Genomic DNA, 230686 nt, shown 5'->3' with positions numbered 1-230686 from the left:
TGCTGATCAACAGTAACCCAGCGACTATCATGACTGACACCAATATGGCTGATAAAGTTTATATCGAGCCGATTACCCTTGAATTCGTAACTGGCATCATCCGTCAGGAGCGCCCAGATGGCTTGTTGCCAACTTTGGGAGGACAGACAGGTCTTAATATGGCTGTAGAATTGGCTCGTGCAGGAGTACTAGAGCAAGAGAATGTTAAGCTTCTAGGTACCCAGCTTGAGTCCATCGAAAAAGCAGAGGATCGCGATTTGTTCCGTGATCTGATGCGCGAACTGGAACAGCCTGTACCAGAGAGCACTATTATTACCACAGTAGATGAAGCGATGAAATTCGCTGAGGAAATTGGTTTCCCTCTAATTGTACGCCCGGCTTATACGCTTGGCGGCACCGGCGGCGGGATCTGCGACAACGAAGAAGAGCTGCTTGAGACTGTCAAAGCAGGTATTCGTTATAGCCCGATCGGACAATGTTTGGTGGAGAAAAGTATTGCCGGCATGAAGGAAGTTGAATACGAGGTTATGCGTGATGCGAACGACAACTGTATCGTTGTCTGCAACATGGAGAACTTCGACCCGGTAGGTGTGCATACAGGTGACAGTATCGTTGTGGCACCTAGCCAAACGTTATCCGATCGTGAATATCAAATGCTGCGCAGCGCTTCACTCAAAATCATTCGTGCGCTGAATATCGAGGGTGGCTGCAACGTGCAGTTCGCACTGGATCCGCAAAGCTATCAATATTATGTAATCGAAGTAAATCCACGTGTCAGCCGCTCTTCGGCTTTGGCTTCGAAAGCAACCGGTTATCCGATTGCCAAAATGGCTGCCAAAATCGCGCTTGGTTACACACTTGATGAAATCGTCAATCCAGTTACTGGACAGACCTATGCTTGCTTCGAGCCTACACTTGACTATATCGTAAGCAAAATCCCACGCTGGCCGTTCGACAAGTTCATTCATGCGAACCGTAAGCTGGGCACACAAATGAAAGCAACTGGAGAAGTTATGGCCATCGGTCGTACCTTCGAAGAGTCCATTCATAAAGCAATTCGTTCCCTGGAAATCGGTGTACACCGTTTCCGCCTGCCGGGCGCTGAAGATTTGGAAGAAAGCGTCCTGCGTGAACGTCTGGCAAAACCTGATGATGAGCGGTTGTTCTTGATCGCGGAAGCCTTCCGCCGCGGATTTGGCTTGCAAGAGATCCAAGATATCACTAACGTGGACTGGTGGTTCCTGTCCAAGATCGAGGGATTGATCAACTTTGAAGAGGTTATCCGTGGGGATGAAAGCTTATCAGCAGAAACCCTGTATCAAGCTAAACGCAGAGGTTTTACAGACCGTGCGATTGCTGAGATTCGTGCAGAAGGACAAGCGAACGTTAAATTCATCAAAGAAGCTGATGTACGCGCGCTTCGTTTAGAGCGAGGATTAACGCCTGTATTCAAAATGGTAGATACCTGTGCGGCTGAGTTCGAAGCTTCTACACCTTACTACTACTCTACTTATGAGACTGAAAATGAAGTCATTCATTCCGATAAACAAAAGGTTATCGTGCTTGGATCGGGTCCAATCCGGATCGGTCAAGGGATTGAGTTCGATTACTCCACTGTGCATGCAGTATGGGCGATTCAGAAGGCAGGTTATGAAGCGGTTATTATCAATAATAACCCTGAGACTGTATCTACCGACTTTAATACTTCGGACCGGTTGTATTTTGAACCCTTGTTCTTTGAAGATGTAATGAACGTAATTGCGCAAGAGAATCCGATTGGGGTTATCGTACAATTCGGAGGCCAAACAGCCATTAACCTTGCTGCACCATTAAGTGCCGCTGGCGTTAAGATTCTCGGAACTAGCCTAGACAGTATTGACGAAGCTGAAGATCGGAAGAAATTCGAAGCTTTGCTGGCTCGTCTGGATATTGCCCAACCAAAAGGGAAGACGGTTATCAACGTAGATCAAGCAGTAGAAACTGCACAATCGCTTGGATATCCAGTCCTGGTACGTCCTTCCTATGTACTTGGTGGACGCGCAATGGAAATTGTATATAATGATGCGGAATTGCTTAGCTACATGGTAGAAGCGGTTAAGGTGAATCCGGAGCATCCGGTATTGATTGACCGTTACATGCTTGGTAAAGAGGTTGAGGTAGACGCAATTTGTGACGGTGAGACGGTAGTTATTCCAGGGATTATGGAGCATGTTGAGCGTGCAGGCGTTCACTCCGGTGACTCCATCGCTGTATATCCTCCGCAATATCTGGATGAAGGTCTGAAAGCAAAAATTGCAGAGATCACAATCAAGATTGCTAAGGAACTGAAAACGATTGGTCTGGTCAACATCCAGTTCGTCATCTATCAGAATGAAGTGTACGTCATTGAAGTAAATCCACGTTCATCGCGTACGGTTCCATTCTTGAGTAAAGTAACTGGAATTCCAATGGCGCATCTGGCAACCAAAATCATTCTCGGCGGCAAGCTGAAAGATGACGGTTATACAGAAGGTCTATGGCCGGAAAGTGATTATGTATCGGTTAAAGTGCCGGTGTTCTCTTTTGCCAAGCTGCGTAGAGTAGAACCAACGCTCGGACCTGAAATGAAATCGACGGGTGAGGTTATGGGCCGCGATAAATTGTATGCAAAAGCTTTGTATAAAGGTCTAATCGGAGCAGGAATGAAAATTCCAGCAACCGGCGCTATCATCGTTACAGTGGCAGATAAAGATAAAGCAGAAGCTGTGGAGCTTATGAAAGGCTTCCACTCGCTGGGTTACAAGATCATTGCTACCGGAGGCACCGCTCAAGCGCTTGAAGAAGCAGGTCTCAACGTAATGAACGTGAACAAGCTGGATGAAGGTGCACCGAACATTCTCGACTTGATTCGTGGTGGGCAAGCCAACTTCGTCTTTAATACACTGACTAAAGGGAAAACACCAGAGCGTGATGGATTCCGTATCCGTCGTGAAGCGGTTGAGAATGGCGTCGTATGTATGACATCACTCGATACAGTAACGGCACTGCTCAGAATGCTGCAGACGATCAACTTCTCGTCACAGTCCATGCCTGCTTTTGTCGGACAATTAAACTAATCTCATAAAGATGCATAGGGCGGTTTGCGTTTACGCAGACCGTTCCGCTATGCCTAGGGGCTAATAAATGAAGAGTGTGGATTTAAGTCTGCACTGGATGGGAGAACGGTTATGGGACAGGGAGATGCAAAGTGGAATGAAATGGCGAATCGCTTGATGATCGCCTTGGATTACCCTGATGTTGCTGGGGCAAGAACCTTGATTGACAAGCTGGAAGGGATTCCTTGTTATATGAAAGTGGGAATGCAGCTCTTCTATGCAGCAGGACCGGAATTCATTAATGAACTGAAATCTCGAGGGTATTCTGTATTTGCAGATGTCAAAATGCATGATATTCCTAACACGGTAAAAGGCGGGGCAGAAAGCCTTACGAACCTCGGTGTAGATATGTTTAACGTACATGCCGCTGGAGGCTCGGCAATGATGGCTGCAGCCCGTGAAGGCGCTGCTTCAGTAGTTAATGGGAATGCTACGCTTAAAATGCCTTTGATTATCGCAGTTACACAGCTGACCAGCACGAGCCAAGAAGTGATGAATAACGAAATTGGAATCGCAGGAGACGTAGCAGATACTGTAGTCAGATACGCTAAGCTGGCAGCCGCTGCAGGTCTGGATGGAGTAGTGGCTTCACCGCAAGAGTCTTCAGCGATCGCAGAGGCTTGTGGGCCCGCATTTTGTACAGTTACACCTGGTATCCGGCCAGCAGGTGCATCCCTAGGTGACCAGTCCCGGGTGATGACGCCGGGCAAAGCCATTCAGCAAGGCAGCCACTTCCTGGTGGTGGGACGTCCTGTTACAACTGCAGCTGATCCACGTCAAGCAGCACTAAATATTATTGAGGAGATGACCCTAGCATGAGTACATTAAATAGAAGTGAACAAGTAGCAAGTTATCTGCTTACGATAGGAGCGGTGGCACTGCGACCGCAGGAGCCTTTTACCTGGACCTCTGGTATTAAATCCCCGATCTATTGCGATAACCGTCTGACTATGGCTTACCCAGAGGTACGTAACTATATTGCTGATGCCTTCGCTGAGCTTATTAAAAGCCAGTATCCAGATGCAGAGGTGATCGCAGGTACAGCAACCGCAGGCATTCCTCACGCAGCTTGGGTAGCTGATAAACTCAATCTGCCAATGGCTTATATCCGCGATAAAGCTAAAGGTCACGGCAAGCAGAATCAGATCGAAGGCCTAATTAAGTCGGGGCAAAAGGTAGTCGTTATCGAGGACTTGATCTCCACTGGTGGAAGCTCCATCAAAGCAGCTCAAGCTGTGCAAGAAGCAGGCGCAGAAGCGTTGGCTGTATTGGCAATCTTCAGCTACGAGCTGGATCGTGCGGTCGATGCTTTTGCTGCCGCTGAAATGCCATTACAAAGCTTGTCCAACTACAGCACATTGATTGATGTGGCTCTTACACAAGGCGAGATCGCAGCTACAGATGTGGAACTGCTGAAATCTTGGAGAAAAGATCCTTCCGCATTTGGCGTTTAAACTAAATATTTAAGTATAGATTGGACGGGCCTCTCACATTTTGGTGGGAGGATTTTCTTTTTAACTGCACCGAGTGCAATTAAAAGGAAAAGGTGCTCTGACACTCTGGAATACTATACTCTGCCCCGGTGATTCCTCGCGCTGTCGTCACACACGCAGAATAGTTGCAGTTCGTGCACTTAAACTAACCTTCCTTAGAGGATATGGCGATATAGTTGCACTTTGTGCAATTATATCCACCAGAAATCCGCCGAAAGCTCCTAATAACGTTTTTTAACTGCACATAGTGCAATTAAAAGGAAGAAGCATAATACATTCGGCTTTAATAGTTGTACAAAGTGCAATTATCCTGCGTAGAAGGGGCGATTTGTGCCGGTCACAGGAAAGGTAGCAGGTTAGTTAGTAGGTTAGTTAGTAGGTTAGTTAGTAGGGAAGGCAAATGCTGTATTGGTAAAAGGAAAAGTAGAGTGGAGTGGAGAGTAGGGTTTTGGTGTTTGCATTTACATTCACATTCTGACATTTGGCTGACCTGCGCACTGTCGCTCTGGTATATTGCGCTCTGACACTCGGGATTCTGAGACTCTGCAGCTATGCGTTATCGCTCTACACTCTGAACGCTCTGACACTCTGGAATACTATATTCTGCGTGTGTGATGCCATCGCAATGTCGTCACACACGCAGAATAGTTGCAGTTCGTGCACTTAAACTAACCATCCTTAGAGGATCTGGTGATATAGTTGCACTTTGTGCAATTATATCCGCCAGAAATCCTCCGAAAGCACCTAATAACATTTTTTAACTGCACATAGTGCAATTAAAAGGAGAAGCGCAACACACACAGCTGTAATAGTTGCACAAAGTGCAATTATCTTACCGTAGAAAGGCATATCAGGATCCTCAGAAAACTCCCGGAATGTTTTTTATAGAAATAATATGAAGAAATCGTAGCATAACTTTAAACAGCCTGTAACTTCCCCTCCAGAATAAAGCTATATACTGTTACTAGAATTATGGGTAATTATTCATAAGGTGGATGGATTGAGTATTTTATGGGAGGGTTCAAGAATGAATCATATAAATAATAATAGAAGGCTATGGCGGCGCTGGTTAAGCTTTGGAATATGTGCAGCACTCCTATTGCCTTTAATTTCTGAAAGCAGGCATACAGCCTGGGCAGAGGCTTCTAAGCCATCTACAGAACAGCGCGTGTTACGTATTGGCAGCCTCTGGTCTGGAGAAGACGATTCTTCTTTTCGTCAGCAGTTTACAGATATGTATGAATTGCAGCATCCTGAAATCAAACTTGAGATTATTCCAGCCATCAATATGAATGAGCTTCGTTTTGACAGCACCTATCCAGAGGTTAACCCAGATAATCTGGAGAATATCCGAACAATTATGGGCGGTGCACAGCCAGTTGATGTAATCGTCGGTGATAGTACATTGGTGAAGAGTTTGGTGAAGCATAATCTGGTGCAATCGCTGGAGCCGCTTATCGCACGAGATCAATATGATTTAAGCAATATGGCACCTACAATGTTAAATGGAGTACGTGAGCTGGGTGGAGGAAGTCTTTACGCGTTAGCGCCGACCTTTATGTCGAGTGCGTTATATTTTAACAAAGGTATTTTTGATGCTGCTGGTGTAGGTTATCCGACGGACGGAATGACTTGGGATGAAGTGTTCGCGCTGGCCGAAAAGGTGACCAAGAAATCGACAAATAAAGATAAGCGTATATATGGATTTTCGATGAACCGTTATATGAGCGATCCTTTCTGGGATATGCAGACCTATGTCTCACCGCTTGAGCTTGCTATGTATGACAACAAGGGACATAAGATGGAGGTAAACCAAACACAGTGGAGTCAAGCTTGGACGACCTACAGCCAATTGGTGAAAAAGCAAATTACACCTGGGTTAAACGGTATGGATTTTATAGAAACAGAACGGAGCACCTATAGTCCTGTCCAAGGGGATCTATTCCTTACCGGAAAAGCTGCAATGGTAATTGGAGAATACGATTATCTTAATGAGCTTGCAGGTGTGAGCCGCAATGCAGCAAAAATTAAAAATTACAATCCCGTCGATTGGGGTTTAGTTACCGTACCTACTTTTAAGGAGAAACCAGGAGTGGCTGTAGGTACTTGGGTAGGTAATATGATGGCTATCAACACTATGGCTGCTAATAAGGAAGATGCTTGGGATTTGATCAAGTTCGTCAACAGTAATGAGGTAGCCAAAATTAAAGCTCATACCCGCGGGGAACTAACTTCCCGTAAGGATTACATTACCACGAAGGTACCTTCAGTAAATCTGGAATCCTTCTATACGCTCAAACCATTACCAGCCAATGATCCTTTGATGAACGTCCTACAAACACAGAAGCCTGGAATTAGCCGTATTAACGATGTTGGGCGCCAACTATTCACAGAAGTTTATCAGGGCAAAAGAACGGTGGAGAGTGCCCTCAAAGCTTGGGAGAAGCAAGGGAATACCATGCTGGGTACGCTCGAAAAAGATCCCACATATTATTTCGACTCTATAGGGGATTAAGTTTTGGAATATGTAGCGGCCACCGGATTTCCGGTGGCTTATTTTGTGGAACTTGGGCATGATAAGTTCAGAGCAGCGTGAGATTAATTTGCGAAAAGGAGAAGAGGGCATCATGAATTGGATATACTTCGCGAAACTGTTCAGAACGAGATTTCAAGCAGGTTGTTTAGCAAAAAGGTTGGAGCAAGATGGCTGGATTTATGGCTACCATGACCCAAGTTTTGTGGAAATTTATCGATCCCGCAAAGGAAGATATGGGGTTAGATTTTTGCCTTGAGAACTTTTACAAATTCATCCTTGACGTAGACCCATTTTGTACTGTATATTGTTTATTGTCGCTGTTTGAATATTATTTCTGACGCGGGGTGGAGCAGCCCGGTAGCTCGTCGGGCTCATAACCCGAAGGTCGCAGGTTCAAATCCTGCCCCCGCAACCAATTTTATTACAACAGCAATTGTACATTCGGATATTTTTAGATCCGGGCCCTTAGCTCAGTTGGTTAGAGCGGTCGGCTCATAACCGATTGGTCGGGGGTTCGAGTCCCTCAGGGCCCACTTATCAAAAACCCTTACTTTGTAAGGGTTTTTTGCTGTCTATAAGCTTAGCAATATAAGAAAGTAGAATGGATAAAGAACAGAATTTTGAGTTTGCTAACGGATTTGCTAACGGGAATTATTTTTCTGCAGTTTCGAGCTGTTTTTCAGCGTATTTATTCAGTTCTGCTTCAATTTTATCAACGGCCTCTTCCTGCATGATTGGGAGTAGGTGTGAGTATTATTCGTTGAACATCGCTGGAGTCATACCCAGTCGTTCAGCAGCTACCTTTAGCTTTATATAGCTCCGACCAGAGTAGCAACATACTAAGTCAATTTCCTTGTATGAGTCCTCGTATTCTTTTTTTTAGCCCCGATTTGCGTATAGCGTTCCCTAAGACCATCAATAATATTCTGAAAAACCTTGCAAAGTACCACTGGAGATCAGAGTACCAATTTAGGATATTTCTAATGTCGTTTGTAGAGTACGGCAGTTTACTTCTCTGCCACTGCCGCTCTTGCTAAGGGGGATTTAATAAAAATTTTAGTAGAAGGTCTGACATTCATTTTAAATAAATGTTATAATTATTAAATCAGTGTGTAGAGATATTGGTCTTTTTTGTTGGGCCAAAAATATATGTCTCATGATACGTCTGCCATCTGAAATATTATTCACGGAGATGACAAACATGCATGGAGACAAAAGACTGCCCAGAAACGGAAAAGAAGGTATACTATTTTTACTCATTATTTCAATCATTTCAGTAAACACTATTGCCCCTATTATTGTGGGGTTGGAACGTGGCTTCAGTAAGGAAGTGTATATAGATACACTAAAGGTTATTCCGTTTATGTGGATGATCGTAGTTTTATCTGTAAGATTAGTTGCAGGACCGATTGTTGGGAAAGTGATGCCGAAATTCATGGGACAAACAGATGGATTTAATGCAGGGATTCTGTTGAATACTTTATTGAATGTCACGGTGTTATCTATTTTACTATCAATTATTGGCACATGGGTTGGGACGAAACAAATAAGCCTGGATCCACTTAAAAATTTCCTTCACATCTGGCCAAGAAACTTTGGTATAGCATTTTGGATTGAACTGTTGGTTGCGCAGCCGATAGCAAGATTTGCTATGAAAACATTACACGCAAGACAGGATCGAAAATCGGAAAGTGTAAATGCGTAACTAGCTAGATTTTTGTAGACGAATAAGAAAAAAAGGAGCGTCCATGGTGGGCGTTCCTTTTTTATGTCGTAGTAGTCGAACTATAATGCTCAACAGGAGATGCTCGCGAATGACTGAACGCACAATGTAGAAGCATGCTCTAAATACTGCGTACTTTTGATTTGCCTTTGGGGCAAATTGCTTCCTAAAGAATTAATCCAGCAATAACTCTAGCCCCCGGTCACCGCGGTTGAGTTTACAAGTACCCACTAAGGAGAAGTAACCGATGAAAACGAAAATACTCTTTTACTATCTGTGATAATTGCATTTACATGCACCGCAGTCACACTGGAGCCAACCACAAGAATAATGAATAGGGTGTGTCTCAGTGCCTAAAGGAGCATGACATCTCCAGCATTTAGTGTGACGTATTCCATATTTCATAATTTGTTTTTCTTTGATATGCGTTTGGAAGTATTCTTTTTGTGATTTTTTTCGTTTTTCTTCCTCTTCTTTCCTAAGTTGTTCATTTTGTTGAATTATGAATTTTCTTTCAGCTTCATTCTTTTTAATAGCGAGCGCTTCTTGAACGTACCCTTGAATTAAGGAAATATCATTTTTCAAGCAACATACTATCTCTGTTACATTCTGTCGTTCATCGGAAATCATTCCATATAGGTTAACGCCATTGTTAAAGTCATCTTGCGATAAATTAAGCATATCAAGATTTCCTGACACTAATGAACGACTTATCATAACGTTTCCAATGGATAAAAATCCTGAACTCAATTTCATGCTCAATATGCTATCTTTATGCAGATAATTATTACCTTTAATTTCAATGATGGCGAATTGTCTGTTTACTGTTGGAGTATAAGTTAATTTATTATCGATTTTTATAGTATTTGATTCCGAAAGTTTCTGATATTCTCTATCTTCTATTATTGTAAGAAGACCCTGTAATACTCCTTTGAAAAATCCCATATTATGTACTCTCCTTTTATTTAAATCAGGTTTATTTTACCATGTGAAATAGTTTAATAGTGAGGAAATTTGAATTGTATTTGACTGAGGATTAGTAACATAAGGACTCTGGAGTATGAAAGATTTGTTATGGACAGAAAAAAAGAAAGAGTTATCCAGTATCCGATAAAATAGCTGTTGGGGCACTTTTTCTTGCTGCAAACTTACTTATACTAAACACCAAACTTCGTTTGATTAGGGAGCATTTTTGGTATGAGGCTCCTATCGGACCCAGCTGACCCTTAAAGAGGTTTTTCTCCACATTTGCAATTCTAACGGACTCCATAGTCGCTATTGGCATAAAAAGTACCGCATTTGAGTCTCTTTCTAGGCATTAGCGTCCATGGAGTCCGAAACCATGCTTCAAAGGCTGAAAATCAGCAAATAGCGTCATCTGGGTCCGATAGATCGAGGTGGAGGATGTTAGTTCGTTAGTTCGTTAGTTCGTTAGTTCGTTAGCTCGTTAGTGCCATGCTCCTCGCAGATGTAGTTGCAGAAATTACAATGAGAAGTAGCCTATAAAGGAACAGTCAGTAGTTTCACCTCTGCAACCAGCATATCTAGTATGCGAGCTCATAAACCATACAGTAAAGCACAAAACGGCACTGCTCCAAACCATGAAATGGTTTGGAAGCAGCGCCGTTTTTGTTAGCAGTCAGCTAAATTCCTCCAATGGAGAGCAAGGTGACCGAAACGATGTACCCAATTGCTTCCGACCGCAGTCCCAATCGCAATCTCGATCGCAGTCCCAATCGCAATCTCAATCTCAATCGCGATCTCAACCGCAGTCCCAACCGCAGTTGCAGCCCAGATCGCAATCGCGATCCCAACCGCAGCCCTAGTCGCAATCCCGATCGCAGTCCCGATCACAGTCCTAATCTCAGTCGCAATCCCGATCCCAACCGCAGTCCCAACCACAGGCCCTGGGTTTCCACCAACATCCCTAAAGTTTCATGCTGTCCCACAGCTGCTGGAATGCCCCGGATTCGACCTCGAAGAATACCGGTGCCTGACCGTAGCGTACAAGTCCTTGACCGAACAGCGTCAGCTCTACTCGGGCGTTGTCTTCCAGCTGCAGATAGATGATCTTGCGGTCTTCGCTGTCGTAGATGCCTTGCTCGATCAGCGGCTCTGCTGCCAGCGGTTTAGCCGCTTGGAGTGCTGTCAGGAAGCCATCAAGCGCCTCGCCATTGGCGATTGGCGCCTGCTGCTGGAGGCCGTTGTTCCAGCTGTTGAAGCTTTCCGACTGAGCTGAAGTAACTCGGCCTTCAAGATTCAGCTTGCCGAATAGGTCGGCGCCGCTGTTTATGGTGATGCCGTTCGTGTGCTCATACAGTTCAGCGAATACCTCGCCGTTGATTTCCGAATAGGACATAATCAGGAAGCTGGAATCATAGCCCTTCACGGAATAGAGATCCGTTTCGCCGATGTTCGAGGCTAACTCAATATATTCGTCGTTACCGCTCCATTCGTTGATGCCGCCTGTAGTGCGTCCTAACTTGTCACCGCGCAGAGCGGCAGCATCGGCAGCGTCGATGCGAGTCGCTGACTGTGTGTAAATATTATTTTTATACACGACCAAGGCGATCATATCTGCCTTCACGCCAGATTCCTTATCTGGCAGTTTCAGCTTGGGAATGACAATGCTGCCCGATGTAGCTGTGCCCGAATTGCCAGCATTGCTTACACCCGGAGTTACCTGGGCAACCTGCCCCGGGGAGCTCTGACTGTTCAACTGCTGCCATATACTAGGCCCAGCCAGACCGATTCCTGCGGCGAGCACGACACTTGCCGCGATATAAACCGTCTTGCGCGGACGTTTCCGCTCCTGCCGCTGCTCCATTTTGTCGAACAATTCTTTTTTCATTTCTTCACCTGGTTTCATCGAATCCACCGCTTTCTTATATGTTGTTCGAAACTGATCTTCCTTCACTGTGGTTCCACTCCTTCCAGCTCCAGTTTTAACAGTTGCCGTCCCCGCTGAAGTCTCATCTTCACGGCAGACTGGCTAATCTGCAGAATCTTGCTGATCTCCTGGATGGGATAGTCCTCGTAATAATAAAGATGGATTACGGTTTTATACTTCATGGGCATCGCCATAACTAACTGCAGCAGAGCCCAATCCTCGGGGCTGTCTGCCGCAATTGGCTCAGCGCTCTCCAGCTTAACCTCGCGCTTGCGCCAGCCTCTGCCCAGTAGTGTTTTACAATGGTTGGTGATTACCCGGATCAGCCATGCCTTCTGATGTTCGGCATCTTTGAACTTTGGCGCTTTTTCTATTAGCTTGATGAAGGTATCCTGAGTGGCTTCTTCGGCATCTTGCCGGCTGCCTAGATGGACCAAAGCGATCCGGAACAGCATATCTGCGTAAATTTCGTAACTCTTCATCACATGATTTCCCGGCCGGGTCATGGATCGCTGCATGATACTGTGCCCCCCTTTACCTATAACACCATTTAGGACGGCATTAGGTCACATTTTGTTCCTGAGAAAATTTCTTTGTGTTTGAGAGTAGAGAATGCCTATTCATAAATTATCGCCAGAGGGTTATGGACTCAGAAGTCGTTATTTGCATATAAATAGACTTTTGAGCAAGTTCGCGGACCCCAGTGACGCTATTCCTTAAAAAGTGGGCCTTGTAAGGTGTTTCTCATGCCAATAAAGGCGATGGGGTCCGTTACACTTCGAAATGGAGGGTTATGCAACGCATAAGATCAACTGTGTCCGATAGCTGCTAAGCACCACGCCAATATTGTCTACGCAAACGATGGTTACTTATTTAGAACAGGGGAGATCAAAAAAACGCATTTGCCCAAGCACCAATTGCTGACTGCTGGACAAACGCGTCTTTTTAATAGAGTGACTCCTTCACGGGAGATCCTCTTCGATATGTTTATATGTATAGCTAGGATCATTACCTTTAACAGGAGCCCTGCTGTATTGATAGATCCTTCCATTTTCTTTTCGATAAAAGTATCTTGCGTAGGGTTCGTCTGCGAAAATCACCGTGGTACTTACGAGGGGAGCTTTGGCAATCTGGGTGTATACTTTATAAAAATCTTCCTTCTTATAATTTCTCGTCTCTATTAGATAATGAATGACTTCTCTGTTCATATGATTTCGGAAGGAGTGGAGGGCTAAGGATGTTATTCCACAGATTAAAAGGATTAGAACGATGAAGATTAGTTTTGTATTTTTCTTCATTAATTCCCTCCATATAGATAATTTGTATATAGTATAAGATAATATACAGAGACTATTATGTCATTCATAGATATCTTGTAAATGTACAAATAAGAAAGGAGGTAAGAATATGACGCAGGAAGAAGAGAAAATACTGGAGCTGGAGCAGCGAATTAAGGTGCTGGAAAACCAAGCAAGGCCGAGGCTGCCGGGGATGAAAATTTTATGGTTTTTAATTTGGGGTTGTGTAATACAAAAAGGCAGCAAATACCGATAGTAATCCAGGCGTAGGCGAATGAAGAATTGCCGGGACATACTATATTTGCTGCCTTTTAACTTATGAAGAATAATGATTCTCTTTTAGTCTTCTTTGGGTTCTTGCAATAAAATGGAGAAGGTCCCCGTTTCGTGATCCACCTCAATCGTCTCAATGCCCACAAAATCCGGGATTTCGGGGTGTACTGCATCTACATTATAATCCGGATGAGTCAGTAATAATTCAATTACTTTAATGGCTTCCATGTCGTTCCCCCTCACGAGAAATTCCACCATAAATGAATATGCAGAGAACTATTGCAACTAAGCTTATTATCTCCGTGATCCGTTGCGAATATGTGTCAGTCGTTCTTCGTTTCTTCCCATCACGGCCAATAATTGCCCTTGGAACACACGTCTTTGGATCTGATCAATCCGCTGTAAGGCCAGCTCGGCAGGTACTTGGAATTCTGCTGCAAGATAGGAGATGGCATCTTCCCGTTGCTCAGGCAATGTCATGCGGGAGATCATGGAGTAAGGCGTCGCCGCATACAAGATAAAACGCTCTGATTCGTCCTCCTGTGCCCGCGTGAAATGCTCTGGCATCAAGGTCTGATTATCGCTGCCATGGCGAAGTAGATGACACAGTTCATGAAGAAACTCTAGCCGTTGAAGATTGGCTGGAAGGCGGTTGTCGATAAACAGGCTGTACATTCCTGCAGACGCTTCAATGCTCTTGCTTCTCACATCCAAATAATGAACCCAGATATTAAGCCGCTCTGCAATATACGATATTGAAATTTGCGAAGGCTGATGAAGATTTAATCGCTTGTATAGATCCTCCGTCCATTTCTCAAGCACAGTCATTTGATAATATGATTTCATGTTCTCCAACTTATTCACCTCGTTTAAAATCACTAATAAATCACTAATGGGATCGTATGTTCGCATAAATGCGCAAAAGAAAAGCCCGAAGGGCTATGTAGAGTAAAAAAAGTCTAAGGATACATAGGAACGTTAGTTCTCATGTACCCTTAGCATAAAGCAATTACACACTAATATCAAGTGTTTTTCCCAAATTCGGAGCAACGCTTTTGCCCAGCATTTCCACCATAGTTTGGCTCTGGGTTTCAGCCTGATTCTTGGCAATATTCATGACCTGTATCCCAACATTTTGAGCTAAGGATGCTTGGCTCATTGCCATTGATAATGCAGCTATATCCATATTGCACCTCCTTTGTGTATATCCTGTTTATCGACTGTCCGCCTTCAATTCATTAGGTGATTGGCATTTGTTTGCCAATTCGCCCAAACGGCTTATCTCCTTTTTACATATCTTGTGCTGTAGTCATTAATCATTAGGAGGAATTGAAAATGGGTATGGAACATGGTTGTGGTTGTAACGTAGGTCCGGTAGTAAGTCCAGCATCAGTAGGTCCGGTGTGTAGTCCTTGGACTTCTACAGGAGCAATCCTGGTACTTTTCATCTTGCTGGTTATCATCACTAAAGCTTGCTTATTCTAAGTTAGCTGATGTGAAGTGTAGCCCCGTCTGGCGAATGCCAGGTGGGGCTATTCTGTTGCCTGGGGATGGTCAGACAGATCGTTATTTAAACATAAATTCCACCCGGGTTCCGTCTGCATAATCCTCCAGCTGATTGCCAACCCAGCTTCCTGCCCCGCGGTTATCGCTTGGCGTTATGTATTCAATGTCGGCACCAACGCCGCCTTCCTCACACATAGCCATTGGCCATTCATCCCGGTCATATCCCTTTTTAGTAGGGATCCCTTTTAAGGACTCTTTGCGGTTCTCTTCAGCCTGCTCTCGGTTAATCGTACATGTGGCGGATTCACCTTTCGCAATGGCATCCTGAATATGCTTGGCGGTCTCAGGATAGCGGTCTGATGGGAAGGTTAGCTGAACAACACTCGAATTGGATGGAGACGAGGGGTCTGTAGGCTCTCCGTTTTGTTCAAACCAGTAACTAGCCAAAGCAAGTAATGCAACAATGATGAGACTGGAGATCCATTTTTTCACTTTCAATTCTGCTCCTCCTTTTTTGGCACTTAAAATAGTATATCTTATATCATAATTCAGTGCGATTTAATATAATTAGGTAAAATAAAGGAGGACGTAACTGGATATGGAGTACATAATTACCATTGAGGATCAGACGCTTATTACGGCTGCCGAAGATATAATTACCAGACGTTATGAATGGGGGCGTCATCATGTGGGTGCAGCGCTTCGTACTAAAACAGGAGAGATTTTTACAGCGGTACATGTGGAAGCCAGCATGGGGAGGATTACAGTCTGTGCAGAAGCGATGGTGATTGGCAAAGCGATATCCGAAGGTTATAAGGAATTTGATACGATTGTTGCGGTAAGGCATTCTGATCCAGACAGCGAGGAAAAAGAGATTAAAGTAGTCTCTCCCTGCGGCATGTGCCGAGAGTTAATTGCGGATTACGGAATAGACTGCAAGATAATTGTATCGGAGGATGACCGATTAGCTAAATATGAAATCACTGAGCTATTGCCTTTAAGGTACACGAGATAAGAAAAAAGTAATGAGGAGCCGCTGAGCTCCTTTTTTTGTTGAGCCGTGAAATTATTCAGCAGTTCCTTATATCGTCCCAACTTATTTTACAACTTCATGTCCATTCGCTGAGTTCATGTCACTATTGTCCCCATACTATAACTTAAAAAGATTTAAAAGGATGGTGAGAATAGATGGAGCAGCGGATTATTCGTCAGATGGTTGATTCAGCATCAAGGTTCGTGGGCGATGTGCAGTGGCAGATGGCTTTTCGCAGATTACAAATGGCTCCGGCGGATTCGGGACTGTCGTCCTCGGCTCAGCTATTGCTGAATACCCTCTATTACTTGCAGGGAAAGGGTGTGATAAGCGGCCAACATGATTATTTGGAAAGTGCAGACGAGCTTATGGAGAAGCTTAAAAATACCAGTGGGCAATATGCTGCGCTTCATGGCTACGAGCTGGGCGCAATCAATAATCAGTCCCAGGCTCTAATTGACAATCAGCGGAATTGGGTCGTCAACAGTGCGATACGCTGGTCTAGGGCCGGCGGGATCGTAACGATGTGTTATCACGCTGCATTACCGGGGACAGCGCCAACTTGGGGGAATGTAAATACGAGCCTAAGCAATGCTGATTTTGATAAATATATAACCTCAGGTACCACCCAGTATAATGCGCTGTTAGCTGATCTGGATAAGATAGCCCTGTCGCTGAAAAAGCTTAATGACGCAGGGATTCCTGTACTTTGGCGGCCGTATCATGAAATGAATGGTGGATGGTTTTGGTGGGGGCAAAAGAGCAATTACGTTGCATTGTGGAACCTTATGTTCGATCGTTTTACCAATTATCATAAGCTGCATAATTTATTGTGGGTTTGGAGTCCAAATGCAAAAAATCAGTGGTGTGATGAGCCGGCAGAATACTATCCGGGCAGTGATAAGGTAGATGTGCTGGCGCTCGACATTTATGACGCGGATTTCAAGATTAGCCATTATGATAATTTATGGGATCTGGGTCGTGGCAAGCTGATTGCGATTGGTGAGAATGGAGAGCTTCCGTCTGCTGAACTGTTGTCCAAAACGCAGCCCAAATGGTCTTATCAGCTGACCTGGGGGAAACTCCTCTATGAGAAGAATACCGATGCTGTGATAAAAGCTTTTATGAACGACAAAATGGTATTCACACGAGAGGAGTATGCTGCTGAGGCCGCCGCTTTCGCTGCTATCGGGGATAGTGTGCTGGAGAGTGGACTCTGTGGGCAATACTACAATAACATGACGCTTAGCGGCACACCTGCACTTTTGCGTAGGGATGCCAATATTAACTTTTCATGGAGACAAGGTTCGCCTGATCCTGCCATTCGTGTAGATGCGTTTTCTGTGCGGTGGAGTGGGAAGCTGACGGCTGCTTTTAGCGAGATTTATACCATTTATTCCTACTCTGATGATGGGATACGGGTATGGATTGATGGCGGGCTAGTCATTGATAGTTGGGTGAATCAGAGCGGCCAGGAACGAAAAGGAAGCATAAGTCTGATAGCAGGTAAGCCGTATGAAATAAAGGTGGAGTATTATGAGAATGCGGGCGACGCCCGGGTTGTTTTGCAGTGGGAGAGTCCTAGCCAGATCAAGGGGGTTATCCCAGCGGGGGCATTTTATCTTCCTTAAAAAAGAGTACTTCAAGTGTACAAGCGCAAGCAAAAAGCCCCGGTTTTCCGGGGCCTTTTTACGTATGAGCGTCTTAAATTTGTTCGCGGTAGCTAATGTTGTTGGCGATCTTTTCGTCACGAACGGCTTTGCGCAGAACATCTTTGACGGTTTGGGCATCATGGATTTTTCGAAAAAGAAGCTGAGGCGCTGAGGCATCATCAGAAAATACAGTTAATGACCCGATGCCAAGCATCCGGTCCATTATTGACTGTTTCACGGATAAATCGCGTACGCGCAGCAATTCGATTTCTTCAACATTTTTACCGATAAGTCCGGTCTTTAACATAATGCGCTGACTTGTAATGGTATATGAAGTTGTGTTAAGAGCTATAATTCCTTTAAGTCGATCTGAGATGCCGGCAGGTTTGCCTTTCCAGAGCACAACTTCTTGATTGACATGATTATCTTCTGCTGGTCGATGGGCGGTCACTGGAGCGGTACCGTTAAGGCTGGTTCCACATTCTCCACAAAATTTAGCGCCCTGCTTGTATTCCGCTCCGCAGGTGGTGCAATAAGGCATAAATACCCTCCTTTTCTGATCACAATTAAAATAATTATAACATAACAGTCATTTTACATATATTTCATTTGCGCTTTACACAAACCGACATTATCCTGTTAAGTGGAGGGATAAATAATGAAAAAAGCTTTACTAATAGGAATGCTGATGATGACTGTCATCCTTAGCGCCTGCAGCAATAATTCAACTTCATCGGCACCTGCCACGGAGGAAGAAGTGCAGGAGACCGTGCAAAACTTCTACAATGAAATGTCTAAACTTGAAGAGTCAGGAAAAACTTCTTTAGCGGAGTTCAACGAAGCCATTGCTGGTTATTCAGCAGGAGAACTCACGGACAAGCAGTTGGAGAAGAAAATTAAGCAATTCCAGAGTACCGCAACTGATTTATCGAATCAAGCCGAGAAAGTAAAAATTTCCTCCAGCTTGCCTGAAGACATTCGGAAGTTGCTCGAAGAGTCTAAAGTTGCCTTTGAAAGTGCTTATTCTTTAAAAGAAGAGGCCTCTCAAGGTGCTGATTCCGCAAACGTTACGGCTGAGCAATTTAATGAATTGAATCAGAACGCTGATGTAGCGATGTTATTCGGTATTTCCAAGCTTAACGAGGCAAGAGAAGCAACAGGACTTATAGACTCCGAAGGTCAGGCTACCTCAGAGTCTGGGGACGTTGTTCAAGAATAAATCAAATCAGGCGCTGCGCAGTTTATCTGTCAGCGTCTTTTTGCTGCGAATTTTAGCTTGAATAGATATACATTAATATACATCTTTTGAATAAAGAGTGACCCTTAAAAAGGTATCTTTTTCCTAATTATTGATTAATATGCGAAGATGCGGATATAATACAAACATACGTTCGTGTTGAGAGGAATAGATATATAATTAAGGAGGGGTTACCATGGGCAAAAAGCTGGAGAAAAACGGGCTGTGGGAAAGCAGCCGCATGATGCTGCCGGAGCATAAGATACGAATTATAAGAGATGAACGGGAAACGCTGCGCCGCATCAAGCCTATTCTGGATGAGCAGAAGCTGGAGGAGATTGAATGTACACTGGCTTTGTCGTTGCGGAGTCATATACGAGTGACAGTTGTTCTTTTTGACCCTTTTGAAAATACGATGTTAAGTGGTTTTGTGACTTCCATTCACACCCACTCGCGTGAGTTTAAGCTGCAGTGGGCGGAGGAATGGAAGTGGATCGATGTGGATGATATTGTCGAGGTCTACATCGTTTAATGCTGAGAACCGTTGCCTTCGCTTTTCTCATAAGCGATTAAGGTAACGGTAGGATTACCGGTCAGATGTGCAATGGAAGCTTCAGCATTCCGAATAATTTCCAGTGCTTCTTCCTGTTCACTAAGGGCTGCAACTTTATAGCTATCGCTATGAATATCCATATGTCTCCCACCTTTCGTTAAATATTTTGTCCTTTTTTGTGGAAATCATCCTAAAGGGGACAGGGGTACAGGCAAATAGGGCAGCGGCATCATTGAATATACCAAAGGGGTGATTCTATGCTGACTTTGGAGCAATTGAGGGAAAAATCCGCGGCGCGTCTGGTCGGGCTTCATCCTGTCTTGGCGGCAGGTGCGAATGTTTTGATTCAGCAAAGCCATGCGAGAGGAGTCCCTATCGTTATTACTCAGGGTCTACGGACCATTGCTGAGCAAAATGCTTTGTATGCGCAGGGGAGAAGCAAACCAGGACCGATAGTTACCAACGCTAAAGGCGGTACCAGCTATCATAATTATGGTCTTGCGTTTGATTTTGCGCTTTTGCTGCCGAATGGCACTAGCCTTTCTTGGGATATCAATCGTGATGGTGATAAGGATAAGACAGCGGATTGGCAAGAGGTTGTACAGGAGGCTAAGCGGCTTGGTTTAGAATGGGGCGGGGACTGGACCTCTTTTAAAGATTATTCACATCTGCAAATGACTTTCGGTTTAACTATAGATCAACTTCGGGCAGGTAAACGTCCAACGACGGACCAAGCCAAAGAGGCTTTAAAAAAGATTACCGGAGGGGATGATCAGGTGAACAAAGACGTTACAGTGACCATTAACCTAAACGGCCGCAAGCTTACCGATGGCGTTCTTGATACCGGAATAACCTATGTGCCCATACGTGCGCTGGCTGAGGCGCTTGGAGCAAAGGTTACTTATGATGCTGTGACTAAGACAGTTAATGTAGTAAAAGAGTAAAACCACCATGCATAGACAGTGCCGTCCAAGGGGAAATTATCAGTGATAACTAACCTTAAAGGGAGGCATAACACTGTGAACAAGCTGATAACAAGCCTTGCATGCGGTACTGTATTATCAATGAGTCTAATGGGAGCTAGCTATGCATCAAATGCCGTGGGATCAGCAGCATTGGGCGGTATCCCAGCCGCGAATACCGGGATGGATGGGACTGCGGAACACACTCGGATGATGAATACGGAAGGCAATTTAATGAACGGCACCACGGGAACAATGAATCAGCATGAGAGCATTATGAAAGATAAGATCCGCATCGATGATAATTACAGACCTAACAACTACAGAACCAACAGCACTGTCAACCCGGCAACCAACACCACACAGACCGGCAAATACCGTGCAACTAGTACAACAACGAATGCTGCAACTAACAAAGGATCTAACTGGGGCTGGCTCGGTCTGCTTGGACTTTTGGGTCTTGCCGGAATGAGAAGCAGAAGTGACGAGCGTAGATAATCCGCGTCTATAATAACCCGTGTCGGTTCTGGCTGAACGGGTTATTTTTATTGTGAATAATTTTTTTTCGAAAAAGGATTGCGCGTTATCGATATTCATGATATTATATTTCTTGTCGCGTTATATGTGAACAACGTATGAAGCTTCAACACATAATATGCCGGGGTGGCGGAACAGGCAGACGCACAGGACTTAAAATCCTGCGGTACGTGAGTACCGTACGGGTTCGACCCCCGTCCTCGGCATCCTTGATTTATAAGGGTTTTTTCCGAAAAACCTTGGTTTTTAAAACAGCTTAGGAGAGAAGTTTTTATATAGTTCTCTCCTGCAGTTCTCTCCTTTTTCCGAAGGAGAGAACGAGGAGAAGATCGCATGACTCTCATGAAATATTGAGGGCAGTGCGATCTTTTTTATTAAAAGACCAAAACACCACTCATTGTTGATGCTGAAGATACTTTGGAACTGTATTCCAAGTGAGAATAAATGTTGGCTGTTGTAGAATAGTTGCTGTGTCCCAGCCATTCCTGAATTTCTTTCATACTGACTCCGTTGGCGAGTAAGAGGCTTGCACAACTATGACGCAGGTCGTGATAGCGAATATGGCGAAGACCATTTTTTTTAAGAGTTCTAGTGAAGTTCTGTGTGATATAGCCGGGTTTAATACGTTGTCCCAACTTATCTAGATATACATACTCCTCATAATCAGTGCAGTAAGAGTTAGCACATATGAGTTTATTAAGAGCTTGAAGCTCACGAATACGCAGCAGTAGATCCTCAAAGGCTGGCACAAGAGGTAAGGTGCGGCGACTCGGCTTGTTTTTAGCCCGGTCCTTTTCAATGATGTGTTCCTTACCTTCAAAATAAACCGGAGTTACAGTGTGCCTAATACTAATCGTTTTGTTTTCAAAATTTATAGCTGTCCATTTCAACCCAACTACTTCACTTCGGCGCAATCCATAAAAAGCAGCAAGAATGACTGCTAGCTCTATCAGCTCGCCCTTAACTTTTTCAAACAGAATATTTGTCTCCTGCTTGTTGTAAAAACTGCCTACAAAATCATTTTTCTTTGGTCTTTCAATCTTATCTGCAGGATTAGTGTTAATTAAATCATTTTTGAGAGCATGTTTTAGCGCTTTGCGAATATTAGCGTGATAATGGAGAACCGTGTTGGTTGTTACTCCATTTTCCTCTAACTCATACTGATAATAATCCTGAATATGAATTGGTAATAATTCTTTGAGACGGAGGCCTTTTTCTTCAAAATAAGGTGCTACATGATTAGTTATGACATTGTGGTAAGATGCGTAAGTGATAAATTCAACCTTGTGTTTCATCATTGCTAGCCACTGAAGCATGAAGACAGAAAATAGTGGTCCTTGATCGACTGGCTCTTCGGCTGGCATTTCTTCGATAATTTCTTCAACTACCGGTTCTTCCTCAGTAACATTTAAAAGAAGTGTAAATTCCCTCCTTGTCTCTAATAGCAATGCTTCTGCTCTTTTTTTGTTTCCCTTTACCGTAAGACCAGTAGGAATCCACTTTGGTTTTCTCTTACCTTCTTCATCCTTGCAATTCAAGACCATATAAAAAAGACCTTTTTTTTCTTGCAGGTGGCCTGCTACCATGAAAAAACCTCCTTCATAGCAGCCCGCTTGACCCTACCATTGACGCTTTTATTATAACACGTATATAAGTATTGATTCAATGCACTAAAGCGTCACAGTGAGGAAGGTCGAAGGTAAATGCAAACATATTAAGATAAAGTAGGATGTTTATTTTTGGAATTTTATAAACTCTGCCAATTTTGAAATGACAGATTTTATTATCTTGGAGTAACTTATAAGCGGTTTTGCTACTAATACCTCCAAGCATTTCACACATCTGCATAACAGTTACAATATCTGGATATTCTTGATATATGATACCATACATATCTTGAAAACCTGTGGGCAGCCAAAAGTCAGTAGTCATTAAAAGGACCTCCTTTATAAACATAATTACCAACAAGGAGCCAATAAACTATAGAATAATTCAAATATTCATAATAAAGATAAGTGTCCGTATCAAGCTGCTGCTGGTTTGCAGCATCATAACTTTGTTAATACCAAAGTTCCCCCTCATCAGAGCGAGCTACCCCCAATACAGTGACGTTGGCCGGGCAGAAGTATCAGGATCTTTTTGCTGGTTGTGGCGATTCAATCTACCATAGATTGATTTTAGCCAGAAGATTGTCGCTCCGAACTCTAGGTTCTATATAGATCTAGATCGCTAGAGCTCATCTTGGCGTCTCCGCTTCGTCGCTTCTGTGTTTATACAGAGCAAATAAGAACGTACTTGATACTAGACGTATGTTATTGTCAAAGGACATCCAAAGCTACAAGCCTAACGAAAAAACCGGAGAATTAATTCTTAAAGACATTATATTAATCCTCTGTATTAAAATGGGCTTTATCATTTGAAATACAACTTAAATACAAAAAAAAGTTATGTTTCAATCTATAGGTGGCAATTAAATAGCCATAAAAGAGCATACTAAATTAGATCAACTAAGAGAGATAACGGTTGATATCAAATCGGCGGACAGCCAAGATAAAAGTGATAATTAGTTGTTGTTTACAGTCTTCGCTATAGTGGCCGTTGTGCCATGAATGTTTAAAGATTAATCGTTCATATCGAGAGATCAACTCTTCTTCAGCAAGTCTATCCCCACCTTGAGCTAATTCGATAAGTTCCATTACTTCCCGCATAAGAAACCTCCTTTCTACTGGGATACACATTTTGTAGAAAAGGAGGGGAACGAATGCGGGTGAAAAGCTTAATTCTACACCTCCAGTTGTTGCTTAAGTTTCTCCAATAATAATCTTTTGGCCTTACTCACAGCTTGTTGAGTTAATCCCAATAAATTAGCGATTTCTGAATCTGTCTTTTCATCGTAAAATTTATAAGCCAATAGTTTTTTCTCCATCGGATTTAATGCTTTGATGACAGAACTCAAGTATTCCTGAACCTCTATCTGTCCTATAGGAGCAGAGAAAAAATTTATTGTAAGCTGTACATTTTCAATATTTTCATTTAATGGCTCAGTATAACGGTATTCAAAATCTAATTTTCTGAAAAAATCACGACTGGAGTGATAGAGGCATATTTGAATGTAACGGCTAAATCCTTTTTCAACATCAGAATGAATATTTCGTCGATTGTTCATCATGATCATCTCCTCATTCTCAAATAGGGAAAAAGATCCCAAAAAACAACTATTGACATAATATTGTAAATAATAATCAGTTTTTTTGTTGATTTTTGGTGATAAACAACTTTACGTATACGTAATCTTGTTTATTGTTCCTGCTCAACTGTTCGTATCAACATATAAGTCGCTCGCGTTAACTTAATCTTTGTCAACAAAGAAGTAAGGTTAGAACGTGTTCAATAGAATTGGACTTTCTTTGAGTGCACAACTTGGCTCCTATGGAATTGAAGTCGAACTATATTGTTGAAATTTGTTACATAATGTTTAGAATTGTCAGTTGAACCGTGTCTGAACCTCCTTGGCGTTTTTTGTAAGTTTAAATTAAGTTACCGATCTGTGCAATCTTCATTCGTGGTTATTATTCGGCTGCCTTTGGACGGTGTACTCGCCATATTTAATTGCTCAGCCACCCCTTTAAAGTACATACTATCAAAATAAGAATTAGCTATACGTAGAAACGCTGCATTTGCACAAGAGAGCAAGGAGACTCTACAAAGTGGATATAAAATTCACAAACGTCATTACCGAGCCAGAGCTGCGAAGGCTGTCCACTAACAGAACACTGTACGAAGGCAGCCGGAAACCTGGAAGTGATTGTAAGTCTGGAATGGCTGTGTTACCAGAAGTAGGCTCAGGAAATCCTGCGAAGTAATTCTTTCACTTGCTCATAATCTACTGAAGCAAGCTGCAAATGACCAAAAATGCAGAGCAGCGATCCTCCAATAACAGGAGAATTGCTGCTCTGTTGAATTCTACGGTTTTGAGAATGAACGTGGTCTGTCTCCACTAGTGGAAAACTACTGTTTATACGATAATGAACAATCTAAAATGTAACATGAAGCACATAGTGCCTTCGTTGCTCCATCCGGATTTCTCCAGTGTAAACAAAGGAGGCTTTATTCTAAATGGTTTTAGCTTCGTTTCAACACTTCTTTTTGTATTTAGTGGCTGTCATCCCGAAATATTTTTTGAATACATTACTGAATTGTTCCGGTGTTGCGAAACCCACTTGTGCTGCGATTAGGCCGATGGAAGTTTCCGTTGTGAGTAGAAGCCTTGAAGCTGCAGCCATTCGTGCGTGCAGCTTCTTATCTTTGAAGGACATACCGTATTGCTTATGAACCATTCGTTCCGTCTGTCTTGTGCTTAGCCCCAATTCGTTAGCAAGCTGTTGCAGGCTAATGGAGCTGTAATGGTATAAAAAGCTATTCTCAATCATAAGCAGTCTGCTATCATCAAGAGTCTTCAGGGGAAGGGACGGTACGGTGGTATGATTCTCTCTGTAATGTCTTAACAAACAGATCACAATCATCTCAAGAATGTTGGTCGCCATATGATGGACGCCGATTTGTTGAAGGGAAAGCTCTTCAGCAAGCATTTGGAACAATTCGAGCATTTTCCCATCCTCCTGCCCAATCCAGAAGGGGGTGGATACCAGCAATTCGGGGAGAGACGGCTCTCTTACGAAGGAACGTTTGACATTGGGAGATATAGAATTGCCGGGCAAAATCTCAAAGAAAATGCAGTATTCAGCCATCGGGTCTTCCAGATCCGGAATCTGCTCGTGAACGACATCTGGACCGGTTACAAATAACGTGCCGGGCGTGATTGCGTAACGGTTTCCTTGTGCATTCAGAATACCTTGGCCGGTTGGAATAAAATGCAGCTCGTAGCTTCCCTGGCTATGGCTGTGTTCAGGCATAGGAATGTGGAAATACCCGAACTTAACATACAATACGTTCAATACTACCTCGCCAAGAGTCAGCTTGATATCTAGATTTCCGATGTTAATATTAGGTAATTTCATGCGATCTAACTCTCCCCTTGTAAAAATGCGACATGCTTCCCTCTTCCTTGTCATCTCCCAGGATAACGAATCCCAGTCTACATTGATATAATTATTACTAAAATTCGACGCAATGTTAATAACTGCAGCCCAAACAGATCAGGAGGAGATCTTATGACCAGTTTACCGGAAACAATACGTTTGTATAAGAAAGGAAATTATGCAAACACCTACACGGAAGTTCCCGCTGTTAATCCCGGAAATGCATGGCGGGAGGGTATGGTTAGCGGAAACGGGGAGAACGGATATATTACTTCAGGTTCGCCGTATGCGGACAGTTTTATTTTTCAGAATATGTCCTTTAACTATCCTTCCAAAGATCCAAGAGTGATTCCCGAAGAATTGACGGAGCAGCTGACTGATGCCAGACAAAATGTTTTTAAGCAGAACGATAAATGGAAGATTACGAATAAAACCGGTTCCACAAGGATCAGAACCTTTTATTATAGCTACCATCCTGGACACCAACTCCGATTCAGTATACCTTCCCAAGGAAATCTGGGTGGTTATGAGAGATGGACGAATTATGAAACAGCAGAGACTGGGGTACGATACAGCGATGAGAATGGGGAATGGGTCCGCACCTCCTTTACGTCCCGTGAGGATAATGTAACTTTTACCAAGATCACAGCATCTTCTACAGGCACAAAAATTAATATAACCCTCTCCATTGATGACATCTCCACAATAAGCGGAGCGAACGAAGGCCACATCGAGCTGAGAGAGCTGCAGTATAAGAAGCTGGTGGACTCCGTTGCGAATTATCTCGCCCAGGTTGCTCATTATCCCGTGTATCAGGGAAGTGAACTAGCTTACGGCGGATACGCTGGCTTGACTCAGGTTGTTGTTGTAAACGGAACCAAGAAGAGAATGCTGATGGCTGGCAGTCATGAACGGATCAATGTTGGGCGAGAACCAAATCCGGTCATTCAGATTAAGGACGCTGATGCCGTATATTTAATTACGCGCTCAAGCAGAACTCATTCTATGGGGAGAATCGAAGAATTTGCTGAAATGACACAATACAATATCGTAGACCAACTCTATCAAGATATAAATGCGGTTGTGCAAAAATATTTGGCCTCAGACGGTCAATTCAATTATGATGCAGCTCTAGCTGCCCATACGAGGAAGCATTCAGTAGAGTTTAATGCAGTGAGCTTCAGTATTAATGGCGACGACCACTACAAAAATTCAGATAACCAGACCTTAATCACTACGCAGAAATCAACTCCGGGAAGAGTCAATCATGCTTTTATGGAGCAGGTGTATAACCAGGGACGGTATGCCATGATCTGTTGCAGCGGTACCAGTGCACCACGCTTATATGGAATGTGGACCGGGGAGTGGAATCCTGGCTGGCGGGGGATTTATACGCTTGATGCTAATGTGAATCTGCAGGTTGCCTCCATGAATACAGGCCATTTAACTCAAGCACAGCTCGGATATATTACTTTTTTCCTGAGAAATACTCCCGACTTTGAATACAATGCGCGGATGGCGTACGGAATGCACGATGCACTGCAGGTTTCAGTTAACTCTGACGGCGATCGCGGGATGCATGTGGAATATGACAATGATTATCCGTTTGAATACTGGAACGCGGGGGCAAGCTGGTGCCTTCTGCCCATTTATGAATACTGGCAGTGTTACGGCAACCCAAAGATACCGCTTCATGAGAATATGCGGATTCATGAACTGCAGACTATTCTGAGTGTACAAGATGGAGGCATGAGCGATGAGGAGTTCACACAGCTGTTAGACAAAGGCTATCTGGATCTTGCGGAAGATATCCTGCTTCCCTTGCTTACCAAGCAGGCAAACTTTTGGCAGCAGATCTGTACACCGGAATATTACATGGATGTCAACGGCAAGGCATGCTACCAGTGTGACAAAAAGACTTTGAATTCAGGAGAGAAATACCTAATTATTCCCACATATTCTCCAGAGAATCACCCCATCGGATATAACAGTACAATCACGGCGAATGCCACCATGGACATTTCAGCTGCACGGGATGGTCTATCTATGGTTATCTCCATGGAAAAGGCAGTCAAGCGCGATGGTTATGAAACAGCCATAGCTAAGTGGACAGCATTGCTTGAGTTGCTGCCAAATTATAAATATGACTATGATGGTGCTTTGCGCGAATGGGCTATGAGTGAGTACACGGAAAATAACAATCATCGGCATTTGAGCCATCTTTATGTGGCATGGCCAGCCTATGAAACACAAACCGATCCGGAGTTAAAGCGGGCAGCAAAGATAGCGATTGACAATAGAGACCGATTTAATACTGTCGACGATACCGCCGGGCATGGTTGGATGCATAAGGCGCTAGTTCAAGCTAGGCTGAAAAATGGTGACGGAGTGCTCTCGGCATTTCTTCCCATGATGAGGGATGCGGGTTATTACAGCTCCTTAATGACAGATCATGATTCAAACAGAAGATGCAATTGTTATTGCACAGATACCTCTTTCGGTACTGTGGGAGCCATTAATGAAGCGCTGTTATTCTCGAATACGGGTGAAATAGAGGTTCTTCCGGCATTGCCATCCGATTGGACAAAGGGTTCTATAGATGGGCTTATGGCAAGAACCTGGGTCGAAGTCAAGGCATTATCCTGGAATCTTTCCGCCAAAACGGTGCATGTATTACTGCGTTCCAGCAAGAATGAAAATACCATCCGAATAAGGGTGGGACTATCTTGGACTGAGGCCAAGATCGACGGAAGTAAAGCGGATGTACAACAGGACTTACGCGGGAAATATATTCAGTTAACACTTAGTGAAGGTACCGAGGTTACAGTGGCATTTCAATTGTAGGACCAGTCCAACTGTGACCACCTTGAAAATGGACATCTCTTTATTGGAAATGAACTGTGTTCATGACGGCATGAGGAACCTATAATTTAACCTAGAAAGCGAGTTAATCTATTAGCCGTCAAGGAGGTGGACATCATTCAAGAAGAGCTATTTCTAAAACGTTTACACAAACAGCTACCCTTTCATTTGTTCGTAGGACTTGGGATTCTGTTTCTGCTGGTCTTCAGTTACATTCCGATGTTCGGCATTATCATCGCCTTCAAGAATTACAAAATTTCTACTGGTATTGAAGGTATCTTCACCAGTTCCTGGGCAGGATTATCGCATTTCAGAGAGTTGATTAACGATTACAACTTTCCAAGCCTGGTGCGCAATACGTTAATACTCAGTGTACTGAAAGTGATTTTTTCGTATCCGATTCCGATTCTGTTTGCGATTATGCTTAGCGAGGTCAAACACGTATTTTTTAAAAGGTTTGTACAGACCGTAAGTTACCTGCCACATTTCATTTCCTGGGTTGTAGTAACTGGCATTGCATACGCTTTCTTTTCATCCGGTTTTGGAATTTTTAATGAGTTGATGCTATCGCTGCATATTATCAAGGAACCTGTACAAATCCTGACCGATCCTGATTCGTTCTATGGCTTGGCGGTTATGACTGCGATCTGGAAGGAGGCAGGCTGGTGGACCATTATTTTTCTGGCAGCTTTGGCTGGCATTGATCCAGCATTGTATGAGGCAGCGGAGATTGACGGGGCTGGCAGACTTAAACGAATTCTGTACATTACCTTGCCGGGGCTTAAAAGTGCCAGCATAGTAGTGCTCATTCTGACCATCGGCAGTATTCTGGGAGGCGGATTGGTAGGGTCAAATTTCGAACAGTCAATGCTGCTGGGGAATCCGCTCAACAATGAGAAGTCGCAGATTATCCAGACCTATGCATTTTCGGTTGGTCTAGCCCAGGGACGGTTCTCTTTTGCCACAGCGATTGACCTTATGCAGTCGGTAATCTCGGTATTCCTGATCTTCACCAGCAACTTTATCGCCAAGCGGTTCTCGGGAACCGGTTTGTTCTAGCCTAGAGTCATTACTCAAACAGAAAAGGCAGTGAAGCCATGCGCAGGAAAAGAACGATGGAGGATTGGATACTGGACATTCTGATTACGGCCATTTTATTAATCATTGTGTTTATTACGCTGTACCCCTTCTATTACATTCTTATCATTACGTTTAATTCAGGATCTGATTCTAATCTAGGAGGAATGTATTTATGGCCGAGGGAGTTCACCCTGGGGAATTACATCTACTTTATTGAAGATCCAAAATGGGTAAATGCTTTTCTGGTTTCGATCCTACGGACGATAGTGGGAACGGTGCTCGCAGTGTTTTTCACCAGTATGGTTGCATATGGGCTTGCGAAGCGCGATTTGATGTTTAGAAAAACGTATTTTTTTATCGTGGTAGTAGCGATGAATTTCTCGGGCGGACTGATTGCTTTCTACATTGTGCTCAAAAGCCTCGGGCTGATTAACACATTCGGGGTATACGTGATTCCCAGCATGCTGAATTTGTTCTTCCTGCTGATAGCCATCTCTTTCTTTCGTGAAATTCCAGATGAACTAGGAGAATCTGCACGGATTGACGGAGCAAGCGAACTGAGGATATTCATCAGCATCGTTGTACCTGTCTCCATGCCGCTGATGGCAACGATGAGCTTATTCATTGGCTCCGGACAGTGGAACTCCTGGCTCGACTCTGCATATTTCGTTCAGAACGAGAACTTGAGAACGCTTACTTATCGGATGATGCAGGTGATCAATCAGTCCATGGTACCCACGGGGGATGCCGCAGCGGCTTCGATGTCCAGAGCTAAGGTTACTCCCTTCTCTATTCAGGCGACGGCAATGGTGGTGTCTATTATTCCAATTCTCGGGGTCTATCCGTTTCTGCAAAAGTACTTTGTTTCGGGGATGATGCTCGGCTCGGTAAAAGGTTAAACATCCGGTAATTTCCAAAATTACATGAATGGGGGAAAGAAAGATGGAGAAAAGCTCACGTATGCTATTTAAGCTGATACTGGCGGTACTTTTGGTAGCGGGCGTACTTTCAGCATGCAGCCAAAATGGGGATCTGAGTGGTGTTGCATCATCGACCGACAATGGACAGAATAGCGGAGAAGCAGGTGATCAGAACTCAACAAATTCCAGTACTGACAAAGGGCGCGACCATCAGCCGGTGGAGCTGACTATGTTCGTTGATGCAACATGGTATCCTTTTCAGGACTGGTCCGGGGAAATCCCGGAAATGATCACTAAAGCTATTGGAGTGAAGCCGAAAATTACGGTTGCCACGGACGATAAGCAATTGGCACTGATGGTAGCTTCAGGGGATCTCCCGGATATCATTGTTTCTTTTAACTTCAAGCTAATGTCCGATGGTAATCTAAGCTGGCCGTATAATGAAATATTTCCTAAATATGCTCCTGATGTGAAGTTCGATCCAGTAAAGGAACTTGTGAATACTGTGAGTGACGGGAATTATTACGCCATTCGCAATGACTTTTCTCCTGAATCAGAGTGGAAGGCTAACCCTTATGCCCATATGATGGTTCCCGGGTTAGCTATGCGCAAGGATGTTCTGGAGGAAATGGGTAATCCGTCCATTAAGTCGCTGGAAGATCTTGATAATGTGTTTGCAACTGTCAAAGAGAAATACCCTGAGATGACGCCTTTAATTCTTAATCCTAACTGGCAAAGGCCATATTTCGATGCACAATTCGGTGCTTATGGAGGTTTTGTGGACGAGAATGGGAAGATTGTTTACTACCTGAGACAAGATGCTGTACGCAAGTCGATGCTGTATATGAATAGCCTATATCGGAACGGATATATAACATCCGAGAATTTTGCCTATAAGAATGAGACGGAGACAGAGCAAATGATGGCGGCCGGGAAGGGCTTCGCCTATACCTGGACCTATTCCGGGGCAGAACGCCTCAATGCGGATAACAAAGACAACGGTATCAGCTTTGTTCAATTGGCCGAACCGCTTAGACCAGAGGCTTCCATTCTAAGCTCAGGAACCGGCGGGCTGGGAATGTATGTCACCAAGAGTAATAAAAATGTGGAAGCGACCGTCAAATTTTTGAAATATCTATTCTCAGAGGAAGGTTGGAGAACAGCAGAGTGGGGCGTAGAGGGCAAGGATTGGAGCTGGAACGCAGCCGGGTATCCGGAATTCAATTATGATATTAACGACCTCGAGCTACTGAAGAAAAAAGGGGTGTACTGGTGGGGGGTGCCTACTGAGACTGGTGTAGGAATGGCATTGACATCTTATAAAGAAGGCTCGGAAACGACACGGCAGGGAGAGAAGTACTCACCAATAATTAAGTTTAATCCGGCGATAGGTATGATTAATCCTGACACGGATTCACCTGAACAGATTATCCGCACGAATATTGATAATATGGTGAAAACGGAGGTCACTAAGATCTATCTGGCTGCTACAGAAGCTGAAGCTCAGGCTGCCTTCGACGAGCTGATCAAAAAAGCCGAAAAAATCGGAATGAGCAAGCTTGAAGAATGGGCAACTGCGCAGTACGGTCCTCTTAAGCAGAAGTATGATCAGTTAACGAAGTAATTAGTAACATACAGTCACTATACCGCTCATACAGGATGCAGGCTCAAGGTGCCGTGCTAATCCTGTATGAGCTCATTGCGTTAAAATATCATAATAGACAGCGGGGAGGTATGTGATATGCGTATACGTACAAAAATGTACTTAGGTTACATTCTCCTCATTGTGCTTCCATTTCTGTTCTTTGCTCTTTTCTCCTATGTTCAGCTGTATGACAAAATGCTCACCCAATATCAACTTGTAAACCAGCAAAATTTGGAGCAAACTGCATCCAATCTGGATTCAAGCCTGGCTAAGCTGGAATCACTTACTTCGATTTATCAAAACAATGCAGCTTTAATTGATTTTTTGCAAGGAGAGTTTGTGGATGACCGTGATTTGATCTACTCGTATTTAAAAGAAATTAATCCGGCATTTTCGTTTGCTTATCTGGCAGATCCTTTAGTACAAAATCTTACCGTCTATCCCAAATCTCAGAAACGGCTACTCGGGGCTCCCGGTTTTCAGAACTATCGTGATATAGGGGGATTTCTAACTCCTGATGAAGTAGAAGAATTGCGTCCGGCCCAGGGACTATGGAAGCATTCTTTCGATCCTGCCGCCCCGACACTGAGTTATTTCCAGAAGCTGTACAGTAATTCCTATATTACTGATCTAGGTATTATTCAGATAAGTGTCGACCCTGCAATGTTAGATCAATTCGTGTCGGCCTTGACTCAAGTACATCCGAATAATGCAATAATGGTGCTTGATCGTCAAGGAAAGATGATTAGCTATGTCATGAATACGAAGCTGTCAGATGAGCAAATACGCTCCATTGTCCAGCCGTTTGGAAATGAATCCTTGGGAGGATTTCTTGCCGACCATGATCGACTTTTGATTAATTCCGTTCATATTCCAAAGCTGGGGCTGACGATTATCGAGGTGAATAAACGGGCAGCTTTATTCGAATTTCTGAGGGTAAAACAGTTATGGGTAGCTTGCGGTTTGGCGCTGCTGGCGTTGTTGTCCGCTCTGTACTTTTGGATCGTCTCTTCGCTAACCAAGCGAATCGTCCGGCTCTCACGTCATATGCGCAGAGTGGAGCCAGAGTTCCTGAACAACCCCGTTAAGGGGAAAGCCGGGAAAGACGAAATAGGCTTCCTGATCACGAACTATAATGAAATGATCAGCCGCATGGATGAATTAGTAAACCATGTTCAAAAGGTGGAGATGCTCAAGAAAGAAGCAGATTTCAAAATGCTGCAGGCACAAATTCAACCTCATTTTCTATATAATACCCTGGAAACGATGCGAATGCTTGCCAGGTCGAATAAGGATTATAAAGTAGCTGAGATGGCGCTTTCTCTCGGCAATTTGTTCCGCTACAGTCTGTCAAAGTCGGAACATACGACGCTTCGAGATGAGTTGGATCATGTAAGCACCTATATCGCAATACATCAAATCCGTATGAGTGACCTTGAGGTGGAGTTCCAGGTAGAGGAGACGCTATTATCGTTGCCTTGTCCCAGATTTATCCTGCAGCCGCTTGTCGAGAACAGTATGATCCATGGCTTGTCCAAGAACAGGGGAAGTAAGCGGATTGCGTTGCGGCTAGCAAGAAAACATGGATATGTGTGGATTGAGGTAGCCGACAACGGTTCCGGGATATCGGAGCAGCAGTTGAAGTCTCTTCAGCGGTTGCTGGAGGGCAGTATCACCAAGCATGAAGCGAAGCATAAGACGACAGGCATCGGGCTTAGTAATGTGGCTGAACGGGTCAAGGCGTATTACGGTAAAGAATCATCGCTTGGAATAATAAGTACTCCCGGCAAAGAGACGGTTTGTTGCCTTAAACTGCTGCTGAAGGAGGAATACTTCAATGCTCAAACTACTGATTGTGGATGATGAGCCAATCATTCTGGAAGGTTTGCGAGATATGATTGAGGAAGAAAAGACAGCGTTCAGGCAAATTATAACGGCTCGTGATAGCATCGAAGCGCTGGAACGAATAGAACTTGCCCGTCCGGATTTAATCATTACAGATATCCATATGCCAGAAATAGACGGTCTGGAGCTAATTCGGCGAGCGCAGCAAAAGAATATAAAGCGCTTCATTATCCTGACTGGGCACGATGTATTCGACTATGCACGCAAAGCTGTTAAATTGCAGGTAATAGAGTACTTACTTAAGCCAATTAAACAGGTGGAATTAGCTGAGATTCTAAGAAGAACAGCATGTGAACTGATTCAAGAACGTGAAATTATAGCGGTATCTGGAAATCCTCTTGAAGAAATGGGCACCTCGCAGAACGAACATATTAAATTGCTAAAAGCCTATATAGAGCAAAGTTACATGAAGGATATTTCTTTATCTGATGCGGCGGCATACCTGAATTTGCACCCAGTGTACCTTGGACAGATGTTTAAGCGGGAAACCGGAAATACTTTCGTGCAATATATAAACCAGGTAAGGATAGGTAAGGCTAAGGTTATGATGGCTAGCATGAAGAATTTGTCGCTGGATACGATAGCCAGAATGGTAGGGTATGAGAACCAGCGGACTTTTTATAAAGTGTTTCGCAAATTTAATGATGAAACTCCGGGACAGTTCAGGGACCGGAAAATGCAATCAGACTCAAATTCTCTATTTTTTTAAAGGAGACGCAGACCATGGATAAGATGAGCACTGAGACATTCTTGCCATGGCCTATGATTCTTTTGGATTATTTGCCATATAGTTCAAGCCCCATTCCTCTATCTGATACAGTATAGAATGAAGGCTCTTCCCGGTCTCTGACAAAGAATACTCTACCTTGGGTGGAATTTCAGAATACACCTGCCGGTTAATCAGCCCATCGTTTTCGAGCTCACGCAGCTGGCGAGTGAGTGTGCGCTGCGTAATATTGGGGAATTCTTTTCTTAATTCATTAAACCGTCGCACGCCGAGAAGCGAAAGCTTGTGCAGAATGAGCAGCTTATACTTGCCCCCAATCATATTGACTGTAAATTCAACCGGACATTGTGAGCAATGTGAGTCTTGATTATCCACTCTGATTATCTCCTTTTTTAGGTATCCTTAAGGATACTATATATCCTTCATGTGCGTACTTACATTATTGAATTTAAACCTATATTATTTAACTATAGTCACTAAATTACTTTTAGTAAACGGAAGGATGATGAAAAAATGACAACTAAGGATAAGATATTAGTATATGGAGCAGGCGGCGTACAAGGAGGGGCTGTCGCCAGCAAGCTTCTGAAAGAAGGACACGCCGTTCATACAATCGTAAGAAATTCGGACAAGGCCGCTCAGCTTCAAGAGCAGGGCATTACTGCCTTTGTTGGCGATCTAACAGATGCTAGCAGCCTAACTCCTGCTCATCACGGTGTCAACAAAGTATTCCTGGTGCTGCCGGTGGACTACGACTTGGAGCGTAATCGACAATTCATCCGTAATACCGTCGATGCTGCCAAAGAAGCCAATGTTAAACTCCTTGTTTTTAATACCAGCGGTTTCTTTACAGATGATGTTACAGGTGTTGCTGCTTATGATATTAAGAAGGAATTGATCGCTTATGTGAAGCAAAGTGGCATTCCGACTATCATCCTTCAACCTACATTTTATATGGAAAACTTCCTTATCCCCGGCGTTGTAGACAACCAAACACTGGCTTACCCTGTACCTGCTGATTCTGCAGTCGCATGGATTAGTATGGAGGATGCAGCCGCTTACAGCGTATATGCACTTAACCACCCAGAACTGGCGGGGAAGACATTGCCTATCGTAGGACCTGAGGCGCTAACTGGAAATCAGCTGGCAGAGCAATTTAGTGCCACATTAAATCGAAAAATACAGTTTTACTCGCTCCCTGTGGAAGCGTTCGAAGAAGCATTATCTCCAATGCTAGGCAAGGAAACAGCAAAAGGCCTCGCCGACTCCTACAAATGGCTTGGATTAAATTCTCATTTTCAATTACTTCCCAAGCCAGACCAAGTCAGCGACGAGTTGCGTTCTGCTACACCGGGCACTCCGCTCCAAAAGTGGGTGAAACAAGCTGTGCAGAATGGATTTTTCGCACAATAACAACATAGGATTCGAGGGCAATCCATTTGCAGAGAAAAGCAAGTTCTGTCTATACCGGGAGGGGAGACAGACGATCGCCGAGATCAGCAAGTGAGCTATAGCGTAACAATAACCACTACGAGAGTAGTGGTTATTTGTGATTTGGCTGAATTTTGTCAATTAATGCAGATCTGGTCACGGCTGTCTTATCATGTTAAGCAGTAATGAGACGTCATTGGTAGAGCCGACGGAAATGACTGTTTTTTGGGCATCATCAATAAAGGTTCTCATTTGTTCAGCCAGGTCGCTTCTTGTAATGATCACATCCGCTTGTTGAACAGCCTGAATCAGGTCCTCGTTCGGGACCGATGAAATATCGATCGTGTGAATTTCGGCAGAAGTTAATCTCTTGATTTCATCCAGATAAAAGATGCAGGAGCTTGCCTTGCATTCAATGAAAAGAAAACGCCGCTTCCTTTTTTGATGCTGGCCAAACAAATGTACATAAGCGAATCCGGACAGCAGCAGGTCGTCTATTGAAAAATTCATTTTGTGGGCTTCGTCAATCATTTGCTCCACAAAGGAAAAATGAAGATTATTAGCTTTAAAGCGCTGGATGTGTTCTTCGTCGGCAACTTGCGTTCCCCGCCCCTTTTGCATCAGCAGAAGTCCCTCTTCTTTCAATTGTGTATATACACTTTGAATAGTGTTCCGGTTAATCGACAACTGCTCGGCCAATTGATTGGTGGAAGGAAGCACATCTCCCGAATGGAGTAGGCCTTTCCCTATAAGCCATTTGATCTGTTCTTTGATCTGTATATGAATCGGCAAGGGAGAATCGGGATCGATATTAAAAAGCAAGCCTGAGTTTTCCATCTTTATACGACCCGCTTTCTTGGTTGGTTGTCTATGGATTTGGATATTTACAGCTTAATGAAGAAAATGATAAAAATCAAGCATTCAAGCTCTGGATTACTAGTTGATGGAGAAGGCTTGACAAATCACAGAGAAAGATTTACTTTAATAATAAATAACTAATTAACTATTTAACTAGTTAACTAAAAATAAGGAGAGGTGAGTTATGGATCAGACAAAAACGACACTCAAAATGGAATGGAACGGGAATAAAAGTGGGAGTGGGAAAGTCGAAGCAGGCTATCTAAAAACAGAAATTGCTGTTCCCCAATCCTTCGGCGGTACTGGTGAAGGTACTGAGCCGAAGGAACTGCTAGTCACTTCCGCTGCAACATGCTTTATGTTGACCCTTGTAAGCATGCTAGAGGCAAGAAATCTTGCTGTAGAAAGTCTGGAAATGCATTCGGAAGCAAGTGTCTCCAAAGAAGAAGGGTTCAAGATCACCCATTACCCAGTAATTGTGCTGCCTGCGGGTGGGACTGAAGAGGAAATTCAATCTGTTGATCGAACCTTTGCAGCGGCCGACCGAAACTGCGAGGTTGGAAATATGCTTAAAAAAGCCGGAGTTCAAATCTCCATTACCGGTGATGTCTCATTATCAATAAATGCTTAATAGCCTTCATTAATCACTTATCCATTTTGAGGAGGAAGTCATATGAGTGCAACAGCTTTAACGAAAGATACGTTTCAAAATCATATTAAATCAGGAGTTACACTGGTTGATTTTTGGGCACCTTGGTGTGGGCCATGCCGAGTTCAACTCCCCATTGTTGAAGAATTGGCAAATGAGCTAAAGGATCAAGCTAATATCGCTATAGTTAATGTTGATGATGAGCAGGAATTAGCTATACAATTTGGCGTTCGAAGCATTCCGACCTTGTTGCTGTTTAATGAAGGTAAGCTGGTAGAACAAATGGTCGGTATAAATCCGAAATCTGTACTGAAGGATAAAATTCTAAATGCGGCAGGAAAATAATTTTTAAACAAACCAACGGAGCATTTTTAGATAAAGGAGCCACTCAGTGGTTCCTTATTAATAATTAATGTTTGTTATCCTGACATCGCTTGTAAACAAAGGGGTGGCTAATTGCATAATATTCAAGTTGGCTCTTTAGTCTTAAATGGACAACTGATATTCTATTTTTGGTTTGGGGCAGCGGGCTGGTTGATGCTGCATTACCAAAATCGGAATCAAAGGGTACAAGAGGAAGTGTTGCCCCTCCTTACTAACGCGTTCTGGTTATGGATGGTTATCTGGAAAGCAAGTTATTTGCTGTTTTATCCCGTAGAGGTTATTCGACGTCCGATCTCTCTCCTGTATTATGATGGCGGGGAACGCGGGGCATGGCTGGCAGCTTTGGCAGCAGTGGTCTATATCTGGAGGGCAGCCTCAAAGCGGAATATAATATTTATGGCTTTGGTCGACGGCTTGATTATATATATGCTGGCGGGTTACTTAGCTTCAAGGATATTATTGCTACTTACCGGAGTGGAACACATATGGTTTCATTTGACAAGCTTAGTACTAGCTCTTGTACTTCTTATACTTCTACAGACTACAAGAGCAGCAAATTTGCCTGCCGCCAGAAGGTTCGTTTACGTTGTCTGGTTCTGTATCGGACATATTGTACTTTGGTTTTTTATTTCCGAACGGCAAACGTGGTTTTTATCATTCAACAAGCAACAGGTATTCTTCCTTATATCCGCTGCGGGTCTTGCCGGAATGGGCGGGCTGACCGATAACAAGCAAAAGAGAGGGTTAGATGAATAATATTAATGTTTTCTCGGCCTTTGCCGCAGGTGTACTATCCTTTTTATCTCCTTGTGTTTTTCCGTTACTCCCCGGTTTCATTTCTCAATTGACCGGTTCATCCGTTCAAGATGGCAAACTGGTTGTAAATAGGGGGAAGATGATTTTTCTATCCTTTTTTTTCATAGTAGGTTTCAGCCTTGTTTTTATTACGCTGGGAGCGTCGGCAAGTTTTATAGGCCATTTCTTTGCCCGGGAACGCGATGTAATTCAAAAAATAAGCGGCTTATTGATTATTATCTTTGGCATGCAAATGGCGGGGATTCTAAATCTCCGGTTACTGATGTCCGGTAAGACAAGAGAATTCAAGACGAAAAGAAGATATGGTGCAGTGCGTTCACTGTTTACTGGTGTGGCCTTTGGTGCGGGCTTTAGCCCTTGTGTGGGCTTGGCATTGTCAGCTATCTTACTTCTGGCTGGGTCCAGCGACACGCTGTGGAATGGCGTTGGGCTTCTTACCGTCTATTCCCTTGGAATGGGAGTACCGTTCCTGCTGATTTCATGGTTACTGACTTATTCTCTGCAATTAATGAAAAAAATCAACAAATGGGTTCCTTTTCTGTCCAAATTGAACGGCTGGTTAGTGATAGGTCTGGGATTTTTGTTGTTTAACGGACAACTGCAGAGAATTAGTGCCTGGCTGGCCCAATACACACTTTTGGATATCAACTTTTAGTGGATGGTGATGAATCAGTTGAGAAAAAACCTGATTGCAATCCTTGTTTTGATAGGACTTGTCGTTTATGGCGGTTACGATTATTTCAAAAAATCACCCTCTGAAACAATACAAATAACGAAGTCAGAAAACAAGCAGTTGAGGACGGGGATCCTGAAGGGACAGCTGGCGCCGGACTTTGCGCTTACGGACTTAAAGGGGACTACAGTTCAGTTGTCTGATTTTAAGGGCAAGATCGTATTGATTAATTTTTGGGCTACCTGGTGTCCGCCATGTCAGGTGGAAATGCCTCATATGCAGAATATTTTTCAGGATTTCAAGGCAAAAGATGTTGTCATTCTGGGGGTCAACATGACGCTTACAGAAGAGAATTTGGAAGTCGTTCAGACCTTCGTTAATGAACAACAACTCACCTTTCCAATTGTTACGGACGAGAAGAATGAGGTTGTGCAAACTTATCAAGTTGTTGCTTACCCCACAACATATTTACTGGACACCGAAGGAGTCATCCTGGAAAAATTTCAAGGGGCGATCAGCTATGAAATAATGGAAAAATATATATCCAGAATCCGTTAAGAAAAAAACTATTTGGTTAACTGAAATGAGGTTTCATAATGAAAGAAGTATATGAATTAACTACGCTACGGGAAATCGAGAATTTTCTTAAGGATTACGAACTGAGCTTTTTATATATTTCTAAGCCCGATTGCAGCATCTGTCATGCACTGTTGCCCAAACTCAAAGAACTCCTGTCCCATTATCCAATTATCCGTCTCGGGCATATTGATGCCAGCAAAGTAGAAGAGGTAGCAGGAAAGTTTCTTATTCTGAGTGCTCCGATGATGCTCTTGTTCATCGAACAAAAAGAGTATTTGAGAGAAGATCGATTTGTTCGTTTATCACTGTTGAAGGAAAAGCTGGACTATATTTATCAGATTTATAATGAATAGTTCACTAATGGTGACGCTTCAGCCAAGGCTGAGTCGTTTTTTGAATACGGTGGGGGCTATGGCAAAAGAATAACAGCAGCCGGAACCTCCGGCTGCTGTTATTTGAATTTATAATGAACAGTAATCCCTATATATTATAGTGTATAAGATTCGCCGTCATCCGGCACGAATACATTAGAAGTAATCCCTTTTTCATTTAGGAAGCTTTTTAACTCTGCTCTTGACAAGGTCCAGTGATTTACTGCTTCCATGTGAACTGAAACAATCACCGCGTTAGGTGCAGCCTTATGCACTTCATAAATATCGTCTTTTCCCATAATCAAAGAGCCGCCTTCTGTGAGCTGGACATCTCCTCCATTAACCACAATGACTTCCGGCTGGTGTGTTTCGATTTCTTCCTGAACATCTTCGTACCATACGGTGTCTCCGGCGACATATAACGTTTTCTCATCCGGATGTTTAAAAACAACACCACAAACTACTCCCGCCAGGGTTAAGATCTCTCCTCTTCCATGTTCGCCTTTCGTTTTCACTAATTGGATCCCTTCGAAGGATGTGCTCTCCGATAAAACTTCAATGTCCTGGAAGCCGGCTTTTTTGATTTCTGTTGCATCTTCTTCATTTTGTACAAACATTTTCACGTTTTTGGGCAGCACTTCTTTGGCAGCTTCATCGAAGTGGTCATAGTGTAAATGAGTAACAATGACCGCATCTACATCCTTAATTAAATCTTCAAGCGATATCGGTAACTGAACTAAAGGGTTATATTGTTCATTTTTAGTGAAAGCAGGAAATGGCGGAAGAGTTCCCTTCTCTGCCAGGAATGGATCAACCAAAAATTTCTTGCCTGCATATTCAACAACCAAAGTTGCATTTCTTATCAATCTAACTTTCATAAAATTAGCTCCTTTTCTTTTGTTATATTATTATTGTACCTAGGAGACCATTTAACTTACATATATAAAATCAAGTCTTTGGATGATTTAACTTTAATTTTGAAAGAAAATGATATCAAATACGCTTGCTTTGATTTTCACGTATTTCAATGGAGGGATTACCATGGATCAAACCGATTTTCTTATTCTGTCTGAATTATCTAAAAATAGCCGTATCACCATGAAAGAATTAGGGGAGAAAGTGCATATGACCGGGCAAGCAGCCGCAATCCGTGTTGCGAAACTGGAGGATAATGGAGTGCTTGAAGGGTATACGATAAAAGTTAATCATTCCAAATTAGGGTGTTTTATTCACGCTTTTATTACACTCTATACAAATACGCATAATCACCAACCGCTGTTGGCCTTTATTAAAATGAAAGAGCCCTTTGTGTTGAACAATTATAAAATTGGCGGGGATGGGTGTTATCTTCTGGAGTGCAGATTTCCATCTAATAAACATGTAGATGAATTCTTGGGAGAGGTGAGTGAATATGCGAACTACAAAGTGTCGATGGTTATTAAAAAAGGAGTGTTAGATAATTAATCGGCGGTCAGCTCCCCTACGTATTCTGCTGGGGACAGGACGCCGATTTTTTGCCTATGGTTTATTGGACTCAGGTGGACTTTCGCTCAATCAATTCAAATTCTAAAAGGCGGGGTTTAGGAGCAGGCTGACCCAGCATATCCAGAATGATCAAAAAGGCATTCTCTGCCTGGTCATTTGCAGGATAGTGGATAGTTGTCAGGTCTAACAGATGAGCAAGCTCGGAATTGTCGAATCCCAATATGCCGACGTCAACCGGAGCGGTGAAGCCGGCACGCCGAAGCTCGGTGAGAAGTCCGGCAGCCACATTGTCGTTCGAACAGGCGATAGCATCCGGTCTGTTCGTCTGTTCTATCCACCATCTTGCAACCTCTTCTCCATCAAAAATGCTGAGCTTATAGTGGAAGTCTGGAAAGTCATTGGATTTTATTTGATACTTAGCTGCAAAATCATTATAGGCTCTGATCCGTTCCGGAGTGTTTAATCCTTTTGATGAAAATACGTTCGCGATTCTGCGGTATCCTTTGGAGTAAAGGTACTCAAGTCCTAGCATATAACCCTGATATTGATCCATGAAGACTGAGGGAATCGTATCGCTCACAAGCCGCTGCCAAGTCACAATCGGACCGTACTTGGCATAAGATTCGATTACATTCCATTCATTGGTTCGAAATAGACAAACCAAGGCATCCAACTGCTTACTGCGTAGCATTTCAAGCGCTACGAGTTCTTGCTGAGGATCTCCGTTTGTAATAAACAACATCACATTGAACCCATGCTTTTGAGCGATGGTGTTAAAAGCTTGAATGAATGATGTGGATAAGGTCGTATACGTCCCAGTCAAAACACCAATAATCCGGGTCATTCCTTTTTTAAGGGACTTGGCACTGGAGTTGGGTACATAATCCAGATGTTCAATGATTTCGAGAATTTTTTGACGTTTGGTTTCACTTACATAAGGGTGTTGATTGATGACACGAGAGACGGTTGTTGTGGACACGCCAGCAAGACGCGCGATTTCCTGAATATTGGTCATGGATTCTCACCTCTTCATCAAAGGATAGCATATTCAGTGGATAAGAATCGAATTTTCTTACCGCTTCAATATGTAAGGAAAGTGGGCTTGACCTGTAATGCATTCCATAAATTAATGTGGAGGAGTAGTAGAATTAACACATACAGGAGGCGTTCTCATTGAATAAAAAATTGAAGATTGTGACCATCGGCGGCGGTTCCAGCTACACACCGGAATTGATCGAAGGATTTATTAAACGGCATCATGAACTCCCGGTCAGCGAACTATGGCTGGTGGACATAGAGGCTGGTAAAGATAAGCTTGAAATTGTAGGTGCCATGGCAAAACGGATGATAAAGGCTGCGGGGATCGAATGCGACATTCACCTGACCCTTGATCGGAGACTGGCGCTTGAGAATGCTGACTTCGTGACAACCCAATTCCGGGTAGGGCTGCTGGAAGCGCGAATTAAAGACGAGATGATTCCTCTTAAACACGGCATGATCGGACAGGAAACCAACGGAGCGGGTGGCATGCTGAAGGCGTTCCGTACCATTCCGGTCGTTCTTGAGATCGTCGAAGATATGAAAGATCTGTGTCCAGAGGCCTGGCTAATCAACTTCACTAATCCTGCAGGTATGGTTACGGAAGCTGTGCTTCGGTACGGGAAGTGGGAGAAAGTTATCGGGTTATGCAATGTTCCGATCATGGCGGTCAAGAACGAGGCAGCTGTAATCGAGAAGGAGGAAGAGGACCTCTTCTTCAAATTTGCCGGCATCAACCATCTTCATTGGCATAAAGTTTATGGCCAAAACGGCGAAGAGCTTACGGCCGAGGTTATAGATAAATTGTACGGGTCGGACGCCAAGCCGGAAAAATTGGTTGAGAACATTAAAGAAATGCGGTTCTTGTCTGAACAAATTGCCCATCTGGAGATGCTGCCTTGTCCTTATCACCGTTACTACTACATGACCGACAGTATGCTGAAAGAGGAACTGGAAGAGGCAAACGGAGAAGGAACCCGTGGGCAGGTCGTCAAGCGCCTGGAGGAGAGTTTGTTTGAACTGTACAAAGATCCAAACCTCGACTATAAGCCCAAGGAGCTGGAGAAACGCGGAGGGGCTTATTACAGCGATGCGGCCTGTGAAATCATCAATTCGATTTACAACAATAAAGGCACAAGAATGGTGGTCAATACCCGGAATCGAGGCACGATCAGCGATCTTCCTTACGAGAGTGCCATCGAAGTAACGAGTATTATCACGGCGCATGGGGCGGAGCCGGTCCACTTCGGAGCGTTCCCGCCAGCCCAGCGGGGGCTGCTGCAGTTAATGAAGTCGATGGAAGAGCTCACAGTCGAAGCCGCGGTTACGGGAGATTATGCGACCGCCCTGCAGGCTTTCACATTGAATCCTCTTGTAACGAGCGGAGATGCCGCAAAAATTGTTCTGGATGAGATGTTGGAGGCCCATCGCGAATACCTTCCTCAATTCTATAAGTGAGTATGTTTTAAATATATATTCATTACGAAGGGGCTGTCCCATAAGTTATGAAATGGCTGGGACGGCCCATATTTTTGGAGTTAGATAGCCGGTTGTGCTATCGCCAAAGCGGTACGGCTGAGCTTTCCCTTTATGTGGATTTTACAAGAACGAGCCCGGGCAGTTGACTCTCTGGCTCGTTTTGTATTCTGTTCGAAAGAATACATCCGAATTACCTGCAGCATTCGGATGGAACCACTTTCCATAAGTGAAAACACTTGTTGGTGCCGTAGGCCAGACACTGGATGATTAATAAAAGGAATATCGGAAATAATGATGAGTGCATCAACCTTATGGAAATCTTCTCTCAATAAAAAAATATTGAATAATTAACTATTCATAGATATAATTAAAGTGCGAGTTAAGGATAGTGATTGTTTAATTACAAGCTAGACCTGCTTGCACATTTTGATTGACGTTTCTTCGGAACGTTAATTTCATTATGTGCGGGCGGGTCTTTATTTGTATAAAGGAGGGCAGAACATGATCATACGTAAAATTCTTAACAATAACGTGGCGGTAATACGGGATAAATTCGACCAAGAAGTTATTGTGATGGGCAAAGGAATAGCATATCAAAAAAAAATTGGGGATCTGATTGATGAGCAAGTCGTTGAAAAGATTTACTCATTGTCAACTAAGGAATCATTTATTAAACTACAGGATCTTTTAACAGAGATTCCGATTGAATATTTTAATGTAAGCGACCAAATAATAAATTACGCAAAGTTGACTCTAGGGAAAAAATTGAATGATAGTATGTACATCTCTTTAAGTGATCATATATTTACAGCTGTGAATCGGTTTCGGGATGGCATTATTTTAAAAAATGCACTACTTTGGGATATTAAGCGCTTTTATCCTGAAGAATATGAGGTTGGTGTTAAGGCTCTACAATATATCAGTCAAGATCTAGATATTCAATTCCCTGACGATGAGGCTGGGTTCCTTGCTCTGCATATAGTGAATGCTGAAGAAAGAGAAGAGAGCCAAGATATCTATCGTGTAACTAAAATTATTCAAGAAATAAGCAATATTATAAGGCTTTATTTTCAGATTAATTTTGATGAAAAATCAGTTTATTTTTATCGCTTTATTTCACATCTGAAATTTTTTGCCCAAAGATTAGTTAGCGGGAACATGCATGAAAATGAAAGTGATCAGGATCTGCTAGATGTAATTAAATCAAAGTATAAGAACGCTTTCTTGTGCGTTGAAAAAATAGAAAAGTACATCGAAGCTAATTATAGTTACAATCTTACAAATGAAGAGAAACTGTATCTAACAGTCCATATCCAAAGAGTAGTTTACAAAACAAATTCATAAAATAATTCCTTTAAGGGGGTGAGATGTTACACGCAAGACAGGATGGTGACATTAAGTTGGCCAGACCCTTCAGGATCTATTTATATAATAGTTATGGAGGAGAATAAACTATGGGTAAATATCAAAAGTTAGCTGAAGAGATCGTGAACCATGTAGGGGGATCAGAAAACATTAGTGATCTGACACATTGCGTTACGCGATTAAGATTTCATCTGAAAGATGACTCACTGCCAAATGATGAAGTTTTGAAAAAAATAGAGGGTGTAGTTACTGTCATACGCTCCGGTGGTCAGTATCAAGTCGTTATTGGTAATCATGTCACAGAGGTGTATTCCGAGGTTACATCGTTCGCTAAACTTAATCATGGTCAATCGGATCCTTTGGCAGAGACGGTAGTCAAAAAGAAAAAGCCGCTAGATGCCCTCATTGATATCATATCCGGTTTGTTTCAGCCAATTCTTGGTATTTTATTAGCAGCCGGAATGCTTAAAGGCCTCAATACGTTGTTAAACGTTTTGGGCGTATACTCTTTAGATAGTGGAACTTATACGCTCATCAATGCTATGGGAGACGCTTTATTTATGTTCCTTCCTGTATTTTTGGGCTATACTTCCGCCAATAAATTTAAAGTTCAGCCCTTTATTGGTATATTAATTGGCTTGGCCATGTGTTATCCTGCGATCCAGTTGGATGCTTTGGCTGGCTCCAAAGAGCCACTATATACCTTGTTCAGTGGTACAGCATTAAGCTCCCCTGTATATCTGGATCTGTTTGGTATTCCGCTAATCAGCATGAACTATACGTCCACCGTGCTTCCGGTCATCATCGTTGTCTACTTTGCTTCTAAAGTACAACGCGTGCTTGATAAAATTGTTCCGGATGTAGTCAAGTTTTTTATGGTACCGATGGTTACGGTATTGGTATCTTTATCTCTGGGATTTTTAATAATAGGCCCTGTAGCAAGCTATGCCTCTGAATTGATTGCGCAAGGAATACTTGTTGCACGGGACGCAAGTCCATTACTTGCAGGTTTTCTATTAGGGTTTCTATGGCAAGTCATTCTTGTTTTCGGACTCCACTGGGGACTAATTCCTCTTTATATAAATAATATTACGACGCTAGGTTATGACACTATTATGGCCTCTGTCTTTGCGACCTCTTTTTCCCAAATGGCCATTGTGCTTGCGATTATCATCAAAACCAAAGATAAAAATTTGAAAGCATTAGGGATACCTGCGGCTATTTCAGCACTATTTGGCATAACCGAGCCGGTAGTTTACGGAATTACGCTTCCGCGAAAAAAACTCTTTATCATGAGCTGTATTGTTTCCGGGGTTGCAGGAGGATTCTACGGGCTATACAACCTGAGGGAGTTTACTTTCGGAGGATTAGGAATATTTGAATTTTTTACAATGATTGATCCTAATGATCCTGGAACAGCCAACATTATAATTGCCATTATTGGGGTTGTTTTTGCCATGATCATTTCATTTATTCTAACATTTGTAATGTTCAAAGATGAAACAGCAGAAGTCGAGACTCCAAAATCCGGACTGAACAAAAGACATGTCATGTCCAGTCCGATGAGCGGTGAGGTTATTTCTATTAAAGAAGTAAAAGATGAAGCATTCTCACAAGAAGTTTTAGGCAGAGGGATTGGAATTCGTCCTTCAACAGGTGAACTGGTTGCCCCATTTGATGGCAAGGTTGTCACACTCTTTCCTACGAAGCATGCTGTTGGACTGGTATCCGATGAGGGAATGGAAGTACTGATTCATATTGGTTTTAACACTGTACGATTAAAAGGAAAACATTTTGAAGCGTTTGTACAGGAAGGTGATACAGTTCAAAAAGGTCAGAGACTGGTTACTTTCAACATTGAAGAAATCGAAAAAGCAGGTTTTTCGGTTGAGACACCAATGATCGTTACGAATACAGATAGTTATCTGGAAATTATCGAGACACAAGAATCCAAGGTGAATGCAGGCGAAGTTCTGCTGACAGGCTTGCTCTAAGAGGCGGTCTACAATTACACATGTTTGAAGGAGACGATGTATATGGGTTTTAAAGAAGGATTTTTATGGGGTGGTGCAACCTCAGCCAATCAGTCCGAAGGTGCTTATGATGTGGATGGCAGAGGCCTTGCAAACGTGGATTTGAGTCCTACAGGCGAAGATCGGGAGCGCGTTTTGATGGGAAAACTAAAAATGTTTGATTATGATCATAACTACTATTATCCGGCTAAAGAAGGCATTGATATGTACCATCACTTTAAAGAAGATATTGCCCTGTTTGCCGAAATGGGCTTCAAGGTCTATCGGTTATCGATTGCTTGGAGCAGAATTTTCCCAGAAGGTGATGAAACTGAACCGAATGAAGCCGGACTTCAATTTTACGAGGAGTTGTTTAAGGAATGCCACAAGTATGACATAGAGCCTCTCGTAACGATTACGCACTTTGATGTTCCAATGCACCTGGTTAAAGAGTATGGTTCTTGGAGAAATAGAAAGCTAGTCTCTTTTTATGAAAGATTATGCACAGTCATTTTTAATCGTTATAAAGGTTTGGTTAAATACTGGATTACCTTCAATGAGATTAATATGGTTCTGGAAGCTCCATTTTTGGCAGCTGGACTATTTATTGAGGACAATGAGGATGCAGAAACTGTAAAATATGCAGCAAGTCATCATGAACTGGTGGCCAGTGCTCTGGCGACCAAAATTGCCCACGAAGTAGATCCAGAGAATAAAGTGGGGTGTATGCTGGCAGCCAACGCTCCATATCCGAGAACATGTGATCCGAAAGATATCTGGAAAGCCAAGCAGGTAGAGAACCAGAGTTATTTCTTCATAGACGTTCAAGTAAGAGGGGAGTATCCGGCTTATACACTCAAAGACTTGGAACGCAAAAATATTGTGCTTCCGTTCGAAGAAGGGGACAAGGAATTACTGAAACAGCATACTGTAGATTTTATCGGCTTCTCGTATTATTCATCAAGCGTCGTAAGTGCAGATCCTGAATTAACAGATACAATTGGAGGAAATCTGTTTCCAAGCTTGCCTAACCCATATCTGAAAGCTAGTGATTGGGGCTGGCAGATCGATCCGCTTGGACTACGAATTACGCTGAACAACATCTATGATCGCTATCAAAAGCCATTGTTTATTGTGGAAAATGGCCTAGGTGCAGTGGATATTCCTGACGAGAATGGTTATGTTGAAGATGATTATCGAATATCCTACTTAAGCGAGCATATTCGCGCGATGAGGGATGCGGTAGAATACGACGGCGTAGATCTGCTGGGCTATACTGTTTGGGGACCTATTGATATTGTAAGTGCAAGTACAGGTGAGATGAAAAAAAGGTACGGGTTTATCTATGTTGATCGGGATGACCGTGGCCAGGGTTCATTTAAACGAACCAAAAAGAAATCATTTGAATGGTATAAGAAGGTTATTGCTACTAACGGTGAAGATCTGGATTTTTGATTGGCATTTTAAAGAACTCTTATACAGTAGCATGGACTCCATATATCTCCGCAACCTCCTAGGGATTGGACAATCTCTCTGTGGCTTGGTTGTGGAGATTTTTTTGTACATTTTAATGAACTTTTTTTACATGAATTTATTATCTCGGGCGAATATATTAGGCACATGATTTATCGGTTTAATCGGGGAGAATATCTTCCCTTAAACCGAAACTTTTTTAAGATTTTCTTCTTCTTGACTAAAAGCCGTTGGGACATTCGTAAAGTGCCCCCTTTAAAAAAGGCATTGGATAATAAGGATGCAAATTTATAATGAGTTTATTGACAAAGTCTTTGTCGCTTCACATACTCTTAGTTAACATTAAAGAGAATCAGTTTCACTTTTGTGAAAGCGCTATTTTAAAAGACAACTGCAAAGGAGATACTTCCATGCATAGCATGATCAAACGAATGAAAATCTTTCACCGACTGGTACTTTTTATGCTGTTGCTGATCTCGCTCGTGTGCGCCGGATTTCTGGTGGTCACAACTCTCTCTTTTAAAACCTATGATGAGATGCTGTACGAGCAGGCTTCCCGCGCCATGAATCTGTCGGTCTCCGGTATTGAAAATGAGATCGGCAATATCGAGAAGCTGTCAATGAATATGGCGCTTGACTCCAGAATTCAGGAGCAGCTGATCAGCATACAGGGAGGGATTTCCTCGTACGAGCGTTCGGTCAGAACGATAGATTTCAAGAATAAGATAATGCAGTATATGTTTTCGGAAGAGAGTATTGCCTCCATCAGGTTCCTGAATACGAGCGGATACGAATTTTTTGTCGGGCAGAACAGAGTGACCAATCAGGAGGAACAAATTGCAGGGATTGTCCGTACTGCACACGAACGGGAAGGCTCCGGCGTCTGGATCGAACCGGAGAATAAAAATGAAGGACTGACTCTGGCAAGAGAAGTCCGTTCTATTTTTGAACCGATTCTGGATCCGCTGGGAACGCTGATTTTTCAGATTGATTTTCAAAAGCTGGTGGAGCGCCATTTTCGGCCGGCATCAAGTACAGCGACAGAGCTGTTCGTTATTTCCGATTATGGTGTGTTGTACCGGCCTGCGGCAGAAAGCTTCCAAAGCTTTGATGTGGGAGCAATTGCACTGACAGGCAATTACGGCTCTTTTGTTCAGCAAATCGCCGGCAAATCTTATTTTCTCGCGTACAAGCAGTCTCAGGCGACGGGGTGGAAATATATCAGCCTTATTCCCTATGACGATGTGTTTCAGGAGAAAAAAGCGCTGCGCAACACGATTTTGCTTATTGCCGCATTGTTAATTGTAATCGCCTGCTCCATCAGCTATTTATTCGCCAAGAGGTTCACCCGGCCGATTAATCAGCTGGCCAGGCAGATGCGCAGCGCAGAAAAAGGCGATTTCAGCGCTTCCCTGCTGGATATCCCCGCGGCCTCTCAAATGGACGAGATCGGCTATCTGCATAAAAGATTTAACAGCATGATCCGCAATATCGAGCAGCTGATTGATGAGAATTACAAGAAGCAAATCGTGATTAAAGATACGGAATATAGGGCGCTGCAGGCGCAAATCAACCCTCATTTCCTCTACAATACGCTGAATTCGATCAATTGGATGGCCCGCATGCGCAGCGATGAGGTCATCTCAACTATGGTGGAATCCTTGAGCCTGCTCCTCCGCGGGGCCATGGATAACAAACGGACCATGGTGACCGTACGCGAGGAAATTGAGCTGATTAACAGCTATATGTATATCCAGAAAGTACGCTATGGCAAGCGGATCGATTTCAGTGTGGATATACCAAGCGATGCGCAGGGCAGCCAGATCCCGAAGTTTGCGCTGCAGCCGATCGTGGAGAATGCGGTGTATCATGCCGTAGACCAGATGGCCGGGGTATGCCATATTATGATTCACTCCGAAATCACTGGAAACGGGGAAGAGCTTGTGTTTGTGGTTAGTGATGACGGTCCCGGTATGGACAAGATTTATCTGGAGAGCCTTAGAAGTCTGGATTATGAAGCGAAAGGAACAGGGATAGGACTGCGGAACATCCACGAGAGACTGCAGCTGACTTTTGGAGAGGGGTATGGCATCGGCATTGAAAGTGAGATTGGCAAAGGAACCAGTGTCTGGATCACGATACCAAGGGGAGGAAACACATATGTATAAAGTACTGCTTGTCGATGATGAGGAACTGGTAGTACAGGGAATCTCAAGCCTGATCCCATGGGAGAATAACGGGTTTCAGCTGCTTGAGCCCGCATACAACGGGGTGGAGGCCTTGGAGCGGTTCCGCCGTGAGCCTGCCGACATTGTGATTACGGATATCCGCATGCCTCTCATGGACGGACTGTCATTAATCAGGGAGCTTAAGGAGGAGTCGCCGTACACTGAGTACATTGTCTTGTCCGGTTACGGTGAATATGACTATACGAGCAAGGCAATGGCTCAGGGAGTTAAGCATTATCTGCTGAAGCCGTCCAATGAGACTAAGATTCTGGAAGTGCTTCATAAAGTAGCCGCTGAACTGAGAGGGCGGGCGGAGCATGCGCATTTTGTGGAACGGCTGCAGAATGATTTCAAGAAAGTGTTGCCTCACGTAAAAGAGCAGCTGTTACGGGATATTGTGCTCACCGGAATGTACAAAAAGCAGGATTGTGACTATTTCATGGACCTGTTCATGATTGAGCAGCAAATGTTCAAGCTGGTGTTATTTACGCTCCATGAAGAAACGGAGTATATTCACAAATTCGCGCTTAGAAACATTGCGGAAGAAATGTTCAAAGATGAGGGAGCCTATTTAACGACAGTGGTGCGGGACCAGGTTCTGCTACTTGTAAAGGCGGTTGATTTCACACGGCTATCAGAGAAGGTCAAGCAGGTTCAGCGGATTTACAAAGCGTACTATAAGTTTGAAATATTTGTTGCCATTAGCAACGAAGGGGGATTCACCGCCATCCGGTCGATGTACGAAACGGTGAGGCGCTGTCTGAGCTTCGGCATATCCTTTCAAGAAGGATATATCGTGACTCCGCAGGATGTGCTGGATGCCGAACGGGAGCTTCCCGCGGACACGGCAAATGTATCGGATCGGCTGGCGCTGGCAGTCCGTACAGGCAATCCCGCAGAGGTGAGGGAAACCATTATTGAAGCGGGTAGATGGCTGGAGAACGGCTTATTCGATGCGGCTGCAGCCAGGAAATTATGCTTCGATCTGTTCCTGACCGTGATCCGCCAGAGCGACGGGGGACTGGACGAATATGTGACCGATATTCCGAAGCTGTACAATATGGCCTCCCTTCGCGGGGCTTTTCAGCTGCTGGAGAAAACGGCATTGGAGCTGGCTGCACGGAATTCCGGCTGGGCGGCCAAACGGCAGAATGATCTAATCGACTCGGTGCTTCGGATTATAGAAAATAATCTGGGCAATCCTGATTTATCGTTAAAGTGGATCGGAAATGAGCTGCTGTATGTGAATGTAGATTATCTTGGGAAAATGTTCACCAAAAAAATGGGCAGCAAATTCTCAAATTATTTGGTTCGGCTGCGGATGGAATCGGCCAAAAGGCTGATGGAGCAGGACAAGGATCTGAGAATTTACGATATTGCCGTGATGATGGGGTATCCTGAGGATGCCCAATACTTTTCCAAATTGTTCAAGAGATACGCTGGCATGACGCCAACAGAGTATGTGCGCAGCAGGGAGTCGCTGGAACGGTGATCTGCAAAACCTCGATTTAGTTCAAGAAAAACCTCTGTTTTTTCCATGTTGGAGATTAGCAAAGAGATGTATTTTAAATATAGAGACGGTTTGTACCTATCCGGGCCCGGACAACACAAATACGTTCACCAATACAACAATTAGAGGGGCGCTAACTAATGAAGAGACGCTTTTCCATGACGATGATCCTGGCAGTGGCCTGTATCCTTGCTCTTGCCGGATGTTCAGGAGGCAACTCGGCTGAGCCAAGCGGAACAACACAACCTACACAAGAAACAGGCAGCAGCGGTACGCAGGAAGCAGGAGGCAATCTCCGTGTGATCTGGTGGGGAAATCAGGATCGGCATAATTTAACGTCCGAGGTTCTCGACCTCTACTCCAAAGCCAATCCTGGAGTAACCTTCACGCCGGAATATCAGGGATTCGACGGGTATTACCAAAAGCTCACGCTCCTTGCCGCTTCCAACAATATGCCTGATATTTTTCAGTTTTATGTAGGCGCCAGCGATGCGAATCAGTTTGTTGATAAAGGGCTGGTTGAGCCATTGGACGCTTATATCGAGAAAGGTCTGATTGATGTTTCGGAGATTGGGGAAAGCACGCTGTCCGGCGGTATAGGCTCGGACGGCAAGATGTATGGGATTCCTCTCGGTGTCAATGCCAGAGTCATGATCGTTGACCCTGCTGCTTATGAAAAAGCGGGCCTGACCGTTCCTGAAAACGGTTACGCGAACTGGGAAGCGCTGTATGAAGATTTGAAAAAGCTGAAGGAGATCACCGGTGCATATGGGGCAGACGACCTATTCAACATCGCCTTCACTTTGCCTTATTATGCCCGACAGTTTGATCAGACCGTAAATGCTGAGGATACAGGAATCGGTTTTGATGAAAAATTATACACTGATTTCTTTACTTACCGTCAGGAATGGGCTAAGGAAGGCCTTATTCCGAAGATGGACGCCTCCATGTCAGTAAAAAATCCGGAGGAGTCGTTCCTCGTGAAGGGCCAATCTGCTGTGATGGTTGGTTATACAAACCAGTATCCCGGAATTGTAAAAGCGGCAGCACGTCCGCTTAAGATGATTCTTATGCCTGGACCGAATTCTGAGAAGGCAATGGATGTACGGCCGGGTCTGCATTTCTCCATCGCTGCCAATTCCGCCAACAAAGAAACAGCGGCAAAGTTTATCAGTTACTTCATTAACGATGTTGAAGCGAACAAAGTGCTGAATGCGAACCGAGGGATGCCGATTTCAAGTACCGTACGCGCTGCCTTAATGGAACAGTTCGAGCCTGAAATGAAGGATGTAGCCGATTATATGGAAACTGTAGCTGAGCATAGCAGCCCGCTCGACCTGCCAGCTCCGGCCGGGGCTACGGAAATCGATACGCTCATGGTTGATCTGGAACAGCAGATTATGTACGATCAGATTTCGATCCAGGATGCATATGAGAAGCTGCAGAAGGATGCCGCAGCTATAGTGGCCAAGCATAAGCAGTGACAAACAAAGCGGCCGGCTCTTGATTACGATTAAGCAGCCGGCCGTAGATAGGTGTGGTGAAGATAATGGCACAGAAAGTCGCAAAAGCAGGCGGTTATGAGAACAGAGTCGGCTATCTATTTATTTTACCTTGGATTATTGGCTTTATCGCGTTTACGGCCATTCCGTTCGTGGCATTGTTCTACTTCTCCTTTACGAATTACGACCTCATATCGACACCCAAGTGGATCGGGCTGGATAATTTTATCCGCATGTTCACCGTGGACGAGAAATTCGTAACCAGTCTTAAAGTCACGTTCTTCTATGTTCTGACAGCGATCCCGCTTCGTCTCATCTTCGCTTTGTTCATTGCCATGCTGCTGAATATGAAGATTAAGCTTGTGGGACTATACCGAACCGCCTTCTACGTACCATCCATTATCGGAGGCAGTGTAGCTGTGGCGGTTATGTGGGGCCAGCTGTTTGGACTAAACGGGGCTGTCAACGGAATCATTGGAGTTTTAACCGGCACCACCCCGAACACATCATGGATTGCCAATCCCGATACGGCGCTGTGGACACTCATCCTGATGGCCATTTGGCAATTCGGTTCCCCCATGATTATTTTTCTTGCCGGGCTGAAGAACATTCCGGATTCCTATTATGAAGCGGCGGTAGTTGACGGCGCGAATGCGTTTCACCGGTTTGTAAAAATCACGCTTCCTTTGCTGACTCCGGTCATCCTGTTCAATCTTGTAATGCAAATCATCGGCGGATTTATGACGTTTACACAGGGACTTATCATTACGTCAGGCGGACCGCTGGACCGGACCTTGTTCTACCAGCTCTATGTGTACCGTCAGGGCTTTGAATTCCTGGATATGGGATATGCTGCGGCGCTGTCCTGCTTCTTGCTGGTAATTGTTGCGGTACTGACCGCGCTTGTCTTTAAATCGTCGTCCTCATGGGTACATTACGAGTCGAAAGGATAGTCATTATGATACAAATTTCAAAGTTTAGTGTGGGTAAGCTGACGATCCAGCTAGTGTGTCTCATCATCGGGATCGTCTCGCTATACCCGCTGGTCTGGATGATCACCAGCTCGTTTAAGGAGAGCTCCCAAGTTTTTGTGAGTGCGCAATCTCTGATCCCTAGAAGCTGGGACTTCAGCAATTATACAACCGGATGGCAGGGGTTTGCGGGAATCACCTTCGGGACATTTTTCAAAAATACAATCATTATCGTATGTTCAGTGGTAGTGGGAACCCTTGTCTCCTGTTCGTTGATTGCTTACGGATTCGCGAGAATACCGTTTAAGCTGAAGGGCTTCTGGTTCGGAACCGTGATGCTGACTCTGCTGCTGCCGGGACAGATTGTGCAAATTCCGCAGTATATTATTTTTCATAAAATGGGTTGGGTCAATACATTCCTGCCCTTGATTGTCCCGGCATTTTTCGGATCTGCCTTCTTTATCTTCCTGCTCTTGCAGTTCATCCGCACCATTCCTTACGAGCTGGATGAAGCGGCCAAAATCGACGGCTGCAGCCGGTTCGGCATCTTCTCACGGGTCATTCTGCCGCTGATTAAGCCGGCTTTGGTGACAACCGCCATCTTCGAATTTTATTGGTCCTGGGACAATTTCTTCGGCGCGCTGATTTATTTAGGCAAACCGCAGTTGTATACGATCAGTGTTGCACTCCGTCTGTTCGCAGATCCGAGCTCCGGTACGGATTGGTCAGCCATGTTTGCAATGGCTACATTATCGCTTATTCCGCCTATCCTTATCTTCTTTGTATTCCAGCGTTATATCGTAGAAGGTATTAGCACGACGGGATTGAAAGGATGAGTGGATGATGAATAGCAGGCAAATAATAGGTTTGAACGGCAGCTGGAGCGCCACGCTGGAAGACTGGAATGAACCGGGAAAGACCATATCCAGGGAAATTACATTACCAGGAACGCTTGATGAGCATGGGCTGGGGCCTGTACCGGACACTTCCTCTGAGCATCTGACCCGTAAGCATGCGTATGAAGGGCGTGCCCGTTACGAACGCCGGGTGATGATTCCAGAGGAATGGCGGGACAAAGTGCTTTTCTTCGGAATGGAGCGGACGCGGGAAACGGAGCTTTGGATCGACGGGGTACAGGTAGGACGCAGCAACACGTTGTCCACACCTCAGCTGTATAATGTGAGCGGTTATCTTGAGCCGGGACCACATGTTCTCTCGGTCATCGTGGATAACAGCTCCGGAATTATGGGCTGGAGAAGTATCCGCAACTCGCATATGGCGACGGATCATACCCAGACGAACTGGAACGGTATCCTTGGAGCCATCGAGCTTACCGCAACCGATCCGCTGCGGATCGGGCAGCTTCGCCTATATCCTCAACAGGGAGGAACGGTTAAAGGCAGAGTTGCGGTAAGCAAACCGGACCAGGGCTTTGCGGACGGATATGTGTCCATCCAGGTCCAGGATTCTGCCGGTCAGAAGCTGTACGATAGCGGGAGAATTCCTTTCCAGCTTGAAACGGATTCCTCAGGTGGAGAAATTCCGTTTCTGATCCCTGCAACCGATGCTTTACAGTTATGGGATGAATTTAACCCTAACATATACACGGTACATGCTGTGCTGGAGGGAAAGTACCAGGACCGGTCAAATGAAGATGAATTCACCGTTCCTCTGGGAATTCGGACTTTTGGTGTATCAGGAACCCAATTTATAGTGAATGGCAACAAGACGTTCCTGCGTGGCAAACATGATGGCTGTGTATTCCCGTTAACGGGATATGCCCCTATGGTTAAGGAGTCCTGGCTTCAGGTTTTCCGGACGGCAAAGGCTTACGGTATTAACCATTATCGGTTTCATTCATGGTGTCCGCCGCAGGCCGCTTTTGAAGCAGCCGACGAGACAGGCATTTATTTGCAGCCGGAGCTTCCGTTTTGGGACCCCGGGATGGCGTTTCAGAATGATGAGGAGTGGGGCTATTTCTCGGATGAGGCCTTCCGGATTATTGAAGCATATGGCAACCATCCGTCATTTGTCATGTTTGCCTGGGGGAATGAGCTGTCGGGTTCGATGGAACGGATGGAGGCGCTCGTAGAGAAGGCCCGCGGTTGGGACCCAGGCAAACTATATGCTATCGGCTCCAATAATTTTTTCCTCCAGGCGGGGTTGCCTGGCAACTCGGATTACTGGACCACCTTCTGGACCGAAGGGGTCTGGAATGTGAAGAAGGCAGGATACGGAGGGAAGCATGTCCGCGGAGCGACACCGCATCCGACACGCGGGTTTATTAACAACAGTCCCCCTTCAGGCCGGAAGGATTACCACGAAGAAATCCGGGGGGTTCCGGTCCCAGTGATCGGGCATGAAGTCGGACAATTTCAGGTTTACCCCGATTTCAGGGAGATTGACAAATACCTGGGGGTGCTGGAGCCGGGACATCTTATAGGATTCCGCAATCTGGCGGCTGCTTCTGGACTGCTCCAGCAGGCAGATGAGCTCCATGCCGCTTCTGGACAGCTTGCCGCTCTATGCTACCGCGAGGAGATTGAGGCGGCTCTGCGGACCCCGAGGATGGCCGGTTTTCAACTGCTGGATTTGCAGGATTTCCCCGGCCAGGGTGGAGCCTTGGTCGGCATGTTGGATGCTTTTATGGAATCCAAGGGGATTGTTGTTCCTGAGGAATGGCGGCGTTTCTGCTGCGAAGTGGTTCCTCTCGCCCGGCTTCATCGGTATGTGTGGACCGAAGGCGAAAGTATTCTGGGGCAGATAGAGATTGCAAATTATGGGCCGGGCCCGCTTACGGATGTCGAAGTAGTCTGGTCGATCACTGATGGTTGTGGCCGTACGATCGGAGAAGGGAGTTATCCGGCAGCCACCATTCCCCAAGGCGAGCTGTGGCTCGCCGGGGAGCTTGAATACCGGATTCCCGCAATGACACAAGCGGACAACTGGACACTTCAAATCAACATTGCCGGAACGCCCTACAGCAACGAATATAGGCTGTGGGTATACCCGGATGACGCCGGGGTACAGATTCCCTCCTCGGTTGTGGTATCGGATGCTTTTGACGCGGATACGCGGCGTGAACTGCAGAGCGGCAGGAATGTGCTACTGATTCCTCCGGCGGGCGGGTCGTTTGGTAACGGTCCTGTTGGAACGTTCATTCCCGACTTCTGGTGTTATCCCATGTTCAAGAAGTACGATCCTCCCGGAACGTTAGGCATCTATTGTGCTGCCGATCATCCGGCGCTGGCGGAATTTCCGACGTCTTCGCATGCAGAGTGGCACTGGTGGCACTTGATGAGGCATTCCCGGGCCATGGTGCTGGACAATACTTCAACGGAATACCGGCCCATCGTTCAGGTGATCGATAATGTGGCGAGACAGCATAAGCTCGGTGTTGTTTTCGAAGCAAAGGTGGGAAACGGACAGCTGCTGATTTGTTCCATCGACCTTTGGAGTCAGCAGGACCGGCCGGAAGCCAGGCAGTTTATGCGTTCATTGCTGAACTATTGCGCTTCGGACCGTTTCGCTCCCGCAGAGGAATGGACGGAGGCGTTCACGGACAGCTTGTTCGTCACCAAAGAAATATCCGAGGTTGCCGCCAATCCGAATGCGGATAACTACGGGTAACAGGAATGCAGAAGAAACTTTGAATGAAGGAGAACAGGAACATGAAGATGAACGGTTCTGCAGATGTACTGCGGTTAAAGGGACAACTGCGGATTCAGATTCCCGGGGAGCCTTCTGCGCCGGTCCGGCACGTTCTTCGTATGCTGGCCCGGGATGTGGAAACAGTATTGGGCGACAGCCCTCAACTCGTCACAGGGACCAAGGAACGGTCGGACCTTCAGATTCGCTATGCCACAGCTCTGGATGAGAGAGTACAGCGTCCGGAATCCTATGCATTTTATTTTCACCCGGAGGATAGCAAGGGGCGGATGAGCATTGCCGGTTATGATGACCTTGGACTTGTCTATGGTATCCTGGAATTCAGTCGCAGGTTCTTGGGCATCGAGCCCTTCTGGTTCTGGGCAGACCAGCCGATTGCCCGGCGGGAAGAGATTGAGATTCCTTGCGAAGCTTATCACTCTCCGCCGCCCAAGGTGCGCTTCCGCGGCTGGTTCGTCAACGATGAGGTCTGTCTGATTGGCTGGAAGGAGCCGTATCCTCCTGGGCGTGAGGTGTGGGAACCGGTATTTGAAGCGCTGCTGCGCTGCGGAGGCAATATGGTCATTCCGGGCACGGATCTGCCGCGGCAAGGCATTCACTACGAGGTGGCCGCTGAGATGGGCTTGTGGTTAACGCATCATCATGCCGAGCCGCTCGGCGCGGAGATGTTCCTGCGGGCGTATCCCGGCAAACAAGCTAGCTACCAGGAGCATCCGGAGTTGTTCGAAGCGTTATGGGCAGAGGCAATTGAGCAGCAAAAAGATAAGAAGGTCGTCTGGGTACTTTCCTTCAGAGGACAAGGAGATCAGCCTTTCTGGGAACTGGACCCCTACTTCGACACGGCTGAGAAACGCGGCGCAATGATCGCGCAGGTGATCCGGAAACAGTACGACATGATCAGAAGCGCCGTCCAGAATCCGGTGTGCAGCGTAGCTTTGTACGGAGAAATTGCCGAACTGTATAAAGGCGGATATATTAAACTTCCTGATGATGTCATCAAGGTATGGGCGGATAACGGATATGGCAAAATGGTCTCGCGCAGGCACGGTAATCTGAACCAGCGCGTGTCTTCTCTCCCGGAAGCGCATGACCTGGGGCCACACGGGATTTATTATCACGTGACGTTTCATGATCTGCAGGCTTCCAACCATCTTACAATGTATCCGGGGCCTGCTGCCTTCCTGAAACAAGAGGTGGAAGCAGCGTTCGAGTCCGGTGCAGACGAGTATGTGCTGCTGAATTGCGGAAACATCAGGCCGCATGTTTATACGCTAGATATTATCCGGGAACTGTGGAGCTCTGGAAGCATCAATGTTAATGGGCATTTGCGGCAATTCGTTGGCTGTTATTATTCAGATCACCATGAGGATTTGGCAGCACTATATCGTAGTTATGCTGATGCGGCCATTGTGTACGGTACACATAACGACGACCTGGCTGGCGACGAATATTATCATCACCCGGCACGCAAAATCATCGGACACTGGCTGACTGGACAAGGCGAACAGCCGCTTTCGCAATTGGTGTGGGCGGTGGGGGAAGCGCCATTCTCAGAGCAGGTAAGCAGGTTCGAGGAAAAACTGGCATCCGGAGCCAAGACTTGGAGAACATGGCTTGACCACTGTGATGAAACCATCGGTAAGCTTGGTCCGGAAGACAAACAAAGAGCGCATGATCATTTGCGCTTTCACGGAGCTATCCATCTGTCAGGCTGTGAGGGCTTTTACTGGCTGTGCCGTTCTTACGATGCCTACCGCAAGGAACAGTATCCGCAGGCTTTTGTCCATGCTTCGGAATCGCTGTGGTCTTACCGGGAAGGGCTTGATGTGCTGCGCCAGTCCGAGCACGGCATATGGAAGGATTTCTACCGGGCGAACTGGCTGACCAATATGGAGAACACAATCTACAATGTGGATACTCTAAGGCGTTATCTCCGCATGCACGGCGACAGCCCGGATTTCTTCCTGTGGTATAAAGCTTATCTGATGCCGGAAACGGAGAAGTATATTTATCTCGAGAATACGCACCGTGAGCCGCTGTCAGATGATGATCTGGGCTTGCGTTTGAAGGATCATTTTGGGGAAGAAGGAAATGAATGAAGCGGCGGCTGAATGTTCAATTTTAATGTCAAGGAGCGAGCAGCATGAATAACGAAATCAATTGGCCCCGGCCCTGCCTCAACCCTCTGCCGCATCGGATAAGTAACACGGAAAAGTTCCTGGTAAGCCTTTGCGGGGGAGACTGGAAATTAAATTTATCCCCTGCGGAAGACTTTTTTGATCCAGCCGCAGACCTTTCCGGTTGGTCAAATACCTCTGTTCCTCTGCAAATTGATGCGGGTGAAGAGGAGTACGCATATGCACGCGAGTTATACATTCCTGCAGAATGGGAGCAGAACAGAATTTTTCTGCGTTTTGACGGAGCTAACTGTTATGCGCGTGTGTTCATCGACGGCAGTTTTGTTCGCGATCATTATGGAGGTTTTGTCACATGGGATTGTGACATTACCGATTACATCCTTCCCGGACAGGCACACCGTCTTGTAGTAGGGATTACCGATAAGTCATCTGAGGTGAATCCGTTTCATCGGGGAGGGCTGATCCGTGAAGTGACTCTCTACACCGTGCCTCAGACCTATCTTGCCCGTCTACATGCCGAGACTGTGTTTGACGGAAACTATTCAGATGCAACTCTTACCGTCTCAACTATAATTGCAGGAGGAAACGGAACAGTGGAGCTAATGCTGACTTCTCCAGACGGCGAGGAACTGCCGCTTCCGCCTCTTGCCGGGAACGCTGGAATTGACTTGTCCGGCACTTATCCCATCACAGGTCCACTGAAATGGGACAGTGAGCATCCTTATCTGTATACCCTTACAGCTTCGGTAATCACAGAAGAGGGTTGTGTTGAAGTAGTTGTCAAGAAAATAGGTTTCCGTCAGATTGAACGCAGAGGAAACGAAGTGTTTGTTAACGGGCAACTGCTTAAGCTTCGAGGTATCAATCGTCACGACATTCATCCTGTAACGGGCAGAGCACTTCCCCGAGTGCTGATGGAGGAAGATGTACGTCTGTTTAAGGAAGCCAATATTAACTTTATCCGTACAAGCCATTATCCGCCCAGTCCCTATTTTTTAGATTTGTGCGATCAATATGGCATGTATGTAGAAGATGAAATTGCGGTGTCTTTCCTGGGCTATGGCACTTGGTATAGCCAGAGTGACCCTGAGTTTATCTCTTGTTTTATGGGACAGTTTGCGGAAATGATTGAACGGGACCGCTCTCACCCCAGTGTAATCATCTGGTCACTGGCCAACGAGAGTTATTGGGGAGACAATCTGGCACTGATGAACGCATATGCCCACAAGGAAGACCCAGGTCGCTTAACTATCTTCAGTTATCCCCTTACGCAAATGGAAGATGACCTTCCGGTGGATATCTGGAGTGTGCATTATGATAGATGGGACAGAGATCTTGCCGATTTAACGGATTGCTTCCGCCGGAGTCACCGTGAGCCAGGCGACTGGCCGGTGCTTCACGATGAATCGACTCATATTCCTTGCTATAACCGAAGAGAGCTTCAGCGGGACCCGGGAGCCCGCGATTTCTGGGGGGAGACCATTTACCGGTTTTGGGACAGACTGTGGAAGACCGACGGGGCTTTGGGGTGTGCTATTTGGGCAGGGGTTGATGATATTTGGGTGAAGGACGAGAATTCATTCACTTTTCCCTGGGGAATTATTGACGGCTGGCGGCGAACAAAACCGGAATATTGGCATACCCGCAAAGGATATTCTCCGATTGTTCTGTTAGGTGAACCTGAGAGTCAGAACGGCCATATCGTCCAAATGGTTCAGAACCGGTTCAATCATACCTGTCTAAGTGAAATTCGCATCGGCTGGAAACTGGAAGGAGAGTATGGAGAAATCCAGGGACCGGCCATCTCCCCCCGGGGCGAAGGCTTGCTGGTTATCCCATCCCCTTTCCGGCCGGGGGCGAAGCTGGAACTGACCTTTACCGATCCTTTCGGATATCAGGTGGACGAAGCCATGTATTTGCTGGATGCGCAGCCGGTCCGGCTGCCTTGTCTAAGTGGGGGAGAACCCACCATTGAATGGAGAGAGAAGTTTGTGCGGATTAGCGGACTGAACTTCTCTTTGTCATTTTCGGTCGAGACCGGATTAATCACCGAAGGATACCATGGGAATACGCTGTTGCTCACCGGAGGACCATTCCTGACCTTGACTGGATTGGAACTTCGCCCGTGGAAGCTAGAATCTATGGATGTCTGTCCGGCTGAAGGCAATGCCAGGATTACATTGAATGGCTCTTATGGAGAAGTACAGGTATGCTTTGTAATATCTGTGGATGCATCCGGACTTATGGAAACCGTCTATAAGGTTAAGAATATGCCTTATGCAAGTCCCTGGGAAATTGCTATTGGCAGCGGTATTACGTCCCATTCCGGCGGGTATGACGAGGTTGGAGTCTCGTTTACTGTATCTGGGGATTTGAATACCTTGAGCTGGAGGAAAATGGGCTTGTGGAATGTTTATCCAGACTCGCACCTGGCCCGTCTGGAGGGGACTACGGCCAAGTTCAATCCAGAAGGGTTGAACCACATCGCCAGTCCTCCTGGCTGGGACTGGCGGATGGATGAGAAAGACACAGCTCTTTTCGGCAAATATGATATAGGCCGCCGGGGCACCCGCGATTTTGCAAGCATGAAGCCATCTATTGTCTATGCCACTATCGGGAATGACAGCTCGGCTTTTACCGCGCTTTCTGACGGGAGTGATTCTGTACGGATGGAGGTGGACTTCAAGCCGGAGCATATCATATCAGACCAGCATTCAGCTATCGTATACAAAGGCAGATGGTTCAGGCAGGACACCAGACACCGTAGTCTGGGAGGAACCGAGATGTGGTCCAAAACAGCGGGGGATAGCTGTGAATATACGTTTACGGGGACCGGAATTGCCTGGATTTCCAGTCTGGACCGGATTTGCGGCATAGCCAGAGTGTATATTGATGGCGAGCTCAAAGACGCCCAGATTGATTTAGGGGTTAGTCGCGCCGGTAAAAACGCCCGCGGCTACACAAAATATTACCGTCAATTGGTATACTCCATTCAGGACTTGCCTATGGGCAAGCACATCCTTCGCATTGAGGTGACAGGCGAAAAGGCAGCTGGCTCAAACAACAGTTACGTGAATATCGATCATTTTCTTGTGATGGATGGAAATGAGATCGGAGATACCCGGTTTGTGATCAACAGCGAGTTCAATTATCCGGAGCTCTCCTGGGGAGACTATACCAAACCTCCAATTGTCGTCTCGTCCGGATATAAACGCTGTATTTACACCAAACTTGGGCGATAATGCTGGGCTTATGAAGCGTATAGGACTTTTTTCGAATTTAAAAGAAGGCTGGAAGAAAGTAAGGAAGATCCATTCATAAGCGCATATTTTACCAATGAAGAATCTTTATGTGCGTCGAAGTCACTTGTTTGCGGTTGTTTTGATCTTAATCGAGGATATTTTTTGCCGGAAGTTGTACTTCCGGCATTTTGTATTTTTAACACATGAATTTAAGCAAGTGGTTCAGGCATTGAATCGTCAGAACACTGAGTTCAATTTCTGCGATATTCAACCAGCTGCCATGCTTAGGGGTGTAATGGATTTCCAACCGTTCTGCCAAGGCTAATGCGTGTTCAGGTGTAAAGGTTTCATACAAGGACAAGATCGTATGGGTATTCAAGTTGTCCACACCAGCCGAACCCGTTCGATCCATTCGCGTTCTTTCGGTCATATTCTTGACGACAAAGCCTATGGCTCCGAAGCGATTCGGAATTGGATTACAGCTAAGCAGGCATCCAACACCATCCCGCCTAAGCGAATAGTCCAAACCCATGGAACGTCGATTGGTATCGGTATAAAGAACGCCACTTAGTGGAGTGCTTTTTCAATAAAATTAAACACTTTCGCCATGTGGCTACTCGTTACGACAAGTTGGCCAAGTCATTCTAAATTGACTCAATGAAGAGTTTTCAGACACGACCTAGTACTCTAATTTCTCCCCATCTTCCGGAACTGAAAACTTTGCGTCAAATCCGTGCTCTCTTGCAAAGTCTTTTAACTCTTTACGTGTTAGATAAGCATGATTAACTGCCTCCATATGGGTTGCAAACAATTCAGCTTCTGGAAGAGTTTGATGTACTTTTAATACACCTTCTGCCCCCATAATTAACGGCCCACCAATTTCAAATTGATTGTTACCTGCGTTAATAATTACAACATCCGGCTGATATTTTTGTAGATTTTTCTCCACTTCGTCATACCAAACGGTATCACCTAATAAATAAACAGTCTTCTCACTTTCATGCTTAAAGACAACACCGCAAGCAGGACCTGATATTGCTAGCATCTCGTCAACACTTGCGTGTTTTCCATTGGTATGAGTTAAAGAAATTCCCTCAAAATGTGTCTTATCACCTATTACATAAACATTCTTAAACCCTTGCTCACGAAGTGTAGTTGCATCATCTTCATTTTGCGAAAATAAAGGAATTTGTTTATGTATTTGTTCACTTGCCGCAGGATCCCAGTGATCTGGATGCAAATGCGTTACAATCAATGCATCCACGCCTTCTAGAATTTCATTAACTGACATTGGCAATTCAGTTAGAGGATTACTCTCCAAATTTCCAGACATAGGCATCGGTGCATGTGGTGGTGCAAATGGAGGAATTTCACCTTTTTTAGAGAGCATAGGATCTATTAAAAAGATTTTTTTACCATACTTTATTTTTAACGTTGCATTCCTGATTTGTGTAATATACATCGAAAATCCTCCTTTAAATTTATCAAGTTATTTGAGCTCTGTAACTTCCCAATTTGAATCAAAGTACCACTTGCTCATTCTTAATAACCTAATCGGTTTATATTATAATTTTATCGTGTAATAAAAAATCATTACATTATTAAAAAAGGAAAACAGCCAAATTACTTTAATATCTAAAGAATGTAGGAACGATATAATTGATTCATGCAAGATAATTCTTCATATATTTTCCAGTAACACTGGATGTTGTTCTGCAAATTTGTTCTACAGAACCATTTGCCATTAATTGACCTCCATAGCGTCCCCCATTTGGCCCCATATCAACAATGTAGTCAGCATTAGCGATCACATCTAAGTCATGCTCAATTACAATTACTGTTGCTTTACTTTGCACCAATTTATCTAATACACCCACTAATGTAGCAACATCTCGAGGATGCAATCCAATACTTGGTTCATCAAAGATAAATAAGTAGTTTGCTTGTTTTTTCTCTAAATAGTAAGTCAGCTTTAATCGTTGTGCTTCTCCACCAGAAAGTGCTGGCGTGCTTTCGCCTAGATGTAGATAACCAAGACCTAATTCATTTAAAACTTTCAATGTTTTAGAGATACTGGATTGATTTTCAAAGAAAGATTGTGCTTCTGCAACCGTCAATTCCAGTACTTCCGCAATATTCTTTCCTTGCAAAGTAACATCTAATATTTCATCTTTATATCGTTTGCCCTGACATTGTGGACAGACTTCAACAATATCTGGTAAGTACTGAATATCTAGATTTACACTTCCTGTACCCTCACAATAAGTACAAGCTCCTGAATTGTTATTATAGGAAAAATCAGTTGCCTTGAATGCATGTGTCTGATCCGCTTCCGTTTCAAAGAGTTTGCGCAGCTTGTCCATAATTTTAGAGTAAGTGGATACTGTAGAACGAATATTTTTCCCAATTGGATTTGAGTCAATTTCTACGACTTGCTTGATCTTTCCTTCGCCTGTTAACGCAACATGGTCGGGAAGTTTTTCCTTTGCCAATCTGGCTTTCATAGCGGGGACGAGACTGTCTAATACTAATGTGGTCTTGCCTGATCCTGAAATCCCTGTCACAACATTGAGACCGTTCAATACAAACTCCGCACGAACCTCATGAATATTGTTTTTACCTTTAACTGTAACTATCATCTTATCCAGCTGGTTAGCATCTTGAATGTTACGAACAACAAGCTCTGCTGATTTATTTAAGTAAGCAGCAATAACCGACTGATCATTAGTAGATAGTTCACTTGGAGTTCCTGCACCTATAACTTCTCCACCATCTTCACCAGATAAAGGCCCTATTTCAATCAAATAGTCCGCTGCTTCTAAGATGGCCACATCATGATCAACGACGAGAACCGAATTACCTTGTCTAATAATCTGCCGAATAATCTGTATTAAAGCTTGCACATTTTCTGCATGGAGACCAACACTTGGTTCGTCCAAAACATATAAAATCCCTGTCATTTGATTGCGAATCGTACGAGCTAGTTGAATTCTCTGCAATTCTCCTGTTGAGAGGCCGTTCCCTGCTCTATCTAAAGTTAAATAATCCAGACCTAGCGCGACAATTGGTTCTATAAGTTCTCTCAACTCTTTTGAAAGTTGTTCAGCCATATTTTTCATTTCGGCAGGTACCCAGCTAACTAATTTATCTGAAAACTCTTCTAGCTGTAATAAATCATAATGGCTGACTTCTGCAATATTTTTGCCCATAATAAGCGTCGAAAATAGTTCGGGATTATAGCGAGTTCCATGACATCTGGAACAACACCCTACATCATAAAACCGATTTAATCGCTTGATGGTATTTTCATTTTTGGCAGTATTAAAGCTGTTTTCTACTGCTACAAAAGCGTTTTCGTACTTGGCATTAAGTTCAAAAGATTTCCCAGTTGAAGTTGGAACCACAATGACTCGTTTTACTTCTGGTCCATGAAGAACAATTTCTTTCTCTTTATCCGTTAGTTCTTTAAAGGGAAGATCTAAGCGAACACCTTGCTGTTCCGCTAGTAAATGCATATGCGTTCTGCCCGGTAAACGCCAGGATGCCACGGCACCTTCTTTAATAGTTAAATCAGGATTTGGAATAATCTTTTTTAACTGAATTTCTCTTGCTTCTCCTGTTCCTTGACAAGTTGAACAAGCTCCATCTGAATTGAATGCAAAGCTTTCCGCACCATAGACCATGAAAGGGACTTCGCACGTAGGGCAGTTAATAATCCCCATTCTTTCATCTGTCCCCATGAAATCCATGACTTCTGCTACTCGCAGTGTCGGCTCAAGACGATGTCCATTTGGACAAACATGAGAACCTAAACGTGAAAAAATCAACCGTAAAATGTTCAAGGTTTCGGTCAGCGTTCCCACTGTTGAGCGAATGCCGGGTGTGTCTGGTCGTTGGCGTAAGGCAATCGTTGAAGGGAGATTCTTAATTGCTTTCACATCTGAACGTCCCACCTGTTTAATACGACGCCGTGTGTATGTGGACAAGGCATTTAAGTATCGTCTTGTTCCTTCAGCATAGATCGTGTCCATCGCTAAAGACGATTTGCCTGATCCTGATACCCCAGTAATCGCAACTAAACGATTCAAAGGAATATCAATATTAATATTTTTCAAGTTATTCGCATTGGCTCCCTGTACATTGATATGCGTTGGAATATAGTTCATTTCATCCTGCATTGTTATAACCTCTTATCCGCTTTTTTATTGTCAATTATAGTCTATAGCATCTAATTCGTTGTTTAATCGGTTTAAATTAGCTCAGAGATAATGTGTAGGACTTTGTAATTCGCATATTCGTTTAATAGTTCCAAAAAGTTATTCAGCTCTTCATTAGAAGGAAATCCACCTTGGATCATATAATTCATTTGTCCAGAAATTCTATAATGGTGGAGAATAAATTGTTGTTTGGATTGAATAAACTCTAAATATCTTTTATGACTAAGATGCGTCATTTCAGTCTCGATAAACACCTGATGGGTATACCCAAGCTTAGACGGATCAACTTCAATTGTATATTTTTTTATAACGTTTTTATCCTCCAGTTGTTTTATTCTTGCAGAAACCGATGGTGGTGTCATATGAATCAATTGGGCTAACTTATTTTCGCGAATTCTGGAATTTTTTTTTAGCTGTTTTAATATCTCAATATCGGTATTGTCCATTAAGTTATACACTCCTTATTATTTAAAAGAAAAGATGGGATATACCTAATTTTTTAAATTACTATATACAAATTTACGAGTAAAGTATACACATACCATGTTAGCAGATGGTAAACTATAATTTTTATAATTAAAGGAGATTATGACATGGACAAACCACAATTTAATCGCGTTGCCTGGTTCGAAATTGGAGCAAACCAACCTGAAGAGGTAAAAGATTTTTACAGCAAGATGTTTGGTTGGAAGTTTAAAGCAAACAATGATCTGCCTGGTGTGAATTATGATGCAGTGCTTCAAGGAGATGGGGAAATGCCAACAGGCGGTATTCTGCACACTGCAAACAAGCTTGAAGAATACTCAACATTTTATGTGATAGTAGAAGATGTTGTGGCAATGATTGAAAAAGCCAAGACAAATGGTGGGAAAGTTATCTGGGGACCGGTTACGGATGCGTCCAATGTTACATTTGCACGATTAAGTGACAATACTGGACACCAATTTGGGATTTTCTCGATGTAACTGAATGTCGTTCAAAAATTTTGATAAATATAATCCGGAACATTCTCCTCCTCTGAAGTGAAAAAGCCAGTGGACGTTTACTGCGAGTAAAAATCCGCTGGCTTTCAGTGTTTTTTTGCATAAAAAGGCTACCTTTATCGAAAATTAAGTCACCTCAAGAGATTAGCAACTCAATTTTCGCAGCTTAAATTCGGCAGATAAGCCTTGATATAAATGGGCAGGCCCTCAATCAATTGCTAGAGTTGTGTTTGAATAAAATTGTGATTTGCTTATTTGTTTTTTTAGTCACATCTTCTTGCAGGCCTTAGTAAGAACGATTCATCCTCAAACTTGATTTTTTCATTTTCTACCTGCTTTTTGAGCAGAGCAAACGTATGGCATTCTAAGATAATATGCTTGGGCTTCTTCATCAGCCTTAGTAAGCGTCTAAGTAGCCTTCGTATAAATGAATTTTATCAGTTTGAGCATAGCACTGATTACAAGCACACTCATCGAAACGCCAAACTCTCGCTTTAACCATTCCGCGACAAGATCCAAGTATTCAGTTCGATGACTCGACTCGTCAACAAACGAATTTTCCAGCGAGCGTACCCCTTTGGAGGCTCGGAACAAGCTAGCGCAATAATTCGGGCTTCCACCTCACCGGTGATCGATGAAGGACGTGCCGGTTCATCGCGTACTTGAATTAATTGTTTCACTCTGACATCAGCAATGGTGTAGTTGACTTCAATTTTGACAATGCCGAAGCTGCGAAGTTTTTGTAAATTCTGAGACACTGTAGATCGGATGTTAATGAATAATGATTAGCTAAGAAAATAACATTTAAAGATTTTACCTACAGTTAATTTTAAAGGATATAACTTAAGTCCCCATTGTGGCTGTGAAAAATGAATCTGCAGTGCTCGAGAAGAATGGAAATGAATTATTTTTTAAATTCGCGGGGATTAATCATTTGCATTGGCATAAGATTTATGGTGACGACGGCCAAGATCTTACTCTCCAAGCGATTGAAAAACTGTATGGTCCTGATGCGAAAACAGAGAAAATCGTTGAAAATATTAAAAACATGCGATTCCTGCATGAACAGCTTGTCCAATTAGACATGCTATCATGCCCATATCATCGGTACTATTACATGACAGATGCGATGATCCAAGAGGAACTTGAAGAAGCAGAGGGAGAAGGGACTCGTGGACAAGTAGTGAAGCGCCTAGAGGAGCGTTTATTTGAACTTTACAAAGATCCAAATTTGGATCATAAGCCAGAAGAACTTGCGAAATGAGGAGGGGCCTACTATAGTGATGCTTCCTGTGAGATCATTAACTCCATTCATAACAACAAAGGAACTCAGATGGTTGTAAGTACACGCAATAAGGGAACGATCAGTGAACGCGGTTTATTACAATTAATGAAGTCCATGGAGGAATTAACGATTGAAGCCGCTGTTACGGGGAACTACGCAACGGCTCTGCAAGCATTTACGTCTAATCCACTGGTTCAAAGCGGTGACTCGGCTAAAGCGTTGTTGGATGAATTACTTGAGGCTCATAAACAGTATTACCGCAGTTTCACCGGAAAGAAGATAGTATTCTAAAAAGTACCAATTCGTTTTAAAATTTTGTCTACTTAAAAAGGACTTCAGAGACCAATTATATGGCCTTGAAGTCCTTTAGTTATGAAAAAAAGTATAGAATAAATTGTTCTTCGTCGGTTCTAAGAAGTCAGCTTAATGAATTTGAAAATGTTCTTGCCACTCATTTAAGCCCTCTTCCATCCGAAAAGCTGTAAATCCTTCAGATTGTAGTTTTTGAGTGGCCAGAGCTGAGTAGACACACAGCGGACCTCTGCAATATGCGATGACTTCTGTATTTTTCGGTATATCTCTTATAAATATCTCTAACTCTCCCATTGGTATCGAAATTGCTCCAGCAATATGATCCATTTCATACTCTTCTTTAGGACGTAAATCTACCAAAATTATTGAATCATTATTAAGCTTCTCCCTAACCTCATCCATTGTAAGCGTATGAACATCATCAAGATTGTTTAAGAAATCATCTTTCAGTCTGCTAATGTCAGGGAGCTGTTTTTCACTGATCCGCCATAAAGAGGAAAGAAATTCGATGATTTCTGAATCGGCCAAAGAATAAATCGCGTATGTTCCTTTTTTCGAGAATTTAACCAGTTTTGCATCGAGCAGAACTTGAAGATGGCGGGATACATTCGCAATATTCATGTCTGTACAAGTAGCTATTTTTTCTACGGTTCTGGAACCATTGGATAGTACATTCAAGATCTCAAGGCGCTTATCACTGGATAAACATTTTCCGATTCTAGCAAATTGCTTATATAGATCTTCCTTGAAAATTTTAGCAGAGTTCAGCTCTTCCTCCATTATTATCAACCTCTTTTCGTATTAACTTACCTAATTGAGTTTATGGTAATTCAATTGATTATTAGAATTTTAACATAAACCTCCCGAGTAGAGTCAAGTCAAAAGAATGTAATTTGAAGAACAAAGCATATGCATTAAAGGTGCCAATCCGTTGTCATCATTCGGGGATACCAAGCAACTGCTCTGTCGGCTTATTTATGTGTTGACGGAGAGGGATTCCGATGCTATAGTTCAATCAATCAATTGAATAGTAAATAATATTATTCTTAAGTACTGTGAAAACTAATAAATTGAGAGGGATAGTATATATATATCTGTAATAGTAGGAACAGCTGACCGCAGCAATCTATCTGGCCCGTGCTAATATGAATCCACTCATCATTGAAGGACTTGAACCCGGAGGACAGCTTACAACAAGAACCGAAATTGAAAATTATCCTGGATTCCCAAATGGCATAATGGGCCCTGAATTAATGGATAATATGCGTAAACAAGCAGAGCGTTTTGGGGCTACATTTATTAATGGTTGGGTAAAGAAGATCGATTTGGATAAACGACCATTTAGACTGGAAGTCGATGGAAAAGGCAAGATCATTACTGAAACTCTGATCATTTCAACCGGTGCTAGCGCTAAATATTTAGGAATACCAGGCGAAACAGAAAATGTAGGCCGGGGAGTTAGTACTTGTGCCACTTGTGATGGATTTTTCTTTAGAAATAAGGAACTCATCGTAGTGGGTGGAGGCGATACAGCTTTGGAAGAGGCAAACTTTCTAACACGATTTGCTTCCAAAATTACTGTGGTTCATCGTCGAGAAGAACTGAGAGCTTCAAAAATCATGCAAGGTCGCGCTCGTTCAAATCCTAAAATTGAGTGGCTTTGAGCAAGACCCCTCTTGAGGTGGTTGTGGGAGAGCGTGGAGTGACAGGGTTGAAAGTCCGGAACAATGCTTACGGTGAAGAGGAGATCCTAGATGCAGGTGGTGTATTCGTAGCCATCGGCCATCATCCAGATACTGGATTTATAAATGGTCAAATTGATACGGATGAGAACGGCTATATCATTACAGTACCCGGTACATCAATAACAAATATTCCAGGTGAGCTTGCTTCCACAGGATGCTCGCTATCGTCAAGCTATTACTGTAGCAGGAACCGGAGCCATGGCAGCCATGGATAGCGAGAAGTTTATTGATTCTTTGGAAAATAATTAAAATGTCCTAACCGATAGAAAGTTTGGAAATATGGGAAAGTTAATGGAATGGTAAACCAATACATTTATAAAAAGGAGATATTAAAATGAATAAAGTTTCCTCTAAATCAGATTTTGATACAGCTATCCGTTCACCCAAAATCACAGTTGCTGTATTTAAAGCAGACTGGTGTCCCGACTGCAAATTCATTGATCCGTTCATGCCTGAAGTTGAAGAGAAATTTGCGAATGATCTGGATCTCATTGAGGTGGATGTAGATAATGTTGGCACTGTGAGTGAAGAACAAAATATTAAGGGTATTCCAAGCTTTGTAGCCTATGCCGATGGTAAAGAGCTTACTCGATATGTCAACAAGCTCCGTAAATCACGCGAAGAGATTGAACATTTTCTGCAGAGTGCTGTTGAGGTATATAACAAACTTTCATAAGGAACGGTACGACACCAACTTAGAAGGTCTTATTAAAGAGTACGATCATTAACTACATGGATAAACGTACAAATGGAAAAGAAACAAGAGGTTGGAGTCAAGGAGTTGCCTCTTTATATAAGAATTACTTCCGTTTACAAGTGAGGCACTGAGCATATTATATTAACTAAAAATTTCTAATGAATAGAGGGGTTTATATGAATCATCAGGACAGTTTATTTAAAAAATCGAGTTTTAAACGTATTGGAGAATTCAACTCACTTTCTCCAGAAATATTTAAGGCGTTTGTATCCTTTGAAAAGTTAGCATTGGCCGAAGGTAAGCTTACAGCTAAATTTAAGGAACTGATTGCAATTGCTATAGCCCACACCACGGGATGCCCTTATTGTATTGAGGCTCATGTCAAACAAGCTAAGAAAAATGGTGTTTCGAAAGAGGAAATGGCAGAATCGATTATGGTTGCAACCGCCCTCAAAGCTGGTTCGGCGATGGCCCATGGCGTTAATGCATTAAATGCATATGATGAAACCGAAGACGACGAGCTGTACAGTGCCTCTTATATCAATCGGCTGGGGGAGTTTACCCAATTAAGCGGTGATGCTTTTAAAGCCTTTGGTTCTTTTGATCAGAAGGCGTTGAAAGCCGGTATACTCAGTAGCAAGGAAAAGGAATTGATTGCGGTTGCGGTTGCACATACTACTGGGTGTCCGTATTGCATTGATATTCATACGAAAGCAGCCAAAAAATCCGCAGCAACCAAAGAAGAGCTGGCAGAGTCGATTATGGTAGCCACTGCTTTAAAAGCTGGTTCTGCTCTTGCTCATGGAGTGAATGCACTGGTTGCATATGACGAATAACAAATACTGAAAAGGGGTAGACATATGAAAATTGAAATATGGTCTGACATTGCATGTCCATTCTGCTATATTGGTAAACAAAATCTGGAGCGAGCCTTAGAAGGATTATCATATAAAGATGAAATAAGTATTGAATACAAAAGCTTTGAGCTTGATCCGGGAGCTTCTTCATATGATGGGACAAGTTTTGTGGAAAAATTAACCTCTAAGTTTGGCGGAAGAGAACAAGCGAAAGAATTTCTTAGCCACTTAACTCAACAAGCCAAGAACGTGGGATTATCCTTTCAATTAGATAGCCTAAAACCCACAAATACACTGGATGCTCATCGTTTATTAAAATGGGCAAAAACGAATGATAAAGAAAAAGCATTGAATGAAAAATTGCTTATTGCTCATTTTACTGAATCAAGGGATGTAGGAGATCATGATACACTGGCCGATATTGCAGAAGCGGTTGGATTAAGCAGAAAAGAAGCTCTTGAAGTATTGAAAACTAAGGATCTCTATACAGATCAAGTACGAAATGATCAAGATGAAGCTCGTCGCGTTGGCATTAGCGGGGTACCGTTCTTTATATTCAACCAAAAATATGCAGTTTCAGGGGCACAGCCGATAGGATCTTTTTCTCAAGTGTTGGAGAAAGTCTGGGAAGAAGAGCATCCGGCGGCTAAGTTTGAAATTCTTTCTGATGAAACCTCTAGTGCAGGACTATGTACTGATGAAGGTTGCGCGATCCCGCCTAAAAAGTCATAAAGGACATGCGCGTATTCACTTAAGATCGGTCTATGAATTTGTAAAATAGAGGAGTCCTAAACATGGGTAAAATGAACGGGTAGATGTAAATATGCTCGGAAGCTTGGCAGAAAAATATAAGAAAAACCCTGAGGAGGCGATTACAAGTTTTGCTTCTACAGTTAAATGGAAAGATGGGTTTTACTCGGAGGCCGAGGTTGGAGACTATAAGCCGGTATCCGTTGATGAACCAGAGTGGCTATCCGGAACTGGAAAAGGGCCTAATCCGGTTGAGCTTTTGTTAAGTGCACTTGGCGCTTGTGTAGGTGTTGGATTCATTGCAACAGCTAGTGGTATGGTTATTAAAGTATATTCGGTAGAAGTTGATGTTACTGGCGAAATAGATCTGAACGTTTTCTTAGGCTTAAGAGAAGGGGATTCAGGTTTGATGAAATAAACGTTCGTTTTAATGTGGACAGTAACGCAAATGAAACACAGGTAAATGAGTTGGTGGCACAAGCCATGAAACTATCACCGGTGAGAAACACAATTGAAAGAAACGTTAAAGTGAATTCGACGTATACAATTATCCATTAATACCAGGAATACTTGATTGTTTTGCTAGAAGCGTAGACATTATGCGAGGAACACATAGCATAATGTCTACTTTCTTTAGAATTAGGGGCCCGTCCCCTAGTCGGCTATATTGATAGCTGAATATTGCGAGATGGGTAACCCACAGACGGTTTCCATCGATAAGGTAGGTGACTCCTTTTGGCAAACGCCCTACCTAGATCCACAAAAGTGTGCTGGTCTCACTCCTGAAATGTCATTCATTTAAGCTTCTTGAAAAGAATAATTATACTTACTTAGCTAACTATTGACTTTGGACTAAAAGATTGTTACTATTTTCACGAGAGTAAGTTATTTTTTTCACAAAATAAAAGGAGGTTATATTATGTTAACTACGTTTAAAGCTACTGCCACAAAATTGCCAGGAGGTTTGCAGGTTGAGGCTCAATCCAGAGGTTTTAAAATCTTGATCGATGAACCTGAAGATTTAGGTGGAACAGATAAAGGGATGAATCCGGTTGAAGCGCTTCTGTGTGCGCTGGGAGCATGCCAGTCCATCGTTGCTGCTGCTTTTGCGGATGGGTATGGATTCTCGTATGAAGAGTTGTACGTTGAGCTTGAAGGGGATCTGGACCCAGATGGGTTCATGGGGCTGGCGGATGTGAGAAGCGGTTTCCAGGAAATTCGTTTTGTGATGCACTTCAAAACGACAGAAAGCCAAGAAAAAGCAGAAGCTTTTGCGGCATTCATTGAGAAGACCTGCCCGGTTGGAGACTGCTTGGCGAATGGGGTTAAATTGGTACAATCAGGTGTAGTGAGACACTAAACTATTCGCTAAAAGCGGTGCGGCTTTGCGCTTTTTAGTAGTGAAGGAGCATGAATATCTTGGATATTAAAATGTCTATGATTGCTGGGGGAAAAAAGGGAAAAGCAGGAACAATCAATGTGCAGCTTGGGGAGAAGGTTTCTATCGGAGACATACTCGTCGAGGTTGAGACGGGTAAAGGCAATCGAGAAATTACAGCACCCGCAGCGGGGTCCATCAACGAGATTCTTTTTGAAGAAGGTGGAGAAATTTCCTCCAACCAAGTTTTGTTTACATTGGAAACTGCTGATGAAGACACCGGTGTATCATCTGAACCGCAGCCTGCGGGTATGGATCAGCCGGCCATAGCTAAGAAAGTTGAACTATTGATTATTGGAGCAGGACCAGGTGGGTATGTGGCCGCCATTTATGCCGCCAAAAAAGGGATTAAAGTTACATTAGTTGAAAAAGAAGAACTGGGCGGTACATGTTTAAATGTAGGTTGTATTCCAACCAAATCACTGGTTAAGTCTTCTGAAGTTTGTCACTATGTTAAACAATCGTCTTTATTTGGTATCCACACAGGAACGGACCTTCAGGTCGATATGAAGCAGATTATTCGTCGTAAAGATGAAATCAAGGATAAATTAATTTCCGGGATTGACTACTTGATGGAGAAGAATAATATAGAAGTTATCCGCGGGCAAGCTTCTTTCATATCTGCACATGAAGTGAGTGTAAAAGGACAGAACCACTACCATATTTCAGCGAACGACATCATCGTAGCTACAGGCTCCAAAATTTCCAAGGTGAATATTCCTGGCATTGATCTTCCTTTTGTGATGAACAGCACTGATGCGCTTGCATGCACTGAGCTGCCGAAGAGCATCACGATTATCGGCGGGGGCGTCATTGGTATGGAGTTTGCCTTCATCTATCGTTATCTGGGTGTTGAAGTCCATGTAGTCGAATTTATGAGCCGACTGTTGACCATGATCGATAGCGACATTTCTGAAGAAATTAAACATTCGGCGGAGCAAGCAGGAATTCATATCCATACGAACTCGAAGGTAGTCAAAATCCAGCGTGCTGAAGAAGGACAAGCGATTGTAAATTATGAGGATTCCCAAGGTGAGCATCTGCTTGTTAGTGAAAAAGTGCTGGTGGCTATTGGACGGGAGCCTAACTTGGATGGTTTGGAAGTTGAACGAGCTGGAATTCAGCTCAATGAACGTGGACGAGGCATTACCGTGAACGAAAACATGCGTACAAACGTCGATCATATCTATGCGATAGGCGATGTTACAAATATAATGCAGCTTGCCCATGTCGCTTCACATCAAGGTACTACAGCTATTGATGGGATAATAGGCGAATCGGGAGGCATGCACTATACGGCAATCCCGAACGTGATTTTCACTTCACCTGAAATAGCCAGTGTAGGTCTATTAGAGGATGAATGTAAGCAGCAAGGGATGGATTACAGCGTGAGCAAGGTTTCCTTTGCCAGCAATGGTAAGGCGTTAACAATGAATGAACCTGAAGGTTTTATTAAATTGATTAAGGATAATCGCTCAGAAAGAATAGTTGGAGGGGCGATTATTGGTCCCGATGCGTCATCCCTGATCAGTACCTTAACGCTTGCGATTGCCAATGAGCTGACGGAGAAACAAATCATGCACACCGTTTTTGCTCACCCGACTACAGGAGAAGTGATTCATGAAGCTGCTTTCGGCTTTAGCATTGGGGCACTTCATCAAGCATAAAACAGGCTGATGTAGCCATACCATTTCACAAAAAGTGAAATGTTTGCTATCATATTATGAATAGAGGAGAAATACACGGAGATAAAACTGTTGGGATTGGTTGGTGTGTCTATTGTTTAATTTAGAGGATTGCCTTGCTTTTGTCACAAACCGTAGTGGGAAAATCTTTGCAGAAGCATTGGAGAAAGAGTTTCGTCCCTACCACATCACCAGGAGCCAATGGATCGCTATGTATTACATCTATATTCAAGAATCCATTACCCAGCGAGAATTAGCAGAAGAAATGTCGATTAAAGAACCGAGCGTGGTCCGTTTGCTTCAAAAACTGGAATACGATGGGCTTATATATCGCTCTGCTACGAATTCAGATAAACGAGTCAAGCAGTTAGAATTATCTGATAAGGGTGTAAAGGTATGTCTCGACTTAATGCCAATTGCCGAAAAGTTCAAAAACGATACAATCGCAGGTATTTCCAAGGACGATCTTGAGACATTCAAACATGTGTTGAGTATTATGGTTGAGAATACAAAATAGTGAAAATCTTTTGACTTTATTTTAAAAATAAAGTTAAAATAAATTCTCGTAAGTCAGAGGTAACGAAAAAGACATCAGTTTAGGTGATCAAACGTTACTCTTGAATGGATCTTTATAGAACAAAACAAAAAAAAGACTCTTTCGTTTTTGAAGACGAAAGAGTCTTTTTTTATTCGTTGCGCGCCTAGCCAAGCTAGGCACAGCTAACCGGTGAAACTCCGGTCGAGGTAAGAGCCAAGTCGCCTCGTAGCTAACAGGCAACTGGTGGAGAGATTCTAAGGTTGAAGCCCTGTTACAAAGTAGCCCTGAGAGGGGAACTAGCAAAGCAGCAGGCCGTAACATGAAGTGAATTCTTTTTGAAAAATAAGTTTTAGACTGTCGCTGTTATTAAACTAATGTTTCCCGTTAACATACAAATAGTCCCAATGGTCAATTAGGTTAGGCAGTTTCGTTAGATTGTAGTCTTTATTCCAGGCTAACATGTTGTGGATGCCTTCGAGTGTCTCGCGATTCTTGTTTGGGGCGTTACCGGCAATACGCTCTTCATATTGCTTCCAGATTCGTTCCTCCTGAACGGACAACGGCGTTATCAGTACGACGATTTTATCTGCAGCGGCAAAACTTGGCTCTACCCACGACCTGTATACGCCTTCTGCGATCCACGAATCGAGACCGATAATTTCTCTGAGCCGGCGGTCGCGCTCATCTTCCGGTGCCTTTACGCCATATTCATTCGATTGTGGATCCCAAAAATTTATCATCTAAATCATAATCCGGAGTTTATGGCTCAATAACGTTGCGATATAGGATTTTTCGCTTCCAGCGCCGCCAATGATATGGATTCGGATTCAGACACCTCTTTCTTCTAAAAAGTTTTGTATATAATTACCTTTTATGAGAATAATTTATCTAAATGTTCAAACTATCCTGCTTGTTAGCTTAGAAAGCCTGCTAGTCTAATACTATGTTTTCTCTGAACAATCGGGCGAAGGCCATGGAACTGTCTGCCGGGCGAGAAGCTGTAAAGAAAGTATGGGAAATAATCGGGCACAAGGACCACTTTGCGATAGAAAATACTCATTCGCAATCAAGCTGATGCCTGATCACTAACTATCTTTGATGTTTTGTCTTTCTTTTTCGTATCAATATGGTGATGAGCAGTATAGCAGGGAGGGCAACTCAGAAAATAGGAAATATCCTAACTTTTGCATAATGATGACCTTCCCACATAAATTTTGTATACGTCGGTGATAAAAAAGAGAGGACAAGAACACTTAGAGCCAAAGGGATTAGCCATATTTTATATCTAATTGTAGTGAGTCTTTGCATCCCGATGGTAGCCTATAAAAAAGATGCACATGGTTCACATCTAAACCAATAAACAAAATAAGTGTAAAGAACGCATCGGCCCGCTCGAAAATTTGGGCTGCATATATCATTTGAACAACGGTAAGCAACGGATAGGTGGTGAGACCAGCAACTTCAGGATTCAAGACAAGGATTACCGTCTGATTCAGTAGGGTCAACATTAGTGATACAACGATGTAAGTGGAGATGCTACTTTTACCAAGCTTCTTACCTTTTGGTGCATATTTAAAGAACACAGAAAAAGGACGACTTGTCCAAATGGAAAAAAACAATTTTCGGAATTGCAGAGTCCCAAACTGGCTTAAGATCATTCTTCAGTTTAGGGAACATAAATTCAGGGTGAAACAGTCCTGTCATAGGAATGGAAACCAATATTAATGCATAATCGAACGTTAGTAGATATATATAAATGACGCAAAGACGAAAAAACACTTTAGGTTCATAGCTAGAGACAAATGTGATTACACCTATCGAAAACAGTGAAAATCATAACCATGGGGGTTTGATTGAGTAGCGTCATCCTACACAGCTTACCGATATCGCGCAAATTGCGGGAATATTCATACGTGAAGTAACCGACAAAGGAGAAGGCTACAATCCAACTTGGTATTTTTCCCAAATAATGCAGGCACATCTTAAACAAGTGCCATTTTGGACTTAAGCCATAAATCGAAAGATAGAAACGTATGTATATGCGGAAACACTTCTAGGTGTTGACTTTTGATAAACGTTAGTTCATACCTGCTCAACCGGCCTGACTTATGGAAGTCCTTCGGCATTACAGTATCCACGACAGTTATCGGAACCGTTCTAAGTCTGTTGATTACCGCCATGATGGCTTATCCGCTGACCAAAAAGGAGTTCACACTGGGCAAAGTCCTCATGATCGCTGCTGTAGTTACGATGGTCTTCAAGGCACCGCTCATTCCGTACTTCTTGACGGTTAAGAATATCGGCCTGTACGACAATCCGCTGGTACTGGTTATACCACATGTGCTTACGGCGCAAGCCAATGAATTTAAGGAAAAGGAACTTACTGCCTGAAAGCCGCGATGGAGTAAAGCTACAACCGCATCGGGCTTCCGGGAAAAGGCCTCCATCCGGCGTTTGTAGCCGTGACTTCGTTTGGATAGATTCGAGGTCATTTCACACAACCGATTGGTGATTTTGGCAGAAGAGAGCATGACAAAATCAAGTGGAGCAAAGCTAAACCCGTCCGACCAGCCTAGGGTTAGCATGGTGTAGCCTTTGATAAATTCGCCCGTGGAATGGTCGAAAACTCGTGCCAACAACTCTGCTTTTTTTGCTCCGGTTCCGGCTCAAAACGGAATCGTCGATAATGAACACACGTACCCGGTGCGATGAAATGAGCGATTCGAAATGGCGCACGATGCGAAGACTTAAGGCCTGCAAAAAGCGCCGCCAAGCAAAAGAGGCTTGATTTAAAAACCGGTAGATAACATCTTTACCGGGAAGATCTGCAGCGCGGTCACTTTCCAGAAGGCGAAACCAGTTCTTCCCTTCGAAGACCAAAGAGAACACGATTTGAAAAATCGCTAGGCTCGAAAGACCGAACGATTTGGAAATACTTGCTTGTCGCAAGGTTTTTCCGTTATGAAGGGTCGCAAAAAGTTTGAAAAAGCGAGACTGTTCAGACAGGGAATGTTGTTGTAACATAGGGTTACGCACCTTTCTTGTTGGCATGGTTGCTCGACACTTCCATGATACCAAACAAGTGAGGTGTTTTTTCAATACGAGTGAATCTACTGAATTCTTCTCAAGGGTTTAGGCCATTTTTCTAGGTGCGAAAGTTGAGTAAATAATATTTTCAATGTCATAAATGAAAATAGCGATTTATGTAAAATTCTCTTTTCTGAAAACGCTGATAAACTATTTGTAAAAAAAAATTGCTGGAATAGGCCGTGAATCAAGCCTTCCAAATTGGAGAGAACAATATCCAAAAGCTACCAATAAACAGCTTCAGTTCACTTATGAGTACATTGTAAATGGAAGTATAGCAATCATAGAACAGTGGCTAATTTCCGAAATGCACGAAGATCATTTATACGTTGCCAACTTTATTAGAACTATCTGTAATACTGCATTAGTAATGTTGGAATGAGGGAAATCGCTTATTTATTCTAATAAAGGTAAAGTAACAACTGTATGTGTACCTGCAGAATTGCTGAATAAACGAATACCATACTGGTAGCCAGCCTTCAATTGAATCCGTTCATGAACATTGCGTAATCCGTAGCCGTATAATTGCTGGTCGAACAGGCCTTCCCCGTACTTGTTGTACATCTCTTTTCCATTATCTTCAATGAAAATTAGAAAATGCCTTGCTTCGGTTTGACTGCGGATAGTTATACTTCCTTTGTCTCTACGCAGGGTATTGATTCCATGTTCAATGGCATTTTCGACAAGCGGCTGGAAGATGAAGTTAGGGACCTGGAGCTCAAGTAATTGTGGCGATATATCGTAAATGACATCGAAAGGCTCATCGCGGGCCGTCTGCTGCAGAGCAATATAAGACTTTATATTTGCGAGTTCCGTCTGCAGAGTACTGTACTCCTTGCCTTGATTCAGGGCAGTCCTGTAGAAGGTAGCCAAATCGTTAGTGATTTGCGAAATTTTCAGCTGATCATTCTCGATTGCAATCCAGTTGATGGTAGACAAGATGTTGTATAGGAAATGGGGATTGATTTTCTCTTGCAGTAGCCGCAGTTCCAGCTCTTTCTGACGCAGTTCTGCAGCATATTTTTCCTCGATTAGGTGGTTTAGCCGGGTGAGCATCAGCTTGAATGACAAGGCCAGACTTCCGATTTCATCTTTATAAGAGGTGTCCACACGGATGCTTAAATCCCCCTCGCGTACTTGCTGCATTTGATGGGTAAGGATAAAGATTCTTTTAATCATGGAACGGGAGAGAATGCCTATGATCAGGCCAACGAGCACCAGACAAATCAAAATGATCACAAGATTGAGTAGCAGCTGGCGGTTTGAAAATGAAGAGATATTCTGGCGGTTGAAGTCATAGGAGATCTGCCAATCCAGCGGTGTTAATGTTCTAGTAATGTTATATGCGTGAACAAGCCTGGACTCAGGATTAGAAGTATAGATGACTTCTGTACTGTCGGAGATCGTGATATTTGCCGGAGCAATAACGAAGGATTCGAAGCTTCGGGTAAACAAATCCTCCTTGACACGCATCCGGGCCACACCGAGAAACCTGCCGGTAATTGAATTCTTAATTGCCTTGCCTACATACAGATGATCTTCTTCCGGCCACCAGTAAAAAGAACTTGATGAGGAAATCTTCTGAAACCAGTCAGCATTTTGAATCATTTTAGTGGAGCGTATTAAATCTTTCAATACAAATACATCGTTCACTGTATAGATTTCCAGTTTGTCGATATATAGGTTGGACAGCATTGCATTGTATAGGAAGGGAGCGATATACATATCTGCAATCCGGTTGGTTTCCAGTGCCGATAACTGCTGTGACGGCAGGAGAAACTCCTGGAAGCTGTAGTTGTTAGCCACCAGGGATAGTGAGGACTCGGCTTGGTATAACTTCGTCTCAATCTCCTTGCCTACACGTTCTACCGCAGTATCAGTCTCTTGTTTGAGCTGGGAATGTACAAATGAAAGCGAAGACCGATAAGAATACCCTCCAAGCAGCAGTAGAGGGATCATGAATACAAGCACGTAGGATAATCTTAGCTTGTGTGTAAAAGATAAATCCCTCCAATAACGTTGCATGAGTACTTAAATCCCCTCTCTCTCCCGGTACTGTGCCGGACTGACATTTTCCCTACTCCTGAAAATAGAAATAAAGTAGGATGGTGTCTGAAATCCCACTTGCTCACCGATTTCAGCTATTTTAAGATGGGTCGTTTTCAATAGATGTTTAGCCTGTTCAATCCGATATTCAGCTATGAATTTGCTGATGTTATGTCCTGTTTCTTTTTTGAATAATGTGCTGAGATAGGCAGAGGTAACTTGCACCTGTCCGGCCAGATAGGCTAGTCCCATCTCATTGCTGTTGTAGTCACGGGAAATTAGGTCCTTAACACTTCGGATAAGCCAGTTCTGATCATGATTAGTATACTCTTTTTGTTCGATCCGCTTTAGAATATTCACAATGACATCCATTGTCTGATTGAGATTATCCGTCGCATAGATTTCATTGACAAGATCGGTTGGTTTTAACTGCAGAGTTGTATTTTTGGAGATTTTCTTAATCATTTCGGTCAGCACGTATTTAATGAACATTGGGCTATATGACCTGTTATTATGGATTTGGGACTGCAGCCGCTGCAACTCCGAATAAGCTTCAGAATAATTACCGGCTTTTATACAGGTTGTGATTTTATCAGTGGAAATTTGTGTAACGTCATAACTGGACTGGATATGATTATCCTTCTGTACATACACTACGGTGCTGGAAGAAATAAAATAATAATAATCGGTATATTTACTCATGTGATCGTATTCAGCTTTTAAGCCTGATAGCTTGTGCAACTCTCTTCCGGCGATTACAAATACCACAGACTGAAATTTCTGTCGGATTGTCAGTAATAGAAGATCACAAAAAGCGCTTACATGTTGTGTGTTTGCTCTGGTAAACAGAATAATGAGAAACGTATTAGCATCCATGAGTCCATAGACGAACTCAAACGGCTGGGTATCGTGATTGCCTATTGCTTCGATGACTTCTATGAATTCTCCCGCTTCACAGGTTACAAGTAGTGGAATAAACGGGGTGGATTCAAACGCTGGTACTAGCTCCCGGATGGTGTGCACTGCTTTGTCACTTGTGGCAGTGGAAGTAAGCAATAGCTGCAGTTGCTTCTCTAAAGTGTAGAATTTAGAATACTCGATTATTTTCTGGAGCTGTACCGCCTCTGAGCGCTGCAGTTCCTTCTCATTGCACCAGGTGATCGCTTCAGTTATAACCTGATTGAAATCTCCAACATTAATCGGTTTGAGTAAGTATTTGCTGACTCCAAGCGAAATAGCATTCTGTGCATATTCGAAATCGGCATAGGCGCTGTAGAGAATCAGAAACAGCTCTTTGCGATACTCAATCTTTCGTATTAGGCTGATTCCATCCATGAATGGCATTTTGATATCCGTTAATAGAATGTCTACAGACTGCTTAGATAGTACGGACAGTGCTTCCTCGCCATTACCCGCTTTCAAAACGTTCAGTCCAAAGCTGCCTTTGCGGAGGAGCGTTTCAATACCGTCACGTTCATTTTTTTCATCATCTACAATAAGTATGTTGTACAAGTTAGCTTCCTCCTTATTAGAATTAAGATGACGTGGTTACATCACTTGAACAAGTTATATTGTATCCTGTTTAACTAATATAGGCTATGCGGCGGGAGCTGAAACGAAAAAAACGATATGAATCTATAATTTCTTGCATTTAAGCGCTTTCTTAATAAGCCTATAATTTAAGTAAGCTAACTTGCAAGAGCTACATTATAAAATCGGGGGGAAGTATTCCATGAAAGTAAGAAAAAGACTAATCACAGCAGCGGCACTCGTACTCTTAGTTATAGGTGGTTGTTCTTCAAATTCCGGCGGAGAAAACAATACAGCAGAGAGCGGGAAATCCTCTACAACGATTTCGATGATCGGATGGTACGAAGACAATATAATGACTGACACCATTAATAAGATTAATGAGAATCTGGATGAAGGATATAAATTAGAATATACATTTATTAACTTGAAGCAATACAACAATGTCTTGAGCACACAGCTTGCGGCCGGAGAAGGGCCTGACATTGTTATGGACGGGGCATCATTCCCGGCTCGTATAAAAGCTGATAATCTGCTGGATATTACCGGTGAAGATTTCGTCGGCAACTTCAATGAAGCAGGGCTGGCTCTGTCCACTACAGAAGACAAGGTATATGGTATCCCTTCCTATGGCTGGTATTCAGGGATTTGGTATAACAAAGATATTTTTGCACAGTATGGCCTGACGCCACCAGAAACTTTTGAGGACCTGCTTGCGATCTGCAAGACGCTATCAGACAACGGCGTACAGCCATTTGGTTTCGGCCTATCCGACAGCGATACAGCTTGGCATTCACTGGTCGGATACCTTGAGAATTCTTACTATAATAATGGTAATGAAACACCAGCTTTTGATACAAAATTCGCCCAAGGTGAAGTGACTCTTTCCGGCAATCTGAATACTGCAGTCGATGAATGGGCGCAAATGATCAAACAGGGATATATCAATGATAACATGTTGGGTATTTCCGGTGAGCAAGTTATCCCGGGATTCCTTGAAGGCAAAACTGCGATGTTCTACGGCGGGCCTTGGAACTATGAAAAGTTGAAAGAGGGCTCAGTGAATTTCGGTTTGTTCTCGCATGTAGGTACAAATGGTGCTGAAAAATGGCTGGTAGGCGGGCCCGCTGCAAATTTCGGTGTCAACAAGAATAGTAAAAACCAGGAAGGCGCTAAAAAAGTGCTGGCCTTACTTGCTTCCGAGGATGTGCAGAAGACTATCCTGGCGAGTAACGTCGGAGGTTTTAGCTACTATAAGGATCTGAATAGTGAACTTCCTGAGGAGTACAGTGAAGTCAAAGATATTCTTGCTGCAGGAAGAGTCGGTGTTGCTTGGGATCGTTGGGGCACCAATATGCCTGCACAATCTTTGATTGATGAAGGTGTCAAACAGTTACAAGGAATGGTAGCTGGAGTAACGACCACAGAGCAGTTCCTCAAGGCGATGGATGATAAAGCAAACCTAATCAGGTATCAAGATTAATGGCCGGGGACCTCTAGCAGGTCCCTCTCTCTAGTCACCTTGAAAGGAAGGACACACGTGAAAAACAAAATCAGAGTCTATTCACCTTATGTGCTGATGCTGCTTCCTCTGCTGGTGATCTACGCAATTTTTTATATTGTTCCTTTGATCTACACAGCAGCATACAGTTTCACAAGCTGGAGCAATTATTCCAGTTCCATATCCTTTACGGGACTCGATAATTACCGGCGGATATTTGAAGATAACACTTTAGGTATAGGTATCAAAAATTCACTCATCTATGCAGTTGTTAATGTGCTGCTTGCAAATGTCATCTCGTTGCCGGTAGCAGTACTCCTGAACACCAAACTGAAATTCCGAAACGGATTCCGGGCTTTATTCTTCAGTCCTGCAGTGCTTAGTACACTTGTTGTGGGTTTTCTGTGGAGCTATATTCTGTCTTCCTCGGATTATGGAATGCTGAACAAGCTGATCGGTGCTGTCGGTATGGAACCGATTAATTGGCTGGGTAATCCGAAGACGGCACTAGCTGCGATTATTCTTACTCAGGTATGGCAGTGGTTTGGATGGTCAATGGTTATTTATCTGGCTAACCTGCAGAGCATCAGTGAGGACTTATATGAAGCTGGACGTATTGACGGTGCCAACCGCTGGAAACAATTTTTCCATATTACACTGCCGGGCTTAGCACCTGCAATCAAAATTAATCTGATTACCGGGATGATTTCCGGACTTAAAGTCTTTGATATTGTAGTGTCGCTTACTAAGGGCGGACCGGGTTATTCCACGGAAACCATCCTAACCTTGATGTTCTCCAAATTCTCTGAAGGGAATTACGGGTATGCGGCATCCTTTGGGATCGTCTTCCTTGTGGTAAGCATCCTGCTGGCCGGCGTTCTGCTGCGAAGCTTCAAAGTATGGGAGGACCGAATCAATTGAAAAGTGAATCTGCACAAAACAGACTTCTGCATATGTTGTCATTCCTGCTGATGTTCATTCTGGCCTTAATCGTGGCGGTTCCATTATACTATCTGGTGGTCACTACCTTTAAAAGCTCCTATGAAGCGGGAGTTCATCCTCTGGCCTTGCCAAGCTCGCTCAGCTTTGAATCTTATATTAATGCTTTCCAGAAGATGCAGTACCCTCGGGCCTTTATGAATACCTTTATCATTACGACGCTTTCAGTCATCGGTGTAATTCTCTGTGCATCCATGGGAGGATATGTGTTGAACCGTAAGGGTGATAGTAAAGCTGCCAAAATCGTGTTTGTTCTGATTCTGGCAGGAATTATGTTCCCTTATCAAATGTCAGTCTTAGGCTTGTATAAAGTTGTGCAAAGCCTGCATCTAATGAATACATTATGGGCTGTGATTTTTATTAATATCGCTGTGAACATTCCATTTGCTACCTTTATGTTCCGCTCTTTCATCACTACGATTCCCGGTGAACTGGAAGAAGCCGCTAAGATTGATGGGGCAGGATTCTATAGGGTATTCTGGGTAATTACCTTTCCACTGATGAAGCCAATTATTGCTACAGTCGCTATTCTGAATTCACTTACGATTTGGAACGACTTCATGGGGCCGCTATATTTCCTTCAATCCAGAGAGAAAAACGTAATTTTACAAGAGGTATACCGCAATGTCGGTCAGTTCTCTACGGATTGGAACAGCATGTTCCCGATGATGGTTCTGGGTGTATTGCCGCTATTAATTTTTTATCTGTTTATGCAAAAGTATATTATCGGCGGTGTTATGAACGGTGCTCTGAAAGGCTAGTACAAGAATGACAAGAATATTTAAACGGGAGCGGAGCGACTTATGAGAGAGAAGATGGATTATACAGAAAAACAAATAATTCGTTTAACAAGCAATTTGAGTAAGTATAACATTGAAATTTCGGATAAAAATCATATATCCCATTTAAGTCACCCGGACGATCCTCACGGAATGAACTGGGCTGGAGAATCCGGAAGATGGGGGGAAGTATGTCTGAAGCCTGGTGTTGATCTGACTGTAGAGAGACAGGTGCTTCCCAGTGGCAGACTGCAGGAAACCTATATATTCACCAATAATACCCCTTATGACATTTACACACAGAAGGGCGAGATTGGAATCCACGCTACCTTCCCTGATCAATATGATTCAGCGGATATATGTATGACGCAAAGAAGCCATGCACACATATGGTGCGGTGGGGAGGCCAGTTATATTATGGGGCTGCGCATGGGAGGAATTGCCCCCCATCTGGGTCTAGTACTAACGAACGGAAGTATCACTGAATATAGCATTGAAAGGGATGCCGCTCAGAGCAGCAATAACCGTGGCTTGATTATCCTCCATCCTGCCCCCTTTGTTCTTATACCCGGGGCATCCATCTCACTGACTTGGGAACTGTTCTGGCATGAAGGGAAAGAAGACTTTTACCAGCAACTACAAGCTTACCCACGATACATTCACGTCGAAGCGGACAAGTACGTGCTGTTTGCAGGGGAAAAGTGCCGGCTGAAGATATCGCATGCCTTCCCACAACTGGATCTAGTTGATATTATCTGCAAGGGTGAAGAGGTCCCTTATTCCGTTACGGGTAATTGTATTATCGTAGAAGCGGTATACGAAACATCAGGTGAGTATAGCTATTCAATTGATATCAACGGTATCAGTACAATCTGCAATATTCTCGTGCTGCCTCCGCTTAATCAACTCATCGAGGCCAGATGCCACTTTATTGCACGAAAACAGCAATGTCGTGACAAGGGAAGCCGCTTGGATGGTGCATTCCTCGTCTATGATAATGAAGAGCAGAGCAGATATTATTCCCATTACCATGATCATAACGGCGGAAGAGAACGATTCGGCATGGGGGTGCTCATCGCCAGATACTTACAGACCACTGCTTCAGATGAATTGGAAGCAAGCCTGCTAAAATATGTGGATTATATTGAACGTGAGTTATTCGATGAGGTGAGTGGTACTGTATTTAATGATATCGGCCGCAACAATGACATCCATAGGCTCTATAATTATTCGTGGCTGGCCATTTTGTATATGGAATTGTTTAACCTATATAAGAACAAGGCCTATCTAGTCAAGATGTCGAAGATTATGCACGGATTCTATAATAATGGCGGCTACAAATTCTATCCGATTGAACTGCCGATGAATGATATGATCGGCCTGCTGAGAGGCAATGAGCTGATACTGGAAGCTGATTCCCTGTACGCGCATTTCAGTAAGCATGCAGAGACTATCTTTGAATGCGGAATCTCCTATCCTCCGAGCGAAGTGAATTATGAGCAGAGTATTGTGGCTCCTGCTGCGAATGTGCTGATTCAGATGTACCTTCTGACCAAGAATGAGAAATATTTGACCGCATTCCGTGAGCATCTGCACATATTGGAGCTCTTCAATGGAAGGCAACCCGACTACAACCTGCATGAAGTGGCGATTCGTCACTGGGACGGATATTGGTTCGGTAAAAGAAGACTGTTAGGCGATACGTTTCCGCACTACTGGAGCGGATTGTCTGGGAGAGTCTATCTGGAGTATGCTAAGCTGACTGGCGAGGAGCAGTATGAGACAATGGGGGAAGCTTCCCTACGCGGTGTACTCAGTCTTTTCAGAGCAGATGGTCAAGCCTCCTGTGCTAGATTGTTTCCTTTCAAGGTGAACGATAAGCCAGGTAAATACGATGATCCTTGGGCTAACGATCAGGATTGGGCACTTTATTTCATGATTTCGTAAGATCCAGGTTACGTACACAAAAACATTAGCACCTCTTATGCTCAATCCGGAAACATTCGGTGGGAAGCAAAAGAGGTGCTATTCTGTTACAACTTAACATTATCTAACCATTCCTAGGGCCTGCAGCTTTTACGGGTACCGGCTGCAGCGCCATCATCCAATATCTAAATCCAACCACTAAAGGAGAGCTGAATATGACAACAATTAAAATGACTTCCGGAGAGTTTACTTTTCTGGCCAGGCTTGAGGAAGAGAAGACACCAGAATCCAGCCGCTGGCTGCTTGAGCAGCTGCCGCTTACGGTCACAATGATTCAGGGGGCATGGAGCGGCAGAGCCGTCTTTGCTGACCTCCACGGCATCGGCCGAGGCGTTGTCTTCGAACACCCCACAAGCTATCCGCTTCCGGGCGAAATTCTCCTGTATCCGGGAGATGAAATGGGAAGCACAGGGAAATATATCATAAGGGCACCGCGATATAAAATCAGAATAAGGAGTATTGCAAATGAAACCTACAATTGGATGGATTGGTTTAGGGAATATGGGCAAACCTATGGCTCAAAATCTTGTAAATGCAGGGTATCAGCTTTGGGTTCATAATCGCACAGCCGAAAAAGCGAACTTCCTGGTGGAACAAGGCGCCCAATACGCCGAAACGTCCAAAGTCGTTGCTGAAAAAAGCGATATTATCATTACCATACTATCGAATGCCTCTGCCTTGCAAGATTTCTACCATGGAGACGCAGGTCTGCTGTCCGGTGTGGACAGTAGTAAAATTGTAATCGATATGAGCACGATCGGCCACGAAGCTGCGCTGAATCTAGCGGGTCAATTATCCAGCAAGCAGGTGCGATTCGTTGATGCACCCGTTTCCGGCTCAGTGAAACCGGCGGAAGCCGGCCAATTGGTCATTTTGGCTGGAGGGGAAACAGGGGTTGTTAATATCTGTAGGCCAATCTTTGATGTGTTAGGTAAAGAAACTTTGCATTTTGGCAAAAACGGCTCGGGAAGCCAAGCCAAACTGGTAGTTAACCTGCTCTTGGGAATCACCATGCAGGGTATTGCGGAGTCACTGATTCTCGCCGAGAAGATGGGGTTGGATCGCGAACTGGTGATCAAGATGATGACTGAATCTGCTGTAAACAAACCGATGCTGGGAGCCAAAACAAATGCTTTAATGGATGAATCGTTTCCTCCTGCGTTTGCCTTGAAGTGGATGGAGAAGGACTTGAATCTGGCGATGGAAACGGCAAAAGCACTGGAGAGTAGCCTGCCTTTGGCTGCAAATGCAGCAGCTACATATACATCGGCCATAGCCCGGGGAAAGGGAGATTTAGACGTAGCGGCGATCTTTCTGCACATTAAGGAGCTTTCGGAAAAGTAAGACAATTAGCCGAAAATCCTTTGATTTAGTACTTTAATCAATTTGTAAAGAGTGTTGTATTACACTTGTAATTAGATTTCTATAAGAAACAGCGCCTAAGATTAATTATACGCTGTTTTTAAGATACGCTGATGCTAGCGCGAATAACGAATCAATTAATTACGATAATCTCACTTTTAATTTTTGAATAGGAATTTGTGTCAATTCAAATGATATTTTCGAATAAGTTCAGCATGTCTATTCATTCCGCGTCTCTCCAACTCCTGCACAAATACCTGCCATGGAGGAATATTACTCATATAGGGAGTAGGGCCATTATAAAGACCGCCTCCCGGCCCATTATAAAGTCCTCCACCTGGTCCATTATAAAGACCGCCTCCGGGCCCATTATAGAGTCCACCCCCGGGCCCATTATAGAGACCGCCTCCGGGCCCATTATAAAGTCCACCCCCAGGTCCATTATAAAGTCCTCCGCCGGGCCCATTATAAGCGCCGCCCCCAGGCCCGTTATAAAGTCCGCCTCCCGGTCCATTGTAAAGCCCCCCACCGGGCCCGTTATATTTGTTTCTATTCCACATTTCGAACCTCCTATTTATTTAAATAGTTTCCAATTATAGATTAGCACATCTTACTGAGGTGATCATTTACTTTAATTTTAATATCGTGTAGTGAATAATATCGGCAATAAATCTACTAGTCCGCGAATATTTTAAACAATATTTTAAAAATACTTTAGTATAGAACCATCAAAAAGGTTAAGTATGCTGCCTAAAAACAAAGATTGTATACTCGCAGATGAGTTGCAGCCTTTGTTTTTATTAGTTCGAATTTTTCATTTTATGTAAATAGGTCAAAGTTCAATCATTCGACATAAGTGTAAACGAATTGCGGGTTTATCTTATATTTGGAAGGAAGAAGGAAAAGGTTTGTCGAAATATTACTAACACATTTTCACTTTTCAAGAACTACCTTTCTAGGTAGTGAAGATAAAAACCTTATATAGTTCTAATAGAAAAATATTAATTTTTTAAATGTTGTTATTTAAGTTATGGGGAGTGGAATTTTTGAAGGAAGATCTTTTTACTTATTATAATGATCAAGCTTCAAATAAAGCGTTGATTTATTCACATATGTATTATTTTCATAAATTTTATATAGTCCTAATTTATTTTTCTATGTTGATGGCAATTTCAAGTGGTATTTCTATACTTTTTTTAGCATCATATCCATGGTGGTGTATTATCTCACTTCCAAGTACACTTCTCTTAATTGTATTCTTGCATGCACTAAATAAAGTATTTGATAAGAAAGCGATGAAAGTACTAAAAAAACATCATTCTATTATCTCAAATCCGAAAAAATGGAGAAAATCAAAATCCGATATACAGTTTCATCTCATCTCAGAATATCTTCTTGATAATAATGTGTATGTGAAGTGGAAGATAGAGAAACTTATTGATTCTTATACAAAAGATAATGAGAGGAGGAAACTTTCTCCTTTAGTAGCTCCAAGTATTATTTTAGCTATATCGATTCCTAATCTCACCCAACTCTTAACACATATATACGCCTATTTTAATGCATTAGATAATGTACCATTAAACATTCAAAATATGGATTCACCTGAAATTACAATAAATACGACGGTGTTCTTTGTGGTGTTTATTGTTTCTTTACTTATAGCAACAAGTATTTCAATGTTGAATAAAGTTAAAGAAGATATCAAAGAAATGATTATGGATAAAGATGGCCCTATAAGAAATGGTTTAATAACAACACTTGAGAATATTTTGTATCAAATGAATGATTAGAAGTTAAAGTCTAATTTTCATCAAACGTATATATTCAAAAAACATAGTAGATTAATGACAAGGAGTACAAAAGTCTTGAGGGGAATTCACCTTAGAAGCTTAAAATATTTGCTGAAGTTACAGCTTATAGATTTTTCAGAGAAATATATAATTAGAACTAAGTCTGGGGAGAATTTTAGTGTGGACTTAATTTTGAAACATAGATATGAGGTTGTTACTTCGCATTAAGAACTACGTTTGTCTACAATCAGAAACACACATTAAAGGAGTGATATAGTGTTAATTGAATGGATAAAGATTAATGGATTTAGAAACTTCGATAATGAAACAATAAATCTTGCAAATCAAACATTAATTATTGGAGCTAATGATGTAGGGAAAACTAATTTAATATATGCTTTGAGAATTTTATTTGACCGGAGCCTAAGTGAGAAGGATTTGGAGTTATACGACAGTGATTATAATGTTATTACTAAAGCAAAAAATATGGAGATAACAGTAAAAATCACGGAGATACAAGAAGACTGTTTAATCAGTACATTTAAAGGTGACCTCCAGAGTGGAGTAGTGTATATCCAATATAAAAACTCGAAAAGTGGTGAATATACTATATTAGCCGGACATTCTGAAGAAACATTAGAAGTCAAACAATCACGTTTTTATATAAAAAGACTTAATATGGAATGTGTAAATACAACACGTAACTTAACATCATTGATGAAAAGAGAAAGAAATCAAATTCTTAATGATTCGAAATTATCCCTAGCAGAAAAATTAATGGAAGCGGATGAAAAATCTATAGGAGAAATGAAAGTGGACTTGAATACTATGAACTCCAAGATAGATAATTTAAACTATATTAAGAAGTCTTTGGAGAATGTAAACGCTGAATTAGGCGATCTAGCCATACATAATAAAAGCCAAATATTAAGTTTTAAAAATGCTAACTCCGATATAGTGCAAATGCTGGATAATCTCGAGCTAACTTATGCTTCAGATAATGAAACGCTTACATTAGGTGGAGAGGGTCGAAATAATCAAATATTTATAGCGACATGGGTTGCAAAACAGAAAAATAGAAGAACCCTAGAGAAAGTTACTTTTTTTGCTATTGAAGAACCAGAAGCTCATTTACATCCACACCAACAAAGAAAACTCTCGAATTATTTATTGAAAAATTTCGCAGAACAAGTATTTATAACTACACATTCTCCTCATATTGCATCTGAATTTCGTCCTGACAAAATCGTAAAGCTTTATCAGAAACATAAGTTGACTAAAGTTGCTAGAGGTGGATGCAGTGAAGCAATAAAACTGGATTTTGATGACTTTGGATATAGGTTAGATGCGATAACTTCAGATGTTTTTTTTGTAAATGCAGTTCTATTAGTAGAGGGTCCCTCAGAGAAGCTTTTTTATACAGCCTTATCACAGAAATTAAATATTGATTTGGATTATCTAAATGTCTCTATTATTTCCGTTAATGGTATAGGGTTTAAACCATATGTGAAAATTTGCCTAGCGTTAGATATTCCATTTGTATTGAGAACAGATAATGATATTTTTAACAAATCACATAAAGTCTCGCCTTCTGTTTCTATAGAGTTATCGTATCAAGCAGGAATATCTCGAGTAATGGGGATTTATGAAGAATTGCTTGAAAGGGGAAATGAAGCCCTACTCGAATACTGGAAGTTAAATCAGAAAGATAATGAATGGTTGGAAAAAGTAAGTATACCAGAAAAAGCTAAACTTTTATCAGAGTATATTACTAAGGCAATTGAGAAGGATAATATTTATTTATCTATGAAAGACCTTGAAAATGATTTAGTGGAAAGTAAGTTATACAGCTTTTTGAAGAAATTTTATAATACAACTACAAAAAAAAGTACAGTAAAGAAAATGCAAAAAGCTAAGGCGGAAAATATGCTTAGTTTCTTGAAAAGTAATATAAACAATTTGGAAGTTTTAAAGGGAGATAAAATTGCAGAGCCCTTAGAGCAAATCAAAATATTAGCTGAAAGGGTTGTATTAAATAATGGGTAAGCTAATAGAACCTAGTGATGAGCAACTGAGGATTATTGAGAAGCAGGGAAACCTGGTGATTACGGCAAAACCAGGAAGTGGTAAAACATTTACTGTGGTGGAAAAGATTAAATTCATATCAAAAAAGCTATTAGATTTCCAAGGAGTTATTGCTATATCTTTTACTAGAAAGGCAAGTCAAGAATTAAAAATACGTTGTAAAAGAAAAGGTATTGAAAGTAAATCGAATTTTTTGGGGACAATTGACAAGTTTTATATATCTGAAATAATTGTCCCATTTACAAAAATTCTTGTGAGTAAAATAATTCCTTTAGAAGTTAGAGATAATATTGATGATTATCCTGAATACCAACGATTAAAAGGTCTAAAAGATGATTCGAATAATAAAGAATTGCTACTTTTGTTGAGGGAATCCTTATTAAATGGACATATTTTTTTGGAAATCTGTGGTGAAACTGCACTCTATATTTTGAATACCGTTCCAGAATGCTTATTATACTTAAAATCAAAATATACACATGTTTTTATTGATGAATACCAGGATTGTGGTGAAATTCAACACAATATATTTTTGAAATTAGTAGATCAAGGCATAATAGGAATTGCGGTTGGAGATTTAGATCAGGCAATTTACGCGTTCAGTGATAGATACTCCAAATTTTTATTCTCATTAATGTCTAATAAAGAATTTGATCACTTAGAAATCACAAGAAACCATCGATGTCATAAGTCAATTTCAGAATATTCGTTAGCGCTCATGGGAGTTCCAGATATTGTATTAACAGATGAACCGAGAGTTTTTAAAGTTGATGTAATAGGAAGCGATGAAGCAGTTATAAGTGCGATTGAACGTAATATGCAGATGATTAGAATGAATTATGGAATAGTGAATAATAATGATTTTGCTATTTTATGTAGAAGTAATGAAAATGCGAGAAGAGCTTCTCAATTTCTTAAGATTGAAAACAAACTATTTGTAGATACTGCACTAGACAGAAGTAATACGAATTGGGGTATGCTTTTTAATGATATGTTAACTTCGTATTTCTCATATAAAGTTGGTTTAACTACCATTTTAGAGTTTGTCGAAAACTACTTCAATGAAGAATATGATATAAAAGGGTTTGAAAGCGGATTAATAATTATTAGTAGTATTTTTTTATTAAATGAAGATCAATTAGTTGAACACCTGGAGTCTTTTGTGAAATTTGCTAAGCTTATTTATCCAGAAGAGATAGATAATGGGATATCTAAGGAATTAAATACCGTATTAGGGGATAAAGAAAATCGTAATAGTTTTAAACCTGCGACTGAAAAAGAAGTAAACATCATGACATTACACAAGTCTAAAGGACTTGAGTTTAAATGTGTTTTTCTTTTAGATGTTTACAGATGGATATTACCAGCTGAAGGAAATTGGCTCACAGAAGAAGACTATACTCAATCTTTAAATCTTCATTATGTCGGAATAACTAGAGCAATAGAGGCTTGCTATATTATGCAGGGTACAAAAAGATATAGATCAAGACAAGGTGATTATTGGTCAACTGAGGGCTCACCTTTTTTATTTATTAATAACGTTTCTAATTTAAGGGGAGCTTTAGAATGGGAGCTATAATAAAAAACTAGTACCAGAGCAAGGTGCATTCTCTCACGAGAAGTAGCCTTGCTCTATTTTATTACAAGAATAACACTAATTAATAAATATAATTCTTTAGTAGTTTTTCGTGAAATGAGTTATTTATTGATGAATCAAACAAGTCATGCGATGCTTCGCCAAAAAAAACATCTTCATTGAAAATACGCTTAATATAGGACCTCATATAAATCGGAGCGAATAAAACGAGTGCTAAAAATTCAAGGCCTTTACAAATCTCCATAGCTCTATAGACTATTGGTATCTCATAGGGCAATGTTGATCCACAAAGTACCCTTAAATTAGCGTTAATGAAATCCACATGAGGTTCAGAGGCTCCTATTACTCCACAGTCAACTACATAAAAGTTATAGTCCTGATTTAATTCTTTCATCATATAGAAGTCAGAACCTTCTATTGAATAGGCATTTCCATTTTTATCTGGTTTGAACAACTGAATGATATGGGCCAGATGATTACTGGTATTTGATTCAAAATAGCAGGCAGTCCCACCATGAGCATTAATCCAACAAACTAAATTAAATGCCGTAGTGGTGACGCCTACTCTCCGGTCACATCCAGCTATGGCAATTACAACATTAGTGCATTTAAACTGGAATTGAGTTACTTCTTCCACTTTTGAAGATGGAGGTACCACCTCTATTGAAACAGATTCTTTAGCAGGATTACGTCGAAGCATTCCCACTTCTGAAAAACACTCTCGAAGCTCATCTTGAATCATCTCTATTGTTTCGGCAGTAACCACATTTTGAATATCTGCTTTTATCAGTTCTAGTAAAAAAGGGCTGCTCTCCGGCAGTCCTTCATTAATCATAATAATTCGCATTTCATACATCATCTGAAAAGATAGAAGTGCTTGTACCATTTCTTCGTCAGTCTCTTTTATGGCTTCACGGTCAATTGCTAAATAGTGAACATGACTATAGAACCGCATATCTTTGACTACAAACGCATTGAGAGAAAACGACCCGATTAGCTTCTTTACTGGCAGTTCCAATTCTTCCTCAATAAAATCAAGCAGATTAACTTTATTAGTACTCGTCAGATATAGAATCATGATTTTACCCTTCCTTCTTGAATAACAAAATGATCCCGATGACCACCAGACCGATGTAGAAGAAAAGCTCAATGAGCTGCTTCTTTTTGTCCATGCTCATCGTCCTCCTGCTGTTCCCATATAAGCAAACTTATATTCCGGGATATCAAAGTGGACATGCAACCTTTTAGATCCAATCATCAATAAAGCATGTTCCCGCTTCTTGCTGGCAAGAAGTTCTTCCTCTGCGTCCGTTAGGTTATAAAGCTCACGTGTTTCTTGAAGGTTCTTCCCGTCTGTCCCCATCAGTATTTTAATACAAGGAATATCCAAAAGCGCTTGCCCATACATCTTGACTTCAGGTGCTAGAAAGTCGACGACACTATGAGAGATAATCGCAAGGCCTGCTTCATACTTTCGAGCGCGTTTCTCTACGTTTCGTAAGAATACTAGGCTCTGTGGGACGTTTGGGTCAATCATCAAATAACACTCATCACAGATCAGCAGAACCCGTTCTGTTCGGTCCTGAGACATTTGCTCCCAGCACCAGGATAAAAGGTTAAAGTATTGGGTTCGCTTGATATTCTCAGATGTATTCTGAAGAGTATGGGTGTCCAAGCAAATGCAGCGGCTATGGGTTTGGATGGTACTGTGACCATTCCATAAAAAAGAGTCCCCACCATGTGCAATATCATGCAGTAGTAGGGACAACTCTTTATAAGCATCATCTCCAAATTCCTTTTCCTTGCCATGAATCAGAGCGTAGAGGTCAGAAAAAGTAGGGAAGTCAGTACTGGAAAGTTTCGCAATATCTGTGGTCCAAGTAATCTGAAACTGATTATATAACTCAATCAAACATTGCTTAAGGACGGCTTTTTGCATCATGGTCAGGTCAGGGATGTAGAGGTTAAAGAAGATTTCCAGATTCTTCAGATGAAGCGCCATTTCGGACATACCGTGACCTTCATCTTTATAAAGCGGAAATTGCTCATCCTCTTCATCGCGTGGAGCGGGGCGAATTTGCAGTGGATTGATTCTACCATTAGATCCACCGCCGGCGTTAATCCAGTCGCCATTTAGCCTCTGGCAAAGCTCCTTATATTCCGATTCTGGATCAATAAAAATAATTTTGGTACCCTTCATGTATTCACTAAGTGCCACATGCTTTACAGCTGTAGATTTACCTACGCCGGCCACGCCCATAATGACGATGTTTGAATTGGTTCGGTCGCCGCCGCGTTTCCATGTATCGACGATAACCAAGCCACCGCTAGCGTCCTTGGCGAAGTAATAGCCCGTTCCGTCGTTGAAGCCAGAGCTTGCAAAGGGGAAGCCTCCAACGAAGGTACTCATCGGCATGATTTTATTTAGGATATCCCCCATTTGATCTTGTGCCGGGTACATGGGGGATAGGTGACGAAAGCCCTCTTTTTGAAGATGGGCCAGGTTACGAATTTTGCACCGCATCATACTTAAGGTATTTTCTACACGTCTACACACACGAGTGAACTGCTTGTCATCTTCCGCAAATGGCATGACCATTACATTCATAAGGCCAACCGTTTCACCGTTTTGGTCGATCTGCATCATAATGTTCTCACCATCGGTAGCCGCCTTGTCTGCTCGTTGACGGGTGAGAGGATCTTTAGCACTGTCGGCCATGCTGCGGTTTTGTGTAATGGATTTGGATATTGCGGAGATTAAGGCGCTATTGTCTATAGGTTGAAAACCAATGGATACCATGGTAGATGGCATATTGGTTAGAGTGGAGAGCCAACCAACATCGGCTTTGTGAGGATACTTAATGACGCCATACATTTTAGCTGTTTGTTCACCAATCACAAGGCCGTTCCGAAAAAACTCCAGGCCCATAGGAGTGATTGCGTTTAGAAGTGATGGATTCACAGATAAAGATGGAGATGTGGGTTTCAAAATATCAGTTCTCCTTTCCGCTTATGATCCAGAAGGGGCCACCTGCTGCTGCATTTTTTCGGGCTTCATTTAAAATAATGGAGAAATCCCATTCCTGCTCGCTTCGCTTTCGACTGGCTGGATCGGCGACAAGAATCTTGCCTTCAGATGTGACGCCTCGAAGGACCATGAAATGCCCTGAAGAAGTGAAGTGACCTTTACCCATAATGGCAACAACTAGTTTTCCACTAGATAAGGCATTAATGATGGTTTGCTGGTCTTTTTGAGCAACTCCTTGAACATTTAATCCAAAATGCTGAGCACCATCAGGAATTAAGCTATGGTAGCTACCGGTTCCTTCTGCCAAATAACCGTTGCTATATGCCCAATTAGCCATAGTGACTGGATCGATCATTTTACTCGTGAGGGTCGAAACGACAATTGATAAGGAAGTTGGACCGCAACCGGATACGCCAATGGTGTCCCTGGGACCATAAGGTTTATCTGCCCAACGGGAGTCCATTTGGTTGTAATAGACAACTTCACGACTTCCATCCTTAAACGTTACTCCCTCATATTGCTGTCCCTGACTTTCCACATATCCTTCGTCGGTATTTTGTAGAACTTGGGTGAAGCCATAGTCGATACGCATTTCATTTACAATGGGTGTTTCATCAGCCGAGAGCCATATTTTGAGTGACTCTAAGGGGGAGGTAAGCAGTTGTAGAACCATAGCGATGAGAACTAACAAGGTGGCTGCCGGAACTAAAGTAAGCATCAGCATTCGTTTGCGAGCTTGTTCGTCGGAAGCAATTTTCAGGGCTATTTTGGAAAGTAACTTCGCAGTGAAGGGGTCCAAATTCTTACACCTCCAACTTCGCAAGAAAAGGAATCACATTTTCAGGTTCTGTCGTTTCGAGGTGGGTGTAGGAGGGATTGTTAACTAGGTTGCATAACTGAACGATGTCTTGCTGTTTTAAAAGTTGAGTTTGCACTTGGCCATCTTCAAAATGCTGAGCAAGCCGTTTAGTTTTGTCCAAGAGGTCCCGTTCAGTCCCGTCATTTTGTCGCTGCCAGAGGATTAAATAAAATTGTCGCTCAACTACTTCACCTGAGAGAGTGAGCGTATTCATCTCCAGCATTTCTTTCCGGAGCAGTTCTTTTTGCTTAGGGTCTGCGGTAGAGAGTAAGGCACTGAGTTCTGAAATTAGAGGAGAAATATCTACAGGGCGGCTTACCGCAAGAAACTTAAATGGATAGTTGAAAGAGGATAATTCGGCTGTCAGCTTGCTAATAAGCATCCGTTTTTCAGAGGTACTCAATAAATCCAGGCTAATCGGGAAGATCCGTACATAGCTCATCAGCCAACCGTCTTGTGTATGAAGGAAGTTCCCATGAATGTCTTGTACTTGGACGAATTCTTGTGCTGTTTGCATGGCAAGATCTGTGGTGATATTGGATTTTGCTTTACTTTTCATGAGGTGAAATAAAACAGCTCCTCCGCCAAGAAGGCAGAGGAGCAGCACAATGATGGGCAGCAGCATAAAAGCAGCACCACTTTCTATTTTGTTTTTTTCGGTGCAATATGCCAATCAGAGAATAGGTTCCCGGAGATCGTAATCGTTCCCTGTAATTGAAGGGTTAGCATGCCTGCAGGTGTCCAGACATCCAGAATGCGTGTAATTGGAATATACGGTCCATCAGGGAACCAAACCGGCGTAAAGTGAACTCGACTTTGGTAAGTTGAATATTCATTAGTCTTCAACCAAAAATTGGCGTTCACTCCACCTGATTTAAGGTCATGAAGTCGCCAGTATGCTTGATAAGAAAACTCCGGGAAATAAGTAACGGCGTGCTGGGCACCGGTGAAGTGACTACTAGGAGCATTAGAAGAGGTAGTGCTGTTGCTGGTTATCTCAATGCCATATCCTGATTTCATCCTACTGGAGGAAAGAGATGGTGATTTAGTATCGGGGACGACTGATTGAGTGGCAGAGAGGGAAGCGAAATAACTAGTCCAGATATATTCCCACCAGCCTCGATCTTTCCAATATCCATAGTCTATCCAATAGCCCGTATCCTTTCCGGTACTGTGCCATTGCCAGTTAGAAATCCAGACCCAGTATTCATGCCAACTAGCCGACCAGATTCCCCAGGAGGCAGTAGTTTTTGACGGATAGTTAGGAACTGATGGGAGATGAAATGAATCGTTACGATCTGTGGCAGTAGGATTGGGCGGGGGATTCTGGTTTAGATCGACAATAGAAGCTGTTATAGAAGAAACATTAAGAGAGCCGTTTGTTGAGCGCACCTGAATAGAGATTGATTGTGGTGAGCTAGGTGTGTGCCATTTTATCCAAACCAACTGACTGTCGCCTTCCGGAATGACGATATTCGTCACCGTGTAAGTGCTGCCCATAATCGCAAATGTAACGCTTGCCGGATTATCAGGTGTGATTTCAGCAGCGGTGGAAAGACGCACGGAGGTAATCACATCGGTATCTGTTCGGTATTGATAGCTCGCCTGACTGGGGGAAGGGGTGGTAGGGGCGTTATTAAAGCGAACGATGCCCAAACCAAGTGAAGTAATTATTTGATCGTTACTGACACGACTACTGGTAGAACCATTCCAAGCGGGGAAGCCAAGGTCGGAGGTCTCTAGAAATATGGATAATGGTAGATTTTGATGAGTGAGGCTGACCATTTTTGAACGTAAACCGCCATTTAGAATTTGATCGTACAAAGCGGCCTCATGGGCAGTCATCGCCATCTGCACACCTTGAAAGGTAATATAAGCGATGGGTTCTATAAGAAGTTTGTAGTTACCGTTTATTAAAGTCTCGTAGTCAATATTTGTTGCGTTCGCAATGCGCATTGCCATGTACTCAGAACAAAAATATCTTTTGATGAGCTCTAAATTCGGTTCAGCTTTACTCGACTTAATAATGAAAGGTAGACGTTCTCCAGGCTGTACATATGTGTAAGGGGCAGTTGACGGTTTTAAAGTTGTCCCTTTGCTATACTGTAGTTTACTGATTTTTCCGAAATGAATAAGTGAGCTTGGAGGAGTGCGATTCGTAAAATCAATAGGGGTAGATACCGCAATCTGATCATCTGATCTTATTACAGTGACCCTGACTCCTTCATCGTTTGTATTCCAAAAGTTTTGCCCATTACCGCTACCTAGACCACCACCACCAATGTCAATATTCCCATCACCAGTACCATCAGCATTTGTAATATACGGCATGAAGATGGTCATCGTAAGTAAAAGTATAAACATACATTTTAAAAATCGACTCATAACCAATGCCTCCCAAAAGAAAAAGACGCAGCAACACGCCGCGCCTTTTCTCATGTTTTAGTGATTTTAATCCATGTCTCCAACTTGCTTATTCAAATCACCATCAGTTCCCGTTTTAACAACTTGTGTTCCACCGCCTTGATCCTCAACCCATCCAAAACCAGGAACATACACTTTCCCATCATTATTTTTAGCTCCAGCCTTTGGTTCATCTTTTTGATTATTAGGCTGAGTTGTCTTTTCCTCATAAGCTGGAGTAGAAGTAGGAGATTGTGGTTTTGTAGATGCCTTAACTTTGGGCTTAGGTGGCTGGGTAGGTTTTGGTGTTTTGGCAGGTTGGGTAATAGGTACTTCAACATTCTTCTTTTCCTTTTCCGGTTGAAGTATGGGAGTTTCAGATATAGTAGGCTGAGGGGTGATTTCGGCAACAGAGATGGGGGAGTGGCTTGGGCTTGGATTCTGGGGGGAGTTAGTAGGGCTTGGCTCTATTTCAGAAACATTGATTTTAGAAGGAATTGCTGCGGTTATCGTATTTGCTAGATCAGTTATTTGACTGCTGTCTTTATGTGGCCATGCCGCCCAAGTAACTATAAGCCCAATAATCACAATTCCTCCAGCAAAAGCCCATATCTTTCGCTTCATCTTTTTCGACTCCTTATAGCATATTTGTGTTCTTACAAGAGGATCCCATTCTTCTATTTTACTGTATAATTCTGTAAAATCCAATTAAATCAGCTTACACAATAATTTTTTATGAGTTTATGAGCTGAACCGAGGCATATATACTGCTTTAACATGTAATTCTGCCTTCATAGAAGGTAGATGACCCCAGCCAAAGGAAAGTGGCACCTCTAGCTGTATTACTGCTTCGGCTGTGAATTGCTCTATGGTGTTCGGAGAAGAAGGAGCGAACGGTGCATTGATAAGAGTTACTACTAAACCGGATAAACTATATTCCACCTGATCTCCAATCAGTTTAGTATATCTTGTTCCTTGTTGGGCCAGTCCCAAATTCTCTTGTAGCCGAGGATAGATATGTCCTGTGGAGACCTGCTCCTGCCATTCGTTTCCAGACCGTAAATAACCGCCGGAGTAACTTTGCCGCAGGCTACTGTATACATAACTGTAGTTTTCAGCAACCACGGCAATAATGGAGCTTTGCACGGCATCACGTACACCACTGGCGATAATTGTTAGTCGCATATATTCAAAAATTACACAGGAAAACATCAGTATTGCCAACACAATGGCAACAACTAACGGAAAACCATTACCAGATTTGTTAGTCAGCCACTTCATTTCCAATACACCTCAGACTTTCCTTGAGCTCTAGCGGAGAGTTCAATGGGTAAGGAGCCAAAATCCCCAAATAGTCCGATATTAACAGTGGTTTTCAAAGTTACCGTTACTTCTTCATTAATTTGAATTTGTCCGCTTCTGTTCCACGTTATTGTAGGATAGAGACCAGTTTGTGTCTGTAATTCATTAGCTCGCTCTGTAGTCTCATTGCCAACTCTGCCGGATATCTCAGCTTCTCGTACCAGTTCCGCGGCGAAAGTGTCTAGTTGATGTTTTACAACAAAGACTGGAAACACCTTGATCGCCAGAGCTACGCATAACATGGCAGCCAATACTAGCACCACCACATCGACGTAACCTTCTCCGCGCTTACTTCGGAGGATGGACACCTAGCATTCCTCCCTTCCTTCTGGATGGTATGCATCAGAATAACTTGCCCATCGCCCTCATGATCTCCATGCCCAAAATGACAATGTACATCAACATAAAGCATCCGAGCATATAGAATGAATACTTGCGTACTTTGCCTGGACGTTTCATTGCAATAAGCTTGAGTCGTTGAATTTCTATCAATTTGAAGTCATGTGCGAGCATTTCAAAATAGACAACTCCCTGATCCCCGCGCAATACGGCTAGCAACCCCCGTACAATATCTGATAACATCGTGCTGCCAATACGTGTCTCGAGCCTCAGCAGTGCCGTCTCCTGATTGCCACTCTTTATATCCGCAATAGTAATAAATAATTCGCTCTGCAAGCTGCTCCCGGCATTTTTGGCGTATACCTCAAGCATCCGCAGCACGTCTCTGGTTGCTTTAAGTTCTTGCGCGATAGTGGTCACAAACCGGGGGAGTTCAGCTTCAATTTCTTCTCTTTTTTTGCGAACGGATTCCCTTGCCGCACTTATGTTTTTGAAGAATACAGCGATTGCTAAAAAGATAAAGAGAGGTGAAATCAGCGGTAAAATTGGCAGACTCATTAATCCTCCACCAAAAATCAAACCCGCTTTTACAATGGAATGAGCTACATAGGCTTGTGGGGTTAGTGGAATTCCAGCTGACTGAAGGGTTGCAGCCGTTTTACGTCTATAGTAATCGCTTAGTCGAAGTTTAGGAGCTAGCCAGGAAGACATACGAAAGATGAGAGCATCGAAGGTAGAACTGTTTTTCTTCCCAGTTCGTGCGACCTGAATGACTGCCTTTGAGGCAGCAAGTGTAGGAAGTTTAATCAGGTCCGCGATAATGAGATAAGATCCAGCAGCGAAAAACAAACCAATGAACATTAGTAATCCGGACATCATAGACAATCACCTCCATTAGCGCTCCCATTCTTCCTCACGCACTACACCATCCCATACAGGCTCATGGTAAGGAGCGTGAATATACGGTTCGACTTCCTCCAGACTTTTGAGGGTGATGGCCTCATAACTAATCGCCTCTTCAGCTGATTTTGGTAATTTCCCCATCTGTGTCAATGAAGTAAAGCCTGCATTACCAATAATGATGTGATCCAAAATACTAATATGAAGCGGTTCAAAGATCGCAACCATTCGTTTGGTCATCTCTATATCTTCCCAGGATGGCTTCAGGCTCCCGCCCGGATGGTTATGCGCCATAATGATGGATGTACAGTCACAATTTAGCGCAGTCTTTAAAATATTGCGGGGGTACACAGGAGCCTCAGTGAGACCACCTTCAGAAATAATCCGTGTTTCAATCACATGGTTACCATTATCTAAGAAGGCGACCATGAAGCGTTCTCGGTCCCGTAGCCCATGTAAAAATGCGGAGAAGTAGCTTCCTGCCAGCTCTGGAGAGGTGATTTTTCGCTGTGTATTCTCGACTTCCCACTGCAGAACACGGTGAGAGATGAGGAATTCATTAAGCTGCTCAACTTTTTGTAATTGTATTGAAGTGAGTTCCAGGGAATGGGGATGCTCCAGAGCATTCATTAGGTTATTGGTATTTCCATAGTTCTCTAATTTTTCGAGTGGAATTCCCGTTAACTGATGAAGGGATTGGATATATTCCTTGACCATTCTCTTATCAAGAGAGTCTTGGCCCATCGAATTCGCTCCTTTCAGGAGATGGGACTGGCTCCAAGGCATGTAAGATCTTCTTTACTGCATGCAGCTTGCTTTTCAAATCGCCAGACAGCTCCTCTTCCTCGAACCGGTCCCAAAAGTTATCGAACCCGTATTCCTCAATCAGGGATTGTAAGATGATCTGCTCTTGCGGGGATGCCTCAATCAAATTGCCTAGTAACCGAATAGAATCGTGCATTTGAATTCTCCTTTCTTACCGTTTGTATTCCAGAGGACGTGTAAGCCGGATCACTGCTGCCAGTGAGACAAACAATGCCAATGCGCAGATTGAAAGCACGATATGCCCAGGAGTGCTGGTAGTCAATGTATGGAACCAGTCGCGATTCAGAAAATAAAGTAAGGGAATATTGCCGACGAGTAGAATAGCCATGGTCAGAAATTCTTTTAAGGGCTCATAGAGCAAATAGTCAAGCTCCGCCGAGACAACGCGCATATCGGACAACTTGGCGACAATGGGCATGAGTGTGGATTTCAACGTTCGGTCATCCTGACAGGCAATCAGGGCATCACACCACTCTTGAAAAACAGTGTTATTAATTCGGCCTTTAAGCTGTTGAGTTGCTAGCCTGAGGTTGGCATGAATCAGCTTCGTTTCGGCTAGGAACGCTTGAAATACGTCTGCTACGGGAGGATTCAAGTAAGGGAGATTTTCTTCAATCGCTGCCAGAATATTCTCGTTACGCAGGTAGGAGGTGGTAATGACGGAGAGAGCCGTTTCTAGTTCACTACCAAGCCGCTTCTTGTAGAATGTAGAGCTGAATAAGACACCCCAAAAAGGGAGTAGGGCAAATCCCCCAGCCATTACGGGCAACAACCACAAGTTGTTCATGAGGATTGCTAGCATAGCTCCTATAATTGCTAAGGATAGGGAACCGGCGATAAGCAAACCAAACCGTTGACTATGACCCGTCTGTTCTAGAATGGCTCGGGCTTCATGTACTGTAGCACGCCAGCCTTTAAGTTTCTTTGGGTGCTGAACAGCCCGGATCCGTTTTGCTAATGATGGATTTCGAATAGACAAGTGGGAGAGTAGTTCGGAGAGTTCTTGGGCTAATGTGTAAGGAGTGAGTTGAAGGATCAACATGCAGCCTGCAGTTAAACCGATAGAGGCTAACAGCAGCATAAACGTCATGAGGCTTCACCTCCAGATAACAAACGTTGCAATGAGGACAAGGGCAAACCGTTTTCGAGCAACCGTTTCTGTAGGCCGATGGAAATGTCACTAACCTTCTCATAAGCGCCGTCGATGCAAATACGGCCGGCTTCTTCGTAAGTAGCATGGACGGCAAACCGGAATAGCGTATGAATGACACGCTGACCATCTGGGAGTATGCAGCATTCTGTGATTTCCATCATCCTGCGGGTATTGTCCTCAAGTTTCTTCACAAACAAAATGAGTGGAAAAGCTTCTGTTACCAGGTTGTACAGGGTCTGATCATTCATATCATATTTTTGGGTACAGAGCGTCACCATCCGGTAGTAGGTAGCAAAACAAGAATTCGCATGGGTAGTGGTAATCACGGTATGACCGGTTCGAGCTGCTTCTTGAGAGGCAAAAGCTTCAGCCGATTTCATTTCCCCGACGCAAATAATATCCGGGTTGGCAGTCAGCGCAAATTCCAATAACTTTTCCTGATCGATATGCTGGCGGGGATCTTCGCTGGAGCGTGTCACCGTATGCACCACATTGTTCAGAACGCGGCCGTTTTCGTCGGTAATGACCAGATCAAACTCACGGCAATCATTTTCAATAGTGAAGATACGTTTGTCATAGGGGATCGTAGAGAGCAGCCAGCTCATCAAGGTTGTTTTCCCGCTGCCGGTGGCTCCAGTGACGCACATGGATAACCCATACCTTAGACAGATGCAAAGGAAGTCCAGCATTTCTGCGGTCGCTGTTTCATTCTGAATAAAATCCTCTCGGGCTAGCTTCTGCGGGTTAATGATCCGTATGGAGGCAGCAATCCCTTTATCTTTATCTGTAATGGGAGCACCGAACACGGTAATGCGAATATTGTTGGCCAGATGGCCCCGGACAATGGGCTGAGAATAGTCCAGGATCATTCCAGACTGGTGCAGTAGCCGCCGGATGACATCCACCGCATGCTCTGGAGAAGAAAACTGTTCTTCAGCTGGGAGTATGCGTCCATCCGTATAGCTGATTTTCACGTCATTGTAGCTGTTGATATTGATTTCTTCGACATCTCTTGAAAAAAGGTAACGGGTTAAAAAGGAATACTCCACCATCTCGGCATACAGTCGATTGATTAGTTCATCGAATGTCAGTCCAGGCACATGTAGCCGTTGGTCGGTTAGATATTGACTCATATAGGAAATGATTTGCTGTTTTTGTTCCTCAGGGTGGCGGCTCATCAGTGTAGCGTATTTCCCAGAAAGATAAGTTTGAACTTCCTTTAGCACATCCGCAAAGGACTTAGACTGATTCGCAGTGAAAAATAGAGAAGAAGCTTGATTCATTGACCATCACCTCGATGCTTTGGAAGGAATGATTTCAGCCAATCGAGGAGATTTAAGATCGTCGCATTACGGGTTGAAATTGTAGAAGATTTATCTTTTGATTTCGCAATGTGCTGATGTTCTTCCGGTAAAGCCAGTTGAATTAAATGTTCAACGCGACTGAGATATGTCTTTGCTTCTTTGCTAGCCAAATCATCGAGCAGCCGTGCATCTGACGTTTGTTGCTCTAGCTCAGTCACATAGGGAAGGGTTACCTCAATACCTCCGAAAACTTGACTGTATTCCCGTTCGTCTTGCCCTGCTTTAACATTGGATAGTACAGAAACATTCAAAGAATGGCGAAAACGTATATCCGTCAACAGTGGCAAATAGGAAGCATAGAACATCAGGCTTTTCAGCTCACAACTGTGTAACCGGTAGACGGTATCGGCCAGTTCTAGGGCTACCGTGGAAAGAGGATCGGCGGACAGATAGCTGGAGCAATCAACCAATATCACATCTGCCAGATGTCTTGCTAACGTTAGGAGATCGACAGTACGTTCTCTATCGTAAGAAGCATACGTAAAAGCGGTGTCCCCTTTTTTGTATCCAAGCAGAGCAATATGAGGAGAACCATCCAGTGGTAGAGCAAACCGTAGTAATTCTTCTTGAGTTAGTGCAGGCAGACTGAGCAGTTCGCCTAGGGATAGTTGTTGCTTGGCGGCTTGCGGCAGGATTGTGGAAGCGGAAGGGCAAAGGGCATCGCAGCAAAGAATCAGAACATTTTTCTTTTTAGCGGCAAAGGCTTTAGCCAGCTTGATCGTTGTTACGGTCTTGCCGCTACCGGGATTGCCCCAAACAGCGATCAATGGTTTATTACTCATCGGCATCCCCTTTCTTTAACTGAGCTGTAAAGTAAGCATCTTGTTTGTCGGTAAAAGATTTGGCAGTTACAGGGTCGCCGCGGTATACGAGGGACGTATGCAGTTTGGCTTTATTCTCAAGGTCGGCTAAAAGCTGAGCCTGCTCTGGTTGAACGAGTAGCGTTAAGGTTGAAGGGAGTTCATTGTCCTCATCGTCGTCTTTAGTGGAGCCGTTATTTCCTGTTTGCGCGTCCAACCCACTGCTTGCAGTGACAGCTAATATTTCAACATACTGCAACTCTGGAGGCATCGTAGTCGTACGCATTTCTCCGCAATCCGAAGCGATTAGGGTCACTATATCTCCAGGTTGAAGTTTCCCGGATAATCCTGCTGCAAGGCTTTTAATTGTGACGGACAAGGCTTGTTTGTGCCCATCCAGTCGATCGAGGTAAGCATCTAGTGGAACAGCAGATAACTTGGCAGGGAGCAAATAGTCGCCGCTTTTGAGATCCACCGCCGCATATTGTCCAACAACAGCCTCCGTTGCTTTGAGAACAGATTCAGGCAAGTGGAGCTTTCCTACCTCGACGGTTTCTACCTGTTCTGACTGAATTATCGAGCCTTTGGCAACATCCTTGGTAATACGGATGATTTGAGTGGTATCGCTGGCTGAACGGTTTAAGAGTGGTGCAATACCAAAACAAATGATGAGAGAGAGTAGAATACAAGCTGCTCCTAATACAGAACGATTTTTAAATCTGCGCATAAAAGACAAGACCTCCTGAGGAAGGGTTTAGAGTTGGAGCATGATAAATGCAAAAAGGCCACCGGCAGATAAAAAGGGTGCCAGTGGCAGAGACGTTTGTTTAGCAGATTGGTACCCGGTTTTAAAACCAATTGCTACAGCAGTGAATAGAACTAGTGTTAACCCAATGATGCTTTGAATGGTGCCACCTACTGGACCTAGCACAAAGCCACAGGCTGCCATGAGTTTGATATCACCGCCTCCGAGCTTACCTTTAGAGAGCACAGCGGCAACAAAGTACGGTAAGCCAGTTAGGAGCATCCCAGATAAGGAGAAAAGAGGAGAGAAGTGAATGAATCCTAGAGCGGTAATAGCTACGGAAAGAGAATCAGGAATCTCGCGAGTTTTCACATCTTGAATGCTGGCACAAGCCAGGAGCAAGGTGAGAAGTAAACCTTTCAGAAGGATGATATTTAGGGACAGACTCAAGGTTGCTCCTCCTGCCACGGCCATTCAGGTAGACTTCTGTAGGGGTATACCTTTTGGCTTTTGGCAAAGCGAACCATAAAGCGTACTTGATCGAGAACGGACAGATTATTTCGGTCTTTCGTGGTCATCATCACTGAGGCGGAAACGCCGGTTAAGAAAGTAACCAAGGCCATCGGCACGCTGCCATTGATCAACCAGAGTAATAGCGCCAGAAGTACAGTGAGCAATGAACTGATAAAAGCCTGACCTAATTGCTGTTTGCCAAAACCGGGAAACCATTCGGCTTCTGGCTTCACGCCCATCGGAATATATAACGTTTGCGATTCTTGATTCATCTCAGACCTCCTATTGGTAATAGAACAAAATGATATCCTTTACCTGCCAGATGCTTTCGGCAAGAATGTAAAACAGTACTACGTTCCGGCTGCGTTTCTTGTATTTCGCCGCTTCATCATCAGCTCCAGCCAGACGTACCATGCAATACACCAAGCGACAGGCGCAGCCAAGACGGATTAAGGCGATAAGAGCTTGTGCCAACTCCTCCAATGTATCCATTCACTCACCCGGCCTTCGTCATTTTGCGGGCCATCCCTAAGAGTTTGACGGAGTGATAGACATTGTTTACAACCCCGCCACCGCCACCTGATGTAATCAAGAAATCGGAGAGGAAACGTGGTGTCTTGATCGCGAGCATCATACAGGCTAGTCCCCAGAAGACATGGGATTGCAACATCAACCCCACACCTAATTTGGCTAAAGCGATTTGAATGACTACCGTCAACATGGATTGCATGAATTTCTGGGTATAGGCACGGAACACACCACGGTCATTATCCAGTAATCCAGCGCAGGCTAGCGGAATACCAACACGAAGGATGAACATTTCGAGTCCGCGCATGAGAAACTGGAAATACAGGATGAAGAAACAAACCACGAAGACCAATCCGAATAGTGCGGTCACAAGTCCGAGTGAGCTGATACTGTTAACCCATGCCTGCCAGTTGTAGTCGGTCGATTGTCCGATGACGACCATTAACTGATTGGTTAGCTCTTCGACCATTTGACCGATCCAGGTATAGATGGTGGGGAAACAAATGGCAACAGCCATTGCCCTGAAAAAATTGGTCAGTAGAAACAGCGGTTCTTCATCCGGATCCCCATCGGTCCACAGTACATAAATCTCAAAGCCCTTTTTCAGAAATTTGAGAATCATCACTGCAACTCCAAAGCCAAACAAAATATCGTACAAGCTTTCCAGTAGATTCGTGCCAGTTGTGAGGGTCATGTATTTCTCTGCATATAAGGAGATGGGAAGGATGTCTTTTAACAAGGTGTCCATATAGATTAGCGCCCCGTTAAGCAGAGCAACGACGAGCAGCAGTAAGATCTTCTCCATCTGTTCCTCCTTTCTAAAAGAAGCGGCGTGACCGCCGCTTCCTCTGAAGGCTGCTTAACCTTTGTAGTTGAACATTTCCTTGATACGCTGAGTAAGTGTGGGCAGGATGGTTCCTTCAAACAGCAGATACAGACCGCCTAGCACTAGTGCACCAATTACAACCGCCATCAGGATCTTTACAGCCGTATCCACGAAACCTTCCCCGCTATGGTTGCTAATTACTGTCTTTGCATTGCTCCTCATGTGAGCGAATTTCTTCGGTACAACCTGCATCCATTTTTTCATTATTCATAACCTCCAGAATTCAATGTGAGCATAGAAAAGAGCCTGCTATGGTCAGCAAGCTCTTTTTACTTGTAGTAGCCAATAATGATATTAAGGGTGGCTGCGCCGAGTACCGCACCAATGCAGGATACAATGGCAACAATGATACGGTTGTTCCACTTTTTGGTATCCATCTCATCAGCGGCAGAGCGCCGGATACTAAAATAAACAATGAGTAAACCGGATACTACCGGAGCCAGAATCATCAGCCAAGTTGTCACATCGCCGATTAATTTCTCGGTCCCAGTCACCAGCTTGCTACCTTTAATGTCGCCGGAAGCATAAACGGATGTGGATTCAACCCAATTGTAGTAAAGCGTAAATAGTAAGGCTGCTGCAGTTCGTATAACCGAAGAGAAGCGGCCTGACCTTAATCGTCGTCTGAACCCGGAGGAAAGAATTCGCTTTGAGCGGCTGCTTATTGCCGATGTTCGGCCATCTGCCGGGTGATATCTTTCTGATAGTAGATCCAAATGTTCCAAAGTTTCACCTCCTCATTCGTATTCGTTCGTACGATTCGCCGCATTTCTCGTTCTTCCCTTACTTGGCGATTGTGCTCCTTGTCTCCAAGGCCCATCATTGCGTTAAATGCCCAGGAGGATAAATCGGGAGAATACATCATTGCGGGATGAGAACGAGAAAGTACAATCTGATAAGGGCGTGAGACACGGTGCACCTCATCTACCGTTAACAACTTGCGCTCAAGCAGGTTTAAGCTGTGTGAAGTGCTGGGCGTCGAATATTTGCCATGCGATGCAGAAAGTTGGTAACTGGACGTTGTATATGTTCCGAGCTTCTCGCTGACTTCCCGCAGCGTCTCTAAATCGTCAGCCTGCAGATATATCCAGGTCTGACAATTGGATTTGATCGTATTGGCTACATGGTCGTCGTATTTTTCTTTCAATTGTTCGAAACTCTGTAGAAATAGGTTAAAGCGCATTCCACGCCCTCCGCCGACCGTCAACTTATTTGTGAAATCGGCAATGGGCGTAAAGTTACCAAACTCATCAAGGATAAAATTGACCCGTTGTTTTAAGCGTCCTCCACGTTTGTCTGCTTCGGTAGTTAACAGTTCGTACAACTGGGATACCATAAGCGAAGCCACAGGATAAAAGGTTGTCTTCTCATCAGGGAGGATAATAAAAAGCGCCTGTTTCTTATTGCCGATGTCGGCTAAAGAAAAGTCGCTTTTGTGAGTGATGGCATAAATGGATTTGGAGGTGAAGAGGCGCAATGTGGTCAACGCTGAGGTATAGAAACTACCTTTGGTGCGGGAGGGAGCAATGTCGGAGATGCTGAGCAGAGCCCGAGCAGGATGGTTCTGAGGCAACCGCTTAATGTACTCCTGCATCGGTGTTTTGTTACCGATTTGTTTGTTCATCTCCGCTAGAAACCAGTAGACATTAGTCATATTTTGAAACTCCGGGCGCTTGACGTTATCCCACACGACACTGAGGATCGAGGCGGCGATGACCGACATTTCTCCGTTGGTCCAGATTTTTTCACCCTGAGCTTTGCCTACCAGCACGTTCGTCATGTCCCAAGCGAGCATTTCTGCTTGCTCTTGGTCTCCAGCCAGCGTCGCGTCAATGATAGGCTGAAGCAGATTGTAATGGTGGCTCTTTTCAGGATGGCGGAAATCGAGAGTAAATACTTCGTAACCCAGCTTCTCCAGCAGGACGCTACTATAATGAAATAGCTCTGCTTTCGGATCAGAGATAACCAATGACTCTCCGGCTAATGCCAAGAGTCCGATGGATTGAAGGACCACTGTTCGAGATTTCCCGCTGCGCGTCGCGCCGATACAGAGAGAATGAACATCGTCCCCTATAAAGAAAAGACGCTCCTGGTTTCGTGCTTGTTGTAATCCTAGGACAATACCACCCGATTGGATCAGAGGTGGTGCTGCAGCTCGGCGAGGATGGTTAATCGCAGTGTTCACTTTCGGAATAGACTTCGGATGAAGCATTCTCACGGTGAAAGTCCTCCTTCAGATCGGTTCGTCGGAAATGCAGGTCGTCGTAACCGGATTGAATCAATTGGCGAATATAGGGATGATGCAGATCGAGCAATTCGCAGTCGAAGGTATGAGACCATTCCTCTTCTAGCAGCCAACGTGCAGAACCATGCTGATTTTGTCCCACCACCACAGGTGTTTCAATCCCGGGTGCAATTTGCTTCAGTTTGCTTTGATAAGGCCGGTTATTGGAGGCGATAAAGAGAGCGGACAGGAGTAGAGTAAATCCTTGAAGACAAAGAAAGAGCAGAAAGTGAACTCTGCTAGAAATAAGACTACCTAGGCTTGTATTTAGGGAGGGGACAGTGAGAGTTGAAGTTGAACCGGATAAGGCACCATGCAGGGCCGTAGAGAAGAAAAGATTAAAGATGGAACCGATGGTTATTAAAAGCGTGCAAAGCAGCAGCTTTTGTTTCGTTTTCACCACTCAGGCTCCTCTGTGGGTTCAAAAAAATTATCAGGCCGTTCTCTCAGGGAGATAGAGTCTTGAGGGGATTGTGGGAAGTTATCATATTGTTCTGTAGCAGGAAAGCGAGCTTCCTGATCTAGCTGTATTTGTAGAAAGAGTGATCTGGGTGCCGGCTGATCATAAATACGGCTCCATTCTTCAACATGAAGATTATGCATCGTTACATATACGGGATGGTCCTCACATAAGGTGTGCAGCAAACTATCCTCGTTTATAATTTGTTCCAGTACAGCGGGGTGAGAAGCGGACAATTCATAAACCGGAATAGAGCAAGCATCGAGTGGATAAAAGAGATAGTTTATTTGACCAGCTGCTACTTCCTGTGCCATCTCCGACAGACAGTGTTTTGCGATCGTTTGATGTATAGCGAGTGCCCACTCTCCGTCATGATTCACCATGGAAATACCATTGTAGAACTCTTGGCTTTCCGTAATGTCTCCCCAAGGTGTAGTTGCTGGTGGGGTCATTCCACCAAAATACTCCGGAGCAAAAAACTCTCCATCCTGGGCCAGTTTTTCTGGCGAGCCGCACCATTCTTTGAATTCCGGATCCGTAATTGCATCCTTCTTGAGCAGTTCATAGGAAGGGATGATACTTTTGGCATCGTCGAAATAGATATGATCACCTTGTGACTCTCCAGCTTGCAACGCTTCTTCACTGAGTACTTCTTTGGCATAATCAGCATCCACAACAATGCCGCTATTGTGTTCGGCCATCATGCCGTACACATGCAGGCCAATTTCCGCGCAGGTCAAAATATTCCCCCATATCGAGCTTTCAGGCTGAGGCATGGACTCACTTCCTTCTATAATAAATATGAGTTGTTACCGACCTTCTTCGGTAATTTCGAGCGTCTCCGAGTTACCGTCAAAATCATGACTAAATTCTTGCTCGTAATTCAGCTGGATTTCCCGATCTTTAAGCTCGGGCAGTAGTTCCTCCAACCGGTCAATCAGGATCTGGACCTGTTCGAATTGGTCCATCGTCTTGTCATTGGGACTGATAAGGAATTTGACCATCTCATCATGAATGAGAATAAGCTCATTCTCGCTGAATAGTTTCTTACCATCTACCAGGCCGCTGCGGACTGCAAAGTTCTCCATTGCTTCATTTCTGTCATAAAAATATTGGCGTTGTACCGGTATTCCATTCTCTGGAGCAAGACGGTAGGTCGAAAACACATATTCGAATAGAGGATGATGTTTGCAAGCAAGAATGACATCCCCGTATTCACTAAGCTTGTAGACACCGTTTGTGATCTTCTCATCCTTATCGGTGTATGGCTTTTCGGTACAAACACCCAGCTGCAGGGCTGTTTTTCGTGCCAGGTCTGAAATGCTGCTCATAAGCCGATCCGGGACAGTGACAAAAGGATTGCGTTCAATGCTATCCATCCGTGTATAAAAGGCAATGATCTGATCCTTCAGATACAAATCTGCTAAATAGTCCGCGGATGTGGAACGCCGAACCTCAATCCCTTGCAAGGATAGGGCAGCAAAGAAGTTTTTATAAAATTCGCTTTTACTTTTCATTTGAGGACCACCTTTCAAGAAGGCTACTGTTCGTGATCCATTTCGGCTTGTATTTGGGAATAGAGGAGACTGGGAGAAGGGGGAGTCAATGACTCGATTTTCTGTAGAAGATGGTCAACGGATTGCTTTTCGTTATACCCAAGTGTGGAATCATTAATACTACGATAGAGAAGGGCAGCGTAAAGCGAACTAAGCTGATCGGTTTCAAACAATCTACCCTTGTCGAGTAATCCACTCCGCATTAGAAAATCATCCTTTGCTTTCTCATACTCGTTGCGATAAAAATAATGCCCCATGGCAAATCCAGTCCGCTCGCTGTTCATCTCCCAGGTAACAAAGCGAAACTCACCGTCCCCATCGTAACGGCCTGCTAATACATGATGGTTATATTCCAGCATACTGCGGTAACTGCTCAAACTGGAGATTCCAAGTTGGGTAGCATTACGATAGCTATGCTCTATCTCCCAGACCTTTCCGACAATGCTCGGTATCTGGTGAGCGAGTTCAGCTTCGGCATTAGCTGGATAATGAATTTCACCATTCTGATGAATAAATGCGATAGGGTCGTTCTTTTGAAGAACGGAGAGAATAGAAGATGATTCACGCTGGATATTCAAACCCAAACGGGAGAGTTCTGCTTCCAGCACCTCTTTCATTCGATTATTGATCTCCACTGGCCGATTGCTCCTTGAGCTGAGATGGACTCTCCTGAGAAGGAATTACTTGAGGTTGTTGATTCGGTTTGTCTTCTGAAGGTGGTCGATGTTTCCGTGGTGTTTGACGCATCAGTTTCTCAAACGATTGCAGCTTTCCATTGGTAAAAAACATTTGATCATTCCTTTCAAAGTGGTTGGAGACTCACTTTACCTATCGAATCCTTTATCCTTATTCCGAAGAAGCCATTCTTTCTTAGCCTGCTTCGATAAGTCACCGCCCATTAGCTTGCTTTTGTCGTCGTAATCCATTTGGGCATTCATCGTCAAACCTTCCATCAGGTTAAGCAGCTCAAGCACTAATTGCTCTGTCATGGCATACTGCCAATTAGCTTGTTTGGTATTATAATTGACATCCTTCTCAAGCTGGATGATGGTACGAACTGTGGAGAGGATGCGGTTGGCGATACGTTTCTCTGCTTCAGCTTGATACTTCGCACGCTGCCTGTTCAAATGATTTGGATTAGAATCATAAAGCATGGCCAGGTTCATTTTTGCCTCAACGTAATCATCTACCATCTGAGCCAGATAGCGATTCTCTTGCAAGATGTTCTGTACAAACTTATCCAGCAGTGTTTTCGATTCAGGAGGCAACAGCTTGTACGCAAGTCGTCCGGATTTCGGCATTTGTTGACGCAATTGAAAAAGCTGTTCAGCCAACTTCTTGACAGAAGAGGGCTCCACCAAATGATGTTTAGGAAAGAGGAGAAGAGAGTCTTCATCGTCAATTTCGAACCGCTGCTGGAATGCTCGAAATGCTTTTGGATTCAACTGCTTCAGATAGTTCTCAAATTCTGCTACCAATTGATCGGTAATTTCGGATACTCCAGATTTGGCCTGATCCCGCTTGGCAATAAATTGTTTGATTTTATAAGCGAACGTGTCTTTAATCAGCTGTTTGCGAATACGATTGGGGATTTCGGGGGAAGTGAAGTTCTTCATGATTTCTTGTTTCTTATCCCAAAATACTACATGAAGATGAGGATGATCTATTTCGTTATGAAAGGCGGCAGCCCAACAAAGGTTCTCTGTTTTAATCTGGTTTTGGGCTGCAAGTGTGGCAATGTGCTGCTCGATATACTGCTGCCATACTGTGAAGTTTGATAGTCCTAGTTCCATTGCAGTTTCTCTGCGGAAAGAAATAATGCCACGAAACATGTTTTTGCCTTGCTGCGAAATATCTCGGACAGTTCGTGCGACTTCTTGCCAGGAATCAAATATCTGCATCTCGCCGGGCTTTAGTTTTCCGAATAGACCATGGTTTTTCGCATCATGCCGAACTGCACCTGGGCGGGTGGCGATATAACCAATATGACAGTAATTGCTGACTGCAGTTTTGGGCTTATTGGGATGGAAGAAGCGTTGCTTATAGATCAGAGCCGACATCGATATCGCCTCCGCGCAGTCGCTCAGCATCCTGCTCAAAACCATCACCGGAGAGGAATAGCTTCTCCACATCAGTGAGCTTCATCTTCATGTATTCCACTGCAAGCTGCCGAGCCTTCTTCTCAATCTCCCGAAAAGTTGTATAACGATTCACATCTATTAAATCCGCAATGATAGCAATGGTGGAGTAATAAGAGGCGGCGGACATGATGAGGTCTTTGCTAGCCAGTCCGGCTAACCGGTTGCTCAAACCATTGATGGCAATGGTGATCTCCTGGCGGATAATAGTAGTGATGAAATCAATCTCTTCGGTATAGGCATCTACAGACATCCCCTTTTGAATAAAGGCACGTACGATATCTGACATACTGAGATGCTTGGTGGCCGCGTACTTTTTCAACGCTTCATATTGTTTCTTTGGGAGCTTGACGGTGATCTGTACGGTTTTCTCAGCTTGTGCCAATGGTCTCTCCTTCCCTTTGATGTACTTAAGTGACATTCGTTTGCCGGGTGAAAATCACTAAAAATGTCGGTGGGAGCTCTGCTTCCACGCTGTTTTCTCGCAAAATGACATTTTGCTATTCCTGCCTTTACACCACCACCATCGGGCGGTGCCCTCTGGTGGTGGGACGGCAGTTCTTTTATCCAATGAGAAAAAAGTCTATAGTTCATAATCACAATCCTCCTCATGAATAGGTGATTCCGCTTCGGTTGTGGGCTGACGCATAGAAACCAGATCTAGATTGAAATCTTTATTATGTGGCGTCTGGATACTGGTCTGATATCCTAACTCATCATACTTATGGGCAAATTTAAAGGCAGCCTCTTGTCCCCAATTGGGAGCCGGGCTGCCATCGCGATAAGTGGCGTTATAGTCGTTGTCTAAGCAAAAGATGATTTCATGAATAGTGTGTTGGGATAGGAAGCGCTCTAAGGCATTATCTGATAAACAGCCGAGAGAAATTCGATGATCTTCTCGCCAGTCCAGCCCCTTCAGCTTGGTAAGGGTGGCATGACTCATGGCGTCGATGGGGCTTTCACATACGTAAACCCGCGAACTGTTGTTGCTACCAGGAATGAGAAAGGGGTAGCTTTTATCTGAATGTATTCGATCCTGCTTAAAAGGGCGATTAGGGTTGCAACCTCTCATCGAACAGTACTTAGGAATTCCATCAGGATCGTATCCGATGAAAACACAGTTTCCGGTTTTGGATTGCTGGTAAAGCTTTTTATCGTGCATGAGTTGGGACATGATTTCGGAGTCAATTCCTCGAACGTGTACGAGATACCAAGCGACTCGCCTATAGTTGGATGCCTTGTCTGGAAGGGTGAGTTGGCCGGCTGTTTGAGGAGAATGGAGCAGAGGAGTGAAGCGTGGGATTTCGCTCTCCAGCAGAAAAGCTACAGCTTCTTTGAAATTCATATTCCAGAATTGCATTACAAAGTCAATTGGGCCGCCGTGGGTATCAGTGGAAAAGTGATAGTACTTATTGCTGTCTTTGAAAAAGTAAAGACCGCCACTTTGCTCCGCGTGAAGTGCGCGGCGGCCTCCGTTTTCGAGAGTGTAACCATTGGATTTGGCGAATTGTACTAGGTTCGTGATACTGGCTTGGATGATTTGATTTTTATCTGAAAAGAGATTGTTTTTCATATTTACCCCTTTTTTAAATATGATTTGGAATCGAAAAAGTGATGAAATCAGTATCAAATTAATGGATCATTAGATGATATAATACAGTTACTAATAAGCATTTGGAGGCGACGCCTTTGTTTGAAGCAAATACTCCGCAAGAACTAATATATTTGATAGAGATTCCCAAGAAGTATAGAGTGGCCCTTTTAGACGGAGAAGTAAAAGAGTTTTATTCAAAAGAAAACTTTTTTCCTAGGGTACACTATGTCATTGAGAAGATGCATAGTATTCTGACTTTATTAGATGAATCAGAGGCTTATAGCTGGGAACTTCATATTAAATACATAATCAAATATGGACTAGTGAAAGGCGGGCATTATAAATATGCCTACCAAATTTTTCATAATGAAATGGAAGAAGAATTAGTATCATATTTAGATGATGAAAGAACTAAATCAGTAGAAGGATTCGACTATAGTTATAACTTAATGCATATCGCTATTGAAGCTATTATTCAATACAATCATCTAAATTCATTCTCGAATTCATTATTAAACATGTGGAAGTTTATATCTCCTGAAGAGTTAATACACACGATTATCTTTCCAGTTGATATAATTTATGAAAGTAAAGATTGGAATATAGGCGATATAAACAATTGTGTCTTTTATCATATTCCTAGTGTCTTTGAATTTACAAAGGCATATATTGAGATAATAAAAATTATCATGGACATGAATGTGCCACGCAAACAGTTCAATCGCCATATACATGCCTGCCTTAAACTAATCTTAGACGAGGTTCAGTATTTTTCATCAGAGGAATGTTCATACCTTTTACTATTGCAAAAGCTTTCGGCAATATTAAAACAGAATACTGATGTTCAAGATTTGATTTTCTTAACTCGTTGGATGATAGAGCTTAATCTAGGTGAGTTTAATGCAGAGGGGTATGCAATTAACGAAGTTGTTTTATCAGACAAAGAAATCAAGAATCTTGCTAAATGTGCCAATAAAGTGCTGAAATGGTCTAGCGAAAACTCAATTCCAGGTATTATCAAAGAATATTGGGATTTAATAAAAAATATAAACGACATTAAAAAAACAGCACTTTTAATTGAATTTTGTTCAAAATTAACTCAGATACGAGACAAGGAAATCATTAATAAAATAGCAGGTGACGCATTTAAATCATTTGATCCAATGAAGTTTTTATTTGAGCAGAGTGAATACGGAACTATAGCAAAGATTTACTTTTCTCATCTTTCAATAGAAGGTTACTACTTTGAGTTTGCATTTTCTTTAAAAAAGAGTGGTTACATTGAAGAGGCTAAAAAAGTATATTCACAGGCTATTGAGAACGGAAAAGAAACAAATGCGATTTTCAATAATTTAGGGGTAATCTATGAAGAGCATGATAAAGAATACGAAACAGCCCTATCCCTGTTTGAAAGAGCAATCTCTTTGGCTCCTAATGAAGTATTGCATAAAAATAATAAAAAGCGAATTGAAAATCTAATTAAAGAAAAAAAGAACAAAAATCAGACTTTGAAAGACATCTATTTTAAGAAAACAACAAAATATCAAAAAAGTATATTATTTGCTCTCTATCGTTTATCTGACCAACAACCCACATTTAATGAATTATCAGAGGCTACGCGACAAAAAGAGTCTTATGTCAAAAAAAATTTGGAAGAATTATTGAATTTGGAATTAATTATTCCCAATAATAATTCCTATATATTAGAACCGATTATTGAAGAATTAGTATCTAATTACGTTGAACCTAAGTTAGAACGTCAGATAATTCGAGTTGATAAGGCGTCCTTATATAGGCCTATTTTTTATCATGAATCTGAGATTAACTTGTATCATGCATTAATTGATTTATTTCCGCAACACTTTATATTCCCAAACATTAGTTTGAAAACAATTATTGATGTTGAGAAAATAAAAGAACTTGTTTCACAAGAGCATGTTAATTATCTATTTATGGCTCATGTTGACTATGCCATTATTAGTACAACCACATATACTCCAGTCCTTGCAATTGAGAAAGATAGCACATATCATGAAACTGATTCTGCGGCTATTCGCGATGAACGAAAGAACCTGATTTTTCAAATGAGCGGAATACCATTAGTTAGAGTGAAATTCAATAGTAATGTAACTCTAGAGTCACTAAAGAAGCAAGTGCGTGATGTAACAAAGGAGTTAATAAACACATTGAAAAGTGACGAACAAGATGTCCGTTTACTTCATGAAATTGATGTTCGAAACTTCGGTGCTTTATCGAAATCGGATTATGATTTGGATGAATTACAAGAGGATTGGGCAAAAATTGTTGGAAGTGGTATCGCACAAAAATCTAAGATAGACAACGTTGAGGGTCGTACGGTTAGTGTCTTACTATCTAGTGAATTGGAAGCGATTATCTCCATGAGTAAGGAGCAAATTGAAAAGAAATTTAAAATAGCGCATCCGTTAATTAGTGAAATAACATATCATTATTATTAAAAATACTAATGGTAAGAGAACATATGGGATTAGATATGTTTAAAATGATCATTTAAACGAAGAACTTCAAGAGAGGAAATTCTGGCATGTCTAAAGGCGTGCCTTTTTTTGTTTGTGCCAGTATACAAATAATTAACACATAATTGAACCAACAGCATTTTCGTTTATCAGGATCGTAAACTAGGATGAGAGAGGGGATATAGAGTAAGTTAAGAAAAACTAAATAATAACATTATTAATTCTTTATAAAACCTCCGATATCTTCAAATACAAATGAGCTATTCATTTGAAGTGATATGTTATGACTTTTCCAATTCCAGTGAATAGAACTACTTGAAGGGTCATGGATAAGATTAAGCCGATTAAATAATAAAGATTGGGCAATATCCTTACGGATTAATTCGACATAGGAATCTGCTAACCAATTTTTGTAATGGAACGGAAGTAATGAAGTGTGTTCATATAGACTGTTTAAAAAGGAATCAGGAATCATGGTATCGTAATTAATTTGATCATAAAAGTTAATTTCATCTTCTTTGTTAGTGATAAGAATAAAAGCATATTCATAATAAAAACAAAAGCCAATCCAATATTCTTGCACCTTTATTCTTTGACTGTAGTTAAACTGTTCTAGAAGAATTTGGCTAATACTGTTTTCAATGAAAAGCTTATGATTGGTTTGAATATTTTTATTGATTTTTAACTCCATGAAAGGAGCACCTCCAATAACAAATGGACACATGCGAATATATGTTCGCATGTGTCCATTTTATCATAAACTACAGGAAAATTGTTATTTTTTCTTTGTTAGGCTAATAGTTAGTTCTGTTGTATCAAGAGGTGAATAACTTCTGGCTGCAATTCCAATATCCCGAAACTGGTCGTCAATATACTCCTTTGTTATCAGAACTTCATCCGTTGTAAAAATAGCCACCATCTGTTTGAAGAATATGTCAGGAACTCTTTGGATTTTTTCCTTATTGCTACTTATCTGTTCGTGGAGATAAGCTAAATCTTTACAGTCTATAAAAACTGGTTTTGTTGTATATCCTTTAACAATCTCTCTTCTAAAGAAGTCAGCCATTGCAAAAAGTTGACGTTTTCTAAATTTATTTCCTATGAAAATATGTGATGTTACTTCATGAGGAGTACAATAAGTTGAGATATCAACTAAACTATTTAGTTGTTTGACGTAATGCAAGGCCTTACGATGTTCACCTGACCCTAATGTGTATCCAGCTGGATCTTTAGTGAATTTACAATCATAAGTAAAGGCATATTTCATCTCGGAAGAGTTTAAAGGGGCATTTTCCTTGTACTGAATTGCAAAAAGTCCTTCAGGTATTGGTTTACCAATTAATTCTTTTCCCCACTTTTCAGAATTGGGAAACATATCTTTTATAACTGGGAAAACATCATCTTCAAGATCACTATCGTCATATTTGTCTTTTAACTCAGTTGTTTTTCCACTAATAAAATTGAGATTTTTAACAGCCTTCATAGCGGCTGTTACTACCAAATGATGCGTACGTTTATTTAGATCTTCTATATATTTCCCCATAAATACACTAAAATCTTGTTGATCATTATTTACATAAATTTGTCCGAATGTTAGCTGCTCAATTGTATCAAGTGAGTAGATGTCACTTGTTTGCTGATCTACGCCGTAACATATCACTATAGTAGGAATTAATTTCCTTTCAATATTCTCCAGCGTTCTTTTTGAAAGCACATTTTTCGTCACAAGAACTTGAAATAAACGATTTTCAAATAAAAAACGTTTGAATTTAAATTTTTTCTTTCTAATAGTTTGTTGAGAATAACCTTTAGTTTCTAATCGAGAATCTCTTTCTAGAAGAGTATCGAACAAATCATAAATATATTTTTCCATAACTTCATTGTTAGCTATTATTTCTTCTTCCGGAGTAACTTTTATATCATTATGACATTCTGGGCACTCTAATTTGTCATGAGTATTTACAATCACTTCACTCTTATTAATTGTATAGAAGTTGCAGTTATTGCACGAATATTTATCGTCTTGCTTTAACTCTAGAAGTTTCAAAGTAATAAGTTCATCGAACATTTGCTTTTGATCATTTTCAAGTTGATCCTGTCTCGAAAATCTAAAGATCTGATCGATTTTGAGAGCGCGACCACCAGTGAATTTATTTTTAATTGGGCGATCCAGAGGAAATCCGAATTTCTTGAAAAAATTGTTGTTGATTAATGTTTTAGTTGCTGTACTCAAATTACTATCGTCTAGTTTGAAAACCACGTCTCCATTTTCTAGTGAAATTGATCGTATTGATTTTGAATGTTTGCTTGAATGAAATGAAATATTCTTTATATCCTTGAGACTGTTTAAGTCAACTACTCTACGCTGAAAAGCGTCCATCACGCTTGGCCAAATATCAGTTCCGTTCAATTGAAGAATTAAATCAGGAGACTTACTTAATAAAGAGTTTGAAAAAGAAATGCGATCGATGACAAAGTCTTCTGGATTTTCGTTAGTTACTGGTGTTCCTTCTTCAAAGAGCCGAACGATATCTTTAACTTTGTATTCTGTGAATACTTCTCTTTGAATCTCATTAAGAGTTAATCCCAATTCATCAGTGAAGTATTTTTTTATACCGCGTAAATCAGTTTTCATTGCTTTAATTTCAAGTGTTTTTTCTTCTGTTTGAATTGCAAACATAACTTGATCTCTATCTTTTACTCTTTTGGCTTTATCATAGCCAGGTCTTTTAGTATCTTTAGTTAGTTTGTATATCATATACAAAAAATAATGTTCTCCAAGCTGACAGTGTGCAATTATTCTATAATCATTATTTCTTCCGGAATTATTGTATAAAACATTTGCAATGGTGTCTTGGTATCCCTTTTCTGTACTTAAACTATTTACTATTTTCGAAGTGAACTTTTTAGTTGAAGTGAAAACATCGCCTGAAGCTTTGTTCCTCCATTCATGAAGAACCAAAACTTCAAAAAGCCAAGAGGGATTAGTGAGAAATAATTTTATTGACTTTACTACAGTTGATATTTTGGTTGCTTCATTATCCGGAAGCTTTTTATCGAATATTTCATCTATAGCTTTTTTCTTTCTTTTTAGAAATTCTTTGAGAAACAAGAAATCCATAAAGTTTTTGTGAGTCTTTAAATGTTCATTCCACTTAATTTCATCTTCATAATCAGCAAGTTTTAAGATCTTTTGCAAATACGGTTTATCTTCTTCATTTAATGATGCAATAAAGACAGCGCTGGTAGTATCAGAATAACCTTCAGTTATTTTTTCATGATTAACTAATAACTCGTCCCAGTATTCATCTGTGACATCTGATAATGTAGTATATCTTGTCGAATACGACATAAGTCCTATTCCCCCATATTCTAAAGAGGTTTTTTCCAACATGTTCCTTCTATTATAAATCTAGTATTGTCGATTGAACAAGAAGGAAATGCTTTTCTATAGGGAATAGATGATTTGTCATAAACTACTGATATATTTGTCGTGATTAATTCTTGGGGGAGGGCAAAAGTATTAGAAAGATCGTCTGTGGTTATCATTTCTAAAGTTGATCATTCAAAATTATAATTTTAAGATAATGTAAGAACTTTTGTCGGAAAATTTGCAAGTATTCATAGTTACTTAAATGTGTTTCTACGATTCGTATTCCCACTTATCGGATTGTTCTATTTCCGATATTTCGTTATTTATGTTTATCATTAATGTTTGATCTTTCAATTCTTGGAATTCTAACTGTGAGTTAAGCTCTACCTGACGAGTAAGCATTTCCTGCAACTTTTGATCAAATTCGAATGGCTTACCTACTTCAATAGTGGCTTCAGCGAATTGCGTTTGAATTTCACATAACCTCTGTTCAGCAGAATGGAGGTTTACTGGTATTTTTTCAATAACATTCTCCAATCGAGTAATATTCCCGATAGGCGAATCGCCTAAATCAACAAAATATGTCTCGGCTCCGTTGAGCTTAATAGAGATAATATTAAATGCAGATCGACTTAAATAAAGTTCAAATCCACGGTATCTTCCAACATGTATTGAATCTCCGTTGTTAAACTCATTCACCTTCGAAAGAAGGAGTAGCAACTCTCCAGCCTGTGGTTTCTCATTATAGATTTCCCCTTCAAGCACAATTAGAAATTCGTCGTCTCGCGTTTGATCAACCAAAGCTAGATCAACTTTCAGACGCTCAATCCGTTGTTCACAAGCTTGTATCTCCCGCGGATATTGCTGTGAAATCTGTCTTTCCATTATTAGACGCTCATTGTTCCAATTGGCCTTGAGCAACTTCAGCCTTATCACCTCATTATCTACCTGCATCTTTTCTGCAAGAAGGGGATTAGCTGTAGCGATAGCCTTTACCTCGGCAGCCGACAAAACCGTTTCATCAGCGTCCTCACAGGAACGGGATATGCTTTTGCCGGTCATTACTTGTGAAATGTATCGGAGCTTCTGCTCTTGAATCTGCCAGAGGTAACTGTCAAATGTCCCTTTGGTTACATAGCGAAAGATCTGGACCATATTGTTTTTATTACCTTGCCTAAGGATACGTCCATCACGTTGAGTAATATCCGCCGGACGCCAGGGACAGTCAAGGTGATGTGCTGCAATAAGTCGATCCTGAACATTCGTTCCAGTTCCCATCTTTTGTGTTGATCCGAGCAAGATACTTACTTCACCGCGGCGAACCTGTTCAAATAATTCCTCGCGTTGTATATCCGTTTTAGCATCATGGATAAACGCAATCTCTTGTTCAGGAATTCCTTTATTGATTAGTTGTGTTTTGGTTTCATCGTAGACATTAAAGTATCCTGGCTTGGGTGTGCCACTATCGGAGAAAATGACTTGAGTAAGTCGATCAGATCTGGATTGTTCCCAGATATCAAAAACGTTGCTGATACATCGAGTTAACTTAGAATCCGATTCAACCGGAGCTTCAGGATCTACCAGACGGGGATCAATGGACATAAGCTTGGCTTCATTTGTTAATTTCAGCATGTTGTCTTCGGTAGCTAGTACATCATTGTTACGGATTTTCTCTGCACGTTCGACAAAGCTATCCATCATAAGCTTTTGAAAAGGAGAGCATTCAGTGACGACAATCTCCGGCTTCCCATGTTTCAATTCGGGAACCGGAAGTTTGAGCATTTCGGCAGTTTGAATATCAGCAACGGTGCGAAATATGTTCATGAGTTCCGGGAGATTATGAAATTTGGCAAACCGGGACTTCATGCGATACCCACTCCCTTCAGGTGTCATCTCGAGCGAGGAGACAACTTCTCCAAAGGTGGCTGCCCAATTATCGAAAAAGTCCAACCCGAGTCGCTTTAAAACCATTGGCTGCAAATAACGCTGCATCACATACATCTCAGACATGCTATTGCTTATCGGTGTCCCTGTAGCGAATACCACACCTCTGCCTTGATTTATTTCCTGGATGTATTGACATTTTAAGAGCATATCCATGGCACGCTGACTACTTGTTTTACCTATACCGGCGACATTGCGCATTTTGGTAAAAGTAAAACAGTTCTTGTAGGCATGCGCTTCATCGACAAATAACATATCAACGCCAAGCTGTTCAAAGTAGAGCAAGTTATCTTTTTTATCCTCATTGACCAAACGCTCCAATCGATGCTTTAGTTGATTCTGAAAAATGACCATCTGTTTAATAGTCCAGTTGTCACCCTTTTCCCTTTTGACCTGATCAATCATCTGGGTAACTCCATTGATTTCATTTTGCAGTAATTGTTCCTGACGCTCATGAGATATAGGGATCTTTTCGAATTGGCTGTGGCCGATGATAATTGCGTCGTAATCACCCATGGCGATTTTAGAGACAAAGCGATTTCGGTTCTGAATACTGAAATCCTTTTTTGTGGTTACCAGGATGTTGGCAGCAGGGAAGAAGCGCATAAACTCATTGGCCCATTGTTCAGTTAAGTGGTTGGGAACACAATAAATTGGCTTTTGAATGGCTCCCAGCTGCTTTAAATACATGCCTGAAGCAATCATAGCAGCGGTCTTACCGGCTCCCACCTCATGAGCCATAAGGGCGGTCCCTGAGTATATAATTCTTGCTGCAACGTCTTGCTGGTGTTGCCGGAGCTCCACTTCTTCACTCATACCCTGAAACACAAGATGGCTGCCATCATAAGTACGTGGACGGAGAGTATTAAACTTCTCATTATAGATACCCAGTAATATATCTGCCCGGTCTTTGTCCTTGAACAGCCAAGATGAAAAGGCCTCTTTGATTTGCTGCTGCTTGGCGCGGGCAATCATCGTTTCCTTGGCGTTCACCACATATTTGATTTGTTCATTTCCATTTTGGTCGAAGTAGGTTACCAGATCACGAACAGTAATACTCTGCAGGTTCAAACTGCCTTCATAAATGTCGTATGCATTTACTCGTGATGTACCAAAAGTGCGGTTTACTTTTATTGATTCCCGTTCCAATGATTTGCCGGAGACGCGCCAGGAGTTCGCATATTCCATGTACTCAACATTGATATTTCCAGCAGATTGATGATATCCTGCCGTTCCAAATGTCTCATACATGAAATCACGGTAATACTTGATTGGAATCCACGGACTTCCAATCCGAAAATCAATATCACCCGGTAATAGTGGAGCAGGTTGCACAGCACTTAGGGCGATTACATTACGCTCAAACAACTCGGGATATTCCGATGTTTTCAGCTTGGCATAGGCTAATTTGTCTTTTACATTTCCGGATAAGTATTCTTCATCCAGTTCCCAGCCTTCGTCTTGATTGCCAACATATTTCTGGGGATTAAGGAACAGTCGGTCTCCAAGTTCATCTAAGATCTCTTCTGTTGATTTGCCATATAATCTCGACATATAGGATAGATCTACTTTGAGCTTCTGATTCAGGCAGATTTGAAGAGCTTGTAAAGCTGAATCAGCATGTACCGGCATGCGGTTCGGACGAATCGTGGGTTTAGTGAACACCTGAGCTTTTACCCAATTCTTCTCGGGTGTCATATCCTCAATGGAGCGTAGTAGTGGGAGCTGATCATCATCTGAAAAAGCGGCAGTATTGGCTCGATCATTAATGGGCCCGTATCTATTGACAAATTGATCGTAGACCTCATTTAGTCGCTGCTGTCCCTGTTGGAGTTCAGAGATGTCATAACCATATTCTCGGGACTGAATGTCAATCACTGTTTTGAGGGCATCTCGAATGTCGCATAATCCTTTAATGCGTTCTGCTTTTTTGCCCTTGATGTCTTGGAAAAGCAAATATTCATTCTCGCAGAAATAGATCTGATTATCCTTGATCACGTAAGTGAAATTCTTGGTTCCTGCATCGGCTGGTTGCGCTTGTTCCTGTCCATCCTCTAAGTCCTCAATTTGAATGTCATCGGGTAAGGCTGAAAATTGAGCTTTTAAAAAATGAAGGGCGACGCTTAATTCGGCATATAGATTCTGGGCAGGTTTTGGAAAGCAAGCAGTAGTTCGTTCTGAACCATACATGCTACGATCCCAGTTCATATCTCCGAGCACCATTTCGGGATGATGAACAAAATAAGTATTGATTGGAATGCCATCGGATGTGCGGGAGACCGAAATCCAATCTGGAAATTGTTCAGTGTCCAGTTGCCGGGGCTGATCCAGTTTCTGCAGGAATACCATGTCGGTAGTTACTTCAGTACCGGCAACTGCTTTGAAAGCAGTGTTCGGTAAGCGAATAGCACCAATGAGATCAGCTTGTTCTGCTAACTCTTTTCGGATCGAAGAGTCTTGTTTATCGAATGTACCTTTACTGGTGATAAAGGCTATGATCCCGCCCGGCTTCACCAATTCCATTGATTTTATGAAAAAGTAATCATGGATCAAGTAGCTCTCTTTAAAGCGATGATCGAAGACTTGGATGTTATTGAAAGGGATATTGCCTATAACAGCATCAAAACTGCTTGGAGTAAAGTTGGTTGTCTCAAAACCTTGAACATGGATTTGTGCAGAGGGGTATAATTGCTTGGCCATCCTACCGGTGATTCCATCCAGTTCAACGCCAAAAAGCTTTGCTTGCTGTAAGGTGTCAGGAAGTACGGAGAAGAAGTTTCCGGTACCCATAGCAGGATCAAGGATTTTACGGTGTTCTCCGTCATTTAGGCCAAAGCGCTCGAGTGCTTGGTAGATGTAACGAATTAACTCCGGCTCTGTGTAATAGGCTGTAATCGTGGAGTTCAGTGCTTCAGCATATTCTCTATCATCCAGCAAATGCTTTAACTCCGCAGCTTCATACTCCCAATCTTTTGCATTCTCATTAAAGGCATTTGCTAGTCCACCCCAGCCCACATAACCAGCTAATATCCTTTGCTCGTCAGGCGAGGGAACACGACGTTCAGATTCAAGCAGTTTCAGAAGACGGATTGCTTCTATATTTCGTTTGTATTTGCTTTTAGCTCCGGAAGGATAAAGGGATACTTCCGTATTATAATGGAAGTTTTGAGGTGTGAAAGTAGGGTGATCAAGAGGTTCTTGAGTAACAGAAAGAGTACTTTTAGTCTCTTCTTGGAATTCCTGATTCTCGGCGGATTCAATTCCTATAGGCTCACGTTGTATAGGAGCTCCAAGAGTACCGGCTTGACTCTTATTGTCTTCCGCCTGCTGAACGTAATCAAATAATGTCCATTCCTCTTCTTGCGGAGGGAAGACAGATAGGCTACCGTCATAGCTTCCATTTTGAATGAGCTGCAGGAGGGTAGTGGCTATCGTTCTCCAGTTGATAAGGACCTCATGGGCACCTTCACTGTCAGACCATAGTAGTTCAATTCCTTTTCCAGAGTGAGTATATCCGGTCAAGCCATTGCCAAAATCGCCTCTGGCTCCACCAGTCCCATATCGATTTTTAAGCATCGGAATGAGGTCATGAGCCTTTGTAATTGAGTGTTCGACTACGTAAGAATAGATGACTTGTTTTCCTTGCATTGAACCCATACCGCTGCGGAGCAAGTATTCTAACATTTCTTGTTCCGATAAAATGATATCTTCAGATTTTTCAGGCAATAAAAAAGAACCGCTAATCTGCGGTTCTAAGGACAATGTATTTGAAGTTGCAGTTATCTGGGTCTCAAGACGATCTCGTTCAGTACCAGTTCCTCCGCGGTTGATTTGATCTGGTTCAAGTGCCGTGTCCGTTCTAGAGTATCTTCGGTCTGAGGTAGCGGTTGTAGTCGGAGTAACTGGTCCGTCAGCTGTTGTATTCTCTCGTTCGCTTCCTGGTCGATTTGGTGCATTTTCTCCATCAGATTGCCCTGCATCTTCAAGCTCATTAATCGATGGGGATGATGATTTCTGAGATAGTTTAAGCTCATCCTTCCGTATTTGCCTAATGGCTGTTGGTCGGCCTCCGCCTGACTGGAGATCTGTATCATAGGATACAAAAGTCCGTCTGTCTGCTGACTGTAGTTGAGATTCAAATTCTCTTTGTTCATAATTAACCATCCTTTCTTGTTGCATTAATTTGATATGCCTACCGATATCGAGCAAAATCTCTTTGGAAATCTCAGTTAGAATGCCGCCCAGTCGGGACATTAGCGGTACATTGTTCCAGTCGTTTATAGTATCGAACACCGGAGTTGAATCTGGCTCTGGAAGCCTACACCGAGAATGAATGAAGTAGGTGCTGCTGGCGGCAATTAATTCCTGCATTTGTTCTTGCACGCCGGAAATAGGAAATGTGGCAAAAGGATGATTTACCATATCCAGCTCTATATCCTGATATAAGTCAAAAGATGATATATGCTGTTTAACCAGCTGTGTAATACATAACCCTAGATCATTTGTTTCATTGGAGGATAGTCTATGAGTGAGTTCAACCAAATCTAGTCCCTGTAAACTCCAGGATTGAGGAGGGACTCTCCCATGAGTTTGAAAGACATCGAATAAATAGTCTATATGAGGCCTATTCTCCTGAAAGTTACTGACACCAATGGCCTTTTCTCCTCGATTGATGTACCGGCCCAGTTTGTTCCAAAGAGGAAGGGAGGCCAACATGGTAGCCTCTGGATTCTGCATGTATATGAGAAGAGCATTATCAAAAGAGTACTTATAAATACCAGAAGCGAATTTTAAATAATCCATCCAGTCTTGTGGTGACTGCGAAATTTGTGATACAGCCGACTGATAGATGGCTCTTAGTGTTGTTACACGAGCCATGATGGTTATCCTCCCTTCCAATGGATGAAATGTGCTTCTTACTGTTCCAACTCATCATAGATATCTTTGTCTGGCACAAAGGGAAGCCAATCTCGTTTAATATCCACGGCATAGGCTGGATAGCGAAGCTTGATCCCTTCAAAGAAATATGGCATGAGTCCATTATCGAACAGATAATAGGGGCTGAAAGAGTGGGTCTCTTCTTCATGTTCTCCCGTATAGCCCGAATAAAGGTTAAATGCGAGGCGGGAAAGACGGACCGTTGTTCCTGTCTGCCAGCCGTTGTTTAAGCCCTCTAGCCTAATGCTGTCTTCTCTGAAATCATAAAGATCATTAATGTGACGGCGAGTATCTTCTGTAAGGCCTAATAGATAAAACAGAGCGGATCGGTAAGGATCGTGTTGACGCTCAGCACGAATTACATTACCTTCATAAAACTGTTCATGAGCCAGATCTTTGAATATCATTAAATTTCCTCCTCTTCAATTAAGGATGTTGTTCAGGCTCTGACTGGAGCGAAAAATATAAGGTTAAAGCTTTATCGATGATTTCCTCAACTTCTGCGGCTTTACTCTCAGGAGAGAAATATTTGGCATATACTTTATGCTTTAGCTTGAATGGAGCAGGAACCATATTTTTTGGCTTCCGGCTAGACACACCGGAAAGGATCGCTGATGCGGCTTGCTCAGTTAAATTACGGTTTTCTGATTTCGCTCGAAGCAGCTCGGATTTTTTCATATCTACTTTGTAACCCTGTACATGTATTAACGATTCCACGGTTTGTTGTTCTTCCCGCTTCAGATAAGAGAGATCGACGGCCGGGCGAAGCTTAATTTCACCTTGATCGACTCTTTCCATGAGTTCTGGTAGAAGGTGATTCAAGCGCAAATATCGTTTGATATTGGTTGGGCTCATATCGTTTTTCTCGGAAACTTCATCCACACTTTTTCCTGGGTGCCCCACTGGGACACGTTCATCATTTTCCTTGTCATTACTGGTAATTTGAGCTTTTTCAATTTCGCTTAATTTACTCTGTTTTTGCTTAGCTTCTTTGCAAGCTTCAAGCTGCATCTCCAGGGCACGAGCAAGTTCACTGGGCAACATATCCTGAATGGAACGTTGATGAAAATTGGTGTCCACCACGATAATTACAGCTTCTGCTTCCGTCAATTGTTCTTTAACAATGGAAGGGATAGAAAGTAACCCCGCAGCTTTAGCGGCATTGACGCGATTATGCCCAGAAAGAATTTCATAGGAATCTTGTTCCATTGGACGGACTATAACGGGAATTAGCACACCGTTCTCTAGGACGCTTTCGATTAAGTCATCCAGTTTTTTGCCCTCATACAGCTTAAATGGATGTTTATGAAAGGGAATAAGGCTGGAGAGTAGAAGGGAAGTGACTCCTGAATTTTCAGGAGATGATGTTGTATGGTCTGGTCCCTCAGACAAAAGTAAAAGCTCATCAATGCTTGATAGCTTAGGCGTAGGTCGCTTACTGCTCATCTTGCATCAGCTCCTTTGCTAAACTGCAATAAGCTGTGGCTACCTTCGATTTAGGATTGAATTCAATAATGCTTTGACTATAGAAATTCGCCTCTCCGACTTTGACTGAGAGAGGGATTTGAACATCAAAAATGCGGACGGTTTCCTGGTAATATGCTTTTACCAACCGAAAGGCTTCTTTATATAAATTGGTTCGTGTATCACACATGGTCATTAAAATACCCGCAATGTTAATCCGCGGATTAATTCGTTTCTTTACCTTAATGATAATTTTCAGAAGCTGAGTTAGGCCTGTTGCTGACCACAGTTGAGGGTTTACCGGAATTAATACACTGTTACTGGCCGCAAGGGCGTTTATAGTTAGTAGACCAAGAGAGGGATTTGTGTCTATAATGATAAAGTCGTATCTTTGCTTCATGGGTTCCAGTAATGTGGTGAGAGTCTTTTCACCACCCAATTCATCTCTTAAATTTATCTCAGCAACGGAAAGTTCAATATTGCTGGGGATAAGGTCTATATTGCTATGATTATGAACGTATTCTTTAGGATCCGGCAGTGGTTCGTCGCTCATGAGGGCATTCATAATATTGAACATTGAAAACTTAAGCTGGTCTGGATTTTCAATTCCAAAGCACATACTTAAATTGCCTTGTGGATCGAAATCAACCAGCAGCACTTTTTTATTTTCATGGGACAAGGCGCACGCCAGATTGTAGGCGGTGGTCGTCTTGCCTGTGCCACCTTTTTGATTGGCAATGGTGATAACGGTTGTTTGTCTCATTATGAAAACCTCCCCGGAGGTTTGCTCCGAACATATTGTCAATGGTAGGGAGCGGGCTGGTTCTCTCATTTTTCTCTCCGAGTTCTCTCGCAGTTCTCTCCAAAGGCTAAATTTGCGCTTCCTGTTGCTTGTTGCCGGAAACCCTTGTGGCTCTTAGGAAAACACTAAAAACCGTAAAAATCCTTGATTCTACAAGGTTTTTTGCGGATTGTAGGTTCCCTTATATTCCACTGCAGGGCGTTAAAGTCCAAATGACTTCTGGGACTTAAAATCCTGCGGTACGTGAGTACCGTACGGGTTCGACCCCCGTCCTCGGCACTAGAAGAACAAGGGTTTCAGCTCATTAGAGCTGGAACCCTTATTTGTTTTTAAGGTGGTTTGCTAACATTTTGCTAACGGCGCTTCTTTTTTTGTGTAGATTCGAGGTTTCCGATGCGCTCGGAATGATGCTTGAATTGATTTTATAACGAGCGCTCTTTATTCAAACTCTACGTTCGAGGATTCTGTCACGCTCCATTCTCAGGCGCTGGATTTCTGCTCTAATGACTTCTTTACGATAAGGGAAAGTATTCTTGTCGCTATGCTCCAAAGCAAGCTTTACGTGGAGTATGGCAATATCCAGCAGCGCAGACTGGATTGCCGCATCATCTAATGCTCCCCAAGCGATATGCTTCATTGAGCGGCCCCCTTTGATTTCTTAGAAAAGATATCGTTTATCTTTTGTGCGGTATCCTTTTTCGTCTCCATGTCGATGTGCGTATAAGTATTGGCTGTAATGCTGATGGTTGAATGTCCCAGCCAGACCTGAATCTCTTTCAGACTTACGCCATTTTTAATCAAGTAGCTGGCTGTCGAGTGCCTGAGATCATGGAATCTGATATGCGGCAATCCGTTCTTTGCAAGTATGGCTTTGAATTTGTGATTCAGGTATTCCGTCTTCATAGGACTGCCGTCAGGCCAGCAGCATACAAGACCGCTATCAATGTAATCTTTGCCGTACAGCAGCTTGTTTTTCTTCCGCTGTTTCTTTAGATGTAATAAGTAATCTTCGAGTTTTTCCATCAAAGGCAGAATGCGCTGGCTGCTCTCGCTTTTAGGTTTCTTTACCACAACTTCTTTACCGTACTTCACGCGAACCTCTTTAATCGAGATTGTCTTTTCTTCGAAATTGATACAATCCCACTTCAATCCAAGCACCTCAGAACGTCGAAGCCCATAATGAGCAGCGAGATATACTGCCGATTCTATCGGTGTACCCAAGCAAACCTCAAATAACTTTTCGAGCTGTTCGACAGTGTAGTAACTGGCATCAAACTTCTCCTGCTTTGGAAGCACGATTCGATCAGCAGGATTAAAAGGAATCAGGTTCATTCGCACTCCGAATTTCAAAGCACTCCTAATATTGGCGTGGTGTCTTCTTAATGTTTTAGCGGATAATCCTTTTTTGCCAGTCGATGAATCATCTTGATACTTTGTCTCATAATATTTTTGCAGATGCATAGGTTGTAATTCTTGTAACAATAAATCGTTTTTACTCTTGAAATAGGGGATGATATGCTTGGTTACGATCATCTCATAACCTTCCCAAGTCGTTTCCTCCACCTCACTTTTAATAACGTTATGAAGCCAATCCAGCATAAATTCGGTGAATTTGAGTTTTCGTTGTGGAAGGACAAAACTGTTGTTGTCCATTTTTGTAAGTGTTTCTCGCAGAAACTTTTCGGCATCGGATTTCTTTTCGCATTTGGTATTAATCCACTTTGGCTTTCGCTTCCCGGACTCGTCCTTCATTTCAACAATGATGTACCAGTATTTATTGCGTTTACGTAAGCTGCCTTTCATGTGCTTCGACCTCCAATGATTTTTTTGTATATGAAAAAGACAGGAGCGTAATTGCCCCTGCCTATAAAGCTGGAATGGTAAGTATTTAGAATTAATTAGCTGTTAAACGAAAAGTGAAAAATAATACAGGAAAAAATATGAAAATGTGATAAAGTCCTAATTTATAATCACATTTTCATATTTTTTGGAGGTATATATGAATATTCGCGATAGTGATACACCTGAATCTCTTTTAGCTTTTTTCAATGAAAGTTACGCTGGTGATCATTTTTATGTTGATGAGAATGGGGATTTCAATGTACACATAAGTGGACAAAAGGCATCAACCTTCCACTTTATTTTGATTCCAGTGGAAAAAGTTAACGTGTTGGATAAACAAGGAAACATCAAAGATATGCGTTACAAATTTTATGCTTTAAGAGAAGGGGCGACAGTTCTTTTGGAGCCTATCACTATTCTTAAGAAAGAACTGCATAATGTGAATTGGATTCGGCGATGGAATCAATTTGCTGTACTAGACTCTATAACTCCGAAATCTTATGTGTGGATTTTGCAATTTTTAAATCACATTGATAAGAAGATTCCAACAGTAAATGAGCTAGATTTAATTGGTTGGCACAAAGATGAACAAGGTTGGTTTTTCTTACATTCTGGAGGGAAGATCGGTAAGTCGAGACAAACCTATAGAACCACATTTACAGAATTTAAATTCTTGAAGAACAACTCTTTAAGCGAGGAGCAAGCGTTTAAGGAGACAATTGAAATGCTAAATATCTGTGATCAAAAGGTGACGTATGCTCTACTGAGTTACTCTCTTCTTTCGCTCATTGTTACTCCTCTTGTAGAGTCCAAAGATTTGTCACCTAACTTCGCCATGTGGATTTATGGAAAGACAGGTTTGGGTAAGACAAGATTGTCAAGTCTTTTTACAAGCTTTTACGATACTGAAAACATAGTTCGTGTTGACTCTTATAAGAAGGATTTAAAATCAGCTTACACCAAACATAAGGACAGCGTTATTGTAGTTGATGATTATGGAACTTCAAAAACTGCAGAGAATGAATATCGTACTGACGAAAAAGTCGAGAATATCATTCGATGGTTAGGGGATAGACAACTTTCCTCAGTCGATGATGCTTTACCAACCGGAATGGCTTTATTTACTGGAGAACGGTTCCTTAACAATAATGAGAAAAACAGTTCAACAATCGCTCGCACAATCAGGATATCAATGGATAACATTTTCAATCGTAATGAGCCTGGATTTGATTCAGCTAAGATGAAGAGATTCGAGAAGTTTGAAAAGATGAATCCATTATCCACAAGTATTTTCTTTTATCTGGATTGGTTATCAGAAAAGTTAAACTCCCAAATGATTGATCAATACAAAAGCGACTTCCAAAAATTAAGATTGAAATTTGAATCTAAAGTTCATTCTAGGATTATTGATAGTATTAGTCACCTATTTAATACTTTCAATTTTTATATCTTGTATGCAGCGGAAAAAGAATTTATAACGCCGCTGGAATCACAAATAATTAGTGATAATGCATTGCAAATATTTATGAATATACTAGAGGATCAATCAAAACCCGTTGTTCACCCTCAAGTTGAGTTATTTCTAGAATTGCTGATAGAAGCAATCAGGGGGGGGGCAGTCAAAATAGCTTTGCCTCATGATCTTAGTTATTCAAATGGACGCCTCAATCCATCAAATGGGACACTGGGAATCTATTATCCTGATACAGAAGAATTAAAACTTGTATGGGAAAGTTCATATGGAATTTTATATCAGGAATCCAGAAAACGTAATGAAATTTTAGTAGGAGTGAAAAAATTAGGGAAGTTGCTAGAGGAAGCAAACCTGATACTTAAATCTTCAAGCGGCATTACAACACCACTTCAAACCCAAGACGAAAATTTCAGGCATTCAACATCCAGAGCTATAACGTTTGATGCTCGAAAGATAGTTAATGTTTCAGAGCTAATAATAAAATTAGATGAGCAATCAAAGCAAGATACATTACGTTACATAGAGGAGTGGGAGGGAATTGAAGATGACACTTATGATTACCAAGATATAGAAGAGAGTTTATCAGATGCGAATTTAATTGATACGGGCTTAATATCCAACGAAGATGAATGGAATCATAAGAAGGGAAAATAGCATCGTAACTCCACTTTATTCTTTATTATTTGCCTGGTAACAGTTCCTTAAATAATACTACCCCTCCGCCAATTAGATACTGTCGTATAGGCGGTGCGGGTGTAGGAGGTGCTGTTGCTTTGGTGGACATGGTGTACCTTGTATACAGAATGACCCGGATAGAGTATGACAGAACTTTTACTTCAATACAGTCATACTTAAAGAAATATTTAAATAAGAGTCAACTTCGCAAAGACCATCATGATAAAAATGCCTATGTCACAAATGCGTTCTCCCAGATCGGTTTTCAAGAAATTCGAATACGTTCTGCTTCTTGGGGCCACTATTCTATAGAGGTACGTTTACGTCCCAAGCTAACTATTGATAAAGAAGGATATTATTCTTTAGCAAAAGTATCTGAATTTGATTGGGTTCGAGATGTCTTTAATTTTGTATTAAAGGATACTCTTTCATTAAAAGTCCCCGACTTTTTTGAATGGACAGCCAAAAGAATAGAAGCTGCTGTAGATATAAACTTACAAGAGGCCTTGATTCCACAATATCTATCTTTATTTAAAAGGGGGTTTATTCCTGATTACTTTATGGACAATGATAAAACCAAGAAGTATTTCTCTGAAATCACTAACTGTTACTTGATGTCAGAAAACAAAACAGTCAATTGGTATAATCGTTATGAAACACTCTTAATAAAAGAGGGTAAAAGTAAAAAGAAATGGGTGGATTTTTCGCAGACAAAAGGATTATTTCGGTTTGAAACTCAAGTTCGCAATGGAAAGGAAACTGTAAAAGAAGTATTAAGCAAACAAAGATTAAAACATGAAGTAATGAAGTTTTATAAATTGATTGTTGGGGAAGGTGACTATCACACCTTGAAATGTGCAGAGCAAATTATAAATCAAAGGGTACAAAATTTCAAAAAACGTCAAACACTCATTACTATGCTTAAATTTATCGAACATTGCGGAGGAATCACTAAAGCGAAAGAAATTTTTGTTAATAGTAATGAAAACACAAAGATGTCTTCTGATAGATTTGGTAAGATGCTTAAAAAACTTAGGGATTTGAATATTAATCCTGTTCTAATTCCTGAAGAATGGGGAATTGATTTTATTGAAAATCCTTATGCGAAAATTGAGGAGGAATTTGAATGAACTGAAGCCCGCAATTAATTAAAATACGGGCTTCAAGTAGCTGACTCTCATTATTCTTCTTTATACTTATCGTACAAATCCTTTGCTGTTTCAATCACATTAAATTTGTTTTCAATTGTTTGGCTCACTGCATCTACACCACATTCTACTACACGCTCCCAAAAATCACTCATCATTTGATTCCTCCATTAATTTTTTTCACTAATGTTTCCAAGCTTTGAGGCCGCTGAGTGTTCCATATCCAACACCAAATAAATAACCAACGGCTGTTCCTACGCCAGGGAATAATGCTGTGCCAAGTGCTGCCCCTACGCCTCCTCCAAAAAGTGCGCCCACTGCGGTCAGGGCAGACTTCCCAGCTGTTTCTATTACTTTATCCATGAATCTCACCTCCTTTCAGGGACTAACGCAAAATAAACGGGAGGAGCTGTCGCTCTTCCCGTTGTACTGGTAACTCTATTTAGTTTGCTTTTCAGTATTTGAAGATGTATTAAACAATCGAATTAACTTAAAGAGATAACCGATTAAGTAAAACGGGGTTACGGCACAGCCAACAAATAGAGACAAGATGATCTTGTAAACGATATAATTAGAGATTGTTGTAAATACAGTGATGTTACGTTGTGGCTTGCTTATGAATTTCCAACCAAACGGTATAGAAAGAAGAACATATATTTCAATCATTGGCTTTATATCCTCCAATACAATCTGAATTATGCCTTTTGAAGAATAGTACCTTCTTGTTTTTTGAAGGATAGAGTTGCTGAATTAACGGCATTTTGAACAATAGGATTGGCATTATAGGCATGTATGTATTCTTTGATACCGGGATTATGCCGATTAGTGATCATACTCTTTTTCTTGAATTTTGAAATGACAGAATAAGTCTGCTTTTTTTCGTTAATCCAGATTGTATGCACAGTCTTATTTTTAAATACAAAGCGAACACGTCCCTGCCCTTTTTCAACTGTGAAATCAGGATGGGCAAAAGTGCCCAACTGATCGTATAACTGTTCATTTGTAACCAGTGCCGACATAGGATGATTTGCGAAGTTTAACTTCAATAATCTCACTCCGGCTATTCCGTTTATAATCATGTAGGCCAAAGCCCAACCAATAATAAAACCAATAAACAAACCAAATCCCAGACCTCCGATTATCATAAAAGAAATGCAAGATACAGGAATTAAGCCGTAGTACCATTTTTTATAGCCCTTCATAGGATTTTCTAAGACTATAGGTTCTTGGGCAAATGTATGCTTGCCTGAAGCACTGTTCATCATTATATTTCCTCCAATATGATTGATATGCTATTTTTCAATAACTAAAAGATTAACTGTCCTTTAAGTTCCTTTCTTGTTTTCAATAATCATATTTGTGTTGTCCATCAATACTTCCAGTAGACACTGCTTAATGGTTTCAGGGGTTATAGTTAAAGTTGAAGGATGGCAACCGCTTCTCACACCTCCCTTTGGATCATACAAAGTCAATAGGTCAATTAAGGTGATCTCCAGAGCAGCCGAGATTTGTTCTAGTATTTTGATCGTAGGGTTCTTTTCTCCACGTTCAATCTGCCCAATGTAAGATGTGTTTACCCCTGCACTTAGTGCAAGCTGCTCCTGACTGAAAGCATTTTTCAATCGCAAAATCCTGATATTTTCCCCAATAGATTCGATGCTGTTCATTTCCCTTCACCCCTAATCAAACGATAGAATTTTTTGGTAGGAGGCTCAACAGGATATAGTACGGATTTCAATGCTTATAGTAGGGAATTGATACGGAGTGTGGTTAAACCGTGGATAAAAGCACTTAAGAGAGGTCTTTACATCTGATTATTTGAAGGACATGTCAATAAAAGCTGTTTAGCGAACTTTAGAAATGCCCATGTTCTTTCAAACTGTAGAAGCGATTGCCGCCGATAATTACATGATCAAGGACTTCTATTCCTATGATTTCCCCAGCAGCTATGAGTCGTTTTGTTAAATTAATGTCCTCAATGGATGGCTCCGGGTCTCCGCTCGGGTGGTTGTGAGCGCATATGAGCGAGGCACTACAGCGTCTTATGGCTGCATGGAATACTTCTCTAGGATGGACGATAGCGGCGTTCAGAGAGCCTATGGAGATGACTTCTTTGAAGATGAGGCTGTTCTTAGTGTTGAGGAAGAGGCAGATGAAGTGTTCTTTTTGCTCATGACAAAGTTCTGCTTCGAGGAGTTTAAAAACATCTTGGGGTGTGCGAATAATACAGTTTTTTTGATCTTGGATGGTGATAGATTTAGCTAATTGGATCAGTGCGTATATTTGTAGTGCTTTCTTTTTACCAATACCTTTTATAGATGTTAATTGTTGCTCAGATGCATTTATAAGTTCTGCTCTAGTTGGAAAAATATCTAGTAAATTACCAATTTCATCGTTATCATGCTTATCTCTTAATATTTGAGCCAATAACTTAATGATATCTTCTTTTTGCTCACTACACATTCTAGCATTCCCTCTCCTTAGGTTAATAATATATTAAATAGTTAATGCAAAGTTATAATATAGATTTAAAATCCATGAATATACTCTTGGGAAAGATACGATTGTAAATTTTTTCTTGTCGATCTTTCTGTTTATTAGTATTATTGAACTAGTTTTTATCAAAGGAACGTAGAAAAAGGAGCTGGATTCTCTATGGATATAACTATGTTGATTATCAGTATCGCATCAATGATTGCAACAATCATATCGACAATATTTGCGATCAAAGCTAAAAATGAAGCGAGACTAATATTAACTCAAATCAAAAATACCGAGATCAATTCTGATCTTCAAAAACACGACATAAAAAATAGTGGAAAAATTGATGTTGAAAATAGTGGAAAAAATAATGGTGTAATGGCTGGTATTGTCACAGGAGGAATTGATAAGCGTGATAGATAAAAAACGCAATTTCACAATTACCAATACAGGAGAAAACAACGGACTTATGACAGGGGATGTGTATGGTGGTATTACATACATACAACCAGAGAATACCGTCAGTACTTTTTCTTTAATTCCATCCTTAATTGAAAAGTTAGCCGAACTAGCAAATGTTGATGATGAAGACATGGAACGGTCTTACAAATTGAATCCGATTGACTTGATGAGTTATACCATTGAAGAAAAGATAAAATACAATGATGTCATAAAGTATAAAGAGTTAATTAGGGAATATAGCTTATATGGAAGTATTTGTGAGCAAGCATTTAATATAATTGACAATAACAATGTAGGGATAAAAAGAAAGGTTTTAAGAAGCGTTTCTGTTCTTTACAGAGAATGTAAAGGTGGGATTTTACTTGAAAATAGAGCGAGTACACAACCTGAAATGGACATTATCAGATTAAATGCGGATAGAATTTTAGATTTTGTCAAGAGGGACTTAGAAAGTCGAATTACTAGAAATGATAATTTATTTGTTGAAGAAATTGATGAAGCACTAATGAGAATAATTTGTTATGCTTTTGTTGAATGTAAGATATTGGAAAAACCGCAGGTGGTTTGAAAATGATAATAAATATAGATAGAGAACCGAAATATTCACTGTATTACATTGGTGGAATAATTTTAGATTTATTAAAAAAACATGACTCCTTATCTATTGACGAGCTTTATGAAAAGACTAAATCTATCATAGATAGTAATCTGTATATTGATTTTATTTATTATTCATTAGATTGGTTATATATGCTTTCTCTAATAAATATTGAGCAAGATAAGGTGAAAATATGCTAATTCATAGGCTAATCGTAAGAAAAACGAAACCCGAAATTGAGATTATTAGGGATATTTCCTTCAATCATAAAGGGTTAAGTCTTATTGTTGATAACACAAGTGATTCAGCAAAAGACAGCGGTAATAACGTCGGTAAAACCACAGTTGTTAAAATAATTGACTTATGCCTTGGAGCTAAATCGGTTAGAAGTTTATATTTTGATGTAGACACAAAAAGTGAGAATCATGAAATAAGAGAATTCCTAATGGAGCATAAAGTTGAAGCTGAGTTAATTCTAGTTGATCCGAATAAAAAAAAGAAAAGCAGTATTGTTAGACAATTATTTAATAGAGGAAAAAGAATCATTGATTCCATTGAATTCACCCAAGAAGAATTCTGGGGAAAACTGAAGCTTTTATTGTTTGATTTAGATGAGCACAACCCCACTTTAAGACAGTTGATCCCTAAGTTCGTTAGAGTTGATAATATAACCTCTGAAAATATGATTAAATATCTTGGAAATACAACATCTAACGATACATATGATTCAATCTATCTGTTCCTCTTTAGAATAATAAAAAATGATTTACTCAGTAAAAAAGACACTCTTTCAGCAAATCTAAAAGAAGTAGAAACAAAAATTAGACTTTTACAACATGACGAGAATATCAGTTCGCTCGATATTTTAGAGCAACGAAAACAACTTATAGATAGCGATTTAGTAGAACTTTCAACAAAAAGAAAAAACCTTGATTATATGGAGACCTATAAGGAGGAATTGAAAAATAAAAGAAATATTATTAATTCAATTAATGAAGTAGAAGCTGAAATGCAGATGTTACAATTTGAAATAAAACAAATAACTGTAAATATAGAAAAATTAGAGAATGAAAAAAGCAATATAAATCATAGTCAAATAAGTTATATTTATAATGAAGCCAAAGCCTATATTGGCACAGTTAATAAAACATTTGAAGACTTACTCCTTTTTCATAATAAGATGATTCAAAATAGAATAGATTTTGTAAAGGATCAATTAACAATCAAAGAAAAGCGCTATACTGAACTGGAATACGGAAGAGATACACTGTTAGAACAGAATAAAAACTTAACAATTGATTTACTTGATGAAGGACTACTTGAAGAGTTGAATTCTATAAACCAAAAAATAGAAGCACTTGTCCTAGAAAAAGGTGCTATAAACCAAACTATAAAAATATTAACAAGTGCTGAAACCTTAAAAGATAATTTGACTAATGATATCAAACAAATTAGCCAACAGATGGATTCAAATAATATCAATGATATTATAGGTAAGTTTAACGTATATTTTTCGGATTATTGTGAAAAATTGTATGGTGAAAAATATTTATTTGTATACAATAGCAAATGGAAGGAACAGAATAAATTCCCTGTTTCGCTGGATTTATTTAAGGGGAATGTAGGAACCGGAATGAAAAAGGGCATAATTGTAGCCTTTGATTTAGCTTATATAAAGTTTGCAGAAGAAATGAGCATTGTTTCTCCAAGATTTGTAATACATGATAAGTTAGAGAATACCCATATCAATCAATTGAGAACAATATTTGAATTATCTAGAGATATCAATGGCCAGTATATTGTTCCTATTCTTAGAGAAAGGGTCGACAAAATCGAATCCGCTCTAATTGAAGAGTGTAAAGTACTAGAGCTTAGTAAGGATGAAAAGTTCTTTAAAGTATAGTGTTTAAACTGGTTCAAAGATCTACATGCTTAATTTAGAGAAAAACCCTTAATACTTAAGGGTTTTTCGTTTGTTTAGGGTAAGTTGAAGTATGGAAAAACGAGTGAAATCAAGGTTTTTAAAAAATGTTTTCTTGAATGTTTTTTTGGTGAAAACTGCTTTTATATCAGGCTTTATTGCTTGAAAAAACAAGCTTTTACAGATGAGAAAAGCCGATCTTAGAGGGTCGGTCTTCTTTGTTTTGGTATAGTTGTTCTAATTTAAAATAAATTAAATTATCGCTGAAATAAATAATTTTTTAATCCCGTTACTCAAATTACATACAACAAGCATATCAGCCATTCCTCGCTCGACAAATACACTGTTAACTTTTTTATTGTAGAATTTGCTCTGAATAATATTTATTAAGCAAATCTTCATCTAGATCGTTAATTTCATTTCCCATATAAACTGTTTTATTTGTTTTAGCATGTCTACAAATGTCAAATAAATCAAGTTTCATAACCCGCTTTGAATAAAATGACTTTAATATTTCTATTTGAGGAGGTGATTTAAGAAAATCAATTATTTTATTTACCGTTATACTGCCATGATATACATCGAATTTTTGAGTGAAGTGCTGTTTAAAAGCTCCTTCATTAATCAACATCAATGAAGGAGGAGTCCTACTTAAAAACATATTAAATGAAGACTCATCAATTATGTATACTCCATTAACCTCTAGTGGTCTACCTATCATAGAAGTTGTTATTAAAATGCGATGATAATTTTCAATTTGAAAATCATTATCTAAAGTTAATTGCTCTTTAATAAGAGTAGGATTGTTACTGAAAAAGTCAGCTATTCTATTAATTTGCGCTGTCTCTTTATAGAGTTTAAATAAATGATTAGCATGTTGTCTTGTAGTGTATGGCTGAACATGGGCTTTACATTCGACAAAAAATATATCATTCTCCATAACAAAAGCCACATCACATTCATATTCAGTATCGTTTACTCTTTTGTACAAAGGTGAATATTTTATTTTATTTATTTTAAATCCAGCTTTCAATCTATCTTCAAACCCTTTTCCCTTAAAACTCAGGTTACTATTTCTGGTTAAAAAGTTTGAAGAAAGTGCTCTTGCCGGATCAGCATATATCATTAGCGAAGGTATTAGTACAAACTGATCATCCACTTTAATTAACGGGCAATCCAAGATATCTTGCGATTTGTTATTAAATGTAAATATATTAAAAATAATTTCAAATTCTATATTTGAAAAACCATTTTTTAAATATAATTCTTTCCACATTTTCTTTGTTTTACTAATGCAATAATTTTTAATTCTATATCCATTTCTTCTAGCATGTGTAGCAAGAAATCTTTTGCATTCATTAATGAGTAATTGATATGCCTTAATCCATTTTGAAAGTTTAATATTTTCCACCTTTTCTTCCAAGGTTGGTGTACCGAAATACAACGTAGAGAATAGATACGTTAACTTTTCTAGCTGATCAGACAATTCATAATCTGATTCCTTATTCAATACTTTTCCCACAGCACTCATTTGCCAACCTTCACGCAAGTTAACAAACCTTTCATTTGAAATGATATTATTCAACTCAAATTCATTGTCTGAAATCTCAAATGTTATTTTGTTATGAATTTCACCTAGAATATTTACTTCAGAATACTTCCAGTACTCAATCATATCGTTTATTTCGTTCCAGTATGTACTAAAGAATATATGTTTACTTGATATATCAAGATATTGAGCTTCAATAAATTTATTACTTCCGCAAAATTCATAGTTATTGAACATAAAGAACTTTAAAATCATTCCTGTAGACTCGATTGCAGAATCCCTCAACGCAACTTTTAAATTGAAATTTTTACTTGTATCTGTATTCCCACTTAGGCCATATAGATATCTTTCAAGAGAAAGCAAATAAGAAACCACTTGATATTTATCTACTTCTTTCCCTAGTTTATCAAAATATGCTGAACGCATTTGATTAAATTTAGCAATAATATCTTCAATAATTTCTGATTCAGTAATTAAGTTATTTACTTTTCCTTTTTCATCATCTTTAATCAATGGCAAAAGCGTATCGATTATTTTATTAAATATCTCTTTGTTTTTTGTATCTTCATAAAAACTAACAGCGATACCTGATGCCTTTATAATTGATATTACCTTGTCAATTCCTTGAGATTCTAAAATACTTAATAAATATGCCAGTATGTTATCAAAGCCTTTTTTTATTTCGTTTTCAAATTTATAAAAATTATAATTGTCTGGATCTAAAAGATTCATTTTTACCACTCCTATAATAAAAATTTATTGGAGAATATCAAATAAAGATTGATTATTATCACCCTGAAAATAATATCATGCAAATATTTAATCTATACAATAAGAGATTGAATTAAATTATACAGACCCTTAGGTATTCTTACTATGATCAACTACCTTTATCTGATCTAAAAAAGGAAAATGCCGGAAAACGTCGAATTTAGTTCTTAAGTTTATGTAGAATAAAACGTTTTTCATAGTGGGATGCCTTGCTGAATATCTTGATTTTAGAGCTAATAGAAAAAGCAGTATTAAAATAAGAAACCAAGTTATAAAGGTGAAGAATAAAGAGAAATCGGGGTGTTATCTTGAGTAAAATTATTATTAAGAGGCTTTATATTAACCCGCAACTTACAATAAATTTCAATGAGGGACAAAACTATATTATCGGATTAAATGGTTCAGGTAAAACAACTTTGTTCAACTTGATTCAATATTTATTAGGTCTGAAAGGTAACTTTACGAGATTAATAAATTACTGGTCATTCGATTCCCCTTATCTGGAATGCAAGTTTAAAGATAAGAGTGTGCGTATTTCGAGAAAATTACCTTCTAATATGATTTTTTTTGAAGGGGATATACATAGGCAAGCCAAAGCAAACTCAATTGAGTTAAATCAAATATATACTGAATTAATGAATATAAAATTTGTTTCACCATTTAATGAGCTTGCTACGCTTGATATATTGGGACATTCTTTTTATGCTGAACTGGATATTAAAGGGAATAGCAAAGAGAAGCAGGACACATACCATAAGATTGTTGGCTATAATTCAGAATACCTAGACTCAATAGAAAAGGATATTAAAACAATTGAAAATGAAGTAGCATTTGATAACCATGGATTGAAAATGGTTGAGAAATACAAAAACGGCGTAGAGAATTCCATAGCAAAAATCATCGAAGATAATACATTAAACAAGTTGAATGACATAATAGGTTTTGAATATAAAAAAATCAAAGAAAAAATAATAGAAAATTATAATTTAATGGAAAGAGCACGTACTATATTAATACAAGAAAAGGAATTTAGCGAAGAGTTTATCAATGAACAATTATCAATTATTGATGCTTTTTTTTATCATACTATAAATCATTTAACCAAACGGAACGAGAATTTCTATAATTTTAAAGACGTCATGAAGCAAAAGAATTTTAATGTCTTTTCATATGGGCAGAAGAATATTATTCTTTTCGTTTTACGGTTAACTTTTTGTAGAGATTTGAAAGATTTAAAATATAATAATGGTGCGGGAATATTAGTAACAGATGATTTACTTTCTGTAAACGATGCTGATTCTTCTACAGGAGTTACTGAAAAAATTACTGAAGTTGTGAATGAAGGTGCGCTCCAATATATCAGTTTCAGCCGTTATAATAGCTATATTCCCAAGGAGCATGTGGTTTTTGAGATGCCTGGCATACAAGGAGGAGGTATCTTTGAAAGATAAAAGTAAACTTTCTGTGATAGTTGCTATTATAAGTTCTTTCATATCTTTATTAGTATTATTATTTGGTAATAATATATACGATAGATTAAATAATAACTCTACGTTAATAATTGAAACTAGTAAGACCAACCAATTTTTACCTGACAAGCTACTCGAAATAATGAATGATAATACTCTCAAGAATAATAACAGGCCATCTGCTGATTCATTAAGAGTCATAAAAATTAAAAATAAAGGAATTTCTTCGAAAAATTTAAGAATCCAGTTAGATTTAGATGGTTCAATATTCGATTATAAAATAGAAAGTACTGAATCAATTAAAGACAGCAGCATTAGTTCTAACTCAACAGTAATTGTTAATATGGATAGGTTATCTCAAAATGCTTCTATAGAATTAATAATATGGTTTCATGAAGACTATAAAAACTTCTATGCCTCTTATTCCGATGATATTTCGAGTAATATAATTCCATATAACGAGAATAAAAATACAACTAAAAAGTCAATTGTTATCATAATTTTAGTTGTAATACTTATTGAGTCTGTATTATTTATAATAAATTCACTTAGACGAATGAATATAGCTAAAAAAGAACGAGAAAAGACTGAACTTCTAGACTATGTTTTAACTGGAATCAATAATAGCTTTTCAGAAGAAGATACAACAATTAGTGAATCTGAAAGTAAATCACCTGGTCCATCAGAGAAAGACCACGCTTTGGAAAGATTAAGTAAATTAATAGAGAAGAAAAGCTAATCTTATTGGATTGGTAGATTAAGATGGAGTCTTTCCAGAATACATAATAGGGTACCTCGGGGTTACGATGCCATTAAGAAAAAAATGCTCAATGATACTAACCGTTGAGAAGCGGGTTCATCTTGACCGCAAATAATTATTCAGACACTTCTTTTCGAGCCATTCCAGCATAGAAAATGTTGCTTGAATGAAGCCAGCATTCACAGGTACAAAGGTGGCATCAGCGCATGCAAGGTCGCCAAGTTTATTGGTCTGCCGGAATGCCTTGTCCAGACTGTATCTACAGTCGATGATTCCGATACTTAGAACAAGCTCAAAACACCAATTTTAAAATTCAGGATCTAATTGATGTGATTCAAACAAGGATAAAAAAAGAGCAGAAGCATTTAGCTCCTGCTCAATTATTTGCTAACATTTTTGCTAACACTGCTGCATATCCAAATCCCTGAAAGTAGAGAGTATGGAACACAAAAAAGCGCCCTTAACCCGCGTGGTTAAAGGGTTTATGTGCGATCTTTCCGTGGTGTAGATAAGAAGCTAAAGGGCCATTTCAAGACTTAAAATCCTGCGGTACGTGAGTACCGTACGGGTTCGACCCCCGTCCTCGGCATCACAGTGAAAACCTTGAGAAATCAAGGTTTTTTTTTGTTTTTCTTGAGTAAAACTTCCGTCAAAAACTAAAGGTTCTGTGTGTCTTGGAATCACATCCGAGCTCACAGAATCAGGTTGATAACACTCCTTTTCAGTGCTTGTTTAATCACAAGCTCTGGAGGGAGTTTTTTAATATGTAAGATTTCATGAACCGCCGTATATCAAACGGTAAGCAGAGTGGTATGAGAGATCCGAGCCTTTTGATTACTGTCGAATAACATCTTAATTTGTTGTATTATTAATTAATCTAGTTTTCAAGAACCAAGGAGGGTTAAGGTTTGCTTACACTGAGAAGAGCTGAGCCGTGTCAAAGTAAAAAGCTCAGTCTCACATCGCTGCTTACGGGCTTGGTTACGCTGGTGGTTCTACTAACCTCAAGCATTCTTCTGATTGGCTCTTACGAGTCCAAAAAACAATCATTGATGGAGACTACACTCCATCTGAATTACTACAACGCTGACCGAATGACCAAAACAATGGATTCCTTATTTCAGTCCATGCGCAGCAGTTTGGAATACAGTGCTGACACACTCTCCGATGACGAAACCTTAACGCCCAAGCAAGTGGATGATAATTTGGAACTGATGCGCAATAGTAGCAATTACTTCAATTCTATCGCCGTGCTCGATGCCGACGGGCTGATCCGCAATGTAGTACCGGCTAGTTTGGGGTCAGTAGGAAACCATATTACTTCTAAGGTCGGTTTGGAAGCTCTGGCGTTAAAGAAACCTTACATATCCTCCCCCTACATGACCCAAACCACCAAGAGACTAATCGTTTTTATGAGTCAGCCGATTTTTAGCAAGAATGGTACATATCGCGGTATTTTGAGCGGCACATTTTATCTGCAGGAGAACAATATTTTGTCTATGATTTTTGGCGATAATAACGTGGACGATTCTGGCTCCTATTATTATATTGTGGATTCAAGCGGGCATCTGTTGTACCACCCGGATAAGCAGCTCATTGGGGAGGATGTTAGCAATAACAAGGTTGTGCAGAAACTCATGAATGGGGAGAGTGGGGAACAGCAAGTGCGTAACACCCGTGACGTTGAAATGCTTGCCGGATACTCCAGCGTTCCAGCCAACGGATGGGGAATTGTGGTCGTTTCGCCGATTAGTGTCATCCATCATCAACTGATGGGGCACCTTCGGACCATTCTCTGGTATTCGTTGTTTCCGTTCATTATACTCCTGATGGGCGTCATTCTCGTAGCACGCAAGCTGGCCCGGCCTTTTGTGTACCTGGCAAATCTGGTGAGCAGGATGGGCAAGGAGAAGATTGAATTGCCAGAAGCGAAGCCGCAATGGAGCCGAGAGGCAGATCTGCTGACCAAGGCTGTGTTGCTTGCCGTGACGGATATTCAGAAGCAGACGGATCAACTGACCCAAGAGGCTACGACGGATGCTCTGACCGGTTTAATGAACCGGAGATCCTTAGAGTATACGATGAGTCAGTGGATTGACTCAGGACAACCGTTTTCGCTCATTGTGCTGGATGTAGACAAATTCAAACTCGTGAACGACACCTACGGCCATCTCATCGGCGACGAAGTGCTGAAACATGTAGCCAATGTTATAGTTACCTCGTTTCGTCCAGACGATGTTTGCCACCGCTACGGCGGTGAAGAGTTCATCATCTTGCTAGCCCACACTAGACCCGAGGAAGCCTTCACCATAGCTGAAAGAGTCCGGCGGGCAATGGAACAAAGCAGGGGGCCAATCCCGACACAGGTTACGATCTCTCTAGGAATCGCCCATTATCCTATTCATGCATTGGAGCGGGAGGGGCTGCTGGAGAAGGCGGATCAAGCGTTATACCTGGCCAAGAGCAGGGGAAGAAACCGGACGATGGTCGCTGATGTTTGAAACAATGGCTCGAAATATAGAAGCATATAAACCTCCTTTGCTATATCTGACTAAATCAGATGAAGTAGAAGGAGGTTTTGTCAATGGCTATACGTTTAACAAAAGTTAAAAAGGCAGCAATAGCAATAATGGAAGAAGCATTAAACAGTCTATCAATTAGAAGAAAGCGAATAACCTCAATGAACAAGCAGTCCTTGATTACCCATACATATCAATCTACGTTTCAAACATCTACCCGACACTACAGAATCAGATGATGAGTTTAGCCGTCAACTACGCTCATTTGCGCATATCCTGTTGTGCTGTACGTGCTAGCCCGAGCCCCATATGCAGTGTTTGAATTCAGTTTAGTGAGATATAGTTTTCCACCTTGCGGTAAGTTATTTGCATAACCTACATCCGAACCAGTGTTAAGATTTGTGAAACCGGCATTATAGCTTGTCCCTGGTAAAGAATCACCTATCATTGTGACTCTATTAGCGCTGGAATAAAAGGTGTAAAACGGTAGTGACGCTCCAGAATTTGAGGGTTCAAATAAGTAGACAAACCCAACATAATTCGCGGCTAGGGTATGAAAATCATAAGTTTGAGGCTTAGTTAACTGTTCTTTTCGTACATCTTCTTTCAATTTAGGAACATCCCAACCTGGAAAAAGGTCCGAAAATTCTGGAAGTTCTACTAACATTCCATCGGGCAACTCATAGCCAACCTGACCATCAACAGTCCAAGAAGTACTGTATATTATAGAATTCCTTGCATTCAAGATGTCGTCTTTCCATTCCGTAGGAGCTGCGTCAACATCCTGATAAGCGAGCTTCTCTTCCGACAGGGAAGCGAAGTAGTTCTGCTGATTACTTGCAAGCGCAAAGCTTGGAGTGAGGAGGAGGAGGAGAGCCAGGGCCGAGAAAACAAAGAGAGATTTCTTTTTCATTAATTAGTAGCCTCCATTCTAAAATTGGGAATTTGGTTTTTCGTTCAACGTGAAAGTATTCGTTAATTGTTCATCGGAATTGCCTCCGTTTCATTAGTGTTAAACTATGAAAATGCTTCTTCATAATATATATGTCTTAATGTATCGAATTGGGGACAAAGATTTTCAAAAATATCCCAATATTGTTTTTGTGTGTGATAAATAGGATAAAATATTTCTATTTTATAGATTTGACATGAATTCAAGACAAATGTAGAATATCATTGTAGACAGTTGTCTTAAAGGAGTTGATTAATAGAAATAATGAGAAAATTGCCAGATGCAGAGTTTGATATCATGAAAGTTGTGTGGGCCAATGATTCACCTATAACGACTAATGTTATTATGCAACAGCTTGGAAATGATAGGAAATGGAAAGCGCAAACGGTCATTTCTCTTATGTTACGGTTGGTTGAGCGTGGCTTTATTCGAACTGAAAAAAAGGGAAAAGAGCGCACTTATTTCCCTTTAATTAACAAAGAGGAGTACCTGAAATTTGAAACAGGCGACTTTATGGAGCGTTTTCATGCGAATTCATTCGTTAGCTTGGTTGCTACGCTATATGCTAGTAACAAAGTAAAGGACAGTGACCTCGATCAATTGGAAAATTGGCTGAAAGATAAGAGGGAGTGATATGCAGGGATTTTTAGTTACCGTGCTCCAATGCTCTGTATCTATGTCATTGCTGACGCTTGTGTACGCGGCAATACAGCCCTTTATATCCAAACGATATGTCGCAAAGTGGAATTATAGGGTTTGGCTGCTGCTTTCGGTAGGCTGGATATTCCCCTTTCGTCCACAGATTGACCTATTAGTTCTCCCTGTGACCATGCCGGATCTTCCTGCAACGCTTGTTCCATCCATAATCCGTACTGTCCCCTTAATGGACTTTGGGGATAGGGGGGATGCTTGGGCAACAATCTCTTTATGGTGGGTGCTTACAGCGATTTGGGGGTGCGGTATTGTAATCATAATACTGTATCATGCTCTACGGCATAGTCGTTTTATGAAGACGGTACGTCGTTGGAGTGATCCTGTAACCGATGCGAAGGTTCAAGGGATTTTAGACAGTGTAAGGTCGGAACTCGGGATTAAAAAGCATATAGGTTTATGCGTATGTGAAAGCGTTACAAGTCCTATGTTCATTGGCTTTATACAGCCTGTCATTTTACTGCCGCGAGTGAAACTATCAGATGATGAAGTGTATCTAATTCTAAAGCATGAGTTGATTCATCTTAAACGGCATGACCTCTGGTGCAAGGCCATGATCTTGATTGCAACCTCGTTTCATTGGTTCAATCCAGTTGTCTATCTTATGGCAAAAGCGGCAGCGGAACAATGTGAAATCTCTTGTGACGCATTGGTTTTACAAAACGCAGATCATCAACGGCGAATACAATATGGGGAAATCATTATTACTGTTGCGAGGAATGGGGCGAAGCTCCAAACAGCATTATCAAGTAATTTTTATGGAGGGAAAAAAGGTTTGAAAAATCGCATTTCTTCAATCATGGACCTAAAAGAGAAGAAAAATGGTGTTCTATTCCTTTGTGTGGCGCTGATAGGAATTATATGGATAGGGTCCGCGTTAACCGTTTCAGCTAACGCAGATGAACCTCAAGCATCTACTACTACCGAAGTTGTTACTTCGTCGTATGACAGAAATGACAATATTGATAGCGATAGTGAAATTGTTAATGAGGTAACACGCCTCAAAGAGCTATTGCGCCGCTATGCAAATAACCTAGGATATAAATGATGAATAGGAAGAAGGCAACCTTTTAGAGGGTTGCTTTTTTATTTTTAATTTTTTTTGAAAAAGTGTTCCTATTATCTGTTTATAGGGTAGTATTGAAATACCAATATTTATATGTTTATATAAAATTATAACTAAAGTAGATTGTATTTCATAAAAAGGAAATGGTGGTGAGAAGGCGGTGCTAAATGATAATCAACGTCGCACCATAAAAGTATTATATACGGAAATGTATAGTTCATTGTTGGCATATGCACAAAGCAAGTTGAATGACCGCACACTGGCCGAAGAAGCCGTTCAGGACACATTTAGAATCGCATGTGCTAAAGCCGACAAATTTCTATTTTGTTCCAATCCGAAAGGCTGGCTATTTAATACATTAAAGAATGTTATTAAAAACAAAGTTCGCAGTCGGGCATACCTTAAAAATATAGTAGTAACTTCATTCGAAATAGATGAAAACGTTATCTTTGAGGATAGTGACGTACTTGATGTTGACTTTATATTTTCTGACTTAACCAATATTGAAGACTATAAATTACTTAAAAAAATTACTCTGGAGAAGTATTCAATGATGGAGGCGGCTAATGAAATTGGGATTTCTGTAGAGGCCTGTAAAAAACGGGTTCAGCGAGTAAAGAAGAAGTTAAAAAAAGTTTTGAAAAACATAGTTTAACCAGCCAGCAATCATGAAAATAATATAAGTGTTCTGGCGCAAAAAAACAGTGGCGCAGCAAGTATTGTATTCAACCTTGTTATGCAGGAGAGGTTACGGCTATCGTGGAGCTGCTTAATAAGCAGAGAAATGGATAGGACCGGCAACATTTGTTCATCATCTGAAGGATGCGTTCATTATGCCTGGTGTACATGATAACCATGTATTTTTTACCGGTTACATGTCCATGCACCGTGGAGTGGATCTGACGAATGTCGCTACAATCCAAGAGGCTTTAGAGTTGCTAAAACAAGAGGCAAAAAAAACCTTATAGCAAAATGTATACGCTTACGGGTGGAGTGAAGAGTGTTGGGGCGAGCTTCCGGGGCAAAGCTTATTAGACGAAGCTTTTACTGACAGGGCTGTAATCGCCATTAATTTGACGAAAAGCTATTGTTGGATGAACAAGCTTGCCCAGGATAAGTATCAGTTTCTCCCTAACCAATGCAGCGCGGAATCACGCGCCCGTCTCCTTCATGACATGATGCAGGATCAGGAATTAGTCAGACAAGAGTTTTTGGACTTTGCCCGAATGCTTGCTAAGCGGGGTGTAACTTCGATAAAAGATATAGGCTTTGACAGGCATAGCGGTTTGCTGCCGGTCCTTGAAGAGCTGGAAGCAGCGGGAGAGCTGCCGTTGCAGGTCCATTTCGCGCTTGGATGCTTATATGGCTGCTGTGGCCGGAAAAGAAAATGAAAGCCGGTTTTATAATTACAAGTCCATGCTTGAGGCCAATGTTCCGATTACGATGGGTAGAAATGGAAACGGTTAAACTTAAAATAAAATGGTCCCTTCCTCATAGTTATACATTGATTTTTCTGATTATCGTGGCTATTGCCGGATTAACCTGGATTGTCCCGAGCGGCCAATTTGACCGCCAGGAAGTGCTGGTGGATGGTTCCTCCAGAACAGCCATCATCCCGGGAACCTATCATACCGTTCCTAAAATCAGTGAGCAAGGGGATTTGAGACAAGGATTTGCCCAAATTGCCAGTGCGCCGTTGGAGGGAATCATCAATGGTGCTGATGTCGTCGCCTTCGTCCTGATTGTAGGGGGAGCTTTTAGAATTATTCTGCAGACGGGGGCGATTGACCGGGCACTGATAGCTTTAGCCGGAAGACTCAAAAGTAAAGGGATATTACTGATTCCGATAGCCATGGTGATTTTCAGCGGTATTCCAAAATGATATTCTAAACCGCCAACGCTTCATCAAGGAGAACGATGGGATAGAAGTAAGTTTCTCGAATCGGGATAAATTAATTATTGGCGGCTTCATCTTTACCTTGGGACTTATTGTCTGGGGAATACTGAGCAAAGGCTGGTATATGACTGAGATCGGAGCGCTTTTCTTTGCACTTGGTATTTTTTCAGGGATTGTCACCCGGATGAGTCAAAAGGAAATTGCCGAGAATTTTGTTAAAGGTTGCGGAGAATTTATCTACGTGTGAGTTGTAATTTATCTTGTTGCGTTTGTAACGATTTTTGGTACAAGTATCTTAGTCCTGATGGTCAAGAAACCCTTGATTTATCAGGGCTTTTTTAATGGTTTTCCTTGAGTATTATTAAAGATACTCTAAATGGCTAAAACTGATTTTAGGTTCAAAAGCTCGTGGATCAATTGTTGGCACAAATCGTAGTGTGGAGGCGGTTAAATGAACACTATTGGGGCAAATATTAAACAACTACGAAAAATACATAATCTTAATCAAACGGATTTAGCTAATAAAATCGGTGTTTCTCAAGGCAGCCTTAGTGATTTGGAATCTGGAAAAGGTAAGCCGGCAATAGAGACGGTTTTCTCAATTTGCTCTGAGTTCGGTTGTTCTTATGAATGGCTTTTAACCGGGAAGGAGCATTCAACTATTGGTGAATTAAGTGGTACAGTAGTGGAGTTATTGCAGACTGTTAAGGGGCTTAACAATAGAGAACAGCTAGAACTGTGACAGATCGCAAAAATTAAGCGTGATTTACTGTAAAGATGATCAAGCGGAAATAAAAACGTAAAATTGAAATTTTGACGTAGTTTTACATCTTCACATCCAGATGTCGAAGCAGCAAATGGAAGCAGTACATTGTTACCAGACCTATACATGGAATACCACATGAAGCAGACCAGATTGCCCGCCGCCATAATAAGTGAACACTGCGTTGCCGCCAGTATTCAGTTGGGGCAGGACTTCGCTCAACGTTCCCCCCATCTCTGTTTCATGCTTCATAGAATCGCCCTTGAAACCGTCAGTTTGGCTAATTGTATTATTTTTTACGTATGAGGCAACAAAATCAGTGAGCTCTGCTACTGTTGGATCGTTCAACATTTGCCGCAGAAAGGCATCAAACGGAATGGACTGACCGTCACAAGCATAATTACTCAATCGCGCAGCTTCCCGTCAACTTGAGCCATGATTAGTGAATCCGCACCATGTTATGCGGAGGGCCCCCTGCCTATTGATAATAAGGGACGGAATCCGCTAAATAATCATGCCCTGTCTTGACACCGGACTGGAGCAGCCATATGGTACAAGTGACAAGAACATACAAACATAGGGAGATACATGCTCAAGAAGGGGGAACTATGAATACATTCACAGCCTATGGCCGTAAGATCCGGCAGCAGATCGCCGGCAGGTATTACCGGATATCCATCAAACAGAGGATTCTGTTCTCGTTCATCGTGCTGATTACGCTGTCCATCGGTGCAATGGGCAGCTTCTCGTATTGGATTGCCGCGCAGGAGATCGAGGATAATGCCTACGCCGGCAGCCGGGAGACCGTAAGCAAGACGGCACAGCTGCTGGATTCCCGCCTGAATGATGTGGCGCTGTCTGTGCAGTCCCTGATGCTGAGCGATGCGTACCGCAAGATGATGCTCGATGTGTTCAGCCATGATGTGTCGAATTACTATGTCCATCTGTCGGATCTGCAATATGTGCTCTCCCAGGTAACGTTCAATCAGCCGATCATCGAAAACGTGCTGATCGTTACCCCGATTGGCGATTTCTATTCCACTACGCAGATCCGGGCGCAGGACAACTCGTTCTACGGCTCGGAATTATATGATCTGAGCAAGGAGCGGCCAGGCGGCTACTGGGCCAAAGGACATTATGACCGGTTGTTCACGGGCAGCCAGCGGGTGGTCTCCTTCGTAGTCCGGGGGATTTATGAATACCCTTACACGCCGATCAGCAATGTATTTATTGTGGTCAATATCAGGGAGAGCCGGATAGATGAGCTGCTGAATACAGGCGGAGAACAAGCAGGGAGAAATTATTATCTGGTGAGCGGGGAAGGAGAGGCGGTGGTGGAGTCCCGCTGGCCGTTCCGGGGCAGGTTCCCCTGGAAGCCGGTGCTTGCCGAAGCCGGGAAAGCGGCCGATCCGCAGGACCACTACTACAGCTATGGCGGCAAGAAGTATCTGGTTAATTATACAAGCTCAGCGGTATCACCCGACTGGATCATCTCCGGCATGCAGTCGCGGGACCAGCTGCTGGGCAAGCTGCAGCGGGTGCAGCGCATTACCCTCTATGTCATCGTTGTTTTCCTGCTGGCCACCTGGCTGATCTCCAACCAGCTGACATCTGTGCTGCTGAAGCCCCTGTTCAAGCTGCGGCGGCTGATGCGCAGAGTCGAAGAGAACCAGCTCAGCGTGGTGTATGAGAGCCGTTATGAGGACGAGGTTGCCCAGGTCGGCTTTCAGTTCAACCGGATGATGTCAGAGATTAAGACGCTGATCGCGGATGTGAAGACCAAGGAGGAGGACAAGCGGCATGCAGAGATCCGCGCGCTTACGGCCCAGATGGAGCCGCACTTTCTGTACAATACACTCAATACCATCTATTGCAAATCGGTCATGGGGGAGAATGACGATGTAAATGAGATGATCCTGTCGTTGTCGCAGATGTTCCAGATCGGGCTCAGCGGCGGCAAGGATCTGATTACCCTTGCGGATGAGCTGTCCCACGTGCGGCAGTATTTCGCTATTCAGCAGAAATGCTATGAAGGTCTGTTCGAATACACGGTGACGGTAGAGGATGAGGCACTGCTTACCTGTCTGATGCCCAAGATTATCCTGCAGCCGGTGGTGGAGAACAGCATCCAGCATGGATTCAGCGACCGGACTTTAGGAGGCAGGATAGACATCACGGTCAGCCGGGAGCAGGGGCTGCTGCATATTTGCATTACCGACAATGGACGGGGACTTGATGCTGTACGGGTCAAGCAGGGGATGCTCAGTGCTCCGCAGTCGAGGAAAGGTTATGCCCTGTTCAACATCAGGCACCGGCTGGCGCTGTATTACGGGGACGAAGCCCGTATGGATGTGGGCGGCGAACCAAGTAAGGGATCACGGACGGATCTGTGGATTCCCTCAGAAGAGGAGAGATGAAGGATGGACCGGAAGCTGGAGCTGGAAAGGTTCAAATTATGTGTAATCGACGATATTAAAAGTGTGGTGGAGATGGTCTCGAGCAAGCCGCCATGGCAGGAGCACGGTATTGAGGTAGTCGGTACAGCGCTGGACGGTGAAGCGGGGCTGCAGATTATCCGCGAGACCCGGCCGGACATTGTGCTGACTGATATCCGGATGCCAAGAATGGACGGCCTGCAGATGACCCGGGCGATTCTGGAGGAACTGCCGGACTGCAAGATTATTATCCTCAGCGCCTACTCGGAGTTCTCTTATGCCCAGGAAGCCATCCGACTAGGGGCGCTTGATTTCGTCAAGAAGCCCTTTTCCCTGAACGAGATTGTGCAGGCTGTGCTGAAGGCCAGGGAGTTGTGCCGGGAGGAGCGTCAGGAGACCACCAGACTTGCTGTGATGGAGGCCAAAATTAGAGAAAGTCTGCCTATTCTCCGCCAAGAATATCTCATCTTCCTGCTGCACCACCAGACGACAGAATCGGATGCACGTTCCCGCTGGGCCTATCTCGATATCCCTCTGGACCAGCATGATTTCTTCGTGTTTGTCGCCGAAATCGATCATTTCACGGAGAAGCTGAGCGGCCAGCCTGTGCAGGAGGTCGAGCTGCTGCGGTTCAGCCTGCATAATATTCTCGAAGAGACGATTTCCGCCTGGACCCGCGGCGTTATCATCCGGGAGGCGACAGACCGGTACGTCTGCATCATGAACGGCTCGGACCCGGATACGGCCGCGCTGGTTACGGAGGCCTGCTGCACGAATGTAAGCCGATTCTCCCGGCATACACTTTCCATTGGCGTGGGGCTGGGCGCAGCGGCGATTCAGGAGCTGGGCACAGCGTACAGGCAGGCGATTAGCGCGCTGGGTTATCATTTCTACACCGGAGGAAACGGGGTCTACATTTACAGCAATGTCGAGAATAAACCGCTCGCACTTCACAGCTACTCCGCCGCCGTCGAGCAGGAGCTGCTGTTCGCCCTGCGTTCCGGCAATTCTGCCAAAAGCCTGCAGATGCTCGATCAGCTATTCGCGGAGCTGCTGGACAGCGGGCTTTTGCCTGAGCCGCGTTATGTGGAAAGCGTCGGCTATGAGCTGGGCTACAGGATCTGCCGGGTCCTGCTGGAGCAGTTCCCCTACGGGCAGGTGGAGCCGCTGGAGCGCAGGATTGCCGTCATGAAGAACCGGGTGCATCCTTCCCTGCAGGATATCCGGGACCTGCTGTCCGGGCTGTGCCGGGAGGCCTGTGCGCTGGTTACGGAGGTCCGTTCCCTGGAGTCCACACGGATTATCCGCCAGGCCGCCGCTTATATCGATAGCCATCTGGATACGGGGCTGTCGCTGGAGCAGGTGGCGAAGCAGATTAACCTCAGCCAGGGGTATTTCTCCAACCTGTTCAAGAAGGTGCAGGGGATTTCGTTTCAGCAGTATGTGATGCACGAGAAGATGGAGAAGGCTAAGGCGATGCTGATCAGCGGCCGGCAGGTTCAGGAGATCGCCCAGGATCTCGGGTATGAGCACAGGCGCTATTTCAGCGAGGTGTTCAAGAAATATACCGGAATGACCCCGTCCGAGTTCAAACTGCATTATCTTGGAAAAGAATAAAAATGCGCAGGGGAGGCATGTCCGCAGGGCGGAGGTGGCCTCCCTTCACTGTATAAAGCTCCTGCAGAAATCTGCCCTTAAAGTGGGCTTACCCGCCTTATCCGGATGCGCCAATCCGTCTATAATCAGGTTGTAAGCGAATACAACAGGGATATATAAGGGGGAACTACCAATGATGAAGCGTATGCTAATAACATCTCTGAGCCTGGTCCTGGCACTTGGCCTGACAGCCTGCGGCAACGGTAACGGTGGCAATGCTGCAGAAGGTAAGGGAGACGGGAAGACAGGCGGCTCGGGGGACAAGACCAAAATCAGCTACTGGACCGGCGACCGTCATGATGCGGATTTCGTGAAGGACAAGGTAGCCGAGTTCAACGCAACCAATACTGACGGGATTGAGGTGGAGCTGGTCGTCAAGGGCGACGACTTCGATACCGCACTCGATCTGTCCTTCCAGACCTCCGATGCGCCGGATGTAATCCGGGTGAAGGAGAATACCATCCAGACCTTCTACAAAAAAGGCTTTCTCGCTCCCATTGACGAGTTCCTCACCGATGAGCTGAAGACGAAATTCCCGGTCATGCCGGATCTGAATGAATTTGACGGCAAGCGTTACAGTCTGCCGAATTATGGAACAACCATGCGTCTAGTATACAACAAGGATCTGTTCGCCAAAGCAGGCGTTGAGCATCCGCCAGCTACCCTGCAGGAGCTGGTGGATACCGCCAAAAAATTGACGGAAGCCGGTAAAGCGGACGGCGCTTACGGCTTCGCCCAGAACTTCAAAAGCCCCGGAAGCGCGTTTGCGCGTTCGGCGCGGGTGATTGCGGAGATGAGCGGCTACGGCGGTTTCGGGTATGATTTCAAGACGGCCCGCTACGATTTCAGCGGCTTCGAATCGATCATCAATGCCTTTAAGCAGATCCGGGACAACGGCAGCATGCTGCCGGGTGTGGAATCGCTGGATATTGATCCGCTGCGGGCGCAGTTTGCAGAGGGCAAAATCGGAATGTATATGTCCTACTCCTCGGAGCCGGGCGTCTACAAGAATCAGTTCCCGGCCAAGATTGACTGGGCAGCCGCTCCGGTTCCGACCATCGACGGCACCGTGAAGGGGGCTTCGGGCTTCCTCGGGGGCCAGTGGCTGGCGCTGAGCTCGAAGTCGGAGCACAAAGGAGCAGCCTGGAAGTTCATGGAGTTCATGTACGGCGATCAGGTGCTGACGGATTATCAGGAAAAAGGCTTTGGCATCTCCATGGTACCATCCGTCAGCGCAGTAGCCAAGACACCGGATGTGAACGGCATTGAAGGCTTCCTGCCGAACAAGCACGATGGAGTGTGGCCGGTCTATCCGTCTGTAGCACCGGAAGGGATGAAATCGGATGACGCCTTCTTCAAGTATATGCTGAACGGCGGCGATCTGAAGGCAATTATCGCCGATCTGAACAAACGCTATAACACTGCACTGGACAGCGTGATTGCGAATGATGGCGTGAAGGCCGAGCCGGATGCCGGCTTTGACCCCGCCGCATTGGGCGGCAAGTTCGCCAAGTAGATGGAAGGTCAGGGATAGAGATATAGGCCAAAGCAGAGGGATGAGGAAGCAGCTTTCCCATCCCTCTGCTCTGGCCGCAAGGGAGAGGAGCCGGAAGAAACCAGATGAACAAAACAAAACAAGCCTTATTTTCATACAGCTTTATCTTTCCAAGTGCCTTGCTCACGTTGGTCCTCGGGATTTATCCGATTGCCTGGGCGTTCCGCTATATGTTCTATGATTACAAAGGGTTCGGAACGGCCCGGTTTACCGGGCTGGCCAATTTCAGCCGCATCCTGAAGGATACCCAGTTCTGGGATTCGGTGGTGAACACGTTTGTCTATGCAGGCGGCAAGCTGCTGATCACTATTCCGCTGGCTCTGCTGCTGGCCTCCATATTGAATCGGGGGCTGCGGGGCAGACAGCTGCTGCGGGGGATTTTCTTCATGCCGACCGTCATCAGTACCGCCGTAATGGCCGTAGTCTTCTTCACGATCTTTAACTCGTATAACGGGATTCTCAACCAGTTCCTGATCCGTTCGGGCCTTTCCGATTCCGGTGTGGACTGGCTGGGGCCGAAATATGCCATGCTCACCGTCATTTTGGTTGCGGCTTGGGGGGCGGTCGGCAATTACATGCTGCTCTTCCTCGCCGGTCTGCAGAATATCCCGGAGGATGTTTATGAAGCCTCTTCCCTGGACGGAGCAGGCAGACTCCAGCAGTTCCGCTATGTCACCCTGCCGATGCTCGGGCCTGTCATGCAGATGGTCATTATGCTGGCGATCATTACAGCTTTGAAGGGATACGAGAGCATTATGGTGCTGACCGAAGGCGGTCCTGTAGGCAAGACAGAGGTGATGTTCCTGTATTTGTACAAATTATTTTTCCCTGTCGGCGGAGGCAGCGCGGCGGTCCAGGTCCAAGAGTTCGGATACGGCAGTGCGGTCGCCTTCGTGTCTGCGGTCATCGTCGGGATCATATCGCTCATTTATTTCTACGCATCCAGACGTATGAATCAGACCGATTGAGGAGAGAGGCTATTATGAGAATAAGAACCATACTGGGCAATATCATCCTGTGGATTTTTTTGCTGGCATTTGCTTTTATCACCCTGATTCCGGTTGTTATCACCATTCTCGGCTCCTTCAAGACAAATGCCGAACTGACTGCGGGAGCCACCTTCCTGCCGGATAGCTGGCATTTCTCGAACTATGCCGAAGCCTGGGCACAGGCGAATTTCTCCAGATATACGCTGAACAGCCTGATTGTCTCTCTGGCGGCGGTGGTTGGCACGCTGCTGGTATCATCCATGGCGGCTTATGTGGTGGACCGGATGGATTTTGCAGGCAAGAAACTGTATATCGGCCTGCAATCCTTTACTATGTTCGTGGCAGTAGGGGCGGTCGTGCTGCGTCCGCAGTTTGATCTGATGGTCAAGCTTCATCTGCACAGCAGCCTGTGGGGGGTCATATTGATTCTGATCTCCGCCCATGCTTCGATCTTCTTCATTCTGTCCAGCTTCATGAAGGGGATTCCCCGTGAGCTGGATGAGGCGGCGCTGATGGACGGCAGCTCCCCCGGCCGCACCTTCTGGCGGATTATTCTGCCGCTGCTCGGACCTGGACTCGGCGTAGGTGCGCTGTTCACCTTCCGCGGCGCGTGGAATGAATATCTGCTGCCACTCGTGTTCACGATGACGAAGCCGGAGCTGCAGACGCTGACTGTCGGGCTGGCGAACCTGAAATACGGGATTTCGGCCGCTTCCCAGACCCACTATATGATGGCAGGCGCCTGCTTGTCCATTCTGCCGATTCTCGTAGCCTATCTGTTCGCCAACAAATCCTTCATGCAGATGACAGCCGGTTCCCTCAAAGGGTAGCGGTCCGGCCCTGCGCAACCCATATTCCATATTTAAAATTCAAGGAGGTACATCCCATGACTCAACACGCTCCGGCAATTCTGCAATCTGCCCCGTTCATCCGGCGGTATCCGGGCAATCCTGTGCTGGATGCAACGAAGGTTCCTTACCCCACCGCACTGGTATTCAATGCCGGTGTAACGAAATTTAACGGCAAGTATGTGATGATCTTCCGTAATGATTACGGCTCACTGGTAGATCAGACGCTTGAGCCGCACCACACCACGGATCTCGGCATTGCTTACAGTGACGACGGGCTGAGCTGGACCGCCGGCCCGAAGCCAGTGTTCAAAATTCATGACGAGGAAATTATCCGCGCCTACGACCCGCGCCTGACCGTGATCGGCGGCCGTTGTTATATGTGTTTTGCCGTGGATACGCACCATGGCATCCGCGGCGGAATTGCCGTTACCGATGATCTGGAACACTTCGAGGTGCTCAGCCTGTCTACACCGGACCTGCGCAATATGGTACTGTTTCCCGAGTTGATCGGCGGCAAGTATGTCCGGCTGGAGCGTCCCTTCACGGTATACAGCCGCGGCGGCCGGGACCGCTTCGATGCCTGGATCTCCGAGTCGCCGGACCTGAAGCATTGGGGCAACTCCAGCCTACTGCTCGCCGTCGAGCAGGTGCCGTTTGCCAATGACAAGGTTGGCCCGGCCGCACCTCCGGTCCGGACGGATAAGGGCTGGCTGACCACCTTCCATGCGGTGGATGTGGACCCGGCCAGAGGCAAGCAAGGTTGGGAGGACACCTGGAAGAAGCGCTATACCGCCGGAATTATGCTGCTGGATCTGGAGGACCCCCGCAAGGTGATCGGCATGAGCAGGCAGCCCCTGCTGGTACCGGAGACAGACTATGAGATTGGCGGGGGATTCCGCAATCATGTGATTTTTCCGGGAGGGATGATTCTGGAGGAAGACGGCGAGGTCAAGATCTATTACGGCTCTGCGGATACGGTGGAATGTCTGGCAACGGCCCATGTGGACGATCTGCTCCGGCTCTGTCTGGAGCCGGAGCATAGATAAGATTGGAAGCAGGCTGAGGGCGGAAATGCGGAGTAACAGTAGGGCCATGTGCCATGATTGGAGCGGCTTGCGCGGAGATTGTGCATAAAATGCAACAATACAGCTCAGTAGTAGCGACCAACGCAGAAATCCTGCACAAGGTGAACAAAACCGGGGCCGTATTTTAAAAGGAAACTTTGCTGATGCAGAAAAGGTTAGTATTACTCTGCCACTTCCGAAGCTGAACAGGAATATGTCGACTTTATGAAAAGAGTAATAGAGCATCACTGGTGAAATCATTATTCACTGATGACAGAGTATTTTCTGAAGATATGAAAGAGGTGTTTATTTATGCTAAAAAGGTTAAAACTATTAAGTTTAATTGTTTGTATGCTCGCCAGTCTTTTAGCTGTCGTTCCTTTGACAGCAAGAGCGGCGGGCACAATTGTAAGCTATCCATTACCGTCGATCTATACCACGACCAGTCAATACACGGTAACAGCAGACTCTACAAATATACCGGTAATCGACACTTCGGCGGTATTTGTAAACTATAATTATTGTAATTTCTCTTTTTCAGGAACTACTACAATCACAATAACAGCAAGCGAGACAATCAATACCTATAATATTTCTCCCAAAGCTTTGGGAATCACTGCAACAAAGAGCGGAAATACACTTACATTTACACTTTCATCACCAACATATCTTATAGTTAAAATCAACAACCTGAAAGATCTGGTTATTGCGGCAGATGCTCTTGAAACCAATGTTCCGGCTTCATCCGGTACAGGTATATACAATGTTAAAACTCAATACGGTGCCGACAGTACCGGTGCCGCTATGGCTACAACTGCAATACAAAACGCCATAAATGCGGCTAACGCAGCAGGTGGCGGTATAGTATACGTTCCAGCCGGTGTTTATAAGTGCGGAAACCTTGTTTTAAAAAGCAATGTTTCGGTTTATCTGGAGGGTGGTTCTGTTATAAGGGGTTCAGGAAATCCAAGCGATTACACTACCCATTTTCATAAGAATTCTCTGGGTAAGGATGGAACATGGTTTATTTATACTGAAACAAATGCAAACAATATTAAGATATACGGCAGGGGGACTATTGACGGCAATGGCCATTATATGAGAAATACAAACAATTATTTGAACAATATTCTTGTACCCTTGCAGTGCAGCAACTTCACGGTTGACGGCATAACAATAAGAGACAGCGGTGGCTGGGCTACAATAGTTACAAGATCTAATAACGTAACATTCCAGAATACAAAGCACTTCAACAACAATGAACTTGATTATGAAAATGATGCAATCGACATTCAAGAGAGCCAGAATGTACTCATAAAGCACACTGTAGCAGTATCGGAGGATGACACATACTCATTTAAGACATGGGATGTAGAAACTACGGATATAGCTGCAAACTGGCCTGGAAGTCCTGAAAGCCAGTCAAATGTAGTTGTGGATGATGCTTTGGCTTGGAGCAGATGTGGAGCATTTAAGGTTGGAGATGGAGTGAAACAGCTTCAGGATGGCATAGTTGTTAAAAACTCTTATGTATACCGGTGCTGGCGTGCTTTAGCAGTAGGTCATCTTTATGGAACTCCAGCAGCACAAAACATCATATTTGACAATATAGATGTAGAAGGCTTCTGGCCAAGATCCGGTGTTCACTCCAGATGGTTTGATCTTTCTGCGAAAACCGGTCCGATAAAAAATGTGGTCTATAATAATATAAATTTACGCGCTTTAGGTGAAGTTTCAATAATGAAGGGTTGGAGTGACACATCTACTGTCTCCGGAGTTACATTAAACAATGTTCGCGTCGGTGGAGTTGCGGCAACTACATTGGCAGAATTGAAAATAACAGATACTAACAGCTATGCTGCAGCTCCAAAATTCAACACATTGAAATTTGAAGCGGAAGGCTATAACCTTAGTTCAGGTGTTATTTCCTATGAGGCAAGCACTGATGGTGGGCTGGATGTTGGTGGAGGGAGTAATGGCGACTATATAGCATTTAAAAATGTAGATTTTGGTAGTACAGCTAAAACAAGTATTGATTTGAAGGTTGCATCCGCTAATTCCGGCGGAAGAATAGAATTCCACTTGGACAGTCCTACGGGCACTATGCTGGGTTATTGGACAGCAGAAAGCACAGGCGGATGGCAGACATGGTCAGTCAAGAATATCCCGCTTAATGCCGGGACCGCCGTAGGGACCCATACCGTATATGTAACTTTTGTTAAGTCAGATTCAACCACAGTTGCAAATTTAACCTGGTTCCAGTTCAAATAGAATGGAAACGGTTTGATTTAATTGCAATAAGATGGATCTAGCTATTGTTGTGGCAGAATCGCCGAATTGAGGCCTTTTTAATGCCAAGATGAAATATAACTCACACTACGCTGCTGTGATCATCGGTTTGGCCCGGGGGATCCTCGTCGTTGCAGAGAACGGGATGATTATCGATACCATTTTGAATGGCCTGGCTACTATGCTTAAGGGTTTGCCGAATTACTTGTTCACCACCATCATGCTGGTCGTGCATAATATTATTACGTTCTTGGTTCCTTCTTCATCCGGAGAGGCGGCCTTGACGATGCCTGTGCTTGCACCATTAGGCGATCTTGTGGATGTTAACCGCGAAGCGGTAGTAACCGCATACCAATTTGGAAATGGATTAACGAATCTCATTTCGCCAACAGGCGGTGTGCTGCTGGCAGGTTTGGCCATCGCCCGGATCAATTTTGGACAATGGTTAAAGGTAATACTCAAGCTGTTTCCGATTCTTTGGCTGGTGGCGGCAATCTTTGCTGCAGTTTCCTCAGCTGTGGGCATGTAGTGGATAACATATTGCAAAGCCATGCGGGATTTCCCGCAGAAGATAATCAAAATCCCAAGGTCATACTGACCTTGGGATTTTTGACTCTACATATTGATCCTATTCCCCTCACATCACATCTGTAGAAGATGAATCAATCATTCTCCTAATCTATTTTTGTTTATTTTAATAATTAATCGGCAGTCTCCCCTTTGTTGTATATTTCCTCCTGATTTGTGGCCACAAATAATGTATGCTAAGAATTTAATCCGTTATTTTCCTATCCGTCAGTTTCTGCCGTTCCAAACAGCAGAATACAAACTGTTCAGAAGATAACGCTTCCACGTATGATGTATTCATAACCAGCTGAGTGCTTCATCCGATACTAGTATCACAAATGAGGGAATTTAAGGTGAGAGAATATACGATTGTTAATATTTTATATACCCGCAAGAGTCCTGTGCGCATGAGTGAGCTGATTGCCGAAGTGGGGTTGTCCGAACGGACTCTCCGTGACGTGATCCGTGCACTCGACAAAACAGGAGAGGCGAATGGTTTCGGTATCCGTATGATCCGCGGCCAGGGTTATCTACTGGAGATTGGCGATGAAGCCAAATTCAGTAGCTACCAGGAAAAAGGAATGCTGCAGCTGGATCAGGTGGATCTCGATAATAAGCAATCACGCCAGCAGTATTTATTATTCTATCTCTTGCAGAACGATAGCTATCAGTCTATGGATAACATGGCGGAAGAAATCGGCGTCAGCCGTTCTACTATTATTTCCGATCTGAAGGAAGTAGAGCAGCGACTTGCCGCTTTCCGGCTTAGCTTGAAACGCCGGGCTCATTATGGCATGAAAATCGAGGGGGAAGAGCAAGACTTCCGTAAAGCCTTTTCTTACTTTATCTTGCAATCGGGTCATACGCTGCAGCATACGGAGGATTTTCATGCTTTTAGTCAGGACTTCGATGCTGAGCAGCTTAAGGGATTTCTACTGCAAATCCTCAAGGAAAAAGAACTGAAGATCTCGGATGTGTTTCTGGATAATATCTTGACCCATCTGTTCATTCTTCTTTACAGAGTTTCCAAGCACAATTTCATTGTGGCTGGACAAGCCTTGCAGGGAACACCTGAGCCGCTGTATCAGGATATTGCCGGGAGTATTGCAGATTTCATCTCCTCTCAATACCAGATTAAGCTTCCGGCGGATGAGATTGATTATTTGGCGCTGCACATTTCTGGCAAGACCATTATGGAACGGATGTCGGAAGAGACCAAATCGCATCTGCGGGAGGGAATCACGGCTATTCTGGAGCGCTTGGACCGCGAGTTCCTTACTGGATTCACTCAAGATCAAGAGCTGCGCGAAGCACTGCTATTGCATATGTTCCCGCTGCTGAACCGGTTGTATTACAATCTTCAGCTCGGCAACCCATTGGTGGAGGATGTTTACAGCCAGTATGCCAATGTGTTCGTCATTTCCTTCCGCTTCGCTGAGATTGTAGAGGAGCAGTACGGGTTTCGGATGTCGCGGGATGAGGCAGGGTATGTCGCGTTGCATTTTGCCACCCATCTGGAACGGATGCAGCAGCGCAATCTGGAGAAGTTCAAGCGGATTGCCGTGATCTGCTCGACGGGAGGGGGCAGTGCCCAGTTAATCCGGCTGAAGCTGGAAGCGGTATTCCCCAAAGCGTCGGTGATCACAGCCTCCATCACGGAGGTGGAGGAGATCAGCAGCAAGCCTGTGGATCTGATTCTCTCTACTGTACCGCTGGCAACAGAGATTAAGGAAAAACCGGTGATCCATATCAAACAGCTGCTGGATGATCAAGAGATTCAGCGGATCAAAGAAATATTGTCTTTGCAGATTAATCGTACAGAACCGTCCTACAAGCTGATGGATTTCAAGGATTTGTTCCGCAGGGAGCTGTTCCATCTGTCTGGTTCGGACGAAGATTACATGGAGCTGTTAAAGCAGCGCTGCCGGGAGATCGTGGGCAATCATTATGCAGCTGACGATTTCCCTGAACAAGTGCTGCTCAGAGAGCAGAAATTCACCACCATTTACAAAAATGGGGTGGCCGGCCCGCATCCGATGCGGATGAGCGCGATCCGCGACTGTATCAGTGTAACCGTGTTGAAGAAACCGCTGATCTATGAGGGGAAGCCGGTCCAATTGATTTTTCTGATCAATCTGGGTCCGGGGCAGTTGTTCCTGCACAAAGAGATCAGCAAGCTGCTACTGGTTCTAATGGAGAAGGAAGACAGCCGTAACCGGCTGCTAAACACGAATAGTTATGAGCAATTTATGAATGAGATAGAGAACCTACTATAAAAAATGACGATACGGAGTGGAGAACCCATGGATTATGAACAAACGATTATGCAGATTATTGCCAGCAGCGGAGAGGCAAGAAGCCTTAGCCTAAAAGCGGTAAGAACCGCGCGCGCCGGAAACCTGGAAGAAGCAGGCGAGATGATTAAGAACGCCAAGACCAGCCTGACCAAAGCACATAAAGTGCAAACGGGGCTGATCCAGGCTGAAGGCCGGGGTGAAAAGACAGAAATTACGCTGCTGATGATTCACGCGCAGGATCATTTGATGAATGCCCTGACGGTTAGAGAACTGGCTGTGGAACTGATCGAAGAAATCAAAGAACGCAAAGCACTCGAACTAGAATTGAAAGGATCGGTGAACTAAGATGAAAAAAATATTGCTCGCCTGTGCAGGCGGATTCTCGACAAGTATGCTGGTGGAACGGATGAAAGAATCGGCACGGACACAAGGGGTTGAAGTGGTTATTGATGCGGTGGCGGAGAGTGACATCGCCGATCAAAAGCCTTTTGACATCATTATGCTTGGACCACAAATGGGACACGCCGAAGGCGATCTGGCCGCAGAATATCCGAACATTCCAGTAACTACGATCGATATGATGGACTATGGCATGATGGATGGGGACAAGGTGCTGGCTACAGCACTTGAACTGATGGAGAAGGGGGCTTAAGTCATGGCAGGCGGCGCAGAATGGAGAGCCAAGATCCAGAAAGTCAGCACGAAAATCCAAAAAAACACCTATATCAGCGCTATTTCCAACGGTCTGATGGCCTTGATGCCAATTTTGATTCTGGGCGCTATTTTTTCCCTGATTAATGCACTCAAGCTTGATCCTTATCAGAATTTCCTGGAAAGCACTGGACTCAAAACTTATACTTCGATTCCGGCAACTGTAACCACCGATTTGATCGCACTCTACGCGGTGTTCTCCATCGCTTACAATTTCGCTACCCAACATAAGCAGCAAGGCTTTTCGGCAGGGATTTTGGCGCTGATGAGTTTCTTGCTAGTTACACCAAAAGGACTGCTGGATGATGGCGTGACCAAAGCATTTGGTTACTCCTGGTTAGGCGCCAAGGGATTGTTCGTGGCAATCATCCTGGCACTGCTGGTAGGTAAGATCTATACCTTTGTATTGGAAAAGAAATTCTATATCAAAATGCCGAAGGGTGTTCCGCCCACGGTCGAGAAATCTTTTGCCGCGCTTACGCCTGGTTTTATCGTAGCGGTTCTGATGCTAGTACTGACGGCGATTTTCGCCGCAACGAAATATGGCAATATGCACGAGTTTGTCTTCTCGATTATCCAGCTGCCACTGACTAGTCTGGGGGGTACCTGGTGGGCGATGCTGATCTGCATCTTCGTAATTCACCTGCTGTGGTTCTTTGGAGTTCACGGCACCTTGGTAGTCTATTCCGTTGTCGGCCCGATTTGGGTGGCTTTGGGACTTGAGAATCTGGACGCTTACCAAAGAGGTGTAGAAGGTACGCATATCATTGGTTCACCGTTCTTCCCGGTTTATGTACTGATCGGTGGTGCGGGGGCAACGTTAGGTCTCATTATTGCGATGTTGTTCGCCAAATCTACACGTTATAAGACACTTGGTAAACTGGCAATTATTCCAAGTCTGATCGGTGTCAATGAGCCGGTGATTTTCGGGATGCCATTGGTGCTGAATGTTCGGTTTATGATTCCGTTTATCCTGACTCCGCTGGTGAGTAGTGGTCTGGCGATTCTTCTGACGACTCTGGGTATCCTTCCTGTGCTGCACGGGATTCAGGTGCCGCTGGGCATTCCGGTGCTGGTTAATGGCTGGATGAACGGGGGCTGGCGCGTAAGTGCGTTCCAGCTGGTTATGATTGGTGCAAGCTTCATGATCTACTATCCATTCTTTAAAAAAGCCGATGCCGAAGCGCTGGAGCAAGAACAGCAGGCTGAAGCTAAAGCGGCAGCAACCGCTGCCGCCAATTAATAAAAGGAGGCTCAACCGATGACTTATCCATTTCCGGAAAACTTCCTGTGGGGCGGTGCGGTAGCCGCCAATCAGGTCGAAGGCGCGTATAATGAGGGCGGCAAGGGTTTGTCCACTGCTGACGTAGTCAAATATTGTCCTCCTAAGGAACGGAAGAGCCTGGAACAGCTATTGTCCATGTCTGGTCCACAGCTAGAAGAGGCCATACAGGATGATAATCAGGGGAATTACCCCAAACGCAGAGGGATTGATTTCTACCACCGCTACAAAGAAGATATCGCCTTGTTCGCTGAGATGGGTTTTAAGGTATTCCGTATGTCCATCTCCTGGCCTCGTATTTATCCGAATGGCGATGAGCAGGTACCTAACGAGGCAGGACTGCGTTTCTACGACGATGTTTTTGATGAGTTGCGCAAATATAATATCGAGCCGCTGGTCACCATTTCCCATTATGAAATGCCGGTGCACCTAGTCACCAAATACAACGGCTGGGAATCCAGAGAACTGGTTGAACTGTTCGTCCGTTATGCGGAGACTGTGTTCACCCGTTACCGGGATAAGGTGAAGTATTGGCTGACTTTCAACGAAATCAACTGTACGCTCAAAGCGCCGTTTCTGGGCGCAGGGATTATTCTGGATGGCAAGTCAAATGAGAAGCAGGTTGCTTTTCAGGCTTTGCATCACCAGTTCGTAGCCAGTGCGCTTGCGATTAAGCGGGGCCGGGAGATCAATCCGCAGTTCCAGATCGGCTGCATGCTGGCCCGCAAGCTGCTCTACCCATATTCCTGTCATCCCGGTGATGTACTGAAAGCGCAAGCGGAGAACCAAATGGCAATGTTCTGCTCCGATGTTCAGGTTAGAGGCTATTATCCTTCTTATATCCGCCGGCATTTGGAGCAGCATGGAGTGACAATAACCATGTTGCCGGGGGATGAAGCTTTGCTGCGGGGCAATCTTGTAGATTTTCTTTCCTTTAGTTATTACATGTCCTCAGTAGTCAGTGTGGATGAGAGCATCACGGCTACGACGGAAGGTAACCTGTCCTCAGGTCTGAAGAATCCCTTCCTGAAAACCTCCGATTGGGGCTGGCAGATCGATCCAAAGGGGCTGCGGTTTGTGCTCAAGGAGATGCATGACCGCTACCAGCTTCCTCTGTTCGTAGTAGAGAATGGTCTGGGTGCTGCGGATGTACTCGAACTGGATGGCACGATCCGTGATCCATACCGGATAGAGTATCTGGCACAGCATATTGAGCAGATGGCGGAAGCCATTGCCGATGGCGTGGAGCTAATGGGCTACACCAGCTGGGGCTGTATTGATCTGATCTCGGCTTCCACCTCGGAGATGCGCAAGCGGTACGGCTTCATTTATGTTGATCAGGATGATGCAGGCAATGGAACGCTGCTGCGTCTGCGTAAGGACAGCTTTTACTGGTACAAAAAGGTCATAACCTCTAACGGTGCAGATTTAAGCTATTAGTGTGGTGTTATAGTCCTTGTTCATTTTTTATGAAAACCTTGAGAAATCAAGGTTTTTTTGTTTTTTTAATAAGGAATAGGAAGCTTGTGAGTTTCTTCTTATAACGAAGTTTTATCCGGGAAGGCACTTAACTTATGGGCAAGCCGCTTTTTGGCCGACTATTTTTTTAGGTATTCCGAGAAGTTCTCCTGAAAGTCCAGTGAATGAATATCTTCCCGAAGATGGTGGTGGATTAGCGGACCGATATTGGTGGTTTCCTTTTGCACCATAAGCTCAAGAATGGATTGGTGTTCGCTCCAGATTTCTTCCAGCTTGTCGGTCTTGAGCATGTGCAGTCTGCGGTACCTGAGATAATGTACATTCGACTGCTGGATCAGAGTCCACAGATACTCACGTCCAGCAAGCCTGTACAAGGCCCGGTGAAACTCGTCGTCTAAATTAAGGAAAGAATCTACAGCATTCTCCTGCCCGATGACCTCTTTTTGTTTCTTAAGAATCTCCTTCAGTTCGTGCACCCCGGGTAGTAAAAGCTGTGCAGAAAGATCCTTGAGGATCTCCTTTTCCAGTGTGCAACGCAAGTATGTGATTTGTTCAACAGATTCTAGATCAATAAAGGACACAATATTACCTTTTTTCGGGTAGATATCGGTATAAGATTCCAGTGCAAGCTGCTTGAGAACATCACGCAACGGCGTACGTGAAATCTGAAACCGCTCAGACAAGGCTGTTTCACTTAGAATGGTACCTGGCTTTAACGCCAGCGTGAGGATTTCGTGCTTCAGTGTGTTTAGAATTTCAGCTTTGATTGACATTTCTGTTCCTGCTTTCAATTGTTGATGACAGATACAGTACTAGTATACATGATAAGTTCGTTCATTAAAATTATCGAGATGAAAATAGGGTGGAAATTCCTTGTTTTTATGATAAAATTCCTGATGAATTTGTGATTGACAAAGAATTGTTCTTATTCTATGATCAAGTAAATCTTGTATACAAGATAGATGAAAACGAATTCACAGGAGGGTTTATCAATGAACATGACGTGGAGATGGTACGGCGAGGGCAATGACAATATCACGCTGGATCATATTCGGCAGATTCCGGGTGTAATGGGGATTGTCTGGTCTTTGCACGAGAAAGTAGCTGGAGAAGTGTGGGAAATGGAACGGATCCAAGAAGTGGCGGATCAAATCACCAGTAAGGGTTTCAGCACGGCTGTAGTAGAAAGCGTCAACGTTCATGATGATATCAAAATCGGCTTGCCGACCCGTGATAAATATATCGATAATTATATCGACACCATTCGTAAACTCGCCAAGGTTGGCGTTAAGGTGATTTGCTATAATTTTATGCCTGTTTTCGATTGGACCCGCACAGAGCTGTATAAAGAGTTGCCTGATGGCTCGAATGCTCTCTTTTATGAAAAGGCTGCCATTACCGATAATCCGCGTGAGATGGTGGACCGGATTCTGAAGGGAGCTGGACAGTTCACGATGCCGGGCTGGGAGCCGGAGCGGCTGGCGAAGCTAGATGAGCTGTTTGCGGCTTATGCGGATGTGACGGAAGATAAACTGTTCGACAACCTCCAGTATTTCCTGGAACGCATTATTCCAGTATGCGAGGAAGTGGACATCAAGATGGCTATTCATCCGGATGATCCGGCTTGGCCGATCTTTGGACTGCCGCGTATTATCCGCAATCGGGATATGATCCGCCGCTTTCTGGATTTGGTGGACAGCCCGTACAACGGTTTGACGTTCTGCACAGGGTCACTCGGCACGAATCCGGATAACGATCTGCCAGCGATGATCCGCGAGTTCCATGACCGTATTCATTTTGCACATATCCGCAATGTGAAGGTATTTGAGAACGGTGATTTCATTGAGGTGTCGCACCGTGGGCGTGACGGAAGCGTTGATGTGGCCGAGGTGGTCAAAGCCTATCATGAGAACGGATACATTGGTTATGTACGTCCGGATCACGGGCGTCATCTTTGGGGGGAAGAGAAGAACTGCCGCCCGGGTTATGGTTTGTATGATAGAGCTATGGGCATCATGTATTTGCTTGGTGTCTGGGATAGCTTGGACAACGTCAAGGAGGCAAAATAAATGCTGCATCTGACCAGAAGCAGTATCCAAGGGGAAAAAGCAGCTTGGAAAGCTGCTGGAGTGGAGCTTCCACAGTTCGACTATGAGCAGGTAGCAAACAATACACAGCTTAAACCGGAATGGATTCATTTCGGTGCAGGTAATATTTTCAGGGGATTCGTGGCAAATGCTCATCAGAAGCTGCTGGATAGCAGGAAGTCGGATACAGGTATTATTGCGGTGGAAACCTTTGATTTCGAAATGATTGATAAAGTTTACAAGCCCTACGACAATCTGACCCTTTTAGTGCTGATGAATGCTCGTGGTGATTTTCAGAAAAGAGTAGTCAGCAGTATTGTGGAGGGAATCGCAGCGGACAAAAACCGTGAAGCGGAGTACCGCCGATTGATCGAGGTGTTCGAGAATCCGAGCCTGCAAATGGCCAGCTTCACCATCACGGAGAAGGGATACTCGTTGACGGATCCGCACGATAAATATCTTGGCATTGTGAAAAAGGATATCGAGAGCGGACCGGAGCATCCTGTTCATGTCATGAGCATTGTAGCTTCGCTTGCTTATCGAAGATATCTGAAAGGCCAATATCCGATGACCTTTGTCAGCATGGACAACTGCTCACACAATGGCGACAAGTTGAAGAACGGTATTGTGTCCATCGCTAAGGAATGGGCCCAAAGAGGACTTGTTGTGGAAGACTTTGTGCGCTATCTGGAAGATGAACGATTAATAACCTTTCCATTGTCCATGATCGATAAAATCACACCACGTCCTTCGGAGAGTGTACAGGCCGCGCTTCTGGAACAGGGAATTGGTGATATGGATGTAATCATTACCTCCAAAAACACATATACCGCTCCTTTCGTAAATGCCGAGATTAGCGAATACCTTGTAGTGGAGGACAACTTTACGAACGGACGTCCACCACTAGAGGAAGCCGGAATTATTTTTACGGACCGGGAGACAGTCAACAAGGTGGAGACGATGAAAGTAACGACCTGCCTTAATCCGCTGCATACGGCGCTTGCTGTTTCCGGTTGTCTGCTTGGATACACCTTGATCGCGGATGAGATGAAGGACGATACTTTGCGGAGGTTTGTGGAGATAATCGGTTACAAAGAAGGTCTGCCCGTCGTAGTGGACCCGGGGATTCTCAGTCCAAAGCAGTTCCTGGACGAAGTCCTTACGGAGCGTTTTGCCAATCCATTTATCCCCGATACTCCACAGCGGATTGCTACAGACACTTCGCAGAAGGTGGGTATACGGTTCGGTGAAACTATTAAATCCTATATTCGACGGGAGGAGCTCGATCCAGCGCAGCTAACAGCGATTCCACTGGCTATCGCGGTGTGGTGTCGTTACTTACTAGGAGTGAATGATGCTGGAGAGGTCTTCACATTGAGTTCAGATCCGTTACTAGAAACACTGCAGGGTTACCTGCAAGGAGTTTCGCTTGGAGACCAAACCGCAAGTGTGCGCCCCATTCTTGAAGATGAGCGACTTTTTGGGGTTCCGTTGTACGCAATTGGTCTAGGCGATAAGATTGAGGTTATGTTCCAGGAAATGATGGCAGGCCCAGGAGCGGTACGGAGAACATTAGAGAACTATTTGAAGTGAAAGCTAGGCAGTTAAGTAGATTTGTTTTAATATAGGAGAAAATAAAGCAAAAAAAAGTCCCGAGGTAATCAATCGGGGCTTTTTTTGTATGATTTTAAAAAATCCAAACAAAGTGTGAAAAGAATCTTATGTAAAATGAGAAGAACGAAAGTTAAACTAAAAACATGGCGAATAACCGGTGTTCGTCAACTGAGCGACGAATTTTGAGGGGGTTCAACACTATGTTGTGAGGCGGGCAGAAAGGCCGGCAAAGTAGAAGCGGCGAAAAGGAAGCGGGATTTATACCGTAGAATGAGGCGGATGGAGTGGTTGCGGAGACAATAGAGGCATTAATGCCCTAAAATGTTGCGGATCGAGCGGATGTGGCGAAAGGAACGGGATAAATCCCACAGAATGCAGCTGATCGGGCGAATACGGAGAAATCTACGGGATAATTGCTTTAGAATGCAGCGGATGGAGCAGATGTGGAGAAATGGACAGGATAAATCCCGCAGAATGCAACGGATCGAGCATACGGAGAAATCTACGGTATAAATCCCGTAGAATGCAGCTGATCGAGCATATACGGAGAAATCTACGGTATAAATCCCGCAGAATGTACCGGATCGAGCATATACGGAGAACTCTACGGTATAAATCCCGCAGAATGTACCGGATCGAGCATATACGGAGAATTCTACGGGATAAATTCCGCAGAATGTACCGGATCGGGCGAATACGGGGAAATGAACGGGATAAATCCCGCAGAATATATCGGATCGAGCGAATACGGTGAAATCTACGGTATAAATCCCGCAGAATGTACCGGATCGAGCGAATACGGGGAAATGAACGGGATAAATCCCGCAGAATGCGGCTGATCGAGCGAATGTGGCGAAATGAGCGGTATAAATCCCGTAGAATGCAACGGATCGGGCGAATACGGGGAAATGAGCGGTATAAATCCCGCAGAATGTACCGGATCGAGCGAATGTGGCGAAAAGAACGGTATAAATCCCGCAGAATGTACCGGATCGAGCGGATGTGGCGAAAAGAACGGTATAAATCCCGCAGAATGCAGCGGATCGGGCGAATACGGGGAAATGAGCGGTATAAATCCCGCAGAATGTACCGGATCGAGCGAATGTGGCGAAATGAACGGGATAAATCCCGCAGAATATATCGGATCGAGCGAATACGGTGAAATCTACGGTATAAATCCCGCAGAATGCAGCGGATCGGGCGGATGCGGAGAAATGAGCGGTAAAAATCCCGCAGAATGCAGCGGATCGGGCGAATATGGTGAAATGAACGGTATAAATCCCGCAGAAAGCAAAGGATCGAGCGGACCGGTCCGGTCCGGTCCGGATCAATACACCTTAAGGGAGTGATTCCGCCCATTAACCGGAGAACCACTCCTTTTTTATAGCCAACTTTATAATCCAATCAACGACGACCTCCGTGATCGTTAACTGTGTAAATTGCTGAACTCGATTCGCGAGCTGAAGGACCTAGTAAACTCTTTTTCGATTATTGTTTTCATGATATTGTGATGTACTTTGAGTTGTGATTGATCGGCGTGGTCTCTAAGGAGTTCAAAGAGCGCTGCTGATTTTTTGAAGCCTGTATCATCGTCTAGCTTGATGCTTAATAATAAGATTTCTAGAATAGTGTTGATTGTATCGTACATATTCTCTTGTTTATAGTAATACATCGCCAGCAGATAAATGTAATCCTCATGGTATCTGATATTCACAATAGTCTCATGTTCTCCTATGTCATCAACATTGATTTTGAATTCCTTCAGAATCCAATCAACGGAATAATCATGTATTATCGAAGATTCTAAGATTGTAATGAGTCCCGGCAATAACTCTTCATCATCACTTTTTCTAATAAACTCAACGTATTTATGTAGGACTCCCATTTTGCCTTCCAACAGATCGATAACGTATGAATTGGCTTTTGCTATATTGCGGTAATATTCGACTTCATTAATACCCTCTTCATCTAAACCTACTATCCAGCCCAGGTCAGCATACTTCTGAATACATATTTTTGCCTCGTCAAACTTACCGGATTTTTGTAGTGCTATACCTTTTGCGCATGAGCTATATCCAAAATAATAGGGGATACTCCGTTTCAGTTTAGGACCTCGTATGAGGTTACTATTGTTTTCATATATGATGGAAATTTGTTCGTGTAGCTTGTCTGCAATTTCAATCATGGCATCCCAATTCTCAAATGAAAATGATGCCTTAAGCATCTGAATCAAGGAATCCACATTCAACCCTTCCAAATCCAACTTCAATCCTATCTCCCTTTCTAGAGCATATCATGCATCGATTAAGATAATTGTATTTCATTTCTAAATTATTCATTTATTTTACATTAAATCATGTGATTTCCATCACGTTACATAAGGTTAAAAGGGTCTTTATTAATAATTTTCAAAATAGATCCAGCCCATATTATCTTCCTCAAGTTTCTAGTGTTGGAGGGATTATGTTTGTTCCGTTATTTATTTGTCCCCTTGTTTTTGGGTTATTTGTACGTAAAATGCGGAAATGTACCTATCGTGGAACTCGATCTTCCTTTATGATCATCCCGTAAAGAAAGCGCTATCAAAGAAATTTTGACCACATTTTATGAGGGGGTAAGGATGATTTGAAGCGAATGGGAAAAAAGCTGGGAATGAGTCTGTTGGTATTTATAATTGCAGCAGCGCAGTTCGGTTTCACAGGAACACAGGGCAATGTGGCACTAGCAGCTGAGAAGAGTATGGCGCAAAAGCCCTATATGGGCTGGAGCAGTTACAGCATGCAGGTGTACGACGGTGCAGGTAACTGGACCTCGGCCGAAAGCATCAAAAAACAATCGGATGTTATGCATGAGAAGTTGCAAGCCCATGGCTATGAATACATCAATATTGATGCGGGCTGGAATGGCAGCATGGATGAATACGGCAGACCGATTCCAAGTGAGACCTTATATCCTAACGGATTTCAAGAGGTCATCGACTATGTTCATAATAATGGACAGAAAATTGGAATCTATATGATTCCGGGGGTATCCATCGATGCCTATAATCAGAATCTAGAGATTTACGGAACGGGTGGCCAATGCCGTATACAGGACATTACAGCCAAACCGCTTACCATTATGGATTACTGGAATTCTTACACTTATAAAATTGATTTCACAAATCCATGTGCCCAGAAGTATGTGGATTCCATTGCGGATATGATTGGCGAGTGGGGCATTGATTTCGTCAAATTTGACAGCGTGACTCCTGGCTCGGGGATTGACAACTTAAGCCGTGATGCGCGCGGCGATGTAGAGGCATGGTCTAAGGCTTTTGACAGAAATAACATCTGGTTTGAGCTGTCCTGGGCGCTCGATCACAATTACGTGGATTTCTGGAAAAAGTATGCCAACGGTTGGCGTATTGACTGGGATGTGGAAGCTTACGATGGCAGTGGGCTGACAGCCTGGCCGAGTATTTCCCGCTTGTTCCCCAAAGCAGCACTTTGGTGGAGGGATGCAGGTCCTGGGGGTTGGAATGATTTTGATTCTCTGAACGTTGGTAACGGATCTATGGATGGTCTGACCAAAGACGAGCGGAAATCCGCGATGACATTCTGGTCAATCTCTTCCGTGCCATTGTATACAGGTAATGACATGACTAGGCTGGACAGCTATGGTCTAGAACTGCTTACCAATGATGAGGTAATTGCCGTAAATCAGGCAGGACGTCCAGGCCATCCGGTATCTATGGATACCCAGCAGCAGGTTTGGTATGCCAATAATGGAGATGGCACTTACAGCGTAGCTCTGTTCAATTTGGGCAGTCGGAGTGCGGAGGTGAAAGTCAAATGGAGTGATCTCGGCCTTGAGGGCCCGGCTTCCGTTCGCGATTTATGGAGTCACACTGAGCTGGGAGACTTTGAGAAGGAATTTAGCGGAGGGATACTTGAACCTCATGCGTCGCGGATGCTTAAAGTTACAGCATTAGGTGGCACCTCTACAGTCAATGATGATGATACAGGTATGCGCTACAGCGGGGATTGGAAGCGAAATGGTGGCAAAGAGCTGCTAGAAGGAAAACAAGATTTGAGCATTACGATCAAGGATTCCTCGTCTGCTCCGTCGATGGCTTCACAATCGGATGTTACGAACTATGGGACTGACCCGTCTGAGAATTCGTCTGCTGCGAACAAGGCAACGGTCACTAATGTAGTATACATTAATGATAATGACAGCGGCATTAAATATAATGGCGCATGGCAGGTAAGCTCATCTAGAGGATTGGGTGATTATAAAGACGATGTGCATTATGCCGAGAAGAACGGTGATTCCTTTGAGTACACCTTTACGGGCACTGGCATTGACCTGCTGACCGAAAAGCATGAATCTCAGGGAGATATGATTATTACGCTGGACCATGAGGCTGCACAGACCGTTAGTGCTTATAAAACGGGATCAAGAGAGGTACAGCAAAATCTGTACAGTGTCTCGGGACTGGCTAACGGCTCTCACACGCTTAAAGTGGCCAAAAGCTCAGGTGATTTTATGCTGCTTGACGCATTTAAGGTGACTACAGAAACTCCAGCAGGAGGACAGAATAGTACCATTACTCCGACATCTGCTAGATTTGAACAAGTAACAGAACAACAAGAGGATGTTACTGTCACCCTGAATTTGAATGGTAATATACTGAGCAGTATTGAAAATAATGGCGAGGCACTTTCGGAAGTCGATTTTACGGTGACGAATGACAAGTTGACCATCCATAAGCAATACCTTGCGCAGCAGCCGGCAGGCACAACCGACTTGATTTTCATTTTTAACGCTGGTGATCCACAGACCCTGTCGATACAAATTAGCGATTCTACAGGCATTCGTTATGTGATGATTAATAACGATGATTCGACAGTTAAGTACAATGGCACTTGGAACCGCAGCAGTGGCAGAGGATTGGGCGACTATAAAGACGATGTGCAATATACGGAGCAGAATGGTGATTCTTTTGAATATACCTTCAGAGGAACGGGGATTCAGCTGTTCACAGAGGTAGATGAGTCACAGGGTGATATGGATATTTATGTTGACGATCGATTTAAGGAAACAGTCAGTGCCTATCATCATGGACAAATGTCACTTCAGAACCTTTACAGCATTTCTGGCTTACCGGATGGTATGCACACGCTCAAGGTTGTGAAGAAATCAGGCAGATTTATGCTTCTTGATATGCTCAAGGTAGAAATTCCGAATATGATTAATCCGATCGCTGCCAGCTTTGATAAAGCTGCTTCCGCTCAGGAAGATATTGAGGTGACATTACTGCAGCAAGCGGAAAGCTTTGCCGGCATTACTAACGGATCATATGATCTGGTTCTGGGGACTGATTATTCAGTAGCAGGTAACCGTGTTACACTGAATAAATCTTATCTTGCTGCACAGCCAGTGGGCACGCTGAACCTTAAGTTTACTGTAGGGGGAGATTATCTTAATGATGTTCACTCTACATCAGTGGACGGTGATTCCTTTGAATATACCTTCAAGGGTACCGGAATCAGCCTGATTACACCTATTGGTCCAGAGCAAGGTGATATGGATATTTATGTGGATGGACAACGGGTCCAAACCGTGAATGCGTATAGTCAGAGCCGCCTGAGCCGTCAGGAAATTTATAGTATTTCGGGATTGGAAGGCGGGATACACACGCTTAAAGCTGTGAAGAAATCTGGTGATTTCATGCTGACGGATCAATTGAAATTCACAGTTTCAACGATTCCTGTTGTATCTCCGACACCAACGCCAAGTCCGACACCAACATCAACTTCTACACCGACACCAACACCAACACCAACATCAACGGATTCGGGTGGCTCGTACATTCCAGCTAAGCCTTCTTCCACACCTGCCTTGACTCCGACGCCAACTCCGGCAACTGGAAACGAGGATGGATCTGCAGGGAATGGCGAGTCTGATACGATCCGTCATACCGCATATATCAAAGGTTATCCGGGTGGGTTCTTCCAGCCGGAGCACGAAATTACGCGTGCTGAGATGGCAACGATTCTTGCCAATGTTTCTGAGAAGGGGGCTACTGGAGCAGGTGTCGTGTTCAGTGATGTGCCTTCTGGTTACTGGGGTGCTGATGCCATAACTAAAGTAGCGAAGATGGGACTAATAAAGGGTTACAGCGATGGCACCTTTAAACCTAATCAAACGTTGACGCGTGCAGAAATGGCCACTCTGGTGACCCTGCTTAGAACGGATTCGACGCAGAAGGGTTCCGGTTTCTTTGACATCAATGGACATTGGGCACAGGCGGCGATTTTGCAAGCCCAAGGTACTGGCATTTTCACTGGTTATAATGACGGGACTTTCCGTCCTAATGCCAAGCTTACTCGTGCCGAAGCTGTTGTGGCTATGAATAGAGCTTTAGGCAGAGGTCCCCTAATCAATGTAACGAATCCACAGTGGGCAGATGTTCCGGCAACACATTGGGCCTTCGGCGACATTGAAGAAGCTTCGACGGATCATGTCTTTACATCTGGATTAGAGGCCAGAGATCAGAAGAAGAACTGATTGTCTAGCCAAAGCAATGATGAAGGGGGCCGTTACTGGCCCCTTTTTTCTAAATGACAGGAGGGCCATGTAAGGGTCACACATCGAAACAGCTGACACACTATAGATAAAATATCGGAATTGCCGATAAAAGGCAGTGATAACGGCGTAGATCGCTGTTTTTTTTCCATTTCTGAAGAGGTGCAGGAGGGTGAAGTGAGTTCGAACCCTTGACTATGAAGCAAAATGTTTTAATCTATGGTAATGATAGCGCTATCGAAATGTCATATTGAGGGAGGCTAACTACGCTGAAATATTCCAATATCTTTCGTAAATTTCTAATCTCTTATGTGGTCATTTTGGTCATACCCAGCATTGGCGGGTACATGTCCTATCTAACCTCAATCTCCGTGACACAGTCCATCTCGATTGAGAATGGAGTCACTCAGCTTCAGAAAAGTCAGGAGATATTGGAGCGCCGTATGGCGGAGGTTGAAGGCTTTACCAGGCAATTGGCGGTCAACCAGGAGCTAAATGTTCTTATGAATGAAAGTGAAAATGAGACGAATGTGTATGGGATTTGGAAAACGATGCGGAATGTTTTGACTTTCGGCCAGACTAATGATTTTTTGCAAAACTATTATATTTACCTCGCTAACTATAATCTTATCCTAACCCCAGGTTCGACCTATCGTCCGGAGCATTACTACTCTAATTTCAACTATAAGGGTCTTTCGTTACAGGATTGGAGAAAAGAAGTGCTTGAGACAACCCACCGCAGCGAGATCAAGCCACTTAGTGATTTTGTCAGCAGGGGGATGCAAACCTCGGTCATTACCTATATGCAGTCACTCCCCTTGGATAGCTTTAATGATTCCTCGCCGGCTGTCGCAGTCGTGATTATTGATGAAAAAAATATTTCCAGCTTGCTCTCAGGCCTGACCGAGCGATACGGGGGCTGGGTGCATATTAGTGACGCTAAAGGGAATACGATTGTTCTGCAAGGAAGCGATGAGCAGAAAATGGCCAAAATGCTCGACGATCCAGCTTTTGATAAGAATAAGGTCAGTCAGTTCTACAAGGATGATCTGGTGGTTACTACCCGTTCCGATTCCAATGGCTGGGTGTATCAGACCGGGATTCCTCAAGATATTTTGATGGAGAATGCTAACAAGATCAAAAGAATCTCCATACAAATTACGGGAGGCACTCTAATTATCGGTTTGATTGCCGGACTGGTATTAGCTTACCGTAACAGCGCGCCAATCAATCGTATGCTCAGTGTCATGAAGGAGCAATTCGGTAAAGAAGAAGCCTCGGAGAGGAATGAATTTGACTTTTTGAGCGGAAATATTGCCGATATGATTACCAAAAATAAGCTGCTCGAGTCCGAGCTTAACCGCCAGCTTCCTCTGGTCCGAGATGCCTTCCTGAAACGGCTGATTGCCGGTGAATTCAAGACGCGGGATGAAATTATCTCTGCAGCCAAGCAGGCGGATATCAGCATGAATCAGGATACTGGCTACGTAGGAATTGTTCAAATTAACGGTTATGCGGGTATGGACAGTGTTGAAATTCTGAACGAGCTGAGCGCTTCCCGGCTGCTGCTGAAACAGACCTTGGCTGATCTTGGCGTGGATGTCTTGATGACGGATATGGGCTCTGATAAAGTTGTAACGCTGTTCTTTTCTAGGGAAAAAGGAGCTGACAAGGAACAGGAAGCAGCGAATATCACCCAGACGATGGAGGAGCTCGCTCAAAATGTCTTTAATGAGTACCGCATTACCATTCTGGCGGGCTTCGGGGATCTATTCACAGAGGTAACGGAGGTTAGCCTTTCGTATGATCAAGCGAAGCAGGCGCTGGAATATGCAGTTTACATGAATAAGAAAGGAATTATCTGGAGTAGCGAAGCTCAGATCGAGAATACAACTTATTATTATCCGCTGGATTCGGAGCAACGGTTAATCAGCACGATTCGAGCCGGAGAGCTAGAAGAAGCCGAACGGATTGTGCGTGCGATTATCGCCCAGAATATGGAGCAGCGAGAATTATCCATCGAAATGAAGCACCAGCTTGTCGGGGAAATGAAGGGGACTTTTCTCAAGCTATTGGATCAAAAGGCATTTACCGAATATTCAGAGATCGAGAGTGTCAAACGGCGGGTCATAGACATTGGCTCATCAGAGTCGCTTGAGACGATCCAGAACGAATTTTTTGACATTATGGAAGAGCTGTGCGGACTCATTGCGAATAAAAAGAAAGATATTCATATTCAGATCATCAAGCAGATTAAGGACTACACAGCAAAAAACTATTCGGATACGGAACTGACCCTCTACCGGGTGGCGGAACAGGTGGAGCGGCCGGAAAAATACATTTCCCAGCTGTTTAAAGAGGTAACGGGTGTCAACTTCTCCGACCATTTGATAAAAGTCAGAATGGATCAAGCCATTATCCTGCTCAAAGAGAATGGATTAACGGTGGATGAGATTGCCGTGCGGGTGGGCTACAACAGTTCACATTCCTTCAGACGCGCATTTAAAAGGTTGATGGGTGTCTCCCCGAGTACCTATAGACAATCTGTGGATGAATAAAAAAATATGCCATAACATACGGCTGCACTGTCCACTTTGGACGATGCAGTCTTTTTTCTGATTTCAACCCTGCAATTTGGAAAAATGGCCGTTCTACTGCTATTTTGTGCTCCTCAGATAAGGCGATTTGTACGCTGAAGTCCCCAAGTGTACCTTTCTTTTGGAGATAAAAGTCATCTATGATCAATCCGTAGAAAGCGCTATCAAAAATCACAGACATCTGCTTAGGGGGAATTGTTCTGGAGAAAGAAATAGTATTACATCGCAAGTCGTTGCCGAAAAGCAAAGGCCCCGCATTCTTACAAAATGCTCGCAAAAGCATAAAAAAGCACTGGCAGTTACATCTGCTTGTGATTCCGCCTTTGCTGTTTTTTATCATCTTCAAGTATTATCCGATGCTGAACACTGTCCTAGCCTTTAAGGACTATAACGTCATAAAAGGGATATGGGGAAGTCCATGGGTCGGATTTAAAAACTTCCAGCTCTTCTTTGAGAATCCGCAGTTTTGGACGCTGCTCAAGAATACTATTATGCTTAGTGGCTATCAGTTGCTGGCGGGTTTTCCAATCCCGATTATTCTTGCGCTCATGATTAATGAGGTACGGGGAGGAAGGTTTAAGAAATTCGTTCAGCTTGTATCGTTTGCTCCTTATTTCATCTCGACGGTTGTCATGGTGTCAATCGTTATGCTATTTCTGGCCCCACGGCTCGGTTTTGCCAACATTGCACTCAACTTCTTCGGACTGGATTCTATTAACTTCCTAGGTGAACCCGGCATGTTCCGTTCGATTTATGTGTGGACTGATATTTGGCAGACAGCGGGCTACAGTGCAGTCGTATATTTGGCAGCGCTTGCAGGGATAGATCCAACACTTTATGAAGCTGCCAAAGTTGATGGAGCCTCGCGGTTTCAAAAAATCCGTCACGTCGATTTGCCAGGGATTGTGCCAACCATTGTTATCATTTTGATTCTGAATGTGGGGAATGTAATGGCGATCGGCTTTGAAAAAGTCTACCTGCTACAGAACCCGCTTAACCTCGTTAATTCTGAGATCATTGCCACTTATGTCTACCGGGTCGGTCTGTTGAATGCCAATTACAGCTTTGCAACTGCGGTGGGCCTGTTCAACTCCATCATCAACCTGGTTCTCTTATTTACAGTAAACGGTCTGGCGAAAAGAATCACGAAGAACAGCATCTGGTAGGAAAGGAGCTCATCTATGGCAGCAGCAGTTCAAAAAAAGATTAAAGAATCCGTCGGCGACAAAGCGTTCCTGATCACAATCTATATTGTGCTCACTCTTGTGGTAATCGCTGTACTTTATCCGCTTATTTTTATCATCAGCAGCTCAATCAGTAGTCCGGCAGCCGTGACCTCTGGTCGTGTCTGGCTCTGGCCTGTGGATATATCTTTCAAAGGTTTTAAAGTATTGCTGAATACGCCTGAGATTATCACTGGTTATGGAAACTCAATTTTCTACACCGCAGCGGGAACGCTGATTAGTATAACTTTAACGGTTATGATTGCTTATCCACTGTCTCGAAAAGGTTTTTTCGGACGAAATACACTGATGATGATCATTACCTTCACCATGATCTTCAGTGGGGGGCTAATTCCCACCTATTTGGTTGTGAAGGAGATGCATCTGATCGACACTCGCTGGGCGCTGTTGATTCCGAACGCCATTTGGGTCTGGCAGGTCATTATTGCCCGCTCCTTCTTTCAATCCTCGATTCCGGAGGAGCTTTTGGAAGCTAGTGAAATCGACGGCTGTAGTGATATGAGATTCATCTGGAGCGTGGTACTCCCGTTATCCAAACCGATTCTCGCAGTGTTGGTGCTTATGTACGCGGTAGGTCAATGGAATGCCTATTTCGATGCGTTGATTTATCTGAAATCAGCAGATTTGTTCCCCTTACAGCTTGTCCTGCGAAGCATCATCATTCAGAACAACAGCGCTGGTGGGGCTATGGACGTGGGGAAACTGGTCGAGAAACAACAGCTTTCCGAGCTGCTGAAGTATTCCTTAATTGTGATTGCCACCTTGCCGGTACTAGTTATCTATCCTTTCGTACAGCGTTATTTTGTACAGGGGATGCTTGTTGGTTCCGTCAAGGGTTGATCTTAGGAATCTCTTTTTTTGGAAAGGAGGTATGCCCGGAGTACACACTTAAGGTATCATCGTATCACCTGCTAAATTACAAAAGGGAGTGATAATATTTGAAGAAGCAAAGCTTGATAACTTTACTAATTCTGGTCATGGCATTTACGGTTGTAATTAGCGGATGTGCAAATAAAAATACAGGTAACGCATCCAGCACGCAGCAGGGCTCTGGTTCGGGTTCGTCTGGCAAGCCGGTTGAGATCAGCGTGTTCTCAGTTCAGGAATCCGGCATCGACCTTTCGACCAATAAATTCACAAAACATGTAGAAGAGAAATTTAATTTCAAATTCAACTGGCAGATCAATCCATCGGATGGTGCTCAGGAAAAACGCCAGATCTCACTGGCGAGTGGCGACTATCCAGATGCCTACCTGCTTACTCACTATATTGATCAATTCTCACAGGCCGATCTACTGAAATACGGCAAGCAAGGTGTACTCATTCCGCTAAATGATCTGATTGATAAATATGCTCCTAATATTAAAGCAGCCATGGAAAAGAACTCTGACCTAAGAACGTTTAATACTGCACCTGATGGCAACATTTACGGACTTGTAGCTTATACAGAATGCTTCCACTGTTCCTATCCTAGCAAAATGTGGCTGAATACTGAGTGGATGAAAAAGCTTAACTTGGAGATGCCGAAGACCACTGAGGAATTTAAAAATGTACTGAAAGCCTTTAAAACGCAAGACCCGAACGGCAACGGCAAAGCGGATGAAGTGCCGCTAAGCGGTTCCATCGAGGAGTTCGGCGTACGGATCGTTCCTTTCTTGATGAACGCATTTGTTTATGATGATGATCGTAATTACCTAAACATGAAGGATGGAAAGGTGCAATCTGCTGCCATTACTCCGGAGTGGAAAGAAGGATTGACCTATATTAAATCCCTGTTTGACGAAGGGTTAATTGATCCGGGTGCCTTTACACAAAACGCGGAAGCTTTTAAGAAAATCGGTGAAAATGCTGATGTAGAAATTCTAGGCGCAGGTGCAGGTATGCACCCAGCGATCTTCGTAAACATCGACCCGGGGAATACCCGCTCAGCACATTACAACCCGCTTCCTCCGATTTCGGGACCTTCAGGAATTTCTTATGCGACTCATGATGGAGGCGGCGTAGTCCCGGGTGCAAAATTCGTGATCACAAACAAAGCAAGTGAAGAAGCGCAAATTACACTGATCAAGATGGTGGATTATATGTTCACACCAGAAGGCCAAACGAATGGCGCAGCTGGCCTGAAGGGAACCGATTGGACCGATCCGGTTGAAGGCGATGTGGCGTTGGGTAAAGATGTTAAACCGATGATCAAATTAATTCCAGGTGAAGAAGGCGCAGCACCACGTAATGCGGGCTGGAGTGGTATGGCTCACTTCTATGAGCCTAAAGAATACCGTGATACTTACGTTCAAGGTACCGACATCTTTGCTTCTGATGGTTACGAACGTAGATTGTATGATGCGACTCTGCTATACGAAGGTCATGAGCCTAAAGAGTTGTTCCCTATCTGGTCGATCTGGATTGATCCAAGTGAGATTGATGAAGCCAGCTTGCTGCAGACAAATTTGAAAAATTACATCGAACAAAATGAGCTGCAATTCATCACAGGCAACAAGGATCTGAACAAGGACTGGGACGCTTATGTAAAGGGATTGCAGAACTTGAAGCTTGACCGTTATCTCGAAATTTTACAAAAGGCTTATGATACTTCAAAAAAATAAATATTGAAATCAGAATCAGGTGCTGTATGATAGACCCCGCACCTGATTTCTTGATTTCAAGGAGAAATATGGTTTTTTATGGATGGAGGTTGAGTTATGACAGACGAGAAACATTGCAATCATTCATTTGTAGTTCCGCGCCGTGGACTACCTCAAATTAAAGGCAGGCTTACGGAAAAAGGGACTGTGACCGTTGCCTTTTTAGGCGGCTCAATTACGGAGGGGGCAGGTGCTTCCGAAGCAGACACATATAGCTGGAGAGCGCTCACCGGTAAGTATCTTCAGGAACGGTTTGCGGATCAGGAGTTCCGCTTCATCAACGCAGGAGTGGGAGGAACGAACTCAACTTTAGGTGCTCATCGATTACAGGAGCATGTCCTGCAGCAGGGCACAATTGATTTGTTATTCGTTGAATTTAGCGTCAATGACGGCAGTGACCGGGAAGAATCCATTAGAGGGATGGAGGGCATTGTCCGCCAATGCAGACGGTTGTCACCGGGCACTGATATTTGCTTTTTGTATACGGCAGCAGAGAAGAATCTCTCCGGGAGCAATCCCTTTAATATCGCTGTCCATGAAGAAGTAGCTGAGCATTATAAGCTTCCCTCTGTTAATTTTGCAGCTAGAGTCTATGCGCAGCTAGAGGCGGGACAAATGGAGTGGACTAAGCTGGCACCGGATGGATATCATCCCAATGATGACGGTCATGCGCTGTATGCTTCTTTTTTGCGAGAGTATCTGGAGACAGCGCTTGTTCCTGGCAAGACGAATTTGAGCAGCGAAAGCTCTTTAGATATTCCACCCTTGGCGGTGCAAAATTATGAATATGGCAGTTTGCTTGATTTCCGCGCGGCTGATCATGTGAACGGTTACGAACTTCGCGAACTGTCTGCAGGAGATCCGCTGATGAACTGGCGTTTTGGAACAGAGCATCTGTATACCCATAGCAAGGAGGCTATGTTTTCTTTTACCGTAACCGGGCAAAGCGCAGGCTTGATGCTGCTCTACGGACCGGACAGCGGGATTTTTGAATATTCGCTTAATGGCAGTTCTTATAAAGCTGTGAACTTATTCGATGAATGGTGTCCGCTTGCCTTTCGGCCTATTATCGCCATGTTTCCGATCCAGGAACAACGTCAAGAACTGCGGGTTACAGTACGCATTACGGGGCTGAAGGACGAACAGAGTAAAGGTACCAGCCTGCGTATTCTGAAACTGCTGCACAATTGATTATTTAAAGCGGAGATATTATACTGCCAAATATTAAGCGTTTACAAAAAAGAAAGGCGGTGCCGATGATCACTTCTGCCGAGAATAATGCCTTAACTACTCCTACTGTAATCCGCCTGACGGATTATGGAGTACTGCCGGATTCTGGTTTAGACGCGCAGCCAGCCATGGTTCGGGCTATTCAGGCTGTCGCTGAAATTCCCGGCCCGGGACTACTGGATTGCCGAAGGGCTGCTATCATTTCTATCCGGACGAGGCCATCCGGAAACCTTATTTTATCTCGAATACTGCCAGCGAGGAAGAGAACCGGGATGTCACTAATCCAAGTTTGAGAGTATTGATGCGTTGGCCCTTAGTACCAAGAGCACCTGCGGACTGGTCTTTAAGTGCAATGGAATTCCGGCAGGCAGTGGTGAGGCGAGTCTTTCGAATCTTGATGATGCGATTGAATTAAATGCTGCAGTGAGGTTGAAATTGCTGATAATTTATTAAATGACAGATGGTGAGGAGAGCGCGTATGAAACTTCAATATGACAAGCCAGCATATGTATGGACGGAAGGTCTTCCAATTGGGAATGGACGTCTGGGCGGTATGATCTTCGGTGGTGTGGAACAGGAGAAAATTAGTCTGAACGAGGATACGCTTTGGTCAGGATACCCAAAAGAGGGTAACAATCCCGGTGCTAAAAACGTTCTGCCAAAGGTGCGACAGCTGATTCAAGAAGGCCGCTATGTTGAGGCGGACACGCTGACTAGAGAAATGATGGGGCCGTATACTCAATCTTATTTACCTTTTGGTGATCTATTGCTTCGTTTTGAGCATGGCAACGTCTATCATTCTTATCAGCGTACACTGGATGTGGAAAATGCGCTGCATCGCATTGAATATCAGATTGGCAATGTTACTTATACCCGTGAGATGTTCGCTTCTCATCCTGATCAGTTGCTTGTACTTCGTTTGACCGCAAGTGTGCCAGGCGCATTGAATGTGCATGCTACGCTGGAAAGTCCGCTCCGGCACAACCTTTATTCGCAAGGCGACAGCTTTGTACTATCGGGAACGGCACCGGAGCATGTAGATCCAAGCTATTTCGGGAGCGACAATCCCATCCGATACGGTGAATCAGGCAGCAGCAAGGGAATGGCTTTCGAAGGACAACTCTCCGTGACGGCGGATGACGGCCAAGTAACGGTTGATGGCAGTGGGATTCATTTGCTGGGTGCGACAGCGGCAACCTTTTATTTCAGTGCGGCTACAAGTTTTAAAGGGTATGACCTAATCCCGGGAATTGAAGGAAAAGATGCCTCCACCATTGCAGCTTCTTTCTTGGCAAGTGCTCAAGGCAAGTCTTACACCAGCCTGCTTCAAGCCCATATCACTGATTACCGGGCACTTTTCGATCGGGTGAAGCTTCGGCTGGGCAAGCCGCTGGCGCCGGAAGGAATGTCAACCGAGCAGCGGATTACGACTTACTCCGCGCAAGATCCGGGTCTAGTTGAGCTGCTGTTCCATTTCGGACGTTATTTGCTGATCGCAAGCTCGCGCCCCGGAACGCAGGCTGCCAATCTTCAGGGAATATGGAATGCCTCTACTCGTCCGCCTTGGAGCAGTAATTATACACTGAATATCAATACAGAAATGAACTATTGGCCCGCTGAGATTTGCAATCTGGCAGAATGTCATGAGCCACTTTTGGATTTCGTCGGCAATCTGGCGAAGAGAGGGGCGGATACCGCTCGGACCAACTATGGCACCCGGGGCTGGGTAGCTCATCATAACTCGGATCTTTGGGCACACACTGCACCGGTAGGTGATTATGGCGATGGAGATCCAAGCTGGGCTTATTGGCCAATGGGGGGTATCTGGCTGACTCAGCATCTTTGGGAACATTATGCTTTTGGCGGAGACACTGAATACTTGCGGGCTTCGGCTTATCCTGTCATGAAAGAGGCGGCTCTGTTCGCATTGGATTGGCTAATTGACGATGGCAAAGGCAATCTTGTGACCTCCCCGTCCACTTCACCAGAGCATAAATTCCGGACAGCGGAAGGTGTGGCTGCGGTCAGCCCGGGTGCCACAATGGATATATCGCTGATCTGGGAGTTGTTCACGAACTGTATCGAGGCATCTGTGATTCTTGGAACGGATGAAGCTTTGCGTGAAGAGCTGAAAAGTACCCGTGAGCGTCTATTGCCACTGCAGGTTGGCAAGTACGGGCAACTGCAGGAATGGTCCTCTGATTTTGAGGATGAGGACATGTATCACAGACATACCTCGCATCTGGTTGGTATTTATCCGGGCCGCCAGTTGTCAGAAGAAGAGACCCCTGAGCTATTTGCTGCGGCAAGAACCTCGCTGGAGCGGCGCGGGGATGAAAGCACAGGCTGGAGTCTGGGCTGGAGAGTCGCTTTATGGAGCCGCTTCCGGGATGGAAACCGTTCCCTGCGTCTGCTCTCCAACATGCTGCGGCTGGTGAAGGACGGGGAGTCGGAGCAGTATAATCACGGCGGAGTTTATGCCAATCTGCTCGGCGCGCATCCGCCGTTCCAGATTGATGGCAACTTCGCAGCCTCCGCCGGGATTGCCGAAATGCTGCTGCAATCTCACCGCGGCTATCTCGAACTACTGCCTGCATTGCCAAATGAATGGCAGGAGGGAAGCGTTGCAGGTTTACGTGCCCGCGGTGGCTTTGAAGTCAGCATTCAGTGGGACAACGGCAAGCTAGTGGAAGCGCAGATCACTTCGCTGCTGGGCACAGAATGTGTGATCCGCATGGATACTCTACTTAAGGTAACCTGTGGCAGCCACGATTTACAGTGTGAACATTCTGCCGAAGGAAGGGTAAGCTTCGCTACAACCGCGGGACAATCCTACAAGCTTATCATTGATGACCAGCAATAATCCGTTTAATAAGCGTATGAACAGCAGTAGGACCTGAACGTTTGGTCCTGCTGCTGTTTTTTGTATTGCTGCATGAATCTTCAGGACCAGCAGTGTTTAGGTAAGATGTGTTAGATCGCGGTATGGATCGGAAGATCGTTGTATAGAAAACGCTTTATCCGCTCTTTATAATGAGGTCATACTTGGGGGATACAGCTACTGAGACTACCGCCTTCAAGGTCCAAAATGCAGCAACAAGGAGGCAAATTATGCTAACTGACAGTAATACAACCGTAAACGTGAATACAGACACAACGTCTCTTATCCGTGTAACCAATGGCCTGGTGAATCTGGAGATTGATCTCGGAACAGGTGAGTCATCCGTTGTCGGCGGGACTTCTGCACATGTAAAGGGGATTCGCAGCGCCTTTCGCTGGCAGGGCCGGGAATATAATACTGAGCACTATCAGAGCCACGTGCTGAAGTTGCAGGAAGAGGTTGTTCGTGAAGGTTTTGGCAAAGGTGTTCATCTAGTGATTGTGCATGAAACATCCCTGCTGCCACAGCTGGAGCAGCATTTTTATATTTATGAGTCATCCTCATATGTGCTGATGCAAAGTGCGATCGCAAGCGATGAGGATATCAAAGCGAACCGCATGGCGGTCATTCAGAGCAAATCGGTATCACTCGGCGGCGAGTCAGGTCAACCGGATGAACCAAGCATCCTGCGTGTGCCTTACGACAACGATAAATGGGTCAGATATACAGTGGTGAAGCCACCTATGGATACAGAGAGCTACGAGGTAACAGCAGTGTTCGCGCCGGATAGCCGGCGAGGGATTATCATGGGTTCCATAACTCATAAGGTGTGGAAAACGGGTATCCGTATCAAAAGCGAGCGAAGCGGCCAGATCGAGGAGCTGGATCTTTACGGTGGGGCTGTGAGTGAATTAACCCGCGACTTTCAGCCGCACGGTTATGTAAAAGGCAAAAGAGTGGAGTCACCGCTCGTATTCGTAGGTTTTTATGACGATTACAGAGAAGGTCTTGAAGCTTACGGCCGGGCCAATACATGGATTGAAGCTCCGCTGGCTTGGGAGGGTGGCGTTCCTGTTGGCTGGAATAGCTGGTCTGCAGCAATGGCTGAACTCGATTATGATTTGTATACGTCGACCAGTGAGTTTTTGAAAAAAGAAGTGCAGCCGTTAGGATTCCAGAATGAGGATACGCTGTACATCAACTTTGACGCTTTTTGGGATAATTTCACAGCAGAAGAGATGAAAAATGCACTTGAGCTAGTGCGGAAGAATGGTCATAGACCGGGAACCTACTGGACCCCTTTCGCTTTCTGGGGAAGTCCTTCTCAGTTCGGAGATGTCGTGGAGGGTACGAACGGTAAATACACCTATGGCGATATCCTGCTTCGGGACAGCGAAGGAGAGATTCTGCCGGATGTTGATGGAGGGCTAGCCATTGACCCCACACATCCGGGGAACCTGCAAAGAATGGATTGGTATACAAATAAATTCATCTCGGAAGGATTCGAGTATATCAAGCTGGATTTCTTAGCACATGGCGCACTGGAAGGGCAGCATCACAATCCGGAGATTACGACGGGCATTGCGGCGTATCACTACGGTATGTCCTACTTGCAGAACAAGCTGTCTCTAGAGGTAATTGGTCGACCGTTCTTTATTAATCTGTCCATCGCACCGTTGTTCCCTTATGCATTTGCACATAGCCGGCGTGTCTCTTGTGATGTTTTTGGCACGCTGCAGGATACAGAATACATGCTCAACTCTTTAACCCATGGCTGGTGGATGAGCGATTCATTGTACCGTTACAATGATCCTGACCATTCCGTACTGTACAAGAGCCATAACCAGGAAGCCACGGGCTGGCATGAAGGTCGCAGCCGGCTAACCGCTTCGGTGATCGCGGGAACGGTGCTGCTGCTAGGGGATGACTTCCGAAAAGAGGAAGCCGCCGCCCGGGCCAAAGCTTGGCTGAGCAATAAGGACATTATGGATGTTGCTCGTCTTGGCAAAACCTTCAGACCGATAGAAGGGGACCTCGGCAAGCAATCCTGTGATACTTTTGTGCTCGAATCTGCAGAAGAAAATGCTTTTTATATAGCCGTCTTCAATTACGATGCCGTGAAATCCGCTCCTAGATCTATCTCATTAGAACGTGCAGGGCTGAATGCTCAAGGTGCTTACCAGCTGCTGGACCTATGGGAAGGTGTAGAAGGGGAAACCTCAGGAGAGCTGGAAGTTACGCTTGAACCCGCAGAATCTAAAATCTTCAAATTGACAGCAAAATAAAAAGGAATACGCGCCCTCTGCTTCTTGCGGATAGCGCGTATTTTTTTTATAACCTATATTTGTATTCGGCTTAGCGGATTAAGGCGGTATTGTGTGGGATTTATGCCGTAACAGGCACTGAAATGTCTGGAAAAGGGATGGATCGAAGGATAGCCTAATTTCTCAGCAATGGCAGTAACACTTAGCTCGCTCTCCAGAAGCAGACCTGCCGCCCGTCGCATAACGAGATTATGATGATAAGCGCGCGGCGTCATCCCGGTTTCTCGCAGAAACAGCTCATGAAAATAGGTTCGCTTGAGTCCGCAGAGATGTGCCCAGTCTTCGATAGATTTACCACGTTCGGGATGAGTGTTCAAATACTCCAACAGGCGGACAATCCGATAATCGCTTGGCTGATGCTGATGGAGGGCATTATACCAGCTTAATATCCAACCGTATAACAAGCTATGGACCGCTTCATTCCGGTAGAATATCGCTTCATTGTATATTTTGGCAATCATCACAAGACTATCGTATAGCTGTGGATATTTAGCTAGCGGGAAGACGCAAGGCAATTCGTTCAGCTCGGCACAGGGGGCTTCGGTGGCCTTTTTCTCAAGCCTTAAGGGTTCAGGCGCATGGATAAAAGAAAGATTAGTAGACATAGGCGACTGCTTGTCCCACAAATCAAAATAGACATTGTAGGACGAGAGTGGATGAGAAGGGGAAATATGAAAGGCATGTGGCTGGCCGGGACGGAGAAACACCAGTGTTCTACGCTCAATCGGATAACGAATTCCGTCGATTTCCATCTCACCGGGGCCATCGGTAAACAGATGAAAAGCGTAGGCATTGCCGACGCGCAGATGCTCATTGCTGCTGCCGTCGTACAGATAAGGCATGATTGCTCCAACATACGGTGTGATTTCAGATAGTTTGTTCATACTATACCCCTTTTCTAGCAGCATTTCTTAATTCTGGCCTGTAGTTAAATGTTTGGGATAACGGATAAATTGTCAAATGAATGAACGAGTCAACAAAGACTATTAATACCGACAATGTTACGATAAATGCGATAAATAGACAATGCTAATAAAGAAATAAGCGAATTAATTAACAACACTTTGAGGTCTATTACAGACAGGAGACGATCTAATGAGCGATTTTAAATTGTGGTATTCAACCCCTGCAACAAGCTGGTTGCAAGGTTTGCCATTGGGCAACGGAAGAATAGGTGCTGTTATAATGGCGGCGCCGCATCGTGAGGTTTGGAGCATGAGCGAGGTGACCTATTGGTCTGGGCAAAAGGATCCCGACCCTGCTCCTGCCGGAGGTAGAACTGCGCTTGAAGAGGCGCGAAGTCACTTTTTTGCCGGCGATTATGACAGCGGTGATCGTTTAGCCAAACAGTATTTACAGCCTAAAAAACAAAATTTCGGTACGAACCTGGGATTATGCGAGGTTGTTATTGATTTTGCCCAGGATGCGGATGTTAAATCAGGCGGTGTGTTTCGGCGGGAGCTGGAATTGACAAGTGCAGTGGCTGGGGCGGTCTATGAGAGCGGCGAAACAACCATCCATCGAGAGGTCTTCGCTTCACATGCCGATGATCTGTTAGTTTCAAGAATTTGGAGCGATAAGCCTGGAGGTGTATCCTTTACGCTTGCCATCGAAGGTGGGACAGAATCGTTTACGACTGAGGTTGTGGATGGCGACACCATTGAATTCAAGGGGCAAGCTACAGAAAAGGTGCATAGTAATGGTAAATGCGGGGTATGGGCAAAAGGGCAGCTCAAAGTAAGTCTATCCGGCGGTACGATCTACAGGGGGGATGGCCGATTAAGAGTTTCCGGAGCTAATGAGGCCCGGATTTATTTTGGGGTCAGTACCGATTATCGCCGGAGCAACCAGGATTGGGAGACGGAGAGCTACAGCAACCTACGGCAGGCTTTAACCAAAGGTTATGCACAGTTAAAAGAAGATCATATTCAAGATTACCGTCAGGAATATGAAAAGGTGGATATTCAATTGGGAAGCTCCGGGAAAGAAAGTCTGCCTACCGATCAGCGGATTAGGTTGCTGGCACAGGATCAGGTGGAGGACCCTCATTTGTTCGCATTGTTCCTCCAGTATGGCCGCTACCTGACCATTGCCGGATCACGGGAAGATTCACCTCTTCCACTGCACTTGCAGGGAATCTGGAATGACGGTGAGGCTTGTCGTATGGGCTGGAGCTGCGACTATCATCTCGATATTAATACACAGATGAATTATTATCCGACAGAAGTCGTGAACCTTGGGGACAGCCACCTTCCATTGATGCGATATATTGAAGATTTATCTCAGGCGGGAAGATCAACTGCACGCGATTTATATGGCAGCAAAGGATGGGTGGCGCATGTATTCTCTAACGTCTGGGGTTTTACAGCTCCGGGCTGGGAAACCTCATGGGGGCTCAATGTCACAGGCGGATTATGGATTGCAACCCATCTGATGGAGCATTATGAATATAGTCAGGATCGTGTATTTCTAGAGCGCCAGGCATATCCTGTTCTAAAAGAAGCCGCAGAATTCTTCCTCGACTATATGACGATTCATCCGAAATATGGCTGGCTGGTGACGGGTCCTTCGAACTCGCCAGAGAACAGCTTCTATCCCGCAGATAGCAGCGAGGGTGCACAGCAGCTGTCTATGGGCTCTACCATGGATCAAGTGCTCGTACAGGATCTTTTCGAGTTCTGCCTGAAGTCTGCGGTGTTGCTCGATACAGATGTGGAGCTTCAGCTGAAGCTAAAGGAAGCTATTGCTAAGTTACCCCCGCTACAGATTGGCAAAAGAGGTCAGCTGCAGGAGTGGCTTGAAGATTATGAAGAAGCGCAACCTGAGCATCGACACTTGGCTCATTTGTTCGCTTTGTATCCAAGCAACCAGATTACACCGGACAGAACACCGGAGTTAAGTGCGGCAGCAAGGGTAACGCTGGAGAACCGGATGGCTCAGGAAGAACTGGAGGATGTAGAGTTCACCGCCGCCTTATTCGGCCTTAGTTTTGCCAGACTATATGACGGGGAGAAGGCGTATAAGCATATCTCTCATTTGATTAGCGGACTGTGCTTTGATAATCTGTTCAGTTTCTCCAAATCAGGGATTGGTGGGGCAGAGTGCAATATCTTTGTCGTGGATGGCAACTTTGGCGGGACGGCTACCATTGCAGAGATGCTGCTGCAAAGCCACGCGGATGAAATTCATCTGTTGCCAGCGCTCCCGCAAGCCTGGAATACAGGATCGGTGTCTGGATTACGAGCCAAAGGAAAGGTAGAGGTAGACATAGTTTGGGAGAAGGGGCAGTTGACGGAAGCTACGCTTCGCACCTACTCACCGGGAACGGTGACCCTTCGATGGGGAGATCAGAGAAATACCTTCCAAGCAGAAACAGGAGGAAGCTACTATTTCAACAGCCAATTGGAGCTGTTATAATAATTCGGCGGGGGCGATGAGCCTCCGTTTTCATTATGCGTCCGAATAATGATGAGTAGGTATCGAAGAGCTATCTGGTCTGCTTAGGACCCGATAGCCTTTTTACAAGCACGTTGGGATTAGATCTTACAAAGTAACGATTCATGCCTGAAAATGACTTACATTAATTTGGTCGATGATCGCCTAAGGGGAAAAGAATATAATAGGAGCAAATACAGACAACAAGAAGGAGGAAACCTCAGGTGTATAGTATTTTTCTGGTAGATGATGAAGAAATGGGTCTTGAGATGATGAGAGATTATATCCGCTGGGAAGAGATGGGCATCTATGTCGTTGGAACAGCGAGCAATGGTAGAGAAGCTTTGGAGAAAATAGAGGCTTTTCAACCGGATATTATTCTTACAGATGTTCAGATGCCGATAATGAATGGAATTGAGTTGGCTAAAAAAATACATGAATGTTATGACCAGATGCAAATTATGTTCCTCACCGGACATGATGAATTCCACTATGTTAAATCAGCCCTTAATGTAGGAGCTGCCGGATATTTACTGAAGCCGCTAGATTTGACTGAAATTGAAAGCGTTATCGAAAAGGTTAAAGCACGCTGCGAAGAGGTTCAGATGAAACAACGTTCTATGGAGGCTGCTAAAACAAAAATTCTTAAGGAGCTTTCTTTTGAAAAAAATGCGGAGCAAGCCGCAGAGCTGGCAAATAACTTCAATAGGCTGACCCGTCTCCCAGAGAGTAATCGTTATACCATGGCACTGTTTAGCATCGATCCCAAGGAGGCGGAGGGTGAGCAGCAGAGTCTGGAAGAGTGTATGAGTAGGCTGATCTCTTATCTGGATCACTTTTTTAAGGCGAAAAATATAGAGGTTGTTTTTGTTCCTTACAAGGATGGCGAGACAGGTGTGTTTATGGAAGCGACTCAACAGCCTGGCTATTATACTTGGGAGGATTTAGCAGTGGCTATTCGTAGTGCACTGGATTTTACGGTGACGGCAGCAGTCGGGGCGCAGGCAGCAGAATTAGCGCTGGTCCATAATCTGTATAAGCAGACGCGTGTGATTTTAAATGAACGTTTTTATAAAGGCACGGGCTTAATTATTCATGCCGCGGCTATTTCGAATCAGTTCGACAGTGAACATATGCCACCTTTTGAGAGAAAAGAGTGGTTTGAAGCTATCAATCAGCTGGACTTCGAGCAGGCCGCACAAAAGCTGCATCAATATTTCGTGGGATTGGCCACGCTGAGAATCAAGAAAAAAATCATCTGTAATTGGGCGATTGATCTTGTTGATGAACTGCTAGAGCAGCTGCATCAGTCGGTTCCCGAGGGCTTTAAGCGGGCGGAGCTCTATCATTCCATCTATAATGCGCTGACTTTACATGAGATCGAGGATTTAATCCTGGGCACTGCGGGTGATGCCGTGAGCATGCTAGGTGAGCGACTTATGGATAAAAATACAAAGCTGGTCCACAAGGTTCGCACCGTGATTGAACAAAATTACGATCAGCCGATTACGATTAATAGTCTGTCTGATCAGGTTTATCTGTCACCGAACTACTTAAGATCTATTTTTAAGGATAAAACAGGCATCACGATCCACGATTATTTAACCCGTATTCGGCTTGATAAGGCTAAGGAGCTGCTCGCAGACGGGTCACTGAAGATTCAAGATATTGCCCAGAGAGTGGGGTACGAAAGCACGTCTTATTTTATTTCTCTATTTCTGAAGAACCTTGGGGTCACACCTAACGAGTATAGGAAAAATATTTAACCTTCCGCACTTCTGCTTACTGAATAGAAAGAAAAGTCGCTTTCCTCTATGAATTGTAAACTTGCGATATGGAAAGATGCCCCTTTGCTTTTTACAATAAGCATGTATTACAACTCAGCACATGTGAGGGGCTTGATTCATTATTGCGATTAAAGGAAGCTTTTTTACAAATCTAATTGCGATAGCGCTTTCAAGAAATCCAGACGGCAATAGTTGGATACAGCATTCTTGAGAGAGTAATCGGTACGGGCCGTACATTCCTTACATGACGTTACTTACAACAAGGAGAGGAGTTCTGAAGACGTTATTTGGAAAAAGGAACAACTGATGAATTGCAACCGGAAGGCTTTTCTTATATCAGAAAGTTAAATGGAGGGATTAAATGTTTGGACGTGTAATGAAAAGAGGGTTCTTGTTCTTTCTTATGATCAGCTTAGTGTTAGGCAGCGGTGGTCAGTTTGCCGGCAAGGTTTACGCCGAGGATACAAATAGCTATGAAGCTGAAGCGGATGGGAATATTCTGACGGGTAATGCGTCAATTTCTGACCACCCAGCGGCTTCCGGAGGGAAAAAAATTGGCGGCATGTATCAAGGCAGCTCCTTGTTGTTCAATAATGTGACCGTAAACGAGCCGGGGAATTATAAAATTACAGTGTATTATATTTCTGGCGATTCGCGCCCGTTTAATATCAGTGCCAATGGCGGTGACAAGCAATTTGAAGAACCGTCCAAGACTGTGGACTGGGATACGGTAGGCACTTATGATGTGACGCTTCCGCTGAACGCGGGTGCTAATAACATCTTGATCGATGACAACAACTGGTATTCTCCAGACATCGATAAGATCGTAATCCGTGGACTAGACGACAGCGATCCAGGTGAAGGACCCGGAGGTGACTGGAAGGAGAAGCTGCATGGTGTGATCATGGAAGCCGAGGCTACTGAGAATATGCTTACAGGCAACGCCAAAGTGGCGGACAGCAGTGTGGGCTCTGGCGGTAAAATCGTAACGGATCTGAACAAAAACAGTTCCTTACAGTTTACAAATGTTGCAGTACCAGCAGCGGGAACGTATTTAATCCGCATCTCCTATATTTCCGGCGATCAACGTCCTGTCTATATGCAGGTTAACGATGGAATGGATGAAATGATCGACCTGCCAAAGACGGCAAGCTGGAGCACCGTGGGAACCTATGATGTGGAGGCCTCTTTGGTAGAGGGTTTGAATACTATCACCTTCTCAGATCATGATTGGTATTCTCCAGATTTCGACCGGATAGAAATTATTCCTTATACCCTCAGCTATGAAGCAGAATCTCCGCTCAATGTTTTGACAGGTGAGGCCCAAGTTTCCGAAAGCCCGAATGCTTCGGGTGGCCAGAAGGTAGGGTACTTGAATAGCGGCAGTTCCATAACCTTCAACAAGATTACAGCCCCTATGACTGGTGATTACCGAATCACAGTCGCCTACATTTCAGGTGACCCACGCAGCTTCTACGTTAGTGCGAATGGTGGTGCAGAACAGTATTATGAGCTGCCCAAGACACCGGACTGGGATACGGTTGGAATGAATGAACTTACACTGCCACTGAACGAAGGCGAGAATACAATCAAATTTACAGATGGCAACTGGTATGCGCCAGATCTGGACCGAATTATAGTTGAGCCAGCCATGGGTGTGGATCCTAATCCCCCAGTGGAGGAAGACGGTGATTTAGGAACACCGGGCGCTTCGAAGAACTACGGAGCTATCACAGTTACCGAATATACTTACGGACTGCTTGTATCAAATGGCCAATATGAAGTGTCCTATAATACCAAGTCTGGATATGCAAGCTATAACTGGGCTGACGGACAGAAGCTGCATGGGATCTATAGCAGTATCAAAATCGGCGATACGCTCGTTGAGACTACAAGCTATGAGAGTCATACAATTGTTGGTGCTCCGGTAGACATTCAGGATGGTTTCGGCAAAGGCGTGGAGCTAACTTTTGTCCACACTTCCACAGGAAAACCGACGTTAAAGCAGGTCTACAAGTTTTATGACGACCAAAAGTATTTTCTGACCCGTCTGGATGCGGCCAGCGATACAGCAGTCAAGACCAACTATATGTCACCTATTACCGTAAAACGTACAGGTGGTGTGGATATCGGAGCTAGTGCGGATAATCGTGTGCTTACAGTTCCTTTTGACAACGATGCTTGGATTCGTTATAAATCTCAATCTATGAACCGTGCAGATACCAGCTATGAGGTGACTACTGTGTTTAACAACTCGACACGCAGCGGCCTTGTGCTTGGCTCTGTAACTCATGATACCTGGAAGACAGGCATCGACTGGAAAGGTTCCGCCAATCGGCTAAATGAGCTGGTCGTATATGGCGGTGCAGCTAGTGATGTCACCCGCGATACCCAGCCTCATGGCAGCTTAAGTGGAACAGACTTGTCCTCACCTATGATCATGGTAGGGGCATTCAGTGATTACCGTACAGGGCTTGAGGAGTATGGTAAAGCTAATGCGATCATTACACCTGCACTTGAGCTAAACCCCGAGCTGCCACAAGGCGTACCGGTTGGTTTTAATAGCTGGGGAGCTTACGAGGGTACGCTTTCCTATCAGGATGTAGTGGATGTCTCCAATTACTATAAAGAGAATCTGCAAAATTTCAATAATAACGGCAATGTATTTATTAACATGGATTCTTATTGGGATAATCTGAATGATAAGCAGCTGGCTGACGCCGTATCGGTAATTAAAGGCAATGGCCAGCATGCGGGTATTTATTGGGCACCGTTTGTATACTGGGGCAACAATATGAACCAGATTGTAGAGGGAACTGACAATAAATATACTTACGGCGATATTGTCCTTAAGGATGCCGCGGGTCAACCGCTGCCAACTCTGGACGGGGCTTTTCCTTTGGATGTAACACATCCTGGTGCCCAATTGCGCATGAACTATTTTTTGGACAAATTTAAAGGTCTGGGCTTCACCTTCATCAAATTAGATTTTTTAACGCATGGTTCGCTTGAGGGGCAACATTTCGATCCAACTATAACGACAGGAATCCAAGCTTATAATGAAGGAATGCGTTATGTGAAAGAACGTCTGGATGGAAAAATGTTCATTAGCGCATCAATTGCGCCTATTTTCCCGAGCCAATATGCGCATAGCCGACGAATTTCCTGCGACACATACGGCAAGATCAATGAAACCGAATATATGCTGAACTCATTAACCTATGGCTTTTGGCAAAATGGCACGATCTACACCTACACCGATCCTGATCATTTGGCATTGGCCCGTGCTACCAGCTTGACTGAAGCGCGTAGCCGTATGAACTCTGGCGTTATCGCTGGAACAGTACTGCTTGGCTCTGACAATGTTAACGACTCAAAAGCACAGGAGTACATGACCGCTTTGTTCAACAACAAGGATGTTCTCGATTTAGCTTTAAAAGGAAAAGTGTTCAAACCACTTGAAGGAAATACAAACGCTAATGCCGCTGATACTTTTGTTATGAAGGATGGCAATGATTATTATCTGGCCGTATTCAATTACAGTGCATCTGCTTCGGCAGATAAGCAAGTTGATCTTGGCCGCGCTGGACTGGATGCTGCAGAGACTTATACTACGCTAGATCTCTGGACAGGAGAAGTTTCCTCTGTCACAGGAACTATGAAATTGTCCTTGCAGCCGACAGAGTCGATATTGGTAAAATTGACGGCTGCACCTAAGAAAGTAACCGGTATAACACTGGATAAGACAGAGCTTTCGTTGACCGCAGGTGAAACCGGCAAGTTGACGGCTACGGTATCGCCGGAAGATGCGACGGATAAAGCAGTCCTCTGGACTTCGAGCGATACCTCTGTAGCTACCGTAGTCTACGGAACAGTAACCGCTGTAGAAGCTGGAAAGGCCACCATTACTGTGGAAACGGTAGACGGTGGGTTCAAAGCATCGGCAGAAATCACGGTCAAAGAGGACTCTACAGGAGAGCCTAGCAATCCAGGAGAACCGAGCAGTCCGGGAGAACCGAGCAATCCGGGAGAACCGAGCAATCCAGGAGAGCCTAGTAATCCTGGGAATCCAGGAAATCCGGGAGAACCGAGTAATCCTGGGAATCCAGGAAACAATGGCGGTATCTCTGACAGTACTTCGGGCTTGGAGAATGCTATTGGAACCTTGATTCTAACGCCAGATATGCTGAAAGTGGACAGTGCTTCTGGTCAGGTAGTGGTTGAGATTAAAGGGGACATCCAACAAGTTCAGTTATCCTCTGCTATAGTCCGACAGTTGGCGAACCACACCCTAGTTTTGAATGCGGGTAAGCTCTCCTTGCAGGTACCAGCGGAGCTAATTCACCAGCTACAAAACAAGCTGCCAGAGGGACAGCGGGAAGATAGCACGATTGCCCTGAAGATGGTGAACCTCAGCAGCAAGGCCGATGAGTTAGTTGCTACAGTGGCTAGTTCTACTAATGCGGCTGTTGTACTAAAGGGAGACATCTATGAATTTAGTCTTTCTATTACCACCAAGTCAGGCATTACAGACACACTCGCTACATTTGATAAGCCGATAACACTCATCATGCCAGTGGCAGAAGGCTTCAATGCTAAACGAGGCGGTGTTTATTATATCGCGGACAATGGCAGGCTGGAATATATTCAAGCTGATTATGCTAACGGTGTATTAAAAGCTGAGGTCAGCCACTTCAGCAAATATGCTGTGCTGGAGTTGAACCGCATCTTTGTCGATGTGCCGGCCAATCACTGGGCTAACCCAGTAATCCAAGAGCTGTCGTCCAAGCTATATGTGCAGGGCACAAGCAAAGAAAAGTTTGAACCAAGCCGGGCAGTTACACGTGCCGAGTTCACTTCGATGCTTGTTCATGCCCTTGGACTGACCGCGACAGGAAAAGAAAGCTTTGCTGATGTTGCTCCATCTGCCTGGTATGCGGAGCCTATCTCAATCGCTTACAAGGCGGGAATCGTGAGTGGTAGAAGTGCGTCCAAGTTTGAGCCGGGAGCACAAATCACCCGTGAAGAAATCACGGTGATGCTAATGAAGGCTTACGAGCTGAACAACGGCGTAACAGCCAATGGTGCAACAACCAACGGCGCAACAACCAATGGTGAAACAACCAATGGTGAAACAACCAACGGTGCAACAACTAACGGCGCAACAACAAACGGCGCAACTGCCGCAGCGTTCACCGACATGAATCAGGTGTCTGCTTGGGCCACTGCTTCTGTTAATGAAGCGGCCAATCTAGGACTGATTCAAGGTCAAAGTCATGAACGGTTTGCACCAAAAGGAATCACTTCGCGCGCAGAAGCAGCTCAAGTGATCTATAATTTGATTTTGAAGTAAGCTGAAATCACTACAAAAAAGCGACTCTCCATTAACCGGAGAGTCGCTTTTTTTGATAGATCACTTGATGAAATTAGCTACTTTATCGAACTTTACTAATAGGTACTACATTATTATTAGGTACATTACTGTTCGGCAGTTATTAGTACCGCACTTTACTATCTATCGGACCTTACTCCAGCGAAGTAGAATCCCGTGCAAAAGTCGAGCACACCCCAGCAAAGTAGAATCCCGTGCAAAAGTCGAACACACTCCGGTCTCAGCAAATTAGAATCTCGCGCAAAAGTAGAACACACCCCGACAAAATAGATCATAGTTAGAACACATCGGACCGTATTGCAGCTATTTCGGATATATGAGTCATTTTACTAAGACTTCGGACTGTATAGCTCTTATTGCTATAAAATTGTCCAGAATTAGTATGTAAATGAGTCAATAGCTGCATCTGAGTTCGATAGCCGAGCAAAATGCCCTGAATCATCGAAATAAGGTCTCCTCGGTCCGATGCGTAGGAGGAAGGAGTATAAGTTGGAACACACTAAGACACTCTGGCAAAGTAGAATCCCGCACAAAAGTCTAGCACACCCCAGCAAAGTAGAATCTCTCGCGCAAAGTAGAACACATCGGACCGTATTGCAGCTATTTCGGATATTTGAGTCTTTTTACAAAGATTTCGGACTGTATAGCTCTTATTGCTATAAAATGGTCCAGAATTAGTGTGCAAAAGAGTCAATAGCTGCATCTGAGTCCGATAGTCGAGCTAAATGCCCCGACTCATCGAAATAAGGTCTCCTCGGTCCGATGCGTAAGAGGAAGGAGTATAAGTTGGAACACACTAAGACACTCTGGCAAAGTAGAATCCCGCACAAAAGTCTAGCACACCCCAGCAAAGTAGAATCCCGCGCGAAGTAGAACACATCGGACTGTATTGCAGCTATTTTGGATATTTGAGTCATTTTACAAAGATTTCGGACTGTATAGCTCTTATTGCTATAAAAATGTCCAGAATTACTGTGCAAATGAGTCAATAGCTGCATCTGAGTCCGATAGCCGAGCAAAATGCCCCGACTCATCGAAATAAGGTCTCCTCGGTCCGATGCGTAAGAGGAAGGAGTATAAGTAGAACACACCCCAGCAAAGTAGAATTCCGCGCAAAAGTCGAACATTCCCCAGCAAAGTAGAATTCCGCGCAAAAGTCGAACACACCCCAGCAAAGTAGAATCCCGCGCGAAGTAGAACACATCGGACCGTATTGCAGCTATTTCGGGTATTTGAGGCATTTTACAAAGATTTCGGACTGTATAGCTCTTATTGCTATAAAATTGTCCAGAATTAGTGTACAAACGAGTAAATAGCTGCATCTGAGTCCGATAGTCGAGCAAAATGCCCCGAATCATCGAAATAAGGTCTCCTCGGTCCGATACGAATGAGGAGGGAGCAAATAGTGCCGAACGATCCCAACGATCCCATCGATCCCATCGATCCCATCAAATCCAAGGAGAAGCAAGCCAAAGGATTCTCGCAATGGAGAATCCCCTCGTCACCGCTCCTACACCTCTTTTTGCGGTAAACGAATCTGCACGGTGGTGCCTATTCCTAGTCTGCTAAACACTTTAACGCCGTAGTGCTCACCATATTTTAGTTTGATGCGGCGATCAACGTTAGTGATTCCGTACCCTCGTCCAGGCTTATCCTCAAGCAAAGAGCTGAGGGTCTCGCGGCTCATCCCCATGCCATCATCGATTACCGACAAGATAATATCGTTTGCTTCCATGACACCTTTGATATGAATGTTCAGCGGACTTTCTTGGCTCCACACGGCATGCAGCACTGCATTCTCCACAAAAGGCTGTAAGGCAAGCTTGACAGTAGAGTAGGGCAGGATCGCTTCATCTACTGTGTAGGTAATGTTCAGTTGGCCTTTAAAGCGGATTAGCTGAATGGCGTTGTAGCTCTGGGTCAGCTTTAATTCCTCGTGGATGGTCAATATACTTTTCCCTTTATTCAAGGAGATTCGATAAAACTTGGCTAGATGAAGCACCAAATCTTGTATACGCGTATCTTGATGTTTTAGGGCAAGCGACGAGATGGAGCCCAGCGTGTTGTACAGAAAATGAGGGTTGATTTGCGCTTGCAGCAGGTCAAGCTCGGCCTCCTTACTCTGCAGCTCCTTCTGATACACCTCGGTAATGAGACTTTTGAGCCGGGTGGTCATTTGCTTGAAGGCAAAATGCAGCTGGCCAATCTCATCATTCCCCAAATGTTCTTCTGTACTATGATTGAAATCGCCCCGTTCCAGGCGGCGGATCATCCGGATTAAAGTACGGATACGCTTGCTGAACAGCGACGCCGTAATGTAAATCAGCAGGAGGGCCACACCAATAAAGCCCAGTGAGATTTTGATAATCAGATCTGAGAGTGATTTAGCGTCCTGAATGATGCTGTCATAGGGGAAGATAGATACAGTTTTCCATCCATTTTTGAGCGTGTTGTAGACCGCGAATGCCTTTACCCCTTTGTAAGTTGTATCAAATCTGCCCGATGGTGACTCATCGAATTTCTGATCAAGCAATTCCGGCAGGCTCGTATTTAATAAGTGCTTGTCTGCTGCTGAGAGAATAAGCCCTTTGTCATTAATAATAAAAATATCTTTCCCGCCCGCTTCTTCCTCCATTAAAGAATAGATGACCGATTCGGAGATTCTGAAGACCAGAATACCGTAGGGATATTGATTGCGGTTATTGTTCAAAAATCTTGCTAAGGTAAACATGGCCGGACTATCTTCGGTCTGCGGTGAGGATAGATGAATGATATTCCCATGTGACTGCTGAAGCTGCTTGAACAGCTCGGTCTCTTTAACCTCAGCTGTCACCGGCTTGATATAGTAATCATCTTTGGGCAGTGATTCATTGTCCGAATAAATGAAAACGCTATCAAAATCAGGATAGGCAGTCATTATCGTGTCCATGCGGTTGCCTATGTATTGATAGACATCCAGATAAGAAGGATCATCCTGGTATTCACTCGTGAGGTAGCTGGCAAGTCTGTTATCCAGGTAGATGGAAGCTGAAATATGTTCATAGCTGTCCAGCTTGTTTTCCAAATTTTTATTAATCTGAGCTGTTGAATTCATCATATTGCTGTAAATCTGATCCGTTAATTTTGATTTTGTTAATTCGTAGGAAAGGTAGGCGAAAAGCATCATCGGAACAATGGTCACTAGCACAAATACGCTGAACAGCTTGGAGCGAAAGCTCAAATCGATAAAAGGCATATAAATATATTTCCTATATATATGGCGCATAGAAGAAGTCCCTTCTTTACTGTAAATTCGCTGTTTGCCATGTTCATCATAGCAGACTGAATATCGAAATCCAATGCTCGAATCTGCCGAAACTCCTTTAAAAAGCGCTATCATTCGGAGGATTGAAGTATAGAAAGCCACCTGTTGCGGACTTAAGATGAATAGGAGAGAAGTTGAATCGAGATGTGGCTCGACATGCTGCACTAAATAAAAAGGGAGGGTATTTGATGCATAAAGCAAGCGCTATCAAAACAGTCAGAGGCAATAATCTGTGGTACAGATTAAAAGAGCAGAAATGGTTATTTTTGCTGATGCTGCCTGCCTTAATTGCGACATTGCTATTTTCTTATGGTCCTATGTTTGGGATGTATATGGCGTTTACGAATTATCAGCCGGGCGGAGGAACATTTTTTCAACAATTTTTCCATGCAGAGTTTGTAGGCTTTAAGTGGTTTGAGTATTTCTTTACTACCGGAGACTTCTACCGTGTAATGCGCAATACGCTCGCTACAAGCTTGCTGACCTTGTTATTCGGATTTCCAGCACCGATCATCCTCGCACTTGTACTGAATGAAGCTAGACAGGGATTTTTCAAAAGATTTGTACAGACGGTTTCTTATCTGCCGCATTTTATCTCATGGGTTATCGCTGCAAACATCGTGATTACACTGCTGGCTTCCGATGGGATGTTTAACAATTTACTGGTGACGTTGGGCATTGTTCAGGAACCGGTTGCTTTTCTACAAAATGGACCACTATTCTGGTGGATTATCGCTTTGTCCAATATGTGGAAGGAAATGGGCTTCAGCGCCATTATGTATCTTGCTGCAATTTCCGCTATTAATCCAGAGCTCTACGAAGCAGCTAGAGTGGATGGAGCCAGTCGCTTCCGGCAAATGTGGCATATTACGTTGCCAGCCTTGCGTCCAACCATTGTTATTTTAGGGATTCTTGCCGTCGGAGGCATTTTGAATGCGGGCTTTGAACAACAATACCTGCTGCAAAATAATACCGTGCTTGAGTATTCAGAGGTTATCGATATTTATGCATATAAATACGGGCTACAAAACAGCATGTTCTCCTACGGGGCGGCCGTTGGGGTATTTAAATCCGTGATTGCCTTCATACTTGTTGTAATTGTGAATCGAATTTCTAGAAAAGTGAACGACCAAGCGTTGTTCTAAACCCGAAAAAGAGAGGAGCGCTTGTGATGATTTCGAATAGATACGGGGATCATATTTTTAAATTTATAGTTTATTTCATTCTTATACTTGTGTTGCTAGTTACCTTTCTCCCTTTTTGGAATATTCTCGTTCTTTCATTAAATGCTGCTGAGGATACCGTACGTGGTGGCGTCTATTTATGGCCCAGAGTCCTCACCTTTGATAGCTACAGTCAAATCTTAAAAGATAGCGAGATTTTGAATGGCTTATGGGTTACTGTCAAACGTACCGTAATTGGCGCGCCGCTATCTGTCCTTGTCATTACGATGCTTGCTTATCCGCTAAGCCGCCGGAATTTGATGGGACGTAAAGGATGGAATCTATATTTTGTCTTCACAATGTATTTTGGAGGCGGACTGATTCCTTATTACATGGTGCTTAAAGCGCTGAATATGATTGACACGTTTTCCGTATTTATTTTGCCAGGGCTGATGAATGTCTTCTATATGATTATTGTCCGTACTTTTATGGAGGGACTGCCTGGTGAGATCGAGGAGTCGGCGAAGGTAGACGGGGCGAATGACCTGATGATTTTCTTCCGGATTGTTCTACCGTTGACCACACCCGTGCTTGCGACTGTAGGACTTTTTCAGGCAATCTCACATTGGAATTCGTGGTTTGACTCCTATGCGTTTACCTATAGTTCTGACTTAAAGACCTTGCAAGCCGTACTCGTGAAAATATTAAGCCAATTCCAGACCGGAGGTATGGTATCGCAATCGCAAATGCTAGCTAACTCGGCTAAGCGGAATGCGGTTTCAAGTGATACTATCCGGATGGCAGCGACGATGGTGGCAACATTGCCTATCGTACTGGTATACCCATTCCTGCAAAAGTACTTTGTTAAGGGTATGACTTTGGGAGCGGTTAAGAGTTAATATGATTAAATAAATAGCGGCCCTGAAGGGGGGTGAACGGGCAGACTTGCTTGGTTGCTTGATAGACTTATGAAGTAACTTACTTAATGGGAGGAATTAGGGTGTCTATGATAAAGAAAAACAAATGGTTGAACGTGAGTATTACTGCCGCATTAGCCGTTGGTGTATTAGCGGGTTGTGCTTCAAATGATGGAAAAAACAATACAAACCAAACGGCCGGAGACGATAAAAAACAAGAGCCGATTACATTGACCTGGTTTGATTCAAATACCAAGGGAGAACCTTTCACTGATGCTATTGCGCAGGAAATCACCAAAAAAACGGGCATTTCGATCTCAATTCAGCAGCCAACGGGTAATCCTACGGAAAAGCTGAGCTTGATGCTAGCCAGCGGTGACTATCCAGATGTAGTTGTAATGAGCCGGGGCGATGCTTCTCTCGATAAATACATTACAAGTGGCGCATTTATAGCGCTCGATGAGTTAATTGAGAAAAGTGGACCAGACATTAAAGAAATGTACGGCGACACATTGATCAAAACACGTTATAAGGATGGGAAAAACTATTACCTAGCTAACTGGTATGGCCTGGATAGTGATCCTGTTTTCGGTATGCTGATGAGAAAAAATCTGGTTGCGGACCTAGCTCCAGATAAGGCAGATGGCTCCACCCCACTCACAACGGATGAGTATGAAGCACTTTTAAAGAATTTTAAAGAGAAAAACAAGACAATTGATGGAAAAGAAACTGTTCCAATGACGATGAACGGTGAGAATATGGGCGCCAACCTCGGTACATTTAAAGGGATGTGGGGTCTGAGAACCTACTATGATAATAATGGAACATTACAATATGATGTTAAGGATCCAAAGTATCGCGAGATGCTGCTTTATGTGAACAGTCTGTATAGAGAAGGTCTAATCGAAAAAGAGTTTGCCATCAGCAAAACGCAAACCTGGATTCAAAAGCTGGCTACCGGCGCAGTGTTCTCCACACCAGGCGCATACTGGGACCCAGGTAATGCAAATGGTACTCTGAAGAAGGATGGCGGAGATGATAATCAGTTCTTCCCGTACAAGGTTGTAGCACCAGGCACAGAGACCTCCCAAACAACATTCGGACCAAGAAGCTCACTTGGATGGGATGCTATTGCCATTACGAAAAATAACAAACACCCTGAAGAAACTATCAAGCTGTTCAACTACCTAGCGAGTGACGAAGGACAACATTTGCTGCTATGGGGTAAGGAAGGCGAGCAGTACACCATGGTGGATGGAAAGAGACAACCAGACCCTGCATTCCTGCAAAGCTTCAAGGATAACTGGGACGATGCTGTGAAGAAGAGCGGTGTTCGTAAATGGTTGTGGTTTGTTAAAAATGGTCTGGATGCCAATGAACAGCCATACGATATGGCCGTTAAATACCAACGTAGTGAAATTGACGAAATGGCCATTAAGAGCCTTGGAGATTCCGTATGGGATACAGCAGAATTTGATAACTTAGGCCCTGACGGCGGAACGCCTGAAGCGCTGACAGCGCAAAAAGTAAAAGATATTATGGACCAAAGCATTACGAGAGTAATCATCGCTCCTTCTGAAGCCGAAGCCAATTCTACATTCGACAAGATGCTTGCGGATATGAAAAAAGCTGGGGATGAAAAAGTAGAAGAAATCTTCAATCAGAAGTATAGCGAACGTATGGAATTGTGGAACTCAAAATAATATATTTATCTATGTAAAAGCTTCCTCTCTGCATTTCAGCAGAGGGAAGCTTTTTGTTGTATAAAAAAGCTAAACCAGCCGATTAACATGTGCATTCCTGCGGAAATCAAGCGGGGCTTGATGATAGAATTTTTTGAATTGATGATAGAAATGACTGACATTCTCGAAGCCGGATTCCAAAGCGATATCGACCACACGCAGCTCGGTAGTGAGCAGTAGGTTGCGGGCTACATTGAGCTTTAGCTGGTTGATATATTCCGTAGGCGTCTGGTTCAAGTATTGCCGGAAGGCGCGGTTCACATGGCCGGCGCTTCTCCCTGACAGCTCGTACAAGGCATGAAGTCCACGGTGCAAATTATCCTTTAAATGCATTTTGGTTATGGCATGCTCTAGCCAGAGCGGGAATTCTGGTTGAGCGACTGTCTCTGCGGAGAAAAAATGCTGGGTGAGTGTATCGACGAGCAGGCCTTTTAGAAAAATCCGGGACTTAACCTTGTCTAGGGTTGATAGGATGCGAATGCGTTCCATAGAACGGACGAAACTAGCCATTTCCAGCTGAGATAACATGGCGATTCGGGGGAGAGGCGTGTTCAGCAATCCGTGCAAAAACTCCTCTTCATTCAGATAAGTTAAAGCATCTTCAATGAGGCTTTTGCGGCAGGGAATGTTCAGGAAACGGCAATCGCTATCACCATCTGCTTCATATCTGTGGGTATCACTGGGCCGAATAAAGACAAGGCAGCCAGTCTGAAGCAGCTGCGCTGTCCCGTTAACAATATGCTGACATCTGCCTTCTGTGAGAATGAAAAATTCATAGAAATCATGCGTATGTTCTGGAGATACCTGACTTAAGGACTCCACCCAGAAAGGGTCTGCTAGTAGTTCAGGATTCATATGGCTTGCCTCGGTGTATTTGAGCATGTTCGTCCTCCAGTGTATTAATGATGTTAAAATAGCACATGATTCTCGAGAACACAACACAAGAAATATAAAGATATTATTGATAGACTTGATCTATAAGAAGGCAAAATAGCACATTTTGGAGGCGGGAGAAAATGCATCTTGTAGATCTAAATGGAAAATGGAAAATGAGACGTCTGCATGAGCCGAGCTGGCTGGAGGCTAGTGTGCCAGGTTCTGTCTATCACGATTTATTGAATGCCGGAGAAATGCCGGATCCGTTCTATCGTGAGCAGGAATATGAGGTTCTGGAATTATCCAATTACGATTACGAATATCAGCGTTGCTTTCAAGTGGAAGCTGAAGTGTTACAGCATGACCGCGTATTTCTGCTGTGTGAGGGGCTGGATACGTTATGCGAGCTTTTTGTGAATGGAACTAACATTCTGAACAGTGATAATATGCACCGGACGTATGAAGTGGACATTAAGTCAGTGTTGAAGCAAGGCGATAACACCATTCACGCGATTTTTCGTTCCCCAGTGGAATTTGCTCTGCGGAAGCAAGCGGAGCTGCCGCTTAGCAGTTGTGCTGATGCAGTGGAGGGAATATCCCATCTGCGCAAAGCACATTCCATGTTCGGCTGGGACTGGGGTCCGAAGCTGCCCGATCTTGGAATCTGGAGAAGTCTCTCCATTCAGGGGTATGACAGTGCCCGTGTTGACGATGTTTATATTACACAATTTCACGAGCCGGATAAGGTTACTCTGGATGTTCGGGTAAGAACAGAGAGTTGGCAGGAGGTTGAACGGGAAATCGTAGTCAGCGTTCACACTCCAGCAGGTGTGGCCGTTGAACGTCGTGTGTCCGAAACTGCCGGAGAAGATCATCATATTACACTGGAAATTATGGAGCCAGAGCTGTGGTGGCCGAATAATCTGGGTGCACAACCCCTGTATAACGTCGAGGTCGTACTGTTGCAGAAGGGACAGGAGCTGGATCGTCGAGAACTGCGGATTGGATTAAGAACGATTTCTGTGAAGCAGGAAGAAGACCAGTGGGGACAATCATTCGCTTTTGAAATCAACGGCGTACTTATCTTTTCTACAGGTGCCGATTATATTCTGGAAGATAATCTTCTACCTCGCGTGACTAAGGAGCGCACGGATCGCCTGCTCCAAAGCTGCGTGGCTGCTAACTTTAATACCATTCGTGTATGGGGTGGCGGTTATTATCCTGACGATTATTTTTATGATCTATGCGATGAATATGGGCTTATCGTCTGGCAGGATCATCTGTATGCCTGCGGGATCTATGCACTGACAGAATCTTTTGAGGACAATATCACACATGAGACGATGGACAACATGAAGCGCTTACGCCATCACGCATCGTTAGGCTTGTGGTGCGGTAACAACGAACAGGAGATGGCTTGGGTCGATTGGGATTGGGAGAATCATTATTCGCTCCAGCTAAAGGCCGACTATATCAAGCAGTATGAAGTGCTTCTGCCGGCTATCGCTAAGGAAGTTGATCCCAATACCTTCTACTGGCGTGCCTCTCCTTCCTCTAAAGGAAGCTTTGATAAACCGAATGACGAGAACTATGGAGACATGCATTACTGGGGCGTTTGGCATGGCAAGGAGCCTTTTACCGATTATCGGAAGCTCTATCCGCGTTATATGTCTGAGTTTGGCCTGCAATCCTTCCCAAGCTTGAAGACGATTGAATCCTTTACGCTGCCGGAGGATCGCAATATTTTCTCCTATGTCATGGAGTCCCACCAGAAGAACAATACCGGAAATGAGAAAATTCTCTATTATATCGGCGAGACCTACAAATATCCGAAGGATTTTGAATCTATTCTCTATGCGTCCCAGCTTATCCAAGCCGAAGGCATGCGCTGTGGCGTAGAGCATTGGCGTAGACATAGAGGGCGCTGCATGGGCGCATTGTATTGGCAGTTGAACGATTGTTGGCCGGTTGCTTCCTGGTCTAGCATCGATTATTATGGCCGGTGGAAAGCAATGCATTATACAGCTAGACGTTTTTTTGCTCCAGTTCTTGCTTCTGCACATGACGAAGGAACCGTAGTTTCCCTGCATGTCTCTAATGAGAGCAGAGAGAAGGTGAGCGGTGAATTAAGATGGAGACTGCTTACTCCGACATCAGAGGTTCTAATGGAAGGTGCGAAGTCGGTGAAGATTGAGGCTTTAAGCAGTGCCGAGTTCGATCGGCTTGATTTTGGTCATGTCTTGGATACAAAAGAGAAGAAACGTGAAGCCTATCTGGAATATGTATTTGAGGTAGAGGGGGAAACGATAAGCGGGGGAACCGTCTTGTTCGTTAAGCCGAAACACTTCAGCTTTGTTGATCCTGAGCTTGAAGCCGTACTCACTGAGGAAGCAGAACAATTCGTTATTACTGTGAAGTCAAAAGCATATGCCCGTTTCGTCGGACTTGATTTCAAGGAAAGAGATGCGATCTTCAGTGATAACTATTTCGACCTATCAGCTGGCGTTTCAAGAACCGTTACGGTTGCTAAAAAAGATCTCGATAAACCAGCTACGGCTGAGGAACTGCGTGCCCAGCTTACTGTACGTTCCGTCTTTGATATTTAAGAAAAAGGTTATTTTCCTACTATATCCTAGGCTACCAATCTCCAAATGACAGTTTGATGATATATATTCTAGTGGTTTAGACTCTGCGTATAGATAGATCAATATTTTACTATAATAGGTATAGATATTAAGATTGTATACCCTTCCATTTCACTCTAAAATAGACTTCGAAGAAGCATTAATTACAAACTATAAACGTTCTATTGAGCTACCTTAAGGAGAGTGCAAACATATTATGGGTATTTATTATGATGACAACCGCAAGGTGTTTCATTTACAGTCTGAGAAATCCAGCTATATTATTGAAATGATCAAAGGTGTTATTCCAGCGCATGTCTACTGGGGCCCAAAATTGGCAGGGAGAGAATTTCAACATCCGTTGAATTTGGTGGAACGTTGCTCTTTTAGTCCAACTTATTTGCAGGAGGATAAAAATATCTCCCTCGACACCTTGCCAAGCGAATTCCCTTCTTATGGAAACGGTGATTTCCGCGAGCCGGCACTTGAGGTTCACCTAGTAGATGGCACGACCGTAACGGATTTCCGTTATAAGAGCCACACCATTAATAAAGGAAAACCTGCACTCAAGGGTCTGCCTGCTACTTATGTTGAAAGTGAAGAAGAAGCAGAGACCCTGGAAATTATATTGCAAGATGATAAAACAGGATTGATCGCTGCCTTGAGCTATACCGTATTTAACAATCAGGATGTTATAACACGTTCCGTGCGGATTGAGAATCTGGGTAAGGACAATCTGGTTCTGAAAAGAGTATTAAGCGCGAATGTTGACTTCCATGATTCTGACTATGACATGCTGCAATTATCCGGTACTTGGACTAGAGAACGCCATATTCACAAAAGACCACTCGTTCCTGGCATCCAGCGGATTGACAGCAAACGCGGCTCCAGCAGCCATCAGCAGAATCCTTTTATGGCCTTGCTTGCAAAAGATGCAACAGAGGATCATGGCGAAGTTTACGGGTTCAGCCTTGTGTATAGCGGAAGTTTCCTTGCCCAAGCAGAAGTGGATCAATACGGAATTTCCAGAGTAGGGATCGGTATTCAACCTTTTAACTTTCAGTGGTTGCTTGAACCGGGCGAATCCTTTCAGGCTCCAGAAGCCGTATTGGTAAGATCCAGTGAAGGGCTTGGTGGATTATCGAGAACCTATCACCGTCTGTATCGGACCCGATTATGCAGAGGTGAATTCCGCGATAGCAAGCGTCCTATTCTGATCAACAACTGGGAAGCGACTTATTTTAATTTTAATGCGGATAAAATCAAAGAAATTGCTAAAGCAGGCAAAGAGCTAGGCCTGGAGCTGTTCGTGCTGGATGACGGCTGGTTCGGCAAACGTGATAACGACGACAGCTCCCTGGGAGATTGGGTAGAGGATCGTCGCAAGCTGCCTGAAGGTCTTGGAAAGCTAGGGGAAGATATCACAGCAATGGGCATGGAATTCGGATTATGGTTCGAGCCAGAAATGGTATCGCCAGAAAGTGATCTTTACCGTGAACATCCAGACTGGTGTCTCCATGTACCTGGGCATAAAAGTTCGTTAGCCCGCCAGCAGCTAGTGCTGGATTTATCCCGCAAGGATGTATGCGATTATATCGTCGAGTCAGTTAGCTCGGTATTGTCATCTGCTCCGATTACTTATGTGAAATGGGATATGAACCGGAATATGACAGAGATTGGATCAGCGCTTCTTCCAGCCGAACGTCAACGCGAAACGGCACACCGTTATATCCTTGGACTTTATGATGTGCTGGAACGTATCGTTTCCCGTTTCCCTCATATTTTGTTCGAAAGCTGCTCTGGTGGTGGCGGACGATTTGATCCGGGGATGCTGTATTATATGCCACAGACCTGGACTAGCGATGATACGGATGCAGTGGAAAGATTAAAGATCCAATACGGAACAAGTATTGTGTATCCAGCGAGTTCAATGGGTGCCCATGTGTCGGCTGTTCCTAACCATCAGGTGCATCGTATTACTCCTTTGGAGACACGTGGTCATGTCGCGATGTCGGGCAATTTCGGCTACGAGCTGGATTTGACCAAGCTTACTGAAGCTGAACGCGAGGATATCCGCAAGCAGGTTTCGGAGTACAAGGAACTGAGAATGCTGATTCAGTACGGTGATTTCTATCGACTGCTTAGTCCTTTTGAAGGAAACGAGACGGCATGGATGTTTGTTTCCGCTGATAAAAAAGAAGCCTTCGCCACCTACTTCCAAGTTCTGGCCGGGCCTAATCCACCGTTGCGCAGATTGCGTCTGAAAGGACTCGACCCTGCGAAATCGTATAAGCTTGAGCTTAACGGCGGAGTATACAGAGGGGATGAGCTGATGCACTTCGGACTCACGCTTCCACAGCTAGAGGGCGATTTCAGAAGCCTACTTTTCGTGCTTAGAGAAGTTTAATCAAAAAAGGAGGGTGCCCCGAAAGCCATTGGCTGCTGGGCACCTTCCTTTTTTTTTCTCCTTTTTCGAGTTCTTTTGTGACTAGCTGCGCGCCCGAAGCTGTTATTGGATGAGGCGCTTTGCGAGATGCTTACTTGGCCGGGGACTACCAGACGCGAATTAGTGCGACTTGCAAGTAGCTTGGCGCCACTGGAGCTGATTGTTTATACTGAAGCCGGCGGGCTCAAATTGGTGCACCATGTAAGTTGCTTACCCAGCCAACACAGTGCTATCGGACTCAAATGCCGCTAACCGCTCTCTTTCCACACATTTGGAGTTTTATCGGACCGCATAGTCGCTATTGACTCGAAAAGTACCTAATAAGCACCTCTTTCGAAGGAATAGCAGCACTGGAGTCCGAAACTGTGCTCAAAAGGCGAAAAATTAGCAAATAGCGTCATCTGAGTCCGAAAGCGGCGGTGGAGGGGGCGACTCGGTGCTGCTGTACTCGAATTAGGGTGTTTAACAAGCTGCTTACCAAGCTGGTGACTGCTGGATGCGAATTAGTACGACTTGCAAGTTGCTTACCCATCCAACACAGTGCTATCGGACTCAAATGCCGCTAACCGCAGCCTTTTCACACATTTGGAGTTTTATCGGACCGCATAGTCGCTATTGACTCGAAAAGTACCTAATATGCACCTCTTTCGAAGGAATAGCTGCACTGGAGTCCGAAACTGTGCTCAAAAGGCGAAAAATTAGCAAATAGCGTCATCTGGGTCCGAAAGCGGCGGGGGATGGTTTTGAGTTGGCGCCACCAAATCTGAATGGTTACTACTTGCATCCACCGGCCCCGAATTAGCACGCCACGCACGCCACTCAGCTCTATCGAAGCCGAACGGACATACCGAGCAACATCAATTTTCAAAAAACACATGCTTGGACAGGAACTCTAGGTCCTGCTCGCGGTAAGTAGAGGGGCTAACTCCAAAGTAGGAACGAAAGACTTTGCCAAAATAGCTGGCATTGTCAAACCCGGTGTCCACAGCGATCTGGTAGATCGTCTGATCTGTTGTTTTCAGCATAGATGCTGCCAGCTCGATCCGTCTCCTTCTTAAATACTCAAAAGGTGAGAGATTGATGTTTTTTTGAAATAGTCTGCAAAGATGATGTTTGGAAATTCCAACATGTGCGGCGACATCGTCTAAGCTAAGGTTATTATTGTGCAGATCATTTTTCATAAATTGTATAGCAGCATGAAGTTTGTCATTTTTTATATAGGTGGTTAACAAACTCGGTTTCTTGAGGTATTTCTCCATGGACAATATCCACTGAAAGGCTTTCCCCGTTAGAAAATGCAAATCTCTTTCTTCATCAACCTGGATGTCCTTGAACATACTCCACAACAAATCCATCGGAACCGATTCCTGAGGGAGTTCTATAATGGGACCGCCATGTCCGATCAGCTGGTTCCAGAGTGAAATAGCTAGAGGTCCTCGTACATTCAGCCAAATGAATTCCCAGGGCTCTGTACCTTCCTCCGGATAATAATATCTGTGTATACTGGGGACAGTCACTAGGAAAGCTTTGCCCTTTGTTAATGGGTGAACAACCCCGTCTATTTCAATTCTACCCTCTCCAGATAAGGTGTACTGAAAAATAACACAACTTCTCTCCGTCCGGTTCTGGCCGTTGAATGAATATGCCGGAGTCTCGGCTTGTTCCCAGCCAATAGAATCAAACAAAAGCATAGAAGCTTGTTCTTCCGAGCGAATGGTATAGGAGGAGCGCAACATTAGCAGATTTCCTTTCCATGGTTCGTTATTCATACAAAGTGTAAACTTTTTTGTTGATCTGTTCAATTTTTGTTTCATTTAATCTGCTGTCTTCGATATTGATAAGGCGTAATGCCATACTGATCTTTGAACAGCTTAATGAAATATTGTGGCTTTTTGTAGCCGACTAGATGTGAAATATCGAGCACATGTAAGTTGGAATCGATCAATAACTTGGAGGCCTTTTCTAAGCGTTTAGAAGAAATGTAGCTCGATAAATTTTCGCCCGTCTCCTGCTTATAAAATTTGGACAGGTAAACAGGATGGAGGTGAACAATTTTCCCTAAATCCTCCAGGCTCAAGCATTCACTAATATGATTGGAGATATAGGCTTGAATGGTATGAACAATATTTTGATTGGAAAATTTAGCGCTTCTATCTAATTGGGTGAGGCTCTGCAAGATGGATTGAAGAGCCGTATTTGGCTCTGATAATTGATTGAAAATCCAGTCTGCGGCCTCAGCTGATTGTATTTTAGCGGTTGTGGAATACAGCAAATTAATGAATTCGAGCAGGTAGAGGAGCTTTTGTTTTTTGACAGTGAGCTTGGCAAAGTTTTTTAAAATGTTTTTTCTGGTTTGCTCCCATTCTCCCAGCTCTAATTTAGGGAGAGCACTAGAGTCATGCAGCATAGTAAAGTCACTGGTACCTATATTTTCATTAAAAAAGAAATGATAAAAAATATGCCGAACAGCATGCTTTTGAGAAAATTCAAACGGCTCGGAAAAAGAAATGGAATCGACGCTGCTTGCCACAGTTTCGATATTTGATTCTGGAATAATTCCAGTAATGGCTGATGGAGTGGTCCAAATAAAGTCTCGTCCACCATTATGATCTTTTAACATCATTTCATCTTTCCCACTAGCCCCTGAGACATGAAAAAAGCAAAAATGCTCATTCCGGAAGGTAGAATCGAATGTACTGTGATCATAACGTATTGGGGAAGATTCGCTAATGACAGAAAGCAGGTAACCTAGCCCATCTATCTTTTTCTCTACCACTGGGGTTTTTGAGGGTTTCTCAGCGATACTCTTAATAACTTGACTCATGGCTTTTTCCATATCCTCTTTATCTACCGGCTTGAGTAAATAATCCAAAGCGCCCAGACGGATGGCTTGCTGTGCATAATCAAATTGAGAATAACCGGAAAGAAAAATCACCTTGGTTTTGAGCTTTTTTTCATGAACATGATGCAGTAAATCAATGCCGGATACCTCGGGCATACGAATATCTGTAATAAGAATATCTATATGATTCTGATTCAATAGCTCCTTGGCTTCAATCGAATTTGTTGTCGTCTCAATATGCTCAATCCCAAATTTGTTCCAATCCAGCAGGTGTTTTAAATATTCAACGATGTAATGCCCGTCATCAACTATCAGTAATCGCATATTGACCTCCTTCATCCAGCGAGAAATCTATGAATGCCAGCACGGATAAACCGCCCCAGTCATTGATGAAGAACCGCAGCCCGCTTAATTCACCATAAGCATTTTTGAGGCGATGATGAATGTTCCAAAGACCAATTCCTCTTGATCCTTCAGGGGGGGATTCATTCTCAAGTCTGGCCATTAGCTGGTGTATTTCCTCAGCAGTAAGCCCCTTACCGTCATCGGCAACAATAATTAACGCTCCAGTATCAAGTGCTTTTACATCTATAGTAACGCGATAAGCCCCTTGCTGTTCTTCAATCCCATGCTGAATCGCGTTCTCGACCATAGGCTGGATAATCAGTGGCATAATCAGATGCTCTCCCAGTTCAGGGGGCAGGTTGATTTCATAATTTATTTTTTTGGAAAGTGACATGATGGATAAAAAATGATCGGCAAGCTGCAATTCAGAAGCCAACGTAACATTATCTGAATTCATTTTTGTTAAATAACGATAGTACTCTGCTAAATGTTTGCTCATCTGCATTACGGCTTCCGGTGAAGTTTTTGCCACAGCCATAATGAAAAACAGATTATTGTAAAGAAAATGTGGATTGATCTGAGCCTGCAGCTGTTTCACTTCCGCGTTTCTGCGCAGCTCGGTTTCTATTTTTAATGAAGCGAATAAAGCCTGTATTTTGGCGACCATGTGGTTAAAGCTTTTAAATAGACTATAAAATTGATTGTCCGGGTTCTCACTAATTCTGGTGCTGTAATTCCCTTGTTCCACTTGGTAGAATTTCTTGTCGAGCAAATATACATTACGATAATAGTTTCGATAGAACATAAAAATCACGATAAGACCAATGATCAGGATCATTAGGATGCTGACAAAAAACACCTGTGTATTCCGGTTAAGCGGATTCAAAAAATCACTCATTCGCGTATAGGTAACAAGATACGTATCAATCGGCTCAATATACTTCGATAAAACATAATAATCGTCATCGTTGATATGATAGTCAAACTTTAGAATTTCATGTGCATTGGGTGTTATCGTCTCCTTGGCTTTTTCCTCGATTCGAATATCCACCGCTTTATTGCTAATCATCAAACTCTTGTTCACAAGCAAAAAGGCATTGGAGCTCTCACCGCCACTCACTGCTTTTTCTAAAAGACTTGTTAAATACTCCTTTTTCAGCTTAACGCCCACAATGTATTGAATATTGGCAGGATTCTTAGGCTCATGAATATAAGGGTAGATTGAAAAATAATACAAATTATTATTAACAATCTGCCAGCCTCGCTGCGTGACCTTCTGAAAGGGCTGTTTGGCAAGCGAATCATGACCCGTAAAAATAAAAGTGCCGTCCGATTTCCAGTAGATACCGATAGATTCAATCGCCTGACTGGAGAGAAGTGGTGCTGATATGCGGTCATAGATATCATTTTTTTTCATCTGGGCATCGTAATTGTTCATCTCTTGTATTTTGCTTTGATAGAAACGTACGGAGGTGTCGGCTGTATATTGGATGCCATACAAACTTGCCTCAGAGATGATGCCATCCAGTATGCTTTCCGTATAAGCTAGCTGATTTTTGGAGGAGTTAACCAAGCTCTCTTGAATGGTTTTGGAACCTAGGGAGTTCATTATGAAAAACAAACTTAAGGTAAGTAAAAGGAAAAAAACGAAAAAATATATGAATCGTTTCATATTTACTTTTTTAATCATAAGCATTACTCCTGTCGCTAGGACTCGTGTGAATTCATCATAAGCCATATATTCCAAAAGAAAAAGGGAAGAGCTCTCGCAAAATGAAAGCGTTTATAAAGATGTTTAGCGAGTGGTTATGATATTTAATTTGAGACATTTTCGAATGAAAGCGCTTTTGTTAACATTAAACCAGAAAGAAATTAGCAGCCAAGAATGTAAAAGGGGGTAAGCACAATAGCACAGATAATGAATACCCAGCTCAAATGGAGTGAGAAAGCCAACGTTAAAAAAAGCAGAAAAAATCCTTGGAAAAAGGAAATCAAAAAAAATTGGCCATTGTATGTTTTATGTATCCCAGCTTTGGTATTCGTTCTAATTTTTGCCTACGGTCCTATGGTCGGATTAGTGATGGCCTTTCAGGATTACAAGCCCTGGCTTGGAATTACAGGTTCAACTTGGATTGGTTGGGATAACTTCGCAAGAATCTTTCAATATAAAGAGGCGACACAATCTATTATCAACACCCTCATTATTGCTGTAATCAAAATTATAGTGGGAATTATCGTTCCTATCTTTATGGCGATTCTGCTAAGCGAGATTAGAAACATGGGGATTAAAAAGAGTATTCAAACCTTGGTCTATTTACCGCATTTCCTCTCTTGGGTAACCGTTGCCGGAATCATGATTGATATCCTGGGTCTTGACGGGGGCATAAATCATTTTCTTACGAATTTCCTCGGACTAAAACCAATTTTCTTTTTGGGTGATCCTACGCTGTTCAGACCGACGATCATCATCAGTGATTTATGGAAAAACTTCGGATTTGGCATGATTGTTTACTTAGCGGTGATCACAGGGATCGACCCTTCTTATTATGAGGCCGCCGAGATAGACGGCGCGTCACGCCGCCAACAAATACGCCATGTTACCTTACCGAGTATGATGCCGATGATCATCGTAATTGCGACGTTAAGCCTTGGAAATATTTTGGATGCAGGATTTGACCAAATCTTTAACTTATACAATCCACTCGTATATAGTACGGGAGATATCATCGATACTTATGTTTACCGGTCATCCTTATTGAATGGCCAATACGGTTTTGGTACCGCTGTTGGGTTGTTTAAATCTGGCATCAGCTTCATTTTAATCGTAATTTCCTATCGAATTGCTTACAAGGTAGCTAACTACAAAATATTTTAAGTCGAAGTTGTTAAGCTTTCAAAACAGTTAGGAGGAATGGGAGTGTATTATAAATCCAAGGGATATAGGATATTTTCGATTTTCAATCATATCCTCCTGATTCTAGTAGCCTTATCGTGTTTATTGCCTATGCTTCATTTGCTAGCACAATCATTTAGCAGTAAGACAGCGGTAAATGGGAATTTGGTATCCTTTTGGCCGGTGGACTTTAATATCGAAGCCTATGTGAAAACTTTTAAAAACACGAATTTTACAGGCTCCATGAGAATCTCAGTGGTCCGGACGGTGCTGGGGACGTTAATCAGTATGTTTATTATTACAACGTCAGGGTATGCCTTGTCCAAAGATTTCCGGGGGCGTAATGCTTTAATGTGGATTTTTATTTTCACGATGTTGTTTTCCGGTGGATTGATTCCTTCTTATATATTGGTTACGAAACTTGGGCTCAAGGATACAATCTGGTCGCTCGTGCTTCCCGGTGCCTTCGGAGCTTACAATTTGATTCTGATTATGAATTTCTTTAAAACAATCCCTAAGGCGCTTGAAGAGGCGGCATTTATCGATGGGGCTTCGTTCTTCGTCATTTTCCGGAAAATCTATCTTCCGCTTT

General features: G+C 43.3%; 199 protein-coding genes, 3 tRNA genes and 4 pseudogenes (2 of these 206 cut by a window edge). 119 read left to right on the top strand and 87 right to left on the bottom strand.

From position 1 onward, the window contains the following. From carB to NSQ50_RS23375, 7 genes are all read left to right on the top strand, one after another. Positions 1 to 3095, top strand: partial view of a carbamoyl-phosphate synthase large subunit gene (gene carB, locus NSQ50_RS23405; protein WP_036683372.1) — the 3' portion only. The gene continues 133 nt to the left of window position 1, outside the view; only the last 3095 of its 3228 coding nucleotides appear in the window; its start codon lies off the left edge, out of view; the stop codon is at positions 3093 to 3095. Positions 3096 to 3206: 111 nt separating this feature from the next. Next, a complete protein-coding gene (gene pyrF / locus NSQ50_RS23400; protein ID WP_036683371.1) occupies positions 3207 to 3953 on the top strand; it encodes an orotidine-5'-phosphate decarboxylase in 747 nt (248 codons plus the stop codon). Then, positions 3950 to 4588, top strand: coding sequence for an orotate phosphoribosyltransferase (gene pyrE, locus NSQ50_RS23395; RefSeq protein WP_076213956.1), 639 nt, complete (start codon positions 3950 to 3952; stop codon positions 4586 to 4588). Before pyrF ends, pyrE begins: the two co-directional genes overlap by 4 nt. Positions 4589 to 5654: 1066 nt before the next feature. Further along, complete coding sequence (locus tag NSQ50_RS23390) at positions 5655 to 7142, top strand: ABC transporter substrate-binding protein (RefSeq protein WP_076222904.1); 1488 nt, start codon at positions 5655 to 5657, stop codon at positions 7140 to 7142. A gap of 359 nt (positions 7143 to 7501) precedes the next feature. Then, positions 7502 to 7578 (top strand) — tRNA-Met (locus tag NSQ50_RS23385). 44 nt (positions 7579 to 7622) lie between these two features. Beyond that, positions 7623 to 7696: transfer RNA gene (locus NSQ50_RS23380), tRNA-Ile, on the top strand. A 668-nt stretch (positions 7697 to 8364) separates the two neighbouring features. Next, the gene (locus NSQ50_RS23375; RefSeq protein ID WP_036683366.1) at positions 8365 to 8868 is read left to right on the top strand and encodes a hypothetical protein; all 504 of its coding nucleotides are present in this window, start codon (positions 8365 to 8367) and stop codon (positions 8866 to 8868) included. Between the two features lie 288 nt (positions 8869 to 9156). Here the strand turns inward: NSQ50_RS23375 and NSQ50_RS23370 are convergent, their stop codons facing one another. The 5 genes from NSQ50_RS23370 to NSQ50_RS23350 all read right to left on the bottom strand — a co-directional run bounded on the left by NSQ50_RS23370 (position 9157) and on the right by NSQ50_RS23350 (position 13074). Then, on the bottom strand, positions 9157 to 9831 hold the full coding sequence (locus NSQ50_RS23370; protein ID WP_036683363.1) for a hypothetical protein: 675 nt from the start codon (positions 9829 to 9831) through the stop codon (positions 9157 to 9159). 687 nt (positions 9832 to 10518) lie between these two features. Continuing rightward, on the bottom strand, positions 10519 to 10788 hold the full coding sequence (locus tag NSQ50_RS23365) for a hypothetical protein (RefSeq protein ID WP_076222902.1): 270 nt from the start codon (positions 10786 to 10788) through the stop codon (positions 10519 to 10521). 25 nt (positions 10789 to 10813) lie between these two features. Then, a complete protein-coding gene (locus NSQ50_RS23360; RefSeq protein WP_081386857.1) occupies positions 10814 to 11803 on the bottom strand; it encodes a hypothetical protein in 990 nt (329 codons plus the stop codon). Then, positions 11800 to 12294 carry an RNA polymerase sigma factor gene (locus NSQ50_RS23355; RefSeq protein WP_076103793.1) on the bottom strand — a complete coding sequence of 165 codons (495 nt, stop codon included), beginning with the start codon at positions 12292 to 12294 and terminating at the stop codon, positions 11800 to 11802. Before NSQ50_RS23355 ends, NSQ50_RS23360 begins: the two co-directional genes overlap by 4 nt. Positions 12295 to 12738: 444 nt before the next feature. Further along, a complete protein-coding gene (locus NSQ50_RS23350) occupies positions 12739 to 13074 on the bottom strand; it encodes a hypothetical protein (RefSeq protein WP_076213969.1) in 336 nt (111 codons plus the stop codon). A gap of 109 nt (positions 13075 to 13183) precedes the next feature. On the opposite strand from NSQ50_RS23350, the gene NSQ50_RS23345 reads away from it, so the two are divergent. Then, positions 13184 to 13330: a hypothetical protein gene (locus NSQ50_RS23345; RefSeq protein WP_170914301.1), complete on the top strand. Its 147-nt coding sequence runs from the start codon at positions 13184 to 13186 to the stop codon at positions 13328 to 13330. Positions 13331 to 13413: 83 nt separating this feature from the next. On the opposite strand, the gene NSQ50_RS23340 is transcribed toward NSQ50_RS23345, so the two are convergent. From NSQ50_RS23340 to NSQ50_RS23330, 3 genes are all read right to left on the bottom strand, one after another. Continuing rightward, positions 13414 to 13575: a hypothetical protein gene (locus tag NSQ50_RS23340; protein ID WP_155288176.1), complete on the bottom strand. Its 162-nt coding sequence runs from the start codon at positions 13573 to 13575 to the stop codon at positions 13414 to 13416. Between the two features lie 66 nt (positions 13576 to 13641). After that, complete coding sequence (locus tag NSQ50_RS23335; RefSeq protein WP_076142253.1) at positions 13642 to 14193, bottom strand: ImmA/IrrE family metallo-endopeptidase; 552 nt, start codon at positions 14191 to 14193, stop codon at positions 13642 to 13644. Between the two features lie 163 nt (positions 14194 to 14356). Then, positions 14357 to 14533: a YjfB family protein gene (locus NSQ50_RS23330; RefSeq protein WP_076098563.1), complete on the bottom strand. Its 177-nt coding sequence runs from the start codon at positions 14531 to 14533 to the stop codon at positions 14357 to 14359. A 149-nt stretch (positions 14534 to 14682) separates the two neighbouring features. Here NSQ50_RS23330 and NSQ50_RS23325 point away from each other — a divergent pair, with 149 nt between their 5' ends. Beyond that, the gene (locus NSQ50_RS23325) at positions 14683 to 14832 is read left to right on the top strand and encodes a hypothetical protein (RefSeq protein WP_155288175.1); all 150 of its coding nucleotides are present in this window, start codon (positions 14683 to 14685) and stop codon (positions 14830 to 14832) included. 81 nt (positions 14833 to 14913) lie between these two features. Here the strand turns inward: NSQ50_RS23325 and NSQ50_RS23320 are convergent, their stop codons facing one another. After that, a complete protein-coding gene (locus tag NSQ50_RS23320) occupies positions 14914 to 15345 on the bottom strand; it encodes a NucA/NucB deoxyribonuclease domain-containing protein (protein WP_036683407.1) in 432 nt (143 codons plus the stop codon). A 106-nt stretch (positions 15346 to 15451) separates the two neighbouring features. On the opposite strand from NSQ50_RS23320, the gene NSQ50_RS23315 reads away from it, so the two are divergent. Then, positions 15452 to 15868, top strand: a complete 417-nt coding sequence (locus tag NSQ50_RS23315; protein WP_038572821.1) for a cytidine deaminase — start codon at positions 15452 to 15454, stop codon at positions 15866 to 15868. A gap of 173 nt (positions 15869 to 16041) precedes the next feature. Next, on the top strand, positions 16042 to 17517 hold the full coding sequence (locus NSQ50_RS23310; protein WP_076222900.1) for a glycosyl hydrolase: 1476 nt from the start codon (positions 16042 to 16044) through the stop codon (positions 17515 to 17517). A gap of 73 nt (positions 17518 to 17590) precedes the next feature. On the opposite strand, the gene NSQ50_RS23305 is transcribed toward NSQ50_RS23310, so the two are convergent. Continuing rightward, positions 17591 to 18079, bottom strand: a complete 489-nt coding sequence (locus tag NSQ50_RS23305) for a PH domain-containing protein (RefSeq protein ID WP_036683346.1) — start codon at positions 18077 to 18079, stop codon at positions 17591 to 17593. Between the two features lie 117 nt (positions 18080 to 18196). On the opposite strand from NSQ50_RS23305, the gene NSQ50_RS23300 reads away from it, so the two are divergent. Further along, positions 18197 to 18757, top strand: a complete 561-nt coding sequence (locus tag NSQ50_RS23300; RefSeq protein ID WP_076128860.1) for a hypothetical protein — start codon at positions 18197 to 18199, stop codon at positions 18755 to 18757. Between the two features lie 214 nt (positions 18758 to 18971). After that, on the top strand, positions 18972 to 19307 hold the full coding sequence (locus NSQ50_RS23295; RefSeq protein WP_076142249.1) for a YolD-like family protein: 336 nt from the start codon (positions 18972 to 18974) through the stop codon (positions 19305 to 19307). On the opposite strand, the gene NSQ50_RS23290 is transcribed toward NSQ50_RS23295, so the two are convergent. Further along, the gene (locus tag NSQ50_RS23290; RefSeq protein ID WP_169744799.1) at positions 19304 to 19468 is read right to left on the bottom strand and encodes a hypothetical protein; all 165 of its coding nucleotides are present in this window, start codon (positions 19466 to 19468) and stop codon (positions 19304 to 19306) included. The two genes, NSQ50_RS23295 and NSQ50_RS23290, sit on opposite strands and share 4 nt — an antisense overlap. A gap of 117 nt (positions 19469 to 19585) precedes the next feature. On the opposite strand from NSQ50_RS23290, the gene NSQ50_RS23285 reads away from it, so the two are divergent. The 3 genes from NSQ50_RS23285 to NSQ50_RS23275 all read left to right on the top strand — a co-directional run bounded on the left by NSQ50_RS23285 (position 19586) and on the right by NSQ50_RS23275 (position 21033). Further along, complete coding sequence (locus NSQ50_RS23285; RefSeq protein ID WP_036683338.1) at positions 19586 to 20272, top strand: M15 family metallopeptidase; 687 nt, start codon at positions 19586 to 19588, stop codon at positions 20270 to 20272. Positions 20273 to 20347: 75 nt separating this feature from the next. Then, on the top strand, positions 20348 to 20788 hold the full coding sequence (locus tag NSQ50_RS23280) for a WGxxGxxG family protein (RefSeq protein ID WP_036683335.1): 441 nt from the start codon (positions 20348 to 20350) through the stop codon (positions 20786 to 20788). A gap of 159 nt (positions 20789 to 20947) precedes the next feature. Further along, positions 20948 to 21033 (top strand) — tRNA-Leu (locus NSQ50_RS23275). Between the two features lie 168 nt (positions 21034 to 21201). Here NSQ50_RS23275 and NSQ50_RS23270 read toward each other — a convergent pair. From NSQ50_RS23270 to NSQ50_RS23255, 4 genes are all read right to left on the bottom strand, one after another. Next, positions 21202 to 22413: a tyrosine-type recombinase/integrase gene (locus tag NSQ50_RS23270; protein ID WP_076222898.1), complete on the bottom strand. Its 1212-nt coding sequence runs from the start codon at positions 22411 to 22413 to the stop codon at positions 21202 to 21204. 76 nt (positions 22414 to 22489) lie between these two features. After that, the gene (locus NSQ50_RS23265) at positions 22490 to 22759 is read right to left on the bottom strand and encodes a helix-turn-helix domain-containing protein (protein ID WP_179087731.1); all 270 of its coding nucleotides are present in this window, start codon (positions 22757 to 22759) and stop codon (positions 22490 to 22492) included. Between the two features lie 575 nt (positions 22760 to 23334). Next, a complete protein-coding gene (locus tag NSQ50_RS23260; RefSeq protein WP_076222895.1) occupies positions 23335 to 23535 on the bottom strand; it encodes a helix-turn-helix domain-containing protein in 201 nt (66 codons plus the stop codon). A gap of 74 nt (positions 23536 to 23609) precedes the next feature. Then, on the bottom strand, positions 23610 to 23996 hold the full coding sequence (locus NSQ50_RS23255) for a sigma-70 family RNA polymerase sigma factor (protein ID WP_176462551.1): 387 nt from the start codon (positions 23994 to 23996) through the stop codon (positions 23610 to 23612). A gap of 538 nt (positions 23997 to 24534) precedes the next feature. Here NSQ50_RS23255 and NSQ50_RS23250 point away from each other — a divergent pair. Beyond that, positions 24535 to 24690 (top strand): hypothetical protein, encoded by a 156-nt coding sequence (locus tag NSQ50_RS23250; protein WP_179087730.1) that lies wholly within the window; start codon positions 24535 to 24537, stop codon positions 24688 to 24690. Positions 24691 to 24960: 270 nt separating this feature from the next. On the opposite strand, the gene NSQ50_RS23245 is transcribed toward NSQ50_RS23250, so the two are convergent. Next, entirely contained in the window at positions 24961 to 25845 is an 885-nt protein-coding gene (locus NSQ50_RS23245) for an AraC family transcriptional regulator (protein ID WP_256716998.1), read from the bottom strand. 153 nt (positions 25846 to 25998) lie between these two features. On the opposite strand from NSQ50_RS23245, the gene NSQ50_RS23240 reads away from it, so the two are divergent. The 6 genes from NSQ50_RS23240 to NSQ50_RS23215 all read left to right on the top strand — a co-directional run bounded on the left by NSQ50_RS23240 (position 25999) and on the right by NSQ50_RS23215 (position 34987). Continuing rightward, positions 25999 to 28710, top strand: coding sequence for a glycosyl hydrolase family 95 catalytic domain-containing protein (locus NSQ50_RS23240; protein WP_076222888.1), 2712 nt, complete (start codon positions 25999 to 26001; stop codon positions 28708 to 28710). Between the two features lie 126 nt (positions 28711 to 28836). Then, positions 28837 to 29787, top strand: a complete 951-nt coding sequence (locus tag NSQ50_RS23235; RefSeq protein WP_076222886.1) for an ABC transporter permease — start codon at positions 28837 to 28839, stop codon at positions 29785 to 29787. Between the two features lie 38 nt (positions 29788 to 29825). Further along, entirely contained in the window at positions 29826 to 30707 is an 882-nt protein-coding gene (locus NSQ50_RS23230) for a carbohydrate ABC transporter permease (RefSeq protein WP_076222883.1), read from the top strand. Positions 30708 to 30750: 43 nt separating this feature from the next. Then, entirely contained in the window at positions 30751 to 32352 is a 1602-nt protein-coding gene (locus NSQ50_RS23225) for an extracellular solute-binding protein (RefSeq protein WP_179087729.1), read from the top strand. A gap of 117 nt (positions 32353 to 32469) precedes the next feature. Further along, a complete protein-coding gene (locus NSQ50_RS23220; RefSeq protein ID WP_076222878.1) occupies positions 32470 to 34236 on the top strand; it encodes a cache domain-containing sensor histidine kinase in 1767 nt (588 codons plus the stop codon). Beyond that, positions 34211 to 34987: a response regulator gene (locus tag NSQ50_RS23215; protein ID WP_076222875.1), complete on the top strand. Its 777-nt coding sequence runs from the start codon at positions 34211 to 34213 to the stop codon at positions 34985 to 34987. The genes NSQ50_RS23220 and NSQ50_RS23215 overlap by 26 nt, the downstream gene beginning before the upstream one ends. Positions 34988 to 35038: 51 nt before the next feature. On the opposite strand, the gene NSQ50_RS23210 is transcribed toward NSQ50_RS23215, so the two are convergent. Then, positions 35039 to 35326, bottom strand: a complete 288-nt coding sequence (locus NSQ50_RS23210) for a winged helix-turn-helix transcriptional regulator (protein ID WP_076222989.1) — start codon at positions 35324 to 35326, stop codon at positions 35039 to 35041. Between the two features lie 192 nt (positions 35327 to 35518). Between NSQ50_RS23210 and NSQ50_RS23205 the strand changes: the two genes are divergently transcribed. After that, the gene (locus NSQ50_RS23205; RefSeq protein ID WP_340949759.1) at positions 35519 to 36418 is read left to right on the top strand and encodes an SDR family oxidoreductase; all 900 of its coding nucleotides are present in this window, start codon (positions 35519 to 35521) and stop codon (positions 36416 to 36418) included. A 174-nt stretch (positions 36419 to 36592) separates the two neighbouring features. Here the strand turns inward: NSQ50_RS23205 and NSQ50_RS23200 are convergent, their stop codons facing one another. Further along, a complete protein-coding gene (locus NSQ50_RS23200) occupies positions 36593 to 37273 on the bottom strand; it encodes a GntR family transcriptional regulator (protein ID WP_076222870.1) in 681 nt (226 codons plus the stop codon). Between the two features lie 205 nt (positions 37274 to 37478). Here NSQ50_RS23200 and NSQ50_RS23195 point away from each other — a divergent pair, with 205 nt between their 5' ends. From NSQ50_RS23195 to NSQ50_RS23170, 6 genes are all read left to right on the top strand, one after another. After that, positions 37479 to 37925, top strand: a complete 447-nt coding sequence (locus NSQ50_RS23195; RefSeq protein WP_076222868.1) for an OsmC family protein — start codon at positions 37479 to 37481, stop codon at positions 37923 to 37925. A gap of 42 nt (positions 37926 to 37967) precedes the next feature. Next, positions 37968 to 38288, top strand: coding sequence for a thioredoxin (trxA, locus tag NSQ50_RS23190; RefSeq protein WP_076222866.1), 321 nt, complete (start codon positions 37968 to 37970; stop codon positions 38286 to 38288). A 111-nt stretch (positions 38289 to 38399) separates the two neighbouring features. Further along, positions 38400 to 39083 carry a hypothetical protein gene (locus tag NSQ50_RS23185; protein ID WP_076222864.1) on the top strand — a complete coding sequence of 228 codons (684 nt, stop codon included), beginning with the start codon at positions 38400 to 38402 and terminating at the stop codon, positions 39081 to 39083. Beyond that, positions 39076 to 39798, top strand: coding sequence for a cytochrome c biogenesis CcdA family protein (locus tag NSQ50_RS23180; RefSeq protein WP_081386855.1), 723 nt, complete (start codon positions 39076 to 39078; stop codon positions 39796 to 39798). The genes NSQ50_RS23185 and NSQ50_RS23180 overlap by 8 nt, the downstream gene beginning before the upstream one ends. Before the next feature lie 9 nt (positions 39799 to 39807). Next, the gene (locus NSQ50_RS23175) at positions 39808 to 40374 is read left to right on the top strand and encodes a TlpA family protein disulfide reductase (RefSeq protein ID WP_256716993.1); all 567 of its coding nucleotides are present in this window, start codon (positions 39808 to 39810) and stop codon (positions 40372 to 40374) included. Positions 40375 to 40412: 38 nt separating this feature from the next. After that, positions 40413 to 40748 (top strand): thioredoxin family protein, encoded by a 336-nt coding sequence (locus NSQ50_RS23170; RefSeq protein WP_076222861.1) that lies wholly within the window; start codon positions 40413 to 40415, stop codon positions 40746 to 40748. 134 nt (positions 40749 to 40882) lie between these two features. Here NSQ50_RS23170 and NSQ50_RS23165 read toward each other — a convergent pair whose 3' ends face one another. Next, on the bottom strand, positions 40883 to 41644 hold the full coding sequence (locus tag NSQ50_RS23165) for an MBL fold metallo-hydrolase (protein ID WP_076222859.1): 762 nt from the start codon (positions 41642 to 41644) through the stop codon (positions 40883 to 40885). A gap of 163 nt (positions 41645 to 41807) precedes the next feature. Between NSQ50_RS23165 and NSQ50_RS23160 the strand changes: the two genes are divergently transcribed. Further along, on the top strand, positions 41808 to 42230 hold the full coding sequence (locus tag NSQ50_RS23160; protein WP_076222857.1) for an Lrp/AsnC family transcriptional regulator: 423 nt from the start codon (positions 41808 to 41810) through the stop codon (positions 42228 to 42230). Positions 42231 to 42300: 70 nt separating this feature from the next. On the opposite strand, the gene NSQ50_RS23155 is transcribed toward NSQ50_RS23160, so the two are convergent. Beyond that, the gene (locus NSQ50_RS23155; protein ID WP_076222854.1) at positions 42301 to 43266 is read right to left on the bottom strand and encodes a LacI family DNA-binding transcriptional regulator; all 966 of its coding nucleotides are present in this window, start codon (positions 43264 to 43266) and stop codon (positions 42301 to 42303) included. Positions 43267 to 43424: 158 nt separating this feature from the next. On the opposite strand from NSQ50_RS23155, the gene NSQ50_RS23150 reads away from it, so the two are divergent. The 12 genes from NSQ50_RS23150 to NSQ50_RS23095 all read left to right on the top strand — a co-directional run bounded on the left by NSQ50_RS23150 (position 43425) and on the right by NSQ50_RS23095 (position 64878). Next, positions 43425 to 44747 carry a 6-phospho-beta-glucosidase gene (locus NSQ50_RS23150; protein WP_076222852.1) on the top strand — a complete coding sequence of 441 codons (1323 nt, stop codon included), beginning with the start codon at positions 43425 to 43427 and terminating at the stop codon, positions 44745 to 44747. Positions 44748 to 45269: 522 nt separating this feature from the next. Then, positions 45270 to 46112 (top strand): BglG family transcription antiterminator LicT, encoded by an 843-nt coding sequence (licT, locus tag NSQ50_RS23145; RefSeq protein WP_076222849.1) that lies wholly within the window; start codon positions 45270 to 45272, stop codon positions 46110 to 46112. 110 nt (positions 46113 to 46222) lie between these two features. After that, positions 46223 to 48127: a beta-glucoside-specific PTS transporter subunit IIABC gene (locus NSQ50_RS23140; RefSeq protein WP_076222847.1), complete on the top strand. Its 1905-nt coding sequence runs from the start codon at positions 46223 to 46225 to the stop codon at positions 48125 to 48127. 42 nt (positions 48128 to 48169) lie between these two features. Continuing rightward, positions 48170 to 49600, top strand: a complete 1431-nt coding sequence (locus NSQ50_RS23135; protein WP_076222845.1) for a 6-phospho-beta-glucosidase — start codon at positions 48170 to 48172, stop codon at positions 49598 to 49600. Between the two features lie 428 nt (positions 49601 to 50028). Beyond that, a complete protein-coding gene (locus NSQ50_RS23130) occupies positions 50029 to 51786 on the top strand; it encodes a sensor histidine kinase (protein WP_076222841.1) in 1758 nt (585 codons plus the stop codon). Beyond that, positions 51779 to 53338: a response regulator transcription factor gene (locus NSQ50_RS23125; protein ID WP_076222839.1), complete on the top strand. Its 1560-nt coding sequence runs from the start codon at positions 51779 to 51781 to the stop codon at positions 53336 to 53338. The genes NSQ50_RS23130 and NSQ50_RS23125 overlap by 8 nt, the downstream gene beginning before the upstream one ends. 158 nt (positions 53339 to 53496) lie before the next feature. Further along, a complete protein-coding gene (locus NSQ50_RS23120) occupies positions 53497 to 54840 on the top strand; it encodes an ABC transporter substrate-binding protein (RefSeq protein ID WP_081386852.1) in 1344 nt (447 codons plus the stop codon). Positions 54841 to 54905: 65 nt separating this feature from the next. Then, positions 54906 to 55811 carry a carbohydrate ABC transporter permease gene (locus tag NSQ50_RS23115; protein WP_076222834.1) on the top strand — a complete coding sequence of 302 codons (906 nt, stop codon included), beginning with the start codon at positions 54906 to 54908 and terminating at the stop codon, positions 55809 to 55811. 5 nt (positions 55812 to 55816) lie between these two features. Next, positions 55817 to 56665, top strand: a complete 849-nt coding sequence (locus NSQ50_RS23110; RefSeq protein ID WP_076222832.1) for a carbohydrate ABC transporter permease — start codon at positions 55817 to 55819, stop codon at positions 56663 to 56665. A 4-nt stretch (positions 56666 to 56669) separates the two neighbouring features. Next, positions 56670 to 59459 carry a glycoside hydrolase family 2 TIM barrel-domain containing protein gene (locus NSQ50_RS23105; RefSeq protein ID WP_143760454.1) on the top strand — a complete coding sequence of 930 codons (2790 nt, stop codon included), beginning with the start codon at positions 56670 to 56672 and terminating at the stop codon, positions 59457 to 59459. Positions 59460 to 59932: 473 nt separating this feature from the next. Then, the gene (locus tag NSQ50_RS23100; RefSeq protein ID WP_256716992.1) at positions 59933 to 61597 is read left to right on the top strand and encodes a glycosyl hydrolase 115 family protein; all 1665 of its coding nucleotides are present in this window, start codon (positions 59933 to 59935) and stop codon (positions 61595 to 61597) included. 44 nt (positions 61598 to 61641) lie between these two features. After that, complete coding sequence (locus NSQ50_RS23095) at positions 61642 to 64878, top strand: glycoside hydrolase family 2 protein (protein ID WP_076222828.1); 3237 nt, start codon at positions 61642 to 61644, stop codon at positions 64876 to 64878. Positions 64879 to 65098: 220 nt separating this feature from the next. Here the strand turns inward: NSQ50_RS23095 and NSQ50_RS23090 are convergent. From NSQ50_RS23090 to NSQ50_RS23070, 4 genes and pseudogenes are all read right to left on the bottom strand, one after another. Beyond that, positions 65099 to 65266 (bottom strand): annotated as a pseudogene (locus NSQ50_RS23090) (transposase); the annotation flags it as partial. A 291-nt stretch (positions 65267 to 65557) separates the two neighbouring features. After that, positions 65558 to 66340: an MBL fold metallo-hydrolase gene (locus tag NSQ50_RS23080; RefSeq protein ID WP_076222826.1), complete on the bottom strand. Its 783-nt coding sequence runs from the start codon at positions 66338 to 66340 to the stop codon at positions 65558 to 65560. A gap of 202 nt (positions 66341 to 66542) precedes the next feature. Further along, a complete protein-coding gene (locus NSQ50_RS23075) occupies positions 66543 to 69056 on the bottom strand; it encodes an excinuclease ABC subunit UvrA (protein ID WP_076222825.1) in 2514 nt (837 codons plus the stop codon). Positions 69057 to 69127: 71 nt separating this feature from the next. Next, complete coding sequence (locus NSQ50_RS23070; protein WP_076222824.1) at positions 69128 to 69541, bottom strand: Lrp/AsnC family transcriptional regulator; 414 nt, start codon at positions 69539 to 69541, stop codon at positions 69128 to 69130. Between the two features lie 147 nt (positions 69542 to 69688). Here NSQ50_RS23070 and NSQ50_RS23065 point away from each other — a divergent pair, with 147 nt between their 5' ends. Beyond that, complete coding sequence (locus tag NSQ50_RS23065) at positions 69689 to 70060, top strand: VOC family protein (RefSeq protein WP_076222823.1); 372 nt, start codon at positions 69689 to 69691, stop codon at positions 70058 to 70060. A gap of 512 nt (positions 70061 to 70572) precedes the next feature. Here the strand turns inward: NSQ50_RS23065 and NSQ50_RS31655 are convergent. After that, entirely contained in the window at positions 70573 to 70836 is a 264-nt protein-coding gene (locus NSQ50_RS31655; RefSeq protein ID WP_076222821.1) for a helix-turn-helix domain-containing protein, read from the bottom strand. An 89-nt stretch (positions 70837 to 70925) separates the two neighbouring features. Between NSQ50_RS31655 and NSQ50_RS23055 the strand changes: the two are divergent. Continuing rightward, positions 70926 to 71654, top strand: a pseudogene (locus NSQ50_RS23055) (family 4 glycosyl hydrolase); the annotation flags it as partial. A 132-nt stretch (positions 71655 to 71786) separates the two neighbouring features. Here NSQ50_RS23055 and NSQ50_RS23050 read toward each other — a convergent pair. Beyond that, on the bottom strand, positions 71787 to 72455 hold the full coding sequence (locus NSQ50_RS23050; protein WP_076222815.1) for an ArsR/SmtB family transcription factor: 669 nt from the start codon (positions 72453 to 72455) through the stop codon (positions 71787 to 71789). Between the two features lie 332 nt (positions 72456 to 72787). On the opposite strand from NSQ50_RS23050, the pseudogene NSQ50_RS23045 reads away from it, so the two are divergent. From NSQ50_RS23045 to NSQ50_RS23010, 9 genes and pseudogenes are all read left to right on the top strand, one after another. After that, positions 72788 to 73669: pseudogene (locus NSQ50_RS23045) on the top strand (NAD(P)/FAD-dependent oxidoreductase). Between the two features lie 85 nt (positions 73670 to 73754). Beyond that, the gene (locus tag NSQ50_RS23040) at positions 73755 to 74096 is read left to right on the top strand and encodes a thioredoxin family protein (RefSeq protein ID WP_076222812.1); all 342 of its coding nucleotides are present in this window, start codon (positions 73755 to 73757) and stop codon (positions 74094 to 74096) included. Between the two features lie 197 nt (positions 74097 to 74293). Further along, complete coding sequence (locus NSQ50_RS23035; protein WP_143760453.1) at positions 74294 to 74953, top strand: carboxymuconolactone decarboxylase family protein; 660 nt, start codon at positions 74294 to 74296, stop codon at positions 74951 to 74953. Between the two features lie 24 nt (positions 74954 to 74977). Further along, the gene (locus tag NSQ50_RS23030; protein WP_076222808.1) at positions 74978 to 75706 is read left to right on the top strand and encodes a DsbA family oxidoreductase; all 729 of its coding nucleotides are present in this window, start codon (positions 74978 to 74980) and stop codon (positions 75704 to 75706) included. Between the two features lie 91 nt (positions 75707 to 75797). Continuing rightward, positions 75798 to 76142 carry an OsmC family protein gene (locus NSQ50_RS23025; protein WP_081386851.1) on the top strand — a complete coding sequence of 115 codons (345 nt, stop codon included), beginning with the start codon at positions 75798 to 75800 and terminating at the stop codon, positions 76140 to 76142. A 14-nt stretch (positions 76143 to 76156) separates the two neighbouring features. Next, positions 76157 to 76282: a hypothetical protein gene (locus NSQ50_RS31650; protein WP_370511378.1), complete on the top strand. Its 126-nt coding sequence runs from the start codon at positions 76157 to 76159 to the stop codon at positions 76280 to 76282. A gap of 361 nt (positions 76283 to 76643) precedes the next feature. Beyond that, positions 76644 to 77084, top strand: coding sequence for an OsmC family protein (locus NSQ50_RS23020; RefSeq protein WP_076222806.1), 441 nt, complete (start codon positions 76644 to 76646; stop codon positions 77082 to 77084). Positions 77085 to 77134: 50 nt separating this feature from the next. Next, the gene (gene lpdA / locus NSQ50_RS23015) at positions 77135 to 78829 is read left to right on the top strand and encodes a dihydrolipoyl dehydrogenase (RefSeq protein WP_081386849.1); all 1695 of its coding nucleotides are present in this window, start codon (positions 77135 to 77137) and stop codon (positions 78827 to 78829) included. A gap of 178 nt (positions 78830 to 79007) precedes the next feature. Continuing rightward, on the top strand, positions 79008 to 79364 hold the full coding sequence (locus tag NSQ50_RS23010) for a MarR family winged helix-turn-helix transcriptional regulator (protein WP_340949752.1): 357 nt from the start codon (positions 79008 to 79010) through the stop codon (positions 79362 to 79364). Positions 79365 to 79756: 392 nt separating this feature from the next. Here the strand turns inward: NSQ50_RS23010 and NSQ50_RS23005 are convergent, their stop codons facing one another. The 3 genes from NSQ50_RS23005 to NSQ50_RS31645 all read right to left on the bottom strand — a co-directional run bounded on the left by NSQ50_RS23005 (position 79757) and on the right by NSQ50_RS31645 (position 81420). After that, positions 79757 to 80125 (bottom strand): hypothetical protein, encoded by a 369-nt coding sequence (locus NSQ50_RS23005; RefSeq protein WP_076222802.1) that lies wholly within the window; start codon positions 80123 to 80125, stop codon positions 79757 to 79759. A 528-nt stretch (positions 80126 to 80653) separates the two neighbouring features. Then, positions 80654 to 81043 carry a GerAB/ArcD/ProY family transporter gene (locus NSQ50_RS23000; protein WP_076222800.1) on the bottom strand — a complete coding sequence of 130 codons (390 nt, stop codon included), beginning with the start codon at positions 81041 to 81043 and terminating at the stop codon, positions 80654 to 80656. 134 nt (positions 81044 to 81177) lie between these two features. Continuing rightward, on the bottom strand, positions 81178 to 81420 hold the full coding sequence (locus tag NSQ50_RS31645) for a GerAB/ArcD/ProY family transporter (RefSeq protein WP_370511380.1): 243 nt from the start codon (positions 81418 to 81420) through the stop codon (positions 81178 to 81180). 32 nt (positions 81421 to 81452) lie between these two features. Here NSQ50_RS31645 and NSQ50_RS22995 point away from each other — a divergent pair, with 32 nt between their 5' ends. Then, complete coding sequence (locus NSQ50_RS22995) at positions 81453 to 81776, top strand: hypothetical protein (RefSeq protein WP_179087725.1); 324 nt, start codon at positions 81453 to 81455, stop codon at positions 81774 to 81776. On the opposite strand, the pseudogene NSQ50_RS22990 reads toward NSQ50_RS22995, so the two are convergent. Beyond that, positions 81770 to 82409, bottom strand: a pseudogene (locus NSQ50_RS22990) (transposase); the annotation flags it as partial. The gene NSQ50_RS22995 and the pseudogene NSQ50_RS22990 overlap by 7 nt on opposite strands. Before the next feature lie 229 nt (positions 82410 to 82638). Between NSQ50_RS22990 and NSQ50_RS31640 the strand changes: the two are divergent. After that, complete coding sequence (locus NSQ50_RS31640) at positions 82639 to 82854, top strand: TetR-like C-terminal domain-containing protein (RefSeq protein WP_179087733.1); 216 nt, start codon at positions 82639 to 82641, stop codon at positions 82852 to 82854. Between the two features lie 14 nt (positions 82855 to 82868). On the opposite strand, the gene NSQ50_RS22985 is transcribed toward NSQ50_RS31640, so the two are convergent. Together NSQ50_RS22985 and NSQ50_RS22980 are read right to left on the bottom strand one after the other, a co-directional pair. Further along, positions 82869 to 84497, bottom strand: a complete 1629-nt coding sequence (locus NSQ50_RS22985; protein ID WP_076222796.1) for a sensor histidine kinase — start codon at positions 84495 to 84497, stop codon at positions 82869 to 82871. 6 nt (positions 84498 to 84503) lie between these two features. Then, the gene (locus tag NSQ50_RS22980) at positions 84504 to 86030 is read right to left on the bottom strand and encodes a response regulator (RefSeq protein ID WP_076222794.1); all 1527 of its coding nucleotides are present in this window, start codon (positions 86028 to 86030) and stop codon (positions 84504 to 84506) included. A 220-nt stretch (positions 86031 to 86250) separates the two neighbouring features. On the opposite strand from NSQ50_RS22980, the gene NSQ50_RS22975 reads away from it, so the two are divergent. From NSQ50_RS22975 to NSQ50_RS22950, 6 genes are all read left to right on the top strand, one after another. Next, complete coding sequence (locus NSQ50_RS22975) at positions 86251 to 87531, top strand: ABC transporter substrate-binding protein (RefSeq protein ID WP_076222792.1); 1281 nt, start codon at positions 86251 to 86253, stop codon at positions 87529 to 87531. A gap of 57 nt (positions 87532 to 87588) precedes the next feature. Continuing rightward, complete coding sequence (locus tag NSQ50_RS22970) at positions 87589 to 88470, top strand: carbohydrate ABC transporter permease (RefSeq protein WP_254924529.1); 882 nt, start codon at positions 87589 to 87591, stop codon at positions 88468 to 88470. Next, positions 88467 to 89309: a carbohydrate ABC transporter permease gene (locus NSQ50_RS22965; RefSeq protein ID WP_256716991.1), complete on the top strand. Its 843-nt coding sequence runs from the start codon at positions 88467 to 88469 to the stop codon at positions 89307 to 89309. The genes NSQ50_RS22970 and NSQ50_RS22965 overlap by 4 nt, the downstream gene beginning before the upstream one ends. Before the next feature lie 42 nt (positions 89310 to 89351). Then, the gene (locus NSQ50_RS22960; RefSeq protein ID WP_076222788.1) at positions 89352 to 91274 is read left to right on the top strand and encodes a hypothetical protein; all 1923 of its coding nucleotides are present in this window, start codon (positions 89352 to 89354) and stop codon (positions 91272 to 91274) included. 194 nt (positions 91275 to 91468) lie between these two features. Further along, entirely contained in the window at positions 91469 to 91873 is a 405-nt protein-coding gene (locus NSQ50_RS22955; RefSeq protein WP_076222786.1) for a DUF3830 family protein, read from the top strand. After that, complete coding sequence (locus tag NSQ50_RS22950; RefSeq protein WP_076222784.1) at positions 91779 to 92657, top strand: NAD(P)-dependent oxidoreductase; 879 nt, start codon at positions 91779 to 91781, stop codon at positions 92655 to 92657. The genes NSQ50_RS22955 and NSQ50_RS22950 overlap by 95 nt, the downstream gene beginning before the upstream one ends. Positions 92658 to 92857: 200 nt before the next feature. Here the strand turns inward: NSQ50_RS22950 and NSQ50_RS22945 are convergent, their stop codons facing one another. Then, positions 92858 to 93235, bottom strand: a complete 378-nt coding sequence (locus tag NSQ50_RS22945) for a hypothetical protein (protein WP_076222781.1) — start codon at positions 93233 to 93235, stop codon at positions 92858 to 92860. Positions 93236 to 93721: 486 nt separating this feature from the next. On the opposite strand from NSQ50_RS22945, the gene NSQ50_RS22940 reads away from it, so the two are divergent. The 3 genes from NSQ50_RS22940 to NSQ50_RS22930 all read left to right on the top strand — a co-directional run bounded on the left by NSQ50_RS22940 (position 93722) and on the right by NSQ50_RS22930 (position 98132). Further along, positions 93722 to 94468, top strand: a complete 747-nt coding sequence (locus NSQ50_RS22940) for a hypothetical protein (protein WP_076222778.1) — start codon at positions 93722 to 93724, stop codon at positions 94466 to 94468. A gap of 276 nt (positions 94469 to 94744) precedes the next feature. Then, positions 94745 to 96514: an ATP-dependent nuclease gene (locus tag NSQ50_RS22935; RefSeq protein ID WP_076222776.1), complete on the top strand. Its 1770-nt coding sequence runs from the start codon at positions 94745 to 94747 to the stop codon at positions 96512 to 96514. Beyond that, complete coding sequence (locus NSQ50_RS22930; protein WP_081386847.1) at positions 96507 to 98132, top strand: UvrD-helicase domain-containing protein; 1626 nt, start codon at positions 96507 to 96509, stop codon at positions 98130 to 98132. The genes NSQ50_RS22935 and NSQ50_RS22930 overlap by 8 nt, the downstream gene beginning before the upstream one ends. Before the next feature lie 79 nt (positions 98133 to 98211). Here NSQ50_RS22930 and NSQ50_RS22925 read toward each other — a convergent pair whose 3' ends face one another. From NSQ50_RS22925 to NSQ50_RS22780, 30 genes are all read right to left on the bottom strand, one after another. Next, positions 98212 to 99228: a hypothetical protein gene (locus NSQ50_RS22925; protein WP_256716990.1), complete on the bottom strand. Its 1017-nt coding sequence runs from the start codon at positions 99226 to 99228 to the stop codon at positions 98212 to 98214. 96 nt (positions 99229 to 99324) lie between these two features. Continuing rightward, positions 99325 to 101139, bottom strand: coding sequence for a VirB4 family type IV secretion system protein (locus NSQ50_RS22920; RefSeq protein ID WP_256716989.1), 1815 nt, complete (start codon positions 101137 to 101139; stop codon positions 99325 to 99327). A gap of 4 nt (positions 101140 to 101143) precedes the next feature. Then, entirely contained in the window at positions 101144 to 101977 is an 834-nt protein-coding gene (locus tag NSQ50_RS22915; protein WP_076222772.1) for a C39 family peptidase, read from the bottom strand. A gap of 4 nt (positions 101978 to 101981) precedes the next feature. Next, positions 101982 to 102662, bottom strand: a complete 681-nt coding sequence (locus NSQ50_RS22910; RefSeq protein ID WP_076222770.1) for a hypothetical protein — start codon at positions 102660 to 102662, stop codon at positions 101982 to 101984. A 17-nt stretch (positions 102663 to 102679) separates the two neighbouring features. After that, on the bottom strand, positions 102680 to 104422 hold the full coding sequence (locus NSQ50_RS22905) for a hypothetical protein (RefSeq protein ID WP_076222768.1): 1743 nt from the start codon (positions 104420 to 104422) through the stop codon (positions 102680 to 102682). Between the two features lie 66 nt (positions 104423 to 104488). After that, on the bottom strand, positions 104489 to 105064 hold the full coding sequence (locus NSQ50_RS22900; protein WP_076222766.1) for a DUF6550 family protein: 576 nt from the start codon (positions 105062 to 105064) through the stop codon (positions 104489 to 104491). Positions 105065 to 105181: 117 nt separating this feature from the next. After that, a complete protein-coding gene (locus NSQ50_RS22895) occupies positions 105182 to 105721 on the bottom strand; it encodes a hypothetical protein (protein WP_076222764.1) in 540 nt (179 codons plus the stop codon). Beyond that, complete coding sequence (locus NSQ50_RS22890; protein WP_076222762.1) at positions 105718 to 106110, bottom strand: DUF4320 family protein; 393 nt, start codon at positions 106108 to 106110, stop codon at positions 105718 to 105720. The genes NSQ50_RS22895 and NSQ50_RS22890 overlap by 4 nt, the downstream gene beginning before the upstream one ends. A gap of 34 nt (positions 106111 to 106144) precedes the next feature. Then, positions 106145 to 107020, bottom strand: a complete 876-nt coding sequence (locus NSQ50_RS22885) for a secretion protein F (RefSeq protein ID WP_256716988.1) — start codon at positions 107018 to 107020, stop codon at positions 106145 to 106147. A 15-nt stretch (positions 107021 to 107035) separates the two neighbouring features. Continuing rightward, entirely contained in the window at positions 107036 to 107785 is a 750-nt protein-coding gene (locus tag NSQ50_RS22880; RefSeq protein WP_076222760.1) for a JAB domain-containing protein, read from the bottom strand. After that, the gene (locus tag NSQ50_RS22875) at positions 107766 to 108002 is read right to left on the bottom strand and encodes a hypothetical protein (protein WP_076222758.1); all 237 of its coding nucleotides are present in this window, start codon (positions 108000 to 108002) and stop codon (positions 107766 to 107768) included. Before NSQ50_RS22875 ends, NSQ50_RS22880 begins: the two co-directional genes overlap by 20 nt. A 15-nt stretch (positions 108003 to 108017) precedes the next feature. Next, on the bottom strand, positions 108018 to 108956 hold the full coding sequence (locus NSQ50_RS22870; protein ID WP_076222756.1) for a type II secretion system F family protein: 939 nt from the start codon (positions 108954 to 108956) through the stop codon (positions 108018 to 108020). Continuing rightward, positions 108953 to 110302, bottom strand: coding sequence for a CpaF/VirB11 family protein (locus NSQ50_RS22865; RefSeq protein WP_076222754.1), 1350 nt, complete (start codon positions 110300 to 110302; stop codon positions 108953 to 108955). The genes NSQ50_RS22870 and NSQ50_RS22865 overlap by 4 nt, the downstream gene beginning before the upstream one ends. Continuing rightward, positions 110299 to 111165 carry a hypothetical protein gene (locus NSQ50_RS22860; RefSeq protein ID WP_076222752.1) on the bottom strand — a complete coding sequence of 289 codons (867 nt, stop codon included), beginning with the start codon at positions 111163 to 111165 and terminating at the stop codon, positions 110299 to 110301. Before NSQ50_RS22860 ends, NSQ50_RS22865 begins: the two co-directional genes overlap by 4 nt. After that, positions 111158 to 111910, bottom strand: a complete 753-nt coding sequence (gene cpaB / locus NSQ50_RS22855; RefSeq protein WP_076222750.1) for a Flp pilus assembly protein CpaB — start codon at positions 111908 to 111910, stop codon at positions 111158 to 111160. Before cpaB ends, NSQ50_RS22860 begins: the two co-directional genes overlap by 8 nt. Positions 111911 to 111937: 27 nt before the next feature. Further along, positions 111938 to 112378 (bottom strand): prepilin peptidase, encoded by a 441-nt coding sequence (locus tag NSQ50_RS22850; protein WP_179087728.1) that lies wholly within the window; start codon positions 112376 to 112378, stop codon positions 111938 to 111940. Beyond that, positions 112375 to 112713 carry a hypothetical protein gene (locus NSQ50_RS22845; protein WP_076222746.1) on the bottom strand — a complete coding sequence of 113 codons (339 nt, stop codon included), beginning with the start codon at positions 112711 to 112713 and terminating at the stop codon, positions 112375 to 112377. Before NSQ50_RS22845 ends, NSQ50_RS22850 begins: the two co-directional genes overlap by 4 nt. Positions 112714 to 112723: 10 nt before the next feature. Beyond that, complete coding sequence (locus NSQ50_RS22840) at positions 112724 to 112933, bottom strand: mercury transporter (RefSeq protein ID WP_076222744.1); 210 nt, start codon at positions 112931 to 112933, stop codon at positions 112724 to 112726. A 4-nt stretch (positions 112934 to 112937) separates the two neighbouring features. Beyond that, on the bottom strand, positions 112938 to 113774 hold the full coding sequence (locus tag NSQ50_RS22835; RefSeq protein ID WP_076222742.1) for a conjugal transfer protein TrbL family protein: 837 nt from the start codon (positions 113772 to 113774) through the stop codon (positions 112938 to 112940). A gap of 54 nt (positions 113775 to 113828) precedes the next feature. Beyond that, the gene (locus NSQ50_RS22830) at positions 113829 to 114059 is read right to left on the bottom strand and encodes a DUF6133 family protein (RefSeq protein WP_076222740.1); all 231 of its coding nucleotides are present in this window, start codon (positions 114057 to 114059) and stop codon (positions 113829 to 113831) included. A gap of 65 nt (positions 114060 to 114124) precedes the next feature. Then, entirely contained in the window at positions 114125 to 114580 is a 456-nt protein-coding gene (locus NSQ50_RS22825) for an Mbov_0395 family pilin-like conjugal transfer protein (protein WP_256716987.1), read from the bottom strand. Next, on the bottom strand, positions 114517 to 116067 hold the full coding sequence (locus NSQ50_RS22820) for a VirD4-like conjugal transfer protein, CD1115 family (RefSeq protein WP_081386844.1): 1551 nt from the start codon (positions 116065 to 116067) through the stop codon (positions 114517 to 114519). The genes NSQ50_RS22825 and NSQ50_RS22820 overlap by 64 nt, the downstream gene beginning before the upstream one ends. Next, positions 116024 to 116539, bottom strand: coding sequence for a hypothetical protein (locus tag NSQ50_RS22815; protein ID WP_076222738.1), 516 nt, complete (start codon positions 116537 to 116539; stop codon positions 116024 to 116026). Before NSQ50_RS22815 ends, NSQ50_RS22820 begins: the two co-directional genes overlap by 44 nt. After that, a complete protein-coding gene (locus tag NSQ50_RS22810) occupies positions 116536 to 117375 on the bottom strand; it encodes a hypothetical protein (protein ID WP_076222736.1) in 840 nt (279 codons plus the stop codon). Before NSQ50_RS22810 ends, NSQ50_RS22815 begins: the two co-directional genes overlap by 4 nt. A 33-nt stretch (positions 117376 to 117408) precedes the next feature. Then, complete coding sequence (locus tag NSQ50_RS22805) at positions 117409 to 118116, bottom strand: hypothetical protein (RefSeq protein WP_076222733.1); 708 nt, start codon at positions 118114 to 118116, stop codon at positions 117409 to 117411. Between the two features lie 23 nt (positions 118117 to 118139). Beyond that, positions 118140 to 118790 (bottom strand): hypothetical protein, encoded by a 651-nt coding sequence (locus NSQ50_RS22800; protein ID WP_076222731.1) that lies wholly within the window; start codon positions 118788 to 118790, stop codon positions 118140 to 118142. Then, complete coding sequence (locus NSQ50_RS22795) at positions 118777 to 118944, bottom strand: hypothetical protein (RefSeq protein ID WP_179087727.1); 168 nt, start codon at positions 118942 to 118944, stop codon at positions 118777 to 118779. Before NSQ50_RS22795 ends, NSQ50_RS22800 begins: the two co-directional genes overlap by 14 nt. Positions 118945 to 118979: 35 nt before the next feature. After that, positions 118980 to 120215: a MobP3 family relaxase gene (mobP3, locus tag NSQ50_RS22790; protein ID WP_076222729.1), complete on the bottom strand. Its 1236-nt coding sequence runs from the start codon at positions 120213 to 120215 to the stop codon at positions 118980 to 118982. Next, entirely contained in the window at positions 120196 to 120678 is a 483-nt protein-coding gene (locus NSQ50_RS22785; protein WP_081386843.1) for a ribbon-helix-helix protein, CopG family, read from the bottom strand. Before NSQ50_RS22785 ends, mobP3 begins: the two co-directional genes overlap by 20 nt. A gap of 198 nt (positions 120679 to 120876) precedes the next feature. After that, on the bottom strand, positions 120877 to 121866 hold the full coding sequence (locus NSQ50_RS22780) for a DUF3991 domain-containing protein (RefSeq protein WP_076222725.1): 990 nt from the start codon (positions 121864 to 121866) through the stop codon (positions 120877 to 120879). Between the two features lie 116 nt (positions 121867 to 121982). On the opposite strand from NSQ50_RS22780, the gene NSQ50_RS22775 reads away from it, so the two are divergent. Further along, positions 121983 to 124364, top strand: coding sequence for a DUF2726 domain-containing protein (locus tag NSQ50_RS22775; RefSeq protein WP_076222723.1), 2382 nt, complete (start codon positions 121983 to 121985; stop codon positions 124362 to 124364). A 235-nt stretch (positions 124365 to 124599) separates the two neighbouring features. Here NSQ50_RS22775 and NSQ50_RS22770 read toward each other — a convergent pair whose 3' ends face one another. From NSQ50_RS22770 to NSQ50_RS22730, 8 genes are all read right to left on the bottom strand, one after another. Beyond that, a complete protein-coding gene (locus tag NSQ50_RS22770) occupies positions 124600 to 125073 on the bottom strand; it encodes a hypothetical protein (protein WP_076222720.1) in 474 nt (157 codons plus the stop codon). 84 nt (positions 125074 to 125157) lie between these two features. Continuing rightward, positions 125158 to 127776 (bottom strand): hypothetical protein, encoded by a 2619-nt coding sequence (locus NSQ50_RS22765; protein WP_179087726.1) that lies wholly within the window; start codon positions 127774 to 127776, stop codon positions 125158 to 125160. A 249-nt stretch (positions 127777 to 128025) separates the two neighbouring features. Then, the gene (locus NSQ50_RS22760) at positions 128026 to 134577 is read right to left on the bottom strand and encodes an N-6 DNA methylase (RefSeq protein WP_076222716.1); all 6552 of its coding nucleotides are present in this window, start codon (positions 134575 to 134577) and stop codon (positions 128026 to 128028) included. 38 nt (positions 134578 to 134615) lie between these two features. Further along, positions 134616 to 135044 carry a DUF6075 family protein gene (locus tag NSQ50_RS22750; RefSeq protein WP_042139129.1) on the bottom strand — a complete coding sequence of 143 codons (429 nt, stop codon included), beginning with the start codon at positions 135042 to 135044 and terminating at the stop codon, positions 134616 to 134618. Positions 135045 to 135063: 19 nt separating this feature from the next. Further along, the gene (locus NSQ50_RS22745; RefSeq protein ID WP_076222714.1) at positions 135064 to 136083 is read right to left on the bottom strand and encodes a ParB N-terminal domain-containing protein; all 1020 of its coding nucleotides are present in this window, start codon (positions 136081 to 136083) and stop codon (positions 135064 to 135066) included. After that, entirely contained in the window at positions 136073 to 136864 is a 792-nt protein-coding gene (locus NSQ50_RS22740) for a ParA family protein (RefSeq protein WP_076222712.1), read from the bottom strand. The genes NSQ50_RS22745 and NSQ50_RS22740 overlap by 11 nt, the downstream gene beginning before the upstream one ends. Positions 136865 to 137345: 481 nt before the next feature. Continuing rightward, the gene (locus NSQ50_RS22735; protein ID WP_076222710.1) at positions 137346 to 137540 is read right to left on the bottom strand and encodes a hypothetical protein; all 195 of its coding nucleotides are present in this window, start codon (positions 137538 to 137540) and stop codon (positions 137346 to 137348) included. Next, positions 137537 to 138706, bottom strand: a complete 1170-nt coding sequence (locus NSQ50_RS22730; RefSeq protein ID WP_076222708.1) for a tyrosine-type recombinase/integrase — start codon at positions 138704 to 138706, stop codon at positions 137537 to 137539. The genes NSQ50_RS22735 and NSQ50_RS22730 overlap by 4 nt, the downstream gene beginning before the upstream one ends. 196 nt (positions 138707 to 138902) lie before the next feature. On the opposite strand from NSQ50_RS22730, the gene NSQ50_RS22725 reads away from it, so the two are divergent. Continuing rightward, on the top strand, positions 138903 to 140873 hold the full coding sequence (locus NSQ50_RS22725) for a DUF927 domain-containing protein (protein ID WP_036598464.1): 1971 nt from the start codon (positions 138903 to 138905) through the stop codon (positions 140871 to 140873). Positions 140874 to 140902: 29 nt separating this feature from the next. Then, positions 140903 to 142024, top strand: a complete 1122-nt coding sequence (locus NSQ50_RS22720; RefSeq protein WP_143760451.1) for a hypothetical protein — start codon at positions 140903 to 140905, stop codon at positions 142022 to 142024. 50 nt (positions 142025 to 142074) lie between these two features. Here the strand turns inward: NSQ50_RS22720 and NSQ50_RS22715 are convergent, their stop codons facing one another. The 5 genes from NSQ50_RS22715 to radC form a co-directional block, all read right to left on the bottom strand. Further along, the gene (locus tag NSQ50_RS22715; protein ID WP_256716985.1) at positions 142075 to 142200 is read right to left on the bottom strand and encodes a hypothetical protein; all 126 of its coding nucleotides are present in this window, start codon (positions 142198 to 142200) and stop codon (positions 142075 to 142077) included. Between the two features lie 25 nt (positions 142201 to 142225). Then, a complete protein-coding gene (locus NSQ50_RS22710) occupies positions 142226 to 142405 on the bottom strand; it encodes a hypothetical protein (protein ID WP_076222702.1) in 180 nt (59 codons plus the stop codon). A gap of 332 nt (positions 142406 to 142737) precedes the next feature. Then, positions 142738 to 143307 (bottom strand): hypothetical protein, encoded by a 570-nt coding sequence (locus NSQ50_RS22705; protein ID WP_036598458.1) that lies wholly within the window; start codon positions 143305 to 143307, stop codon positions 142738 to 142740. A 60-nt stretch (positions 143308 to 143367) separates the two neighbouring features. Further along, entirely contained in the window at positions 143368 to 143709 is a 342-nt protein-coding gene (locus tag NSQ50_RS22700) for a helix-turn-helix domain-containing protein (protein WP_076222698.1), read from the bottom strand. Positions 143710 to 143896: 187 nt separating this feature from the next. Then, positions 143897 to 144505 (bottom strand): RadC family protein, encoded by a 609-nt coding sequence (gene radC, locus NSQ50_RS22695; protein ID WP_076222696.1) that lies wholly within the window; start codon positions 144503 to 144505, stop codon positions 143897 to 143899. A 192-nt stretch (positions 144506 to 144697) separates the two neighbouring features. Between radC and NSQ50_RS22690 the strand changes: the two genes are divergently transcribed. Genes NSQ50_RS22690 through NSQ50_RS22675 form a run of 4 tightly spaced genes read left to right on the top strand, consistent with a single transcriptional unit; the run spans position 144698 to position 147486 of the window. Next, positions 144698 to 144946, top strand: coding sequence for a hypothetical protein (locus NSQ50_RS22690; RefSeq protein WP_036598455.1), 249 nt, complete (start codon positions 144698 to 144700; stop codon positions 144944 to 144946). Further along, positions 144936 to 145553, top strand: a complete 618-nt coding sequence (locus NSQ50_RS22685; RefSeq protein WP_081386842.1) for a hypothetical protein — start codon at positions 144936 to 144938, stop codon at positions 145551 to 145553. The genes NSQ50_RS22690 and NSQ50_RS22685 overlap by 11 nt, the downstream gene beginning before the upstream one ends. A gap of 2 nt (positions 145554 to 145555) precedes the next feature. Continuing rightward, positions 145556 to 145783: an ABC-three component system middle component 6 gene (locus NSQ50_RS22680; protein WP_036598453.1), complete on the top strand. Its 228-nt coding sequence runs from the start codon at positions 145556 to 145558 to the stop codon at positions 145781 to 145783. Then, positions 145777 to 147486, top strand: a complete 1710-nt coding sequence (locus NSQ50_RS22675) for a DUF2326 domain-containing protein (RefSeq protein WP_036598452.1) — start codon at positions 145777 to 145779, stop codon at positions 147484 to 147486. Before NSQ50_RS22680 ends, NSQ50_RS22675 begins: the two co-directional genes overlap by 7 nt. 373 nt (positions 147487 to 147859) lie before the next feature. Here the strand turns inward: NSQ50_RS22675 and NSQ50_RS22670 are convergent, their stop codons facing one another. After that, the gene (locus NSQ50_RS22670; protein WP_340892389.1) at positions 147860 to 149785 is read right to left on the bottom strand and encodes a hypothetical protein; all 1926 of its coding nucleotides are present in this window, start codon (positions 149783 to 149785) and stop codon (positions 147860 to 147862) included. Between the two features lie 347 nt (positions 149786 to 150132). Here NSQ50_RS22670 and NSQ50_RS22665 point away from each other — a divergent pair, with 347 nt between their 5' ends. The 3 genes from NSQ50_RS22665 (at position 150133) to NSQ50_RS22655 (ending at position 154554) form a co-directional block, all read left to right on the top strand. After that, positions 150133 to 151275 carry a hypothetical protein gene (locus NSQ50_RS22665; protein ID WP_076225245.1) on the top strand — a complete coding sequence of 381 codons (1143 nt, stop codon included), beginning with the start codon at positions 150133 to 150135 and terminating at the stop codon, positions 151273 to 151275. Further along, positions 151265 to 152032, top strand: a complete 768-nt coding sequence (locus NSQ50_RS22660; protein WP_036598448.1) for a hypothetical protein — start codon at positions 151265 to 151267, stop codon at positions 152030 to 152032. The genes NSQ50_RS22665 and NSQ50_RS22660 overlap by 11 nt, the downstream gene beginning before the upstream one ends. Positions 152033 to 152961: 929 nt before the next feature. Next, the gene (locus NSQ50_RS22655; RefSeq protein WP_076225244.1) at positions 152962 to 154554 is read left to right on the top strand and encodes a sensor domain-containing diguanylate cyclase; all 1593 of its coding nucleotides are present in this window, start codon (positions 152962 to 152964) and stop codon (positions 154552 to 154554) included. A gap of 262 nt (positions 154555 to 154816) precedes the next feature. Here NSQ50_RS22655 and NSQ50_RS22650 read toward each other — a convergent pair whose 3' ends face one another. Further along, a complete protein-coding gene (locus NSQ50_RS22650) occupies positions 154817 to 155485 on the bottom strand; it encodes a hypothetical protein (protein ID WP_036683328.1) in 669 nt (222 codons plus the stop codon). Positions 155486 to 155788: 303 nt separating this feature from the next. On the opposite strand from NSQ50_RS22650, the gene NSQ50_RS22645 reads away from it, so the two are divergent. From NSQ50_RS22645 to NSQ50_RS22610, 8 genes are all read left to right on the top strand, one after another. Beyond that, positions 155789 to 156157: a BlaI/MecI/CopY family transcriptional regulator gene (locus NSQ50_RS22645; RefSeq protein WP_036683325.1), complete on the top strand. Its 369-nt coding sequence runs from the start codon at positions 155789 to 155791 to the stop codon at positions 156155 to 156157. Position 156158: 1 nt separating this feature from the next. Then, a complete protein-coding gene (locus tag NSQ50_RS22640) occupies positions 156159 to 157283 on the top strand; it encodes a M56 family metallopeptidase (protein ID WP_076225243.1) in 1125 nt (374 codons plus the stop codon). Between the two features lie 178 nt (positions 157284 to 157461). Beyond that, the gene (locus NSQ50_RS22635; RefSeq protein ID WP_036683321.1) at positions 157462 to 157956 is read left to right on the top strand and encodes an RNA polymerase sigma factor; all 495 of its coding nucleotides are present in this window, start codon (positions 157462 to 157464) and stop codon (positions 157954 to 157956) included. Between the two features lie 178 nt (positions 157957 to 158134). After that, on the top strand, positions 158135 to 158269 hold the full coding sequence (locus NSQ50_RS22630) for a hypothetical protein (RefSeq protein ID WP_256715948.1): 135 nt from the start codon (positions 158135 to 158137) through the stop codon (positions 158267 to 158269). Between the two features lie 126 nt (positions 158270 to 158395). Beyond that, positions 158396 to 158692 (top strand): hypothetical protein, encoded by a 297-nt coding sequence (locus tag NSQ50_RS22625; RefSeq protein WP_051491284.1) that lies wholly within the window; start codon positions 158396 to 158398, stop codon positions 158690 to 158692. Between the two features lie 113 nt (positions 158693 to 158805). Further along, a complete protein-coding gene (locus NSQ50_RS22620; RefSeq protein ID WP_340900896.1) occupies positions 158806 to 159183 on the top strand; it encodes a hypothetical protein in 378 nt (125 codons plus the stop codon). A 1-nt stretch (position 159184) separates the two neighbouring features. Continuing rightward, positions 159185 to 159445, top strand: coding sequence for a hypothetical protein (locus tag NSQ50_RS22615; RefSeq protein ID WP_305953628.1), 261 nt, complete (start codon positions 159185 to 159187; stop codon positions 159443 to 159445). Between the two features lie 204 nt (positions 159446 to 159649). Continuing rightward, the gene (locus NSQ50_RS22610; RefSeq protein WP_051491282.1) at positions 159650 to 159940 is read left to right on the top strand and encodes a helix-turn-helix domain-containing protein; all 291 of its coding nucleotides are present in this window, start codon (positions 159650 to 159652) and stop codon (positions 159938 to 159940) included. Between the two features lie 141 nt (positions 159941 to 160081). Here NSQ50_RS22610 and NSQ50_RS22605 read toward each other — a convergent pair whose 3' ends face one another. Beyond that, the gene (locus NSQ50_RS22605; protein ID WP_036683320.1) at positions 160082 to 160369 is read right to left on the bottom strand and encodes a hypothetical protein; all 288 of its coding nucleotides are present in this window, start codon (positions 160367 to 160369) and stop codon (positions 160082 to 160084) included. Positions 160370 to 160569: 200 nt separating this feature from the next. Between NSQ50_RS22605 and NSQ50_RS22600 the strand changes: the two genes are divergently transcribed. The 13 genes from NSQ50_RS22600 (at position 160570) to NSQ50_RS22540 (ending at position 177097) form a co-directional block, all read left to right on the top strand. Then, positions 160570 to 162378, top strand: a complete 1809-nt coding sequence (locus NSQ50_RS22600; RefSeq protein ID WP_036683317.1) for a cache domain-containing sensor histidine kinase — start codon at positions 160570 to 160572, stop codon at positions 162376 to 162378. 3 nt (positions 162379 to 162381) lie between these two features. Next, positions 162382 to 164013 carry a response regulator gene (locus NSQ50_RS22595; RefSeq protein ID WP_036683314.1) on the top strand — a complete coding sequence of 544 codons (1632 nt, stop codon included), beginning with the start codon at positions 162382 to 162384 and terminating at the stop codon, positions 164011 to 164013. Between the two features lie 172 nt (positions 164014 to 164185). Beyond that, entirely contained in the window at positions 164186 to 165568 is a 1383-nt protein-coding gene (locus NSQ50_RS22590) for an ABC transporter substrate-binding protein (protein ID WP_036683312.1), read from the top strand. A 104-nt stretch (positions 165569 to 165672) separates the two neighbouring features. Beyond that, entirely contained in the window at positions 165673 to 166575 is a 903-nt protein-coding gene (locus NSQ50_RS22585; RefSeq protein WP_036683309.1) for a carbohydrate ABC transporter permease, read from the top strand. Between the two features lie 14 nt (positions 166576 to 166589). After that, entirely contained in the window at positions 166590 to 167426 is an 837-nt protein-coding gene (locus NSQ50_RS22580; protein ID WP_036683306.1) for a carbohydrate ABC transporter permease, read from the top strand. 56 nt (positions 167427 to 167482) lie between these two features. Then, positions 167483 to 168493: a glycoside hydrolase family 130 protein gene (locus tag NSQ50_RS22575; protein WP_036683303.1), complete on the top strand. Its 1011-nt coding sequence runs from the start codon at positions 167483 to 167485 to the stop codon at positions 168491 to 168493. Between the two features lie 330 nt (positions 168494 to 168823). After that, positions 168824 to 170782: a carbohydrate-binding protein gene (locus NSQ50_RS22570; RefSeq protein WP_076142247.1), complete on the top strand. Its 1959-nt coding sequence runs from the start codon at positions 168824 to 168826 to the stop codon at positions 170780 to 170782. Positions 170783 to 170870: 88 nt separating this feature from the next. Continuing rightward, positions 170871 to 171329, top strand: coding sequence for a TIGR00366 family protein (locus tag NSQ50_RS22565; protein ID WP_235219491.1), 459 nt, complete (start codon positions 170871 to 170873; stop codon positions 171327 to 171329). Positions 171330 to 171705: 376 nt separating this feature from the next. Then, positions 171706 to 173643: a BglG family transcription antiterminator gene (locus NSQ50_RS22560; RefSeq protein WP_256716531.1), complete on the top strand. Its 1938-nt coding sequence runs from the start codon at positions 171706 to 171708 to the stop codon at positions 173641 to 173643. A gap of 27 nt (positions 173644 to 173670) precedes the next feature. Beyond that, positions 173671 to 174009, top strand: coding sequence for a PTS lactose/cellobiose transporter subunit IIA (locus NSQ50_RS22555; RefSeq protein ID WP_038572728.1), 339 nt, complete (start codon positions 173671 to 173673; stop codon positions 174007 to 174009). 1 nt (position 174010) lies between these two features. Next, on the top strand, positions 174011 to 174316 hold the full coding sequence (locus NSQ50_RS22550; RefSeq protein ID WP_036683292.1) for a PTS sugar transporter subunit IIB: 306 nt from the start codon (positions 174011 to 174013) through the stop codon (positions 174314 to 174316). A gap of 3 nt (positions 174317 to 174319) precedes the next feature. Beyond that, positions 174320 to 175618, top strand: coding sequence for a PTS sugar transporter subunit IIC (locus NSQ50_RS22545; RefSeq protein WP_076148309.1), 1299 nt, complete (start codon positions 174320 to 174322; stop codon positions 175616 to 175618). Between the two features lie 18 nt (positions 175619 to 175636). Beyond that, positions 175637 to 177097 (top strand): glycoside hydrolase family 1 protein, encoded by a 1461-nt coding sequence (locus NSQ50_RS22540; protein WP_076148307.1) that lies wholly within the window; start codon positions 175637 to 175639, stop codon positions 177095 to 177097. Between the two features lie 158 nt (positions 177098 to 177255). Here the strand turns inward: NSQ50_RS22540 and NSQ50_RS22535 are convergent, their stop codons facing one another. Beyond that, on the bottom strand, positions 177256 to 177909 hold the full coding sequence (locus tag NSQ50_RS22535) for a GntR family transcriptional regulator (RefSeq protein ID WP_076148304.1): 654 nt from the start codon (positions 177907 to 177909) through the stop codon (positions 177256 to 177258). A gap of 219 nt (positions 177910 to 178128) precedes the next feature. Between NSQ50_RS22535 and uxuA the strand changes: the two genes are divergently transcribed. From uxuA to NSQ50_RS22515, 4 genes are all read left to right on the top strand, one after another. Then, positions 178129 to 179205, top strand: a complete 1077-nt coding sequence (gene uxuA / locus NSQ50_RS22530) for a mannonate dehydratase (protein WP_076225242.1) — start codon at positions 178129 to 178131, stop codon at positions 179203 to 179205. Continuing rightward, a complete protein-coding gene (locus NSQ50_RS22525) occupies positions 179206 to 180816 on the top strand; it encodes a mannitol dehydrogenase family protein (RefSeq protein WP_076225241.1) in 1611 nt (536 codons plus the stop codon). Between the two features lie 725 nt (positions 180817 to 181541). Continuing rightward, complete coding sequence (locus NSQ50_RS22520; RefSeq protein WP_340949735.1) at positions 181542 to 181676, top strand: hypothetical protein; 135 nt, start codon at positions 181542 to 181544, stop codon at positions 181674 to 181676. Positions 181677 to 181694: 18 nt separating this feature from the next. Beyond that, positions 181695 to 182186, top strand: a complete 492-nt coding sequence (locus tag NSQ50_RS22515) for a hypothetical protein (protein WP_340949734.1) — start codon at positions 181695 to 181697, stop codon at positions 182184 to 182186. A 77-nt stretch (positions 182187 to 182263) separates the two neighbouring features. Here NSQ50_RS22515 and NSQ50_RS22510 read toward each other — a convergent pair whose 3' ends face one another. After that, entirely contained in the window at positions 182264 to 183106 is an 843-nt protein-coding gene (locus NSQ50_RS22510; protein ID WP_143760546.1) for a DNA-binding protein, read from the bottom strand. A 365-nt stretch (positions 183107 to 183471) separates the two neighbouring features. On the opposite strand from NSQ50_RS22510, the gene NSQ50_RS22505 reads away from it, so the two are divergent. From NSQ50_RS22505 to NSQ50_RS22465, 9 genes are all read left to right on the top strand, one after another. After that, entirely contained in the window at positions 183472 to 187392 is a 3921-nt protein-coding gene (locus tag NSQ50_RS22505) for a X2-like carbohydrate binding domain-containing protein (RefSeq protein ID WP_256717103.1), read from the top strand. Between the two features lie 365 nt (positions 187393 to 187757). Continuing rightward, complete coding sequence (locus NSQ50_RS22500) at positions 187758 to 189968, top strand: helix-turn-helix domain-containing protein (protein ID WP_081384012.1); 2211 nt, start codon at positions 187758 to 187760, stop codon at positions 189966 to 189968. Between the two features lie 350 nt (positions 189969 to 190318). Continuing rightward, on the top strand, positions 190319 to 191173 hold the full coding sequence (locus tag NSQ50_RS22495; protein ID WP_036683385.1) for an ABC transporter permease: 855 nt from the start codon (positions 190319 to 190321) through the stop codon (positions 191171 to 191173). Between the two features lie 15 nt (positions 191174 to 191188). Continuing rightward, the gene (locus NSQ50_RS22490) at positions 191189 to 192091 is read left to right on the top strand and encodes a carbohydrate ABC transporter permease (RefSeq protein ID WP_036683268.1); all 903 of its coding nucleotides are present in this window, start codon (positions 191189 to 191191) and stop codon (positions 192089 to 192091) included. A gap of 137 nt (positions 192092 to 192228) precedes the next feature. After that, entirely contained in the window at positions 192229 to 193854 is a 1626-nt protein-coding gene (locus NSQ50_RS22485) for an extracellular solute-binding protein (protein WP_051491287.1), read from the top strand. A 96-nt stretch (positions 193855 to 193950) separates the two neighbouring features. Continuing rightward, positions 193951 to 195084, top strand: coding sequence for an SGNH/GDSL hydrolase family protein (locus NSQ50_RS22480; protein WP_036683262.1), 1134 nt, complete (start codon positions 193951 to 193953; stop codon positions 195082 to 195084). 65 nt (positions 195085 to 195149) lie between these two features. Further along, entirely contained in the window at positions 195150 to 195416 is a 267-nt protein-coding gene (locus NSQ50_RS22475) for a hypothetical protein (RefSeq protein ID WP_036683261.1), read from the top strand. 185 nt (positions 195417 to 195601) lie between these two features. Continuing rightward, positions 195602 to 197986, top strand: coding sequence for a glycoside hydrolase family 95 protein (locus tag NSQ50_RS22470; protein WP_076224925.1), 2385 nt, complete (start codon positions 195602 to 195604; stop codon positions 197984 to 197986). A 248-nt stretch (positions 197987 to 198234) separates the two neighbouring features. Next, on the top strand, positions 198235 to 200289 hold the full coding sequence (locus NSQ50_RS22465; protein WP_076224924.1) for an alpha-galactosidase: 2055 nt from the start codon (positions 198235 to 198237) through the stop codon (positions 200287 to 200289). Between the two features lie 53 nt (positions 200290 to 200342). On the opposite strand, the gene NSQ50_RS22460 is transcribed toward NSQ50_RS22465, so the two are convergent. Continuing rightward, positions 200343 to 201212: a helix-turn-helix transcriptional regulator gene (locus NSQ50_RS22460; RefSeq protein ID WP_076224923.1), complete on the bottom strand. Its 870-nt coding sequence runs from the start codon at positions 201210 to 201212 to the stop codon at positions 200343 to 200345. Positions 201213 to 201423: 211 nt separating this feature from the next. On the opposite strand from NSQ50_RS22460, the gene NSQ50_RS22455 reads away from it, so the two are divergent. From NSQ50_RS22455 to NSQ50_RS22445, 3 genes are all read left to right on the top strand, one after another. Next, positions 201424 to 203745 (top strand): glycoside hydrolase family 95 protein, encoded by a 2322-nt coding sequence (locus tag NSQ50_RS22455; protein ID WP_076224922.1) that lies wholly within the window; start codon positions 201424 to 201426, stop codon positions 203743 to 203745. 242 nt (positions 203746 to 203987) lie between these two features. Beyond that, positions 203988 to 205529, top strand: a complete 1542-nt coding sequence (locus NSQ50_RS22450) for a response regulator (RefSeq protein ID WP_076224921.1) — start codon at positions 203988 to 203990, stop codon at positions 205527 to 205529. 382 nt (positions 205530 to 205911) lie between these two features. Further along, positions 205912 to 210903 carry an S-layer homology domain-containing protein gene (locus NSQ50_RS22445; protein WP_076224920.1) on the top strand — a complete coding sequence of 1664 codons (4992 nt, stop codon included), beginning with the start codon at positions 205912 to 205914 and terminating at the stop codon, positions 210901 to 210903. A 1549-nt stretch (positions 210904 to 212452) separates the two neighbouring features. Here NSQ50_RS22445 and NSQ50_RS22440 read toward each other — a convergent pair. Beyond that, positions 212453 to 214177: a cache domain-containing sensor histidine kinase gene (locus NSQ50_RS22440; protein ID WP_170914321.1), complete on the bottom strand. Its 1725-nt coding sequence runs from the start codon at positions 214175 to 214177 to the stop codon at positions 212453 to 212455. Between the two features lie 257 nt (positions 214178 to 214434). Between NSQ50_RS22440 and NSQ50_RS22435 the strand changes: the two genes are divergently transcribed. The 3 genes from NSQ50_RS22435 (at position 214435) to NSQ50_RS22425 (ending at position 218029) form a co-directional block, all read left to right on the top strand. After that, positions 214435 to 215391: an ABC transporter permease gene (locus NSQ50_RS22435; RefSeq protein ID WP_051491272.1), complete on the top strand. Its 957-nt coding sequence runs from the start codon at positions 214435 to 214437 to the stop codon at positions 215389 to 215391. A gap of 26 nt (positions 215392 to 215417) precedes the next feature. Then, positions 215418 to 216308, top strand: coding sequence for a carbohydrate ABC transporter permease (locus tag NSQ50_RS22430; protein WP_076099826.1), 891 nt, complete (start codon positions 215418 to 215420; stop codon positions 216306 to 216308). A gap of 107 nt (positions 216309 to 216415) precedes the next feature. Further along, positions 216416 to 218029 carry an extracellular solute-binding protein gene (locus tag NSQ50_RS22425; protein WP_076179830.1) on the top strand — a complete coding sequence of 538 codons (1614 nt, stop codon included), beginning with the start codon at positions 216416 to 216418 and terminating at the stop codon, positions 218027 to 218029. A 69-nt stretch (positions 218030 to 218098) separates the two neighbouring features. Here the strand turns inward: NSQ50_RS22425 and NSQ50_RS22420 are convergent, their stop codons facing one another. Next, the gene (locus tag NSQ50_RS22420; RefSeq protein WP_076179829.1) at positions 218099 to 218950 is read right to left on the bottom strand and encodes a helix-turn-helix domain-containing protein; all 852 of its coding nucleotides are present in this window, start codon (positions 218948 to 218950) and stop codon (positions 218099 to 218101) included. A gap of 134 nt (positions 218951 to 219084) precedes the next feature. On the opposite strand from NSQ50_RS22420, the gene NSQ50_RS22415 reads away from it, so the two are divergent. Then, positions 219085 to 221550, top strand: a complete 2466-nt coding sequence (locus tag NSQ50_RS22415; RefSeq protein WP_036683182.1) for a beta-mannosidase — start codon at positions 219085 to 219087, stop codon at positions 221548 to 221550. A gap of 235 nt (positions 221551 to 221785) precedes the next feature. Continuing rightward, positions 221786 to 223975, top strand: coding sequence for an alpha-galactosidase (locus NSQ50_RS22410; protein ID WP_038572691.1), 2190 nt, complete (start codon positions 221786 to 221788; stop codon positions 223973 to 223975). An 896-nt stretch (positions 223976 to 224871) separates the two neighbouring features. On the opposite strand, the gene NSQ50_RS22405 is transcribed toward NSQ50_RS22410, so the two are convergent. Genes NSQ50_RS22405 through NSQ50_RS22395 form a run of 3 tightly spaced genes read right to left on the bottom strand, consistent with a single transcriptional unit; the run spans position 224872 to position 228891 of the window. Further along, positions 224872 to 225783, bottom strand: a complete 912-nt coding sequence (locus tag NSQ50_RS22405; protein ID WP_076224929.1) for a helix-turn-helix transcriptional regulator — start codon at positions 225781 to 225783, stop codon at positions 224872 to 224874. Positions 225784 to 225824: 41 nt separating this feature from the next. Continuing rightward, positions 225825 to 227180: a response regulator gene (locus tag NSQ50_RS22400; RefSeq protein ID WP_076224918.1), complete on the bottom strand. Its 1356-nt coding sequence runs from the start codon at positions 227178 to 227180 to the stop codon at positions 225825 to 225827. Then, a complete protein-coding gene (locus NSQ50_RS22395; protein ID WP_076224917.1) occupies positions 227161 to 228891 on the bottom strand; it encodes a sensor histidine kinase in 1731 nt (576 codons plus the stop codon). The genes NSQ50_RS22400 and NSQ50_RS22395 overlap by 20 nt, the downstream gene beginning before the upstream one ends. A gap of 228 nt (positions 228892 to 229119) precedes the next feature. On the opposite strand from NSQ50_RS22395, the gene NSQ50_RS22390 reads away from it, so the two are divergent. Beyond that, positions 229120 to 230076: an ABC transporter permease gene (locus NSQ50_RS22390; RefSeq protein WP_081382600.1), complete on the top strand. Its 957-nt coding sequence runs from the start codon at positions 229120 to 229122 to the stop codon at positions 230074 to 230076. Between the two features lie 42 nt (positions 230077 to 230118). Continuing rightward, positions 230119 to 230686, top strand: partial view of a carbohydrate ABC transporter permease gene (locus tag NSQ50_RS22385; RefSeq protein WP_080742561.1) — the 5' portion only. 302 nt of this gene lie beyond the right edge of the window; only the first 568 of its 870 coding nucleotides appear in the window; the start codon lies at positions 230119 to 230121; the stop codon falls past the right edge of the window.

Origin of the sequence: Paenibacillus sp. FSL R10-2788 (assembly GCF_038003885.1) — a bacterium.
GTDB lineage: Bacteria > Bacillota > Bacilli > Paenibacillales > Paenibacillaceae > Paenibacillus_AQ > Paenibacillus_AQ odorifer.
Note: the sequence above shows the minus strand (reverse complement) of the source record. Positions and strands in the feature narration are given on the sequence as shown.

Coding starts and splice junctions, on each gene's coding strand:
- NSQ50_RS23170 (WP_076222861.1), top strand. CDS start 40,413: ATGAAAGAAGTATATGAATTAACTACGCTACGGGAAATCGAGAATTTT.
- NSQ50_RS22425 (WP_076179830.1), top strand. CDS start 216,416: ATGATAAAGAAAAACAAATGGTTGAACGTGAGTATTACTGCCGCATTA.
- NSQ50_RS23350 (WP_076213969.1), bottom strand. CDS start 13,074: ATGAAGAAAAATACAAAACTAATCTTCATCGTTCTAATCCTTTTAATC.
- NSQ50_RS22715 (WP_256716985.1), bottom strand. CDS start 142,200: ATGATGAGTGATTTTTGGGAGCGTGTAGTAGAATGTGGTGTAGATGCA.
- NSQ50_RS22950 (WP_076222784.1), top strand. CDS start 91,779: ATGAAACCTACAATTGGATGGATTGGTTTAGGGAATATGGGCAAACCT.
- NSQ50_RS23175 (WP_256716993.1), top strand. CDS start 39,808: ATGAATCAGTTGAGAAAAAACCTGATTGCAATCCTTGTTTTGATAGGA.
- NSQ50_RS22415 (WP_036683182.1), top strand. CDS start 219,085: ATGCATCTTGTAGATCTAAATGGAAAATGGAAAATGAGACGTCTGCAT.
- NSQ50_RS23080 (WP_076222826.1), bottom strand. CDS start 66,340: ATGTATATTACACAAATCAGGAATGCAACGTTAAAAATAAAGTATGGT.
- NSQ50_RS22435 (WP_051491272.1), top strand. CDS start 214,435: ATGCATAAAGCAAGCGCTATCAAAACAGTCAGAGGCAATAATCTGTGG.
- NSQ50_RS22710 (WP_076222702.1), bottom strand. CDS start 142,405: ATGGATAAAGTAATAGAAACAGCTGGGAAGTCTGCCCTGACCGCAGTG.
- NSQ50_RS23300 (WP_076128860.1), top strand. CDS start 18,197: ATGAAAAAAGCTTTACTAATAGGAATGCTGATGATGACTGTCATCCTT.
- NSQ50_RS23005 (WP_076222802.1), bottom strand. CDS start 80,125: ATGATAAATTTTTGGGATCCACAATCGAATGAATATGGCGTAAAGGCA.
- NSQ50_RS22860 (WP_076222752.1), bottom strand. CDS start 111,165: ATGAGTAATAAACCATTGATCGCTGTTTGGGGCAATCCCGGTAGCGGC.
- NSQ50_RS23325 (WP_155288175.1), top strand. CDS start 14,683: ATGGGTATGGAACATGGTTGTGGTTGTAACGTAGGTCCGGTAGTAAGT.
- NSQ50_RS22675 (WP_036598452.1), top strand. CDS start 145,777: ATGCTAATTCATAGGCTAATCGTAAGAAAAACGAAACCCGAAATTGAG.
- NSQ50_RS22885 (WP_256716988.1), bottom strand. CDS start 107,020: ATGATGTCCGGATTACTAATGTTCATTGGTTTGTTTTTCGCTGCTGGA.
- NSQ50_RS23020 (WP_076222806.1), top strand. CDS start 76,644: ATGTTAACTACGTTTAAAGCTACTGCCACAAAATTGCCAGGAGGTTTG.
- NSQ50_RS22470 (WP_076224925.1), top strand. CDS start 195,602: ATGAAACTTCAATATGACAAGCCAGCATATGTATGGACGGAAGGTCTT.
- NSQ50_RS23040 (WP_076222812.1), top strand. CDS start 73,755: ATGAATAAAGTTTCCTCTAAATCAGATTTTGATACAGCTATCCGTTCA.
- NSQ50_RS22975 (WP_076222792.1), top strand. CDS start 86,251: ATGAAAGTAAGAAAAAGACTAATCACAGCAGCGGCACTCGTACTCTTA.
- NSQ50_RS23000 (WP_076222800.1), bottom strand. CDS start 81,043: ATGATCTTAAGCCAGTTTGGGACTCTGCAATTCCGAAAATTGTTTTTT.
- NSQ50_RS23130 (WP_076222841.1), top strand. CDS start 50,029: ATGCATAGCATGATCAAACGAATGAAAATCTTTCACCGACTGGTACTT.
- NSQ50_RS22400 (WP_076224918.1), bottom strand. CDS start 227,180: ATGCGATTACTGATAGTTGATGACGGGCATTACATCGTTGAATATTTA.
- NSQ50_RS22770 (WP_076222720.1), bottom strand. CDS start 125,073: ATGGAGTTAAAAATCAATAAAAATATTCAAACCAATCATAAGCTTTTC.
- NSQ50_RS23210 (WP_076222989.1), bottom strand. CDS start 35,326: ATGATTGGGGGCAAGTATAAGCTGCTCATTCTGCACAAGCTTTCGCTT.
- NSQ50_RS22540 (WP_076148307.1), top strand. CDS start 175,637: ATGACTTATCCATTTCCGGAAAACTTCCTGTGGGGCGGTGCGGTAGCC.
- NSQ50_RS22810 (WP_076222736.1), bottom strand. CDS start 117,375: ATGCCTCAGCCTGAAAGCTCGATATGGGGGAATATTTTGACCTGCGCG.
- NSQ50_RS23245 (WP_256716998.1), bottom strand. CDS start 25,845: ATGAAATTACCTAATATTAACATCGGAAATCTAGATATCAAGCTGACT.
- NSQ50_RS23310 (WP_076222900.1), top strand. CDS start 16,042: ATGGAGCAGCGGATTATTCGTCAGATGGTTGATTCAGCATCAAGGTTC.
- NSQ50_RS23230 (WP_076222883.1), top strand. CDS start 29,826: ATGCGCAGGAAAAGAACGATGGAGGATTGGATACTGGACATTCTGATT.
- NSQ50_RS22895 (WP_076222764.1), bottom strand. CDS start 105,721: ATGAAGTGGCTGACTAACAAATCTGGTAATGGTTTTCCGTTAGTTGTT.
- NSQ50_RS22500 (WP_081384012.1), top strand. CDS start 187,758: ATGTCCTATCTAACCTCAATCTCCGTGACACAGTCCATCTCGATTGAG.
- uxuA (WP_076225242.1), top strand. CDS start 178,129: ATGAACATGACGTGGAGATGGTACGGCGAGGGCAATGACAATATCACG.
- NSQ50_RS22480 (WP_036683262.1), top strand. CDS start 193,951: ATGACAGACGAGAAACATTGCAATCATTCATTTGTAGTTCCGCGCCGT.
- NSQ50_RS22440 (WP_170914321.1), bottom strand. CDS start 214,177: ATGCCTTTTATCGATTTGAGCTTTCGCTCCAAGCTGTTCAGCGTATTT.
- NSQ50_RS22550 (WP_036683292.1), top strand. CDS start 174,011: ATGAAAAAAATATTGCTCGCCTGTGCAGGCGGATTCTCGACAAGTATG.
- NSQ50_RS22445 (WP_076224920.1), top strand. CDS start 205,912: ATGTTTGGACGTGTAATGAAAAGAGGGTTCTTGTTCTTTCTTATGATC.
- NSQ50_RS23115 (WP_076222834.1), top strand. CDS start 54,906: ATGGCACAGAAAGTCGCAAAAGCAGGCGGTTATGAGAACAGAGTCGGC.
- NSQ50_RS22525 (WP_076225241.1), top strand. CDS start 179,206: ATGCTGCATCTGACCAGAAGCAGTATCCAAGGGGAAAAAGCAGCTTGG.
- NSQ50_RS23335 (WP_076142253.1), bottom strand. CDS start 14,193: ATGAAATCATATTATCAAATGACTGTGCTTGAGAAATGGACGGAGGAT.
- NSQ50_RS23290 (WP_169744799.1), bottom strand. CDS start 19,468: ATGGATATTCATAGCGATAGCTATAAAGTTGCAGCCCTTAGTGAACAG.
- NSQ50_RS23270 (WP_076222898.1), bottom strand. CDS start 22,413: ATGGTAGCAGGCCACCTGCAAGAAAAAAAAGGTCTTTTTTATATGGTC.
- NSQ50_RS22485 (WP_051491287.1), top strand. CDS start 192,229: ATGGCATTTACGGTTGTAATTAGCGGATGTGCAAATAAAAATACAGGT.
- NSQ50_RS22830 (WP_076222740.1), bottom strand. CDS start 114,059: ATGAAAAAATGGATGCAGGTTGTACCGAAGAAATTCGCTCACATGAGG.
- NSQ50_RS22600 (WP_036683317.1), top strand. CDS start 160,570: ATGAATACATTCACAGCCTATGGCCGTAAGATCCGGCAGCAGATCGCC.
- NSQ50_RS22900 (WP_076222766.1), bottom strand. CDS start 105,064: ATGAAGCGAAAGATATGGGCTTTTGCTGGAGGAATTGTGATTATTGGG.
- NSQ50_RS22455 (WP_076224922.1), top strand. CDS start 201,424: ATGAGCGATTTTAAATTGTGGTATTCAACCCCTGCAACAAGCTGGTTG.
- NSQ50_RS23215 (WP_076222875.1), top strand. CDS start 34,211: ATGCTCAAACTACTGATTGTGGATGATGAGCCAATCATTCTGGAAGGT.
- NSQ50_RS22460 (WP_076224923.1), bottom strand. CDS start 201,212: ATGAACAAACTATCTGAAATCACACCGTATGTTGGAGCAATCATGCCT.
- NSQ50_RS22590 (WP_036683312.1), top strand. CDS start 164,186: ATGATGAAGCGTATGCTAATAACATCTCTGAGCCTGGTCCTGGCACTT.
- NSQ50_RS22420 (WP_076179829.1), bottom strand. CDS start 218,950: ATGCTCAAATACACCGAGGCAAGCCATATGAATCCTGAACTACTAGCA.
- NSQ50_RS22610 (WP_051491282.1), top strand. CDS start 159,650: ATGAACACTATTGGGGCAAATATTAAACAACTACGAAAAATACATAAT.
- NSQ50_RS22595 (WP_036683314.1), top strand. CDS start 162,382: ATGGACCGGAAGCTGGAGCTGGAAAGGTTCAAATTATGTGTAATCGAC.
- licT (WP_076222849.1), top strand. CDS start 45,270: ATGATCATACGTAAAATTCTTAACAATAACGTGGCGGTAATACGGGAT.
- NSQ50_RS22795 (WP_179087727.1), bottom strand. CDS start 118,944: ATGTTTTTTACCAATGGAAAGCTGCAATCGTTTGAGAAACTGATGCGT.
- NSQ50_RS22390 (WP_081382600.1), top strand. CDS start 229,120: ATGAATACCCAGCTCAAATGGAGTGAGAAAGCCAACGTTAAAAAAAGC.
- NSQ50_RS22760 (WP_076222716.1), bottom strand. CDS start 134,577: ATGGCTCGTGTAACAACACTAAGAGCCATCTATCAGTCGGCTGTATCA.
- NSQ50_RS22765 (WP_179087726.1), bottom strand. CDS start 127,776: ATGTTGGAAAAAACCTCTTTAGAATATGGGGGAATAGGACTTATGTCG.
- NSQ50_RS22690 (WP_036598455.1), top strand. CDS start 144,698: ATGGATATAACTATGTTGATTATCAGTATCGCATCAATGATTGCAACA.
- NSQ50_RS22925 (WP_256716990.1), bottom strand. CDS start 99,228: ATGATTCTATATCTGACGAGTACTAATAAAGTTAATCTGCTTGATTTT.
- NSQ50_RS23165 (WP_076222859.1), bottom strand. CDS start 41,644: ATGAAAGTTAGATTGATAAGAAATGCAACTTTGGTTGTTGAATATGCA.
- NSQ50_RS23035 (WP_143760453.1), top strand. CDS start 74,294: ATGAATCATCAGGACAGTTTATTTAAAAAATCGAGTTTTAAACGTATT.
- NSQ50_RS22645 (WP_036683325.1), top strand. CDS start 155,789: ATGAGAAAATTGCCAGATGCAGAGTTTGATATCATGAAAGTTGTGTGG.
- NSQ50_RS23240 (WP_076222888.1), top strand. CDS start 25,999: ATGACCAGTTTACCGGAAACAATACGTTTGTATAAGAAAGGAAATTAT.
- NSQ50_RS23065 (WP_076222823.1), top strand. CDS start 69,689: ATGGACAAACCACAATTTAATCGCGTTGCCTGGTTCGAAATTGGAGCA.
- NSQ50_RS23195 (WP_076222868.1), top strand. CDS start 37,479: ATGGATCAGACAAAAACGACACTCAAAATGGAATGGAACGGGAATAAA.
- NSQ50_RS22490 (WP_036683268.1), top strand. CDS start 191,189: ATGGCAGCAGCAGTTCAAAAAAAGATTAAAGAATCCGTCGGCGACAAA.
- NSQ50_RS23255 (WP_176462551.1), bottom strand. CDS start 23,996: ATGATGAACAATCGACGAAATATTCATTCTGATGTTGAAAAAGGATTT.
- NSQ50_RS23345 (WP_170914301.1), top strand. CDS start 13,184: ATGACGCAGGAAGAAGAGAAAATACTGGAGCTGGAGCAGCGAATTAAG.
- NSQ50_RS23030 (WP_076222808.1), top strand. CDS start 74,978: ATGAAAATTGAAATATGGTCTGACATTGCATGTCCATTCTGCTATATT.
- NSQ50_RS22930 (WP_081386847.1), top strand. CDS start 96,507: ATGGGTAAGCTAATAGAACCTAGTGATGAGCAACTGAGGATTATTGAG.
- NSQ50_RS22585 (WP_036683309.1), top strand. CDS start 165,673: ATGAACAAAACAAAACAAGCCTTATTTTCATACAGCTTTATCTTTCCA.
- NSQ50_RS23125 (WP_076222839.1), top strand. CDS start 51,779: ATGTATAAAGTACTGCTTGTCGATGATGAGGAACTGGTAGTACAGGGA.
- NSQ50_RS22580 (WP_036683306.1), top strand. CDS start 166,590: ATGAGAATAAGAACCATACTGGGCAATATCATCCTGTGGATTTTTTTG.
- NSQ50_RS22570 (WP_076142247.1), top strand. CDS start 168,824: ATGCTAAAAAGGTTAAAACTATTAAGTTTAATTGTTTGTATGCTCGCC.
- NSQ50_RS22740 (WP_076222712.1), bottom strand. CDS start 136,864: ATGAGACAAACAACCGTTATCACCATTGCCAATCAAAAAGGTGGCACA.
- NSQ50_RS23285 (WP_036683338.1), top strand. CDS start 19,586: ATGCTGACTTTGGAGCAATTGAGGGAAAAATCCGCGGCGCGTCTGGTC.
- NSQ50_RS22625 (WP_051491284.1), top strand. CDS start 158,396: ATGAACAAGCTTGCCCAGGATAAGTATCAGTTTCTCCCTAACCAATGC.
- NSQ50_RS22780 (WP_076222725.1), bottom strand. CDS start 121,866: ATGAAAAACAATCTCTTTTCAGATAAAAATCAAATCATCCAAGCCAGT.
- NSQ50_RS22880 (WP_076222760.1), bottom strand. CDS start 107,785: ATGGGCCAAGACTCTCTTGATAAGAGAATGGTCAAGGAATATATCCAA.
- NSQ50_RS22515 (WP_340949734.1), top strand. CDS start 181,695: ATGAGCGGTATAAATCCCGTAGAATGCAACGGATCGGGCGAATACGGG.
- NSQ50_RS22545 (WP_076148309.1), top strand. CDS start 174,320: ATGGCAGGCGGCGCAGAATGGAGAGCCAAGATCCAGAAAGTCAGCACG.
- NSQ50_RS22430 (WP_076099826.1), top strand. CDS start 215,418: ATGATTTCGAATAGATACGGGGATCATATTTTTAAATTTATAGTTTAT.
- NSQ50_RS22840 (WP_076222744.1), bottom strand. CDS start 112,933: ATGGATACATTGGAGGAGTTGGCACAAGCTCTTATCGCCTTAATCCGT.
- NSQ50_RS22505 (WP_256717103.1), top strand. CDS start 183,472: ATGGGAAAAAAGCTGGGAATGAGTCTGTTGGTATTTATAATTGCAGCA.
- NSQ50_RS23160 (WP_076222857.1), top strand. CDS start 41,808: ATGGATCAAACCGATTTTCTTATTCTGTCTGAATTATCTAAAAATAGC.
- pyrE (WP_076213956.1), top strand. CDS start 3,950: ATGAGTACATTAAATAGAAGTGAACAAGTAGCAAGTTATCTGCTTACG.
- NSQ50_RS23390 (WP_076222904.1), top strand. CDS start 5,655: ATGAATCATATAAATAATAATAGAAGGCTATGGCGGCGCTGGTTAAGC.
- NSQ50_RS22750 (WP_042139129.1), bottom strand. CDS start 135,044: ATGATATTCAAAGATCTGGCTCATGAACAGTTTTATGAAGGTAATGTA.
- NSQ50_RS22395 (WP_076224917.1), bottom strand. CDS start 228,891: ATGATTAAAAAAGTAAATATGAAACGATTCATATATTTTTTCGTTTTT.
- NSQ50_RS22680 (WP_036598453.1), top strand. CDS start 145,556: ATGATAATAAATATAGATAGAGAACCGAAATATTCACTGTATTACATT.
- NSQ50_RS22565 (WP_235219491.1), top strand. CDS start 170,871: ATGAAATATAACTCACACTACGCTGCTGTGATCATCGGTTTGGCCCGG.
- NSQ50_RS23225 (WP_179087729.1), top strand. CDS start 30,751: ATGGAGAAAAGCTCACGTATGCTATTTAAGCTGATACTGGCGGTACTT.
- NSQ50_RS22870 (WP_076222756.1), bottom strand. CDS start 108,956: ATGACGTTTATGCTGCTGTTAGCCTCTATCGGTTTAACTGCAGGCTGC.
- lpdA (WP_081386849.1), top strand. CDS start 77,135: ATGAATATCTTGGATATTAAAATGTCTATGATTGCTGGGGGAAAAAAG.
- NSQ50_RS23330 (WP_076098563.1), bottom strand. CDS start 14,533: ATGGATATAGCTGCATTATCAATGGCAATGAGCCAAGCATCCTTAGCT.
- NSQ50_RS23370 (WP_036683363.1), bottom strand. CDS start 9,831: ATGGGATTTTTCAAAGGAGTATTACAGGGTCTTCTTACAATAATAGAA.
- pyrF (WP_036683371.1), top strand. CDS start 3,207: ATGGGACAGGGAGATGCAAAGTGGAATGAAATGGCGAATCGCTTGATG.
- NSQ50_RS23340 (WP_155288176.1), bottom strand. CDS start 13,575: ATGGAAGCCATTAAAGTAATTGAATTATTACTGACTCATCCGGATTAT.
- NSQ50_RS23265 (WP_179087731.1), bottom strand. CDS start 22,759: ATGACTACTGACTTTTGGCTGCCCACAGGTTTTCAAGATATGTATGGT.
- NSQ50_RS22735 (WP_076222710.1), bottom strand. CDS start 137,540: ATGAAGCATATCGCTTGGGGAGCATTAGATGATGCGGCAATCCAGTCT.
- NSQ50_RS22905 (WP_076222768.1), bottom strand. CDS start 104,422: ATGAGTCGATTTTTAAAATGTATGTTTATACTTTTACTTACGATGACC.
- NSQ50_RS23050 (WP_076222815.1), bottom strand. CDS start 72,455: ATGGAGGAAGAGCTGAACTCTGCTAAAATTTTCAAGGAAGATCTATAT.
- NSQ50_RS22670 (WP_340892389.1), bottom strand. CDS start 149,785: ATGAATCTTTTAGATCCAGACAATTATAATTTTTATAAATTTGAAAAC.
- mobP3 (WP_076222729.1), bottom strand. CDS start 120,215: ATGTCGGCTCTGATCTATAAGCAACGCTTCTTCCATCCCAATAAGCCC.
- NSQ50_RS22730 (WP_076222708.1), bottom strand. CDS start 138,706: ATGAAAGGCAGCTTACGTAAACGCAATAAATACTGGTACATCATTGTT.
- NSQ50_RS22985 (WP_076222796.1), bottom strand. CDS start 84,497: ATGCAACGTTATTGGAGGGATTTATCTTTTACACACAAGCTAAGATTA.
- NSQ50_RS22700 (WP_076222698.1), bottom strand. CDS start 143,709: ATGAACAGCATCGAATCTATTGGGGAAAATATCAGGATTTTGCGATTG.
- NSQ50_RS22520 (WP_340949735.1), top strand. CDS start 181,542: ATGAACGGGATAAATCCCGCAGAATATATCGGATCGAGCGAATACGGT.
- NSQ50_RS23095 (WP_076222828.1), top strand. CDS start 61,642: ATGAATAACGAAATCAATTGGCCCCGGCCCTGCCTCAACCCTCTGCCG.
- NSQ50_RS23110 (WP_076222832.1), top strand. CDS start 55,817: ATGATACAAATTTCAAAGTTTAGTGTGGGTAAGCTGACGATCCAGCTA.
- NSQ50_RS22650 (WP_036683328.1), bottom strand. CDS start 155,485: ATGAAAAAGAAATCTCTCTTTGTTTTCTCGGCCCTGGCTCTCCTCCTC.
- NSQ50_RS23315 (WP_038572821.1), top strand. CDS start 15,452: ATGGAGTACATAATTACCATTGAGGATCAGACGCTTATTACGGCTGCC.
- NSQ50_RS22945 (WP_076222781.1), bottom strand. CDS start 93,235: ATGTGGAATAGAAACAAATATAACGGGCCCGGTGGGGGGCTTTACAAT.
- NSQ50_RS22865 (WP_076222754.1), bottom strand. CDS start 110,302: ATGAATCAAGCTTCTTCTCTATTTTTCACTGCGAATCAGTCTAAGTCC.
- trxA (WP_076222866.1), top strand. CDS start 37,968: ATGAGTGCAACAGCTTTAACGAAAGATACGTTTCAAAATCATATTAAA.
- NSQ50_RS22535 (WP_076148304.1), bottom strand. CDS start 177,909: ATGTCAATCAAAGCTGAAATTCTAAACACACTGAAGCACGAAATCCTC.
- NSQ50_RS23075 (WP_076222825.1), bottom strand. CDS start 69,056: ATGCAGGATGAAATGAACTATATTCCAACGCATATCAATGTACAGGGA.
- NSQ50_RS22955 (WP_076222786.1), top strand. CDS start 91,469: ATGACAACAATTAAAATGACTTCCGGAGAGTTTACTTTTCTGGCCAGG.
- NSQ50_RS22705 (WP_036598458.1), bottom strand. CDS start 143,307: ATGATGAACAGTGCTTCAGGCAAGCATACATTTGCCCAAGAACCTATA.
- NSQ50_RS22875 (WP_076222758.1), bottom strand. CDS start 108,002: ATGCACGATTCTATTCGGTTACTAGGCAATTTGATTGAGGCATCCCCG.
- NSQ50_RS22405 (WP_076224929.1), bottom strand. CDS start 225,783: ATGAATAACGAACCATGGAAAGGAAATCTGCTAATGTTGCGCTCCTCC.
- NSQ50_RS22745 (WP_076222714.1), bottom strand. CDS start 136,083: ATGAGCAGTAAGCGACCTACGCCTAAGCTATCAAGCATTGATGAGCTT.
- NSQ50_RS23295 (WP_076142249.1), top strand. CDS start 18,972: ATGGGCAAAAAGCTGGAGAAAAACGGGCTGTGGGAAAGCAGCCGCATG.
- NSQ50_RS22410 (WP_038572691.1), top strand. CDS start 221,786: ATGGGTATTTATTATGATGACAACCGCAAGGTGTTTCATTTACAGTCT.
- NSQ50_RS22630 (WP_256715948.1), top strand. CDS start 158,135: ATGCCTGGTGTACATGATAACCATGTATTTTTTACCGGTTACATGTCC.
- NSQ50_RS22560 (WP_256716531.1), top strand. CDS start 171,706: ATGAGGGAATTTAAGGTGAGAGAATATACGATTGTTAATATTTTATAT.
- NSQ50_RS22805 (WP_076222733.1), bottom strand. CDS start 118,116: ATGAAAAGTAAAAGCGAATTTTATAAAAACTTCTTTGCTGCCCTATCC.
- NSQ50_RS23205 (WP_340949759.1), top strand. CDS start 35,519: ATGACAACTAAGGATAAGATATTAGTATATGGAGCAGGCGGCGTACAA.
- NSQ50_RS23180 (WP_081386855.1), top strand. CDS start 39,076: ATGAATAATATTAATGTTTTCTCGGCCTTTGCCGCAGGTGTACTATCC.
- radC (WP_076222696.1), bottom strand. CDS start 144,505: ATGTGTAGTGAGCAAAAAGAAGATATCATTAAGTTATTGGCTCAAATA.
- NSQ50_RS22575 (WP_036683303.1), top strand. CDS start 167,483: ATGACTCAACACGCTCCGGCAATTCTGCAATCTGCCCCGTTCATCCGG.
- NSQ50_RS23260 (WP_076222895.1), bottom strand. CDS start 23,535: ATGCGGGAAGTAATGGAACTTATCGAATTAGCTCAAGGTGGGGATAGA.
- NSQ50_RS23355 (WP_076103793.1), bottom strand. CDS start 12,294: ATGCAGCGATCCATGACCCGGCCGGGAAATCATGTGATGAAGAGTTAC.
- NSQ50_RS23375 (WP_036683366.1), top strand. CDS start 8,365: ATGCATGGAGACAAAAGACTGCCCAGAAACGGAAAAGAAGGTATACTA.
- cpaB (WP_076222750.1), bottom strand. CDS start 111,910: ATGCGCAGATTTAAAAATCGTTCTGTATTAGGAGCAGCTTGTATTCTA.
- NSQ50_RS23105 (WP_143760454.1), top strand. CDS start 56,670: ATGATGAATAGCAGGCAAATAATAGGTTTGAACGGCAGCTGGAGCGCC.
- NSQ50_RS23135 (WP_076222845.1), top strand. CDS start 48,170: ATGGGTTTTAAAGAAGGATTTTTATGGGGTGGTGCAACCTCAGCCAAT.
- NSQ50_RS22555 (WP_038572728.1), top strand. CDS start 173,671: ATGGATTATGAACAAACGATTATGCAGATTATTGCCAGCAGCGGAGAG.
- NSQ50_RS23025 (WP_081386851.1), top strand. CDS start 75,798: ATGCTCGGAAGCTTGGCAGAAAAATATAAGAAAAACCCTGAGGAGGCG.
- NSQ50_RS23305 (WP_036683346.1), bottom strand. CDS start 18,079: ATGCCTTATTGCACCACCTGCGGAGCGGAATACAAGCAGGGCGCTAAA.
- NSQ50_RS22835 (WP_076222742.1), bottom strand. CDS start 113,774: ATGGAGAAGATCTTACTGCTGCTCGTCGTTGCTCTGCTTAACGGGGCG.
- NSQ50_RS23155 (WP_076222854.1), bottom strand. CDS start 43,266: ATGACCAATATTCAGGAAATCGCGCGTCTTGCTGGCGTGTCCACAACA.
- NSQ50_RS22820 (WP_081386844.1), bottom strand. CDS start 116,067: ATGCTTCATCCGAAGTCTATTCCGAAAGTGAACACTGCGATTAACCAT.
- NSQ50_RS23120 (WP_081386852.1), top strand. CDS start 53,497: ATGAAGAGACGCTTTTCCATGACGATGATCCTGGCAGTGGCCTGTATC.
- NSQ50_RS22475 (WP_036683261.1), top strand. CDS start 195,150: ATGATCACTTCTGCCGAGAATAATGCCTTAACTACTCCTACTGTAATC.
- NSQ50_RS23200 (WP_076222870.1), bottom strand. CDS start 37,273: ATGGAAAACTCAGGCTTGCTTTTTAATATCGATCCCGATTCTCCCTTG.
- NSQ50_RS22845 (WP_076222746.1), bottom strand. CDS start 112,713: ATGAATCAAGAATCGCAAACGTTATATATTCCGATGGGCGTGAAGCCA.
- NSQ50_RS22960 (WP_076222788.1), top strand. CDS start 89,352: ATGAGAGAGAAGATGGATTATACAGAAAAACAAATAATTCGTTTAACA.
- NSQ50_RS22910 (WP_076222770.1), bottom strand. CDS start 102,662: ATGCTGCTGCCCATCATTGTGCTGCTCCTCTGCCTTCTTGGCGGAGGA.
- NSQ50_RS22725 (WP_036598464.1), top strand. CDS start 138,903: ATGAATATTCGCGATAGTGATACACCTGAATCTCTTTTAGCTTTTTTC.
- NSQ50_RS23070 (WP_076222824.1), bottom strand. CDS start 69,541: ATGGACAATACCGATATTGAGATATTAAAACAGCTAAAAAAAAATTCC.
- NSQ50_RS23140 (WP_076222847.1), top strand. CDS start 46,223: ATGGGTAAATATCAAAAGTTAGCTGAAGAGATCGTGAACCATGTAGGG.
- NSQ50_RS22640 (WP_076225243.1), top strand. CDS start 156,159: ATGCAGGGATTTTTAGTTACCGTGCTCCAATGCTCTGTATCTATGTCA.
- NSQ50_RS22465 (WP_076224924.1), top strand. CDS start 198,235: ATGCTAACTGACAGTAATACAACCGTAAACGTGAATACAGACACAACG.
- NSQ50_RS23220 (WP_076222878.1), top strand. CDS start 32,470: ATGCGTATACGTACAAAAATGTACTTAGGTTACATTCTCCTCATTGTG.